This is a genomic window from Streptomyces sp. NPDC093097, assembly GCF_044754325.1.
Lineage (GTDB): Bacteria > Actinomycetota > Actinomycetes > Streptomycetales > Streptomycetaceae > Streptomyces.
In genome coordinates this window covers 1-225294 of sequence record NZ_JBIVOW010000002.1, presented here as the reverse complement: position 1 = coordinate 225294, position 225294 = coordinate 1, and the positions used below count along the sequence as shown (strand labels likewise).

General features: G+C 72.3%; 202 protein-coding genes and 5 pseudogenes (1 of these 207 only partly in view). 118 read left to right on the top strand and 89 right to left on the bottom strand.

Annotation, left to right across the window (positions count from 1 at the left end; genetic code table 11):
• The 5 genes from ACIQE0_RS03990 to ACIQE0_RS03970 form a co-directional block, all read left to right on the top strand.
• Positions 1 to 546 carry the final stretch of a GMC family oxidoreductase gene (locus tag ACIQE0_RS03990; RefSeq protein ID WP_402328891.1) on the top strand. The gene continues 996 nt to the left of window position 1, outside the view, so 546 of the gene's 1542 nt are visible here — the last part of the coding sequence; its start codon lies off the left edge, out of view; its stop codon occupies positions 544 to 546.
• Positions 546 to 1679 (top strand): glycine betaine/L-proline ABC transporter ATP-binding protein, encoded by a 1134-nt coding sequence (locus ACIQE0_RS03985; protein WP_402328889.1) that lies wholly within the window; start codon positions 546 to 548, stop codon positions 1677 to 1679. The genes ACIQE0_RS03990 and ACIQE0_RS03985 overlap by 1 nt, the downstream gene beginning before the upstream one ends.
• Positions 1679 to 1849, top strand: a complete 171-nt coding sequence (locus tag ACIQE0_RS03980) for a hypothetical protein (protein ID WP_366337219.1) — start codon at positions 1679 to 1681, stop codon at positions 1847 to 1849. The genes ACIQE0_RS03985 and ACIQE0_RS03980 overlap by 1 nt, the downstream gene beginning before the upstream one ends.
• 73 nt (positions 1850 to 1922) lie before the next feature.
• A complete protein-coding gene (locus tag ACIQE0_RS03975; protein ID WP_402328886.1) occupies positions 1923 to 3920 on the top strand; it encodes an ABC transporter permease in 1998 nt (665 codons plus the stop codon).
• Positions 3921 to 3922: 2 nt separating this feature from the next.
• Positions 3923 to 4927: an ABC transporter substrate-binding protein gene (locus ACIQE0_RS03970; protein ID WP_366337222.1), complete on the top strand. Its 1005-nt coding sequence runs from the start codon at positions 3923 to 3925 to the stop codon at positions 4925 to 4927.
• A 98-nt stretch (positions 4928 to 5025) separates the two neighbouring features.
• Here ACIQE0_RS03970 and ACIQE0_RS03965 read toward each other — a convergent pair whose 3' ends face one another.
• Complete coding sequence (locus ACIQE0_RS03965) at positions 5026 to 5805, bottom strand: GntR family transcriptional regulator (RefSeq protein ID WP_402328884.1); 780 nt, start codon at positions 5803 to 5805, stop codon at positions 5026 to 5028.
• Positions 5802 to 6344: a GntR family transcriptional regulator gene (locus ACIQE0_RS03960; RefSeq protein WP_402328882.1), complete on the bottom strand. Its 543-nt coding sequence runs from the start codon at positions 6342 to 6344 to the stop codon at positions 5802 to 5804. Before ACIQE0_RS03960 ends, ACIQE0_RS03965 begins: the two co-directional genes overlap by 4 nt.
• 132 nt (positions 6345 to 6476) lie before the next feature.
• On the opposite strand from ACIQE0_RS03960, the gene ACIQE0_RS03955 reads away from it, so the two are divergent.
• Positions 6477 to 6827, top strand: coding sequence for a hypothetical protein (locus ACIQE0_RS03955; protein ID WP_402328880.1), 351 nt, complete (start codon positions 6477 to 6479; stop codon positions 6825 to 6827).
• 171 nt (positions 6828 to 6998) lie between these two features.
• Here ACIQE0_RS03955 and ACIQE0_RS03950 read toward each other — a convergent pair whose 3' ends face one another.
• Entirely contained in the window at positions 6999 to 7748 is a 750-nt protein-coding gene (locus ACIQE0_RS03950; RefSeq protein ID WP_366337224.1) for a BPL-N domain-containing protein, read from the bottom strand.
• A gap of 5 nt (positions 7749 to 7753) precedes the next feature.
• Entirely contained in the window at positions 7754 to 11899 is a 4146-nt protein-coding gene (locus ACIQE0_RS03945; protein ID WP_402328877.1) for a Pls/PosA family non-ribosomal peptide synthetase, read from the bottom strand.
• Between the two features lie 244 nt (positions 11900 to 12143).
• On the opposite strand from ACIQE0_RS03945, the gene ACIQE0_RS03940 reads away from it, so the two are divergent.
• Positions 12144 to 12368 carry a hypothetical protein gene (locus ACIQE0_RS03940; RefSeq protein ID WP_366337228.1) on the top strand — a complete coding sequence of 75 codons (225 nt, stop codon included), beginning with the start codon at positions 12144 to 12146 and terminating at the stop codon, positions 12366 to 12368.
• A 136-nt stretch (positions 12369 to 12504) separates the two neighbouring features.
• Here ACIQE0_RS03940 and fabV read toward each other — a convergent pair whose 3' ends face one another.
• Positions 12505 to 13722, bottom strand: a complete 1218-nt coding sequence (gene fabV, locus ACIQE0_RS03935; protein WP_402328875.1) for an enoyl-[acyl-carrier-protein] reductase FabV — start codon at positions 13720 to 13722, stop codon at positions 12505 to 12507.
• A 255-nt stretch (positions 13723 to 13977) separates the two neighbouring features.
• Here fabV and ACIQE0_RS03930 point away from each other — a divergent pair, with 255 nt between their 5' ends.
• Entirely contained in the window at positions 13978 to 15198 is a 1221-nt protein-coding gene (locus ACIQE0_RS03930; RefSeq protein WP_366337232.1) for a trypsin-like peptidase domain-containing protein, read from the top strand.
• A gap of 81 nt (positions 15199 to 15279) precedes the next feature.
• Here the strand turns inward: ACIQE0_RS03930 and ACIQE0_RS03925 are convergent, their stop codons facing one another.
• Genes ACIQE0_RS03925 through ACIQE0_RS03915 form a run of 3 tightly spaced genes read right to left on the bottom strand, consistent with a single transcriptional unit; the run spans position 15280 to position 16597 of the window.
• On the bottom strand, positions 15280 to 15477 hold the full coding sequence (locus ACIQE0_RS03925; protein ID WP_402328873.1) for a DUF397 domain-containing protein: 198 nt from the start codon (positions 15475 to 15477) through the stop codon (positions 15280 to 15282).
• 47 nt (positions 15478 to 15524) lie between these two features.
• The gene (locus tag ACIQE0_RS03920) at positions 15525 to 15722 is read right to left on the bottom strand and encodes a DUF397 domain-containing protein (protein ID WP_402328871.1); all 198 of its coding nucleotides are present in this window, start codon (positions 15720 to 15722) and stop codon (positions 15525 to 15527) included.
• Positions 15719 to 16597, bottom strand: coding sequence for a helix-turn-helix domain-containing protein (locus ACIQE0_RS03915; RefSeq protein WP_402328870.1), 879 nt, complete (start codon positions 16595 to 16597; stop codon positions 15719 to 15721). The genes ACIQE0_RS03920 and ACIQE0_RS03915 overlap by 4 nt, the downstream gene beginning before the upstream one ends.
• 208 nt (positions 16598 to 16805) lie before the next feature.
• Here ACIQE0_RS03915 and ACIQE0_RS03910 point away from each other — a divergent pair, with 208 nt between their 5' ends.
• The 5 genes from ACIQE0_RS03910 to ACIQE0_RS03890 all read left to right on the top strand — a co-directional run bounded on the left by ACIQE0_RS03910 (position 16806) and on the right by ACIQE0_RS03890 (position 19370).
• Positions 16806 to 17264, top strand: a complete 459-nt coding sequence (locus ACIQE0_RS03910; protein WP_402328868.1) for an ATP-binding protein — start codon at positions 16806 to 16808, stop codon at positions 17262 to 17264.
• Complete coding sequence (locus ACIQE0_RS03905; RefSeq protein ID WP_402328866.1) at positions 17261 to 17659, top strand: hypothetical protein; 399 nt, start codon at positions 17261 to 17263, stop codon at positions 17657 to 17659. Before ACIQE0_RS03910 ends, ACIQE0_RS03905 begins: the two co-directional genes overlap by 4 nt.
• Positions 17644 to 18057 (top strand): hypothetical protein, encoded by a 414-nt coding sequence (locus ACIQE0_RS03900; RefSeq protein ID WP_402328864.1) that lies wholly within the window; start codon positions 17644 to 17646, stop codon positions 18055 to 18057. The genes ACIQE0_RS03905 and ACIQE0_RS03900 overlap by 16 nt, the downstream gene beginning before the upstream one ends.
• A gap of 159 nt (positions 18058 to 18216) precedes the next feature.
• Positions 18217 to 18477 (top strand): SCO4848 family membrane protein, encoded by a 261-nt coding sequence (locus tag ACIQE0_RS03895; protein ID WP_366337246.1) that lies wholly within the window; start codon positions 18217 to 18219, stop codon positions 18475 to 18477.
• A 185-nt stretch (positions 18478 to 18662) separates the two neighbouring features.
• Positions 18663 to 19370, top strand: coding sequence for a hypothetical protein (locus tag ACIQE0_RS03890; RefSeq protein ID WP_402328862.1), 708 nt, complete (start codon positions 18663 to 18665; stop codon positions 19368 to 19370).
• A 94-nt stretch (positions 19371 to 19464) separates the two neighbouring features.
• Here ACIQE0_RS03890 and ACIQE0_RS03885 read toward each other — a convergent pair whose 3' ends face one another.
• Genes ACIQE0_RS03885 through ACIQE0_RS03875 form a run of 3 tightly spaced genes read right to left on the bottom strand, consistent with a single transcriptional unit; the run spans position 19465 to position 21600 of the window.
• On the bottom strand, positions 19465 to 19956 hold the full coding sequence (locus tag ACIQE0_RS03885; protein ID WP_402328860.1) for a hypothetical protein: 492 nt from the start codon (positions 19954 to 19956) through the stop codon (positions 19465 to 19467).
• Between the two features lie 39 nt (positions 19957 to 19995).
• Positions 19996 to 21249 carry a putative T7SS-secreted protein gene (locus tag ACIQE0_RS03880; RefSeq protein ID WP_402328858.1) on the bottom strand — a complete coding sequence of 418 codons (1254 nt, stop codon included), beginning with the start codon at positions 21247 to 21249 and terminating at the stop codon, positions 19996 to 19998.
• A gap of 18 nt (positions 21250 to 21267) precedes the next feature.
• Positions 21268 to 21600 carry a hypothetical protein gene (locus tag ACIQE0_RS03875; protein WP_402328857.1) on the bottom strand — a complete coding sequence of 111 codons (333 nt, stop codon included), beginning with the start codon at positions 21598 to 21600 and terminating at the stop codon, positions 21268 to 21270.
• A gap of 820 nt (positions 21601 to 22420) precedes the next feature.
• On the opposite strand from ACIQE0_RS03875, the gene ACIQE0_RS03870 reads away from it, so the two are divergent.
• Entirely contained in the window at positions 22421 to 23671 is a 1251-nt protein-coding gene (locus ACIQE0_RS03870; RefSeq protein WP_402328855.1) for a D-alanyl-D-alanine carboxypeptidase family protein, read from the top strand.
• A 94-nt stretch (positions 23672 to 23765) separates the two neighbouring features.
• Here ACIQE0_RS03870 and ACIQE0_RS03865 read toward each other — a convergent pair whose 3' ends face one another.
• From ACIQE0_RS03865 to trpS, 3 genes are all read right to left on the bottom strand, one after another.
• Positions 23766 to 24767, bottom strand: a complete 1002-nt coding sequence (locus ACIQE0_RS03865; RefSeq protein ID WP_402328853.1) for a YihY/virulence factor BrkB family protein — start codon at positions 24765 to 24767, stop codon at positions 23766 to 23768.
• Between the two features lie 266 nt (positions 24768 to 25033).
• Positions 25034 to 25630 carry a 2'-5' RNA ligase family protein gene (locus tag ACIQE0_RS03860; RefSeq protein WP_366337252.1) on the bottom strand — a complete coding sequence of 199 codons (597 nt, stop codon included), beginning with the start codon at positions 25628 to 25630 and terminating at the stop codon, positions 25034 to 25036.
• A 161-nt stretch (positions 25631 to 25791) separates the two neighbouring features.
• Entirely contained in the window at positions 25792 to 26805 is a 1014-nt protein-coding gene (trpS, locus tag ACIQE0_RS03855; protein ID WP_402328851.1) for a tryptophan--tRNA ligase, read from the bottom strand.
• A 202-nt stretch (positions 26806 to 27007) separates the two neighbouring features.
• Between trpS and rocD the strand changes: the two genes are divergently transcribed.
• The 3 genes from rocD to ACIQE0_RS03840 all read left to right on the top strand — a co-directional run bounded on the left by rocD (position 27008) and on the right by ACIQE0_RS03840 (position 30053).
• The gene (gene rocD / locus ACIQE0_RS03850; RefSeq protein WP_402328849.1) at positions 27008 to 28216 is read left to right on the top strand and encodes an ornithine--oxo-acid transaminase; all 1209 of its coding nucleotides are present in this window, start codon (positions 27008 to 27010) and stop codon (positions 28214 to 28216) included.
• A 227-nt stretch (positions 28217 to 28443) separates the two neighbouring features.
• The gene (locus tag ACIQE0_RS03845; RefSeq protein ID WP_366337258.1) at positions 28444 to 29355 is read left to right on the top strand and encodes a hypothetical protein; all 912 of its coding nucleotides are present in this window, start codon (positions 28444 to 28446) and stop codon (positions 29353 to 29355) included.
• A 158-nt stretch (positions 29356 to 29513) separates the two neighbouring features.
• The gene (locus tag ACIQE0_RS03840; protein ID WP_402328847.1) at positions 29514 to 30053 is read left to right on the top strand and encodes a GNAT family N-acetyltransferase; all 540 of its coding nucleotides are present in this window, start codon (positions 29514 to 29516) and stop codon (positions 30051 to 30053) included.
• A 69-nt stretch (positions 30054 to 30122) separates the two neighbouring features.
• Here ACIQE0_RS03840 and ACIQE0_RS03835 read toward each other — a convergent pair whose 3' ends face one another.
• Positions 30123 to 31583, bottom strand: coding sequence for a PLP-dependent aminotransferase family protein (locus ACIQE0_RS03835; protein WP_366337262.1), 1461 nt, complete (start codon positions 31581 to 31583; stop codon positions 30123 to 30125).
• Positions 31584 to 31711: 128 nt separating this feature from the next.
• Between ACIQE0_RS03835 and ACIQE0_RS03830 the strand changes: the two genes are divergently transcribed.
• From ACIQE0_RS03830 to ACIQE0_RS03800, 7 genes are all read left to right on the top strand, one after another.
• Positions 31712 to 32143: a carboxymuconolactone decarboxylase family protein gene (locus tag ACIQE0_RS03830; protein WP_366337283.1), complete on the top strand. Its 432-nt coding sequence runs from the start codon at positions 31712 to 31714 to the stop codon at positions 32141 to 32143.
• A gap of 5 nt (positions 32144 to 32148) precedes the next feature.
• A complete protein-coding gene (locus tag ACIQE0_RS03825; protein ID WP_402328844.1) occupies positions 32149 to 32598 on the top strand; it encodes a carboxymuconolactone decarboxylase family protein in 450 nt (149 codons plus the stop codon).
• Positions 32595 to 33332, top strand: a complete 738-nt coding sequence (locus ACIQE0_RS03820) for an isocitrate lyase/phosphoenolpyruvate mutase family protein (protein ID WP_402328842.1) — start codon at positions 32595 to 32597, stop codon at positions 33330 to 33332. The genes ACIQE0_RS03825 and ACIQE0_RS03820 overlap by 4 nt, the downstream gene beginning before the upstream one ends.
• A gap of 47 nt (positions 33333 to 33379) precedes the next feature.
• On the top strand, positions 33380 to 34147 hold the full coding sequence (locus tag ACIQE0_RS03815; protein WP_402328840.1) for a serine hydrolase: 768 nt from the start codon (positions 33380 to 33382) through the stop codon (positions 34145 to 34147).
• A 178-nt stretch (positions 34148 to 34325) separates the two neighbouring features.
• On the top strand, positions 34326 to 34637 hold the full coding sequence (locus ACIQE0_RS03810; protein WP_402328838.1) for a hypothetical protein: 312 nt from the start codon (positions 34326 to 34328) through the stop codon (positions 34635 to 34637).
• Positions 34638 to 34698: 61 nt separating this feature from the next.
• The gene (locus ACIQE0_RS03805) at positions 34699 to 36135 is read left to right on the top strand and encodes a hypothetical protein (RefSeq protein ID WP_402328836.1); all 1437 of its coding nucleotides are present in this window, start codon (positions 34699 to 34701) and stop codon (positions 36133 to 36135) included.
• A gap of 70 nt (positions 36136 to 36205) precedes the next feature.
• Positions 36206 to 36715, top strand: a complete 510-nt coding sequence (locus tag ACIQE0_RS03800; RefSeq protein ID WP_402328834.1) for an FBP domain-containing protein — start codon at positions 36206 to 36208, stop codon at positions 36713 to 36715.
• 59 nt (positions 36716 to 36774) lie between these two features.
• Here the strand turns inward: ACIQE0_RS03800 and ACIQE0_RS03795 are convergent, their stop codons facing one another.
• The 6 genes from ACIQE0_RS03795 to ACIQE0_RS03770 form a co-directional block, all read right to left on the bottom strand.
• A complete protein-coding gene (locus tag ACIQE0_RS03795) occupies positions 36775 to 37596 on the bottom strand; it encodes an alpha/beta fold hydrolase (RefSeq protein ID WP_402328832.1) in 822 nt (273 codons plus the stop codon).
• 727 nt (positions 37597 to 38323) lie between these two features.
• The gene (locus ACIQE0_RS03790; RefSeq protein WP_366331115.1) at positions 38324 to 39097 is read right to left on the bottom strand and encodes a succinate dehydrogenase iron-sulfur subunit; all 774 of its coding nucleotides are present in this window, start codon (positions 39095 to 39097) and stop codon (positions 38324 to 38326) included.
• Complete coding sequence (sdhA, locus tag ACIQE0_RS03785) at positions 39097 to 40851, bottom strand: succinate dehydrogenase flavoprotein subunit (protein WP_366331116.1); 1755 nt, start codon at positions 40849 to 40851, stop codon at positions 39097 to 39099. The genes ACIQE0_RS03790 and sdhA overlap by 1 nt, the downstream gene beginning before the upstream one ends.
• A 31-nt stretch (positions 40852 to 40882) precedes the next feature.
• Positions 40883 to 41362: a succinate dehydrogenase hydrophobic membrane anchor subunit gene (locus ACIQE0_RS03780; protein WP_366331117.1), complete on the bottom strand. Its 480-nt coding sequence runs from the start codon at positions 41360 to 41362 to the stop codon at positions 40883 to 40885.
• Positions 41363 to 41368: 6 nt separating this feature from the next.
• The gene (sdhC, locus tag ACIQE0_RS03775) at positions 41369 to 41749 is read right to left on the bottom strand and encodes a succinate dehydrogenase, cytochrome b556 subunit (protein WP_402328829.1); all 381 of its coding nucleotides are present in this window, start codon (positions 41747 to 41749) and stop codon (positions 41369 to 41371) included.
• A gap of 182 nt (positions 41750 to 41931) precedes the next feature.
• Positions 41932 to 42399 carry a 2-oxo-4-hydroxy-4-carboxy-5-ureidoimidazoline decarboxylase gene (locus ACIQE0_RS03770; RefSeq protein ID WP_402329232.1) on the bottom strand — a complete coding sequence of 156 codons (468 nt, stop codon included), beginning with the start codon at positions 42397 to 42399 and terminating at the stop codon, positions 41932 to 41934.
• A 431-nt stretch (positions 42400 to 42830) separates the two neighbouring features.
• Between ACIQE0_RS03770 and ACIQE0_RS03765 the strand changes: the two genes are divergently transcribed.
• From ACIQE0_RS03765 to ACIQE0_RS03755, 3 genes are all read left to right on the top strand, one after another.
• Positions 42831 to 44537 (top strand): glycoside hydrolase family 20 protein, encoded by a 1707-nt coding sequence (locus ACIQE0_RS03765; RefSeq protein ID WP_402328827.1) that lies wholly within the window; start codon positions 42831 to 42833, stop codon positions 44535 to 44537.
• A 519-nt stretch (positions 44538 to 45056) separates the two neighbouring features.
• The gene (locus tag ACIQE0_RS03760; protein ID WP_402328825.1) at positions 45057 to 45794 is read left to right on the top strand and encodes an RNA polymerase sigma factor; all 738 of its coding nucleotides are present in this window, start codon (positions 45057 to 45059) and stop codon (positions 45792 to 45794) included.
• A complete protein-coding gene (locus ACIQE0_RS03755) occupies positions 45794 to 46855 on the top strand; it encodes a hypothetical protein (protein ID WP_402328823.1) in 1062 nt (353 codons plus the stop codon). Before ACIQE0_RS03760 ends, ACIQE0_RS03755 begins: the two co-directional genes overlap by 1 nt.
• Positions 46856 to 47056: 201 nt before the next feature.
• Here ACIQE0_RS03755 and ACIQE0_RS03750 read toward each other — a convergent pair whose 3' ends face one another.
• On the bottom strand, positions 47057 to 47374 hold the full coding sequence (locus ACIQE0_RS03750; RefSeq protein WP_402328821.1) for a peptidoglycan-binding protein: 318 nt from the start codon (positions 47372 to 47374) through the stop codon (positions 47057 to 47059).
• A 136-nt stretch (positions 47375 to 47510) separates the two neighbouring features.
• Between ACIQE0_RS03750 and ACIQE0_RS03745 the strand changes: the two genes are divergently transcribed.
• A complete protein-coding gene (locus tag ACIQE0_RS03745; RefSeq protein WP_402328819.1) occupies positions 47511 to 49091 on the top strand; it encodes a methylmalonyl-CoA mutase in 1581 nt (526 codons plus the stop codon).
• Between the two features lie 92 nt (positions 49092 to 49183).
• A complete protein-coding gene (locus ACIQE0_RS03740) occupies positions 49184 to 49396 on the top strand; it encodes a hypothetical protein (RefSeq protein WP_366331124.1) in 213 nt (70 codons plus the stop codon).
• Positions 49397 to 49428: 32 nt separating this feature from the next.
• On the opposite strand, the gene ACIQE0_RS03735 is transcribed toward ACIQE0_RS03740, so the two are convergent.
• A complete protein-coding gene (locus ACIQE0_RS03735; RefSeq protein WP_366331125.1) occupies positions 49429 to 50139 on the bottom strand; it encodes an FCD domain-containing protein in 711 nt (236 codons plus the stop codon).
• Positions 50140 to 50310: 171 nt separating this feature from the next.
• Between ACIQE0_RS03735 and ACIQE0_RS03730 the strand changes: the two genes are divergently transcribed.
• The 5 genes from ACIQE0_RS03730 to ACIQE0_RS03710 all read left to right on the top strand — a co-directional run bounded on the left by ACIQE0_RS03730 (position 50311) and on the right by ACIQE0_RS03710 (position 55051).
• The gene (locus tag ACIQE0_RS03730) at positions 50311 to 50826 is read left to right on the top strand and encodes a gluconokinase (protein WP_366331126.1); all 516 of its coding nucleotides are present in this window, start codon (positions 50311 to 50313) and stop codon (positions 50824 to 50826) included.
• Positions 50827 to 50961: 135 nt separating this feature from the next.
• Positions 50962 to 52359, top strand: coding sequence for a gluconate:H+ symporter (locus ACIQE0_RS03725; RefSeq protein WP_366331127.1), 1398 nt, complete (start codon positions 50962 to 50964; stop codon positions 52357 to 52359).
• 330 nt (positions 52360 to 52689) lie between these two features.
• Positions 52690 to 53901 (top strand): helix-turn-helix transcriptional regulator, encoded by a 1212-nt coding sequence (locus ACIQE0_RS03720; RefSeq protein WP_366331128.1) that lies wholly within the window; start codon positions 52690 to 52692, stop codon positions 53899 to 53901.
• A 131-nt stretch (positions 53902 to 54032) separates the two neighbouring features.
• Positions 54033 to 54428, top strand: coding sequence for a hypothetical protein (locus ACIQE0_RS03715; RefSeq protein ID WP_402328816.1), 396 nt, complete (start codon positions 54033 to 54035; stop codon positions 54426 to 54428).
• 86 nt (positions 54429 to 54514) lie between these two features.
• Positions 54515 to 55051, top strand: a complete 537-nt coding sequence (locus ACIQE0_RS03710) for a class IV adenylate cyclase (RefSeq protein ID WP_402328814.1) — start codon at positions 54515 to 54517, stop codon at positions 55049 to 55051.
• A 109-nt stretch (positions 55052 to 55160) separates the two neighbouring features.
• Here ACIQE0_RS03710 and ACIQE0_RS03705 read toward each other — a convergent pair whose 3' ends face one another.
• Positions 55161 to 56753, bottom strand: a complete 1593-nt coding sequence (locus ACIQE0_RS03705; RefSeq protein ID WP_402328812.1) for an FAD-dependent monooxygenase — start codon at positions 56751 to 56753, stop codon at positions 55161 to 55163.
• Between the two features lie 38 nt (positions 56754 to 56791).
• Between ACIQE0_RS03705 and ACIQE0_RS03700 the strand changes: the two genes are divergently transcribed.
• Positions 56792 to 57472, top strand: a complete 681-nt coding sequence (locus ACIQE0_RS03700) for a TetR/AcrR family transcriptional regulator C-terminal domain-containing protein (RefSeq protein WP_402328810.1) — start codon at positions 56792 to 56794, stop codon at positions 57470 to 57472.
• Positions 57473 to 57598: 126 nt separating this feature from the next.
• On the opposite strand, the gene ACIQE0_RS03695 is transcribed toward ACIQE0_RS03700, so the two are convergent.
• The 3 genes from ACIQE0_RS03695 to ACIQE0_RS03685 are packed head-to-tail and all read right to left on the bottom strand — an operon-like array spanning position 57599 to position 61226.
• Complete coding sequence (locus ACIQE0_RS03695; RefSeq protein ID WP_402328808.1) at positions 57599 to 58831, bottom strand: acyltransferase family protein; 1233 nt, start codon at positions 58829 to 58831, stop codon at positions 57599 to 57601.
• Positions 58831 to 60210: an alpha-2,8-polysialyltransferase family protein gene (locus ACIQE0_RS03690; RefSeq protein ID WP_402328807.1), complete on the bottom strand. Its 1380-nt coding sequence runs from the start codon at positions 60208 to 60210 to the stop codon at positions 58831 to 58833. Before ACIQE0_RS03690 ends, ACIQE0_RS03695 begins: the two co-directional genes overlap by 1 nt.
• Complete coding sequence (locus ACIQE0_RS03685) at positions 60210 to 61226, bottom strand: glycosyltransferase family 2 protein (RefSeq protein WP_402328805.1); 1017 nt, start codon at positions 61224 to 61226, stop codon at positions 60210 to 60212. The genes ACIQE0_RS03690 and ACIQE0_RS03685 overlap by 1 nt, the downstream gene beginning before the upstream one ends.
• Before the next feature lie 199 nt (positions 61227 to 61425).
• Here ACIQE0_RS03685 and ACIQE0_RS03680 point away from each other — a divergent pair, with 199 nt between their 5' ends.
• The 16 genes from ACIQE0_RS03680 to ACIQE0_RS03605 all read left to right on the top strand — a co-directional run bounded on the left by ACIQE0_RS03680 (position 61426) and on the right by ACIQE0_RS03605 (position 81326).
• Entirely contained in the window at positions 61426 to 62778 is a 1353-nt protein-coding gene (locus ACIQE0_RS03680; RefSeq protein WP_402328803.1) for a DUF6716 putative glycosyltransferase, read from the top strand.
• A gap of 29 nt (positions 62779 to 62807) precedes the next feature.
• Complete coding sequence (locus ACIQE0_RS03675; RefSeq protein ID WP_402328801.1) at positions 62808 to 64010, top strand: cytidylyltransferase domain-containing protein; 1203 nt, start codon at positions 62808 to 62810, stop codon at positions 64008 to 64010.
• 45 nt (positions 64011 to 64055) lie between these two features.
• On the top strand, positions 64056 to 64988 hold the full coding sequence (locus ACIQE0_RS03670; RefSeq protein WP_366331138.1) for an N-acetylneuraminate synthase family protein: 933 nt from the start codon (positions 64056 to 64058) through the stop codon (positions 64986 to 64988).
• Between the two features lie 150 nt (positions 64989 to 65138).
• Complete coding sequence (locus ACIQE0_RS03665) at positions 65139 to 66227, top strand: hypothetical protein (RefSeq protein WP_402329230.1); 1089 nt, start codon at positions 65139 to 65141, stop codon at positions 66225 to 66227.
• A 679-nt stretch (positions 66228 to 66906) separates the two neighbouring features.
• Entirely contained in the window at positions 66907 to 68343 is a 1437-nt protein-coding gene (gene amrS, locus ACIQE0_RS03660; RefSeq protein WP_402328798.1) for an AmmeMemoRadiSam system radical SAM enzyme, read from the top strand.
• Positions 68344 to 68372: 29 nt separating this feature from the next.
• On the top strand, positions 68373 to 69878 hold the full coding sequence (locus ACIQE0_RS03655) for a radical SAM protein (RefSeq protein ID WP_402328796.1): 1506 nt from the start codon (positions 68373 to 68375) through the stop codon (positions 69876 to 69878).
• Between the two features lie 76 nt (positions 69879 to 69954).
• Complete coding sequence (locus ACIQE0_RS03650; protein WP_402328794.1) at positions 69955 to 71253, top strand: coproporphyrinogen-III oxidase family protein; 1299 nt, start codon at positions 69955 to 69957, stop codon at positions 71251 to 71253.
• 70 nt (positions 71254 to 71323) lie between these two features.
• Positions 71324 to 71998 (top strand): LysE family transporter, encoded by a 675-nt coding sequence (locus ACIQE0_RS03645; RefSeq protein WP_366331142.1) that lies wholly within the window; start codon positions 71324 to 71326, stop codon positions 71996 to 71998.
• Between the two features lie 229 nt (positions 71999 to 72227).
• Complete coding sequence (locus ACIQE0_RS03640) at positions 72228 to 73433, top strand: amidohydrolase (protein ID WP_366331271.1); 1206 nt, start codon at positions 72228 to 72230, stop codon at positions 73431 to 73433.
• Between the two features lie 204 nt (positions 73434 to 73637).
• Positions 73638 to 74669 carry a BMP family ABC transporter substrate-binding protein gene (locus ACIQE0_RS03635; RefSeq protein ID WP_366331143.1) on the top strand — a complete coding sequence of 344 codons (1032 nt, stop codon included), beginning with the start codon at positions 73638 to 73640 and terminating at the stop codon, positions 74667 to 74669.
• Between the two features lie 194 nt (positions 74670 to 74863).
• Positions 74864 to 76378 (top strand): ABC transporter ATP-binding protein, encoded by a 1515-nt coding sequence (locus ACIQE0_RS03630; RefSeq protein WP_366331144.1) that lies wholly within the window; start codon positions 74864 to 74866, stop codon positions 76376 to 76378.
• Positions 76375 to 77565: an ABC transporter permease gene (locus ACIQE0_RS03625; protein ID WP_366331145.1), complete on the top strand. Its 1191-nt coding sequence runs from the start codon at positions 76375 to 76377 to the stop codon at positions 77563 to 77565. The genes ACIQE0_RS03630 and ACIQE0_RS03625 overlap by 4 nt, the downstream gene beginning before the upstream one ends.
• Positions 77562 to 78845, top strand: coding sequence for an ABC transporter permease (locus tag ACIQE0_RS03620; protein ID WP_402328791.1), 1284 nt, complete (start codon positions 77562 to 77564; stop codon positions 78843 to 78845). Before ACIQE0_RS03625 ends, ACIQE0_RS03620 begins: the two co-directional genes overlap by 4 nt.
• Before the next feature lie 22 nt (positions 78846 to 78867).
• The gene (locus ACIQE0_RS03615) at positions 78868 to 79269 is read left to right on the top strand and encodes a cytidine deaminase (protein ID WP_366331147.1); all 402 of its coding nucleotides are present in this window, start codon (positions 78868 to 78870) and stop codon (positions 79267 to 79269) included.
• 88 nt (positions 79270 to 79357) lie between these two features.
• Positions 79358 to 80635, top strand: a complete 1278-nt coding sequence (locus tag ACIQE0_RS03610; RefSeq protein ID WP_366331148.1) for a thymidine phosphorylase — start codon at positions 79358 to 79360, stop codon at positions 80633 to 80635.
• Between the two features lie 97 nt (positions 80636 to 80732).
• A complete protein-coding gene (locus ACIQE0_RS03605) occupies positions 80733 to 81326 on the top strand; it encodes a Uma2 family endonuclease (protein ID WP_402328788.1) in 594 nt (197 codons plus the stop codon).
• 87 nt (positions 81327 to 81413) lie between these two features.
• On the opposite strand, the gene ACIQE0_RS03600 is transcribed toward ACIQE0_RS03605, so the two are convergent.
• Positions 81414 to 82055, bottom strand: a complete 642-nt coding sequence (locus ACIQE0_RS03600; protein WP_402328786.1) for an HAD family hydrolase — start codon at positions 82053 to 82055, stop codon at positions 81414 to 81416.
• Positions 82056 to 82176: 121 nt separating this feature from the next.
• Between ACIQE0_RS03600 and ACIQE0_RS03595 the strand changes: the two genes are divergently transcribed.
• Positions 82177 to 82995: a class I SAM-dependent methyltransferase gene (locus ACIQE0_RS03595; RefSeq protein WP_402328784.1), complete on the top strand. Its 819-nt coding sequence runs from the start codon at positions 82177 to 82179 to the stop codon at positions 82993 to 82995.
• A gap of 372 nt (positions 82996 to 83367) precedes the next feature.
• Here the strand turns inward: ACIQE0_RS03595 and ACIQE0_RS03590 are convergent, their stop codons facing one another.
• A complete protein-coding gene (locus tag ACIQE0_RS03590) occupies positions 83368 to 84687 on the bottom strand; it encodes an MFS transporter (RefSeq protein ID WP_366331154.1) in 1320 nt (439 codons plus the stop codon).
• 37 nt (positions 84688 to 84724) lie between these two features.
• On the opposite strand from ACIQE0_RS03590, the gene ACIQE0_RS03585 reads away from it, so the two are divergent.
• Positions 84725 to 85768, top strand: coding sequence for a LysR family transcriptional regulator (locus ACIQE0_RS03585; protein ID WP_366331155.1), 1044 nt, complete (start codon positions 84725 to 84727; stop codon positions 85766 to 85768).
• 34 nt (positions 85769 to 85802) lie between these two features.
• On the opposite strand, the gene ACIQE0_RS03580 is transcribed toward ACIQE0_RS03585, so the two are convergent.
• Positions 85803 to 86570: an alpha/beta hydrolase gene (locus ACIQE0_RS03580; RefSeq protein WP_366331156.1), complete on the bottom strand. Its 768-nt coding sequence runs from the start codon at positions 86568 to 86570 to the stop codon at positions 85803 to 85805.
• Between the two features lie 103 nt (positions 86571 to 86673).
• On the opposite strand from ACIQE0_RS03580, the gene ACIQE0_RS03575 reads away from it, so the two are divergent.
• A complete protein-coding gene (locus ACIQE0_RS03575; protein ID WP_366331157.1) occupies positions 86674 to 87834 on the top strand; it encodes an adenosine deaminase in 1161 nt (386 codons plus the stop codon).
• Between the two features lie 141 nt (positions 87835 to 87975).
• A complete protein-coding gene (locus tag ACIQE0_RS03570) occupies positions 87976 to 88254 on the top strand; it encodes a hypothetical protein (RefSeq protein ID WP_402328780.1) in 279 nt (92 codons plus the stop codon).
• Positions 88255 to 88356: 102 nt separating this feature from the next.
• On the opposite strand, the gene ACIQE0_RS03565 is transcribed toward ACIQE0_RS03570, so the two are convergent.
• From ACIQE0_RS03565 to afsQ1, 5 genes are all read right to left on the bottom strand, one after another.
• Positions 88357 to 88566 carry a PspC domain-containing protein gene (locus ACIQE0_RS03565; protein WP_366331159.1) on the bottom strand — a complete coding sequence of 70 codons (210 nt, stop codon included), beginning with the start codon at positions 88564 to 88566 and terminating at the stop codon, positions 88357 to 88359.
• A 46-nt stretch (positions 88567 to 88612) separates the two neighbouring features.
• Positions 88613 to 89098, bottom strand: coding sequence for a VanZ family protein (locus ACIQE0_RS03560; protein ID WP_402328778.1), 486 nt, complete (start codon positions 89096 to 89098; stop codon positions 88613 to 88615).
• 192 nt (positions 89099 to 89290) lie between these two features.
• Entirely contained in the window at positions 89291 to 89920 is a 630-nt protein-coding gene (locus ACIQE0_RS03555; protein WP_366331161.1) for a hypothetical protein, read from the bottom strand.
• The gene (locus ACIQE0_RS03550; protein ID WP_402328776.1) at positions 89917 to 91644 is read right to left on the bottom strand and encodes an ATP-binding protein; all 1728 of its coding nucleotides are present in this window, start codon (positions 91642 to 91644) and stop codon (positions 89917 to 89919) included. The genes ACIQE0_RS03555 and ACIQE0_RS03550 overlap by 4 nt, the downstream gene beginning before the upstream one ends.
• Positions 91641 to 92318, bottom strand: coding sequence for a two-component system response regulator AfsQ1 (gene afsQ1, locus ACIQE0_RS03545; protein ID WP_180985761.1), 678 nt, complete (start codon positions 92316 to 92318; stop codon positions 91641 to 91643). The genes ACIQE0_RS03550 and afsQ1 overlap by 4 nt, the downstream gene beginning before the upstream one ends.
• A 246-nt stretch (positions 92319 to 92564) precedes the next feature.
• Between afsQ1 and ACIQE0_RS03540 the strand changes: the two genes are divergently transcribed.
• On the top strand, positions 92565 to 93350 hold the full coding sequence (locus tag ACIQE0_RS03540) for a SigE family RNA polymerase sigma factor (protein WP_366331162.1): 786 nt from the start codon (positions 92565 to 92567) through the stop codon (positions 93348 to 93350).
• Positions 93351 to 93719: 369 nt separating this feature from the next.
• On the opposite strand, the gene ACIQE0_RS03535 is transcribed toward ACIQE0_RS03540, so the two are convergent.
• A complete protein-coding gene (locus ACIQE0_RS03535) occupies positions 93720 to 94436 on the bottom strand; it encodes a uridine kinase (protein WP_402328773.1) in 717 nt (238 codons plus the stop codon).
• A gap of 193 nt (positions 94437 to 94629) precedes the next feature.
• Here ACIQE0_RS03535 and ACIQE0_RS03530 point away from each other — a divergent pair, with 193 nt between their 5' ends.
• Positions 94630 to 95049 carry a hypothetical protein gene (locus ACIQE0_RS03530; RefSeq protein ID WP_384096597.1) on the top strand — a complete coding sequence of 140 codons (420 nt, stop codon included), beginning with the start codon at positions 94630 to 94632 and terminating at the stop codon, positions 95047 to 95049.
• 134 nt (positions 95050 to 95183) lie between these two features.
• Here the strand turns inward: ACIQE0_RS03530 and ACIQE0_RS03525 are convergent, their stop codons facing one another.
• The 3 genes from ACIQE0_RS03525 to deoC are packed head-to-tail and all read right to left on the bottom strand — an operon-like array spanning position 95184 to position 98516.
• Entirely contained in the window at positions 95184 to 96095 is a 912-nt protein-coding gene (locus tag ACIQE0_RS03525; RefSeq protein ID WP_402328771.1) for an aldehyde dehydrogenase family protein, read from the bottom strand.
• Complete coding sequence (locus ACIQE0_RS03520; RefSeq protein WP_402328769.1) at positions 96088 to 97518, bottom strand: aldehyde dehydrogenase family protein; 1431 nt, start codon at positions 97516 to 97518, stop codon at positions 96088 to 96090. The genes ACIQE0_RS03525 and ACIQE0_RS03520 overlap by 8 nt, the downstream gene beginning before the upstream one ends.
• 2 nt (positions 97519 to 97520) lie before the next feature.
• Complete coding sequence (deoC, locus tag ACIQE0_RS03515) at positions 97521 to 98516, bottom strand: deoxyribose-phosphate aldolase (RefSeq protein WP_366331167.1); 996 nt, start codon at positions 98514 to 98516, stop codon at positions 97521 to 97523.
• Positions 98517 to 98777: 261 nt separating this feature from the next.
• Here deoC and ACIQE0_RS03510 point away from each other — a divergent pair, with 261 nt between their 5' ends.
• Positions 98778 to 99404: a PH domain-containing protein gene (locus ACIQE0_RS03510; RefSeq protein ID WP_366331168.1), complete on the top strand. Its 627-nt coding sequence runs from the start codon at positions 98778 to 98780 to the stop codon at positions 99402 to 99404.
• A 133-nt stretch (positions 99405 to 99537) separates the two neighbouring features.
• On the opposite strand, the gene ACIQE0_RS03505 is transcribed toward ACIQE0_RS03510, so the two are convergent.
• The 3 genes from ACIQE0_RS03505 to ACIQE0_RS03495 form a co-directional block, all read right to left on the bottom strand.
• Complete coding sequence (locus tag ACIQE0_RS03505; protein ID WP_402328766.1) at positions 99538 to 101223, bottom strand: phospho-sugar mutase; 1686 nt, start codon at positions 101221 to 101223, stop codon at positions 99538 to 99540.
• 339 nt (positions 101224 to 101562) lie between these two features.
• The gene (locus ACIQE0_RS03500; protein ID WP_366331174.1) at positions 101563 to 102378 is read right to left on the bottom strand and encodes a purine-nucleoside phosphorylase; all 816 of its coding nucleotides are present in this window, start codon (positions 102376 to 102378) and stop codon (positions 101563 to 101565) included.
• Positions 102379 to 102503: 125 nt separating this feature from the next.
• On the bottom strand, positions 102504 to 102941 hold the full coding sequence (locus ACIQE0_RS03495; protein WP_366331175.1) for a gamma-glutamylcyclotransferase: 438 nt from the start codon (positions 102939 to 102941) through the stop codon (positions 102504 to 102506).
• Between the two features lie 197 nt (positions 102942 to 103138).
• Between ACIQE0_RS03495 and ACIQE0_RS03490 the strand changes: the two genes are divergently transcribed.
• Both ACIQE0_RS03490 and ACIQE0_RS03485 read left to right on the top strand, forming a co-directional pair.
• On the top strand, positions 103139 to 104584 hold the full coding sequence (locus ACIQE0_RS03490) for an NAD(P)H-quinone dehydrogenase (protein WP_366331176.1): 1446 nt from the start codon (positions 103139 to 103141) through the stop codon (positions 104582 to 104584).
• A gap of 317 nt (positions 104585 to 104901) precedes the next feature.
• On the top strand, positions 104902 to 105876 hold the full coding sequence (locus ACIQE0_RS03485) for a DeoR/GlpR family DNA-binding transcription regulator (protein ID WP_366331177.1): 975 nt from the start codon (positions 104902 to 104904) through the stop codon (positions 105874 to 105876).
• A 101-nt stretch (positions 105877 to 105977) separates the two neighbouring features.
• Here ACIQE0_RS03485 and ACIQE0_RS03480 read toward each other — a convergent pair whose 3' ends face one another.
• Positions 105978 to 106622 carry a helix-turn-helix domain-containing protein gene (locus ACIQE0_RS03480; RefSeq protein ID WP_366331178.1) on the bottom strand — a complete coding sequence of 215 codons (645 nt, stop codon included), beginning with the start codon at positions 106620 to 106622 and terminating at the stop codon, positions 105978 to 105980.
• A gap of 407 nt (positions 106623 to 107029) precedes the next feature.
• Between ACIQE0_RS03480 and ACIQE0_RS03475 the strand changes: the two genes are divergently transcribed.
• Positions 107030 to 108214 carry an alpha/beta hydrolase gene (locus ACIQE0_RS03475; protein ID WP_402328762.1) on the top strand — a complete coding sequence of 395 codons (1185 nt, stop codon included), beginning with the start codon at positions 107030 to 107032 and terminating at the stop codon, positions 108212 to 108214.
• A gap of 89 nt (positions 108215 to 108303) precedes the next feature.
• Here ACIQE0_RS03475 and ACIQE0_RS03470 read toward each other — a convergent pair whose 3' ends face one another.
• On the bottom strand, positions 108304 to 110073 hold the full coding sequence (locus tag ACIQE0_RS03470; RefSeq protein WP_366331180.1) for a biotin carboxylase N-terminal domain-containing protein: 1770 nt from the start codon (positions 110071 to 110073) through the stop codon (positions 108304 to 108306).
• Between the two features lie 470 nt (positions 110074 to 110543).
• Between ACIQE0_RS03470 and ACIQE0_RS03465 the strand changes: the two genes are divergently transcribed.
• From ACIQE0_RS03465 to ACIQE0_RS03445, 5 genes and pseudogenes are all read left to right on the top strand, one after another.
• Positions 110544 to 110966, top strand: a complete 423-nt coding sequence (locus ACIQE0_RS03465) for a hypothetical protein (protein ID WP_402328760.1) — start codon at positions 110544 to 110546, stop codon at positions 110964 to 110966.
• A 204-nt stretch (positions 110967 to 111170) separates the two neighbouring features.
• A complete protein-coding gene (locus ACIQE0_RS03460) occupies positions 111171 to 112202 on the top strand; it encodes a serine/threonine protein kinase (RefSeq protein ID WP_366331182.1) in 1032 nt (343 codons plus the stop codon).
• Between the two features lie 5 nt (positions 112203 to 112207).
• Positions 112208 to 112840, top strand: a pseudogene (locus ACIQE0_RS03455) (serine/threonine-protein kinase); the annotation flags it as partial.
• Positions 112801 to 112950, top strand: a pseudogene (locus tag ACIQE0_RS03450) (hypothetical protein); the annotation flags it as partial. The pseudogenes ACIQE0_RS03455 and ACIQE0_RS03450, both read left to right, overlap by 40 nt.
• Positions 112930 to 114648, top strand: coding sequence for a PQQ-binding-like beta-propeller repeat protein (locus ACIQE0_RS03445; protein WP_402329228.1), 1719 nt, complete (start codon positions 112930 to 112932; stop codon positions 114646 to 114648). The pseudogene ACIQE0_RS03450 and the gene ACIQE0_RS03445, both read left to right, overlap by 21 nt.
• 28 nt (positions 114649 to 114676) lie before the next feature.
• Here the strand turns inward: ACIQE0_RS03445 and ACIQE0_RS03440 are convergent, their stop codons facing one another.
• The 5 genes from ACIQE0_RS03440 to ACIQE0_RS03420 all read right to left on the bottom strand — a co-directional run bounded on the left by ACIQE0_RS03440 (position 114677) and on the right by ACIQE0_RS03420 (position 119163).
• Positions 114677 to 115288, bottom strand: a complete 612-nt coding sequence (locus ACIQE0_RS03440) for a nucleoside triphosphate pyrophosphatase (protein ID WP_366331185.1) — start codon at positions 115286 to 115288, stop codon at positions 114677 to 114679.
• Positions 115289 to 115392: 104 nt separating this feature from the next.
• Positions 115393 to 116880 carry a penicillin-binding protein 2 gene (locus tag ACIQE0_RS03435; protein ID WP_366331186.1) on the bottom strand — a complete coding sequence of 496 codons (1488 nt, stop codon included), beginning with the start codon at positions 116878 to 116880 and terminating at the stop codon, positions 115393 to 115395.
• A 182-nt stretch (positions 116881 to 117062) separates the two neighbouring features.
• Complete coding sequence (gene mmpB / locus ACIQE0_RS03430; protein WP_366331187.1) at positions 117063 to 117191, bottom strand: morphogenic membrane protein MmpB; 129 nt, start codon at positions 117189 to 117191, stop codon at positions 117063 to 117065.
• Positions 117192 to 117328: 137 nt separating this feature from the next.
• Entirely contained in the window at positions 117329 to 117547 is a 219-nt protein-coding gene (locus ACIQE0_RS03425; protein ID WP_366331273.1) for an acyl-CoA carboxylase epsilon subunit, read from the bottom strand.
• A 26-nt stretch (positions 117548 to 117573) separates the two neighbouring features.
• Positions 117574 to 119163 carry an acyl-CoA carboxylase subunit beta gene (locus tag ACIQE0_RS03420; RefSeq protein ID WP_366331188.1) on the bottom strand — a complete coding sequence of 530 codons (1590 nt, stop codon included), beginning with the start codon at positions 119161 to 119163 and terminating at the stop codon, positions 117574 to 117576.
• A gap of 132 nt (positions 119164 to 119295) precedes the next feature.
• Here ACIQE0_RS03420 and ACIQE0_RS03415 point away from each other — a divergent pair, with 132 nt between their 5' ends.
• The 5 genes from ACIQE0_RS03415 (at position 119296) to hutH (ending at position 125470) form a co-directional block, all read left to right on the top strand.
• Positions 119296 to 120177 carry a biotin--[acetyl-CoA-carboxylase] ligase gene (locus ACIQE0_RS03415; RefSeq protein WP_402328756.1) on the top strand — a complete coding sequence of 294 codons (882 nt, stop codon included), beginning with the start codon at positions 119296 to 119298 and terminating at the stop codon, positions 120175 to 120177.
• A 166-nt stretch (positions 120178 to 120343) separates the two neighbouring features.
• On the top strand, positions 120344 to 121633 hold the full coding sequence (locus ACIQE0_RS03410) for an adenylate/guanylate cyclase domain-containing protein (RefSeq protein WP_402328754.1): 1290 nt from the start codon (positions 120344 to 120346) through the stop codon (positions 121631 to 121633).
• 101 nt (positions 121634 to 121734) lie between these two features.
• Positions 121735 to 122547, top strand: a complete 813-nt coding sequence (locus ACIQE0_RS03405) for an enoyl-CoA hydratase/isomerase family protein (RefSeq protein ID WP_402328752.1) — start codon at positions 121735 to 121737, stop codon at positions 122545 to 122547.
• 84 nt (positions 122548 to 122631) lie between these two features.
• Positions 122632 to 123816, top strand: a complete 1185-nt coding sequence (locus ACIQE0_RS03400) for a diguanylate cyclase domain-containing protein (protein WP_402328751.1) — start codon at positions 122632 to 122634, stop codon at positions 123814 to 123816.
• 109 nt (positions 123817 to 123925) lie between these two features.
• On the top strand, positions 123926 to 125470 hold the full coding sequence (gene hutH, locus ACIQE0_RS03395; RefSeq protein WP_366331192.1) for a histidine ammonia-lyase: 1545 nt from the start codon (positions 123926 to 123928) through the stop codon (positions 125468 to 125470).
• 222 nt (positions 125471 to 125692) lie between these two features.
• On the opposite strand, the gene ACIQE0_RS03390 is transcribed toward hutH, so the two are convergent.
• A complete protein-coding gene (locus ACIQE0_RS03390) occupies positions 125693 to 126115 on the bottom strand; it encodes a hypothetical protein (protein WP_402328748.1) in 423 nt (140 codons plus the stop codon).
• A gap of 109 nt (positions 126116 to 126224) precedes the next feature.
• On the opposite strand from ACIQE0_RS03390, the gene ACIQE0_RS03385 reads away from it, so the two are divergent.
• The 4 genes from ACIQE0_RS03385 (at position 126225) to ACIQE0_RS03370 (ending at position 131802) form a co-directional block, all read left to right on the top strand.
• The gene (locus tag ACIQE0_RS03385) at positions 126225 to 126563 is read left to right on the top strand and encodes a hypothetical protein (protein ID WP_366331194.1); all 339 of its coding nucleotides are present in this window, start codon (positions 126225 to 126227) and stop codon (positions 126561 to 126563) included.
• A 527-nt stretch (positions 126564 to 127090) separates the two neighbouring features.
• Complete coding sequence (locus ACIQE0_RS03380; protein WP_402328746.1) at positions 127091 to 128380, top strand: Ig-like domain-containing protein; 1290 nt, start codon at positions 127091 to 127093, stop codon at positions 128378 to 128380.
• 892 nt (positions 128381 to 129272) lie between these two features.
• A complete protein-coding gene (locus ACIQE0_RS03375) occupies positions 129273 to 130520 on the top strand; it encodes a DUF2786 domain-containing protein (RefSeq protein WP_402329225.1) in 1248 nt (415 codons plus the stop codon).
• An 829-nt stretch (positions 130521 to 131349) separates the two neighbouring features.
• The gene (locus ACIQE0_RS03370; RefSeq protein WP_402328745.1) at positions 131350 to 131802 is read left to right on the top strand and encodes an RICIN domain-containing protein; all 453 of its coding nucleotides are present in this window, start codon (positions 131350 to 131352) and stop codon (positions 131800 to 131802) included.
• A gap of 99 nt (positions 131803 to 131901) precedes the next feature.
• Here ACIQE0_RS03370 and ACIQE0_RS03365 read toward each other — a convergent pair whose 3' ends face one another.
• The 3 genes from ACIQE0_RS03365 to ACIQE0_RS03355 all read right to left on the bottom strand — a co-directional run bounded on the left by ACIQE0_RS03365 (position 131902) and on the right by ACIQE0_RS03355 (position 136095).
• Positions 131902 to 133389: a DUF2079 domain-containing protein gene (locus ACIQE0_RS03365; protein ID WP_402328744.1), complete on the bottom strand. Its 1488-nt coding sequence runs from the start codon at positions 133387 to 133389 to the stop codon at positions 131902 to 131904.
• A 605-nt stretch (positions 133390 to 133994) separates the two neighbouring features.
• Positions 133995 to 134663: a peptide-methionine (S)-S-oxide reductase MsrA gene (gene msrA, locus ACIQE0_RS03360; RefSeq protein ID WP_366331198.1), complete on the bottom strand. Its 669-nt coding sequence runs from the start codon at positions 134661 to 134663 to the stop codon at positions 133995 to 133997.
• 298 nt (positions 134664 to 134961) lie between these two features.
• The gene (locus ACIQE0_RS03355) at positions 134962 to 136095 is read right to left on the bottom strand and encodes a hypothetical protein (protein WP_402328741.1); all 1134 of its coding nucleotides are present in this window, start codon (positions 136093 to 136095) and stop codon (positions 134962 to 134964) included.
• Between the two features lie 236 nt (positions 136096 to 136331).
• On the opposite strand from ACIQE0_RS03355, the gene ACIQE0_RS03350 reads away from it, so the two are divergent.
• A complete protein-coding gene (locus ACIQE0_RS03350; RefSeq protein WP_366331200.1) occupies positions 136332 to 137492 on the top strand; it encodes a cystathionine gamma-synthase in 1161 nt (386 codons plus the stop codon).
• A 153-nt stretch (positions 137493 to 137645) separates the two neighbouring features.
• Here ACIQE0_RS03350 and ACIQE0_RS03345 read toward each other — a convergent pair whose 3' ends face one another.
• The 3 genes from ACIQE0_RS03345 to ACIQE0_RS03335 all read right to left on the bottom strand — a co-directional run bounded on the left by ACIQE0_RS03345 (position 137646) and on the right by ACIQE0_RS03335 (position 139309).
• Positions 137646 to 137975 (bottom strand): hypothetical protein, encoded by a 330-nt coding sequence (locus ACIQE0_RS03345; protein ID WP_402328739.1) that lies wholly within the window; start codon positions 137973 to 137975, stop codon positions 137646 to 137648.
• Complete coding sequence (locus ACIQE0_RS03340; RefSeq protein WP_402328738.1) at positions 137972 to 138436, bottom strand: sigma factor-like helix-turn-helix DNA-binding protein; 465 nt, start codon at positions 138434 to 138436, stop codon at positions 137972 to 137974. The genes ACIQE0_RS03345 and ACIQE0_RS03340 overlap by 4 nt, the downstream gene beginning before the upstream one ends.
• A 369-nt stretch (positions 138437 to 138805) precedes the next feature.
• Positions 138806 to 139309 carry a MarR family transcriptional regulator gene (locus ACIQE0_RS03335; protein ID WP_366331202.1) on the bottom strand — a complete coding sequence of 168 codons (504 nt, stop codon included), beginning with the start codon at positions 139307 to 139309 and terminating at the stop codon, positions 138806 to 138808.
• A 187-nt stretch (positions 139310 to 139496) separates the two neighbouring features.
• Here ACIQE0_RS03335 and ilvA point away from each other — a divergent pair, with 187 nt between their 5' ends.
• The 3 genes from ilvA (at position 139497) to ACIQE0_RS03320 (ending at position 142939) form a co-directional block, all read left to right on the top strand.
• Entirely contained in the window at positions 139497 to 140753 is a 1257-nt protein-coding gene (gene ilvA / locus ACIQE0_RS03330) for a threonine ammonia-lyase (RefSeq protein WP_366331276.1), read from the top strand.
• A gap of 297 nt (positions 140754 to 141050) precedes the next feature.
• On the top strand, positions 141051 to 142061 hold the full coding sequence (locus tag ACIQE0_RS03325) for an ATP-binding cassette domain-containing protein (protein ID WP_402328736.1): 1011 nt from the start codon (positions 141051 to 141053) through the stop codon (positions 142059 to 142061).
• Entirely contained in the window at positions 142061 to 142939 is an 879-nt protein-coding gene (locus ACIQE0_RS03320) for an ABC transporter permease (protein ID WP_402328734.1), read from the top strand. The genes ACIQE0_RS03325 and ACIQE0_RS03320 overlap by 1 nt, the downstream gene beginning before the upstream one ends.
• A gap of 96 nt (positions 142940 to 143035) precedes the next feature.
• Here ACIQE0_RS03320 and greA read toward each other — a convergent pair whose 3' ends face one another.
• Both greA and ACIQE0_RS03310 read right to left on the bottom strand, forming a co-directional pair.
• Positions 143036 to 143533: a transcription elongation factor GreA gene (greA, locus tag ACIQE0_RS03315; RefSeq protein ID WP_366331205.1), complete on the bottom strand. Its 498-nt coding sequence runs from the start codon at positions 143531 to 143533 to the stop codon at positions 143036 to 143038.
• A gap of 251 nt (positions 143534 to 143784) precedes the next feature.
• Positions 143785 to 144201: a DUF4307 domain-containing protein gene (locus ACIQE0_RS03310; RefSeq protein WP_366331206.1), complete on the bottom strand. Its 417-nt coding sequence runs from the start codon at positions 144199 to 144201 to the stop codon at positions 143785 to 143787.
• Between the two features lie 131 nt (positions 144202 to 144332).
• Between ACIQE0_RS03310 and mca the strand changes: the two genes are divergently transcribed.
• The gene (gene mca, locus ACIQE0_RS03305) at positions 144333 to 145205 is read left to right on the top strand and encodes a mycothiol conjugate amidase Mca (RefSeq protein WP_366331207.1); all 873 of its coding nucleotides are present in this window, start codon (positions 144333 to 144335) and stop codon (positions 145203 to 145205) included.
• A gap of 4 nt (positions 145206 to 145209) precedes the next feature.
• Positions 145210 to 145467, top strand: coding sequence for a hypothetical protein (locus ACIQE0_RS03300; protein WP_366331208.1), 258 nt, complete (start codon positions 145210 to 145212; stop codon positions 145465 to 145467).
• A gap of 170 nt (positions 145468 to 145637) precedes the next feature.
• On the opposite strand, the gene ACIQE0_RS03295 is transcribed toward ACIQE0_RS03300, so the two are convergent.
• Positions 145638 to 148913 carry a tetratricopeptide repeat protein gene (locus ACIQE0_RS03295; RefSeq protein WP_402328731.1) on the bottom strand — a complete coding sequence of 1092 codons (3276 nt, stop codon included), beginning with the start codon at positions 148911 to 148913 and terminating at the stop codon, positions 145638 to 145640.
• 215 nt (positions 148914 to 149128) lie between these two features.
• On the opposite strand from ACIQE0_RS03295, the pseudogene ACIQE0_RS03290 reads away from it, so the two are divergent.
• Positions 149129 to 149233: pseudogene (locus tag ACIQE0_RS03290) on the top strand (DUF255 domain-containing protein); the annotation flags it as partial.
• Between the two features lie 93 nt (positions 149234 to 149326).
• Here ACIQE0_RS03290 and ACIQE0_RS03285 read toward each other — a convergent pair.
• Positions 149327 to 151189, bottom strand: coding sequence for a DUF4157 domain-containing protein (locus tag ACIQE0_RS03285; protein WP_402328729.1), 1863 nt, complete (start codon positions 151187 to 151189; stop codon positions 149327 to 149329).
• Between the two features lie 416 nt (positions 151190 to 151605).
• On the opposite strand from ACIQE0_RS03285, the gene ACIQE0_RS03280 reads away from it, so the two are divergent.
• From ACIQE0_RS03280 to ACIQE0_RS03265, 4 genes are all read left to right on the top strand, one after another.
• Positions 151606 to 153672, top strand: coding sequence for a thioredoxin domain-containing protein (locus ACIQE0_RS03280; RefSeq protein ID WP_402328727.1), 2067 nt, complete (start codon positions 151606 to 151608; stop codon positions 153670 to 153672).
• A gap of 121 nt (positions 153673 to 153793) precedes the next feature.
• Positions 153794 to 154798: a zinc-binding dehydrogenase gene (locus ACIQE0_RS03275; protein WP_402328725.1), complete on the top strand. Its 1005-nt coding sequence runs from the start codon at positions 153794 to 153796 to the stop codon at positions 154796 to 154798.
• Between the two features lie 104 nt (positions 154799 to 154902).
• A complete protein-coding gene (locus tag ACIQE0_RS03270) occupies positions 154903 to 156237 on the top strand; it encodes an amidase (RefSeq protein ID WP_402328724.1) in 1335 nt (444 codons plus the stop codon).
• A gap of 45 nt (positions 156238 to 156282) precedes the next feature.
• On the top strand, positions 156283 to 156696 hold the full coding sequence (locus tag ACIQE0_RS03265) for a MerR family transcriptional regulator (protein ID WP_402328722.1): 414 nt from the start codon (positions 156283 to 156285) through the stop codon (positions 156694 to 156696).
• On the opposite strand, the gene ACIQE0_RS03260 is transcribed toward ACIQE0_RS03265, so the two are convergent.
• Positions 156686 to 157312: a TetR/AcrR family transcriptional regulator gene (locus tag ACIQE0_RS03260; protein ID WP_402328720.1), complete on the bottom strand. Its 627-nt coding sequence runs from the start codon at positions 157310 to 157312 to the stop codon at positions 156686 to 156688. The two genes, ACIQE0_RS03265 and ACIQE0_RS03260, sit on opposite strands and share 11 nt — an antisense overlap.
• Before the next feature lie 355 nt (positions 157313 to 157667).
• Entirely contained in the window at positions 157668 to 158399 is a 732-nt protein-coding gene (locus tag ACIQE0_RS03255) for a hemolysin III family protein (protein ID WP_402328719.1), read from the bottom strand.
• Positions 158400 to 158637: 238 nt separating this feature from the next.
• Here ACIQE0_RS03255 and ACIQE0_RS03250 point away from each other — a divergent pair, with 238 nt between their 5' ends.
• Positions 158638 to 160455: a phosphoenolpyruvate carboxykinase (GTP) gene (locus ACIQE0_RS03250; RefSeq protein ID WP_402328718.1), complete on the top strand. Its 1818-nt coding sequence runs from the start codon at positions 158638 to 158640 to the stop codon at positions 160453 to 160455.
• A gap of 131 nt (positions 160456 to 160586) precedes the next feature.
• Here the strand turns inward: ACIQE0_RS03250 and ACIQE0_RS03245 are convergent, their stop codons facing one another.
• The 4 genes from ACIQE0_RS03245 to ACIQE0_RS03230 form a co-directional block, all read right to left on the bottom strand.
• Positions 160587 to 161006, bottom strand: a complete 420-nt coding sequence (locus ACIQE0_RS03245) for a hypothetical protein (RefSeq protein WP_402328716.1) — start codon at positions 161004 to 161006, stop codon at positions 160587 to 160589.
• A gap of 84 nt (positions 161007 to 161090) precedes the next feature.
• Entirely contained in the window at positions 161091 to 162302 is a 1212-nt protein-coding gene (locus ACIQE0_RS03240) for a pyridoxal phosphate-dependent aminotransferase (RefSeq protein ID WP_366331219.1), read from the bottom strand.
• Between the two features lie 138 nt (positions 162303 to 162440).
• Positions 162441 to 164075, bottom strand: a complete 1635-nt coding sequence (locus tag ACIQE0_RS03235) for an amidohydrolase family protein (RefSeq protein WP_402328714.1) — start codon at positions 164073 to 164075, stop codon at positions 162441 to 162443.
• Between the two features lie 125 nt (positions 164076 to 164200).
• A complete protein-coding gene (locus ACIQE0_RS03230) occupies positions 164201 to 165490 on the bottom strand; it encodes an amino acid deaminase (protein ID WP_402328712.1) in 1290 nt (429 codons plus the stop codon).
• A 276-nt stretch (positions 165491 to 165766) separates the two neighbouring features.
• Here ACIQE0_RS03230 and ACIQE0_RS03225 point away from each other — a divergent pair, with 276 nt between their 5' ends.
• From ACIQE0_RS03225 to ACIQE0_RS03205, 5 genes are all read left to right on the top strand, one after another.
• On the top strand, positions 165767 to 166927 hold the full coding sequence (locus ACIQE0_RS03225; RefSeq protein ID WP_402328710.1) for a sugar kinase: 1161 nt from the start codon (positions 165767 to 165769) through the stop codon (positions 166925 to 166927).
• Positions 166924 to 167691, top strand: coding sequence for an IclR family transcriptional regulator (locus tag ACIQE0_RS03220; protein ID WP_402328708.1), 768 nt, complete (start codon positions 166924 to 166926; stop codon positions 167689 to 167691). Before ACIQE0_RS03225 ends, ACIQE0_RS03220 begins: the two co-directional genes overlap by 4 nt.
• A 20-nt stretch (positions 167692 to 167711) precedes the next feature.
• The gene (locus ACIQE0_RS03215; protein WP_366331224.1) at positions 167712 to 168122 is read left to right on the top strand and encodes a RidA family protein; all 411 of its coding nucleotides are present in this window, start codon (positions 167712 to 167714) and stop codon (positions 168120 to 168122) included.
• A 178-nt stretch (positions 168123 to 168300) separates the two neighbouring features.
• Entirely contained in the window at positions 168301 to 169809 is a 1509-nt protein-coding gene (locus ACIQE0_RS03210; RefSeq protein WP_402328706.1) for a GntP family permease, read from the top strand.
• Positions 169810 to 170049: 240 nt separating this feature from the next.
• Complete coding sequence (locus ACIQE0_RS03205; protein WP_402328704.1) at positions 170050 to 170931, top strand: serine protease; 882 nt, start codon at positions 170050 to 170052, stop codon at positions 170929 to 170931.
• Positions 170932 to 171047: 116 nt separating this feature from the next.
• Here ACIQE0_RS03205 and ACIQE0_RS03200 read toward each other — a convergent pair whose 3' ends face one another.
• Positions 171048 to 172079: a chitinase gene (locus tag ACIQE0_RS03200; protein ID WP_402328702.1), complete on the bottom strand. Its 1032-nt coding sequence runs from the start codon at positions 172077 to 172079 to the stop codon at positions 171048 to 171050.
• Between the two features lie 315 nt (positions 172080 to 172394).
• Here ACIQE0_RS03200 and ACIQE0_RS03195 point away from each other — a divergent pair, with 315 nt between their 5' ends.
• The 12 genes from ACIQE0_RS03195 to ACIQE0_RS03140 all read left to right on the top strand — a co-directional run bounded on the left by ACIQE0_RS03195 (position 172395) and on the right by ACIQE0_RS03140 (position 183357).
• Complete coding sequence (locus tag ACIQE0_RS03195; protein ID WP_402328700.1) at positions 172395 to 174011, top strand: hypothetical protein; 1617 nt, start codon at positions 172395 to 172397, stop codon at positions 174009 to 174011.
• A 96-nt stretch (positions 174012 to 174107) separates the two neighbouring features.
• Positions 174108 to 174824 (top strand): Flp pilus assembly protein CpaB, encoded by a 717-nt coding sequence (gene cpaB / locus ACIQE0_RS03190; protein ID WP_366331229.1) that lies wholly within the window; start codon positions 174108 to 174110, stop codon positions 174822 to 174824.
• 13 nt (positions 174825 to 174837) lie between these two features.
• Positions 174838 to 176283, top strand: a complete 1446-nt coding sequence (locus ACIQE0_RS03185) for a CpaE family protein (protein ID WP_402328697.1) — start codon at positions 174838 to 174840, stop codon at positions 176281 to 176283.
• Positions 176284 to 176493: 210 nt separating this feature from the next.
• Complete coding sequence (locus tag ACIQE0_RS03180) at positions 176494 to 176898, top strand: TadE/TadG family type IV pilus assembly protein (protein ID WP_366331231.1); 405 nt, start codon at positions 176494 to 176496, stop codon at positions 176896 to 176898.
• Positions 176895 to 177305 (top strand): TadE/TadG family type IV pilus assembly protein, encoded by a 411-nt coding sequence (locus tag ACIQE0_RS03175; protein WP_402328695.1) that lies wholly within the window; start codon positions 176895 to 176897, stop codon positions 177303 to 177305. The genes ACIQE0_RS03180 and ACIQE0_RS03175 overlap by 4 nt, the downstream gene beginning before the upstream one ends.
• Positions 177302 to 178675 carry a CpaF family protein gene (locus tag ACIQE0_RS03170; RefSeq protein WP_402328693.1) on the top strand — a complete coding sequence of 458 codons (1374 nt, stop codon included), beginning with the start codon at positions 177302 to 177304 and terminating at the stop codon, positions 178673 to 178675. The genes ACIQE0_RS03175 and ACIQE0_RS03170 overlap by 4 nt, the downstream gene beginning before the upstream one ends.
• Positions 178672 to 179622 carry a type II secretion system F family protein gene (locus ACIQE0_RS03165; RefSeq protein WP_366331234.1) on the top strand — a complete coding sequence of 317 codons (951 nt, stop codon included), beginning with the start codon at positions 178672 to 178674 and terminating at the stop codon, positions 179620 to 179622. Before ACIQE0_RS03170 ends, ACIQE0_RS03165 begins: the two co-directional genes overlap by 4 nt.
• Positions 179623 to 179685: 63 nt before the next feature.
• On the top strand, positions 179686 to 180579 hold the full coding sequence (locus tag ACIQE0_RS03160; protein WP_402328691.1) for a DUF5936 domain-containing protein: 894 nt from the start codon (positions 179686 to 179688) through the stop codon (positions 180577 to 180579).
• A 575-nt stretch (positions 180580 to 181154) separates the two neighbouring features.
• Entirely contained in the window at positions 181155 to 181319 is a 165-nt protein-coding gene (locus tag ACIQE0_RS03155) for a hypothetical protein (protein ID WP_016573405.1), read from the top strand.
• A 17-nt stretch (positions 181320 to 181336) separates the two neighbouring features.
• Positions 181337 to 182080 (top strand): pilus assembly protein TadG-related protein, encoded by a 744-nt coding sequence (locus tag ACIQE0_RS03150; protein ID WP_402328689.1) that lies wholly within the window; start codon positions 181337 to 181339, stop codon positions 182078 to 182080.
• A gap of 85 nt (positions 182081 to 182165) precedes the next feature.
• Positions 182166 to 182744 carry a hypothetical protein gene (locus ACIQE0_RS03145; RefSeq protein ID WP_366331237.1) on the top strand — a complete coding sequence of 193 codons (579 nt, stop codon included), beginning with the start codon at positions 182166 to 182168 and terminating at the stop codon, positions 182742 to 182744.
• Positions 182745 to 182754: 10 nt separating this feature from the next.
• Positions 182755 to 183357: an OmpA family protein gene (locus tag ACIQE0_RS03140; RefSeq protein ID WP_402328687.1), complete on the top strand. Its 603-nt coding sequence runs from the start codon at positions 182755 to 182757 to the stop codon at positions 183355 to 183357.
• Positions 183358 to 183414: 57 nt separating this feature from the next.
• On the opposite strand, the pseudogene ACIQE0_RS03135 reads toward ACIQE0_RS03140, so the two are convergent.
• Positions 183415 to 183759: pseudogene (locus tag ACIQE0_RS03135) on the bottom strand (DUF192 domain-containing protein); the annotation flags it as partial.
• Positions 183760 to 183854: 95 nt separating this feature from the next.
• On the opposite strand from ACIQE0_RS03135, the gene ACIQE0_RS03130 reads away from it, so the two are divergent.
• A complete protein-coding gene (locus ACIQE0_RS03130) occupies positions 183855 to 184592 on the top strand; it encodes a prepilin peptidase (protein ID WP_402328685.1) in 738 nt (245 codons plus the stop codon).
• 250 nt (positions 184593 to 184842) lie between these two features.
• On the opposite strand, the gene mgrA is transcribed toward ACIQE0_RS03130, so the two are convergent.
• Complete coding sequence (gene mgrA / locus ACIQE0_RS03125) at positions 184843 to 185877, bottom strand: L-glyceraldehyde 3-phosphate reductase (RefSeq protein ID WP_366331240.1); 1035 nt, start codon at positions 185875 to 185877, stop codon at positions 184843 to 184845.
• A 140-nt stretch (positions 185878 to 186017) separates the two neighbouring features.
• Between mgrA and ACIQE0_RS03120 the strand changes: the two genes are divergently transcribed.
• The 4 genes from ACIQE0_RS03120 (at position 186018) to ACIQE0_RS03105 (ending at position 191667) form a co-directional block, all read left to right on the top strand.
• On the top strand, positions 186018 to 186797 hold the full coding sequence (locus tag ACIQE0_RS03120; RefSeq protein ID WP_366331278.1) for an isoprenyl transferase: 780 nt from the start codon (positions 186018 to 186020) through the stop codon (positions 186795 to 186797).
• Positions 186798 to 187549: 752 nt separating this feature from the next.
• The gene (locus ACIQE0_RS03115; protein ID WP_402328683.1) at positions 187550 to 188887 is read left to right on the top strand and encodes a PhoH family protein; all 1338 of its coding nucleotides are present in this window, start codon (positions 187550 to 187552) and stop codon (positions 188885 to 188887) included.
• 408 nt (positions 188888 to 189295) lie between these two features.
• The gene (locus tag ACIQE0_RS03110; protein WP_366331242.1) at positions 189296 to 190006 is read left to right on the top strand and encodes a transglycosylase SLT domain-containing protein; all 711 of its coding nucleotides are present in this window, start codon (positions 189296 to 189298) and stop codon (positions 190004 to 190006) included.
• A gap of 137 nt (positions 190007 to 190143) precedes the next feature.
• Positions 190144 to 191667, top strand: coding sequence for an AI-2E family transporter (locus ACIQE0_RS03105; protein WP_402328681.1), 1524 nt, complete (start codon positions 190144 to 190146; stop codon positions 191665 to 191667).
• 141 nt (positions 191668 to 191808) lie between these two features.
• Here the strand turns inward: ACIQE0_RS03105 and ACIQE0_RS03100 are convergent, their stop codons facing one another.
• Both ACIQE0_RS03100 and ACIQE0_RS03095 read right to left on the bottom strand, forming a co-directional pair.
• Entirely contained in the window at positions 191809 to 192342 is a 534-nt protein-coding gene (locus ACIQE0_RS03100; protein ID WP_366331244.1) for an alkyl hydroperoxide reductase, read from the bottom strand.
• A 5-nt stretch (positions 192343 to 192347) separates the two neighbouring features.
• A complete protein-coding gene (locus tag ACIQE0_RS03095; protein ID WP_366331245.1) occupies positions 192348 to 192902 on the bottom strand; it encodes a peroxiredoxin in 555 nt (184 codons plus the stop codon).
• 140 nt (positions 192903 to 193042) lie between these two features.
• On the opposite strand from ACIQE0_RS03095, the gene ACIQE0_RS03090 reads away from it, so the two are divergent.
• Positions 193043 to 194002: a hydrogen peroxide-inducible genes activator gene (locus ACIQE0_RS03090; protein ID WP_402328679.1), complete on the top strand. Its 960-nt coding sequence runs from the start codon at positions 193043 to 193045 to the stop codon at positions 194000 to 194002.
• A gap of 8 nt (positions 194003 to 194010) precedes the next feature.
• Here ACIQE0_RS03090 and ACIQE0_RS03085 read toward each other — a convergent pair whose 3' ends face one another.
• The 7 genes from ACIQE0_RS03085 to ACIQE0_RS03055 all read right to left on the bottom strand — a co-directional run bounded on the left by ACIQE0_RS03085 (position 194011) and on the right by ACIQE0_RS03055 (position 202225).
• Entirely contained in the window at positions 194011 to 196437 is a 2427-nt protein-coding gene (locus ACIQE0_RS03085; RefSeq protein WP_402328677.1) for an ABC transporter permease, read from the bottom strand.
• Positions 196434 to 197120 carry an ABC transporter ATP-binding protein gene (locus ACIQE0_RS03080; RefSeq protein ID WP_402328675.1) on the bottom strand — a complete coding sequence of 229 codons (687 nt, stop codon included), beginning with the start codon at positions 197118 to 197120 and terminating at the stop codon, positions 196434 to 196436. The genes ACIQE0_RS03085 and ACIQE0_RS03080 overlap by 4 nt, the downstream gene beginning before the upstream one ends.
• The gene (locus ACIQE0_RS03075; RefSeq protein ID WP_366331249.1) at positions 197117 to 197641 is read right to left on the bottom strand and encodes a PadR family transcriptional regulator; all 525 of its coding nucleotides are present in this window, start codon (positions 197639 to 197641) and stop codon (positions 197117 to 197119) included. Before ACIQE0_RS03075 ends, ACIQE0_RS03080 begins: the two co-directional genes overlap by 4 nt.
• A gap of 139 nt (positions 197642 to 197780) precedes the next feature.
• Positions 197781 to 200162, bottom strand: a complete 2382-nt coding sequence (locus ACIQE0_RS03070) for an FtsX-like permease family protein (RefSeq protein ID WP_402328673.1) — start codon at positions 200160 to 200162, stop codon at positions 197781 to 197783.
• The gene (locus tag ACIQE0_RS03065; RefSeq protein WP_366331251.1) at positions 200159 to 200845 is read right to left on the bottom strand and encodes an ABC transporter ATP-binding protein; all 687 of its coding nucleotides are present in this window, start codon (positions 200843 to 200845) and stop codon (positions 200159 to 200161) included. The genes ACIQE0_RS03070 and ACIQE0_RS03065 overlap by 4 nt, the downstream gene beginning before the upstream one ends.
• A 139-nt stretch (positions 200846 to 200984) precedes the next feature.
• Complete coding sequence (locus tag ACIQE0_RS03060) at positions 200985 to 201278, bottom strand: hypothetical protein (protein WP_366331252.1); 294 nt, start codon at positions 201276 to 201278, stop codon at positions 200985 to 200987.
• Positions 201275 to 202225 carry an SPFH domain-containing protein gene (locus ACIQE0_RS03055; protein ID WP_366331253.1) on the bottom strand — a complete coding sequence of 317 codons (951 nt, stop codon included), beginning with the start codon at positions 202223 to 202225 and terminating at the stop codon, positions 201275 to 201277. Before ACIQE0_RS03055 ends, ACIQE0_RS03060 begins: the two co-directional genes overlap by 4 nt.
• A 274-nt stretch (positions 202226 to 202499) precedes the next feature.
• Between ACIQE0_RS03055 and ACIQE0_RS03050 the strand changes: the two genes are divergently transcribed.
• Positions 202500 to 204875, top strand: coding sequence for a transglycosylase domain-containing protein (locus ACIQE0_RS03050; RefSeq protein WP_402328670.1), 2376 nt, complete (start codon positions 202500 to 202502; stop codon positions 204873 to 204875).
• A gap of 73 nt (positions 204876 to 204948) precedes the next feature.
• Here the strand turns inward: ACIQE0_RS03050 and ACIQE0_RS03045 are convergent, their stop codons facing one another.
• From ACIQE0_RS03045 to ACIQE0_RS03025, 5 genes are all read right to left on the bottom strand, one after another.
• Positions 204949 to 206412 (bottom strand): catalase, encoded by a 1464-nt coding sequence (locus ACIQE0_RS03045; RefSeq protein ID WP_366331255.1) that lies wholly within the window; start codon positions 206410 to 206412, stop codon positions 204949 to 204951.
• Between the two features lie 226 nt (positions 206413 to 206638).
• Positions 206639 to 208939, bottom strand: coding sequence for a SpoIIE family protein phosphatase (locus tag ACIQE0_RS03040; protein ID WP_402328668.1), 2301 nt, complete (start codon positions 208937 to 208939; stop codon positions 206639 to 206641).
• Positions 208940 to 209026: 87 nt separating this feature from the next.
• Complete coding sequence (locus tag ACIQE0_RS03035; protein WP_402328666.1) at positions 209027 to 209710, bottom strand: class I SAM-dependent methyltransferase; 684 nt, start codon at positions 209708 to 209710, stop codon at positions 209027 to 209029.
• A gap of 243 nt (positions 209711 to 209953) precedes the next feature.
• Positions 209954 to 210691: a DUF402 domain-containing protein gene (locus ACIQE0_RS03030; protein ID WP_402328664.1), complete on the bottom strand. Its 738-nt coding sequence runs from the start codon at positions 210689 to 210691 to the stop codon at positions 209954 to 209956.
• A 56-nt stretch (positions 210692 to 210747) separates the two neighbouring features.
• Positions 210748 to 212142, bottom strand: coding sequence for a class II fumarate hydratase (locus ACIQE0_RS03025; RefSeq protein ID WP_366331258.1), 1395 nt, complete (start codon positions 212140 to 212142; stop codon positions 210748 to 210750).
• A gap of 434 nt (positions 212143 to 212576) precedes the next feature.
• Between ACIQE0_RS03025 and ACIQE0_RS03020 the strand changes: the two genes are divergently transcribed.
• Positions 212577 to 212780, top strand: a complete 204-nt coding sequence (locus tag ACIQE0_RS03020) for a hypothetical protein (RefSeq protein WP_366331259.1) — start codon at positions 212577 to 212579, stop codon at positions 212778 to 212780.
• Between the two features lie 262 nt (positions 212781 to 213042).
• Here the strand turns inward: ACIQE0_RS03020 and ACIQE0_RS03015 are convergent, their stop codons facing one another.
• A complete protein-coding gene (locus tag ACIQE0_RS03015) occupies positions 213043 to 214713 on the bottom strand; it encodes a fumarate hydratase (RefSeq protein ID WP_402328662.1) in 1671 nt (556 codons plus the stop codon).
• A gap of 298 nt (positions 214714 to 215011) precedes the next feature.
• On the opposite strand from ACIQE0_RS03015, the gene ACIQE0_RS03010 reads away from it, so the two are divergent.
• Positions 215012 to 215722: a DUF1707 domain-containing protein gene (locus ACIQE0_RS03010; protein ID WP_402329223.1), complete on the top strand. Its 711-nt coding sequence runs from the start codon at positions 215012 to 215014 to the stop codon at positions 215720 to 215722.
• Positions 215723 to 215903: 181 nt separating this feature from the next.
• Positions 215904 to 216263, top strand: a complete 360-nt coding sequence (locus ACIQE0_RS03005; protein WP_366331261.1) for a WhiB family transcriptional regulator — start codon at positions 215904 to 215906, stop codon at positions 216261 to 216263.
• A gap of 108 nt (positions 216264 to 216371) precedes the next feature.
• Here ACIQE0_RS03005 and glpX read toward each other — a convergent pair whose 3' ends face one another.
• Entirely contained in the window at positions 216372 to 217403 is a 1032-nt protein-coding gene (glpX, locus tag ACIQE0_RS03000) for a class II fructose-bisphosphatase (RefSeq protein WP_366331262.1), read from the bottom strand.
• Between the two features lie 228 nt (positions 217404 to 217631).
• On the opposite strand from glpX, the gene ACIQE0_RS02995 reads away from it, so the two are divergent.
• Positions 217632 to 218168 carry a DUF4245 domain-containing protein gene (locus tag ACIQE0_RS02995; RefSeq protein ID WP_366331281.1) on the top strand — a complete coding sequence of 179 codons (537 nt, stop codon included), beginning with the start codon at positions 217632 to 217634 and terminating at the stop codon, positions 218166 to 218168.
• A gap of 138 nt (positions 218169 to 218306) precedes the next feature.
• On the opposite strand, the gene ACIQE0_RS02990 is transcribed toward ACIQE0_RS02995, so the two are convergent.
• The 3 genes from ACIQE0_RS02990 to xseA form a co-directional block, all read right to left on the bottom strand.
• Positions 218307 to 218900, bottom strand: a complete 594-nt coding sequence (locus ACIQE0_RS02990; protein ID WP_402328659.1) for a malonic semialdehyde reductase — start codon at positions 218898 to 218900, stop codon at positions 218307 to 218309.
• 253 nt (positions 218901 to 219153) lie between these two features.
• Positions 219154 to 219423 (bottom strand): exodeoxyribonuclease VII small subunit, encoded by a 270-nt coding sequence (locus ACIQE0_RS02985; RefSeq protein WP_366331264.1) that lies wholly within the window; start codon positions 219421 to 219423, stop codon positions 219154 to 219156.
• A 10-nt stretch (positions 219424 to 219433) separates the two neighbouring features.
• Positions 219434 to 220690: an exodeoxyribonuclease VII large subunit gene (gene xseA / locus ACIQE0_RS02980; protein ID WP_402328657.1), complete on the bottom strand. Its 1257-nt coding sequence runs from the start codon at positions 220688 to 220690 to the stop codon at positions 219434 to 219436.
• 114 nt (positions 220691 to 220804) lie between these two features.
• Between xseA and ACIQE0_RS02975 the strand changes: the two genes are divergently transcribed.
• Together ACIQE0_RS02975 and ppgK are read left to right on the top strand one after the other, a co-directional pair.
• Positions 220805 to 221806: a 4-hydroxy-3-methylbut-2-enyl diphosphate reductase gene (locus ACIQE0_RS02975; protein WP_384096193.1), complete on the top strand. Its 1002-nt coding sequence runs from the start codon at positions 220805 to 220807 to the stop codon at positions 221804 to 221806.
• Positions 221807 to 221877: 71 nt separating this feature from the next.
• The gene (gene ppgK / locus ACIQE0_RS02970) at positions 221878 to 222780 is read left to right on the top strand and encodes a polyphosphate--glucose phosphotransferase (protein WP_366331267.1); all 903 of its coding nucleotides are present in this window, start codon (positions 221878 to 221880) and stop codon (positions 222778 to 222780) included.
• A 58-nt stretch (positions 222781 to 222838) separates the two neighbouring features.
• Here the strand turns inward: ppgK and ACIQE0_RS02965 are convergent.
• A pseudogene (locus ACIQE0_RS02965) lies at positions 222839 to 223234 on the bottom strand (DUF6542 domain-containing protein); the annotation flags it as partial.
• A gap of 560 nt (positions 223235 to 223794) precedes the next feature.
• On the opposite strand from ACIQE0_RS02965, the gene ychF reads away from it, so the two are divergent.
• Complete coding sequence (ychF, locus tag ACIQE0_RS02960; protein ID WP_384096187.1) at positions 223795 to 224883, top strand: redox-regulated ATPase YchF; 1089 nt, start codon at positions 223795 to 223797, stop codon at positions 224881 to 224883.
• Positions 224884 to 225294 lie beyond the last annotated feature (411 nt).

Genomic DNA, 225294 nt, shown 5'->3' with positions numbered 1-225294 from the left:
CCGTTCACCGACAACCCCGAGCGGCTGGGCTACGAGCGCCCCGAGCACGGCGTCTCGATGACCCCCAACATCCCCAAGTCCCGGGCCCGCGGCCGGCTCTACCTGACCTCCGCCGATCCCGAGGTCAAGCCCGCGCTGGACTTCAAGTACTTCGAGGACGAGGGCGACTACGACGGCCGGACCCTGGTCGACGGCATCAAGATCGCCCGTAGGGTCGCCGAGGCCGAGCCGTTCAAGAAGTGGCTCAAGCGCGAGGTCTTCCCCGGCCCCGAGGTGACCGACGACGCCGAGATCAGCGAGCTGGTCCGCAAGGCCGCGCACACCGTCTACCACCCCGCCGGCACCTGCAAGATGGGCGCCAAGGACGACCGGCTCGCGGTCGTCGACCCGGAGTTGAGGATCCGCGGCCTGTCCGGCATCCGGATCGCCGACGCCTCCGTCTTCCCGACGATGCCCGCGGTGAACCCGATGCTGGGTGTGCTGATGGTGGGGGAGAAGTGCGCCGACCTGCTCCGCGAGGCCGCGGCCCAGGGAGGTGACGCGTGATGGGCGACGCGTCCGCCAATACCACCGCCGTCCCCAACCCCCGTACCGAGCAAGGGGGTTCGGGCGCCGACGAACGGTCCTCGGTGTTCTCCGTCCGCAACCTGTGGAAGGTCTTCGGGCCCAAGGCCGAGCGGATTCCCGAGGACGACTCGCTCACCGGGCTCAGCGCCCAGGAGCTGCGCGAGCAGACCGGCTGCACCGCCGCCGTCCGCGACGTCTCCTTCGACGTCCGCAAGGGCGAGGCGTTCGTGGTCATGGGGCTCTCCGGCTCCGGCAAGTCCACCCTGGTCCGCTGCCTGACCCGGCTGATCGAGCCGACCGGCGGCGTCCTGGAGATGGACGGCGAGGACGTCCGCGCCATGGACCGCACCGCGCTGCGCGAACTGCGCCGCCGCCGGGCCGCCATGGTCTTCCAGCACTTCGGCCTGCTGCCGCACCGCACGGTGCTCGACAACGTCGCCTACGGCCTGGAGATCCAGGGCGTCGGCAGGGCTGAACGCCGCGAGCGGGCCGCCGAGATGGTCACCAAGGTCGGCCTGGCCGGCCTGGAGAAGCGCCGGCCCGGCCAGCTCTCCGGCGGTCAGCAGCAGCGCGTCGGGCTGGCCCGCGCGCTCGCCGTGGACCCCGAGATCCTGCTGTTCGACGAGCCGTTCAGTGCCCTGGACCCGCTCATCCGGCGCGATATGCAGGAGGAGGTCGTCCGCCTGCACCGCGAGGAGGGGCGGACCATGGTCTTCATCACCCACGACCTCGCCGAGGCGCTGCGGATCGGCGACCGGATCGCGCTGATGCGCGACGGCCGGATCGTCCAGCTCGGCACCCCCGAGGAGATCGTCGGCTCGCCCGCCGACGACTACGTCCGCGACTTCGTCCGGGACGTCCCGCGCGAGCAGGTGCTGACCGTGCGCCGCGCGATGCGGCCCGCCGAGGCCGGCGAGGCCGACCAGGGCCCCGCGCTCGCCCCCGACACCCTGATCTCCGACGCCATCGAGGCGGTGGCCCGCTCCGGCGGGCCCGCCCGGGTCGTCGAGGACGGCCGCTGCCTGGGCATCGTCGACAGCGCCGCCCTGCTCAACGTCGTGGCCCGGATCCAGCAGCCGGGCCAGGACGCGCCGGGGGCGGTGGCCGCCTGATGTACGCCGCCGCTCCCTACCGCGGCGCCGCCCGCGCCGTCGTCCCCCGCGCGCCCGCCGCGAGCCCCCGGGCCCGGCTGCGCGCCGCCCTGCTCCGCCAGTGGCGCCAGGCCCAGCGCACCGCCGCGATGAACGTGCCGCTCGGCACGGTGAAGCGGGGTCGGGCATGAGCGAACGAAGTGAGCGAATCATCGAAAGGTGCGTGCCGTGCGAATGCAGGGCCTCGCGTAGCGAGGTGTCGGCATGAGCACCACCGCACCCCCCACCACCGCCGGGGCGCTGGGCGCCGCCGGCAAACCCGGCGCGCTCCAGGCCCTGTTGCGCCGCCGTGGCCTCGCCAAGCTCCTGCTGCTCGTCGTCGCCGCGGCCGTGCTGATCCCCGTCGTCGCCTCGCGGTGGCCCGGCGCCGCCTGGCCCTCCGCGCTGACCGTCGACGTCTCCGGCCCCCTCGACCACGCCAGCAACTGGATCATCGACAACCGCGACAGCCACTGGCTGTTCGTCTACGTCCTCGGTCACCTCAGCAACGCCGTGGTGCTCTCCGTCCGCGCGGTGTACCTGGTGCTGCTGGGGCTGGGCTGGGCCGGTGTGACGGCCGGTGTGACGCTGCTGGCCTGGCGCGTCGCCGGTCCCCGCATCGCCGCCACCGCCCTGGTGTCCTTCCTGGTCAGCGGGGCGCTGGGGATGTGGGTCCCGACCATGCAGACGCTGGCGCTGATGATCGTGGCGGTGCTCGCCTCGGTCGCCGTCGGCGCCGTGCTCGGGCTGGCCGCCGGCCTCTCCCCGCGGCTGTTCAAGATCCTGCGTCCGGTGCTGGACACCATGCAGGTGCTGCCGGCCTTCGCGTATCTGCTGCCGGTCGTGATGATCTTCGGTATCGGTGTGCCGGCCGCGCTGCTGGCCACCGTGGTCTACGCGGCCCCGCCGATGGCCCGGCTCACCGCGCTCGGCCTGCGCGGTGCGGACGCCGGCGTGCTGGAGGCGGTCTCCTCGCTCGGCGCCACCGGGCGCCAGCGCCTGCTGACCGCCCGGCTGCCGCTGGCCCGCAAGGAACTCCTCCTCGGCGTCAACCAGACGATCATGATGGCGCTGTCCATGGCCGTGATCGCCTCGATGATCGGCGCCGCCGGTCTCGGTGACCGCGTCTACCAGGCGCTCGCCTCCGTCGACGTCGGCACCGCGCTCGCCGCCGCCGTCCCGATCGTGCTGCTGGCCATCGTCATGGACCGCACCACCGCCGCGGCCGGCGAGAAGCTCGGCGCCGCCCCGGCGGCCACCGGCCCGCGGCTGCTGCGCGGCTGGTACGCATGGGCCGGGATCGCCGTGGTCACCGCGGTGGTCGCGCTGGCCGGCCGGCTGGCCGGCTCCGGCAGCTGGCCCGCCGGCGCCACCGTCGCCATCGCCCGCCCGGTCAACGACGCCAAGGAGTGGATGGTCGACCACCTCTACTCCGGCATCCCGGTCGTCGGCGGCACCGCCGACTGGGCCGCGCACTTCACCAACTGGGTGCTCAACCCGCTGCGGGACGGCCTGACCGCCCTCCCCTGGTACGGCGTGCTGCTCATCGTCGCCGCGCTGGCCTGGCTCATCGGCACCTGGCGCACCGCGCTCACCGCCGTACTGGCCATGGCCGCCATCGGCGTGCTGGGCGTGTGGAACCCGTCCATGGACACCCTCTCCCAGGTCCTCGCCGCCCTGGTGGTGACCCTGGTCCTGGGCATCGGCGTCGGCGTCCTCGCCTCCGGCAGCGAGCGCTTCGAGAAGATCCTGCGGCCGGTGCTGGACGTCATGCAGACCATGCCGCAGTTCGTCTACCTGATCCCGGTCGTCGCGCTGTTCGCGGTGGGCCGCGCCCCGGCCGCCGCCGCGGCCGTGGTCTACGCCCTGCCGGCCGTCATCCGGATCACCACCCAGGGCCTGCGCCAGGTCGACCCCGGCGCGATGGAGTCGGCCCGTTCGCTGGGCGCCACCCGCTGGCAGACCCTCCGGCAGGTCCAACTGCCGCTGGCCCGGCCCGCGTTGCTGCTGGCCGTCAACCAGGGCGTGGTCCTCGTCCTCGCGGTCGTCATCATCGGCGGTCTGGTCGGCGGCGGCGCCCTCGGCTACGACGTGGTCACCGGCCTGGCCCGCGGCGATCTCGCCCTCGGCCTGGTCGCCGGTATCGCCATCGTCTGCCTGGGCCTGATGCTCGACCGGGTCACCCAGCCCACGGAACGGCGTACGGCCGGGAAGGGAGCCTGACCATGTCCCGTACCCCGATGCGCACGAGGACCCTCGCCAGGGCGCTCGCCGCCACCGCGGCGACCGGCGCGCTGGTCGTCACCCTCTCCTCCTGCGGCAAGGCCGACATGACCAAGCAGGCGTCGCCGTTCGCGGCCGCCAAGGGGTCGAAGTCGGTCACCCTCTCCGTCCAGACCTGGGTCGGCGCCCAGGCCAACGTCGCGGTGGCGCAGTACCTGCTCGAACACGAGCTGGGCTACCACGTCGACACCGTCCAGGTGGACGAGATCCCCGCCTGGGACGCGCTCAGCCAGGGCCGGGTCGACGCGATCCTGGAGGACTGGGGCCACCCCGACCAGGAGCAGCGCTACGTCCAGGACAAGAAGACCATCACCGACGGCGGTGACAACGGCGTCACCGGCCACATCGGCTGGTGGGTCCCCAAGTACTGGGCCGACGCCCACCCCGACGTCACCGACTGGAAGAACCTCAACAAGTACGCCAAGCAGCTCCGCACCTCGGAGAGCGGCGACAAGGGCCAGCTGATGGACGGCTCTCCGTCCTACGTCACCAACGACAAGGCACTGGTGAAGAACCTCGGCCTGGACTACCAGGTCGTCTTCGCCGGCTCCGAGGCGGCGCAGATCACCCAGATCCAGCAGTTCGCCAAGGCGAAGAAGCCCTTCCTCACCTACTGGTACGAGCCCCAGTGGCTCTTCAACCAGGTGCCGATGGTGGAGGTCAAGCTCCCGAAGTACACCGACGCCTGCGCGGCCAAGGGGGCCAAGGACCCGCAGTCCGTGGACTGCGCGTACCCCACCACCCGCCTGAAGAAGTTCTTCAACACCGACTTCGCCAAGGGCGGCAGCCCCGCGGCGCAGTTCCTGAAGAACTTCCACTGGGACAAGAAGGACCAGAACGAGGTGGCCGAACTGATCGCCTCCCGCGGCCTGTCCGCCGACGAGGCGGCCAAGCAGTGGGTCCAGGAACACCCCGACGTGTGGAAGCAGTGGCTGCCGAAGAAGTAGCCGCTGCGGCGAGGTAGGACATCGGGCGGGGCCGTTCTTTGAACGGGCCCGCCCGATGCGCGTGTTGAGGCCCTGGGGTGAGGCGGTGAGGGCCCCGGTCACTCCGGTGTGAACTCGTACTGGAGCTCGTAGAGGTGGCCGGCCTTGGTCATGACGGTGGCTTCGATGGGGCGTTCCCCGTCGCTGTAGACGACGCGCAGTGTCCGGAGGACCGGCAGGCTGCTGGGGAGCCGGAGCGCCGCGTACTGCTCTTGCGTGGGTACGCGCGCCGAGACCCGGTCCACACTGAGCCGGGGCGGGTGTCCCAGGGCGGCGAGGAGTGTCGGCGTACCGCCCTTGATCTTGCGGCGCTCCATCATCGCGGTGCCGCGGACGATCGCCAACGGGTAGTAGGACTGGACGAGTTCCACGGGTTCGTCGTCGATGAAGAGCACCTGGCGGCGGAGCAACGCCGTGCCTCCCTCGGCCAGTTCGAGTGCTTCCGCGACGTCCGCAGGCGGTGTCGCTTCCGTCACTTCCAGCAGTTCGCTGCGTGCTCGTCCGCCCTGCTTCTCCGCCTCGGTGAGCCAGCGGTACGGCTCACCGTTCTTCGCCGGAGCGGAGTAGGAGGCCGGCCGCACGGTCCGCTGCCGGTGTTCGCGGACGGTGACGGCCGCCCCGGCCCGCCCGATGACGAGGCGCTCGTCCTTGAGGAGCTGTAGCGCCTTTTGCACGGTGGCGTTCGAGGCGGCGAAACGGGCCGTGAGCTGTGTCGTGGACGGCAGTTTGGCGCCCGGGGCCAGGTCGCCGCTCATGATTTCCTCGCGCAGATCGGCGGCGATGCGCTCATGCAGTGAGCGGCGGTCGTACGTGTCGGCTTCGGTCTTGGGCACGGTCATCCGATCCTGAGCTCGTAGCGCAGTCGCTGGCGTTGTGCGGGCATGACCATCACGTCGACCTGAAGGGGTCGGTCATCGCCGTCGAGAGTGAGTCGCGTCAGCTCCAGCACGGGCTCGTGCGGGCTGGTCTGCAACGTCCCCTGTTCCTCCGCGTTCGGCATCCGTGCGATCACGTCCTCGCGTACCCGGACGCCCACGTGCCCGAGTTCGGCGAGCAGTCTGACCGCACCGCCGGGGATCTTGGCCGTCGAGGCGAGCCGGGTGCCGCGGGCGAGGCGCGCCGGGTAGTAGGTGTCCGTCAACTCGCAGGGCTCGTCGTCGAGATACATGATGCGGCGGCGTACGACCACCGTCTGTTCCGCGGGAGCCCCGAGCAGTTCGGCCACCTCGGACGGCGCCGCGATCTCCTCGGCGCGGACGATGCGCTGGCTGCCCCGTCGGCCCTTGGCCGCGGCCTCGGCACCCCAGAGGTCGGACGGGCCCTTGTCCTGGGGCGTCAGGTACGGCATCGAGGTGCTGACCCACTCGCCTGTGCTCACGGCGTCCTCCTGCCAAGTCGACGATCTTCCGTGGCTGCTCTACACGGTAAGCGCATACCCGAAAGAGTACCTTGATGCTTTTCGCGAATAGCAATATGGTTGCCGGGCTTAGTTCCGACGAAAGGCGAAGCGATGACCCTTGTCGACAAGCCCGCCGACTGCGATGTCTGCACGGCACTCACCCGCCAGCGGGACGCGGCCCGCCTGGCCGGTCGCCACATCACCGCGCAGAGCCGCAATGCCGAGATTGCCAACCACCGTCAGTTCTTCCTCTCCATCGACGAGATCGCCGTCGGGGCGGTGGTCTACGACCAGGACTCCGACGTGGTCGGGGTGGTGCGCGACATCCGGGGCCTGCTCGTGTGTCTGGCACGTCCGACGCATCTCACCTGGGAAGCGCCGTACGCGAGGCTGCGTCCCGGTACGGAGTGGGAAGTGAAGCAGTTGCACGCGCCGGCCGAACTCCAGCGGGGGCGCTCGTGAGCTGCCCCGAGTGTGGACGGCTCGCCGTGGAATTGCGGGCCGCAGAGAAGGCCGGTGACAAGTCACGGGCGATCGACTGCCGGGTGCTGCTGCGGCGTCACCCGCAGCATGACGACGTCCCGGTCCAAGTGGCCGATGCGGCACGGGACGTGACCGCTTCTGGCGGGGAGTTCAGTCCTCCAGTAGCGCGTTGACCAAGTCCACTGCCAGGTCGTGGGTCTGGTGGACCGGGAGGTTCTCGTCGAGGAACCAGTCGTCGGTGGCTTCGGGGTGGGGGCCGACGACGGCCACGCGGCCGGCGCCGAAGGGGGTGACGACGGCGGCGACGGTCCCGTTCGGGTAGGTCGCAAGGACGGTGGCGTCGGCGCCGGGGTCGAGGAGGAAGTGCGGGCCGTCCTGGAAGTAGACGGTGCGGGGGGCGCCGCGCCAGCGGGTCTCGACCACGGTGTCGCGGTCGTGGGTGACGGTGGCGCCCGGGGTGACGATGTACTGGTCGGTGTCGCCGGGCAGGAGCCCAAAGCCGGGGTCGTCGCCGGCGAGGTAGCCGCCGAGGCAGAAGCCCAGGTAGCGGCCGCCGTCTTGGACGTAGTCGCGGATCTCGTCGGCGTGTTTGCGCAGGCGGCGGTAGGCGGGGTCCAGGGAGCCGCCGCCGGGCTGGGCGTAGAGGCGGGCGTGGGCCAGGGACGCGGCGGAGAGCGGGATGTCCTCGTGCGGGCCGATGTAGCGGACGTCGAGGTCCCAGGGGCCGGCGGCCAGCAGTTCGGCGACCGCCTCGGAGCAGCCGGCGGGGCGGGCGGCCGGGCCGCGGTAGACCAGGGCGAGGGGGCGGCCGCCGGGGGCGGGCAGCGGGGGCCGGGGCGCGGTGCCGCGGGCGCCGAGGGCGCGGCGGAGGGTGGTCAGGAAGCGGGCGGGGGGAGTCATGGGTCTCACCGTGACGGACTGGTGGGGTGCGGGGCCAGGGCGGGGGAGGGGTGTTCGGCCGCGCGGAGGGCGAGGCCCTGGGCGGGGACGCCGCGCCAGGCCGTGTCGGGGGTGAGGTACTCGCCCTTCATGACGAGGGAGAGCGCGTCGAGCCAGACGCCCTCGCCGACGACGCCGTCGTAGAGCACGACCGCGCGGTTGCCCACGGTGGCGCCCGTCCGGACGGTCACCTTCGACATCTTCATGACCCGGTCCTCGAAGAGGTGGGTCTGCAGGCTCACCCCGGTGCCGATCGCCGCGTCGTCGCCGACGTCGACCAGGTCGAACTCGGTGAGGAAGGTGGTGTCGAGCCACGTCCGGCGGCCGATGCGGGCGCCGAAGAGGCGGAGGGCGGGTGGGAGGAAGGGGGTGCCGGTGAGGGTGGCGAGCCCGGCGGGCACGGCGGCCGCCTCGTAGAGGCCGGTGACGAACTCGGTGCGGCGGACGAACCAGCTCCACAGCGGCTCGACGCGCGGCCGGTAGCGGCCGACGACCAGGTGCTTGAGCAGGGCGCAGGTGGCGATGACGGCGACGCCGGCGGCCATGAGGAGCAGCGGGGCGAGGAGGAGCGGCAGGGCCGGGGAGGGGCCGTGGGCGAGGGCGGAGAGGGCCAGCAGGAAGAAGAAGGTGGCCGTGCCCAGGAGGGACGCCGGCAGCGTGGCGCGGAAGTACTCGACGGCCAGCCGGCGGCGGACCGCCGTGCGGGTGGGGCGGAAGGTCAGCTCCTCGGGGAAGTTGCCGCTGCTCTGGCGCTGCGGGAGGTGGATGGCGGGGGAGCCGAGCCAGGAGGTGCCGGGCGGCACCTCGTCCCCGGGCGGGACGGTCCCGACGCCGATCAGGGAGCCGGGCCCGGTCCGCGTACCGGCCGGCAGATACGCGGCGTTGCCGACGAACGCGCGGCGGCCGACCTCGGTGCGCCGGCAGGCCACCCGGCCGCCGGCGAACGCGGCGCCGCCGACCCCGGCCATGTCCGCGACGAAGGAACCCTCGCCGAGGACGAGCAGGTCCGGGTCGAGGTGAGAGGCGGTGGAGACCTCCGCGAGGGGGCCGATCCGGGCGCCCAGCAGCCGCAGCCAGGGGACGGTGTAGAGGGTGGCGTAGAGGGAGTTGGTGAGGGTCAGGCTGGATTCCAGCAGCTTGTCGGAGAACCACTTGCGGACGCCGAGGGCGGAGCGGACCGGGTGGGTGCCGACCGGGGTGCGGTACAGCACCAGCCGCTTGGCCAGCGCGATCGCGGCGCAGACGGCCAGGACGTAGAGGGGGGCCGCGACGAGCACGGTGACGGCGAGGGCGGGCCCGTCGCCCCAGGCCAGCCAGGCGTACCACACCAGCACCACGCCCGGTGCGATGGCGGCCAGCGGGAGGAAGTCGAGGAAGGCGGCGCAGAGCAGCGCGGCGGCGGCCTGCCGCGGCCGGCCGGCCTCCGTCGTGCCGCCGGCCCGCAGCATGTCCTCGATGGGCGGGGCCAGCGCCGCCACCGGGGACGGCGGGGAGCCGGCCCACCGGGCGCCGGGCGGCACCACTTCGCCCTGGCCGATCACCGACTGCTCGCCGAGCCCGGCCCCCGCCTCCATCCGGGCGCCCGGCTCCAGCACCGCATGGGCGCCCACATAGGCGCGTGGACCGATGTCGATCGGCGCGACGGTGACCCAGCCGTCCGCGACCCGCCAGGCGCGCAGGGTGACGCCGTAGCCGACCGAGGCGTCCGCGCCGACCCGCAGCAGCGTCGGCAGGGCGACCACCCCGGTGGCGATGGTCGTCCGCGGCCCGATCCGGGCGCCCAGCAGCCGCAGGTAACGGCCCATCAACGGGGAGCCGCTGAGCAGCGGGAGCGGGCTGAGGCGCAGCAGCAGGCCGAGCGCCCACAGGCGGAGGTAGGTGCTGCCCCACAGGGGATAGCGGCCCGGCCGTATCCCGGCCGCCAGCGGGCGGGCGAAGACCACCGGCAGCAGCCAGCGGACGCCGAAGTAGCTGATCAGCGTGGCCTCGATGGGCCGCACCGGGACCGGCGTCCGGCCGGTGAACTCCCCGCCCTGCCGGCTGAAGACGGCCGCGAGCGGGAGGGCCATGACGAAGAGCAGGAGGTAGATCATCGCGGCCTGGGCGAGGCCGGCGGCGGTGATCCGGGGGCCGGAGTGCCGCAGCGGGCGGGGGCGGGCCGCCGCCGGGCCGATGGCGCCGCTGCCGTCGCTGCGCAGGTCGGCCCCGGGCGAGAGGTCGCCGTCGTGCGCGGGCAGGTCGGCACAGGCCGCGGAGCCCAGCGCGTCCAGATGGGCCGCCAGGTCGCGCACCGTCGGGTGCGCGTAGAGGTCGCGCAGGGCGGGGCCGGTGCCGCTCCCGATGCCGCGGCCGCGCAGCAGCGAGACGACCTGGGCGGCGACCAGCGAGTGCCCGCCGAGGTCCCCGAAGAAGTCCGCCTCGGTGGACAGTGCCTCCGCGTCCATGCCGAACACCTCGGCCCACGCGTCCCGCACCCGCCGCTCCGACGCGCCGTGCGGCGGCACCACCGGTCCGCCGCCGCCCAGCCGCCGGCCGGTCGGCGCGGGCAGCCGCCTGCGGTCCACCTTGCCGCTCGGCAGGGCCGGCAGCGCGGGGAGGATGTCGAGGAACGGCGGCACCATGTACGCCGGGAGCCGGTGCCGCAGCCGCCGGTGCAACCGGGCCACCAGGGCCTCCCCGTCCGCCGTACCGGGCCGCGCGGTGTGCCCCGGGGCCAGTACCACGTACGCGGACAGCTCCCGGTCCTCGCCCGTGCCGTCCCGGTCCGGCCGGACGACCAGCGCGGCGGCCGCCTCGGCGACGCCGGGCTCCTCCAACAGGACGTTGTCGATCTCGCCGAGGTCGATCCGGTAGCCCCGGACCTTCACCTCGTCATCGGCCCGCCCCAGGAACTCGATCTCCCCGTCCGGGGCGAGCCGGCCGAGGTCGCCGGTGCGGTAGAGCCGGCCCCCGGGGGCCGTCGGGTACGCGATGAAGCGTTCCGCGGTCAGCTCCGGGCGCCCCACGTAGCCGCGGGCGACGCCGGGGCCGCCCACACAGATCTCGCCGACCGTCCCGTCCGGGACGGGACGGAGCCGGTCGTCGAGCAGCAGCACCGTGTAGGTGGGCAGCGGGCGGCCGATGGTGACCGGCCGGCCCGGTCGCAGCTCCGCGACGGTGGCGGTGACGGTGGTCTCGGTCGGCCCGTAGGTGTTGAGCATCCGGCGCCCGGGCCGGCTCCACCGCTCCACGAGCCGGGGCGGGCAGGGTTCCCCGCCCACCACCACGGTGCGGACCGCCGGCAGCTCCCGCGGGATCGTCGCCAGCAGCGTCGGCACGCAGTAGAAGAGCGTGATCCCGGACTCCTCCAGGGCGTCGGCCAGTTCGGCCCCCAGCCGTCCCGAACCGGCGCCGGCCGGCCCCGCGACGAGGGTCGCGCCGGCCGCCCAGGTGGGCCAGATCTCCTCGATGGAGAAGTCGAAGGAGATGGTCATGCCCTGGTAGATCCGGTCGTCCGGCCGTACGTCGTAGACGTCCGTCACCACGGCGAGGAAGGTGCAGACGCTGGACTGCGCGATGGCCACGCCCTTGGGGCGGCCGCTGGAGCCGGAGGTGTACATGATGTACGCGAGCGGATCGTCGGGGGCGTCCAGGCCGTCGGCCGGGGCCCCGGTACGGCCCGGTGCCGCGGAGGGGGGTGGCCGGGCGTCCGGGGCGGCGGCCAACTCGGCGGCCAGGGTGTCGAGTTCGAGCACCTGCGCCGGCAGGTCGGGCAGCCCCGCCGCCAGCTCCGAGACCGTCAGGAGGGCGTCCACCCCGGCGTCCGTCGCGATGAAGGCGACCCGGTCCGCGGGCGCCGCCGGGTCGATCGGGACGAACGCGGCGTCCGCCTTGCCGACCGCCAGCAGCGCCGCGTACATCTCCACCGACCGCGGCACCAGGACCGCGACCCGGGACCCGGCGCCGATGCCGCGGGCGCGCAGACGGTGGGCGAGGCGGTTGGCGCGGAGGTCGAGTGCGGCGTAGGTCAGGACGTCCGGCCCGCACTCCAGCGCCGTCGCCGCGGGCACGCGGTCGCAGGTGGCCTCGAAGAGGCGGTGCAGCCTCATCGCGACCCGCCCGGTCGTGCCCATGACCCCATCCCATCGCCGAACACCGGTGATCGCATGTCGGTCCCGGGCGACCCCTTTGACCTGCGGGTTCGTCGGATCGTGGGACCAGGGGGCGCGGCGTCATCCCGAGTACCGGCGATCCCCCGATCGGATGGCGCACCACCCGCCCCGCCCCCGCGCCCCGCGCGGCGCTCCAGGCTGGGAGTCACCCCAGCCGTCCCCGGGGATCCGCTGCCCCGGCCGCCCACGGAAGGTCAGGCCCGCCATGCCTCTGCCGCCGCCGCACTGCCCGACCCAGGACTGCGACGACCGCCTGTGGAAGGACACCACCAGCACCGAGGTCCACTGGGACAACTGGCGCTGGTGGTGCCATCGTTGCGGCGCGAGGTGGTACCCGACCCGTGAGCAGATCGAGGAGTACCGGCACGGCGTCGGGGCGGCGGCCCGCCGGGACCCCCGGGACCCGAGGGTGCCCAACCGCTCACGCTGAGGCCCCGGAGGGCGACGGCCCGCGCTCAAGGCACCGGGGGCGCCCGCTCACGCTCAAGGCCCCGGGGCGCCGGACGCCGCGCCCGGATCGCTGGCGTCCGACGCCAGCCCGACGCCCGCCCGACGCCCGTCCGAGATCAGGCCGGCTGCCCCGGCCAGGGCACCTCGGTGGCGACCGGCGCGCCGTAGTCGACGCCGCCCACCGCGAAGCCGTAGAGGCGCTGCACCTCGCCGTGGAACCACTCCAGATCGGCGAGTTGCCCGATGTTCTCCGTCGTCGCCGCCTGCCACCGCTCGGCGAGGGCGGCCTGCGCCTCGTCGGTCAGCTCCCAGGTGTCCAGCCGGACCCGGCCCTCCTCGTCCAGCCGCAGCGGGCTGACCCCGGTGAGCTGGTCCCACAGCTCGCTCAGCTGCGCGGTCGGCGGCACCAGCCGCTCGCCGAGCACCCCGCGCAGCAGCCCGAGGTAGAGCGCGATACCGGGGATGGCGGTGGAGGACTGGGTCACCGCGGCACCGTTGACGGAGGTCACCGCGCGCCCGCCGACCAGCTCAGACAGCCGCTTGTCGAGGGTGCGGGCGGTGGCCTCCAGATGGGCCTTGGCCGCGCCGATGGTGCCCTTGCGGTAGAGCGCCTCGGTCAGCGGCGAGCCGATGTAGGAGAGCGCGGCGGTGGCGAACCCGTCCGCGAGCAGCCCGCGGCCGGCCAGATGCTCGATCCACCGCTCCCAGTCCGCGCCGCCCATCACCGCCACGGTCTGCGCGATGCCCTCCTCGGCGGCCGGCGCGGTCCGCACCTCCCTGACCGCGGGCGCGCCCGCGTCGTCGAAGACCAGCGTCCTGGTGCAGGACGCCTCGCCGATCGGCTGGAGGACCGACGCGTAGGTGGTCCCGGTCTCCGGGTCGGTCCGCCGCGGCGCGGCCACCGAGTAGACCAGGTAGTCCAGCTTCCCCCCGAAGCGCTCCGCGATCAGCTCGGCGACCTGCTCCTTGACCTCGTCGGAGAAGGCGTCGCCGCTGAGGAAGACGAAGTCCCGGCCGGCCGCGCGGGCGAGTTCGGCGGTGGCGGCGGTGCGGTACCAGCCGGCGGTCGCGGTGCGCCGGGCGGTGGCCGGCTTCTCGAAGCAGATGCCGATGCCGCGGATGCCGGCGCGCTTGAGCCCGGCGAGGGTGGCGGCCAGGCCGTATCCGGCGGACGAGCCGATGACGAGGGCCACCGGGCCGTCGGCCGGCGGCGGCGCGGTCGGGGCGGCCACGGCCTCCCACATGTCGGCCACCACCTGCCGGCACCCGGCGGGGTGGGAGTCGAGGAAGAGGAACCCGCGGCTGCGGGGACGGTCGATGACGCGCTCGTTCACGTGGTGGTCCTTGGGTTCGGTCGATCGGTCGATAACGGGTGGTGCCGGTTCGTACGTCGATAACGGGTGGTGCCGGTTCGTACGGGGGCAGGACAGCACCGATTGTCCCGATCCCGTCACCTCCGCGGCCTGCCGCCCCGCCCGGCGCGGCGGAACGGCATAGTAGGGCGCGCCCCATCAGGGCCATGACAGCCACACCGCGGCGGACCGGCCGGTGTCCGTCCGCCATCCGTACGTACCAGGGGGACCTGCACCATGCCCAACACGCCGCCCGTACCGTCCGATTCGACCGCTCGGCCCGGGGAGCCGGTGCGGCGCACCCGTTCCCGTCGCCGCGCCGCCCTCGCCGCCGCCGCGACCGCAGCCCTCCTCGCGGTCACCGCCACCGCCTGCGGCCCCGACACCGACGCGGCTGCCGGCGCCGGGAGTTCGGCCGCCTCCGACCACAAGGGCCCGCACCTCCCCGACGGCGCCCCCACCAGCCTCGACGACCTCAAGAAGTGGCAGGACGGCGGCTGGAAGAACTGGGGCCAATGGGCCCACCGGGCAAAGGACTTCATCAACCCGATCATCAAGGACCACTGGAAGCCGGAGCGGCTGGCCCAGGCCAAGGCCGCGCCGAACATCACCGTGAAGTCCAGCACCACGGACAGCGGTTACGGCGCCACAGATCCGGCACCGACGCCGGTCACCGCCCAGGAGGTGTCCCGGCCCTACCACCGCAACATGGCCCCGATCGGCAAGATCTTCATGGACAGCCCCGAGGGCTCGATGGTCTGCTCCGGCACCGTCGTCGAGGACCCGGCGCACCCCGGGAAGTCCAACCTCGTGTGGACCGCCGGCCACTGCGTGCACTCCGGCAAGAAGGGCGGCTGGATGCGCAACATCATCTTCGTGCCGTCGTACAACGACAACGGTGTGCCCAAGAGCCAGATCGGCCACCACTCCTCCCGCGAGATCACGCCGTACGGCAAGTTCTGGGCCGACTGGGTCAACACGTCCCAGCAGTGGATCGACGAGGGCACCCTGACGGACGCCGTGGGCGGTACCGCCCACGACTTCGCGGTGCTGCACGTCCGGCCGGAGAACGGAAGCGGCAAGTCCCTCCAGGAGACCGTCGGCGCGGCCGTCCCCATCGCGTTCGACGCCCCGACCGCCGAACGCATCGGCACCATCGAGTCGTTCGGCTACCCGGCCGCCGCGCCCTATGACGGCTCGCGGATGATGTCCTGCCTCGGTCCCACGGCCCGCCTCACCGTCCAGCCGGGCACCTCCCCCCTGGACCGGATCGGTTGCACCATGACCGCCGGATCGTCGGGCGGCGGCTGGTTCGCCAACCGCGGCGGCAAGCTGACGCTGGTGACCAACACCTCGATCGGCAACGACAAGCAGCACTGGCTGGCCGGCCCGCACCTGGGCCCGGAGGCCCAGCAGGTCTTCGACTCGATGAGCCGAAAGTTCGCGGGGCAGCGATAGCCCTGGCGGGACGCCGCCGACACAACGGGCCCCGGCCATCGCTCTGTTGAGCGGCGGCCGGGGCCCGTTCGTCGTGCTCTGTCAGCTGCGGTCGCTATCTTTCAGCGCCGCCACGAACGAACCCCAGGCGCCCGCGCAGAAGGCGAGCTGGGGGCTGGCGGGGTCCTTGCTGTCGCGTACGGCGTTGCCGCCGGTGGCGGTGGGGGCGATCTCCACGCAGTTGCCGTCCTGCGTCGAGTAGGAGGACTTCCGAAACGTGCCTATCGCTTCAGGCTTCACGGCTTCACTTCCTCGTGCGGCGGCCAGGGCCCGTTCGTCATGCTCTGTCAGCTACGGTCGCCATCTTTCAGCGCCGCCACGAACGAACCCCAGGCACCCGCGCAGAAGGCGAGCCGGGGGCCGGTGGGGTTCTTGCTGTCGCGTATGGCGTTGCCGCCGGTGGCGGTAGGGGCGACCTCTACGCAGGCCCCCTCTTGGGTCGAGTGGGAGGACTTGCGAAACGCGCCTATGACCTCTGACTTCATGCTTTCACTTCCTTGTGGGGCGTTCCGTCTTCAAGGAGATTGCGGATGCGTTCGGCACTCGTGTCCGGCGGCAGTGCCGCCGAGCGGAACTTGTCGAAGACGTTGACGTAGTGTGCAAGGTCTTTGGGTGCCTCTACAACGTTGGTGTGCGCAGGGCTGTCGAGCGTCACCGCTTCTACGTTTGCCTCTACCCCGAACGAGAAGGCCCAGAAGGCGCTCGACATGCCAGCAATCAGACTCGCTGACGCTGGAAGCAGTTGAATCGTGACGTTCTGCCGCTGCCCCACTTCCAGTAGGTGCGCGAACTGGCCAGTACTCAGATGTGGTTGGGAGAGGAGCGCCGTGAGGGCTGGTTCCCAGATGATCGCTGCGAAGTAGGCCCCGCCCTCTTCGATCCGCCGTCGTCGCTCCTGGCGGAGTTTCGTCAGCTCAGCGACCTGCTCGGGCGAGATGCACCTGGGGCCCGTGGTGATGACGGCTTCGGTGTACTCGGGTGTCTGCAACAAGCCCGGAACCAGAACGGGTTCCCAGCACCTGATGTACGTGGCTTCATCTTCCAGCGCGATGTGGTGCAGATAGCCGGCCCGAAGCGTGCGGTGATAGTCGATCCACCAACCGCGCTCGTTGCTCTTCCGTGCCCATTCGAGCAACTGCTCCCGCTCGGCAGGGTCGTTCACGCCGTAGAGATCAAGCAGCGTATGGACCTCCAGCGCGGAGGCGGACGTCTGCCCGCTCTCCAGACGGCTGATTTTCGTGACGGACTTCATGATTGCTTCGGCGCTGTCTGGCTGATCCAGGCCGGCCGCCTCTCGATAGCGCCTCAGTGCGTTGCCGAGCCTGCGGCTGCGGACCGTCGGCCTCCCACCTGCGGGCATGAGCCCTCCTTTCAACGACCGCCACAGTGTGCCGCGTTGAGTCGTGACAGAGCCAGTCTGTTTGATTACACGCTGCATCCGCAAGTTGCGCACGAGAGGGTTGCCGACTCGTGGTGAGCTGGTCTAGCGTGAGCCGCGTCACGCAGCGAACGCGGCTGAACGCGTTGCGTAGTGACATTGCTCCGTCATGCGCACCAAGGGGATAGCCATGTCCGCACGCGCCCGGTTCGTAGCAACTCCGCCCATCGCCCCCGTAGTCGCCTACCGGCTTCCCGCCCATGCGCGGAGCGTCGGGTGGGCGCGGCGGGAGCTTCGGCGTCAACTCCGCGCCTGGCGCATAGGGGCCGAACTCGCCGACACCGCCGTGCTGTTGGCGTCGGAGCTGGTCACCAACGCCGTACGGGCCCACGCCGCGTCGCCCGGCCGCCCCGTACCGGCGATCGGGGTCCGGTTCGCGTTGGTGGGCGGGCGGCTGCGGCTGGAGGTGCGCGATATGAGCGACGGGGAGCCCGTGGTCAGCGAGGCGAAAGGTATCGAGGAGGAAGCGGAATGTGGTCGTGGCTTGGTGCTCGTGGGCGCCTTGGCGAGTGGTTGGGGAGTGGTGCGGGACGGCACCGGAAAGACCGTGTGGGTCGAACTGGCGCTGCCCGCCCCGGGTCTGCCGTGACGGCGTACGGCGAAGTGGCCGTCTATCAGGCGGAGTTGATCGCCCACCCGCCCTCCGGGCCGCCGATCGACCTCGGGGGTCTGGTCTCGTACTCGCCGCGCCGGGCCGTGCGGTGGATGCGGACGCGGGCGGAGCAGGCGGGGCAGCAGTTAGGGGCGCCCTACGGTGGCGGGGTGCGGGCCTGGCTCCGCGAGCGCGCCGCGTTCGAGGCGGCGGTGGGCGCGCTGGTGGCGGGAACCCCCTTATCACTAACGGTCGTTGATGCCGACGGGTGTACGTACGCACTCGTTGCCCGGCCGGGCGGCCTCGCCGTCGGTGCATACCGGGACGGGGCGGTGCGCGGCGCCGGAAGGGGCATGCCGCAGGAGCGGGAGGCCGCATGGCTGGCGGCATGATGCGGACCGGCCCGGCGGTGGTGCCGGGGATCTGGTGCGAGCGGACCGTGTACCGCTCGGTGCACGCGGACGAGGTGGCCGGGTGGACGGCCTGCGCGGTCGACGGCCCGTTGCGCGCCGTCCGGCTGATCAACGCGGACGCCCGTCGGCTGGCGGCCGGGCTGCCCAAACGGGCGGGGGAGCGGGCGCTGCGCGGAGTGGCAGGTGGGGGGCGCCTGGGCGCGGTGGCCGCGCTGCACCGGGGCGAGCCCTGCGGGCTGGCGCTCCACTGCGGCGGGACGTGGGTGGAGTGGTCGGCGACGCCGGTGCTCTTTCTTACGGTCGTCAGCCGCACGGGGCCGAGGGGGCGGTGCGGCGACGGCCATGAGCAGGGCTTCGGCGCTGCCGTGCGGCGGTGATCATTGCGCGACGGGTGCGGCTGCCGGGCACCCCGCCGGTCCACCTCCGCCCCTTCTGACCTGGTCTTCCGCCGCCTCCGACGGAGGGCCCAGATGCTTCCCGGACCGATCGCGGATACTTGGCAGGGCAAGGCTCCCCCGCAGCAGAGGACACCCCCCATGAAGCTCAGCCGCCCCGTCTCCTGGTTCCTCCTCGCCTTCGGCGCTTGGTCGTGGATGGTGTGGATCACCTTCGTCAAGAACTTGAGCAAGGACGCCAGCGGGCTGGCCTTCGACCACGGCAACCCCACCGCCTACTTCTGGATCCACCTCGCACTGGCCATCACCTCGTTCGCCCTGGGCACGGCCATCGGCGTGATCGGCTTCCGCGGCCTGCGAGCCCTGCGCGCGGAGCGAGCCACCACGACGACGGAGAGCTGACTCTGTCAACGTCCATACTCCGCAGCGCAGTTACCGAATTACGGAGGGTCCCCCCAGTAGATTCTCCTAAGTGGATACATGGCGGCCGACGCTCAAGTCCGGTGTGTAGATGCCCAGATGGCGCGACGTGCTCGTAACGCCCCTAGGGGTGCGGTGCGTTGCGTCATGCGCCATACTCGTGCAGCGTGAGCAATGGCATGTGGAACGTAATCGCTCCAATCGCAATGTTCCTGTTCATAGCCACCATCTTCGGCCTCGTCGGCTGGGGTTGGTGGACGAGCAGGAAGGAGGGGCGGAATCGCGAACAGCTGAAGGAGCTCATCCATTTCGCCACGCAGCGGGGGTGGAGCTACACAGAATTCGCGAAGAAGAAGAGAGGGCGTTATTTCACTGGGAAAGTTGCAGAACGGGTGAGGGTGTATGACATCCCCGTCTATGATTTCATAGCCGGCACGTTCCGTGGGCGTTCCTTTCGCTGCTTCGAGAAGCGGTCCCGATCGGTCAGTTCGGACGGCCCGGACTCGACGCTGTTTCAAGTGACGTTCGAGGTGGATCTGCCGATGACCGCACCTATCACGACCATTGGGCGGCGCCGTCCACTGGATACGTTGGGCTCCCTTTTCTTCTCCGCCGAGAAGGTCGTGGAGCTGGGTGATCCCGCATTCGACGAGGCGTTTCGCGTCATCAGCCATGACGAGGAGTTTGCGCGACACGTCTTGACCAGTGGTTTGGCACAGTTCCTCGTTGCCGATCCGCGGGCCCCGCATGAGCCCCTTCTGTTCAAAGGGAAAGCCCTTTCCACCACGTACAGGGCACGACTTCGGGTGGAGCAGGTCGATGCGAAGCTGAACTATCTGTGCGATGTCCTGGACCACCTGCCGACGCAGGGGTGAGAGCCGGATCGCGTGGACGCGTACTCATGGGTGAGCCCCTCGCGGATGTTGATCCGCGAGGGGCTCACCCGTGAGCGCAGAGGCGCCATGAGACTCAAGCTGCGTCAGAGGCCGCCGGACGGAGAGACCGGACGAAGTCCTTGAAGTCCTCTGCGACCAGATCGAGCTGGGTCGGCTTGGCCGTCAACGCAATCTCGATCACTGCGCATTGGGACGGGTCGTGCACGTCCTGCATCACCAGGTAGACCTGGCTCTGGACCAAATCCAGCAGTCGCCCGTGCAGCGAGGTGGAGATGCGCAGTGTCTGGGTCAGGGCCGGAGCTTCCGGGTTTCCCACCTGCTTTCGCTCGACGACCTGGATCGTCGCCGCCTCGCGCAGCCGCTGGACCGACTCCTCGGCGATTGCCGCCAGGTCGGTTTCGTCCCGCAACTTTCCGGCGATGGTGATATTCGCGGTGAACCCGTCCCGCGACTCGGGGTGGAGCGCGACAAAAGCCACTCCGGGGGCGCCCACCTCATCGGGGGGCGCCGGCTGCCAACCCTCCGGCAGTGAAAACTCGATCTTCACCGGCAGCGTGGTCGCCATCGTGGATCAACTCCCTAGTGTCAGGATTCGAGGCTAACGTCATCCGAAGGGGTTGAGTGATTTCAACCCGTGGCCAACCGCTTCGAGGCCGTCGCCGACCGCATCCGCGACATCTTCAACCGTGTCCGTGATCTTGCCCGTGTCGATTTCTATCTGCCCGCCGACCTTGCCGCCGAGTCCGAGCCCCACGCCCACTGAGCCGCCAATGACAAATTTGTCGCCCTTCATTCCGGCATCCAAATTGGCGTGGGCGCCGACGCCGGCCCACCCCTCGGCATTGACACCGGCCCCAATGCCGCCAACGTCCGCATGGGCGCCCACTGTCGCCTTGGCCCCGGCGAATGCCTCCGCCCCCAGGTGCGCGCCCTTGTTGCCGATGGAAGCCGTCGTCGACGCCTCAGCGCCGGCGAATGCCGAGCCGTCCACCTTGGCGGATGCGGCGCCGTAGTCGAAGCCGGCCTCTGCGGACGCCTTGCCGAGATAGGCGGACCCGCCTAGTTTGGCTTCAAGATTGCCGTCTTTGGCGGAGACGCCTACGGCGCCTTCCACCCCGAGGGTTTTGATTTCGACTTTTCCGGAGACCTTTGCGTCGTCTCCGAGCTGCTTCTCACCGCTGGCCTCTTTGCCCCATACCTTCTCTTCGCCCTTCCGCTCCCACAGCTTGGCTTCCCAGGATTTGCCGCCGGGCCGCTGGTCGGGCTGCCGTTCGGTGGCTTTTTGCCAGCCCCTTTTCCCCCTCTCGTTCCCTTCCCGCTTGTGCAGTTCCTCGGACTCATGCCACGTCTTCCACTCCCGAGTGGACTTCCCCGTCTCCTTCTGCTGTTCGGCGGTTTTACTCGCCCGATCCAGCCAGTCAGGTGCGTCGGAAGCTCCGCCCGCCAGGTCCGCCAGCTTCTTCCCCGCTGCCTGGCCCTCGTCGTGCAGGTACTGGCGGGCATTCTGCAACGTTGTCTGGGCCTGCTCCTTGTCGCCGTCAAGCCACAACTCGATGGCCTCTGCGGCCTGTTGCTGCGCCGCGCTGAGCGCCGTGGCGTACTTGCTGACCGTCGAGGCCGCGTCCGACATCGCATCGGAGGCGTAGAGCCATTTCTTCTTCTCGCCGGAGAAGCTCTCCCAGAACTCGTCACTGGCCTTCCCGGACCAGTCGGAGATGCGGACGCCGCCCAGCCTGTTCCCGACGTCCTCGAATTTTCCGGAGTGCTTCCGCAGCGTCCCCGCGACCGCCTCCAAGGTCCCCGCGTTCCCGGGGATGAGCTCCTTGGGGTCGGTGGTCTCGCCCAGCTCTGCCGTCATGTCTTTCCCCCGCCGTCCCTACTGACCCACGCCGAGCGGCCCCATGCCGGGCGGCATCAGGCGCCCCTCCGCGAAGGCGTCCGCCTGCTCGTAGTTCTGGGCCATCACTTCGAGCTTGTCCGCCGAGTCCTCCGAGCTGTCCTCAAGCTTCACGTGGGCCACGTCCCAGGTGTCGCAGAACTTTTCGAACTTCCCGGCGAGGAGCAGGTCGCCCTGATCGGACTCTCCGAAGCTGTCGTTCAGATCCCCGAAATCGATATCTTTCGCCGGTTCCAGACATTTCCGAATGTCCGATGCGCCGCCCCTGAGATCTTCCGGATCGGCATGAAAGCCATCACTGTTCGCACCCATGCTCGTGCCACTGCCCCCTGGAAATGCCGTAATCGGCAGGTGAGTTGCCGCTCCCGTCGGGAGACCGTATCACTGTCTGTGAATCCCCGGATACGCAATTGTTGGAAAGCGGTGCCTAGTTGGGCGCGGAAGACAGGTGAATGGGATGCTGGTTTGCCGTGTTCCGGAAAGAGTCGGCGCCAGCTGATGCGGCTGATGCTGCATTACCTCCCCTTGGGGAGGTCGTTACCCGGAAGACTTCCCGCTCCGGGCCGTTCCTGGAGGCGGTGCCACGCCCCTCCAGGCGTCGGCCGGACAGCGAGCCGACACAAGGGTTCTCACGAACGCCCGGGATGCAGGTGGCGCCACCCGTCCCCACCCCGTCCCAGCTCCGCCCCACCACGTCCGCAAAGTGATTCACATCCCGGAATGGCCGCTGAGGGATCCGTGTCGGGTCGGTGCTCGTCTTTGTGCCTGTGTGGACTGCCTGTCGATTCCGGTTGCCGCGGTGTCGCGTTCGCGGCCGGGGCGCGGGTGCTGGCCGTCCACGGACAGATCACGGTGTTGGGTGCTCTGACCTGCTGTTTCGTCGAGGCCGCGGGGCGAGGTCAGGGGTGTGCGAAAGGTGAACGAGATGGACCGACGCTCCGCGGAGGCGCGCGAGAACCAGGAGGCCGGGGGAGCAGGCGGCGAGGGCCCCCGTACCGGCCGCGGCTCCATCCAGCCGTTCGGAAAGGCACTCTTCCGTGGGGTGCGTTCCGGGACGCGGCCGGGGCCGGGTACGTTCACGGACGTGCCGACGACCTTGAGTGCCCACACGTCCCCGTCCACCGTCCGAGCCGTGCGTACCGTCGCCGCGTTGGCGTCCTCCGCGCTATTGGTGTCACCGCTGTTGGCCGGCACCGCGTACGCCGATCCCAAGGACGGCGGGCAGGCGCCCAAGGTGCCCGCGCCGCCCGTGAAGATGTCGCAGGTCGGCGGGGAGCGACTGGGGCAGCCCGGCGTCCAGGTGCAGTCCAAGGCGGGTGCGCCCAAGCTCCCGGACGAGAAGGAGATCACCGCCCGCGCGTGGATCGTCTCGGACGCCGAGACCGGCGAGGTGCTGGCCGCCAAGAACCCGCACTGGCAGCTGGCGCCGGCCAGCACGCTGAAGATGCTGTTCGCCGACACCGTGCTGCCGAAGTTCCCCAAGACCCAGAAGTACACGGTCAAGCCGGCCGACCTGGCGGGGATGGGCGCCGGCAGCAGCCTGGTGGGGATAAAGGAGAACCTCACCTACACCGTGCGCGACCTGTGGCTGGGGGTCTTCCTGCGGTCCGGGAACGACGCGGTGCACACCCTCTCGGCGATGAACGGGGGGACGGCGGCGACGGTCAAGCAGATGCAGCAGCGGGCCAAGGAGTTGAACGCCACCGACACCCACGTCGTCACGCCGGACGGCTATGACGCGCCGGGACAGGTGTCCAGCGCCTACGACCTGAGCCTGTTCGCGCGGGCCGGACTCCAGAACGCGGACTTCCGGGAGTACTGCTCCACGGCGAGCGCGCAGTTCCCGGGGGAGACCGGGAAGGACGGCAAGCGCGACACCTTCGGCATCCAGAACACCAACCGGCTGCTCAGCGGCGACTACGACATCAAGCCGTACCCGGGCATCGCCGGCGTGAAGAACGGTTCGACGACCAACGCCGGTTCGACCTTCACCGGGGTCGCCCAGCACGGTGACCGCAAGCTGCTGGTCACCGTGATGAACCCCGAGAAGAAGGAGCACAACGAGGCCTACCGGGAGGCCGCCAAGCTCTTCGACTGGGGCTTCGCCGCGGACGGCAAGGTGCAGCCGGTCGGCCACCTCGTCGGGCCGAAGGGCTCGGGTGAGGGCGAGGGCGCCGGCGGCGCGAAGAACGGTGACCAGCAGACGCAGGCCGCGCTGAACTCCGGGAGCGGCTGGGGCGGGCCGTGGACCGCGGCCGGGATCGGCGCGGGCGCGGTGGTCCTGCTGGGCGGGGTCGCGTTCCTGGTCCGTCGGCGGCGGCCGCTGCCGGAGGCGGTGCAGGGGCGCCGGGGCGGTGCCGACGGGGACCAGCGGAAGAAGTAACGGACGGAAGCGGGGGGAGGGGCCGGGCCGCTGCTGTTGCGCGGCCCGGCCCTTGGCATAGACCGCGGCGGCACCGGCCGCGGGGCCCGGCCGCTCAGGTGCGCCCGGCGGGCGCCGGCTCCGGGGCCGGGCGGTGGGTGGCCGTCCAGGACGCGCAGAAGACCAGCAGCTTGGCGGTGAAGTTGATCCACAGCAGCAGTGCGACGGGGGTGCCGAAGGCGCCGTACATGCTGCGCGCGGCGACGCCCCGTAGATAGCCGCTGAGCAGCAGCTTGAGGAGTTCGAAGCCGACCGCGCCGATCAGGCCGGCGACCACGAGGGCGCGGCGCGCCGGGCGGGCCCCGGCGAGCCTGGTCAGGACGTAGGCCAGCATCAGGAAGTCGGCGAGCACCCCGATGCAGAACCCGGCGACCGAGAGCAGGACGCTGACCGCGCCGCCCTTGGGCACCCCGATCGCCGCAACCGCCCAGTCGACCGCCGCGGCCGCGAACGTCGAGCAGCCCACCGAGACCACCGCGACCGCACCGAGGCCGAGCAGCAGCCCGCCGTCACGCACCTTGCCGAGCAGGAAGTTGGTGTCGTCGTCGGGCGCCTCCCACACCGCCCGCAGGCAGTCGCGCAGGGACTGCACCCAGCCGATGCCGATGAACAGCAGCACGCCACCGGCGATCAGACCGACCGTGCCGGCGTTCTTCACCAGCCCGGCGAGGTCGAGTTGGGCGGCGATGCCGGGGACCTGCTCGGCGAGCTTGGCCTCCAGGTGGTGCACCTGGCGGTCGCCGAGCGCGGCGGCGACGATGGCGGCCGCGACGGTCAGCAGCGGGAAGAGCGCGATGAAGCTGGTGAACGTGATGGCGGCGGCCAGCCGGGTCCAGTGCACCGTCAGCATCCGGTCGTAGGCGCGCCACAGATGGGTGGTGAGCAGCCGGTGGACGGCGGGGGCGAGCCGCGGGCCGATGACCGGGAGCCCGGTGACCCAGCCCAGGGGGCCGGCGTCGGCCGTAGCGGACGTCGATCCTTGCGGCGCGCCGTCCGCGTCGTTCGCCCTGTCCGCTGTCTTCGACGAATTCGCCGTCGTCGCCGCGTGCCGGTCCATGTCCCGGCTCCGGCCCTGGCTTTGTCCTTGGCCCCGGCCTTGATCCTGGCTCCGGCCCTCGTCCTCCGGGGGCGCACCGTCCCCGTCGTTCCCCCGCTTGTCCCGTCCGCCCGTCATCCCCGTATGCCCTCCCGTGGCCGCGCCGGCCGTTCCGATTGATCCGGAACACTAGCTTCCGGCTACCCGGGAAGACGGCGGCTACCCGCCGCGCCGCGACGCGGGTGTGCGGCGGGTGCGCTACCGGGGTGAGCGGGCGCGCGGGCGGCTCAGTGGGAGGTGGCGGACGGCTGCGACAGCTCGGCCTCGGTGGCCTGCCGGGGCACCGTCACCGCGCCGCCGCCGGCCCCGAACGGGTACTCCCGCTGGAACCGCCAGACCTCGTCGTCGCCCTTCTCGTAGAGGGCGAAGCCGTTGATGGTCCAGGCGGCCGAGAAGTCCGCCAGCTCCGTCTGGGCGCGGTCCATGGCGGCCTCGTCGATGGCGTGCGCGACCGTCACGTGCGGGTGGTACGGGAACTGGAGCTCGCGGGCGCACGGCCCGGACGCGGCGCGGATCCGCTCCTGGAGGGCGGCGCAGTCGGCCGCTCCCTCGACGACCTTGACGAAGACCACCGGCGACAGCGGCCGGAAGGTGTCGGTCCCCTCCAGCCGGAGCGGGAACGGACGGCAGGCGGCGGCGACCCGGGCAAGGTGGCGCTCGATGCCGGGCAGCGCCTCGGCCTCCGCCTCGGTCGGCGGGAGGAGGGTGACGTGGGTGGGGATGCCGTGAGCGGCCGGGTCGCCGAAGCCCTCGCGCCTCCGCTGGAGGAAGCTGCCGTGCGGCTCCGGCACCGCGAGCGAAACGCCGAGCGTGACGGTCCCCACTGCGTTCTCCCTCCTGACGTGTGTGCGCCCTGACGTGTGTCCTGGCGCGGAAGTCCTGACGTGCGCTGACGTGCCGGTGCGCGCCTGCGGGGCGCGCACCCCTCCCAGTGTGCCGGGGACGGTGCCGACGGGCACGTCCCCGGCCTTTCGAGCCTCTGCGGTCAGCGCTTGGCCGGCAGGAACCCGATCCGGTCGTAGGTGGCGGCCAGCGTCTCCGCCGCCACCGAACGGGCCTTCTCGGCGCCCTTGGCCAGGATCGTGTCCAGCGTCTCCGGGTCGTCGAGGTACTCCTGCGTACGCGTCCGGAACGGCGTGACGAAGTCGACCATCACCTCGGCCAGGTCGGACTTGAGCGCGCCGTACATCTTGCCCTCGTAGTCGCGCTCCAGCGACGGGATGTCGCGGCCGGTGAGGGTGGACAGGATGGTGAGGAGGTTGCTGACGCCGGGCTTGGCCTCGCGGTCGAAGCGGATCACCGTGTCGGTGTCCGTCACGGCGCTCTTGATCTTCTTCGCGGTGGCCTTGGGGTCGTCGAGGAGGTCGATGATGCCCTTCGGCGAGGAGGCCGACTTGCTCATCTTGATCGACGGGTCCTGAAGATCGAAGATCTTCGCCGTCTCCTTGACGATGTACGGGTTGGGGATCGTGAAGGTGTCCCCGTAGCGGGTGTTGAAGCGGTCCGCGAGGTCGCGGGTCAGCTCCAGGTGCTGGCGCTGGTCCTCGCCGACCGGGACCTGGTCGGCCTGGTACAGCAGGATGTCGGCGACCATCAGGACGGGGTAGGTGAACAGGCCCACCGTCGTGCGGTCGCTGCCCTGCTTCGCCGACTTGTCCTTGAACTGCGTCATCCGGGACGCCTCACCGAAGCCGGTGACGCAGTTCATGACCCAGGCGAGCTGGGAGTGCTCGGGGATGTGGCTCTGGACGAAGAGCGTGCAGCGCTCGGGGTCCAGACCGGCGGCCAGCAGCTGCGCGACGGCGACCCGGGTGTTGCGGCGCAGCTCCTCGGGGTCCTGCGGAATGGTGATCGCGTGCAGGTCGACGACCATGTAGAAGGCGTCGTGGGACTCCTGCATGGCCACCCACTGGCGCACCGCGCCGAGGTAGTTGCCGAGGTGGAAGGAGCCGGCAGTGGGCTGGATACCGGAGAGCACACGCGGATGCTGGAGAGCCATGGCATTCATTCTCTCAGGTCCGCGGGGCGTGGGGGCGCGGGGGCGGGGCGGTCCCCGGCGGGGCGGTCGCCTGCGGACGGCGGGCCGCCGGCGCGACAATGAGGACAGAGGACAGAGGACAGAGGACAGCAGTAGGGAGAGCAGGGGGGCACGTACTCGTACGGTCGGGTCGGACGGCCCGGCCCGTCGGACGGAGTCGCCCGTGACGTCCACGGAAGCGCTCGTCGCCGCCGCCGAGGCCCACAGCGCGCACAACTACCAGCCGCTGCCCGTCGTCGTGGCCACCGCCGACGGCGCCTGGATGACCGATGTGGCCGGCCGCCGCTACCTCGACCTGCTCGCCGGGTACTCCGCGCTCAACTTCGGCCACCGCAACCCCCGTCTGCTCGCAGCGGCCCGGGCCCAGTTGGAGCGGGTCACCCTGACCTCCCGGGCCTTCCACCACGACCGCTTCGCGGACTTCTGCACCCAGCTCGCCGAGCTGTGCGGGATGGAACTCGTGCTGCCGATGAACACCGGCGCGGAGGCGGTGGAGACCGCGATCAAGACGGCCCGCAAATGGGGCTACCGGGTCAAGGGCGTCCCCGACGGCCGGGCGCGCATCGTCGTCGCGGAGCAGAACTTCCACGGCCGGACCACCACCCTCGTCTCCTTCTCCACCGACCCCGAGGCCCGCGCCGACTTCGGCCCGTACACCCCCGGCTTCACCCTCGTCCCCTTCGGCGACCTGGCCGCCCTGGACGCGGCCGTCGACCCCGCCGACACCGTCGCCGTGCTGCTGGAGCCGATCCAGGGCGAGGCCGGCGTCCGGGTGCCGCCGCCGGGCTACCTGCTCGGCGTGCGCGAGCTGACCCGGGCCCGGAACGTGCTCTTCATCGCGGACGAGATCCAGTCCGGGCTGGGCCGCACCGGCACCACCTTCGCCTGCGAGCACGAGGGCGTGGTGCCCGATGTGTACGTCCTGGGCAAGGCGTTGGGCGGCGGGGTGGTGCCGGTGTCGGCGGTGGTGTCGTCCCGCGAGGTGCTGGGGGTCTTCCGGCCCGGCGAGCACGGTTCGACGTTCGGCGGCAACCCGCTGGCCTGCGCGGTCGGCCTGGAGGTGATCGCGCTGCTGCGCACCGGCGCGTACCAGCGGCGGGCCGCCGAGCTCGGTGCCCACCTGCACCGCGTACTGGCGCCGCTGGTGGGCGGCGGTGCGGTGGACGCGGTCCGCGGGCGCGGCCTGTGGGCCGGGGTGGACATCAACCCCTCGCGCGGCGACGGCCGGGCCGTCTCGGAACGGCTGCTGGCCCGCGGCGTCCTGGTCAAGGAGACCCACGGCCCGACGATCCGGATCGCCCCGCCACTGGTGATCAGCAAGGAGGACCTGGACTGGGGGCTCGGCCAACTGCGGGCGGTACTCGGCGCGTAGGGCACGTCGTCGCTCCCGGCTGCCGTCCGGCGACCGGCCCGTCCGGGACCCGTGCCCCGGACGGGCACCCGCCCCCGTGCAGCGGGCGGCCGGCGGAACGCACCCCGGCCGCTCGTTGCCACCCGCCGCTCCGCGGGCCCGCGGCCCCGCCGGCCCGCCCTCCCGCCGTCGCGCCCGCTCCCGGGGAAGCCGTGCCCCGCTCCCCGGCGCCCCCGTACAGTCGGGCCATGCTCCTCGGGATGATCTGTGCCCTCGCGTCCGCGGTGTGCTTCGGCACCGCCTCCGTCTTCCAGGCCGTGGCCGCACGGGACACCCTGCCCGGTACCGGTTCCGGCGTCGACGCCAGGCTGCTGCTGCGGGTGCTGACCCAGTGGCGGTACCTGCTGGGGCTGTCGCTGGACGGCCTGGGGTTCCTGCTGGAGCTGGTGGCGCTGCGGACGCTGCCGATCTACACGGTCGGCGCGGCGCTGGCGGCGACGCTCGCGGTGACCGCGGTGGTCGCCGCCCCCGTCCTCCACACCCGCCTCAAGCGCGCCGAATGGGTCGGCGTCGCGGTGGTCTGCGGCGGCCTGGCCCTGCTGGCGCTGTCGTCCGGGGCGGAGGGGCACCGCCCGGGCACCACCGCGCTGCGCCTGGGGGTCCTGGCCGTCGCGGTCGCGGTGCTGGCCGTCGGGGCGCTGGCCGGCCGGCTGCCGGGCCGTTCCCGGGCCGCCGTGCTCGGCCTCGGTTCGGGCCTCGGCTTCGGTGTCGTCGAGGTCGCGGTGCGGCTCATCGACGGGTTCCGGCCCGCCGCACTGCTGACGAACCCGGCCACCTACGCGCTGCTGATCGGCGGGGCCGCCGCCTTCCTGCTGCTGACCTCCGCCCTCCAGCGCGGCTCGGTCACCACCGCCACCGCCGGCATGGTGATCGGCGAGACCCTCGGCCCGGCCGTGGTCGGCGTCGCCTGGCTCGGCGACCGCACCCGCGACGGGCTGACCCCGCTGACCGTCGCCGGTTTCGCGCTGGCCGTCGCGGGGGCGCTCGCCCTGGCCCGCTTCGGCGAGGCACCGGCGGAGGAACGCCCGGACGCCGCCACGATCGCCGCCGGCACCGACCCCGATCCCGGCACCGTCCCGGTGGTGGCAGAACGGCCCTGAGGAGCCTGGGAAGCTCTGTCCACAGGCTCTGTCCACAGGCCCTGCTCCGCCGGCCGAGCGCCCCGTAGTCTGGCGCCAGCGAGATCCCGAACGAGATTCCCAGTGAGATCTCCCGGGAGATACCCAGCGACATCCCAGCGCGGACGGAGGAGGACGGTATGACGGAAGGTGCCTTGGAAACAGGCGAGTTGGCGGCCGGACTGGCGTTGCGGCACCCGACACCGGCGGATCACGCGCGGATCCGGGTGGCGTTGGCCGACTGGTGGGGCGGGCTGGGCGGCGAGGCGGGCGCGCGGCAACGGCAGTCGCTGGTACCGCGGTTGTTCCTCCAGCACTTCGCCGACACCAGTTTCCTCGTCGAGCGGGCCGACGGCACCCTGCACGCCTTCCTGATCGGCTTCCTCTCGCAGAGCGACCCGGAGACCGCCTACATCCACTTCGTCGGGGTGTGCCCGGACGGCACCCGCAGCGGCGTCGGCAGCGCGCTCTACCGGCGGTTCTTCGCGCTCGCTCAGGAGGCGGGGCGGCGTCGCATACGGTGCATCACCAGCCCCAACAACCGCAATTCGATCGCGTACCACACCCGGATGGGCTTCCGGCTGGAGCCGGGTGACTACGTCGACGAGGCCGGGACGCCCGTTCACCGGGACTACGACGGGTCGGGGCTCGACCGAGTCTTGTTCGTACGGGAGTTGTGAGCGAAGGGAGTTGTGAGCAACGGGCGGGCGGGCAGGCGGGGGAGGGGAGGCGGGCCCCCGCCCCGCCCCTCACTCCCCCGCCGGCAACGCCCGCAGCAGCGCCTCCAGTACGGCCGAGAAGGAGTGCTCCGGCGGCCGGCCGTAGGCGATGACCAGCGCGTCGCGGGCGAGCGCGGGCCCCGCCGGGTCGGTGAACTCCGTCAGTCCGTGCACTGCGAGGCCCTGCCACAGCGCGGCCTGCACGATGGACTGCTCGGTCCCCGGCGGGAGTTCCAGCACCGCGTGCAGTCCGGCGGCGATGCCCGAGACATGGACGTGCGGGGCGCGCTCGGCCAGCGCGGCGACCAGATGGTCGCGCCGCCGCCGGTAGCGCAGCCGCATCCCGCGCAGATGCCGGTCGTACGCCCCCGAGGACAGGAACTCGGCCAGGGTGAGCTGGTCCAGCGCCCCGGACTGCCACTCACCGGTCGACTTGATCTCCAGTACCCGGTCGATCAACCGGTCCGGCACCACCATCCACGCCAACCGCAGCGCCGGGGCCAGGCTCTTGCTCGCGGTGCCCAGGTAGACGACGTGGTCGGGGTCGAGCCCCTGGAGCGCGCCGACCGGCTGCCGGTCGTAGCGGAACTCGCCGTCGTAGTCGTCCTCCAGGATGTAACCCCCGGTGGCCCGCGCCCAGTTGACCGCCGCGGCCCGCCGGTCGGGGTGCAGCGGGACGCCGATCGGGAACTGGTGCGCGGGGGTGAGCAGGGCCGCCCGCAGCGGGTCCAGAGCGGCCAGTGCGCCGGTGTCCGCGCCGTCCGCGTCGACCGGCAGCGGGACGGTGCCCAGCCCGGCGCGGGTGAGGACGTCGCGGTGGAAGGGCAGCCCGTAGGACTCGGTGGCGACCCGGCCGGGGGCGCCGCCGCGGGCCTTCAGCGCCCGGCTCACCAGCCCCAGCCCCTGCATGAACCCCGCGCAGATCACGATCCGTTCCGGGTCGGCCCGCACCCCGCGCACCCGGGCGAGGTAGTCGGCGAGCACCGCGCGCAGCTCCGGGCGGCCCGCCGGATCGCCGTATCCGAACGCCTCGCTGGGCGCGGCGGTCAGCGCCCGGCGGGCCGCGGCCAGCCAGGCACTCCGGGGGAAGGAGGAGACGTCCGGGGTGCCGGGGGTGAGGTCGAAGCGCGGACGGGCGGCGGGCGGGGACGGCGGGGCCGGGGCGCGCCGTGGCGCCGGGCGGCCGGCGCGCGGCAGGGCCCGGCCGCGGATTCCGTCCGGGAGGTCCCCCCAGGCGACCTCGGTGCCCGAGCCCTGGCGGGCGCGGAGCCAGCCCTCGGCGACCAGTTCGGCGTAGGCGTCGGCGACGGTGTTGCGGGCGATACCGAGGTCGGCGGCGAGCGAACGGGAGGACGGCAGCCGGGTGCCGGGGGCCAGTCGCCCGGACCGCACGGCCTCGCGCAGCGCGGCCATCAAGGAGGCCCGCAGCCCGCCCGGCCCGTCGAGGTCCAGATGCAGATCCCGCCCGAAAGTGGCCCGCGATTTCTCCATGGAAGTGGACCATACTCCTGTGCCAGTCACGCCGTAGCGTCTAGGGCATGACGAACCGGACAGCATCTTCCACAGGACAGGAACCGCAGGTCACCGCGGCCGCAGCCGGCCATCGGCACGGCCCGCGGATGCGCTGGGCCGAGCTGGCCCCCGAGGTCTACAAGGCCATGATCGGGCTGGAGGTGGCGGCCCGGAAGGGCTTCGATCCGACCCTGGCCGAACTGGTCAAGATCCGCGCCTCGCAGCTCAACAAGTGCGCCTTCTGCCTCCACATGCACCTCGCCGACGCCCGCAAGGCCGGTGAGACGGAGGAGCGGCTCGCCCTCCTGAGCGCCTGGGAGGAGGCCGCCGGCTACTACACCGACCGCGAGCGGGCCGCCCTGGCGCTCACCGAGGCGGTCACCGTCCTCACCGAGGGCTTTGTGCCGGACGCCGTCTACGAGCGGGCCGCCGCGCAGTTCGAGCAGCCCGAACTCGCCCAGCTGATCGCCATGATCACCACCATCAACGCCTGGAACCGCTTCGGCGTCACCACCCGCCTGACCCCGGGACAGGAGTGAACACGATGACCCACCGCATGCCGTTCTCAAGCGCCGCCCCCGCCTTCTTCCAGGCCCAGCTCAAGCTCACCATGGCCGCCAAGAAGGGCCTGGGCGACGACGTCCTGGCCGAACTGGCCGTGCTGCGCGCCTCCCAGCTCAACAGGTGCGCGTTCTGCATCGACATGCATGTGCAGAACCTCCGCGCGGCCGGCGTCGACCAGCAGCGGATCGACCTGCTCCCGGCCTGGGAGGAGGCCGGCGACCTCTACTCCGAGCGGGAGCGGGCCGCCCTGGCGTTCACCGAGGCGGTCACGCTGCTCACCGAGAGCTCGGTCCCGGACGCGGTCTACGAGCGGGCCGCCGCCCACTTCACCGACGTCGAACTCGCCCACCTGCTGGCCGTGATCGTCGCCATCAACAACTGGAACCGCATCAACGTCACGGTCCGCGCGCAGCCCGGGGAGAAGATGTGAGCGCCGCCGCGGCCGCGCTCCGCGCCCTGCACCACGACCGTCGCCCCGACGACCCGCTGGTCCTCCCCAACGTCTGGGACGCCGGCTCCGCCCGGGTCTTCGCCGACGCCGGCTTCCCGGCCCTGGCCACCCCCAGCGCGGGCGTCGCCGCGTCCCTGGGCTACGCCGACGGCGCGACCCCGGCCGACGAGATGTTCGCCGCCGTCGCCCGGATCGTCCGGGCCGTGGACGTCCCGGTGACCGCCGACGTGGAGGCCGGATACGGGCTGTCCGCACGGGAGTTGGTCGGCCGGCTCGCCGACGCCGGAGCCGTCGGCTGCAACCTGGAAGACTCCGACCACGGCACCGGCGCCCTGCGCGACCCGCGGGAGCAGGCCGACTTCCTGGCCGCCGTACGGGCCGAGGCGGGCGACGCGCTGGTCGTCAACGCCCGCATCGACACCTTCCTGCGCGGCCAGGCCGGCCTCGACGCGGCCCTGGAGCGGGCCCGCCACTACGCCGCGGCCGGCGCCGACTGCCTCTACCCGATCCTCGCCCCGCCCGAGGTCCTCCCCGAACTCGCCGCGGTCGCCCCGCTCCCGCTCAACGCCCTGGCGAGGGCCGGCGGCCCGGGCCCGCGCGAACTGGGCGCCCTGGGCGCGACCCGGATCACCTTCGGCGGCGGTCTGCACCACGCCGCGATGGCCACCCTGGCCGAGGTGGCGGAGCGGCTCCGGGCGGGACGGGACGCCTGACCGGTATCCGGGACGGCACGAGACGGACGGCCGGTCCAGGTGCCACCATGACCGCCATGCTCTCCCTCGCCGTGGCCCCCTGGCAGCGTCCCCCGGTGCTCCTGCGCCACGCGGACGTCCCGCACTACGCGGCCAGCACCATGAAGGTCGCCGTCCTGGCCGCCGTCCACCGCAGCGGACTCGACCCCGACCGGGAGGTCCCGGTGGTCAACCGCTTCCCGTCGGCGGCCGGCGGGACGTACGCCCATGCTCGCGCGGAGGACGGCGACCCCGAGCCGTGGGCCCGGCTGGGCGGCACCGCGCCGCTCGGCTGGCTGGCCACGCGGATGGTCAGCCACTCCTCCAACCTGGCCACCAGCCTCTGCCAGTCCGCGGTGGGGCATGCGGCGGTGGCCGAGGTGTGGCGGCGGGCCGGGGCGACCGCCGCCACCGGCAGCCCGCGCGGCATCGAGGACGCCGCGGCCCGCGCCGCCGGTATCGACAACACCGTCACCCCCCGCGACCTGATCCGGCTCCTTGCGTCCCTGGAACCGGAGGTGCTGGCCCGGCTGGAGCACAACGCGCACGCCGTGGACCTCGCCGTGGGCCTGCCCCCGGGCACCCGCCTGGCCAGCAAGAACGGCTGGGTCGACGGGGTCCGGCACAGCGCCGCCGTGGTCCACCCGCCGGACGCCCCGCCCTACGCCCTCGCCGTCTGCTACACCGGCCCGCTGGCCAACGGCCAGGACACCGGCGACCCCGCGGCCCGCCTGCTGGCCCGCCTCTCCGCCCGCGTCTGGGCCTGCCGCCACCGCCTCGCCGAGATGCCTACCTGACGAGACGTCAGGTATCCGCGGCCTCCGTCGAATTGCCCGCGGCCCACCGCCCGCTCCGCGCTACACACCACCCCCGCCCGGGTATCACGCGGGTATCGGAAGAACGGGCGTACGGGGAGCCCGGCGGGCTTGATAGCTTGGTGGCGAAGGCCCGCGGGGGAACGGGGAGAAGCAGTACATGGCCGAGCAGTTCAGGGTCGACCTGGAAGAGCTGGACGTCGTCGTGCGACAACTGCGGCGTCTGCAGCGCGATATGGACGATCCCCACCAGACCGTCACGTACAACACGAGCATCCCGACCTCGGCGTTCGGGATCGGCTTCGCCGAGGCGGGCCGGCTCGCCGGGGCGCACGACGGCATGCAGACATACATGGCGGACGTGCTCGGCGCGCTCCAGGACCTCGTCCACACCTTCGGTGAGAAGACGGAGGCCAGCCGCGGCGCCTACGAGGACCAGGAGCACGCGGCCCGGCACCCGCGGCACGACTGACGGGCACCGCCCCGACCGCGGGCGGTAGGGACGACGGCGAGGACGAGGGAGGGGGACCGGTATGGCCACGGCCGGACCCGAGCGCAACGGCGCCACGGACAAGGGACACCGGGCGGACGAGCAGGAGCGGACGGAGCGGCTGAGGTCGTTCCAGAGGCAGCGGCTGACCCCGCGCTCCCCCTCCGGCTTCGCCCGGCACGGCCTGCCCGAGCTGCGGGCGATGGTCGAGCACGCCGGCCCCGAGACGATCGAGGCCTCCGGCCGGCACTGGCGGTCCGCCGCCGACCAGTTGGGCGGCGACGACGGCCACGGCGGGATCCGCAAGGCGTTCCGGGACGCCGTCGAGCACGCCGCGGCGCACTGGGAGGGCACCGCGTCCCAGGCATTCCGCCGGGAGGCCGCCAAGGTGCTGGCGAAGATCGACCGCAGCTACCAGCACGCCCGCACCGTCGAGTCCACCCTGATCGGCTCGCGCGGCGCGGGCCCGGAGACCGGCGTCGCGCACAACCTCCGCGAGGCCAAGAAGGCCATGGTCAAGCTCCAGCTCGCCGGGGCCGCCGACACCGCGACGGCGCCCCCCGACGACGACGGCCAGTTCAAGCGGGACATGGCCAACCCCAAGCTGGACACCCGGATGGCGCTGGAACTCAACCGCGCCCGCCTCTCGCCGCGCACCCAGCGCCGGATCGAGGCCGCCATCGTGATGGACGAACTGGCCGCCCACTACGAGGCGCAGGGCACCCGGCTGCGCGAGGGCACCGGCCAGGGCCTGGACGGGGACTGGCCGATCGCGCCGTCCGACCACCCGGCCCCGGCGCCGGTGAACGCTGCGGTGACCGGTGGCCCGCAGCCCCACCAGCCCACGGCGCACGCGCCCAACGGCGCCGGCGGCGGCGCGGTACCGGCCGGCTTCGACAGCCCCCGGGCCGAGCGGCCGGTGACCACCGGGCTGGAGAGCGCCCACGGCAGCACCCTGACCGCACCGCCCGCCGCCGGCCACGCCCTCGTCGCCGGGCCGCCGGCCGGCGGCCCGAGCACCCCCGCCCCCACGGGCGGCATCCCGGCACATGCGGTCATCCCGGGCGTCATCGGCATGTCCGGCGGCCCGCGGCCGGCCGGCGCCCCGGCGCGCGGCGCGGGCGGCGGCCGCCGCAGCGCCGGCGGCCAGGTGGGCAACCCCGACGCGGTCGCGGCCCGCGCCGCCATGGAGCCCGGCGTGCCCGGGGCACCCGGCGCGCCCCGCCTCCCCGGCGCCCCGGCCGCCCGGCAAGGCGGCCCGACCGGCGGCAGCCGCCAGGGCGGCGCCGCCCTGCACCGCAGCCGCGGCGGCGCCCGGGCCACCGCGGCGGACCCGGCGGCGGCCCAGGGCACGGGCCCGGCCGACCGGACCGGCACGCACGACCGGGGACGCGCCGGGGACCGGCGGCGCCGCTACCTCGACGAGGACGAGGCGGCGGGGACCCCGCGACGGGACATCCCGCCGTCCGTGATCGAGTGAGCCCGGGCGGGGGCGGGGCGCCCGAAATTCGCACGACGCGCCCCGCACCCCGCTGTTAGCGTCCGGAACCATGGATCCGCTTGGCGACAAACAGATACGCGCGTCCTTCGTGAACTGCACCAAGGGGGAGGCGAGCCGGCTCAACCTCCCCGCGGGACTGGCCGAACTCGCCTGGCAGGACCTCGACTTCCTCGGCTGGCGCGACCCGGGAGCCCCGGACCGCAGCTACCTGGTCGCCCCGCGCGGCGACGGCCTGATCGGGGTGACGCTGCGGGTGCCGCAGGGGGTGCGGCGCAGCTTCACCAAGACGACGGTGTGCTCGGTCTGCCTGACCGGGCACCCGGGCTCCGGTGTCAGCCTGCTGGCCGCCCGCCGCGCCGGGCCCGCCGGACGGCAGGGCAACACCGTCGGCACGTACCTGTGCGCCGACCTCGCCTGCTCCCTCTACGTCCGCGGCCGCAAGCAGTCCCAACTCGCCAGCCGCCACAAGGAGAACCTCCCGCTGGAGGACCGGATCGCCCGCACCGTGCGGAACCTCGACGCCTTCTTGGACAAGGTCCTGGAGGGCGAGGGGGCCTGAGACGGCGGGGCTCCTGCTGCGGAGCCCCGCCGGCCGAGCAGGCGCCGCCACCGGGCCCGTCAGAGCCCCTGGGCGGCCAGGAAGTCCCCGATCAACGCCAGCCACTCCGCGTCCCGTTCGACCATCGGCATGTGCCCGCTGACGACCTCCGCGTACTGCGCTCCCGGGATGTGCTCCGCCAGATAGCGCGAGTGGGCCGGGTCCAGCAGGCCGTCCAAGGTGGTGGCGATGACCAGTGCCGGGACCGCGATGCCCGGCAGGTCGGCGGTGGTGTCCAGCACCCCGACCAGGGCGGCCTGTTCCGCCGAACCGGCCGGCGGCAGCGTCGGGTCCGGGTCGAGCACGGCCGCCAACTCGTCCGGCGCCAGCGCACCGAGGTGCTCCGGCGACAGCCCGCTGAGCGCCCGCGCCTGCGCGAAGCCCTGGTAGTCGCCGCGGTCCAGCAGCCGCAGCCACAGGTCCAGCCAGACCAGGGCCCGGGTGTCGGCCTTGGCCAGCCCGGCGGTCAGGATCAGCCCGCGCACCCGCTCGGGGTGCCGGGCCGCGGCCCGTACGGCCACCGCGGTCCCCATCGAGAAGCCGATCGCGGTGAAGCGCTCCACACCGGCCGCGACGGCCTCGGCGACCACCGCGTCGGCCAGCGCGTCCAGCTCCAACGGGCCGTCGGCGCGCGGCGTCTGCCCCGAGCCGGGATAGTCGGGCGCCACCACCCGGTGCCCGGTGGCGGTCAGCGCCGGGATCAGCGTGCCGTAGTTGTCCTGGACGCTGCCGGTCGCGCCGTGCGCCAGCAGGACGCCGGGGCCGCCGACCGGGCCGGCGACGGTGGTGGACAGTCGGGGAAGCGAAGCGGACGGGGTCCGTGTTGCGGGTATCTGCGTCATGCCTATGAGGTTGCCCCCTCACACCGGTGTCAAGGTCAAGTTGATCCGCGGCGTGGGCCTCGCGGCCGGCGGTGCCCCACGTTGTCGGCTTCCCGCCGTGGGGGTTGCTGTTATTCGTGCCTGCGGCACGGGGGCGTTGTCCGCTGCGCGTTGCCTGTCCGCTGCGCGGGGCTTGTCGGGTGCGGTGCCTGTCCGCTGCGCGGGGCTTGTCGGGTGCGGTGCCGGGTCTGTGGGGCGGTAGGGGTGTGCCGGACTGCTTCGCTTTACGTCCGGCACACCCCTACCGCCCCACAGACCCGTCCCCTCCCGTGTGTGGTCGGTGAAACAGGCGAGTGGGGTCAACTCCCGGTGGGCAAGCGCGGGTTGTGTGTTTCGTGGTGACCGTTGGTGGCCCACTTGGCTTGGCCGGTGACTCGGGGGTTTCCACCCCACAACGGGAGGGGGCGGGCCTTCGGGGCAGGGGGTGTCCGGACGTAAAGCGCAGCAGTCCGGACACCCCCTGCCCCGAAGGCCCGTCACCGCACCCGAAAGCCCCGCGCAGCGGACAACTGGCAAGCGCCGCAGGCGCAAAAGACAGCAACCCCTACGACGGGACAGCCGACAACGTGGGAGGCCCCGCTGCGCGTCCCGTACCGGGGAACGGCGAGGGCCCCGCTCCCGTAGAAGGAAGCGGGGCCCAGCCTTGCGGCACCCGTCGGCGAAAACGGCGCCGGCTCAGGCGCAAACGTCAGAAGCGGCGCGTGATCAAGGCGCGCTTGACCTCCTGGATCGCCTTGGTGACCTCGATACCGCGCGGGCAGGCGTCCGTGCAGTTGAAGGTCGTGCGGCAGCGCCAGACGCCGTCCTTGTCGTTGAGGATCTCCAGCCGCTGCTCGCCGCCCTCGTCACGCGAGTCGAAGATGAAGCGGTGCGCGTTGACGATCGCCGCCGGGCCGAAGTACTGGCCGTCGTTCCAGAACACGGGGCACGAGGAGGTGCAGGCCGCGCACAGGATGCACTTGGTGGTGTCGTCGAAGCGCTCGCGGTCCTCGGAGGACTGGAGGCGCTCACGGGTCGGCTCGTTGCCGGTGGTGATCAGGAACGGCATCACGTCCCGGTAGGCCTGGAAGAAGGGCTCCATGTCGACGACAAGGTCCTTCAGTACCGTCAGGCCCTTTATGGCCTCGACGGTGATCGGCTTCTCGGGGTTGATGTCCTTGATCAGCGTCTTGCAGGCCAGCCGGTTGCGGCCGTTGATCCGCATGGCGTCCGAGCCGCAGATGCCGTGCGCGCAGGAGCGGCGGAAGGTCAGCGAACCGTCCAGCTCCCACTTGATCTTGTGGAGGGCGTCCAGGACGCGCTCCTTGGGGTCGATCTCCAGCCGGAAGTCCTGCCAGCTGGCCTCCTCGGCGACCTCCGGGTTGAACCGGCGGATCCGGAAGGTGACGCTGATCAGGTGCGACGCGTCGTTCTCGGCCGCGTCCAGCGCCGCGGAGTGCTTGTCGAGAGTGGGAGTGCTCATCAGTACTTACGCTCCATCGGCTGGTAGCGGGTCTGCACGACCGGCTTGTAGTCGAGCCGGATCGACTCGGAACCGTCGGCGCCCACCTCGCGGTACGCCATGGTGTGCCGCATGAAGTTGACGTCGTCGCGGTTGGGGTAGTCCTCGCGGTAGTGACCGCCGCGGGACTCCTTGCGGGCGAGGGCGGAGACCGCCATGACCTCGGCCAGGTCGAGCAGGTTGCCCAGCTCGATGGCCTCCAGCAGGTCGGTGTTGAAGCGCTTGCCCTTGTCCTGGATGGAGATGTTGAGGTAGCGCTCGCGCAGCTCGCCGATCTTCTCGACCGCGGTCTTGATGGTCTGCTCGGTGCGGAAGACCATGACGTTGGCGTCCATGGTCTCCTGGAGCTCCTTGCGGATCTCGGTGACCCGCTCGCCGCCGGTGGCGTTGCGCAGCCGCTCGACCTGCTCGGTGACCTTCGACGCCGGGTCCTCGGGCAGCTCGACGAAGTCGGCGGTGGCCGAGTACTCCGCGGCCGCGATGCCGGCCCGGCGGCCGAAGACGTTGATGTCCAGCAGCGAGTTGGTGCCCAGGCGGTTGGCGCCGTGCACGGAGACGCAGGCGACCTCGCCGGCGGCGAACAGGCCCGGCACGACGGTGGTGTTGTCGGCCAGCACCTCGCCCTCGACGTTGGTCGGGATGCCGCCCATGGCGTAGTGCGCGGTCGGCTGGATCGGGATCGGGTCCGTGTAGGGCTCGATGCCGAGGTAGGTCCGCGCGAACTCGGTGATGTCCGGGAGCTTGGCGTCCAGCTGCTCCGGCGGCAGGTGGGTCAGGTCCAGGTAGACGTGGTCGCCCTCGGGACCGCAGCCGCGGCCCTCGCGGATCTCGGTGTAGATCGAGCGGGAGACGACGTCGCGCGAGGCGAGGTCCTTCATGACCGGCGCGTACTTCTCCATGAAGCGCTCGCCGTCCTTGTTGCGGAGGATGCCGCCCTCACCACGGGCGCCCTCCGTCAGCAGGATGCCCATCCGCCAGATGCCGGTCGGGTGGAACTGGAAGAACTCCATGTCCTCCAGCGGCAGTCCGCGACGGTAGACGGCGGCCTGGCCGTCACCGGTCAGGGTGTGCGCGTTGGACGTCACCTTGAAGAACTTGCCGGTGCCGCCGGAGGCGTAGATGACGGCCTTGGCCTGGAAGATGTGGATCTCGCCGGTGGCCAGCTCGTAGGCGACCACACCGGCCGACTTCTTGACGCCGTCGACCTCGGTGATCAACTGGTCCAGGACGTAGAACTCGTTGAAGAACTCCACGCCCTCCTTGACGCAGTTCTGGTACAGCGTCTGGAGGATCATGTGGCCGGTGCGGTCCGCGGCGTAGCAGGACCGGCGGACCGGGGCCTCGCCGTGGTTGCGGGAGTGACCGCCGAAGCGGCGCTGGTCGATCCGGCCCTCGGGCGTGCGGTTGAACGGCAGGCCCATCTTCTCCAGGTCGAGGACCGAGTCGATGGCCTCCTTCGCCAGGATCTCGGCGGCGTCCTGGTCGACCAGGTAGTCACCACCCTTGACCGTGTCGAAGGTGTGCCACTCCCAGTTGTCCTCCTCGACGTTGGCGAGGGCCGCGGCCATACCGCCCTGGGCGGCGCCGGTGTGGGAGCGGGTCGGGTAGAGCTTGGTCAGCACGGCGGTGCGGCTGCGCTTCGTCGCCTCGATGGCGGCGCGCATGCCGGCGCCGCCGGCGCCGACGATGACGGTGTCGTACTTGTGGATCTGCATGGGTCGTTACCTCAGTCCCTCAGCCCGGGGCCTAGCGGATGTTCGGGTCGAAGGTGAAGATCACCAGCGTGCCCAGAAGGACGGTGAACACCGTGGCGGTGTAGAGCAGCATCTTCAGCCAGAAGCGGGTGTTGTCCCGCTGCGCGTAGTCGTTGATGACGGTGCGCAGGCCGTTGGCCCCGTGCAGCATGGCCAGCCACAGCATCAGCAGGTCCCAGACCTGCCAGAACGGCGAGGCCCAGCGGCCGGCGACGAACGCGAAGCCGATCTTGGAGACGCCGCCGTCGAGCACCAGCTGGATCAGCAGGTGGCCGAGGACCAGGACGACCAGGACGATGCCGGACAGCCGCATGAACAGCCAGCCGTACAGCTCGAAGTTGGTGCGGGTCGACTTGGGGGTCTTCCCGGTGCGCTTGCGAGGCGCCTCGATGACCGGGGCCGGGTTGTCCGCGTCGTAGAGCGCGACGTTCTCCGCGGAGGTGGCGCCCGCGGTGGAGGATTCAGCAGACATCACGCGTCAGCTCCCGAACAGCGTGCGCAGCGTGTGCTGCAGCACGGGGTAGAAGGCACCGGCCATCAGCACGACCCAGACGCCGACAACGGTCCACAGCATCTGCTTCTGGTACTTCGGGCCCTTGGCCCAGAAGTCCACCGCGATGACCCGCAGGCCGTTGAGTGCGTGGAAGAGGATGGCGGCCACCAGGCCGTACTCCATCACGTTGACGAGGGGCGTCTTGTAGGTCGCAACGACGTTGTCGTACGCGTCGGGGGAGACACGGACGAGAGCGGTGTCGAGGACGTGTACGAACAGGAAGAAGAAGATGAGGACGCCAGTGACTCGATGAGCCACCCAGGACCACATGCCTTCCCGGCCGCGGTACAGCGTTCCAGCCGGCACGGAAGAACCCTCCGGGAGCGGGGACTAGAGCCGCGCCGGCTTCTCTGTCGGTCGGGCCCAGCCGGGTACGGTCCACCGGCCGCTCGTCATCGTATCGACGAGCTGTCGGTTCCTCGCGCGGGGGTCCCCAGGTGTGATCAAACAGGCACCAACGGGCTATCACACAGGAATGAACCCGTCCATCAAGGACAAATCACCGCGAGTTGCGCCAGTCTGGTGCGGGCCAGCCGCCGCAGGGCGTCGGCGGCGACCGAGCGCTCCTCGTCCGGTTCGTGGGCGAGGCGGGTGCGGAGGGCGTGCAGGGTCTGGTTCAGCTTCTCGTCGTCGCGGCAGCCGTCCAGGCTGATGACGAAGGCGTGCCGGAAGCGGCGCTCGTACGCGGCGTGCGCGGCGCGCAGTGCGGTGTGGGCGGCGAGGGTGCCGGGGCCGGGGCGGGCCGGCGGGAGCGGGGCGGGCGGTTCCCGGGTGAGCGCCCGGGTCTGCTCGGCCGGGGTGAGGTCGTAGCCGGCCTCCTCGCCGGCGGCCAGCAGCGCGGCCGGGTCCGGATAGGGGCGGTGGGCGGCGATCCGCTCGGCCCAGCGGGGGCAGCCGCAGCAGGCCAGCAGGGCGGCCACGGCCCGGGTGTGGGGGAGGGCGTTGAAGCGGGCCAGACCGGCCGCCGGGGGCGGGGCGGGATGGCTCTGCCAAGGTATGTCGCACCGCGGAGCGGGCAGGTGGGGCCGCGCCAGCGGACGGGCGGCCGGAGTGTCACCGGACAGCGTGGGCTCCTCGGAGGGAGGGAGGCGGGCGACTGACGCAAACTCAGTGGTGGGTGGGGAGAAAAGGCTGAGAAGTCTGATACGTACGGGGGTGAACGCAAGTGTGGTGATACGTCACGTGAGGTGGCACCCGGCGGATGTCCGGCGGTCCACGCGCCCCGGAAGGGAGTGAGCGACGGCGAGGCCACGCTAACGACGCTCGCCGACCACTGTCCGACCGAGGCGCGATTTTCACCCGGATGAGAGAGCCCGCGCGTGCTCGGTGGACGTTCCGCTCCGCGCACCAGGCAATACCTTCTGCCCCGAAAAGTAAGGATTGCACGATGTCAAACCCGAAGCGGCCGCCGCGTTTCCCGCGGCCCTCGGCTTCCCCGCAGCCCCCGCTCCCGGCCCGGCCGGTCAGCGGTCCGGGGGCCCGCACGCTGCTGGCCGCCCCGGTACTGGCCGGTGCGCTGGTGCTCAGCGGCTGCTCGCAAGGGGCCGGTTCCCGGCCCCCGGGCTCCGCCCCCAGTTCCTCCAGCCCCGCCGCCCCCATCCCCAGCTGGGCCAAGGTGACCGGCCCGCCGCGCATCGTCCCGGCCGTGGCGGACTTCCGCCCGGCCGACGGAAACGGCTGGCGGCCGACCAAGGGCGCCCGGATCGTGGTACCGGCCGGGGAGAACAGCACCGTCGCCGACGAGGCGCAACTTATGGCCAAAGATCTTGGCGGGTTGACGGTGGTGTGGGGGAAGCAGGACGTCCGCCCCGGCGACATCGAGGTCAAGCTCAGCGGCGGGGGCGGGGGCAGCCGCCCCGACAACGCCCCGCCCGGCAGCACCGCCGACGAGGCCTACACCCTCACCGCCCACGACGCCCGGCTCACCCTCACCGCCCCCACCGACACCGGGGTCTTCAACGGCACCCGCACCGTCAAGCAGGCCGTCCGCTCCGCCGGCGGCCTCCCCGAGGGCACCATCGAGGACCGTCCGGACCGCCCCGAGCGCGGCATGCTGCTCGACAACGCCCGCAAGTCGTTCAGCGCGGGCTGGATCGAGGACCGCATCCGGGAGCTCGCCGACCTCAAGCTCAACCAGCTCCAGCTGCACTTCTCCGACGACCAGGGCTTCCGCATCCAGAGCGAGCGCCACCCCGAGGTCGTCTCCGCCGACCACCTGACCAAGGACCAGGTCCGCCACCTGATCAAGGTCGGGCAGAGCCTGCACGTCACCCTCATCCCGGAGATCGACTCGCCCGGCCACCTCGGCGCGGTCCTCGACCACCACCCCGAACTCCGGCTGCGCAACGCCTCCGGCACGCCGCTCCGCGGCGCCATCGACATCTCCAAGCCCGCCGCCGGCGAGCTGATCGACTCGCTGCTCAAGGAGTTCGGACAGCTCTTCCCCGGCCGGCACTGGCACCTGGGCGGCGACGAGTACCAGGCGCTGATGTCCTCCCACCCCGAGGCGTCCTACCCGCAGCTCGCCAAAGCCGCGCGGGACAAGTACGGCTCCGGCGCCACCATCAAGGACCTGGCCACCGGCTGGCTGAACGACCGGCAGAAGACCGTCGAGGCCGCCGGCAAGGACCGGATCGAAGCCTGGAACGACGGCTTCTTCGCGGGCGGCAAGGTGGCCGCCGACAAGAACCGCAGGGTCGCCTACTGGACCGGCAAGGAGATCGGCGCCCGCGACCCCGCCGAGTTCCTCCGCGAGGGCCGCACGGTGCTCAACCTCAACGACGAGTTCCTCTACTACGTACTCGGCGAGCCCAACCAGTTCACCTACCCGACCGGCGAGCGGATCTACAAGAGCTGGACCCCGCGGGTGCTGCGGCACACCTCGCCGGTGGCCGTACCGGAGAGCATGACCGGACCCGACCGGATCCCCGGCGCGCGGTTCGGGATCTGGAACGACCGCGCGCAGGCGCAGACCCCGCAGCAGATCGCGGCCGGGATCAGGATGCCGCTCGCGGCGCTGGCGCAGAAGACATGGGACCCGCGCACCCCCGCGCAGTCCTGGACGGACTTCAAGGCGCTGGTGAACCGGCTCTGAACGGCCGGGCGGGACAGCAGTGAGAGAAGAGACGGCCGGGGCCGCCACCCCCCACAGGAGAGGCCCCGGCCGTCGTTCATGAGGTGCCCGTGACGGGCTCCTAATCGATACAGCGCCAACGGGCCCGAAAGCGTCACACGGGGTGCGGGACGCAGCACGACCAGTGGTCTGGACGCGGGCCGGGAAGGGCCCGTAACGTGCCCGAACGCGCCGGTGGGCGCGCCGGTCGCCGAGCAGCCGGAGACCGGAAAAGGGGGGCGTCGCCCGGGAGTTCGGAGGGAACCGCGCGCACGCCGCGCCGGTGGGCTGCCCGCCGCAGGGGGTGGCCCGGGTGCCGGGCACCCGGTCTGACCCGTTACGGTCAGCAGGAACGGCCGGGCGGCCGGGGGCCGCGAGCGGACGCAGCGGCCGCGCGGCGGCCACGGCGGACCAGACGACCAACCGACAGCGACGAAACAGCGGCAGCGCAAAGCGGCAAGGACCGGGCGGCGGACATTCAGCGTGCGACAGGATGGACCCGTGCGAGGGGACGACATTCAGCCGGACGACGGACGGCTGACGGTTGCCGTGCAGGCGGCGCAGGACGGCGACGAGACCGCGTTCCGGCTCGTCTACCGCGCCATACACCCCCGGCTTCTCGGCTACGTCCGGACCCTGGTGGGCGAGGCGGACGCCGAGGACGTGGCGTCCGAGGCGTGGCTCCAGATCACCCGGGACCTGGCCCGCTTCACGGGCGACGCGGACCGCTTCCGCGGCTGGACCGCCCGGATCGCCCGTAACCGCGCGCTGGACCACATCCGGATGCGCGGCCGCCGGCCGGCCGTCGGCGGCGACGAGAGCGAACTCGCCGACACCCCCGCCGCGTCCGACACCGCGGGCGAGGCGCTGGAGGCGCTGCGCACCGGCCACACCTTCCGGCTGATAGGCCGGCTGCCGCAGGACCAGGCCGAGGCCGTGACGCTGCGGGTGGTGGTCGGTCTGGACGCCAAGAGCGCGGCGCAGGTGCTGGGCAAACGGCCGGGCGCGGTGCGCACCGCCGCCCACCGCGGACTGAAGAAGCTGGCCGAACTGCTCGGGGCGGACGGCTCGGGGGGCGACGGCGACGGCGCACCCCGGGGGATGTCCGCAGGTTCGGGCAAGGGGGGTGGACCGGTGGGCGAACTGCCCGCACAAGAGCGAAGACACCGTGACGGTGTGGCGGATTCGTACGTACCAGGTGTGACGGAAACGGCCGCACGAACGCAGAAGGACATGTGATGGCCGACGACCGGTACAACTGGCTCGACAAGGACGCCGCGGAGCGACTGCTGCGTGGCGAGCCGGTCGGTTCCCAGGTCGGCGACGGCGCACGCGAACTTCAGCAGCTGCTGAAGGCCGCCGCGGCGGCCGGCTCCGGCCGGCCCGACCCGGTCGCACTGCCCGGCGAGGAGGCCGCACTGGCCGCCTTCCGCGCGGCCCACCAGGGCGCGGGCGCCCGCCGGAGCGGCCTCGCCGGCGGCGCGGCGCTGCCCACCGTGCGCACCGGCCGCCGTGCCGAACGCACCCGGCTCGCCCGCCCCTTCCGACGCGGCTTCGCGGTCGCCCTCGCGGCCTGCGCGATCAGCGGTATCGCGGTCGCCGCCGGCACCGGCGTCCTGCCCACCCCCTTCCGCAGCGGCGATCCGAAGCCCGGGGCCAGCGTCTCGGCGGCCGAGACGCCCAGCACCTTCGAGACCCAGGCGCCGGCCACCACCACCGGCGAGACCGACCGGACCCCGGCCACGCCGCCCGACGGGCAGACCACCGCACCCGGCTCGACCCCCACCCCCGGCAGCAGCCACAGCGCCGGCCACACACCGGGCACCCCGACGCCCGGCACCGGCACCCCCGGCGACGAGGGCAACCTGCCGTCGGACGCGGACGGCGAGAAGAAGAAGAGGCTGCTGCTGGCCCTCTGCAAGAACTACGAGTCCGGCAAGCGGGGCGACATGGACCGCGACATGCTGCGGCGCCTCGAAGCCAAGGCCGGCGGGCCGGGGCGGGTGCACGCCTTCTGCCGGCAGTACCTCGCCCAGCCCGGCCGGCCGGGCGGCGGCTCGGGTGACAACGATGGCGCGGGCGGCGGCAACGGCAACGGCGGCAACGGCAACGGCAACGGCAACGGTGGCGGCAACGGCCACGGCGGCGGCGACCACGACGGCAACGGTGGCGGCGACGAGGAGGGCGACCCGTCGCCCGGCGCCTCGCCCTCGAAGAGCCCGCAGCCGGGCGGCACCACCCCCGCACCGCCCCCCTCCCCGGCCACCCCGACGCCTACCGGAACCATTCCCGCCGGTTAGGTGTGACGTTTTTCGACGCACCGGCGCAGTAAGAAATGAGCCGACTGGTCATCGGCGGCGCCAGCGCCGGGGTTCCCCCCGTACCCGCGGCATGGCGCACCCGGCGCGGGCGGGGCACGTTCCCCCGGCCCTGCCCGCGCTGTTTTTGCGCCTAAGCCGGCGCGCGCTTTCGCGGATGTGGCTGGGGTCTGTGGGGGTTGCTCAATTGTCGCTTCTGTTACTGAGGTTTCCCGTTGTGGAGTTGTGCGGGTTTGGCTTGTGGGTGCGGGAGTTGAGGGCTGAGCGGTCGGCTGTGGTGAAGGTGCCGGTGGGGGGTAGGCCGGCCTGTTGTTGGAACGTGCGGAGTGCGGTGGCCGTTTCGGTGGCGTAGCGGCCGGTGGGGGAGCGGGTGAACAGGCCCAGTTGGGCCAGGCGGGCCTGGAGGTCGTAGACGGCGCGGCCGTGCGCGCCGGGTGCCAGTAGGGGAGCGGCCTTCGACGGATGGCAGGCCGCCGCCGTGGTCAGTGCGGCCAGTGCCATCAGTGCCGCCGGTCCTCGTCTCCCGCTCCGTCGCATGACCCACCCTCTTCCCAGCGGTGCGCGGGGACGAACCTCCAGGCATGCTGTCCATGCGGGGCAAAACGGCACTGTTCACCCGTTTGGAGGCGTAGGGGACATGGCGCGGTACGGCGAGAGCGGACTGCCCATCGAGCCGGTGTACGGGCCGGCGGCGCTGGCGGGCTGGGACCCGGACACCGAACTGGGCGAGCCGGGTGCCTTCCCGTACACGCGGGGCGTCTACTCGACGATGTACACCGGGCGGCCGTGGACGATGCGGCAGTACGCCGGGTTCGGGACGGCGCGGGAGTCCAATGCGCGCTACCGGCAGCTCATCGAGCACGGGACGACCGGGCTGTCGGTCGCCTTCGACCTGCCGACGCAGATGGGCCACGACTCCGACACCCCGATCGCGGCGGGCGAGGTCGGCAAGGTCGGGGTGGCGATCGACTCCGTCGAGGACATGGAGGTGCTGTTCGGCGGCATCCCGCTGGGGACGGTCTCGACGTCGATGACCATCAACGCGCCGGCGGCGCTGCTGCTGCTGATGTACCAACTCGTGGGCGAGGAACAGGGGGTGAAGGGGTATCAGCTCAACGGCACGGTGCAGAACGACGTGTTGAAGGAGTACATCGCGCGGGGCACGTACATCTACCCGCCGCAGCCGTCGCTCCGGCTGACCGCGGACATCTTCCGCTACTGCCGGGCCGAGATCCCCCGCTGGAACACCATCTCCATCTCCGGCTACCACATGGCCGAGGCAGGCGCCTCGCCCGCGCAGGAGATCGCCTTCACCCTGGCCAACGGCATCGCCTACGTCCGCACCGCGCTCGCCGCCGGCATGGACGTCGACGACTTCGCGCCCCGGCTGTCGTTCTTCTTCGTCGCCCGCACCACGCTGCTGGAGGAGGTCGCCAAGTTCCGGGCCGCGCGGCGGATCTGGGCGCGGGTGATGCGGGAGGAGTTCGGGGCGCGCGACCCCAGGTCGCAGATGCTGCGGTTCCACACGCAGACGGCCGGGGTGCAGCTGACCGCCCAGCAGCCGGAGGTGAACCTCGCCCGGGTGACCGTCCAGGGACTGGCCGCGGTGCTCGGCGGCACCCAGTCGCTGCACACCAACTCCTTCGACGAGGCGATCGCCCTGCCGAGCGAGAAGGCGGCCCGGCTCGCGCTGCGCACCCAGCAGGTGCTCGCGCACGAGACCGACGTCACCGCCACCGTCGACCCGTTCGCCGGCTCCTACGCCGTCGAGTCGCTGACCGACGCCGTGGAGGAGGCGGCGCTGGCGCTGATGGCGCGGGTGGCGGAGTACGGCGGCGCGGTCGCCGCCATCGAACGCGGCTTCCAGAAGGACGAGATCGAGCGCAACGCCTACCGGATCGCCCGGGAGACCGAAGCCGGCGAGCGGGTGGTGGTCGGCGTCAACCGCTTCCGGACCGAGCAGGAGGAGCCCTACGAGCCGCTGCGGGTGGACCCCGCCATCGAGGCGCAGCAGGCCGAGCGGCTGGAGCGGCTGCGCGCCCGCCGCAACCGCAACGCGGTGACCGCCGCGCTCGGCACGCTGCGGAAGGCCGCCGAGGGCCCGGACAACGTGCTCTATCCGATGCGGGAGGCGCTTGCGGCCCGGGCGACGCTGGGCGAGGTCTGCGACGCGTTGCGGGAGGTCTGGGGGACGTACGTGCCGACGGACGCGTTCTGAGGCGGGTGCGCGCCGAGGTCGTACCGGGGCGCCTGGGGCCCGATGGCGGGTGCCGGGTGCGGGGCGTCGAACGCGTCCGCCAGACTGGTGGCATGTCCGCACCCCGACGCCGCTGCCCCGTCTGCACCCGAGAGATCGCCGTGGTCGGCGGCCGCTACGCCCGCCACGACCCGCCGGGGCGACGGACCGGGATCGAGCTGATCTCCTGCCCGGGGTCGCGGCGGATGGCGCCGATGATGGCGCCCGCAGAGAAGCTCTTCGATCCGGAGGAGCCGCCGATGCCGGGGCAGCAGCCGCTGTTCTGACGCCGGCTTCCCCGCCTCCGGGTCGGGGGCAACTACGGTGCCAGCACGTCCAGTTCGGCCATCGCGCCGGTGGTGATCTCCCGGGTGAGGGCCTCCGCGCGGGCCGCGTCCCCGGTGCGGATCGCCTCGGCGACCTGGACGTGCAGGGTGACCGCGGCCGGGTCGGGGTCGGTGAACATCACGTGGTGCTGGGTGCGGCCGGTCAGGACGGCGGCGACCACCTCGGCGAGCCGGGCGAACATCTCGTTGCCGGAGGCGGACAGCACCACGCGGTGGAAGGCCATGTCATGGACGAGGTAGGCGTCGAGCTGCTGGCCGCGTGAGGTGGAGACCATCCCCATGGCGTGCTCGGTGAGTTCGGCGCACTGGGCGGGGGTGGCGTGCGCGGCGGCGAGGCCGGCCGCCACCGGTTCCACGGCCGAGCGCAGCACCGTCAGCGAACGCAGCTGCCGGGGGCGGTCCCGGCCGGCCAGCCGCCAGCCGATCACCCGCGGGTCGTAGACGTTCCACTCCTGGGTCGGGCGGACGGTCACCCCGACCCGGCGCCGGGAGGCGACCAGGCACATCGACTCCAGGACCCGGACGGCCTCGCGGATCACCGTGCGCGAGACGTCGAACCGCTCGGCGAGTTCATCGGTGCGCAGGACCGTGCCCGGAGGGTAGTCGCCCGCGGTGATCGCGGGCCCCAGGGACTCCAGCACGCGGGCGTGCAGCCCCTTCTCCCCGTTACCGGTCGCTTCCATGGGGCAAGCCTACGTTCCCGCTCCTCGGCCAATTAAGTATGACGTTTGCGTCACAGGGGCTTGAATACGTCGTACCTAATGGGTTTCAGTGGGGGCGCACGAGGTCGAAGAGGACAGCGTCATCCCGTATGGAGTGCGATGTCCTGTGTACGAGGTATCGAGGTATTCGGGATGGAAAGCGTCGATGTCATCGTCGTGATGGGTGTCGCCGGGACCGGCAAGACGACGATCGGTCCTCTGGTGGCCGACGCCCTGGGCGTCCGGTACGCCGAGGGCGACGACTTCCACCCGCCGGCCAACATCGCCAAGATGTCGGCCGGCACCCCCCTGGACGACGCCGACCGCGGTCCCTGGCTCGACGCCATCGGCGCCTGGGCGCACGGGCGGGCCGGCCACGGCGGCGTGGTCAGCTGCTCGGCGCTCAAGCGGGCCTACCGCGACCGGCTGCGGGCCGCCGCCCCGGGCCTGGTCTTCCTCCACCTCGCCGGCGACCGCGCGCTGATCGAGGCGCGGATGGCCGAGCGCAAGGGCCACTTCATGCCCACCGCGCTGCTGGACTCCCAGTTCGCCACGCTCGAACCGCTCGGTTCGGACGAGGCGGGCGTGGTCGTCGACGTCTCCGGCACCCCGGAGCAGATCGCCGAGCGGGCGGTCGCCGCACTGCGCCGCCCCGTATCGGCCGCGTAACCCCGCACCTCCCCGATCGGGGAACCAGCGCACCTTCCTCTCCGCCGGCGGCCGGGCCCCACCCCCCTTCCGAGGCCCACGCCCTCCGTGGCCGGGCCGCCCCTTCCTCCCCTCCTTCCAACCAAGGGAATCGCCGTGCCACATCTCAGCGTCGAGATGCTCGCAGCGGACGCGACCGCGCCCATCACCTCGGCCGGTCACGCACAGCTGGGCATCGCCGTTCTGGCGGGTATCGCCGTCATCGTCCTGCTGATCACCAAGTTCAAGCTGCACGCCTTCCTGTCGCTGATCATCGGTTCGCTGGTGCTCGGCGCCGTCGCCGGGGCGCCGCTGGACAAGGCGATCGCCAGCTTCTCCACCGGGCTGGGGACGACGGTCGCCGGCACCGGCGTACTGATCGCGCTGGGCGCCGTCCTCGGCAAACTGCTCGCCGACTCCGGCGGCGCGGACCAGATCGTGGACACGATCCTGGCGAAGGCCGGACCGCGGGCGATGCCCTGGGCGATCGTGCTGATCGCCGGGATCGTCGGGCTGCCGATCTTCTTCGAGGTCGGGATCGTGCTGCTGATCCCCGTGGTGCTGCTGGTCGCCAAGCGCGGCAACTTCTCCCTCATGCGCATCGGCATCCCGGCGCTGGCCGGCCTGTCGGTCATGCACGGCCTGATTCCCCCGCACCCCGGGCCGCTGGCCGCGATCGACGCGGTCAAGGCCAACCTCGGTGTGACGCTGGCGCTGGGCGTCGTCGTCGCCATCCCCACGGCGATCGTCGCCGGCCCGCTCTTCTCCCGCTACGCCGCCCGCTGGGTGGACATCGCCCCGCCGGAGCGAATGATCCCGCAGCGCACCTCCGACGATCTGGAGAAGCGCCCCGGCTTCGGCATCACCGTCGCCACCGTCCTGCTGCCGGTCGTGATGATGCTGGCCAAGGCCCTCGTGGACGTCGTCGTCGACGACCCCGCGCACACCCTCCAGCGGGTCTTCGACGTCGTCGGCTCCCCGCTGATCGCGCTGCTCACCGCCGTCGTCGTCGGGATGTTCACGCTCGGCCGGGCGGCCGGCTTCACCCGCGGCCGGATCGCCTCCACCGTGGAGTCCTCGCTCGGCCCGATCGCCGGTGTGCTGCTGATCGTCGGCGCCGGCGGCGGCTTCAAGCAGACGCTGGTGGACTCCGGCGTCGGCCAGATGATCCTGGACGTCTCCAAGAACTGGAACATCTCCGCACTGCTGCTGGCCTGGCTGATCGCGGTCGCCATCCGCCTCGCCACCGGCTCCGCCACGGTCGCCACCATCTCCGCGGCCGGCCTGGTCGCGCCGCTCGCCGCGGAGATGAGCACCACCCACGCCGCCCTCCTCGTCCTCGCCATCGGCGCCGGCTCCCTCTTCTTCAGCCACGTCAACGACGCCGGCTTCTGGATGGTCAAGGAGTACTTCGGCATGAACGTCGGCCAGACCCTGAAGACCTGGTCCCTGATGGAGACGGTGATCTCGGTGGTGGGGATAGCCGGGGTGCTGCTGCTGTCGTTGGTGGTCTAGCGACGACGCGGGCGCCGCGACGGCGTACGTCACGCGGACGAGCCCCTGCCGGCTGCCTCAACGGGCGGTTGGCGGGGGCTCGTTGCCGTCTATCCCCACCTCAGCGGCTGCTGGATCGTGGTGAGTTGCCACCCGGGTGGTCGTGGCCGCCATCCCAGGTACGGAGCCGGCCGGCGTTCCGTGACGACGGCGGACGCGGCGACGGCCAGACTGTTCGGCTCGGGGGCGTGGGGGCGTCGTCGCGCTCGGTCCGGGGCGCTTGCTCGGCCTTCCTGTACGGGGGTGCCGCAGTTCACGCGGTGGGGACGATCTCGGCGTAGCCTCGCTGATATGGCCGAGCACCTCGGGGACCGCATGGCGCGGCTGCGCCGGATGGCAGACCTCACCCAAGAGGCGTTGGCGGAGCGCGCGGGAGTCTCCGTCGACGTGGTACGGAAGCTTGAGCAGAAGCGGAAGCACAGTGCACGCCTGCCGACTCTGCACGCGTTGTCGCGAGGGCTCGGGGTTGAGCTGACGTCGTTGCTCGGGGACCCGCCTGGGGTCCCCTCCACGGGCGATGCGGACTCTCCGCAGCTGGTCGCCGTGCGGCGTGCCATCATGCCCCCGCTGTTCGCCCCGCCCGCGGAGCCAAGTGGGGCTGAGCGATTGACCGTTCCCCTTCTCCGGCGCGAGATTTCCGACGCGTGGACGCTGTACCACGACGCTGAGTTCGGGCGCGTCATGGAGGTTCTGCCGGGCATCATCGACGATGCCCGATTCGCCGCAGCGGTTGGCAGTGCGGACGAAAGGGCGGCGGGTCAGGCGGCGTTGGGCAAGGCGCTGCAACTGGCCGGTCACCTCGCCATCCGCCTCGGGAAGACGGACCTCGGGCTGTCCGCTCTCGAACGTGCCATGGGTGCGGCGGAACAGTCCTCCGACCCGCTGCTGGTGCCCATGGTCAGCAACTCCGTCGCGTGGAACTACCAGCGCCAGAACCGGTTGGACGATGCGGAACGGCTGGCTGTCCACGCCGCCGATTCGGTCGAGAAGGGGCACGGCAAGACCGCTGAGGGCCTGCGCGTCTGGGGCGGACTGGTCATGTCCGCCGCCACTTCGGCAGCGCGTTCGGGAGATTACCAGGCGGCGAACGAGCTGATGAGCACAGCGGAGAACGCGACGCGCAGGCTGGCCACGCTTCCGCCACCGGCGGACGGAAAGATGGTCTCGGTGTTCAGCCGCTCCTCGGTCCGCATCGAACGCGTCCGTCTCGCCGTTCAACATGCCCGACCGGATGAGGCGTTGGAGCTCGCCAGGGGAATGCGGATCGGTGCGGACATCCCGCCTTCGTGGCGTACGTGGCTCTTGCTCGACGTGGCTCGTGCCCATACGGACGTGGGCGATGTCGAAGGCGCGGTGAAGACGCTGGAACGGCTGCGACGGATCGCCCCGACGTGGATGCGTCACCACACGCTCGCCGTCGCCATCGTGAACGACCTCTGGGCTGGGCCGTACCGGCCCCCGGGGCTGCGCAAGCTCGCCGAATTCCTGGGGGCCACCAACTAAGGCTCCAGGACTGGGACGTTCCGTCCCTGTCCCCCTTCTTCGGCGCACGCTTCCCTTGAGGGACGTAAGGCCCCGTGACCGCGCTGGACGCGGCCTCTCGGGCGTGGCCAGCGTTGCCAAGGAGTGCGGACTTGCCGAACGGAATCGTCCCGATGAACCCCATGGACACCGCACGGCTGCTGCCGTGGACCAGCCCGGACGGGAAGCCCTGCTATCTGCTCGACGGCACCGGGACCGGCTACGTCTCCCGGCTTGCCGACCGGGTGGAGGCGGAGCAGATGAACTCGGCCGCCGACTTCATGGCGGAAGCCTGCGGCGTCCTGGCGGGCCGGGCGTGGACACCCGGTGAAATCCACCTGTTGGCCGTGGAGTTGAACGAGCATCTTGCCAAGGTCCATCGGGTTTCGAGGAGTCGGGGCGCTCGCTTGCTCCAACTGGAGAGCGAGGCGGAGGAGGACGGCGAGGACGGCGGCCCCGAGAGGAGCGATGCGGGTGAGGGGAGCGGCGGATCCCGGCCCGCGCGGTGAGGGAGGCGCCTGCCACCGCACCGCAGGAGAGTTACTTCGCCATGTCTGAGTCCTGACATGCAACACTTTCAAGAAGTGGGAGATCCATGCACGCTGTCGAGTACGAAGCGAAGGCGCTGGGCATCGACCCGGACGCCATGGCCGAACGGATCAAGGCGGTCGGCGGGAGTTTCCAGGGTGAGCGCCTCATGCGCCGCTACGTCTACGACACCATCCCTCCCATGAAGGGGCGTTGGGTGCGGCTGAGGGACTCCGGCGGCGCGGTGACCCTGTGTGTGAAGACGATCAGCTCGGATGCGATCGACGGCACCCGGGAGACCGAGACGACGGTCGGGTCGTTCGCGGAGACGCATGCGCTGCTCGGGCTCATGGGGCTGACACCGCGCAGCTACCAGGAGAACCGTCGGTCGTCCTGGCTGCTGGACGGCGTGCGGCTGGAGATCGACGCATGGCCGCGCATCCCGCCCTACCTGGAGATCGAGGGCGACACCGAAGCACAGGTGTGGGCGACCGCCGAGCGCCTCTCCCTCGCGCGGGAGGATCTGACCAGCGAGAACACGACCAAGGTGTTCGCCCGCTACGGGATCGACCTCTACTCGATCGGTGAACTCCGCTTCATCTAGCCCTTGTTGAGGGTGCGTCGGCGGTGAGCCGGGACCCCGGTCGGCCAGGAGGTGGAAGGCTCCTGGCCGAGAGGGGCGAGTCTCCTGGGGTGCGGCTCGGGGCCTTGTGTCAGGCCGTCGACCGGGTCGCCCCGCGATACGACTCCAGGGCCTCCGCCAGGTGTTTTGTGGCGTGCTCGGGGGGTGTGGCCACCGCTATGTAGCCGTCGGGGCGGATGAGGTAGGCGGTGGGGGCGGTGCCGTAGGCGGCGCGCAGGTGGCCTTCGGGGTCGAGGAGGTCGGGGGCCGGGCCGCCGAGGTGGACGGTGCGGAGGGGGGTGGTGCCGGCGGCGGTGGCGAGGGCGGCGGGGTCCAGGTCCGGGGTGTCGAGGGCGAGGACCGTGAAGTGGGGGCCGCGGAAGACGTCGAAGAGGTGGGTGGGCGTGCCGTCGGGGGTGGTGCAGGGGGCGTCCGGGGCGCGGTCGCCGGCGGTGCGGGCGTCTGCGGGAAGGCCGGTGCGCAGTTCGTGGGTGAGGGGGCTGTCCGGGTAGCCGATGTCGAGTTGGTGGAGGTCGCGGCCGCGGCGGAGGCTGCCGGAGCGGTGCAGCTGGGTACTGGTCGCCAGGATGCGGGCGGCGAGGGGGCGGCGTTCGGTCTCGTAGGTGTCGAGGAGGGCGTCGGGGGCGCCGTGGCGGAGCACCTGGCCGAGCTTCCAGCCGAGGTTGTAGGCGTCCTGGACGCTGGTGTTGAGGCCCTGGCCGCCGGCCGGGGAGTGGATGTGCGCGGCGTCGCCGGCCAGGAACACCCGGCCGTGCCGGTAGGCGTCGGCCATGCCCGCCTTGGGGCGGTAGACGGAGGTCCACAGCACCTCGCGGACCTGCTCGCGGGTGAGAGGGGTGTACTCGGCCAGCAGGGCGCGGATCGCCTCGTGGGAGGTGTCCGGCTCGGCGGTGGCCGCGGCGGCGAGCATCTGGAAGGCGTCGGTGCCGGCCAGCGGCAGGAGGGCGAGGAAGCCGCCGTTCGGGAGGTGCCAGCGGTGCCAGTGGTCGCGGTCCAGGCCGTCGAGGCGGACGTCGGCGAGGACGGCGTGGCCGGGGGCGAGTTCCGGGCCGCTCATCGGGACGGCCAGTTGCTTGCGGACGGTGCTGGCGCCGCCGTCGCAGGCGACGAGGAAGCGGGCGCGGACGGTGCGGGTGGCTGCCTCCGGGCCGGTGAGGTGGGCGGTGACGCCGTCGGGGTCCTGGGTGAAGTGGGTGAGCGTGGTGGCGAGTTGGACGGTGCCGCCCAGCTCGCGCAGGCGGTCGTGGAGCAGCTCGGCGTTGCGCCACTGGGGGAGCATCAGGGCGTTGGAGTAGGGCGTGGACGGGGTCGGGGCGACCCGTTCGATCATCTGGTGGGTGCGGACGATCCGGCCGTTCTCCCACAGCGCCATGGGCGGGTAGGGGCCGCCGGCGGACTGGGCGGCGGCGAGCACCCCGAGGTCGTCGTAGACCTCCTGGGTGCGCGGCTGGACGCCGGTGCCGCGGGCGCCGGGGGAGAGGGTGGGCTGCCGCTCGGCGATCAGGGTGGTCACGCCCCGGCGGGCGAGGTCGATGCCGAGCGCGAGGCCGGTCGGGCCGGCGCCGGCGATCAGGACGTCGACGGGCGGGGCGCTGGTGGCGCCGGGGGCGTCCTGGGCGGCAGCGGTGGCGGCCGAGGTTTCCTTAACAGTGTTAAGTGCCATGCTGTCGAGGGTGCGCTTAACGGTGTTAAGTTGTCAACATGGCTTCGCGAATCGACCGGGACGTGGTGGTGGAGACCGCCCTGCGGCTGCTGAACGAGACCGGCCTGGACGGGCTGTCCCTCCGGCGGATCGCCAAGGAGCTCGACGTCCAGGCGCCGGCGCTCTATTGGCACTTCAAGAACAAGCAGGAGCTGCTGGACGAGATGGCGACCGCCTTCTTCCGGCGGCTGTTCGCGACCACGATGCCGGCAGGCGAGCCCGGGGCGGCGGGCCGGTGGCCGTCCTGGCAGGAGATGGTCGTCCGCAGCTGCGCCGTCTTCCGCCGCGAACTGCTCAAGTACCGCGACGGCGCCAAGGTCATAAGCGGCACGCGGATGACGGACGACAGCTTCGCCGCGCCGCTGGAACACTTCCTCGGCCGCTTCGTCGAGGCGGGTTTCACCGCCGCCGAGGGGGCCCGCGCCTGGTGGACCGCGTACAACTACACCATCGGGATGGTCATCGAGGAGCAGTCGGTGCACCCCGACCCCGGGCACCCGGAGGTCCGCGATCCGGCGTACGACCTCGACGACCGGGAGCGGCGGCTGGCCGCGACGTACCCGCTCGCCGCGGGGGCCGGGCGGACGCTCTTCGGCGACTCCCAGGAGGCGTTCGAGAGCGGGCTGCGGATCATCGTGGCCGGGATCGAGGCCATGCGCGGGGAGCGGAAGGGGAGTTGAGGGCCGTCGCGTCGGGGTGAGGCGACGGGATCTGTCGTCGGACCCCCGCCCGGCGCCCACATCCCGGCGACGCTGCGAGCGTGCGTGCCAGACGCCGCGACGCCGCGGAGATCCGTCAGAAGCGCCCTAGGTCCTGCGGCGAGGGTCGATGGCGCGGCGCAGGCGCGGGGTCAGGGGGCGTTCGACCCAGCGGTGGAGCACCCAGGCCAGCAGCAGCATCAGGGCGACGGTCAGCAGCAGCGTGGCGGAGGAGGGCAGGCCGGCGCCGCGGTGCAGGGCGCCTATCACGACCCAGCCCAGGTGCTCGTGGACGAGGTAGAAGGGGTAGGTCAGGGCGCCGGCGACGGTCAGCCAGCGCCAGTCGGCCCAGCGGAACGCGCCCAGTGCGACGGCGGCGACCAGGGCGAAGCCGACGGTGACGACGGCGACGATCACCGTCGCCGAGCGGTAGGAGAAGGCGTGCACGGACGGCGCGTGCCAGAGCCCGGCCACCGCGTAGTGCTGGCCTATCAGCCAGCTGACCAGCACGATCGTCCAGGCGACCGGGTCCCGGCGGCCGAAGCGGTGCAGCAGGTACAGGCCCACGCCGCCGATGAAGAACGGGGCGTACTCGGGCATCAGCACGGTGGTCAGGAACGGCTCGTGGGAGGACTGGGCGAGCGCGGCGGCCAGCGTCCAGCCGGCGCAGAAGAGGACCACCCGGCCGCGGGTGGCGCCCGGCAGGACGACGCACAGCGCGAACAGCGCGTAGAAGCGCATCTCGGCCCAGAGGGTCCAGCAGACGCCGAGGACCCGGTGCACGCCCAGCGGGTACTGGAGCATGGTGAGGTTGGTCAGCACCTCGCTGGGGGCGAGCGCCTTGAAGGCGACCCAGGGGAGCGCGAAGACGGCGGTGACCAGGAGGATCGCCACCCAGTACGCCGGGTAGAGGCGGCTGATGCGGGAGGCGGCGAAGGAGCGCAATCGTCTCAGTCCGGGCGTAGCCCGGCCCACCGAAGGGTGGTGGTGGGCGACGGGCGGGACCCAGCCGCTGAGGCAGATGACGAAGCCGCTGATGACGAAGAAGATCTGGACGCCGAGGCAGCCGTAGGCGAACGCCCCGGAGAGGGCGGGGAATTGGCGGGCCGGGGAGTCGCCCCAGGCCCGGGAGACATCGCCGCTCCGGCCGCCGTAGTGGTAGGCCGCGACCATCAGGGCGGCGATCAGCCGCAGCCCGTCCAGGGCACGCAGCCGGGCGGCGCCGCCCCGGCCCGGTATCGCGGTGTCCCGGGCGGCGGCCGGCGCGGCACCCGGGGCGCCGGCCGCGGTGCGGTCCGGTGCCGTGCGGGGCGCGCCGGCCGCCGGTGAGGTGGTGGTCATCAGGCGGCGGACCACTTCTTGAGACGGCGCTGCTTCAGTCGGCGCTGTACGGCCCGGGCCCGGCGCGCCATCCGGCGGAGCGCGGCATTGCGCGGGATGAACGACAGCTGGGACGGGATGGCGCCGGGCAGCGCCAGCGCGGTCAGCCGGCGCCGCTTGAAGTAGCGCCGGGTGTACGGGTCGAGACGGGTGGCCAGATACCGCTCGGCGGCCGGGCGCAGCTGCGGGTGGATCTGGTGCTGCATCGCATAGCCGACCGCGCTGACCAGCGGCCCGACGTCCGCCGGGGTGGCGTGGGTGCGCGGCCGCGGGCGCCGGTCGGCCAGGTCCGGGACGAGCGCGTCCACCAGCGTCACCGGCATCCGGTTGCTGTTCTGGTAGGGCGTCAGCCGGTCCAGCAGCAGACTCGTGCCGGTGCGGGCGACGGGCAGGTCGTAGAAGGCGGACGCGGTCAGCAGCGCGGTGGAGAAGCAGCCGACCACCAGCGCGGGGCGGGCCCGCTGGTAGAGGACCTCGGCGATCACCGGCCGGTCCAGTACGGTCAGCGCGACCCCGAGCTTCTCCGCCTCCCGCTCCAGCAGCTGCGACCAGCGGGCCGGCGCCGTCGGATGCGGTTTGAAGACGATCTCGCGGTGGCCCCGCTGGACCGCCCCGCGCACCATCTTGACGTGCAGTTCCTCTTCCTCCTGCGGGGTGAGGATGGAAAGGGCGGAGAGGTACTGGCCGAGCAGCAGCGCCGCGCCCTCCGGGACACCGGCCAGATCGCCCGACTCCGCGCTGTGGTCGGCGAGTTCGGCCAGCACCTTGGTGAACGCCTCGGCCGGTACGACCTGGGGCACCACCCCGAACTCGGTGAGCAGCAGCGGCGTCAGGCCCGGGACCAGGTCCAGGTGCAGCAGCCGGCCGATCCGGGTGCCGATCAGCGGATCGAGCTTGTCGCGGGTGGGGCCGTAGCTCATCAGCCCGTCGGCGTAGACGTCGATCGGGGCGTCGGGGAAGAGCTGGGCGAGCGCCATCGCCGGGTTGACCTGGATCGACTCCACCGCCAACTCGACCTGATCGTCGCCCAGTTCCCACAGCAGCCGCAGATGGCGCTCCCACAGCGGGACGTCGTTGGGGCGCGGGGACCAGCCGCCGGGGTGGAACGGGCGGATCGTCTCGTTCCACGACAGGACGCCGTCGAAGCGGTCCCGCAGCCGCGCGAAGCCCGGCATCGCGTCCAGCGCCGGATGGACCTCCGGGGTGGCCGCGTTGTTGGCGATCAGCAGCAGCCGGCGCTCGGCCGGGGGGAACAGGTCGGCGTCCAGCGCGGCGGCCAGCGTCGCCGCGCCGTAGAGGGTGGACGCCAGGAAGATCTGGGTGCGGGGGCGGGCGGGCATCAGGCGGCGACCTCGGGGGTGGGGGTACCGCCCTGGTCGAGCGGAGTCGAGTCCTTGGGGGACGGGCGGCGGCGCACCCGCCGCAGCCGGGACGCGCGCTGCACGTCCATGGAGTCCAGGGCTTCCTTCAGTACGTCCTGCGGCATGCGTCTCATGGCCGCGGCGCTCATCGCGCGCAATTTACGGGCGACCGGCGGCTCGAAACGTTCGATCGAGCCGAGGTGGTGGGCAATGATCGCGCAATAGGTGCGCACCGCCTTCGGCAGCAGCAGATGCGCCTGGGGATCATGTGCGGTGTCCTCGATCACCTGGTCGAATGCGCGAATGAAGTCCAATTGCCGCACGTCTCCGATCTGGGTCAGCGAGGACGCCACCCCGCGCCGGTAGAAAACGCCCAGCAATCCCGTCACCGCCATGGATTTCGCCTCGCGGTGCAGCCGCCAGATCCACGGCCGGTCCTCGGCGGTGCGCAGTCCGTCGGTGAAGTGCAGCAGCCCGTCGTCGAGCAGCCGGCGGTGGTAGATCCCGGCCCAGGCGTAGGCGTAGTCGACCGAGGTGGAGCGGTCGGCGGGCAGGATCACGCTCCGCGGATCCACCACCACCCCCCGCCGGCCGTGCGGGACCCGGTGCACGGTGCGCGCCCGCGCGGTGCACTGGACGTGGTCGGTGCGCACGAAGTCGCATCCCAACTCCTCGATGACGGCGAGGAGTTCGGGGAGGTAGTCGGGGGCCAGCCAGTCGTCGCCGTCGAGGAAGGTGACGTACTCCCCGCGGGCCGCGTCCAGACCGGTGTTCCGGGCGGTGGCCAGACCGCCGTTCCGCTCGTGCCGCAGCAGCCGGGCGCCCGGCAGGTCCGCGGCGGCGCGCTGGAGGATCTGCGGCGTCTCGTCGTGTGAACAGTCTTCGACGAGCAGGAATTCGAAATCCTCGCGAGAGTTCGCCGCCAGGCTTTTCAGAGTATCGGGCGCGTATGTCTGCACGTTGTAGAACGGCACGACGACGGAGAGCTTAACCACCCCCGTGACGTTAGGGGTGGTGCCCGGCATTCGTCTTGACGCGGTGCGTACTTGGCGGTGAACGAAGAATGGCGGGATGGTTAACCGAGCCGGATATCGGGCGGTATCCGGGTGGGTTCGGTATTCGTCGGTCGGCTGTTAACCCTTTGTTGCTCCCGCGTTGGCCCGCCAACCGTCGCACCTTCCTAGCGTCTTCGACGTGCCATCACGTACCCATTCCGCACCGCGGGTCGCGGTGCTCGCCGATTCGGACACCCGGTGGAAGTGGGGCGCCCTGACCGCCCGTCGGCTCCAACCGGACGCCCGGCTCGACGGCTATCTGCTCCGCGGCCGCGCCACCCCCACCGTCCGCCAACTCGGCGAGGTCGGCGCCCGCCCGGACTCGCTGCGCGAGATCAGGGGGGTGGACTTCCTCGACCTGATGGAGCGCGGCGTCCGCGGGGCGGACCGCACGCACTGCGACGTGCTGGTGCTGGCCTGCGTCGGCGGCGCCGTGCAGGCGATGCTGCACGGGCTCGGGCACGCCTGGCGCGCCGGGGGGCGGCGTCCCGTCGTCGTCACCGGCTACGTCGGCGTGGTCTACGAGAAGCTCGCCGACGGCCTGCTGCTGCGGCACGGCGCGGATGCGGTGCTCGCCAACTCCCGGCATGACGCGGACCGGTTCCGCGCGGTCTACCGGGGCGTCGGCGCGCCGGACGAGAGCGTCGTGGAGTGCGCGCTGCCGTTCCTCGGCGGCGACGCCTACCAGGCGCCGCACGCGCCCTACACCGTGGTGTTCGCCGCCCAGCCCTCCGTCCCGGAGACCCGCGAGGCGCGAACGTACCTGCTGCGCCGGGCGGTTGAGCACGCCCGCCGGCATCCCGACCGCGAGGTGCTGATCAAGCTCCGCAGCAGGCCCGGCGAGCACACCACCCACATCGAGGAACTGCCCTACCAGAAGCTCGCCGCCAAGATCCCCGGCGGACTGCCCGCCAACTGCCGTCTGGTGTACGGCAACATGGGCGAGGTCCTGGACCGCACCGACCTGCTGGTCACGGTCAGTTCCACCGCCGCGCTGGAGTCGCTGCACCGCGGTGTCCCCACCGCCGTCCTCACCGACCTCGGTATCCGCGAGGCGCTGGGCAACCACCACTTCCTCGGCTCCGGCTGCCTGGCCTCCTGGGACGAACTCGACGCCGGGCACCGCCCGGAGCCCGATCCGGAGTGGCTGGCCGGGCAGGGGGTGGCCAGCGTCAAGGCCGGGGGAGGCCCGTACGAGCGGGCCTTCGACGCCGCCCGGGACCGGGTCGCCGCGCTGGCCGCCGCCGACCGCCTGCCGCCGCTCGCCCCGTACTACACCCCCCGCACCGCCCCCGGCTATCTGCCCGGCATCCTCGCCCGCTACGGCCTGGACCCGCGGGGCGCGCCGCTCGCCGGGCACGCCGGGGAGCCCCAAGAGGCCGGCGGGCTGAGGAAGTTCGCCCGCGACACGGTCCGCGAGGCCGCCCGCGGGGCCTACCGGCACGGCGTCCAGCGCGTCGCCCCCGCCATCCGCCGCTGGGGGCAGCTGTGAGCAGCCCCCGCCCGACCAAGGAGAGCGCTATGCCCCCCACCGTTGTGGCCGTCATCCCCGCCCGCGGCGGCTCCAAGGGCGTCCCCGCCAAGAACCTCGCCGCCGTCGGGGGCGTGCCCCTGGTGGCCCGCGCGGTCCGCGCCTGCCGCGCGGCCCGGCTGGTCACCGACGTGGTGGTGTCCACCGACGACGCCGGGATCGCCGCCGCCGCCCGCGGCGCCGGCGCGATCGTGATACGCCGCCCCGGCGAGATCGCCGGCGACACCGCCACCAGCGAGGCCGCGGTCCGGCACGCCATGGACGCCTACGAGACCGAACAGGGCCGCAGGGTCGACGCGGTGCTGCTCGTCCAGTGCACCAGCCCGTTCCTGGGCAGCGACGACATCGACGCGGTGGCCGCGGCGGTCGTCGAGGGCGGTGCGGACAGCGCCCTGACCGTCGCCCCGTTCCACGGCTTCGTCTGGCGGGACGCCGAGGCCGCCGAGCCCGGCGAGAACGCCACCGACGGCGGCCGCGGCGTCAACCACGAGAAGTCCTTCCGGCCGCGCCGCCAGGACCGCCCCCAGGACCTGCTGGAGACCGGCGCCGCCTACGCCATGGACGCGGCCGGCTTCCGCACCAGCGGCCACCGCTTCTTCGGCCGCACCGACCTCGTCCGCACCGACCCCGCCCGGGTCCTGGAGATCGACGACCCGCACGACCTGGCCCGGGCCCGCGCGCTGGCCCCGCTGCTGGACGGCGCCCGCCCCGGCGCGCTCCCCACCGGCGACGACATCGACGCCGTGGTCCTCGACTTCGACGGCACCCAGACCGACGACCGGGTGCTGATCGACGCCGACGGCCGGGAGACCGTGGCCGTGCACCGCGGCGACGGCCTCGGGATCGCCGCGCTGCGCCGCTCCGGGCTGAAGCTGCTGATCCTCTCCACCGAGCAGAACCCGGTGGTCGCCGCCCGCGCCCGCAAGCTGAAGGTGCCCGTCCTGCACGGCATCGACCGCAAGGACGCCGCCCTGAAGCAGTGGTGCGAACAGGCCCAGGTCACCCCGGAGCGGGTGCTCTACGTCGGCAACGACGTCAACGACCTGCCCTGCTTCGACCTCGTCGGCTGGCCGGTGGCGGTCGCCTCGGCCCATGACGTGGTGCGCGGCGCGGCCCGCGCGGTCACCACCACCCCCGGCGGCAGCGGCGCCATCCGCGAGATCGCCGGCTGGCTCCTGGGCCCGTCCCTGTAGACCCCACCCCCTACGTCACCCCCGAACAGAACGAAGGAACCTCCCATGAGCAGCACCTCCCGCCTCCGCTCCCTCGGCGACCGCCCGGTCGGCCCCGGCCGCCCCGTCTACGTCACCGGCGAGATCGGCATCAACCACAACGGCGACCTGGAGAACGCCTTCGCACTGATCGACGCGGCCGCGGACGCCGGCTGCGACGCGGTCAAGTTCCAGAAGCGGACCCCGGAGGTCTGCACCCCGCGCGACCAGTGGGAGGTCGAACGCGACACCCCCTGGGGCCGGATGACCTACATCGAGTACCGGCACCGCGTGGAGTTCGACGAGGACGGCTACCGCGCCATCGACGCGTACTGCAAGAAGCGCGGTATCGCGTGGTTCGCCTCCCCCTGGGACGTCGAGTCCGTCGCCTTCCTGGAGAAGTTCGACGTGCCCTGCTACAAGGTCGCCTCGGCCTCGCTCACCGACGACGAGCTGCTGCGCGCGCTGCGCGCCACGGGCCGCACCGTCATCCTCTCCACGGGCATGTCCACCCCCAAGCAGATCCGGCACGCGGTCGAGGTCCTGGGCAGCGACAACATCGTGCTCTGCCACGCCACCAGCACCTACCCGGCCAAGGCCGAAGAGCTCAACCTCCGCATGATCCACACCCTTCAGGCCGAGTACCCCAACGTCCCGATCGGCTACAGCGGCCACGAGACGGGCCTGCAGACCACCCTCGCCGCGGTCGCCCTCGGCGCCGCCTTCGTCGAGCGGCACATCACCCTCGACCGCGCCATGTGGGGCTCGGACCAGGCCGCCTCCGTCGAGCCGCAGGGCCTGACCCGCCTGGTCCGCGACATCCGCACCATCGAGGAGTCCCTCGGCGACGGCGTCAAGAAGGTCTACGAGAGCGAGCTCGGCCCGATGAAGAAGCTGCGCCGGGTCACCGGCGTGGTCGCCGAGGCGGAGGCCGCCGACCTTGAGCCGGCCGCCGTCTGACCGGCCGGCAGGAGTTCTGACGTGAACTCACCCGAAGGGACCCGCGCCGCCGGCGCCGAGGTCCCGCCCGGGGAGGCGGCGGGGACTCCCGCCCGCCGCCTCCCCGGGGTCCCCCGGCAGCGCAACCGGACCGAACCCGGCGGTGACGAGATGAGCCCCGCCCCCGCGGACACCGACACCCTCGCCTTCGTCGAGAGCCCGGTACAACTGCTCAACGTCCTGGAATGGTCGCACACTTCGGCCCGCGCCGAGCGGCCCGCCGACCTCACCGTCGTCGTGCTCGCCCCGCGCGATCCGATGACCCGCGGCCAGCTGCGCCGGATGGCCGAACTCGCCCGCGAGGAGGGCCACACCGTGCGCTGGGAGGAGGCCCGCGGCGGCACCGCCGCCCCGCTGCGCACCATCGGCGGCCTCACCCCGCTGCTCCGCCGCGCCCGCCGGGTCGTCCTCGGCGACCCCTTCTCCCGCTATGTGCAGCTGCTCCTGGGCCTGACCCGGGCCCGCGACCTGGTGGTGGTCGACGACGGCACCGCCACCATGGAGTTCATCGGCCAACTCGCCCGCGGTGAACGGCTGGTGCGCTGGCACCGGCACGGCGCCGGACGCGGCCCGCGCGAGGTGCTCTTCGCGCCGGTCGCCGCCACCGCCCGGCGCCGCCTCACCCCCGGCCCGGAGGGGTCCCGGCGCCGCCGCACCGTCGCCCTCTTCAGCTCCATGCCGGTCGAGGCGCCCGAGGGCATGACGGTCACCGCCAACGACTTCGCCTGGACCCGCAGCCGCTTCGGCCCGCCCCGGCCGACCCGCACCGCCGACATCGTCGGCACCTCCCTGGTGGAGACCGGCGTCGTCGACACCGACCGCTATCTGGCCGCGGTCGCCCGCCTGGCCCGTACGCACGGCGCCACCCGCTACTTCGCCCACCGCCGCGAACGGGCCGGCAAACTCCACCGGTTGGCCACCGAGACCGGTCTGGAGGTGGTCCGCCCCGACCTCCCGCTGGAACTGATCGCCCGCCGCGGCCCGGTCGGCCGCCTGATCCTCAGCTTCCCCTCCACCGTCGTGCACACCCTGCCGCTGGCCCTCCAGGGCACCGGGGTCCAGGTCGCGGTCTGCGACATCGACCCCGCCTGGCTCACCGCCCACGCCTCCCCGCGCGCCCAGGGCTTCCTCGACGACGTCACCGGCACCGCCCGCGACGTGCGCCGGCTGGGGCCGGCCGGACACGAGAGCGGGGTCTGACCCCGCCGCGGCGGGACCGAGCGCGGCAACGGACACCACGGGCCCCTCCCCGCGCCGCCGGGGAGGGGCCCGCGCGCAAGCCCGCTCCGGCCGGGGCGGCGACTTTCGGCCCTCCCGCGAAGCCAGGTCAGATGAGCGCCCCGCCGCGCCGGCCCGGAACCGCCCGGACCGCGGACGGGAGACCCGCTGGCCGGGGGCCGCCGCTCCGCATCAGGCAAGCCTTACCTTCCGCCGTCCGCGCCACCACCGGACTGGCTTTTATTCCGTGTTCCCCAAACCCCCTTATCAACAGGCGACTTGACACGCATTTACGCGTGCCATGAGGCTGACCGCGTATTCGCCGACCGGATGTTCCCTCGACCGCTGGCGCAGTCCCGGAACCGTTCCCGCAGCAACGCATCTCCCCGGCGTCGTACGCGCTGACGGGCGGCTCTTCCCGGGCCAGGAAAGCGAGAACACCTTGCCGTTCGTGATCGCCGAACCCTGCGTGGATGCCGAAGACCGGGCCTGTTCGGACGCGTGCTGCTCTCCGTCGACCACGGTTGAGTCGAGGCCCTCCCCGCGCCCACCGCCGTAAACCGGCAAGGCCCGCTCCCACCGCGATATTTCCCGCTCCGACCAAGGCTTTTCCCGCTCCGACCGCGCACCTTGCGTGCGTCCCCACGGAAGGAAGACAGCTGTGTCGCAGAAGACCTGGGACCAGGAACCCCACCCCGCCCGGCTGGAAGAACGCCTGGACGACGGCGTCGTCCGATGCCATCTCAGCCCCCGCAACTGCAGAATACGTCCCGGCCAGCACGGATTCTGCATGGTGCGGGCCAATCGGGACGGGCGCCTGGTGACCTTGAACTACGGGCGTTCCGTCCACGCCACCGAAGAGACCATCGAAACCGAGGCGGTCTTCCACTACGCGCCCGGCGCCCGGATCCTCTCCATGGGAAACGTCGGCTGCATGCTGAACTGCGACTACTGCCACAACTGGAAGACATCGCAGGCGCGTTATGTGGAAGACAAGGACATCTACCACTACACGCCCGAACAAGTGGTGGACATCGCGCTGCGGCACGACATCAAGGTCATTTCCTGGACCTACAACGACCCGGTCGTCTGGCATGAGTTCGTCGTGGAGACGGCCGCTCTCGCCAAGGCCGCGGGTCTGGTCAACCTCTTCAAATCCGCCTTCTTCATCAGCGGTGAGGCGATCGAGGAACTGCTCCCGGTCATCGACATCTTCTCGGTGTCGATCAAGTCCCTGGACCCCAAGTACTACCGGAAGATCACCAAGGGGTGGCTGGAGCCGGTCCTGGAGGGCACCGAGCAGGTCTTCCGCGCCGGCAAGCACGTCGAGGTCTCCACGCTGATGGTCACCGACCTCAGCGACGACGAGAAGACCGCCCGGGAGATGGCGACGTTCGTCGGCGAGCGGCTCAGCCCCGAGGTGCCCACCCACTTCGTGCGCTTCCACCCCGACTACAAGATGACGGACACCATCCGCACGCCCGTCGACCGGCTGGAGCGGGCCCGCAAGATCGCCCTGGACATGGGGCTGCACCACGTCTACCTGGGCAACGTCTACGACACCGAGTCGACCAACACCTGGTGCCGCCAGTGCGGCCAGCTCCAGGTCACCCGCTACGGCCTCAACGCCGACATGGCCGGCCTGGACGCGGACGGCTCCTGCGTCTCGTGCGGCACCCGCGCCCCGATCGTCCAACTCCCCGGCGCCCGGCGGCGCGCCCGGGTACCGGAGCCGCCCGCCGCCGAGCGCGTGGAGGTGGCGCACTTCGACTGGCACGGCGACGTCCGCGCCCTGCACGTCCAGGTGCGCAACACCGCCGACGCCCCGGTGCGGGCGTACCACCGCCGCTACGGCGACCCGGCGGCGGACCAGGGATGGGAGGTCATCGACCTGGCGCCGCAGGAGAGCTTCCGGTACATCGCCGCCAAGAGCACGGCGGACGAGACCGGCGTGCAGGTGGCCGTCCCGCCGCAGTGCACCTCCAGCCTCCACCAGGTCTTCGACCGCGCCCACTTCCCGACCGTGGAGGCCGGCGCCGGGACGCTGAACGACGACATCTCGCCGCTGCCGCTCTTCCAGCCGAGGACCAGGCGGTGAGCGGGGCACCGCCGGGGGGAGAGGCCGTCATGCGGCACGGGACGGACTACCGCGTCCTGCCGTTCAGCGACGACACCTCGGCCGTCCTCCTGACCGGGAACCACCGGCTGCTCCTCGCCCCGCACGACACCGCCGAGCGGCTGGCCGCCGGCGCCGACCGTCTGCTGCCCGACGAACGGCGGGCCTGGGAGCGGCTGCGGACCGGCACCGCGCCCGGCAGCGAACCCAACCGGCTGCGCCTGGCGGAGAGCACGCCGAGCGACGGCGCCGACTTCGCGGTCAACGTCAACCTCACCAACGTGTGCAACCTCGCCTGCACCTACTGCTTCGCCGAAGGCGGCGACTACGGCCGCATCACCGAGGCCATGGGCGAGCACTCGGTCGCCTGGATCTTCGACTTCGTCCAGCGCTACGCCGCGCCCGGACAGCGGATCCGCTTCGAGTTCTTCGGCGGCGAACCGCTGGCGAACTTCGCGGTGATCCGTACGATCTGCGCGCGCGCCCGCGCCCTCGCGGCGCACTCGGGCACCGAGTTCGTCCACCGCATCTCCACCAACCTGACCCTGATGCCCCAGGGCGTCGAGGAACTCTTCCGGGACTACCGCTTCATCGTCTCGGTCTCGATCGACGGCGGCCGCGAGGTGCAGGACGCCAACCGCCCGTCCAAGAACGGCAAGGGCTCCTTCGACCGGATCATCCGCAACGTGGCACGGCTGCGCGAGGCGTGCGGGGACGATGTCACGCTCGTCGCGCGGATGACGATCGCCACCGCGGAGCCCACCCTCACCGAGAACGTGCGCGACCTGTGGCGGCTGGACCTCTTCGACTACTTCCAGATCTATCCGGGCGTGTACCCCGTGGAGCAGGGCACCAAGGTGCCCATCGCGCTCACCCTGGGCGACCGGAAGCTGTCCGAGCCCAGGGGCATCCAGTACATCAACCACTTCCTCCAGCCCGGCATCGTCGAGCAGTTCAAGGACTTCCTGGTCCACTATCCGCGGCTGTTCGCCCCCGGCAACCGGTTCAAAGGGGTGCTGGAGTACGAGCGCGCGGTGCAGATGATCAGCGAGGGGGCCACCGCGCTGGCGTTCTGCTCGGGCGGCCGGACGTACTACACGCACTCCCCGGACGGCAGCATCAGCCCCTGCCACCGCCTGGTCGGCGACGAGAGCTTCGACGTGGGCACCGGTGCCGAGGGCCTCACCCGCGAGCACCCCGAGTGGCGGCGCACCGTCGACGAACACCCGGTGTGCGGCGCCTGCTGGGCCCGCTATCTGTGCGGTGGGGGCTGCCGGCAGGAGAACCACGTGGCCTCCGGTGACCTGAACGACCTCAACACCGAGTCGTGCCAGTACCAACTGATGCTCGCCGAGGAGGTGATCAAGATGCTGGCCAGGTCCGGCGCGGCCTACCGGGAACGGTCGCGGACGCGCTACGACGACCTGTTCGTCTCGTGCGGGCGCCCGGTCGTGCCCAACGAGCGGCCCGACCTGGAGTCCGCGGCCGACTACCGGCCCTTCCACGTCCTGTGCTGACAGGCGCCCGCTCCGCCCGTTCCCGTTCGTCCCGCACACCGAAGCCAGGTCAGCCGCGACGAAGGAGCCACCGCAGATGGCCGAGAAGATCATCCGGCGGAACATCCACACCTACCCGTTCAAGTACCGGCACCACGACTACGACGCGTTCTTCCGCCCCGAGAGCGCGGTGCTCTACCTGCACGTCCCGTTCTGCATCACCAAATGCGGGTTCTGCGACTACACGGTCTACCTCAACAAGAGCGAGCAGCACTTCGCGCAGTACGTCGCGGCCCTGGAACAGGAGATCCGCGCCTTCGCCGCCAACCGCCTCTTCCCCGAATTCCGGGTGGACGCGGTCTATTTCGGCGGGGGAACCCCCGGAATCCTCACCGGCGACCAGAGCGCCCGTCTGCTCGATGTGTGCCGGGAGAGCTTCCCGTTCAACGAGGGTGCCGAGATAGGGCTGGAATTCGACCCCTCGACGGTCGACGAGGCAAAGATCGCACGCATGCGGGAAGCCGGATTCAACCGGCTCAGCATCGGCGTCCAGGCATTCGACGACCGGCTGCTGGAGATCTGCAACCGCTCGCACGACGCGGCGACCGCCGAGCGCGCCTACCGCACCGTCGTCGACGGCGGGATCACCCACACCAACATCGACCTCATCTTCCCGCTCCCCGACCAGTCCCTGGACGACTGGAAGCGCAGCGTGGACCGCGCCATCGCGCTCGAACCGGCCTGCATCACCGCCTACGGCCTGGAGATCTGGCCGAAGACGGCGTTCCACTCGCTCATCACCTCCGGGAAGATGGCGCTGCCCACCCCGCAGGACGAGCGCCGGATGTACGAGTACGCCATCGACGCGCTGGAGGCGGCCGGCTTCGCCCGCCGCAGCTCCACCGGCTACTACCACCCCGACCGCTGCGCCGACTACTCGCGGTTCCTGGAGTACTACTGGCGCACCTGGCCCATGATCGGCTTCGGGGTGTCGTCGAAGAGCGTGATCCACGACCGGCTCTTCGTGAACGTCAAACCGCTCAAGAGGTACTACGAGATGGTGGGCAACGGGCAGATCCCGCTGGATTTCGCCACCTACCTCACCAAGGAACAGGAGATGCGCCGCGTGATGATTCGCGGCCTCAAGATGTGCGAGGTCTACCGGCAGGACTTCCACGACCGGTTCGGCGTCGGTATGGAGGACGTCTTCGGACAGGAAATCGAGCAACTCCTGGAGAAGGGCCTTCTGGAACGGCGGGGCGCGGATGTGTACGCGCTGACCAGGCTCGGCCAACTCCTCTCGACCAATGTGTACGAGATGTTCTACACGCACGACGATCTGAGTCCCGCCGAAGGCGATGAGGTACGCTTCGGCATATCGGAACTCGTCGAATGAAATAGCCGAAGAGCAGGACGAGAACGGGAATTGAGAGGGGTCACGCGGAATTGCTGTCACGCCCGGAGCCATGCCGAATCGGAATTTCCGCAGCGGCCGGTGCGGGGCCGCGGTGACCCTCCTTCCCGCGTGGTCCGCCGGCCTCGGTCTCGGGTTCTTCGTGGCCCTGCCGCTGGGCCCCATCGGCCTGCTGTGCGTACGCAACGTCCTGCGCGACGGCTTTCCGTCCGGCTGGGCGATCGGCCTGGGCGCGGCACTGGTGGACGTCACCTATGCCGGCCTGGGCCTGGCCGGCGTCGGCCGCCTGGTGGACGTCCCCGCGCTGCGGACGGCGCTGGGCCTGGCCGGGGCGGCGGTGCTGGCGTACCTCGGCCTCCGCTCGCTGCGTGCCGCCTTCCGCGCCAGGCCCGATGCGGCGGAGGAGGGGAGCGCCGCGGCGGTGCGCCCGCTGGCGGCCTTCCGCACGGCGCTGGCGGCGACCGCGGCGAACCCGGCGACCATCGGGTACTGGGCGGCCGCGTTCGCCGCGGCCACGGCGGCGAACGTCACCGGGACGACGGCCGCTTCGGTCTCGATGCTCATCGGCGTCGGCTGCGGCACGCTGCTGTGGTTCACCCTGCTGAGCCTGGGCGTCCTGGTGTTCCGGCGGCGGTTCAGCGCCCGGGTGCTGAAGGGCGTCGACCTGGTGGCCGGCGTCGGCGTCCTCTGCTTCGGCGGCTTCCTGGCCTACCAGGCGCTCGCCTGATCCGCCCGACACCCGCCCCGCCGCGCCCAGTTGGGGTGCCCGCGGTGGCGGCGGCGCACCGCCCTGGGGCCGAGCATTACGGGGAGCGATAAAGCCCGGGTTGATACCCCTCCCGTGGACCGTTCATGCACCGGCGGCCTGAATTTCTTCCCCTGAGGGGCTGAACTTTTGTTGATCGAGGGCCAGTTGCCCTGCTCCGACCCGTAACCTTCAACAGGTGAACCAATTGATGTCCCGCGCCGCCGACGAGCCGCACGCCCCCGCCCTGCCCGGCCTGCTCCCCGAGTCCCTTCGCGCCGAACTCCTTGCGTTCCGCCGCGACTTGCACATGCACCCGGAACTCGGCAACCAGGAGTTCCGGACCACCGCAGCACTCAAGGAGCGCCTGGAGCGCGCCGGACTCCGCCCCCGGGTCCTGCCCACCGGCACCGGCCTCGTCTGCGACATCGGCGCCGACCGCGGCGCCCCGGCCGGCGGACGGCTCGCCCTGCGCGCGGACATCGACGCGCTCCCCATCCCCGACACCAAGACCGTCGACTACGCCTCCACGATCCCCGGTCGGGCGCACGCCTGCGGACACGACGTGCACACCACCGTCGTGCTCGGCGCCGGCCTGGTCCTCGCCGAACTGGCCCGGCAGGACCGGCTGCCCCGTCCGGTGCGACTGCTCTTCCAGCCCGCCGAGGAGGTGCTGCCCGGCGGCGCCGCCGAGGCGGTGGCGAACGGGGTGCTGGACGGCGTCGGGCGGATCCTGGCCGTGCACTGCGATCCGCGGGTGGACGCCGGCCGGATCGGGCTGCGCACCGGCCCGATCACCTCGGCCTGCGACCGGCTGGAGATCACCCTCGAAGGACCCGGCGGCCACACCGCCCGCCCGCATCTGACCACCGACATGGTCACCGCGGCGGCCCGGGTCGCCGTCGACGTCCCGGCGCTGATCGCCCGCCGCGTCGACGCGCGGGCCGGCCTCGCCGTCACCTGGGGCCGGCTGGAGTCCGGCCACGCCTGCAACGTCATCCCGCAGCGCGCCGGGCTCTCCGGCACCGTCCGCTGCCTGGACCTGAGCGCCTGGCGGCAGGCGCCGGACCTGGTCCACGCCGCGATCGACGAGGTCGCCACCCTGCACGGCGCCAAGTCCCAGATCGACTACATCCGCGGCGTCCCGCCCGTCGTCAACGAGCCGGACAGCGTCCAGCTCCTGCACGACGCGATGGCCGCCCGCCGCGGCGCCGCGGCCGTCGAGGACACCGAACAGTCCCTCGGCGGCGAGGACTTCTCCTGGTACCTCGAACACGTCCCCGGCGCCATGGCCCGCCTCGGGGTCCGTCCGCCCGGCGAGCTGAGCAGCCTCGACCTGCACCGCGGCGACTTCGACGTCGACGAGCACGCGATCACCGTCGGGGTGGAGCTCTTCACCGCGGCCGCGCTGCTCTGACCCCGGCGGAGCGCACATTTCGCGCCACATCCCGCCGGTACGGGCGGTCGGCACTGCGCCGGCCGCCCGCCGTGTTGCCGGGGTGCGCGCTGGGAGACAAATCGATAACGGCCACGCAGTAGAGGGTTTTGCGCCAGGTCTACGCGCGTTAATCTCCCGTCTAGCCAGCGCCAATGGGGGCGCTTACTGCGAAGGGAAGGCCCCGTGCGTCGGGTCATCAGGATTGTCGCCGCGGCCACCACCACCGGGTGTCTCGCGCTCACCGCCACCGGCTGCGGACAGAGCTTCGCCGAGGCGCACCGCGCGTCGCACGCCGGCGTCGGGCTGGCCTTCGACATCGGCGGCCGGGACGACCACTCGTTCAACGAGGCGGCGGCCCGCGGAACCGAGAACGCCCGCCAGAAGCTCGGCGTCAAGGTCAAGATGCTCACCGCGAAGAACGGCGAGACCGAGGCCGACCGCGAGCAGCGCCTCACCTCGTTCGCCGAGGCCGGCTACAACCCGGTGATCGGCGTCGGCTTCGCCTACAGCCAGTCCGTGCAGAACGTCGCCAAGGACTTCCCCGACATCACCTTCGGCGTGGTGGACGCCGTGCCGACCGGCAAGAACGTCGACGCGATGGTCTTCGCCGAGCACGAGGGCTCCTACCTCGCCGGGGTCGCCGCCGCGCTGAAGAGCAAGACCCACAAGGTGGGCTTCATCGGCGGCGTGAACAACGCGCTGATCCAGAAGTTCCAGGCCGGCTTCGAGCAGGGCGTGCGGGACACCGACCCGAAGGCCAAGATCGTCTCGCAGTACCTCTACCCCAACAACGACAAGGGGTTCAACGACCCGGCCGCGGCCAAGGCCAAGGCCCAGGGCATGCTCGACGGCGGCCTCGACGTCATCTACTCCGCGGCCGGCCAGTCCGGCGCCGGCTCCATCGAGGCGATCAGCAAGGTCAAGGGCGCCTGGGCGATCGGGGTGGACTCCGACCAGTACCAGCAGCCGGGACTGGCCCGCTACAAGAACCACATCCTGACCTCCGTGGTGAAGAACGTGGACGTGGCCGTCTTCGACCTGATCAAGAGCGTCGAGCAGCACAAGCCGCTCACCGGCATCCACACCTACGACACCCAGCACGGCGGTGTCTCGCTGGCCACCTCGGGCGGCTTCATCAAGGACATCCAGCCGCAGATCGACGCGGCCCGGAAGAAGATCATCGAGGGTCAGGTGAAGGTCAAGGAGACGCCGTAGCTCCCCGGGCCGGGCTTCCCGGCCCCTCGTCCCCCTTCTTGGGACCCAGTCGTCCCCATCTTCTTCCGCCCCGTCCGCTCCTTCGCCCCTGAGGGGAGTGCGCCATCAACGCAGCGCCCACCAGCAGCAGCCCGCCCGGTCAGGCCGCCCCTGCCGTAGAACTCCGCGGGATCACCAAGAGGTTCCCCGGCGTCGTGGCCAACCACGACATCCACCTGACCGTCCGCCGCGGCACCGTCCACGCCCTGTGCGGTGAGAACGGTGCCGGCAAGTCGACCCTGATGAAGATCCTCTACGGCATGCAGAAGCCGGACGAGGGCACCATCGCGCTCGACGGCGCACCGGTCGCCCTGCACTCCCCGGGCGACGCCATCGCCCGCGGCATCGGCATGGTGCACCAGCACTTCATGCTCGCCGACAACCTCACCGTGCTGGAGAACACCGTCCTCGGCGCGGAGAAGCTGCACGGCATCGGCGCCGGCGCCCGCGCGCGGATAGCCGAGATCTCCGACGCGTACGGCCTGAACATCCGGCCCGACGTGCTGGTCGAGGACCTCGGTGTCGCCGACCGGCAGCGCGTGGAGATCCTCAAGGTGCTCTACCGCGGCGCCCGGACGCTGATCCTCGACGAGCCCACCGCGGTCCTCGTCCCGCAGGAGGTCGACGCGCTCTTCGACAACCTCCGCGAGCTCAAGTCCGAGGGCCTGACCGTCATCTTCATCTCGCACAAGCTGGGCGAGGTGCTCTCGGTCGCCGACGACATCACCGTCATCCGGCGCGGCACCACGGTGGCGTCCGTCGAGCCGTCGAGCACCACCCCCGAGCAGCTGGCCGAGCTGATGGTCGGCAGCGAACTGCCGTCCCCCCAGACCCGCGAATCCACCGTCACCGACGAGGAGATGCTGCGGGTCGCGGACGTGCACCTGTCGGCCACCGACGCGGGCGGCGAGGTCCGCACGGTGCTGGACGGCATCTCGTTCACCATCCGCAAGGGCGAGGTGCTGGGCGTCGCCGGCGTCGAGGGCAACGGGCAGGCCGAGCTGGTCGAGGCCGTCATGGGCATCCGCATGCCCGACGGCGGGACCATCACCCTGGACGGCACGGACCTGTCCCGCTCCTCCACCCGCGCCCGCCGCGAGGGCGGCATCGGCTACATCCCCGAGGACCGCCACCGGCACGGCCTGCTGCTGGACGCCCCGCTGTGGGAGAACCGCATCCTCGGCCACGTCACCGAGCGCCCCAACAGCAAGGGCAAGCTCCTCGACCTGGCCGGCGCCCGCAAGGACACCGAGCGGATCGTCGCCGAGTACGACGTGCGTACCCCCGGCATCGAGGTCACCGCCGCCTCGCTCTCCGGCGGCAACCAGCAGAAGCTGATCGTCGGCCGCGAGATGAGCCACCACCCCAAGCTCCTGATCGCCGCCCACCCCACCCGCGGGGTCGACGTCGGCGCGCAGGCGCAGATCTGGGAGCAGATCCGCGCCGCCCGCCGCGAGGGGCTGGCGGTCCTGCTGATCTCTGCCGACCTGGACGAGCTGATCGGCCTGTCCGACACCCTGCGGGTGATGTACCGGGGCCGGCTGGTCGCGGACGCCGACCCCGCCGTGATCACCCCGGAGGAGTTGGGCTCCGCCATGACCGGTGCCGCCAGCGGCCACCTCAGCGCGTCGGACGACGCCGCCGTCGCACAGGGGGGTGGCGAGAAGTGAGCACGACCACCCCCACGCCAACGGCCGGGCGGAAGCCGGCCGTCGACGCCGTCGCGCGCAGCGCGGCGCGGGACAAGGTGCTGCTGGGCATCGCCGCGCCGGTGCTGGCGATCGTCGCCGCGGTCGTCATCAGCTCGCTGGTCTTCCTGGCGTCCGGCGAGAACCCGTTCCGGGCCTACGGGATCATGGCCGACTACGGCCACTACAGCGACAGCCAGGTCTGGATCGTCAACAAGGCGGTGCCGTACTACCTTTCGGCGCTCGCGGTGGCCATCGGCTTCCGGATGAACCTCTTCAACATCGGCGTCGACGGGCAGTACCGGCTGGCCGCGTTCGCCGCGGCGGCGGTCGGCGGCGCCGTCGCGCTGCCCGGCGCCCTCCAGATCATCCTGCTCATCGTCATCGCGATGCTGGTGGGCGCGGTCTGGTCCGGTATCGCGGGTCTTTTGAAGACCACCCGCGGGGTCAGCGAGGTGATCACCACGATCATGCTGAACTCCATCGCGGCCTCGGTGATCGGCTACTTCCTCCAGGACGGCCGGCTGGCCATCAAGGACGGCAACCTCCTGCACACCAAGTTCCTGCCGGAGTCCAGCCACTTCTTCGCCTTCCCCACCCACCCCAAGCCGGTCGAGGGCTTCGTGGTGGTCGCGCTGGTGGCCGGCGCCGTGTACTGGTTCCTGATCAACCGCACCCGCTTCGGCTTCGACCTGCGGGCGGTGGGCGCCTCCGAGTCGGCGGCCGAGGCCAGCGGCGTCAGCGTCAAGCGGATGGTCGTCATCAGCATGCTGCTGTCCGGGGCCGCGGCCGGTCTGGTCGGCATGCCGACCCTGCTGGGGGAGTCGTTCCAGTACGGCACCGACTTCCCGGCCGGCATCGGCTTCACCGGCATCGCCATCGCGCTGCTCGGCCGCAACCACCCGGTGGGCATGGCGTTCGGCGCCCTGCTGTGGGCGTTCCTCGACCGCACCGGCTCCCGGCTGGAGTTCGAGGGCTACGCCCAGGAGATCGTCGGCGTCATCCAGGGCGTGATCGTGCTCTGCGTGGTCGTCGCCTACGAGGTCGTACGCCGCTACGGGCTGCGCCTCCAGCAGCGCAAGGTCGGCGCGGAGCTGGCCGTACTGGCCAGGACCGGCGACGGCGCCGGCAACGCCGACAACAGTGACAAGCCGGAGGTGACGGCGTGAGTACGGAGCTCAAGTCCGCGGCGCGGTCCGCGGCCCCCGACACGGGCGGCGGGAAGCGGAAGCTGACCTACCCCTGGATCCTGCTGATCATCGCCGGCGCGCTGGTCGCGGTCTCCGCCCTGCGGGCCGTCAGCGGCGCCACCGACCTCACCTCCGCCGGCCAGTTCGGGGCCGCGCTGAGCGCCGCGGTGCCGATCGGCCTGGCCGGTCTGGGCGGTCTGTGGGCCGAGCGGTCCGGCGTGATCAACATCGGCCTCGAAGGCATGATGATGCTCGGCTCGTTCGCGGCCGGCTGGGTCGGCTGGCAGCACGGCCCCTGGCTGGCGGCCGCGGCCGGCATCATCGGCGGCGCGCTCGGCGGCCTGGTGCACGCCGTCGCCACCGTCACCTTCGGCGTCGACCACATCGTCTCCGGCGTCGCGATCAACATCCTGGCGCTGGGCGCCACCCAGTACCTGGCCACCCTGCTGTTCGGCCACGAGGGCAGCGCCGCGATGGCGGCCGGCGGCAACGACAAGCAGTCCCCGCCGATGGCCGACATGCCCACCTTCACCGTCCCCGGCCTCGCGGACTGGCTGAACGGCATCGAGGGCCACCACTGGTTCCTGGTCTCCGACCTCGCCGGCGTGCTCGGCGCCGCCGTCACCGGCGTCTCCTGGCTCACCCTGCTGACCGTCGGCCTCTTCGCCGGCACCTTCTTCCTGCTGTGGCGCTCGGCGTTCGGCCTGCGGCTGCGGTCCTGCGGCGAGGCGCCGCTCTCCGCCGAGAGCCTGGGCGTCAACGTCTACGCGTACAAGTACGTGGCGGTGCTGGTCTCCGGCGCGCTGGCCGGCCTCGGCGGCGCCTTCCTGTCGATCGGCGTGCACTTCTACCAGGACGGCCAGACCGGCGGCCGCGGCTACATCGGCCTGGCCACGATGATCTTCGGCAACTGGCGGCCCGGCGGTGTCGCCCTCGGCGCCGGCCTGTTCGGCTTCATGGACGCCATGCAGCTGCGCAGCGGCGGCCCGACCGTGCACGCCCTGCTGCTGGGCCTGGCCGCGCTGCTCGCCGGGCTGGCGCTGGTGCGGCTGCGCGCCGCCAAGAAGGCCCAGGCCGCCCTCGCCGCGGCGGCCGCCGCCGTTCTGGTGGTCTGGTACGCCCTCTCCGCCAGCGTCCCGCTGGAACTGGTCGAGGCCAGCCCCTACATCGCTACGCTGCTGGTCCTGGCGCTCTTCTCGCAGCGCCTGCGGTCCCCGAAGGCGATCGGCAAGCCGTACCGCCGGGGCCAGGGCCACTGACGCGCGAAGGAAGACAGCACGTATGACGCACGAGGTGCCGGTCGACTGGACCGCACTGCGGACGCGGGCCCGGGACGCGATGTCCCGGGCCTACGCCCCCTATTCCGGCTATCCGGTCGGCGCCGCCGCCCTGGTGGACGACGGCCGCACGATCACCGGCTGCAACGTCGAGAACGCCTCCTACGGCCTCGGCCTGTGTGCCGAATGCGGCCTGATCTCCGCCCTGTTCGCCGGCGGCGGGGGCCGGCTGACCGCCTTCACCTGCGTCGACGGCAAGGGCGAACTGCTCGTCCCGTGCGGCCGCTGCCGGCAGCTCCTGCACGAGCACGGCGGACCGGAGCTGCTGGTGGACACCGCCGCCGGCATCCGGCCGCTGGCCGAGCTGCTGCCGGACGCGTTCGGCCCCGGGCACCTGGCCGGATGACGGCGGGCGGCGCCGGCCGCCGCCCGTCCTGGCCACTCGCGCGTCTATGCGTGTAGAACGGGAGTTACCCGTTCGAAAGGAACCGCCCATGGACGCCATCTCCGTCATCCGTACCAAGCGCGACCGCGGTGAGCTGACGCCCGAACAGATCGACTGGGTGATCGACGCCTACACCCGCGGCGAGGTCGCCCACGAGCAGATGTCGTCCCTCGCCATGGCGATCTTCCTCAACGGCATGAACCGCCGGGAGATCGCCCGTTGGACCGCCGCCATGATCGCCTCCGGCGAGCGCATGGACTTCTCCTCGCTGCCCCGCCCCACCACCGACAAGCACTCCACCGGCGGCGTCGGCGACAAGATCACCCTCCCGCTCGCCCCGCTCGTCGCCGCCTGCGGCGCCGCTGTCCCGCAGCTCTCCGGCCGCGGCCTGGGCCACACCGGCGGCACCCTCGACAAGCTCGAATCCATCCCCGGCTGGCGCGCCCTGCTGTCGAACGACGAGATGCTGGACGTCCTGCGCACCGTCGGCTCGGTCATCTGCGCCGCCGGCGACGGCCTCGCCCCCGCCGACAAGAAGCTCTACGCCCTGCGCGACGTCACCGGCACCGTCGAGTCCATCCCGCTGATCGCCTCCTCGATCATGTCCAAGAAGATCGCCGAGGGCACCGGCGCCCTCGTCCTGGACGTCAAGGTCGGCTCCGGCGCCTTCATGAAGAACCTCGACGACGCCCGCGAACTCGCCTCCACCATGGTCGGGTTGGGCACCGACCACGGCGTGCAGACGGTCGCCCTGCTCACCGACATGGCCACCCCGCTCGGCCGCACCGCGGGCAACGCCCTCGAAGTCCGCGAATCCGTCGAGGTGTTGGCCGGCGGCGGCCCCCAGGACGTCGTCGACCTCACGCTCGCCCTGGCCCGCGAGATGCTCGACGCGGCCGGTCTGAAGGACGCCGACCCGGCCAAGGCGCTGGCCGACGGCTCCGCGATGGACCACTGGCGCCGCATGATCACCGCCCAGGGCGGCGACCCGGACGCCACCCTCCCCGTCGCCCGCGAACAGCACACCGTCACCGCCGCCGGCACCGGCACCCTCACCACCCTCGACGCCTACGCCGTCGGCCTGGCCGCCTGGCGCCTGGGCGCCGGCCGGGCCCGCAAGGAGGACCCGGTGCAGGCCGGCGCCGGCATCGAACTGCACGCCAAGCCCGGCGACCGGGTCACCGCCGGACAGCCCCTCCTCACCCTGCACACCGACACCCCGGAGAAGTTCGACTACGCGCTCGCGGCCCTGGACGGCGGGGTCGAGATCGACCCGTCCGACGCCCCGTTCGCGGCGCGGCCGGTGGTGTGGGAGCGGATCGCCTGACCTGCGATTTTCCCATTCGGGTGAACGGGATCGGTGGACCGGCGCCGGTCCCGTTCGGCATGCTGGGATCGGTGACGTACCGATAGAGGAGCACACCATGGCAGCAGTGATCGCCGAGCGCCCCCACCATGCTGATGAACGCGGCTGGAACGAGGCGCTCCGCACCTGGGAGCAGACGGACGCTCCGGAGGGCTGCAAGGTGGAGATCATCGAGGGGATCGTCACCGTGGCACCACCGCCGGAGAGCGACCACAACGACACCGCGGACGAGCTTCAGCGGCTGCTGTACACCGTCATCCCTCGCGATTGGGGCATCTACCAGACGCAAGGGTTGACCGTTCCGAGCCAACACGGGCTGTACATCCCCGACTTGGCGGTCATTCCCAAGAAGCTGCTGCCGCGCCGCGGCGAGCGCCGCATGGCCGATGCAGCCGAGTTGATCGTCGAGATCACTTCCCGGTCCAATGCCAATCATGACCGGGTCGAGAAACTGCACGGTTACGCCGACGCGGGCGTTCCGCTCTACCTGTTGCTGGATCCCTGGCATTCCGGCAGGCCCACCGCGACCCTGTACGGGCAGCCGGCGGGCGGTCTGTATCGCGTGCTGGAAACCGTGAAGTACGGCGACACACTCCACCTGCCGGCACCGTTCGACGTCACGGTCGATACCGCGCTCTTCCCCACCGGCTGAAGCCCGCTCACGACGAAGGACCCGCCCCGCCAGGACAGGTGGTGGGGCGAGTTGCCTGCAACCGGTGGGCGAGAGCGTCGAGTTGACTCACCGGAGCGCGAGCACGTCCACCAACTCGGCAAGGCTCCCGATCCGCCAGTCCGCCGCCGAGGTCGTCTCGGCGTCCGCCCACAGGTGCCCCCATGGGCCCCGGCGCAGGTGTGCCGTGCGCAGGCCGACGGCGCGCGCCGGAACCACGTCGTTCTGCGGATGATCACCGACGTGCAGCACCTCGTCCGCCTCGACGCCGGCCAGTTCCACGGTGCGGGTGAAGAAGTCCGGGTCCGGCTTTGCCACTCCCCACTCCCCGGACACGGCCACCGCGTCCACCGGCAGGTCGAGGGCGCGCAGGAGATCACCGGCCCGCCGGGTCTGGTTGCCCGCCACGACCACGCGCATCCCGGCGTCGCGGAGCGCGGCCAGGGACGACCGGACGTCGGGGTACAGGTCGGTCTCGTCCAGGAACTCGCCCCGGCCGGCCCGCTCCATCGCCTCCCGCTCCGCCTCGACGTCGATGCCCGGCCGGACGAGCCGCAGAGCCTCGGCGTTGTCCCGCCCCTGCGCAACCACCGCGCCGACCAGGGCGGACAGCGTGTGCCGGCCGACGCCGAGCCAGTCGGCCCATGCGCCCCACCCGCGGTCGTCCCTGATCAGGGTTTCGCCGACATCGAACGCCACAGCACGGATCATGCGGGCAGCCTACGGTGGCCCGATGCGGTTGGCGGGGGTGCCCAGGGTGACTACGTGAGCGCATCATGACCGCTGCATCCCCTTCGGCATTGCCCGCCGCTGACCGGCCGGAGCCGTTGACGTGACCGACCTTCCCGCCGAGCACGCCGCCGCCGTATCCGATCGCGCAATCCTGACCGGTAGTGCGTACCGCACCGGAAGAGACCTCGCCGCGCGACAGTCCCTCTATCAATGGCAACAGCCACGCTATGACCTGCCGGGAATCGTCGTCGAGCAGCTACGCCACACGCATGGCACGGTCGTCGATATCGGCTGCGGTAATGGCAAGTTCCTTGCGCGCCTGCGGCAGGACCGGCCTGGCCTGCGGCTTCTCGGTCTTGATGTGTCCCCCGGCATTCTCGCTGACGTTGCCGGGCCGGTAGCAGTGGCCGATGCCGTTCGGCTTCCCCTGCCCTCGGCGAGCGTCGACGCGGCGTTGGCTCTGCACATGCTTTATCACGTCGAAGACATGCCGGCCGGAATCGCCGAACTCTCCCGCGTCGTCAAGCCAGATGGGCGGTTGATCGTCACCACGAACAGCGAGCGGGAGAAGGCGGAGCTGGCCCGCTTGTGGGAGCGTGCGGCGGCGGACGTTCTTGGTGTGGAGAAGGGGCCGGAACGGATTTCCCTCAGTGCCAGGTTTCCTCTGGAAAAGGCGGTGGATCTGCTTGGTACGTGCTTCGGCCACGTCGAGACGATCGCGCTGCCCGGCACCATCACCGTACGCAGCCCTGAGCCGGTGGTCGCCCATATGAAGTCGTACCGGGCGTGGGCGGATCGACAGGACGCACCTTTCGAGGAAACGATCGAACGAGCTCGGGAAATCGTGACCGAACACATCGAAAAGTCGGGGTCGTTCGAGATCGGCTGTCTCGGCGGAATGCTCGTCTGCACTCGATGAGGCAGCGGCCCCGCCGTACGGCACCCCGCCGCCCACCCCCGGACCAGGTGACTCGTAGGGGCGAACGAGGGCCGTGAACCGGCGCGGGCCTCGATCCCCGTGGTGCAGTCGGCCACGTCCCGTCGAGAGGAGCCCGCCGTGAAGCAACTCACCGCCGCCCACTGCCCGTTGGCGGGGCGGGGGTGGGACGCCCTCGTCCGGATCTGGCGGGGCATGGAGCCGTCCCCGGTTGCAGGGTGGAGAGCGTGGACGGCATCAGTCGTCGACTGACGAACGGCGAAGGACCCGCCCCCGCCAGGACAGGTGGCGGGGCGGGCCCTTCGGTCTGCGGGGCCGTGGGAGCGGCCGGATCAGGGCTGGGTCGGGGCCGGCTCAGGCGGCCTTCTGGAGGGCCGGCAGTCGGCGCTGCGCCATCGCCCGGCGGGTGGCGTAGAGGGTGATGCCGGCGGCGGCCACCATCGCGGCCAGGCCGAGCGCGACGGTGCCCGACCAGCCGGCGGCGTGGAAGGCCGCGGCGCCGAGCGCGCCGCCCAGGCTGCTGCCGATGTAGTACGCGCACTGGTACAGCGCGGACGCCTGCGCCCGGGCCGTCGTGGCGGTGCGGCTGACCGAGGACGAGGCGACCGCATGGCCCGCGAAGAAGCCCGCGGTGATCAGGACCAGGCCCGCCAGCACCGCGCCGACCGACGCGATCAGGGTGAGCAGCAGGCCCGCGGTGGTGGTGCCCACGGCCAGGTAGAGCGCGCCCCGCCGGCCCACCCGGCCGACCAGCTTCCCGGCCGCGGCCGAGGAGACCGTACCGACCAGGTAGATGACGAAGATCGAGCCGACGATGCCCTGCGGCAGGTGGAACGGCTCGGCGACCAGGCGGTAGCCGATCACCGTGTAGACCGCGCCGAAGACCGTCATGAACAGCGCGCCGATCGCGTAGAGGCGGCGCAGCAATGGGTCGGCGAGATGCCCGGCGAGCGTACGGGCCAGCGTCCGCGGGCCCACCGAACGCGCCACGAAGTGCCGGGCCCTGGGCACCAGCAGCCGGAACGCCACCGCGCACACCACAGCCAGCACGCCCACCGCGCCCAGCGCGACCCGCCAGCCCCACGCCTGGGCCACCCAGCCGGTGACGATCCGCCCGGACATCCCGCCGATGCTGTTGCCGGCCACGAACAGGCCGATCGCCGCCACCAGCGCCCTGGCGCGCACCTCCTCGGCCAGGAACGCCATCGCCGACGCCGGCAGGCCGGCCAGCGCCACGCCCTGGACGGCGCGCAGCGCGATCAGCGTGCCGAGGGAGGGGGCGAAGGGCACCAGCAGCGCGAGCACCGCGGCGACGGTGAGGGAGGCCGTCATCAGGGTGCGGCGGCCGAACCGCTCGGAGAGCGCGCTCAGCGGGATCACGCCGAGCGCCAGCCCGAAGGTGGCCGCGGAGACGGTCCAACTCGCCTGGTCCGGCGACACGTTGAGATCGGCGGAGATCGCCGGCAGCAGTGCCTGCGTGGAGTACAGGAGGGCGAAGGTGGCCACTCCGGCGGCGAAGAGGGCGAAGCTCATCCGGCGGTAGCCGGGGCCGCCCGGCCGCAGCTTGTCCGACTCGGGGTCGGGCGCCGCGGCGGAGGAGGGGGAGTCGGTGGACGACGAGGGGGAGGCGGCCGCACGCTCGGTGACGGACGCCCCGGTATCGGCGGGAGGCATACCGGAAAAAATAGAAGCCTCACACCTCATGCGTCCAATGCATGAAAACGTCATAATCGATGCTGTGGCACATGATCCCAGCTCACCGTCGCCTCTGTCGCAGGATCGCAACAGAAAAGACATCCCGGAGCGCCTCCGCACCCGCCCGCCGGCCGCCCCCGCACCCGCCGAACTGGGCCCCGGCTCCTGGGCGCTGACGCTCGCCCCGCGGCTCGCCCAGTTCACCGCCGTCGCCCGGCACGAGCACGTCACCCGCGCCGCGCAGGAGCTCGGCGTGCCCCAACCCACCCTCAGCCGCGCCCTGGTGCGGCTGGAGGACGACCTCGGCGTCACCCTCTTCGCCCGGCACGGCCGCACCCTCTCCCTCACCCCGGCCGGCCGCGCCTTCCGCACCGCCGCCGAACGTGCCCTGACCGACCTGGAACGGTCCACCGAATCGGTCCGCGCCGACGCCGACCCGGCCGCCGGCAAGGTCGCCTTCGGCTTCCTGCACACCCTCGGCTCCGAGACCGTCCCCGCCCTGATCCGCAGCTTCCGCGCCGACCACCCCGGCATCCGCTTCCAGCTCGTCCAGAACTACGGCGAGGCGATGATCGAACGCCTCCGCGCCGGCGGCCTCGACCTCTGCCTGACCTCCCCGGTCCCGGACTCCCCGGACCTGGTCGCCCGCCGCCTCGACGAGCAGAAGCTCCGCCTGGTCGTCCCGGACGACCACCGGCTGGCCGGCCGCAAACGGATCCGCCTGGCGGAGGCGGCCGGCGAGCTCTTCGTCACCCTCGAACCGGGCTACGGCCTGCGCCGGATCACCGACGCGCTGTGCGCCGAGGCCGGCTTCACCCCGCGCGTCGCCTTCGAGGGCGAGGAGGCCGAGACCCTGCGCGGCCTGGTCGCCGCCGGTCTGGGCGTCGCCCTCCTCCCGCCGCCCGCGGTCCCGCGCCCCGGCGTCGCCGAACTGACCGTCACCGCCCCGCGCGCCGTCCGCGAGATCGGCGTCGCCTGGCTCGACGGCCGGGTGGACACACCCCCGGTCGCCGCCTTCAAGAAGTTCCTGCTGAGCCGCCGGGGGGCGCTGCTGCCGTGAGCGTCCGGCGCCGGGGCCGCCGCCGGGCGGCGCTTCAGTACCGCAACGACGCCCCGAACCCCGACGCCAGCGGCATCCGCAGGCCCAGGGGCGGGGGAGCGGCCAGGGCGTCCTTGACCGGCCGGGCGTAGCCGCGGGTGAAGAGGGAGCCGAGGACGAAGTCGGTGGCGAGGGCGTGGACTTCGAAGCGGTGCTGGTGGAGGGCGTGGCCGTCGGAGTGCACCTCGAAGCGGCAGGTGTCGCGGTTGATCTTCTTGGCGCGCTGGGCGTAGCGGTAGGACAGGTCGGGGTCGATCCGCTCGTCGTTGGTGCCGTGCACCAGCAGCACCCGGCGGCCGATCAACTGCTTCACCGGATCGGGTTCGGCGCCGAACCGGTGCGGGTCCGGCAGCCAGGGGGCGAGGGCCAGGACGGCGTGGACGGCCGGGTGGCCGGCGGCGTGCAGTGCGGCGCGGGCGCCCATGCCGGTGCCGACCAGGGCGACCGGCACGTCGCCGTAGCGCCGGACCACCTCGTCCAGCGCCCAGGTCGCGTCCTGCACCGGATGCGCCGCGGCGCCGTTCCAGCCGCGGCAGCGGTAGTGCACCACATGGGCGGTCAGCCCCTCGCGACGGCCGGCCCGGGCCAGCCGGGCGGCCAGCGGACGTGTCGTCAGGGCCGGCACCGGCGACGGCCGGCGCAGCCCGGTGGATCCGCACCCGGGCAGTAAGAGGGCGACGGCGTTCACCGTCCGGTCCGTGCCGTCCGCGCCCAGCGGCTTTCCCAGCCGGGCCGCGCGCGCTGGCAGTGCTTGCTGAGGCATGACGAGAACGATGTCAGAACGCGGCGCCCTGTCCACCCTGCGGACGGGTCACTGTTACGTATCGTTGGGCGGGATCTACGCGCGTAGGCGCTAGAGTGCGGCAATGACGAGCGAGTTCAGCAACCTCCCGACGCCCGAACAGATCCGCCGCGCCCCCAAGGTGCTGCTCCACGACCACCTCGACGGCGGGCTGCGCCCCGCCACCGTCGTCGACCTGGCGCGCGAGACCGGCTACGCGGGGCTCCCCGAGACCGATCCGGAGAAGCTCGGGATCTGGTTCCGCGAGGCCGCCGACTCCGGCTCGCTGGAACGCTATCTGGAGACGTTCGCGCACACCTGCGCCGTCATGCAGACCCGCGAGGCGCTGTTCCGGGTCGCCGCCGAGTGCGCCGAGGACCTGGCCGCCGACGGGGTCGTCTACGCCGAGGTGCGGTACGCGCCCGAGCAGCACCTGGAGGCCGGGCTCAGCCTCGAAGAGGTCGTCGAGGCCGTCAACGAGGGCTTCCGGGAAGGGGAGCGGCGGGCGCGGGCCGACGGCCACCGTATCCGGGTCGGCGCGCTGCTGACCGCGATGCGGCACGCCGCCCGCGCCCTGGAGATCGCCGAACTCGCCAACCGCTACCGCGACCTGGGCGTCGTCGGCTTCGACATCGCCGGCGCCGAGGCCGGCCACCCGCCCACCCGCCACCTCGACGCCTTCGAGTACCTCAAGCGGGAGAACAACCACTTCACCATCCACGCCGGCGAGGCCTTCGGCCTGCCCTCCATCTGGCAGGCGCTCCAGTGGTGCGGCGCCGACCGGCTCGGCCACGGCGTCCGCATCATCGACGACATCGAGGTCGCCGACGACGGCTCGGTCACCCTCGGCCGGCTCGCCTCCTACGTCCGCGACAAGCGCATCCCGCTGGAGCTGTGCCCCACCTCCAACCTCCAGACCGGCGCCGCCGCCTCCTACGCGGAGCACCCCATCGGCCTGCTGCGCCGGCTGCGGTTCCGCTGCACGGTCAACACCGACAACCGCCTGATGAGCGGTACGAGCATGTCCCGGGAATTCGAGCACCTGGTCCGGACGTTCCGCTACACGCTCGATGACATGCAGTGGTTCACGGTCAATGGAATGAAGTCCTCTTTCCTTCCTTTCGATGAACGTCTGGCCATGATCAATGAGGTCATCAAGCCCGGATACGCGGAATTGCGCTCCGAATGGGTCTTCCGGCAGTCGGCCGCAACACCCGCTCCCAGCAGGGACGTCGACGCCGGATAAGCGTCGCGGGAGGCGTCTAGCGCAACGGCCGGTGCATTGTCCACCGGCCGTTTTCCCGTGTGCCGGGAGCGATTGCCGGGGTGGCGGCGGGATCAGTAGGTTTCCAAGTCGGTCAAGCCCCCATCACGAGGACGTATTGCCATGAAGCAGGGAACTGCCAAGGTTCTTGGTGCCGTTGTGCTCGGTGCCGCCATCGCCGCCACCGCCGCGGGCACCGCCGTCGCCGCGCCGGCGGGCACCTCGAACGACGGGGTGCTGCACCGGCTGCCGGTGAAGGAGGCGGCCAAGACCCTCTCCGGGGCGACCAGCAAAAAGGGCGACGGCAACGGCGTCAAGACCAACCTGAACTCCAAGGGCAACAAGCTGCTCGGCGGCCTGCCCACCAGCGCGGTCGCCAAGACCCTCCACCTCGGCGGCTGACCGGCCCCTTCCGTCCCTCAGGGGACACCCCCAGTGCTGCCCCGGTCCGCGCACGGTATCCAGTGCGGGCCGGGGCGTCGTCGTGTCCGGTGACGACAGGGTCTACCAGGCGGTGGCGCCGGCCGTCCGCTCCTCCGAGGGGAGGAGGACCCACAGCGCCAGGTAGACCAGGAACTGGGGGCCGGGCAGCAGACAGGAGAGCAGGAAGATCACCCGCATCGTCGCCGGGGACGTCCCGAAGCGGCGGGCGAGGCCGGCGCAGACACCGGCGATCATGCGGTTGTTGGTGGGACGGACCAGTGCGGCGGCCATGACGGGCTTCTCCCTTTCGATGCTTTGGAGCGGTTGCCCCGATGCCTCAAAAGTAGGTCCGACCAGCGGGAAAGACGTCAGCCTGCGGGGTCAGTCCGACCCTGGGGATTCTCGGGGTCGCGGCCCTGAGCCGCTCGTCCCGGCGGCGGAGCCGGCACCGTACCCCAGGGACGACCAGCAGATGCGCCAGTGCCACCCCGAGCGTGTTCAGCAGCACCATGTCGACGTCCGGCACCTGGCCCGGCACCGTGCTCTGCACCAGCTCTATCGTCAACGAGATCATCGCGCCCCCGAAGACCGTCCGGGCCATCGAGGCCAGCGGGGAGACGTCCAGGCGTCCGCCGACCAGCGGCAGCAGTATCCCCAGCGGCGCCAGCAGCAGCACCGGCACGCCCAGGTGCCACACCGCCGACCAGCCGCCCCGCGCCAGTTCGGCGTCGATCGAGGCCAGCGGCTGGAGATTCGCGGCCGGCACCCACGGCACCGTACGGGGACGCAGCAGCAGCCACCCGAGGATCAGCAGATGCGCCACAAGGAGGAGAAAGCCGGTGGCGCGCAAACGGGGGGCGAGGGAAGAAGTGCCGGAGCCATGACGCTGCACACAGGCCAGGACGCGGGTAGCGGGGGCCGCGGTTCCGTCCCGTTGCGCCCGGCTTCGCCCGAAGCGCTCACCGCCCGCCCGGCGGATCACGGCCCGGTCCGGCCCTGATCCGCGGGGTGGCGCCTAGCTCTCCTCGGCCTGCGGATCGCCCCATCCCGCGTGCTGTGCGGTGTCCGGATTGGCCAGGACGTCCGGCGAGCAGTCGTAGCGGTGCACTGTCGCGTCGCCCGGACCGCCCAGCAGTGCGCCGCCGGCCCGGCCCAGCGCGACGCTCCGGCCGTAGGTGCACACCAGCTGCGCCAGCGCGAACGAGGGCAGGTCGGCCGGTTCGACGGACAGCCGCAGCGCCTCCGGCGCGTCCCCGGCGCGCGGCCCGTCCACCCGCAGCGACCGGGGCAGGTCGGTGCTGAAGCCCGCCCGGATCTCGTCCGCCGACGGCGGCTTCTGGAGCTCGGCCAGGAGCGTACGGGCCGCCGGCAGCTGGTCCCCGGACCCGGTGACGCCCGGCGGCCGCGGCACCGTCCGCCCCACCGAGACCAGCGTCGAACCGCACACCAGATACACCGGCACCCGCTGCGTACCGGGCGCGGCCGAGGCCGTGGCCTCCTCAGGGGCCATGCAGCTCACCCGCGACGGCGCACCGCCCGCGTCGACCGGGACGGACGTGCCGCGGACCCCGCAGCCCGCGACGGCCAGCGCCAGCGCCGCCAGGGAGGCCCGCCGCACCGCCCTGGACCGGATCCGCCGGGTCATCGCCCGTCCTCCGCGCCCTGGCCGGCGTCGGCCGGCCGCTCCCCCCGGTCGCCGCGCTCGTCCTCGTCGGCCGGCTGGGAGGTGTCCATGGGCAGCCGCAGGGTGAAGACCGCGCCGCCCTCGGGGTGGTTGGACGCGCTGATCCGGCCGCCGTGGATGTGCGCGTTCTCCTGCGCGATCGACAGGCCCAGACCGCTGCCCTCGGACCGCGGCCGGGACGCGCTCGCCTTGTAGAAGCGGTCGAAGACGTGCGGCAGCACCTCCTCCGGGATGCCCGGACCGTGGTCCCGCACCCGGATCACCAACTGGCCGCCGCCCGGCTCCCGTTCGCCCTCGACGCGGGCGGGGTCCCCGCCGGCCGCGGACTCCGCCGTGGCGCCCTCCGGCGCCTCCCCGGCCGGTGCGCCCGCGGCGGGCTCCGCCGGCTCCGTACGGACCGAGACCCGCACCGGGGAGCCGCCGTGCTTGAGGGCGTTGCCGATCAGGTTCGCCAGGATCACGTCCAGCCGCCGCGGGTCCAGCAGGGCCACGATGCCGCGGTCCGCGTCCAGCTCCACCGCGTCCAGCCAGGCCCGGGCGTCGATACAGGCGGTCACCTGGTCGGCGACGTCGACGTCGTCCAGCACCAGCCGGGCGGTCCCCGCGTCGAAGCGGGTGACCTCCATGAGGTTCTCCACGAGGTCGTTCAGCCGCCGGGTCTCGCTGACCACCAGCTGCACGGCCGGCGCGATCATCGGGTCGAGGGAGTCCGCCTCCTCCTCCAGCACCTCGGTGACGGCGGTGATCGCGGTCAGCGGCGTCCGCAGCTCGTGCGACATGTCGGCGACGAACCGGCGGGACGCCGCCTCCCGCCCGCTCAGCTCCTCGACGCGCTGCTGGAGCCGCTCCGCGGTGCGGTTGAACGTCCGTGACAGATCGGCCAGCTCGTCGGTGCCGGTCACCCGCAGCCGGGTGTCCAGCCGCCCCTCGCCCAGCTGCCGCGCCGCGTACCCCAGGCGCTGTACGGGCCGCAGCACGGTCGTCGCGGCGGCCTGCGCCAGCAGCGCCGAGCCGACCAGCGCCAGCGCGGTGGCGATCCCCAGCGACCAGCCCAGCGACGACAGGTCCTGCCGCTCGGTCGCCAGCGACTTCATCATGTAGCCGGTCGGGCCGCCGCCGGTCACCTTCGCCCCGGCGATCAGGTACGGGACGTCCCCCACCTCGTTGCGCTGCCAGTACAGGTGGTGGGCGTCGTGGTTGTTCTCGTCGACCGGGCGCACCTGGTCGACCGCGTTGCGCAGCGACTGCGGCACGGTCGACGGCGTCAGCAGGTCCTTGTTCGTGGTGGCCGCGCACTCCTTGCCGGCGCGGTCCTCGCCGATCAGCAGCACCGTGTAGTTCTGCGGACCGGACGCCATCTGCCGTGCCGCGTCCTGGAGTTCGGCGCACCGCGGGCGCAGCGGGAGCGAGCGGGTGTTGTCCTCCAGTGCCTTGCGGAAGTCCTGGAGGGCGGCGTTCTGCGTGCGGTCCAGCACCGTGTTGCGATTGAGCCAGTACGCGATCCCGGACGCCGAGACCGCCGCGGTCAGCGCCACCAGCGCAAACACCACGACTAGCCGCAACCGCAGACTCGTCAGCCGCAGCAGCCCCGCCACCCGGCGCAGCAGCCGCACCGGCCGGCCGCCGTCCCCGGTCCGCTGGTTCCCCTCTCCGGCGCCATCGCCGCCCGTCGCCGCTGCCGTCACTGGGGAGCGTCCAGTCGGTAGCCGACCCCGCGGACCGTGCGGATCAACGTCGGTGAGGACGGGACGTCCTCCACCTTCGCGCGCAGCCGCTGCACACAGGCGTCCACCAGTCGCGAGTCCCCGAGGTAGTCGTGCTCCCACACCAGCCGCAGCAGCTGCTGCCGGGACAGCGCCTGCCCGGGCCGCCGGCTCAGCTCCAGCAGCAACCGCAGCTCGGTCGGGGTCAGTTGCAGGTCCTGGCCGTTCTTGGTGACGGTCATCGCCGACCGGTCGATCATCAGCGAGCCGAACGTCGCCGAATCACTGGACTCCCGTTCCCCGCGCCGCAGCACCGCCCGGATCCGGGCGTCCAGCACCCGGCCCTGGACCGGTTTGACGACATAGTCGTCCGCACCGGACTCCAGCCCCACCACCACGTCGATGTCGTCACTGCGCGCGGTGAGCAGGATGATCGGCAACTGGTCCGTACGCCGGATCCGGCGGCACACCTCGAAACCGTCGATGCCGGGCAGCATCACGTCCAGCACGATCAGGTCCGGACGCTGCTCGCGCAGCAACTTCAGGCCGTCCTCGCCCGTCGCCGCGGTCATCACGCGGTGACCCTGGCGGGACAGCGAGAGTTCGAGGGCCGTACGGATGGCGTCATCGTCCTCGATCAGCAACAGGAAAGGCACGCTTGCCATTCTGGCGTATGGGACGCCTGGAGATCGACCGGTGCCGCCCGCCCCGATCGGTCGCTCTGTGTGGTGGCGCCACGCCGTACCGTGACAGGCCCTGTGACACGTCTGTGACAGACGGCGGACAACGCGATGAAACTGGCTTGGCAGTCTTTTGGGCAACCGGGAGAGATCAACACCGCCACGGCGGATCCCGACCGGAAAACACCGAACGAACTGGCTCGACCGACGGGGGGCAGCGCGATGAACACTCTGCACGGCACTACTTCCGGCGCAGTCGTCACGCGCCTCCATGACATCCGAGTCGGCGAGAAGTCCGGCGCTGCGGGCCTGCGGGGGTGCGTTCGCGGCGCCGGGCGTCAACGTCCGCCGTACATGGTGGCCATTGACGCGATGATGGTGCCCACCCAGGGGCCCGACGGGGGAGACGCGGGCCGGGAGAGCACCGACGGGGGAGCGCAGTACGGGGAGACGGGGGACCGGCGCACCACGACGCAGGAGGCCGAGGCCGAAGCGGCCTTCACCGCCTACGTCCAGGAGCGCCGCGCCTCCCTGTACGCCACCGCCTACCACCTGACCGGTGACCGCCACGAGGCCGAGGACCTGCTCCAGAGCGCGCTGTTCTCGACCTACCGGGCCTGGGACCGGATAAGCGACAAGGCGGCGCTCGGCGGCTACCTGCGCCGCACCATGACGAACCTGCACATCAGCGCCTGGCGCCGGCGCAGGCTCAACGAGTACCCGACCGAGGAACTGCCCGAGATCGCCACCGACGCGGACACCATGCGCGGCACCGAGCTGCGCGCCGTCCTGTGGCAGGCACTGGCCCGGCTGCCCGAGACGCAGCGCACCATGCTGGTGCTGCGTTACTACGAGGGCCGCACGGACCCGGAGATCGCGGACATCCTCAACATCAGTGTCGGCACGGTGAAGTCCAGCATCTGGCGCTCGCTGCGCCGGCTGCGCGAGGACGAGGTCCTCAGCTTCGGCCGTGACGAGCAGGAGTCCTTCGGCGCACTGGTCGCCTGAGGACGGGGGGTAAGGCCCGAGGGGAATCCGGGGGGATCGCCCGAGGGGGTAAGGGGAAAACCGGGGGAACACGGGGGAAGCGAGCGGGTTCGGACGGCCGGGGGGTCTGTCCGAACCCGCTCTTCCGTGTGCGTGTGACGTGGTGGACGGGGGCGCGCCGCGAACGGCGTCCGCCTCCTCGCGCCTCGACGCGCTGGGGCGTGTCTTCAAACTGGCGGTGTTCGGCCGGAGGCCGGGCCGTGCGGCGTCTGGTGCGTGCGATCGCAAGGCGGAGGACTGCCCCGATACTGGGCGTATCGGGGCGGTCCGACAACGCGGCGAGGGCGCGTGCCAGGCGTCGCACGGCAGACGTCAGTTTGAAGACACGCGCTAGGGCCGGGGCGCCGTCCCCACCGGCGCCTCCCCCGAGTTCTCGGCTCTTCTCCCACTCCCGGCTCCGCCCCGGGCGGATGCCCATGAACAGGGAGGTGCCCCCGCCCGCGCCGCCGCTATCCGGGCCAGCGCCTCCGGCCTGGCGCACGGGTGGGCGCCGAGCGCGGTGTGCCGGGCCACGAGCGTCCGTTCGTTGCGCAGCAACCGCAGCCCCCGGCGCACCAGATACACCGCCGGCTTGCGCCCCTCCCGCAGATCCCGGGCCAGCCGCCGGCGGAAGGTCGTGGTCGGCCGCCCGCGCAGGCACAGCGCGTCGGCCAGCAGCCCCGCCTCCCGGCACCGGTCGATGACGTCGGCGGCGAAGACGCCCTCCGCGATCAGCAGCGGCGCCCCGTCGAGCGCCAGCCCCGCGGAGCCGGTCCGGGCGCTGGCCGCGATGTCGTACACCGGCACCACCGTCCGCCCCGTGCGGCACAGTTCCTCGATGGCCGCGACCGCGGCGCCCGCGTCCCAGGAGAGCGGCGAGTCCCAGTCCGCACCGTCGCCGTTCGGCAACTGCGGCAGCGACGGGTCCGTGCCCTCCTTGTAGAAGTCGTCGAGGTTGAGGACCGGAAGGCCGGTCGCGGCGGCCAGCGACGTCTTGCCGGAACCGGATGGTCCGGTCAGCAGGACGACGCGGGCGGTGGTCGAGGGGGCGGGCACGTCGGCAGTCACGGGCACTTATTGTCGGCCATTGCGCCGCGCGGGGTACCCCAGGCGCGCGAGGTGGAACCCCCGCCACCGCTCAACTACGCTTCGCAGTCAACCGATTACGCGTCCGGTTACGCGTCCGGCCGGATGCCGCTCGCGCAGCCGGTGGCGCAACTGGCCTTCCGCTTCGCTCCCGATCCACAGGCAGGTGGCACACATGCCCTCCCACGCACGTCCCAAGCCCCGCCGCGTCCCGCGCGGTCTGCTGCGCGCCGGGCTGGTGGTCTCCGCCGCCGGCGCGGCGATCACGGGCGGTGCGGCGGCGGCGAGCGCGGCCGCCCCCGCGTCGTCCGGTTCCGCGGGCCTCCAGGCGGCCGCGCCGGACGCCGGCGCCGCGGCACACGGGCTCGTCCACGCGGTGACGGACTCCCTGGGCGGCGCCATCGCCCCGATCAAGGACCTCCAGCTCGACCCGCTGGCCAACACCGGCGTCGACCCGCTGGACAACGCCGTCGGCACCCAGATCGCCGACTTCAAGCCGGTGAGCACCGCGCTGGTGACCGACCCGGTGACGCACGGCGGCGCACTGCGGACCCTCCCGCTGGTCGGCCCGCTGACCCGCATCCTGCCGGGCTGACGGGGGAGACGGGCCGGCCGCGGGAGCCGGAGGCCGCGCACCGCCCCCAGCACCCCCTCCACGCGAACGGCGCGGGACCCCGCCCATCAGGGCGAGGCCCCGCGCCGTTCGTCCGTACCGGGCCGGCCGACGGATCAGACGCCCATCGGGTGCCACACCGTCTTGGTCTCCAGGAAGGCCAGCAGCCGGTCGGTGCCCGGGTCGGCGAACCAGTCCGCCGTATGGGAAGGGGCAGCGCGCAGCGCTTCGTCTGAAGGGTGGTGGCGGGCGACGGGTGGGCGCAGCACCCGCTTGAGGTTGTCCGCCGCCGCCGTCTCCAGCTCCCGCGCCGACTCCGCGTCCGCGCCGGCCAGATCGAGGGCGTTGACGTCCTGGTGGGCGGCGAGGGGCGCGCCCAGCTCCGCGGTCCGGCCGGAGAGGAGGTTGACCACACCGCCCGGCAGGTCCGAGGTGGCGAGCACCTCGGCCAGCGACAGCGCCGGCAGCGGCGCCCGCTCGGACGTCACGACCACCGCGGTGTTGCCGGTGACGATCACCGGGGCGAGCACCGACACCAGCCCCAGGAACGAGGACTCCTGGGGCGCCAGCACGGCGACCACACCGGTCGGCTCGGGGGCGGAGAGGTTGAAGTACGGGCCCGCCACCGGGTTCGACGACCCGGCGATCTGGGCGACCTTGTCGGACCAGCCCGCGTACCAGACCCAGCGGTCGATCGCCGCGTCCACCTGCGCCGCGGCCTCGGCCTTCGACAGCCCCTCGGCGTCGGCCACCTCCGCGGCGAACTGGTCCCGGCGGCCCTGGAGCATCTCCGCGACGCGGTAGAGGATCTGGCCGCGGTTGTACGCCGTGGCGCCCGACCAGCCGCCGAACGCCTTGCGGGCGGCGACCACCGCGTCCCGGGCGTCCTTGCGGGAGGACAGCGGGGCGTTGGCGAGCCAGTTGCCCTGTGCGTCGGTCACCTCGTACACCCGCCCGCTCTCGGACCGGGGGAACTTGCCCCCGACGTACAGCTTGTAGGTCTTGAAGACAGCCAGCCGCTCAGACATCGAGGTACGCCTCCAGACCGTGCCGGCCGCCCTCGCGGCCGAAGCCCGACTCCTTGTAGCCGCCGAACGGCGAGGTCGGGTCGAATTTGTTGAACGTGTTGGACCAGATGACGCCCGCGCGCAGCTTGTTCGCCATCCACAGCATCCGGGAGCCCTTCTCCGTCCAGATGCCCGCCGACAGGCCGTAGGGAGTGTTGTTGGCCTTGGCCACCGCCTCCTCCGGCGTGCGGAACGTCAGCACCGACAGCACCGGGCCGAAGATCTCCTCGCGGGCGATCCGGTGCGCCTGGGTGACGCCGGTGAACAGCGTCGGCGCGAACCAGTAGCCGGAGCCGGGCAGTTCGCAGGCGGGGGACCAGCGCTCGGCGCCCTCCGCCTCGCCCGCGTCGGCGAGTTCGGCGATCCGGGCCAGCTGCTCGGCGGAGTTGATCGCGCCGATGTCGGTGTTCTTGTCCAGCGGATCGCCGACCCGGAGGGTGGCCATCCGGCGCTTGAGCGCGTCCAGCAGCTCGTCCTGGATCGACTCCTGGACCAGCAGCCGGGAACCCGCGCAGCACACGTGGCCTTGGTTGAAGAAGATCCCGTTGACGATCCCCTCGACGGCCTGGTCGATCGGGGCGTCGTCGAAGACGATGTTGGCCGCCTTGCCGCCCAGTTCGAGGGTGAGCTTCTTCTCCGTCCCGGCGACGGTACGGGCGATCGCCTTGCCGACCTCGGTGGAACCGGTGAACGCGACCTTGTCGATGCCCGGGTGGGCCACCAGCGCAGCCCCGGTCGAGCCGTCACCGGTGACGATGTTGACGACGCCCTTGGGGAGCCCCGCCTGGCGGCAGATGTCCGCGAAGAACAGGGCGGAGAGCGGGGTGGTCTCGGCGGGCTTGAGGACGACGGTGTTGCCGCAGGCCAGCGCCGGGGCGACCTTCCACGCCAGCATCAGCAGCGGGAAGTTCCACGGGATGACCTGGCCGGCCACGCCCAGTGGCCTGGGGTCCGGGCCGAAGCCGGCGTGGCCGAGCTTGTCCGCCCAGCCCGCGTAGTAGAAGAAGTGCGCGGCCACCAGCGGCAGATCGGCGTCCCGCGACTCGCGGATCGGCTTGCCGTTGTCCAGCGTCTCCAGGACGGCCAGCTCGCGCGAGCGCTCCTGGATGATCCGGGCGATCCGGAAGAGGTACTTGGCGCGCTCGGCGCCGGGCAGCGCCGACCAGGTCTCGAACGCCCTGCGGGCCGCCTGCACGGCGCGGTCGACGTCCTCGCCGGTGCCCTGGGTGTACTCGGCCAGCACCTCCTCGGTGGCGGGCGAGACGGTCTTGCGCAGGCCACCGCCCGCGCCCTCGGTGAACTCGCCGTCGATGAACAGCCCGTAGGAGGACACGAGGTCCACCACGGCGCGCGACTCGGGCGCCGGTGCGTAGTCAAAGGTCATGGTCAGTCCACCGTGACGTAGTCGGGGCCGGAGTACCGGCCGGTGCTGAGCTTCTGCCGCTGCATCAGCAGGTCGTTGAGGAGGCTGGACGCGCCGAAGCGGAACCACTCGGCGGTCAGCCACTCCTCGCCCAGCGTCTCGTTGACCATCACCAGGTACTTGATCGCGTCCTTGGTCGTCCGGATGCCGCCGGCCGGCTTGACGCCGACCTGCACGCCGGTCGCCGCGGCGAAGTCCCGGACCGCCTCCAGCATCAGCAGCGTGACCGGGGGCGTGGCGTTCACCGCCACCTTGCCCGTCGAGGTCTTGATGAAGTCGGCGCCGGCCAGCATCGCGAGCCAGGAGACCCGCCGGACGTTGTCGTACGTCTGGAGCTCGCCGGTCTCGAAGATGACCTTCAGGTGGGCGGCCGAGCCGTCGGGCCGGGCGCACGCCTCCTTCACGGCCTTGATCTCCTCGAAGACCTCCAGGTAGCGGCCGGAGAGGAAGGCGCCCCGGTCGATCACCATGTCGATCTCGTCGGCGCCGGCGGCCACCGCGTCCCGGGTGTCGGCCAGCTTGACCGGCAGCGCGGCCCGGCCCGCCGGGAAGGCGGTGGCGACCGAGGCGACGTGGATACCGGAGTCGCCGAGCGCCTCCTTGGCGACGCCGACCATGTCCGGGTAGACGCAGATCGCGGCGACCTTGGGGGCGGTGCGGTCGGTGGGGTCGGGGTGGACGCCCTTGGCGCACAGCGCCCGGACCTTGCCGGGGGTGTCCGCGCCTTCGAGCGTCGTCAGGTCGATCATCGAGATGGCCAGGTCGATGGCGTACGCCTTCGCCGTGGTCTTGATCGAGCGGGTGCCGAGCGTGGCGGCGCGGGCCTGGAGCCCTACCGCGTCGACGCCGGGGAGTCCGTGCAGGAAGCGGCGCAGCGCTCCGTCCGAGGCGGTCACGTCCGCCATCGACGCCAGGCGCCCCGCGGCCTCCTTGCCGTATGCGGGAACTGTGGTGGGCATGGTCACGAGGGGAGCATATCTACGCGCGTAGCGACATGCCAGCCCCCGGATCGGGGTGGGGATGGGCCGGCCCGGCGGAGGGGCGGGGCGGGGTGGGACGGGGCGGGCCGCAGGCTTCCGGAGGCTCGCAGGCCCGCCGGCGCCGCGCCCCGGGCGCCCGCCCGCGCCACCGCCGCCGCCACCACCACCGGCCACGACACCGTCGACTTCGATGCCGTAACGCAATGTCCGGCTTCCGGACGGTCGGGCAGAATCGGCGGCATGACGAGCCAGGAACGGTCCACCACCCCCGCGCCGCAGTACGCGCAGCGCAGCTACCGCGCCCCGGCGGCCCTGGTCGGCGGCGCGCTGCTCATCCTGCTCGGCCTCTGGCTCGGCGCCGACGCCCTGCTGCGCGGCACGCCCCACACCAAGCTCGTCGCGCTCTTCGTGCTGCTCCTCGGGGTGCCGCTGGTCGCCGCCTTCTCCCTGCGGCCACTGGTGCGGGCGGACGAGGACCGGCTCCTGGTGCGCAACCCGTTCCGCACCATCACGCTGCCCTGGTCCGCCGTGGAGGAATTGCGCGCGACCTTCTCCGCCGAGGTGTTCACCACCGACGGCAAGTACCAGCTCTGGGCCGTCCCGGTCTCGTTGCGGCAGCGCAAGAAGGCCGCCCGGCAGGCCTCGCGTGGCGCCGGCGCGACCCGCCCCCGCTTCGGCCTCAACGCCGACGCCGGCCCGCCGCCCAAGGCGATGGCCGACCAGACCCTCGCCGAACTCCGCGACCTCAAGGAACGCGCGACCCACCGCGAGACCGCCCAGGGCGAGCCCCAGGTGCGCTGGTCGTACGCGATCCTCGCCCCGGCCGCGGTGGGCGCGGTGGGGCTGGCGGTGATGTTGGCGTTGTAGGGGGCGAGCGGGCTCGCGAGTGCGTTCCCGTGCCTGGCGGATGAGGCAGCAGGCCCGCCCCCGCCCCGCCCCCACGCGACGGCGGCCCCCGATCCTCGATCGCAGGGCCGCCGTCGTCATGCGTGACGAACCGTCAGATCCCGGCCGCCGTCGACAGGTCCTTCTTGAGGGCTGTCAGGGTTGCCGTTGCCTTGGTGCGGGCGGTCGGGAGGTCCCCCGCTTCGCTCACCGGGACCACGACCTCCAGGTAGCACTTGAGCTTGGGCTCGGTGCCGCTGGGGCGGACGACGACGCGGGCCGCCTCGATGCCGTGCTCCGGGGTGCCCGTCAGGTAGTAGCGCAGGCCGTCGGTCGGGGGGAGGTCGGGGCCGCCCTCGCTGAGGTCGTCGGCGCGGGAGACCGCCAGGCCCGCCAGGGTCGTCGGGGGCTGGGCGCGCAGGCGGCGCATCGCGTCGGCGATCAGGGACAGGTCCTCGACGCGCACCGAGAGCTGGTCGGTGGCGTGCAGGCCGAACTCCACGGCCAGGTCGTCGAGGAGGTCGGACAGGCCGCGGCCGGCCTGCTTCAGCTCGGCGGCCAGTTCGGCGATCAGCAGGGCGGCGGTGATGCCGTCCTTGTCGCGGACGCCCTCGGGGTCGACGCAGTAGCCCAGCGCCTCCTCGTAGGCGTAGCGCAGGCCGTCCACCCGGGCCAGCCACTTGAAGCCGGTCAGCGTCTCCTTGTAGGGGAGGGGGGCGCCGGCCGCGATACGGGACATCAGCTGGGAGGAGACGATCGTGGTCGCGAAGGTGCCGGTGGCGCCCTTGCGGACCAGGTGCGCGGCGAGCAGCGCGCCGACCTCGTCGCCGCGCAGCATCCGCCAGCCCTCGGGGGTGCCGGGGGCGGGGACGGCGACGGCGCAGCGGTCCGCGTCCGGGTCGTTGGCGATCACGATGTCGACGGTGCCGGGGGCCTGGGACCGGGCGGTGGCGAACGCGAGGTCCATCGCGCCCGGCTCCTCCGGGTTGGGGAAGGCGACCGTCGGGAAGTCCGGGTCCGGCTCGGCCTGTTCGGCGACGACCGCGGGGGCGGGGAAGCCGGCGCGGGCGAAGGCGGCGACGAGGGTGTCCCGGCCGACGCCGTGCATCGGGGTGTAGACGACGCCGACGTCCCGGGCCGAACCGGCAGTGAGCACCGCGTCGGTGCGCTCCAGGTAGGCGGTCAGGACGGTGTCGTCCAGGGTTTCCCAGCCGGACTCGGGGCGGGGGACGTCGGCCAGGGAGCGGACCGCGGCGATCCGGTCGGCGATCGCGGCGTCCGCGGGCGGGACGATCTGGGAACCGTCGCCGAGGTAGACCTTGTAGCCGTTGTCCCGCGGCGGGTTGTGGCTGGCGGTCACCTCGATCCCGGCCACCGCGCCCAGGTGCCGGATGGCGAACGCGAGGACGGGGGTCGGCAGCGGGCGCGGCAGGACCGCGGCGCGCAGGCCCGCGCCGACCATGACCGCCGCGGTGTCCCGCGCGAAGTCGGCGCTCTTGTAGCGGGCGTCGTAGCCGACGACCACCAGGCCTCCCCCATCCTGACCGCTGTCCTTCAGGTAGGCGGCGAGGCCGGCCGCGGCCCGGATGACCACCGACCGGTTCATCCGCATCGGGCCGGCGCCCAGCTCGCCGCGCAGCCCGGCGGTGCCGAACTGGAGGGTGCCGGCGAACCGGGCCGCCAGCTCGTCGTGCCGGTCCGCCTCGATGAGCGCGGCCAGCTCGGCCCGGGTCTCCGGGTCCGGGTCCTCGGCCAGCCACGCCTGTGCCCGGCCGATCAGCTCCGCGGGAACGGTAGCCACCTGATGCTCCTGCCTGTGGGTGCGATGTGGGGGATGCGGGCCGGCGTACGGGCCGTCCTGCGGCGGCCGTACGGCCCGTACGACGCCGGCGCCGCGGTCCCGCCGCCGGGAGGGGCGGCAGGTCCGCGCGGGCGGTCCCGGTGACGGCCGGACCTGGGCCCGGCCGTCGGTCTCCCGCCTGCCGCCCGGCGCCCGGCACGTGCTCCGGGCGGACGGCGGGAGGGTGACGCGGTCGACTAGTGCCGCGGCAGGCGACGTTTGCCCGTCAAGGAGCGGCGTCCGGTGCGGCGAGAGTGCGTGCCGGGCGCCGCGACGGGGCGAACGTCGCCTGTTGCGGCGCTAGATCCGGCCGAGGACCTGGCCGAGCAGTGTGCCCATCCGGGTCGCCGAGTCGCGGCCCGCCTGGAGCACCTCCTCGTGGTTGAGCGGTTCGCCCGTCATGCCGGCGGCGAGGTTGGTCACCAGGGAGAGGCCGAGCACCTCGGCGCCGGCCTCGCGGGCGGCGATCGCCTCCAGGACGGTGGACATGCCGACCAGGTCGGCGCCCATGGTGCGGAGCATCCGGATCTCGGCCGGGGTCTCGTAGTGCGGGCCGGGGAGCTGGGCGTAGACGCCCTCCTCCAGGCTCGCGTCGACCTCCTTGCACAGCGCGCGCAGCCGCGGCGAGTACAGGTCGGTCAGGTCGACGAAGTGGGCGCCGGCGATCGGGGAGGTGGCGGTGAGGTTGAGGTGGTCGCTGATGAGCACCGGCTGGCCGGGGCGCATCCCGTCGCGCAGACCGCCGCAGCCGTTGGTGAGCACCACGGTCTTGCAGCCGGCGGCGACGGCGGTGCGGACGCCGTGCGCGACCGAGGCGACCCCGCGGCCCTCGTAGAAGTGGGTGCGGCCGAGGAAGACCAGGGCGCGCTTCTCGCCGATCGTGTACGAGCGGATCGTGCCGCCGTGGCCGGCGACGGCCGGCGCCGGGAAGCCGGGCAGCTCGGTGACCGGGAACTCGTGCTCGGGGGCGCCCAGGGCCTCGGCGGCCGGGGCCCAGCCGGAGCCCATGACCAGCGCGACGTCGTGCTTCTCGGCGCCGGTGAGCTCGCGGAGACGGGCGGCCGCCGCGTCCGCGGCGCCCTTCGGGTCGATGTCCGGGGTAACAGATGCGTTCACGCGGACGAGGGTAGCCGGTAATCCCCTACGCGCGTAGATGCCGCTGCCCACGGGGTTGTGGGCGTCTGCTCGCGGTGTGTGCCGAGGCGCCGCGCGGGGCCCGCGGCGGGCCGGGAGCGGCCGCGTCAGCAGGGGCGCTTGCGGATCTCCATGACGTAGTCGTGCGGCGCGCCGGCGGATTCGGCGGCATCGGCGATCTCGCCCAGATAGCGGGCCGAGGGGAGGCCGCCCTCATAGCCGTTGAGGACGTAGATCCAGGCGGTCTCGTCGCCTTCGAGGGTGTGCACCCGGGCCCGCATCCGGCGGTAGATGTCCAGGCCGACGCCCTCCCAGCGGTCCATGGACTCCTCGTCCATGGGGGCGATGTCGTAGAGCGCCACGAAGAGCTGGGAGCCGGGGTCCTCGACCACCGTCGCCAGGGCGCCCTCCCAGCCCATCTGCTCGCCGCCGAACGTGAGCCGCCAGCCGCTGAGCCAGCCGGTGCCGCGCAGCGGGGAGTGCGGTGCGCGGCGGGACATCAGCCGGGCGTCGAGGTTGCCGGCGTACGCGGCGTAGAGCGACATGCTTCCGAGGGTACGGGAGGTTCCTTGTCGGGCCCGTGGTACCGGAGGTTCGTTCGAGGGGCCGGGGAGAGCGCGCGCCGGGCCGCCCGCCGAGGGCGCCCGGGCCCCCTCGCCGGGCGGCTGCCGCCCGGCGGACGGGGGCCCGTCGAGGGGGCCCGGCGCCCCCGGGCGAGAGGCACCGACGGGCGTGCGGGACAATGGAGTACGTGACTCGGATCGTGATCATCGGTGGTGGACCCGGCGGATACGAAGCGGCCCTGGTGGCGGCCTCGCTCGGCGCGGAGGTGACCGTCGTCGACTGCGACGGTCTGGGCGGTGCGTCGGTGCTGACCGACTGCGTCCCGTCGAAGACGCTCATCGCCACGGCCGAGGTGATGACCACCTTCGACTCCTCCTACGAGGAGCTCGGCATCATCGTCGAGGACGACACCCCCTACAAGGAGCGCCCCGCGCGGGTGGTCGGCGTCGACCTAGGCAAGGTCAACCGACGGGTCAAGCGGCTGGCGCTGGCCCAGTCCCACGACATCACCGCGTCCGTCACCCGCGCCGGCGGCCGGGTGGTGCGCGGCCGCGGCCGGCTGGAGCCCGGCCAGGCGCCGGACGGCTCGCGCAAGGTCACGGTCACCGCCGCCGACGGCACGACCGAGGGCCTGATCGCCGACGCGGTGCTGATCGCCACCGGCGCGCACCCGCGCGAGATCCCGGACGCCCAGCCGGACGGCGAGCGGATCCTGAACTGGACGCAGGTCTACGACCTCACCGAGCTGCCCGAGGAGCTCATCGTCGTCGGTTCCGGTGTCACCGGTGCCGAGTTCGCCGGTGCCTACCAGGCGCTCGGCTCCCGGGTCACCCTCGTCTCCTCCCGCGACCGGGTGCTGCCGGGCGAGGACCCGGACGCGGCCGCCGTGCTGGAGGACGTCTTCCGCCGCCGCGGGATGAACGTCATGGCGCGGTCCCGGGCGCAGTCCGCGAAGCGGGTGGGCGACCGGGTCGAGGTCACCCTTGCCGACGGCCGGACGATCTCCGGCACGCACTGCCTGATGGCGGTGGGCTCCATCCCGAACACCGAAGGGATCGGCCTGGAGGGCGCCGGCGTCCGGCTCAAGGAGTCCGGGCACATCTGGACGGACAAGGTCTCCCGCACCTCCGCCCCCGGCGTCTACGCGGCCGGCGACTGCACCGGCGTGTTCGCGCTGGCGTCGGTCGCCGCCATGCAGGGCCGGATCGCGATGTACCACTTCCTCGGCGACGCGGTCACCCCGCTCAACCTCAAGACGGTCTCCGCCAACGTCTTCACCGACCCCGAGATCGCCACCGTCGGCTACACCCAGGCCGACGTCGACCAGGGCGTGATCGACGCCCGGGTGGTCAAGCTCCCGCTGCTGCGCAACCCGCGGGCCAAGATGCAGGGCATCCGCGACGGCTTCGTGAAGCTGTTCTGCCGCCCCGGTACGGGCATCATCGTCGGCGGTGTGGTCGTCTCGCCGCGGGCGAGCGAGCTGATCCACCCGATCTCCATCGCGGTGGACAACAACCTGACGGTCGAGCAGATCGCCAGCGCCTTCACGGTCTACCCCTCGCTGTCCGGCTCGCTCGCCGAGGTGGCCCGCCAGCTGCACACCCGGAAGTCGGCCGGCGCGTGACCGGCGCCCGCCGGCGCACACCGGGCGCCGTGCGGGCCAGGTGACGTAAGCGGACCCATGGAATGTTTGTGCCCATGGTGGGCACTTGGGGTGAAACGGTCCTGCACGGGTGGGATCGGGCGCCTCGTTCCATGGGCCTGAGGTCGGTCGCCGAAGAGGACAACTGACCAGGCAGCGCGCGGATTTGAACACGCACGGTGACGAGGATCGGGGCATGTGCATGCCGCATACCACGTCATGCGATGCCGTGTGAACAACTTCCGTTAATTGGTGCAACCTGCTGAAAACAGACGGTCGTTGGCGTTACTGTCAGTTTCGTGTTCGCTGCAGAACGTCGCCAATTGATCCTAGAAATGGTGCGCGCCAACGGGGCGGTTTCGCTCCGTGAGCTCGCCCGTGTCGTCCAGACCTCCGAAGTGACCGTACGGCGCGACGTGCGGGCGCTGGAGGCAGAGGGACTGCTCGACCGCCGGCACGGCGGAGCGGTCCTGCCGGGAGGCTTCACCCGGGAGTCCGGCTTCCCGCAGAAGTCCCACCTCGCGACCGCGGAGAAGACGGCCATCGCCGATCTCGCGGCCGGTTTCGTCGAGGAGGGCGAGGCCATCGTGGTCGGCGCCGGGACCACCACCCAGGAGCTGGCCCGCCGGCTCGCCAGGGTGCCCGGCCTGACCGTCGTCACCAACTCCCTGCTGGTCGCCCAGGCGTTGGCCCATGCCAACCGCGTCGAGGTGGTGATGACCGGCGGGACCCTGCGCGGTTCCAACTACGCGCTGGTCGGCAGTGGTGCCGAGCAGTCGCTCCAGGGACTGAGGGTCTCCCGTGCCTTCCTGTCGGGCAGCGGTCTGACCGCCGAGCGCGGGCTGTCCACCTCCAACATGCTCTCCGCCAGCGTCGATCGGGCGCTGGTGCAGGCGGCGGGGGAGGTGGTGGTGCTCGCCGACCACACCAAGCTCGGCTCCGACACCATGTTCCAGACCGTGCCGACGGACGTCATCACCCGGCTGGTGACCGACGAACCGCCGGCCCACGACGACCGGGCCGCCACCGAGCTCCAGGCGCTGGCCGACCAGGGCGTCCAGATCTCGGTCGCCAGCGGCGCGCTGCCCGGCCAGGGACCGGCCCAGCCCGGTATGGACGCCACGCCGCCGGAGCGCCGGGGCCCGCGGCGGGACGTGCCGCTGCCGGGCCAGCGGCGCAGCCACCCGGGCGGTGCGGCCGGTGCGCCGCAGTTGCGCCCGGCGGGCCCGCTGGCGGACGGCCGGGTGGCCGACCTGGCGCCCCGGCGCCGCTGAGCCGACGGGAGCGCGGGCGCCGGGCGGAGCCGGTCCGGCGCCGCCCGCCCCGGGGCTCCTGCGGCTGACCGGACGGGCCCTGCCCAGGGCCTGTCCGGGCCCTAAGGGGCGTCCGCCTGGTCCGTCGCGTCCGCCTTCAGGCCGCGCAGGGTCAGGGTCAGCAGCCGGTCGGCCAGTTCCGGGTCGTCGGGGGACTCCTCGGCGGCCAGCGCGATGCCGTTGGTGAGCTGCATCAGGTCGCCGATGACGACGTCCCGGCGCACCGCCCCGGCCCGTTGGGCGCGGGACAGCAGCGCGGCCCCGGCCTCGCCCAGCGGCACGCTGCACCGCGCCATCCCCGAACTCTCGTCCGCCGACGCCGTCATCAGGGCCCGCGACAGGCCCCGGTAGGTGCTGGCGTGGGTGATCAGCGTGCGCAGCCAGTCGACCAGCGCGGCACACGGCTGCGGGGCGTCGGCCAGCTCCCGGGCGTAGGCGCGCAGCGCGTCCACCTCGCCCTGGAAGACCGCGCCCATCAGGGCGGTGCGGTTGGGGAAGTGCCGGTAGAGGGTGCCGATGCCGACGCCGGCCCGGCGCGCGATGTCCTCCAGCGAGGTGTCCGTGCCGTGCTCGGTGAACGCCGTCCGGGCCTCGGCCAGCAGCCGTTCGTAGTTCCGGCGTGCATCGGCCCGCATGGGGCGTACCGCGGGCGTCTCCTCGGGCGCGGCCCCCGCCGCCCGCCGCTGCCCTGCCGTCTCGGTCGCCATCCGCCGTCCTTCCTCGATCCGGCCGGTCCCCGGTCCGGTCGTCCTGCTCCGACCTGCCGGCCGGCCCACCCCGGCCCGTGCGGGGAACTCCCCCCGCAGGCATTCTCGCCGTACCGCGCGGGGCGCGGGGAGAGCGCACCGTACGCGGACCCCGAGCGGGCGGAGCCGCCCGGCCCGGATGCGTCCAGCATGCCATCGCACCGCCGGTGGCCGGGGCGGGGCGCGGGCGCCGGGCTCCGGTGGACGGGCGGCGGCCGGCCGATGACGCCCCGGCGTACCGCGTGCATCGGGCCGGCGAACACCTCGGAAAGGCCGCAACGCCGCCCTTTCACAGGTCATCAAACCAGGCGCACAGAGGCCTTGCGGGGACGTCCGCAGGCCGTCCAGGAAGTCTGGGGAAACTACTGATGGGACTGACCAGCCGGCCCCTGCTCTACGCCGTGATCGCCCTCGCCGTGGCCTGTGTGGGGCTCACGGTCTGGCTCTGGCCGCGGTTCGCCGGGCGGGGATCGCGGGCGGTGCTGGGGCGGCTCGGGGTGATCGCCGGGACCCAGGTGGCGATCGTGGCGGTGCTCGGCCTGGTGGTGAACACCAACTTCCAGTTCTACGCGTCCTGGCACGAGCTGCTCGGCCTGTACGACGGGGCGCCCGAAGCGGTCGGCAAGTGGGGCGACGAGGGCAGGGCGGGGCCGGCCGGCGACCCGTCGAAGGGGCTGGTGCAGGCGTCGGGCCCGGAGGGGCTGGACAAGGTGCACGGCGTGCCCAAGGGGCCGCCGGAGAAGAACGGCAAGGTCGAGACCGTGCGGATCGTCGGCAAGCGGACGAAGGTGGTGGACCCGGCCTACGTCTATCTGCCGCCGCAGTACTTCCAGAAGCAGTACGCCCGCCAGCGGTTCCCGGTCGTCGTCGCGCTCAGCGGCTACCCGGGCGGGATCTTCCTGCTCGGCCAGCACCTGCGGCTGCCGGAGACCGCCGGGAAGCTGATCCGTGACGGCTCCCTCCAGCCGACCGTCATCGTGATGCTGCGGCCCACCATCGCGCCGCCGCGGGACACCCAGTGCGTCGACGTCCCCGGCGGCCCGCAGGCCGAGACGTTCTTCGCCCAGGACGTCCCCGAGGCCCTGAGGTCGCGCTACCGGGTGGGCCGCGACCCGGGCGCCTGGGGCGTGCTCGGCTACTCCTCCGGCGGCAGCTGCGCCCTCCAGCTCACCATGCGCCACCCGGGCACCTACACCGCGGCGGCCGCCCTCTCACCCGACTACAAGGTCGCGGGCGACCCCACCACCGGCAACCTCTTCGGCGACGACAAGGACCGCGGCACCCGCCGCGAGCAGCACGACCTGATGTGGCGCCTGGCGCACCTGCCCGCCCCCGACGTCAACGTCCTGATCGGCACCAGCCGCACCGGCGAGAAGAACTACCCGGCGGCGCAGGCGTTCCTGGCCGCGGTCCGCCCGCCCATGAAGGCGGACGCGATCGTGCTCGACCACGGCAGCCACAACTTCGCCACCTGGCGGCGCGAACTGCCCGCCGCGCTCCAGTGGATGAGCCGGACGCTGGTGTTCCCGGAGGAGGACGCGGGGAAGCCGTAGCCCCCGCAGCACCGCGCGCACGGAAATGGGGCGGGCTCCCGGTACCGAGAGGTACCAGGAGCCCGCCCCCTGCGGTCCGGAGAGCCGCGTCAGTCCTTGATCTCGCAGATCACCGCGCCGGAGGTGAGGGCCGCGCCCACCTCGGCGGCCAGGCCCTTGACGGTGCCCGAGCGGTGCGCGTTGATGGGCTGCTCCATCTTCATCGCCTCCAGGACGACGACCAGTTCGCCCTCGGCGACCTGCTGGCCCTCCTCGACGGCGACCTTGACGATGGTGCCCTGCATCGGGGAGGCCAGGGTGTCACCGGAGGCCGCGCTGCCGGTCTTCTTGGCGGCCTTGCGCTTGGGCTTGGCGCCACCGGCGACCGCGGCGCGGGCCAGCGGCATGCCCAGCGAGGAGGGCAGCGAGACCTCCAGGCGCTTGCCGCCGACCTCGACGACGACCGTCTCGCGGGTGTCCGCCTCGGCCTCCTCGCCACCGGGCGCGGCGAACGGCTTGATCTCGTTGACGAACCCGGTCTCGATCCAGCGGGTGTGGATCGTGAACGGCTCGGTGGAGCCGGTGAGTTCGGGGGCGAACGCCGGGTCCGTCACCACCGTGCGGTGGAACGGGATGGCGGTGGCCATGCCCTCGACCTGGAACTCGTTCAGCGCGCGGGCGGCGCGCTGGAGCGCCTGCTCGCGGGTGGCGCCGGTGACGATCAGCTTGGCCAGCAGGGAGTCCCAGGCCGGGCCGATGACCGAGCCGGCCTCGACACCGGCGTCCAGGCGGACGCCGGGGCCCGACGGCGCGTCGAACCGGGTGACCGTGCCGGGCGCGGGGAGGAAGTTGCGGCCCGGGTCCTCGCCGTTGATGCGGAACTCGAAGGAGTGGCCGCGCACCGCCGGGTCGTCGTAGCCGAGCTCCTCGCCGTCGGCGATCCGGAACATCTCGCGGACCAGGTCCAGGCCGGTGACCTCCTCGGTGACCGGGTGCTCCACCTGGAGGCGGGTGTTGACCTCCAGGAAGGAGATGGTGCCGTCCTGGCCGACGAGGAACTCGCAGGTGCCGGCGCCCTCGTAGCCGGCCTCCTTGAGGATGGCCTTGGAGGCGCGGTACAGCTCCGCGTTCTGCGCCTCGCTCAGGAACGGCGCGGGGGCCTCCTCGACGAGCTTCTGGTGGCGGCGCTGGAGCGAGCAGTCACGGGTGGAGACGACGACCACGTTGCCGTGCTTGTCGGCCAGGCACTGGGTCTCGACGTGCCGGGGGCGGTCGAGGTAGCGCTCGACGAAGCACTCGCCGCGGCCGAAGGCGGCGACCGCCTCGCGGACCGCGGAGTCGTAGAGCTCGGGGACCTCTTCGAGGGTGCGGGCGACCTTCAGGCCGCGGCCGCCGCCGCCGAACGCCGCCTTGATGGCGATCGGCAGGCCGTGCTCCTTGGCGAAGGCGACGACCTCGTCGGCGCCGGAGACCGGGTCCGGGGTGCCGGCGACCAGCGGGGCGCCGGCGCGCTGCGCGATGTGCCGGGCGGCGACCTTGTCACCGAGGTCGCGGATGGCGTGCGGCGGCGGGCCGATCCAGGTCAGGCCGGCGTCGAGCACGGCCTGGGCGAACTCGGCGTTCTCGGAGAGGAAGCCGTAGCCGGGGTGGATGGCGTCCGCGCCGGAGTCGGCGGCCGCCTGGAGGACCTTGGCGATGTCCAGGTAGCTGGTGGCAGGGGTGTCACCGCCCAGGGCGTAGGCCTCGTCCGCGGCACGGACGTGCAGAGCGTCCCGGTCGGGGTCGGCGTAGACCGCCACGCTCCCGATCCCGGCGTCCCGGCATGCACGGGCAACGCGGACAGCGATTTCGCCACGGTTGGCGATGAGCACCTTGCGCACGATGGGTCCTTCCTGGGCGCTACGCCGCAACACACTGAACGCAGCGAGTTTAGGGACTGGCGACACCGCGTGCCGACCCGTTCTCCGGGGTGAGCTTGCCCACACGGAGCGTGCGCGCGGCGGGGGTGAGGGGCCTTGAGTCCGTTGGAATCCCAGGGTAGGCCCGGATCGGGCGGCTCTGGCTCGCGGCGCGATGTGGCCTAGGTCTCGAACCGCGGACGTCCGGCGAACCGTCAATTCTTTGTGGAGTCCCTACGAATGGGGGAGTGAAAGTTTTCGGGTGGGCGCGGCGGGCGGGGGTATGCCGAAGAGGGGGTGCGCGCGCTGCCGCAGACCCCTTGCCGCAGCCGTTGCCCGCCCCCAAGCTCTTCACGAGCGGGGGGTGCCCCCCTGTAGCGTGCGCGATGCGCCGTTTTCCGTACTCCCGGTAACGGCTCGTGACGGCGGCGCGTGACGGCGGAAGAAGTGGGGTGGGTGCGGTGGTGGCGGTGCGCAGACCGGCGGCCCTGGTGGCGGCGGTGGTCCTGATCCTGGAGGCGGCCGGCATCCTGCTGCTGAACTGGATCCTGAGCATCGTGGTCGCCCGGCAGCAGATGTCCCTGGCCGGCCTGCATCCGGGCACCATGTCCGCGGGCGCCTGGACCGGGGGTGCGCTCTTCGCCCTCTTCCTCCTCTTCTGCGCCGCGGTGCTGCTGTACGGCGCCGTGCGGGACCGGGCGCCGGCCCTCCTCCCGCGGATCGCGCTGATCTGCTGCGCCGTGGTGCACGGCGTCCTCGGGGCGCTCGCCGTCGGGATGGTCGGCTGGCCGGCGTTCGCCGCCGCGATGGTGGTGCTGGCGCTGCTCGTGGCGACCCTGGTCGGCTACGGCGAGCCCGGCCCCGCCCCGGCTTGAGGACTTCGCCGCGGGCGGCGCCCCCGCCTGACCGCCCGCCGCGCCCGAACTCCCGGTGCGGTGGCCCCTGTTGGGCGTGCGGCACCTCCCCCGCGGCCGCCCGGATCGCCCTTGTAGGCTCTTCGGGCCGTTCGTCGCGCGCCCGCCCCACGGGGCCGGGCCGCGGGACGGTGGCCAACAGGAGAAGACACGGGGGAGGGGCCCATGGGGCCGCAGGGCAGGGGTATGGGCGAACCGGAGCGGTTCGACCCGATCGGCCCCTATCTCGTGCTGAGCCGGCTCGACGATCCGGCGTCCCCCGTGCCCGTACCGGAGCGCCGCTATCTGGCGCGCAGCGCGGACGGCGACCGGACGGTGCTGCTCGGCGCGGCGCTGCCCGGTGCGGACCCCGACCGCTTCCGCGCCGAGGCGGAGACCTCCCGCTATCTGCTCGGGCCGTGGGCGTCGCCGGCCACCGAGGTCGCCGGAGCGGGCGGGACGCCCTGGCACGCCCGCCCCTACCTGCCGGTGCTGCCGCTGCCCGCCGCCCTCGCCGTGCACGGCGGCCCGCTGCCCGAGCGCACCGTCCGCGCCCTGGGCGCCGCCGTCGCGGAGACCCTGATCATCGGCCACGGGCAGGGCCTCAGCCACGGCGGGGTCTGCCCGGCCGCGGTGCTGCTGGCCGCCGACGGGCCCCGGCTCGGCTGCTTCGGCGCCGTCCGGGCCGCCGCCGCGGACGGCACCCCGCGCTCCGGGCTGCCCGGCCTGGAGTCCGGCAGCCTGCCGCCGGAGCAGGCCGCGGGCGGCCCCACGCTGCCGGCCGGCGATGTCCACGCGCTCGGCGCCACACTGGCGTACGCGGCCACCGGCCACACCGTGCCCGAACGGGAGGAACTGCCCGCCGGGCTGCGGGCGTTGGTCGCCGCCTGCCTGGCGCGGGACCCGGCCGCCCGGCCGCGGCCCGCCGAACTCCTCGACGCGCTCGTCCCCGCCGCGCAGGACGGTCCGGCGCGGCCGTCCGACGGCGCCGCCGCGCCGGCCGGCCGGGCCGCCGCCGCGCTCGGCCCCGGCTGGCTGCCCGGCCGGGTGATCGCCGCGCTGGCCCGCCAGTCGGCGGCGCTGCTGGCGGCCGACATCCCCGCCGCGCACCGCCCGTCCGCCCCGGCCCGCCCGGCCCCGCCCGCGCCCGCCGTGCCGCCCACCCCCGCGCCGGCCGGCGCCACGCTCGCCCTCGCCCCCACCCGCCGCCAGGACTGAACCCCGTGCCCCTTCCGCTCACCCACGACGATCCGCCCGGCTTCGGCCCGTACCGCCTGCTCGCCCGGCTGGGCAGCGGCGGTATGGGCACCGTCTACCTGGCCCGTTCGCCGGGGGGCCGCACCGTGGCGGTCAAGACGATGCACGCCCGGATCGCCCGGGACGCCGCCTTCCGCACCCGCTTCCGCCTGGAGGTGGACGCCGCGCGGACCCTCGGCGGACGCCACGGCGCCCGGGTCGTGGACGCCGACCCCGCCGCCGACACCCCCTGGCTGGCCACCGAGTACGTCCTCGGGCCGCCGCTCGACGAGGCGGTGGAGCGGTCCGGGCCGCTGCCCGAGGCCGCGGTGCGCGCCCTCGGCGCGGCGCTGTGCGGGGCGCTGGGGCACCTGCACGGCGCCGACGTCGTCCACCGCGACCTCAAACCGTCCAACGTCATGCTCACCGCGCACGGCCCGAAGGTCATCGACTTCGGCATCGCCCGCGCTCTCGGCGACCCGCGGCCGACCCGCACCGGCTCCGCCGCCGGCACCCCGGCCTTCATGTCGCCGGAGCAGGCGTCCGGTCAGGAGCACGCCCCCGCCGGCGACGTCTTCGCGCTCGCCGGGGTGCTGGTCTTCGCCGCCACCGGCCGTGGCTCGACCAGGCCGTCGAGGCACACGGTCCGTTCGACGAGGCGGCGGTGCGGGCCCTGGCCGCGTCCCTCGCCCGCACCCTCGCCGCCGGCCTGATCCACCGCGACCTCAAACCGCCGAACATCGTCCTGACCTCGTCCGGCCCGCGCATCATCGACTTCGGCATCGCCCGCCCCGAACACGGGCTGACCCTCACCACCACCGGCCAGATCCCGGTCACCCCCGGCTACGGCGCCCCCGAGCAGGTCCTGGGCCGCCGGGTCGCCCCGTCCGCCGACCTCTTCTCGCTGGGCGCCGTCCTGGTCTACGCGGCCAGCGGCCGGCGGGCCTTCGACGGCGAGCACATCCCCGCCGTCCAGTACCGCGTGGTCCACGACGCACCCGACGTCAGCGGGGTGCCCGCACCGCTGACCCCGCTCATCGGACCGCTGCTGGCCAAGGACCCCGCCGCCCGCCCCACCCCACCGGAGGTCGCCGCCGCCTTCGCCCCGTCCCGGAACGCCGACCGGGCCTGGCGCCGCGGCCCGGTCGCCCAGGAGATCACGGAGCGGGAGCGCGCCATCAGCGAGCTGACCACCCTCACCGCGGACCCGGGGCCCGGCACCCCGGTGTCGCGGCGCCGGATGCTGCTCGGCTTCGCGGCCGGCGGGGCGGTGCTCGCCGCCGGCGGGGGCGCGGCCGCCCTGTGGTGGCCGCGCCTGCGCCCTCCGGTGAAGAAGGCCGACCTGTTCGCCTTCCCGCCGGCCGCCGAGACCCCCATGGCACACGTGCTGAACGCGGACGACGGCGACTTCGTCGTCGGCGGATCGCCGACGGCGCTGTGGGGGCCGGGCAAGGCCGTCGCCGACGACTCACCCGGGCCGCTGCCGGTCCGGGACGTCATCGTCTTCGGCGCGGTCGGCGGCGGGATCGCCGCCCACAACGTGGTGGACGGCAAACGCCGTTGGGCGGTCCGCGACCTCAAGGCGACCGGCCGCTACCTCTCCCTCTCGGACCGCCTGATCGCGGCCGTGGACACCAAGGGGACGCTGCGCACCTTCGTCCCCTCCACCGGCGAGCCCCGGTGGACCGCCGACGCCGGGGCGGCCGCCCTGCTGGGCGCCGACGACACGTGCGTCTACGTCCTGACCCAGGACCACCGGCTGCGCGCCGTCGGCCGCTTCGACGCGAGGATCCGCTGGACCGCGCCGCTCGACGCCCCGTTCCGCACCGCGGTCAACCCGCCCGGTGTCGTCGCCCACGGCCGCCTGGTCGTCGGCACCACCGACGGCGACGTCCTCGCCGTCGACACCGCCGACGGCCGCCGGGTCTGGGACCTGCGCCACCAGTCCGACGACTTCGTCCGCCCCACCTGCTACGGCAGCACCGTCTACCTCAACGGCCTTTCGATGACCGCCCGCAGGATCACCGACGGCAAGGAACTGTGGACGGTCAAGCGGCGCAGCCTGATGAACGAGCCCGGTACGAAGTGGAGCCCGGTGACCCCCACCGCCGACGCCCTCTACGCCACCTGCCAGGCATACCTGCACAGCAGGTCCACGCTCCCCGACAGATGGAGCCCCAAGGACGGCAGCAAGGGCTTCCAGCTCCGCGGCGCCTCCAACCTCGACACCCCCGTCGTCCTCCAGGGACAGGGCCTGTGGACGATCGAGCGCGAGGGCTTCTGCGAGGTCAACGCGATGGACGCGGCGGACGGCCGGATGGTCTGGACGTACGAGCTGCCCAAGGCCGAGCGCCAGTGGCTGGTGGCCGACGGCAACCGCGTCTTCGCCCTGAACGACCGGTCGCTCCACGCGCTCCCGGTGTTCTGACCGCGGGGGGCCGCCGCCCCCGCGCCGCTCAGGCCCACAGATCGGTGATCGTGATGCCCAGGTCGGCCAGCAGGCGGCGGAAGAGCGGCAGCGACAGGCCGATGACGTTGCCCGGGTCGCCGTCGATCCCGTCGATGAACGGCGCCGAGCGGCCGTCGAGGGTGAACGCGCCCGCCACGTACAGGGGTTCACCGCTGGCCACGTAGGCGGCGATCTCGGCGTCACCGGGCTCGCCGAAGCGGACCGTGGTGGACGCGGTGGCCGAGACCTGCCGGCCGGAGGCGGTGTCGATCACGCAGTGGCCGGTGCGCAGGATGCCGGACCGGCCGCGCATGGACTTCCACCGGGCGGTGGCGTCCTCGGCGTCCGCCGGCTTGCCCAGCGCCCGCCCGTCCAGCTCCAGCACCGAGTCGCAGCCGACGACCAGGGCGCCGGCGGCCTCCGGGCGGGCGGCGACCGCGGCGGCCTTCGCCTCGGCCAGCACCCGGGCCAGCTCCTCGGGGGTGGCGGCGGTGAGCGCGTCCTCGTCCACCCCGCTCACCACGACCTCCGGCGCCAGTCCGGCCTGCCGGAGCAGACCGAGACGGGCCGGGGACTGGGAGGCGAGGACGAGACGGCGGGGGCGGGGAGCTTCGGTCATGCCCGCCATCGTACGGAGCGCGCGGCCCCCGGTGGGCCGGGGTCCGGGGGAGGGCGGCCGACCAGCCCTTCTCCCCCGGACCGCCGCGATCTTCGCGGCGCCGCTCAGCCCTTGTCGAGCACGGCCTCCATGACCGACTTCGCGATCGGCCCGCCCAGCTTCCCGCCGGCGATCTCCGAACGCGGCATGTCCATGTCCTTGGGGTCGACGAAGACCGCCACCGCCACCGGGGAGCTGCCGTCGGGCAGCTTGGCGTACGAGACGAACCACGCGTACGGCCGCTCGTCGTTCACGTTCGCGCCGTGCTGCGCCGTACCGGTCTTGCCGCCGACCGGCACTCCGTCGATCTTCGCCTTCGACGCGGTGCCGTCCGAGACGGTGTACTCCATCATCTCCTGCACCTTCAGCGCGGTGTCCTTGGAGACCGCCTGCGGGTCGTCGGGGTGGAGCGGCGTCGGCTCGAACTTCTCGATCGTCGACAGGTCGGGACCGCGCAACTCCTCGACCAGGTACGGCTTCATCACCTTGCCGTTGTTGGCGATACCGGCCGCGACCATCGCCATCTGGAGCGGGGTGCTGGTGACGCTGCCCTGGCCCATACCGGTCAGCGCGGTCTGCGGCTGGTCCAGCTTGCTCGGGTAGCCGCTCACCGCGGACCGCACCGGAACGAACTGCTCGGCGTTGAACCCGAACTTCTCCGCGGTCTGGCGCATCTTGTCCGTGCCCAGCTTGTGCGCGGCGTCCAGGAAGACGTTGTTGCAGGACCACTGCATACCGGTCTTCAGCGACGCCTTGTCGCAGGGCGCGCCCGCCACGTCGTTGCCGACCTGCGTACGCGTCTGCGGCAGGGTGTACGGCGCCGGGGCGCCGGAGGAGGCGTTGATGTCGCTGACGGTGCCGTGCTCCAGGGCCGCGGCGGCGGTGAGCACCTTGAAGGTGGAGCCGGGCGGGTAGATCTCGCGCAGCGCCCGGTTGTTCATCGGCTTGGCCTTGTCGCGGTCGAGGGCGAGGTACTTCTCCCCCTCCGGGCCGGTCAGCCCCGCGAAGGTCGAGGGGTCGTAGGACGGCGTGCTGGCCAGCGCCAGGATCTTGCCGGACCGCGGGTCGAGGGCGACCACCGCGCCGGTGGCGTGCAGATCCGTCAGCCCCTTGTACGCGGCGCGCTGCGCCTTCTCGCTGATGGTGGTCAGCACATCGCCGCCGCGCGGCTTCTCGCCCGTGAGCATCCCCCGCGCCCGGTTCAGGAAGAGCCGGTCGTCCTTGCCGTTGAGGACCTTCTTGTAGACGCCCTCCAGCATGGTCTCGCCCGCGGCCTGCCGGGCGTAGCCGGTGACCGGGGCGTACATCGCGCCGTCGGTGTAGGTCCGCTTGTACCTGAAGTCGCCGCTGGTCTGGGCGGACCCGGTGATCGGCTTGCCTTCCACGACGATGTTGCCGAGCGGGTACGAGTACGCCTCGATCTTCACCCGGCGGTTGTTGTCGTCGTTGGCGAGTTGGTCGGCCTGCACGAACTGCACCCAGGTCACCCGGACCAGCAGGGCGAGCACCAGCACCCCGCAGAAGACGGCTATGTGTCTGAGCGGCCTGTTCATGATCTCCCCTCCGCCCGGTGGGCGGCCGGCCCGTCACTGCGTGGCCGGGTGCCCGAATTGCACTGTCAAGAGAGGAAGATGCGTTTGAGGCTGCTGCGGTTGCGGAGAATGGCGAGATCCATGAGGCGGGTGGGATTCGGCCCGCAGTGAGACCGCGGGAACCGCGCGCCCCCGGAGGGGCGTCACTTGATCACGACGACCAGCGTCCCCACCATGATCGCCGTGGCCAGCACGATGCCCATCCGACGGAGCTTCGCCTGTACCTCGCGCAGCTCCTCGGGCGGTTCATCGGGCGGATCGGACCACAGCATGAACGCGATCCTCCGCCCCGAACGACGACGGCGCCTGAGTACGCGTACTCAGGCGCCGCCCCCGCGAAGGACTAGTCAGTGCACCGTGCACTGAACTGGTGTCGCAGTGTCACCAGCGGCAACACCGGGCACTGGCGTCACCGCGGCCAGTAACTCGTCCGCCAGGCCCGCGGCCCCGGATGCGGCAGCCGCGAGCGGGCCGGCACCGTCGCCGCCGGATCCGACCACTCGCTGCCCCGGGTGCCGGCCTCCGGCGCACCACCGCCGGCGGCCACCGCCGCCGCCCGGGCCTTCACCACCGCCAGCGCGGCGGCCAACTCCTCCGGGGTGGGATTGCCCCGCACGACCTTGATCATCGTCAACCGACCTCCTCAGGCGGGGACTACAGCGGGATGTTGCCGTGCTTCTTCGGCGGCAGCGCCTCCCGCTTGTTGCGCAGCGTGCGCAGCCCGCGGACGATGTGCCGCCGGGTCTCGGACGGCATGATCACCGCGTCCACGTAGCCCCGCTCGGCCGCCACGTACGGGTTCAGCAGCGCGTCCTCGTACTCCTGGATCAGCTCCTGGCGGCGCGACTCCTGCGCCGTCGGGTCCTCGATCGCGGCCAGCGTCCGGCGGTGCAGGATGTTCACCGCGCCCTGCGCGCCCATCACCGCGATCTGCGCGGTCGGCCACGCGAGGTTCAGGTCCGCACCCAGGTGCTTGGACCCCATGACGTCGTACGCGCCGCCGAACGCCTTGCGGGTGATCACGGTGATCAGCGGGACCGTGGCCTCCGCGTAGGCGTAGATCAGCTTGGCGCCGCGCCGGATGATCCCGTCGTACTCCTGGTCCGTCCCCGGCAGGAAGCCCGGCACGTCGACGAAGGTCAGCACCGGGATGTTGAACGCGTCGCAGGTCCGCACGAACCGCGCGGCCTTCTCGCTCGCGTTGATGTCCAGGCAGCCGGCGAACTGCAGCGGCTGGTTGGCCACCACGCCGACCGAGTGGCCCTCGACCCGCCCGAAGCCGGTGAGGATGTTCGGTGCGAACAGCGCCTGGGTCTCCAGGAATTCGCCGTCGTCCAGCACGTGCTCGATCGCGGTGTGCATGTCGTAGGGCTGGTTCGCCGAGTCCGGGATCAGCGTGTCCAGCTCGCGGTCGGTGTCCGAGACCGCCAGGTCCGCGTCCTCCGGGAACGCCGGGGCGTCCGAGAGGTTGTTGGACGGCAGGTACGACAGCAGGCCCTTCACATACTCGATGGCGTCCTTCTCGTCGCCCGCCATGTGGTGCGCCACACCCGAGGTGGTGTTGTGCGTGCGGGCGCCGCCCAGCTCCTCGAACCCGACGTCCTCACCGGTGACGGTCTTGATGACGTCCGGCCCGGTGATGAACATGTGCGAGGTCTGGTCGACCATCACCGTGAAATCCGTTATGGCCGGCGAATACACCGCGCCGCCCGCGCACGGACCCACGATCAGGGAAATCTGCGGCACCACACCCGACGCATGCACATTGCGCCGGAAAATCTCCGCGAACAGTCCGAGGGCGGCCACCCCCTCCTGAATTCGGGCGCCGCCGCCGTCATTGATCCCGATGACCGGGCAGCCGTTCTTCAGCGCGAAGTCCATCACCTTGACGATCTTCTCGCCGTAGACCTCGCCGAGCGAGCCGCCGAAGATCGTGAAGTCCTGCGAATACACGCACACCGGCCGCCCGTCGACGGTCCCGTACCCGGTGACGACACCGTCGCCGTACGGCCGGTTCTTCTCGATCCCGAAATTCGTCGACCGGTGCCGAGCGAATTCGTCCAGCTCGACGAACGAGCCTTCATCCAGCAGGAGATCGATGCGCTCACGCGCCGTCAACTTCCCCTTGGCATGCTGCTTTTCCACCGCGCGGGCGGAGCCGGCATGGGTGGCTTCCTCGACCCGCCGCTGCAAATCCGCCAATTTGCCCGCGGTGGTGTGGATGTTTGCTTCCGGTTCGGACATCGGGATGCGGCTCCTGCTCGTCCTGGACTGGCACTCGTACGAAAGGGAGGTACGGGTGTGGCTACCGCTTCGTAGCGTATCGGCGGGACTGCTCTGCGGCACTGCGTCGTTGACCACACCTAGGCTGGGGCCATGACGCCTCAACCACCGGAAAACCGGGACAAAGACGCCGGTCGCTGGAGCGATCTGAGCCGCCCGCCGCTGAACGCCGGCGCACTGCGCCGGGCGCTCCTGCGACCCGGCACGCTCTGGTCCGCACTGGACGTCGTCCCCGTCACCGGGTCCACCAACAGCGACCTCGTGGCCCGGGCCGCGGCCGGCGAACTGAGCGAGGGCGCGGTGCTCGTCGCCGAGGAGCAGTCCGCCGCCCGCGGCCGCCTGGACCGCCGCTGGTCCGCGCCGCCCCGCTCGGGCCTCTTCGTCTCCGTCTACCTCACCCCCACCGTCCCGCTCGCCCGCTGGGGCTGGCTCCCGCTCCTCGCCGGCGTGGCCACCGCCGCCGCCCTCTCCCGCTCCGCCGGCGTCGACACCGCCCTGAAGTGGCCCAACGACGTCCTGGTCACCGTGGACGGCGTCGAGCGCAAGGCCGGCGGCATCCTCGCCGAACGCGCCGCCGACGGCGTCGTCCTCGGCATCGGCCTCAACGTCTCCCTCACCGCCGACGAACTCCCCGTCCCCACCGCCGCCTCGCTCGCCCTGGCCGGCGCCCGCAACCTCGACCGCGACCCGCTGCTCCGCGCCGTCCTGCGCTCCCTGGAGCACTGGTACGGCGAGTGGCAGGCGGTCGACGGCGACCCGGCCGCCTGCCGCCTCCAGGAGGCGTACGCGGCGGGCTGCGCGACGCTGGGGCGGCAGGTGCGGGCGGAGCTGCCGGGCGACCGCTCCCTTGTGGGCGAGGCCGTCGCGCTCGACGCCGACGGCCGCCTCGTCCTGGCCACCCCCGACGGCGTCCAACACCCCGTCGACGCGGGCGACATCGTCCATCTGCGCCCGGCGGCCGGGGGCTACGCGTAGCTTCCGCCGCCGCCCGCCGGGGTGCGGCGGTGCGTGTGTTCCGCCAGGGTCGGGCGGGGCGCAAACGCCACCGCCACCCCGGCGCGGGAGGCGGGCCGACGCCGGTGACCACGTGAGGTGGAGCACACCTGCCGTATCGTTGAGGCGGTCCGCCAGGGAGTGGATCATGGGCGAGCAGCGAGATCGGAAGGGCAGTGCGCAGGGATCGGACAGGGAGCGGCCGGTGACCCCGGACGACGCGGGGGCCACCTCGCGCGGGGCGGACGCCGAGGGCGACGCGGTGGGTGAGGCCCCCGCGGGTGATCCCGCAAGCGGCGACGGCGCAGTGACAGAGAACGGCGACGGCGCAGTGACGGACAGCGGCGACGGCCCGGAGACGGCCGGCGACGACAACGGTGAGGGCAACGGCGAGAACACCCTCGCCGTCAAGCTCGAACAGCTCATCCTCGGTGCCGAACGCCGCTACACGCCGTTCCAGGCGGCCCGCAGCGCCGGCGTCTCCATGGACCTGGCGGCACGCTTCTGGCGGGCCATGGGGTTCGCGGACATCGGCCAGGTCAAGGCCCTGACCGAGGCCGATGTGCTGGCCCTGCGCCGGCTCGCCGGTCTGGTCGAGTCGGGGCTGCTGAGCGAGGCGATGGCCGTGCAGGTCGCGCGGTCCACGGGGCAGACCACGGCCCGGCTCGCCGACTGGCAGATCGACTCCTTCCTGGAGGGGCTGACCGAGCCCCAGGACTCCGGCCTGACCCGTACGGAGATCACCTATCCGCTGGTCGAACTGCTCCTCCCGGAGCTGGAGGAGTTCCTCGTCTACGTGTGGCGGCGGCAGCTGGCCGCGGCCACCGGGCGGGTGGTCCAGGCGCAGGACGACGCGGAGATGGTGGACCGGCGGCTGGCGGTCGGGTTCGCCGACCTGGTCGGGTTCACCCGGCTGACCCGGCGGCTGGAGGAGGAGGAACTGGGCGAGCTGGTCGAGGCGTTCGAGACCACGGCCGCCGACCTGGTCGCCGCGCACGGCGGGCGGCTCATCAAGACGCTCGGCGACGAGGTGCTGTTCGCGGCGGACGACGCCGGGGTGGCCGCCGAGATCGGACTGCGGCTCATCGAGACCATGGGCCACGACGAGACGATGCCCGAGCTGCGGGTGGGCATCGCCTTCGGCACCGTCACGACCCGGATGGGCGATGTCTTCGGGACGACCGTCAATCTGGCCAGCCGGCTGACCTCGATAGCGCCCAAGGACGCCGTGCTGGTGGACCAGGCGTTCGCGGAGGAGCTGGGGCGTACCGGCGAGGCGCCGGTCTCCGAGGCGGACGCCGCGGCCGCGGAGAAGGCGGCCCAGGAGGGCACCGGCAGCCCGCCGCCCCCGTACCGCTTCGCGTTGCAGCCGATGTGGCAGCGGCCGGTGCGCGGGCTGGGCGTCGTCGAGCCGTGGATGCTGACCCGGCGCGGGTGAGGAGCGCCCGCCCGGGCCGGCCCCTGCCGCAAACCGCCGCGAGCTGACATGATCCTCAACGGTCGAGTCAACGAGCGTTAACCGGGAATCGGGCGGGCGGTATGAGCGACAAGAGCGGTATGCAGCGGTTCGGTGCGGACGGATGGGTCGGCGTCGAGCGCCACGGCTTCGTGGCGGAGCTGGTCATGGACCGGCCGAAGGCGATGAACGCGGTGTCGACGGCGATGGCCGACGCGCTGGCGGAGGCGTGTGCCGCGCTGGCCGCGGACCGTTCCGTGCGGGCGGTGGTGCTCAGCTCCACCCATGAGCGGGCGTTCTGCGTGGGCGCCGACCTCAAGGAGCGGAACTCCTTCACCGACGCCGACCTGATGAGGCAGCGGCCGCGGACCCGGGCCGCGTACACCGGGGTGCTGGAGCTGCCGGTGCCGACCCTCGCCGCGGTCCACGGCTTCGCGCTCGGCGGCGGCTACGAACTGGCGCTGGCCTGCGATCTGATCGTCGCGGACGGGACCGCGGTGGTGGGGCTGCCGGAGGTGTCGGTGGGGGTCATCCCCGGGGGCGGCGGGACGCAGTTGCTGCCGCGCCGGGTGGGGGCGGCGAAGGCGGCCGAGCTGGTCTTCACCGCGCGCCGGGTGCCGGCGGCCGAGGCCGGTGAGCTCGGTCTGGTGGACCGGGTGGTGGCGGACGGGCAGGACCGGGCGGAGGCGCTGGAGCTGGCCACCGCGATCGCCCGCAACTCGCCGGTCGGGCTGCGCGCCGCCAAGCGCGCCATGCGGCTGGGGCAGGGACTGGACCTGCGGGCCGGGCTGGATCTGGAGGACGGTGCCTGGCGGAGCGTGGCGTTCTCGGGGGACCGGGCCGAGGGCGTCGCCGCGTTCAACGAGAAGCGGGACCCGGACTGGCCGGGGGAGTGACCCCGCGATCCGCTCCTTCCGGTGGTCGTCGGCCGGCCGGAAGGGGCGAACGGAGCCAATCATTCCTACGCTGTAGTACAGAGCGTGCTCACGGTGACGGAATGTGAGGATCCGGTGGCGGGCGAGGGTGACGTGAGGCTGCGGGCCGTGGTGGCACTGGCCCAGGCGTTGGCGGCCGCGCCCACGCTGCGCGAGGCGGCCCGGGCCGCGGCGCAGGGGGTGCGGCAGGCACTGGGGGGCTCCTTCGCGGCGCTCTCCAAGTGGGAGCGCGAGCGGGGGCAGCTGCGCGTACTGGCGAACGTCGGTGAACTCGCCCCGGAGGAGCGGGAGTTCCCCGACGACGAGACGTATCCGGTGCACGAGTTCCCGGAGATCGTCGGGTTCCTGCACGAGCGGTGGGCCGGCGGCGGGGAGCCCGACGCGTGGGTGGAGGTCGCCGAGGACGGACCGGCCGCGGGGGAGCACCGCGCCCCGTACAACCACCAGCGGGTGGCGGCCCTGCGGCGGCGCGGCCGGGGCTGCTGCGTGGTGGCCCCGATCGTGCTGCACGGCCGGGCGTGGGGCGAGGTGTATGTGGCGCGGCGGCCCGGCGAGCCGGTGTTCGGGCGGGCGGACGCCGACTTCGCGACCGTGCTGGCCGCCGTCGCGGCTGCCGGGATCGCCCAGACCGAGCGGCTCGCGGAGGCCCGCCGGCTGGCGTTCACCGACGCGTTGACCGGGCTGGCCAACCGCCGGGCGGTCGACGTGCGGCTGGACCAGGCGCTGGAGCGGCACCGCGCCGGCGGGCTGGTGGTCAGCCTGGTGGTGTGCGATCTGAACGGGCTGAAGCATGTCAACGACTCCCGGGGGCACGCGGTCGGCGACCGGCTGCTGGAGCGCTTCGGTTCGGTGCTGTCGCTGTGCGGCGCGATGCTGCCGGGGACGCTCGCGGCGCGGCTGGGCGGGGACGAGTTCTGCCTGCTGGCGGTCGGGCCGGAGGCCGACGAGGTGGTCAAGGTGGCCGGTGAACTGTGCGCGCGGGCCGCGGAGTTGGACCTCGGCGAGGGGGTCGCGGTCGGGGTCGCCTCGACCGGCGATCCGATCGGGCAGGTGCGCAGCGCCCGCCGGCTCTTCCGGCTCGCGGACGCCGCCCAGTACCGGGCCAAGGCGGCGCGGTCGGGCGAGCCGGTGGTGGCCGGGCGGCACGGCGGCGCACAGGACCCGGTCGTACGGCTGGCGGATTCGCCGGAGCCGGCGCCGGGGCCGGAGCGGCGGAGGTTCCGGAGGTGAGGCGGGCCGGTGCCGGGGTGCGCCCGGCCCGGACGGTGATCTGATCGGCGAGGATGGTCAGGAAATCGGGTGGTGACATCCAGCGATTCAGTCTCTAGGGTGCCTGAATATGGATATGCACACTGTGGTGCTGGGGACGTCCGGCACCACCGCACAGGACGTCATCGCGGTGGCCCGCGGCGCGGCCCGGATCGAGCTGTCCGAGGAGGCCAGCGCCGCCGTCGCCGCCTCCCGCGCCTTCATCGACGAGCTCGCCGCCAAGCCGGAACCGGTCTACGGCGTCTCCACCGGCTTCGGCGCGCTCGCCGTCCGCCACATCAGCCCCGAGCTGCGCGCCCAGCTCCAGCGCAACATCGTGCGCTCGCACGCGGCCGGCATGGGCCCGGCCGTCGAGCGCGAGGTGGTCCGCGCCCTGATGTTCCTGCGGCTGAAGACGCTCGCCTCCGGGCACACCGGCGTCCGCCCGGTGGTCGTCGAGACCATGGCCGCGCTCCTGAACGCCGGCATCACCCCGGTCGTCCACGAGTACGGCTCGCTCGGCTGCTCCGGCGACCTGGCCCCGCTCTCGCACTGCGCGCTGACGCTGATGGGCGAGGGCGAGGCGGAGGGCCCCGACGGCGTCGTCCGGCCGTCCGGCGAGCTGCTGGCCGCGCACGGCATCGAGCCCGTCGAACTCCGCGAGAAGGAGGGGCTGGCGCTCCTCAACGGCACCGACGGCATGCTCGGCATGCTGGTGATGGCCTGCGCCGACCTGGCCCGGCTGTTCACCTCCGCGGACATCACCGCCGCGCTCTCCCTGGAGGCGCTGCTCGGCACCGACAAGGTCCTCGCACCCGAGCTGCACGCCATCCGCCCGCACCCCGGCCAGGCCGCCTCGGCCGCCAACATGCTGGCGTTCCTTGCCGGTTCCGGCCTCACCGGCCACCACCAGGACGACGCCCCGCGCGTCCAGGACGCCTACTCCATCCGCTGCGCCCCCCAGGTCGCCGGCGCCGGCCGGGACACCCTCGCGCACGCCCGCCTGGTCGCGGACCGGGAGCTGGCCGCCGCCGTCGACAACCCCGTCGTGCTGCCCGACGGCCGGGTGGAGTCCAACGGCAACTTCCACGGCGCGCCGGTCGCCTACGCGCTGGACTTCCTCGCCATCGCCGCGGCCGACCTCGGCTCCATCGCCGAGCGCCGCACCGACCGCCTCCTGGACAAGAACCGCTCGCACGGGCTGCCCGCCTTCCTCGCCGGCGACCCCGGCGTCGACTCGGGCCTGATGATCGCCCAGTACACCCAGGCCGCGCTGGTCAGCGAGCTGAAGCGGCTGGCCGCCCCGGCGTCGGTGGACTCCATCCCGTCCTCCGCGATGCAGGAGGACCACGTCTCCATGGGCTGGTCGGCGGCGCGCAAGCTGCGCACCGCGGTGGACAACCTCACCCGGATCGTCGCCGTCGAGCTCTACGCGGCGACCCGCGCCGTCGAGCTGCGCACCGGCCTGACGCCGGCACCGGCGACCCGCGCGGTGGTGGACGCGCTGCGCGCCGCGGGCGTCCAGGGGCCGGGCGAGGACCGCTTCCTGGCGCCGGACCTGGAGGCGGCGTACGCCTTCGTCCGGGACGGGAAGCTGGTGGCGGCGGCGGAGTCGGTCACGGGCGAGCTTGCCTGACGGCCCGTCAACTCCCGTTCGGTGCCGTATGCCTGTGCGCATGCCTGTGTGCTGTCATGCGGCATCGGGCGGGAGTGAGCGGCGTCGGTCGGCTGTGGTGGCTGCGGTCGCCTGTCCGGCCTGCGTCGGCCTGCGTCGGCCTGCGGTGGCCTGCGGTGGCCTGCATCGGCCTGCGTCGGTCGATGGTGGTCGCGCCGGGTGTGCCGAGCGGTGCGGCCCGGCTCAGGCGGACTCGTCGCGGGTGCGGCGTACGGAGTAGCCGACCAGGGCGGCGCCGAGCGCCAGGCAGCTCGCGCCGCCCACCACATAGGGCGTGGTGTCCGGGCTGCCGGTGTCGGCGAGGTAGTGGTGCGGGCCGCCGTCCGCGGCGTGGTCGCCGCCCGGCCGGGTCGTGGTGGAGCTGCTGCCGGCGTCCTGCGCACCGGAGTTCGGCCGGTCGGCGGACGTGCCGCCGGAGTGCCGCTCGGAGCCGGCCGCCTCCGAGACGTTCGCCCGCCCGGGGCCGACCGGTACGGATGCCGCGTGGAGGCCGGAACGTGGCGCTCGGTCATGTCCCACGATCGCATTGGCGGACGGCACGAACCACAGGGCGAACAGCACCGATCCCGCGGCAGTGGCGGTCAGCAGCGGTCGTCGTGCGGTCACGAAAGCTATCCCCCTTGTGGGTTCGGCGAATTGGCCGTTGACCTCAGATGTTAGTGACCGCCGCGGGTCGCGCGGTAGTCGGGACCCGGCCGTGCTTACCCTCCGTCTCATGAGCAATGGTGAGACATCACGTTTTGTGCGACTTCACGTCGAACTCGTCATGGAGGTCACCGACGCCGACCGGCTGACCGGTGCCGCGACCGACCGCATCAACGGCGACTCCGCGCTCCCCGACGACGAACGCAGGCAGTCGCTGGACACCGTCGAGGACGACCCGGCGGAGGCGCTGGCCCATCTCGTCGACCCCTTCGACCTGGTCACCGGGGTGCCCGGCGCCCAGCTCGCGCAGGCGTCCTGGAGCAGCGAGGAGATGACCGACTACGACCCGGACGCCGAGTGGGACGTGGCGGAGTGGGAGTTGGCGGACGACGAGGAAGAGGAGGGCTGACCACGTCGGGACCGCTCGCGCACCGACGCCCCCGCCAGGCACCAAAGGCCCCCGCACGGCGACGCCGTGCGGGGGCCTTCGGCGTCCGCGCGGGGCGGGGCGGGGGCGCCGGTGGCGCGGGGGTGTGACGACGTCGGTGGCGCGGGGCGAGGACGTCGGCGGCGTGGGGGTGATGGCGTCCGCAGCGTGGGGGTGGGAGGTGACGTCCACGCTTCGGTGAGGTCGTGGGGGTGACGACGTCCGCGCTGCGGGGAGGTCGTGGGGGCGGCGGCGCCCGTGCCGCGGGTGCGGACAAGGCATGCAACACCCCGTAGCCCTATGCGTGATCTGGGCAATTTTCCGGTTGAAGGTCGTTTTGGCGCCATTGCGTGTCCTTCCCCACATTTCCGCCAGGAATGGGGCGGACGAAACGGAAATGGCGTTCCAATGGGAGTCGGCCGGGATACCTGTGTCCAGCTGTGCCTGCGTCCAGATGGCGGCCCGCTCGGGGATTTTTCGCAACATCGGTAGCAATGGAGAAGTGTGTGATGACGGACCGCAAGCGCCGCAAGGGCCTCATAGCCAGTGCCGCGCTGCTCGGGGGCGTTCTCACGGTCGCCGCGTGTGGTGCCAGCAGCGCCACCGGCCACGGCGGCGGTGCGAACACCGGACACCAGGGGCCCCGACACGAGAACACCCAGCAGGTGGACGAGGCGGCCGCGCAGGACGCCTCGCAGGCGAAGATCACCATCATCCCCAAGGACGGCTCGACCGACGCCGGCCTCCATGACGGCAAGGTGGCCGTCCGTGGCGGCAAGCTCACCGACGTCACCATGACCACGGTGGTCACGCACGAGACCGACAAGACCCAGCGGAAGACCGTCACCGGCACCCTCTCCGCCGACGGCACCTCCTGGACGCCCGAGCAGGCGCTGTCCCGCGCGACCACGTACAAGATCACCGCGCATGCGGTGGACGACCAGGGCCGCACGGCGGTGGAGAACTCCACCTTCACCACGGTCTCCCCGGCCAACAGCTTCCTCGGCAACTTCACTCCCGAGGACGGTTCGACGGTCGGCGTCGGTATGCCGGTGTCGATCAACTTCGACAAGCCGGTCAAGAACCGTCAGGCCGTCCAGTCGGCAATCAAGGTCGCGTCCAGCAGCAACCAGCAGGTCGTCGGCCACTGGTTCGGCGACAAGCGACTGGACTTCCGCCCCAAGGACTACTGGAAGCCGAACTCCCAGGTCACCCTGAAGCTCGCGCTGGACGGCGTGGAGGCGTCGCCGGGCGTGAAGGGCATCCAGAACAAGACCGTCCACTTCACCGTCGGTCACTCACAGGTCAGCACCGTTGACACCAAGACGCACCAGATGACCGTGGTCCGCGACGGCAAGACCGTCAAGACCATCCCGATCTCCTCGGGCAGCGCCGACCACCCGACCTACAACGGCCAGATGGTCATCTCCGAGAAGTTCAAGCAGACCCGCATGGACGGCTCCACCGTCGGCTTCACCAACAACGACGGCAAGGGCGAGTACGACATCCCCGATGTCCCGCACGCCATGCGACTGTCGAACTCCGGCACCTTCATCCACGGCAACTACTGGGGCAAGGGCATCTTCGGCACGGCCAACACCAGCCACGGCTGCATCGGCCTCCAGGACGTCAAGGGCGGCGACGACTCGTCCACCGACGGCGCGTGGTTCTTCGACCACTCGCAGATCGGCGACGTCGTCAAGGTGGTCAACTCCCCGGACAAGACCATCAAGCCGGACAACGGCCTCAACGGGTGGAACATGTCCTGGTCCCAGTGGGTCGCGGGCAGCGCGGTCTGAGACATGGCGCGGAGCGTGGTCTGAGACGTGGCGCGGAGCGTGGTCTGAGACATGACGCGCAGCGCGGTCTCAGGCGTGGCGCGCAGCGTGGTCTGAGGTGTGACGCGCAGCTCGGTCTGAGGCGGTGGCGCACTGCGCGGTCTGGGAGACGGCGCGCAGGCGGTCCGGAACAGGGCGCCATGACGCCCGGCCCGCACCGCGCATGCCTTTCCACGCGGCCTTGACCGCGCACGCCATTCCGCATGCCTTGCGCGTGACCCCATGCATGACCTCGTGCATGACTTCGGATGACCGGCGCCCGGTGCCTCGCCTTCACGGCGACGGCACCGGGCGCCGGTCGTTCGTGTGTGGCGTGTGCCTGAGGGGTGAGAGAGGCGGCGCCCCACCGTCCGCTGCCGCGGTGCGGCACGGGAACCGCCGCGGGCGCGCAGGGGGCCGCCGCGGCGCCCGCACGGCGGGGCCGCCGGACCTCCACCGGCTCTGTCCGCGGCGGGCGAGAGGCGACGCGGACAGAGCCGGTGGAGGTCCGGACGGAGCCGGTGGAGGTCCGGACGAAGGCATCGGCGGCCGTCCGTACAGTGGCCGGGTGAGCGAGCACGTGAGCGACGACGGCGGCAACCAGCGCGGGAAGGGCCGCGACCGACGCAGCCGCGGACAGGACCCCGGGCCGCGCCGCGGAAAGGGCCGTGGCGAAGACCGCGGAGCGGGCCGTGGCGAAGGCCCCGGCAAGGACCGTGGCGAAGGCCCCGGCAAGGCTCGTGGACGGGACCACGGGGACGCCCCTCGCAAGAGCCCCGGCCAGGACCGCGGCCGGTCGGCCGGAACCCGCGGCACGCCCCGCGCCGGACACGACACCGGCCGCTCACCGGACGCCGCCCGCCAGGCCGCCGACCTGCTCGGCACCGTCCTCGGCAACGTCCGCTACGCGGCGGACGGGGCGGCGGCCGAGGACGCCATCGAGGCCGGCGCCTCGATGCTGACCGCCGCGGCACCCGGCTGGGAGGCGATGAGCGCGGCCGTGGTCGCGGCCGCCGCGGATGCCGTCCAACGGTGCTGGACGGGCGGCTGGCAACCCGCCGACCTGGAACGGATCGTCCGGCGGGAGGCATCGGACACCGCACCCGCGACCCTCGTCCTCGACGCCGTCGCCGCCGCGGAGGCCCGCCGCCCGCATGCGTCCGGTCCCGCCCAAGACCCCCGCTGGCGCGCCCAGTTGGACCGCCTCGACGCCCACGTCTGGTGGGACTCCGACCCCGCCTACCTGGACGCCCTGACGGCCCGCCGCCGCACCTCCCGCTTCGAGACCGCCTACGACATCCTCACGACCCTGCGCCTCCTCGCCCGCCTCCCCCGCATCACCCCACTCCCAACCCCACCCGCCTCGCCCGGCTCATCCGCCCCCGGCCGGGGACCCGCTCCCGAACCCCGCATGCTCACCCGAATCCGCGGCCTGCTCGCCAAGGCGGAGGCGACCACCTTCACCGAGGAGGCCGAGGCGCTGTCCGCCAAGGCCCAGGAACTGATGGCACGTCACAGCATCGACGAGGCCCTCCTCGCCCACGCCCATGGCCCCGAGGGCGCCCCGTCCGCCGACGGCCCCGCCGCGATCCGCATCGGCATCGAAGGCCCCTACGAACAGGGCAAGGCGCTGCTCCTCGACGCCGTCGCGGTCGCCAACCGCTGCCAGGCGGTCTGGGCCGCCGACGTCGCCTTCTCCACCGTCGTCGGCTTCCCGCCCGACCTGGAGGCGACCGAACTCCTCTACACCTCGCTGCTCCTCCAGGCCACCACCGCGATGAACCGCGCGGCCGACGAACACCACACCCGGGGCCGCTCCCGCCGCACCCGCGACTTCCGCCAGACCTTCCTGGTGGCCTACGCGGACCGCATCCGTACCCGCCTGTCCGCTGCCACCGCCGCCGCCACGGCCGCGGCCACCGAGGAGTCCGCCGCCCAGGACCGACTCCTCCCGGTCCTCGCCGCCCGCGAACTCGCCGTCCAGGAGACCACCGGCACCCTCTTCCCCGACACCGCCCCGGTCCGCCTCCGCGGCATCCGCGACGCCGCCGGCTGGCACCACGGCACCACCGCCGCCGACCGCGCCCACCTCCCCCACACCAACCCCCCACCCCACAACTGACGCCCCCTGCCCACCTACCAGCCGGACGAGCGCCTTGCCGCCCCACACAGCAGACGCAGACCATGCAGCCCAGCCCAGCCCACTCCAACCAGCAGGAGAGCTAAGGGCGTTGTGCATGCCATAACGCAAACTTCTCGATGTCAGAGCACTGACACAGGCACACCGCGTGCCCGAGGGCGCCGGCCCTGCCGACCGAGGCGGCATCGGCGGCGACGACGGACACCTCCCGGCGCGAGCCGCCGAAGCGGCACGAACGATCGCGAGCGCCGGCGGTCTCGGCCACTGAGCGGGGCTCAGCCATCGGCCTTCACCCCCGGGCCGTCGGTGGCCCGTTGAGGGCTTGATTGCTGCTGACGTTGAGCAAGTCCCCATAGTCGCCGCACGGATTCGGACAATCACGATCCCGACCACTCGTCATGCGGACGTGCTGCCTCCGCGCGGCATGGAAACCGTGCCGGCAGACGCTGCCGATACGGTCCGGCCGGAAACCCCGCCAGGAAAGACCGGATGCGGAACGAGGCCCAGCCGGGCCCCTTGCTCGGCAACACACTCGGCAAGGAGAAAGTAAAGAGCGAAACGGAAGGTCGGTTTTTGATCCAGGCCCAGGAGCGCCTTCGCTCGATCCCGCTCCGACGGCGAGCAGTCAACGACGCTGCTCACCATTCCGGGCCACCCTAATCCGCGGCGCCGATACCCGAACCAGCCTCCTCTCGCAGTGAGGCGCGTCACTTCTTCCATGGCTGGATGTATATCGAGCATTTCGCGGTACCGGGATAGATTCCGTGGGCCGACAGCGCGGTGCTGTCGAATGGAATCCAGGGGGGATTGCATGAACCTCAGCAAGGCTCGTATCGCGACGGGGTCCGTCTTTCTGGCGACGGCATTGGCGGGCGGGGTCGCCATGGCCGGCCCTGCCGCAGCCGCTTCCTCGGGCGTCCTGAAGAACGTATCCACGGGTTACTGCCTTGACGGAAACGGAGGCTCCGCCTATGTCGGAAAGTGTAACGGTGGTTCGTATCAGAAGTGGTCTCTGGCCAAGAACTCTGATGGCACCTACAAGATCTACAACGGCACGGGGAAGTGCCTCGACAGCAACACGACCCCGAACATCTACATGGGTGGCTGCAACTCGGGGAGCTTCCAGAAGTGGAAGCTCAGCGGGGGTGCTTCCGGCTACCGCATCCAGAACCTGGCCACCGGCTTCTGCGTCGACAGCAATGCCACCCCGCGCCTCTACATGAGCAAGTGCAACGCCGGAAACTACCAGCGTTGGGCGCGGTAGGACGTTAGCGGCATGTCGCCCCTCGGCCCACTGGGTATGAGGCGCTAGTCGGCGACAATCCCGGCCCAGCGGTCGCCGGTCCGGGATTGTCGCTTCTCGCTACCCACTAAACAAATTCTTTCCCAGATCTGTGGCAGGAACGTCCTTGACGGGTTTGCTGTGAGGTCCTGGAATACGTGTTCCGGGAACTGCCGTCTGGCGGTGCACCCGGCGCAGGAGGACTGCGCTGCCCTGGGACCAGATGCGTCTGTAGCCGTTGTCCAGGAGAACCTTCTGGCGCTGCTTCAGTCGTTCCGTCGTGGTGAACGGGAAGGTCAGTTCCGAGGTTTGCATCACGACGTACTCGGCACCGCGCGGATGCTCGTCGAGGATCACCACGTGCGTCCTGGACGTCAAGCGTGGCGCCACGTTGTTGTCGGCCTCGACGGTGACGCCGTCGGGAACTCGTTGGGCCGCTGCGACCAACTGCTGGCGCACCTCGGAGCGAGTCCAGTGGTGCGGGCTGAACAGGGTGACGAGACCGAAGAAGCCGGCGATCGCCGTATTCAGGACCGTCGTCGCTGCGCTCCCGACGGCAAAGCCCCTGCGGCGTTGGGTGCCCCTCCGCTGCGTCGAGCGGTGTAGGCGAGCGGCTGTCTCCACCGAGGCGGTCAGCAGAATCGGCCACACAAAGGCGTCGTAGTGATGGATCAGCGACCAGTGGTTGGGGTTGTTGGACAGGACGCGTTCCGCAATGAGCGGGAGTGCGCAAAGACTTGTTGCCGATCCGATGGGCAGAAACAGTAGCGTTCCCAGCAGCCAGAGAATCAGCCCTGCCTTCACCGGTGTGCTGAAAGCGACGGCGATGAACGCCAGAGGATCAGTAATTGCCCGTGCTGCCAGGCTTCCGAAGGAGTTGGCGAGGTCTCCATAGCTCCAGTAGTAGCCACGCGGTCCGCCCATGGCCGGTACAAGCACGCCAATGGAAACCATGGACAGCAGCGGCCCGCACACCAGCAGAGCGGTGCCCGTCACGCGAGCTCTCATGTTCTGTCCGCGACGAGTGCGCCACAGGAGAACGGCGCCGTACACGCCAACGACAAGACCGAGGTCTTCTTTCGTCAGGCACAACAGCATCGCGCAGATGAAGACTGTGCCATAGCGCCGGGCCAACCCGCGCTCCAGGAGAATCAGCGTCAGCGGTACGGCGAAGGCCACTTCATGGAAGCCGTTCCTGGCAGCGACGAGCAAGGGCCAGCCCAGCGCGTAAATGAAGGCCGCGAACCCGGCAACTCGCTCCCTCGTTCCCTCGTCGGCGTGCGTGAAGCTCCTCAGGGCGATGCGTCGCATGAACGGCACCCCCACCGCAAACAGAGCGGATTGGGCCAGAATCAGCACCCTGGGGTCGTCCCAGATCCAGTACAGGGGAGCGAGCAGCGCCAGGATCGGCGAAAAATGATCCCCCAGGAGGGAAAAGTCGGGTGGGAACTCGTGGTGATAATTCTTGATCTCGGAATACGGAAGGCGGAGATGGGCGTAGGCACGGATGCCCTGATCGAATATCCCCAGGTCGAAGCCTCCGAGGCCGACCGTACGCCACAGTTGCATTCCTAACCCGCAGGTGACGCCGAAACAGAGAAGGGTCGGTGCGATAACCCGCCACCGACCCGGCTCGTTCCCCGATGGTGCAGCAAGGCCGCCCAATCGCCCCCGCCGGTGGCTTCCGCGGTCCGACTCAAGCAACGCATCCCTTGTCACAAGAGCACCCTAGCCGTCCCCTCGTGCGCACAGCCCAGTCATTGCGACATCCTCTGGCCGAAACGCAACAGCAGTCTGGTCCACGAGGATTGACGGTATGACTTATGCAAAGACGGCCTCAGAGCAGGTACGCAAGAGGAGCGACGCGACGAAGGAGTACCTGCTCTTTACGGCGTTGTCGTAGCAGACGCGGCAGATGCCATGCCGAACGACTCAACGCGAAGACCAGGCATGGTTCCCGGGATATCGCTCGCGTCCCGGTGCGCCGCCCACTTCGCCGCGCTTGAGGGTGCCAACGCGCCCCGGCCGGCGTTGGCTCGGGAATCTGGCCGAGCCGGGACCGGTGCCCCGGCGACCACCGGAGGCCCCAAGAACCAAGACAGCCTGAAAGTCCTTGGCCACGGCTCAGCCCTGGCCATGTGTCGCACCGCGTGCAGATGGCGCAGTTGAAGGGCTCAGCCGTCCGCCTTGGCCACGCCGACCGGGCACGAGACGCCTGTTCCGCCCAGTCCGCAGTAACCCGCGGGGTTCTTGTCGAGGTATTGCTGGTGGAAATCTTCTGCCGGGTAGAAGGGGCGGGAGGTGTCGGCGGGGAGGATTTCGGTGGTGATGTCGCCGTAGCCGGAGGAGGCGAGGACGGCGCGGTAGGCGTCGCGGGAGGCCTCGGCGGCCTGTTGCTGGGCGGGGGAGTGGGTGTAGAGGGCGGAGCGGTACTGGGTGCCGACGTCGTTGCCCTGGCGGAAGCCCTGGGTGGGGTCGTGGGACTCCCAGAAGAGCTTCAGGAGGGCGGTGTACGGGACGACCTGCGGGTCGAAGACGACCCGGACGGCCTCGGTGTGGCCGGTGTGGCCGCTGCACACCTCTTCATAGGTCGGGTTGGGGGTGTGGCCGCCCTGGTAGCCGACGACCGTGGTCCAGACGCCGTCGGTCTGCCAGAACTTCCGCTCGGCGCCCCAGAAGCAGCCCAGCGCGAAGTCGGCGACCTCAAGGCCCTGCGGGTACGGGCCGAGCAGGGGGTTGCCGAGGACGGTGTGCCGGTCGGGGACGGCGAAGTCCCGCTCGGGGCGGCCCTTCAGCGCTTCCTCGGGGGTGGGGAGGTGCGTCTTGAAGCGGGAGAACAGCATCAGGATCGTGCTCCAGGTGAGGGCGGGGAGGGGCGGGGTGTTCTGGGGCGCTGGGTGTTCGGGTGGGTGCTGTCAGTTGTTGGGGGCGGGGTGTGTCTGCTTCGTTTGTTGGAACGTCTGGGTGGGGGGTGGCATTCCGGTGCGGTGGGGGCAGTTGCCTGCTGAGCGGCGGTGAGGGGTTCCGGCCGGCGGGTCGCGGGTCCCGGGTCGCCCGGAGGCGCTGGGACCCGGCCGGCGGCCCGGGCGGCCGTGCGCCCCGGCCAGGGCGCTTCTGACGGATCTCCGCGGCGTCGCGGCGCTAGCTCTGGGTGCGGAAGCCCGTCGAGGTGCCGCCGAGCTGTTCCCAGCCGGCGATGGCCAGGGCGCGGTACGCGGCGTACTCGGCGGCGGGGCTGCGCCCGTAGGACCAGGGGACGGCGCCCACGTGGCCGTCGACGAGCCGGAGTTGCTCCATCGCCTCGGCGTAGCGTTCCGCGCGGACCAGGAACCAGACGAGCAGGTGGCGGACGTGCGGTGCCATGGGATGGTCGGCGGGGGCCTGCTGGAGGGCGAAGTGGGCGCCCTCTACGGCGCGTTCGACGACCGCGCTCTGGAAGAGGCTGCGGACCATGTTGGCCTCGGGGAGGTGCTCGTAGACCGCGAAGAGGGGGAGGGCCGGCAGCAGGCTCTTGGCCGGGGCCCCGGCGGCGGCGCGCTGGGCGAAGTCCTCGGCCTCCTTACGGGAGCCGTGCCACTTCTGCGACCAGTACGAGAGCGCCGCCAGGTGCGCGCCCATGTGGTGCGGTGCCCGCCGGCAGACCTCGGCCCACAGCTCTTCGTAGTCGGCGGGGCGCTCGTCCAGGCCGCGGGCGACGGCCAGCTCCGTGATGTACGGGATCGGGCTGCCGGGTGCCAGCAGCGCCGCCTCCCGGCAGACCGTGCGCGCCTCCTCCAGGATCATGCGGAAGTCCTGCGAACCGGGGTCGCTCAGCGCCTGGACGACCAGGAACTGGGCGTGCGTCTGCGCGCCGCCGGGGTCCTTGGGGGCCTCGGCGCGCCAGGTGCGCAGCCAGATGCCGCCGGTCCGCATGCCGCCGGAGGAGGCGGGGGCCTGGGAGGTGTCCGCCAGCTCGAACGCGGCCGCGCCGGCCAGCGTCTGCACCCGCTGCCAGCGCAGCTCCCAGTTGTCGCCGGTGGACCGGAGCAGTTCGGCGGCCGGGCGCCAGTCGTGCGTGCGGCGCACCTCGTCGAGTGCCGCGGCCAGCTCCTCGTCGGGGCCGGGCAGCCGCACGTCGAGCTGGTCCAGCGGAACGAAGCCGTAGCCGGCCATCGGGTCGGTGGCCACCGCCAGGCCCCGCTCGGCGTGCGCCGCGGCCCGCCGGCGCCGCATCCAGGGCAGGAAGACCAGACCGCCGAGCGCGATCGCGGCGAAGAGAAGCAGCAGAGCGTCCATGTGGTGTGTCCCGGTCGCAGGGGCAGAGGGAAGGGGGAGGGGAAGAGGGAGAGGGTGGGTGGCTGGGGTGGTCGGTGGGGGAGCGGCCGTAGGGGCGTCTGCCGGTCGTCGGTCGTCGGTCGTCAGTCGTGGGTCGGTCGCCGTGCGGTCTGTCGGTCCTCTTGTACGTATCCACTATCCAGCGAACCAGAAAGTTCCGGAAAGTTCGGCCGCGTGTCCGACTACCCTCGGCAGCTATGAGCGATCAGCGCGAGACGCGCCACCAGCACTTCGAAACCCGTGCCATCCACGCAGGTCAGGAGCCCGACCAGGCCACCGGCGCGGTGGTACCGCCCATCTACCAGGTCTCCACGTACAAGCAGGACGGCGTGGGCGGACTGCGTGGCGGCTACGAGTACAGCCGTAGCGCCAACCCGACCCGCACCGCTCTGGAGGAGAACCTCGCCGCCCTCGACGGCGGCCGCCGCGGCCTCGCCTTCGCCTCCGGCCTGGCTGCCGAGGACTGCCTGCTGCGCACCCTGCTCGTCCCCGGTGACCACGTCGTCATCCCCAACGACGCCTACGGCGGCACCTTCCGCCTGTTCGCCAAGGTCGTCGAGCGGTGGGGCGTGGAGTGGTCGGTGGCCGACACCTCCGACCCGCAGGCCGTCCGGGCGGCGCTGCGGCCCCGTACGAAGGTGATCTGGGTGGAGACGCCCAGCAACCCGCTGCTCGGCATCAGCGACATCGAGGCGCTCGCCGCGGTCGCCCGGGACGCCGGCGCCCGCCTGGTGGTCGACAACACCTTCGCCAGCCCCTACCTCCAGCAGCCGCTCGCGCTCGGGGCGGACGCGGTGGTCTACTCCACCACCAAGTACATGGGCGGCCACTCCGACGTGGTCGGCGGCGCGCTGGTCGTGAACGACGACACCCTCGGCGAGGAGCTGGCCTACCACCAGAACGCGATGGGTGCCATCGCCGGGCCGTTCGACGCCTGGCTGGTGATGCGCGGCATCAAGACGCTGGCCGTCCGGATGGACCGGCACAGCGCCAACGCGGCGCGCGTCGCCGAGCTGCTCGCCTCCCACAAGAAGGTCACCCGGGTCTACTACCCGGGGCTGTCCGAGCACCCCGGCCACGAGATCGCGGCCAAGCAGATGCGGTCCTTCGGCGGCATGGTGTCGTTCCAGGTGGCGGGCGGCGAGGAGGCGGCGGTGGAGGTCTGCAACCGCGCCGAGCTGTTCACCCTCGGAGAGTCGCTGGGCGGCGTGGAGTCGCTGATCGAGCACCCGGGCCGGATGACGCACGCCTCGACGGCCGGTTCGGCGCTGGAGGTCCCCTCCGACCTCGTGCGCCTCTCGGTCGGCATCGAGTCCGCCGAGGACCTGCTGGCCGACCTCACGCAGGCGCTGGGCTGAGTCCGCCTCCCCTTCCGCTCCTGTCCCCGTCCCCGTTCGCGTCCCCGTCTGCGTTCCCGTGGTCGCCGGCCGGGGGCGGGCGTCGGTAGCCCGTCCCGCTCCGCCCCGCCCCGGCCCGCGCCGGACCCGTCGCAGGGCAGCGCCCTCCCGGGGTCAGTACCCCTCTACGGGAGGGGTGGTGCGGGCCGGCGGCGGGCGCCAGGGCTGCTCAACTCCCGCCCAGACGAGGAGAGTCAGCAGCGCCAGCAGCACCAGCAGTGATCCGGTGCGGTGCAGCAGGCGGCGCCGGGCGAGGAGCCGGCGGCCCCGGGCGGCGGCGCGGGCAGCGAGGTCCGGCGGTACGGGCGGATACGGTCCGGCCCGCAGCATCCGCCGGGCCTCGGTCTCCTTGCGGTCGGGCGGCCACCGCGGCCGCCCGGTCTCCTGGGGCGGGGTGCTCCACCGCGTTCCGGCCTCGCCCCGCGGGCCGTCCGGCGGGTTCACGGGGCCGCGGGGGCCGGTTCGGGGCGGCGGCTGCGCAGCTCGGCGACGGCGTGCCGGTACAGGGTCCGCACCCGCTCGGCGGGCAGCCCGAGTTGGGCCGCGGCCTGCTCCTCGGCGATCTCTTCGTGGAGGCGGAGCACCAGCACCAGGCGCTCGCGCGGGGGCAGGCGGCCCAGCAGACCGCCCCGCGGCCGGCGATGCCGCCGGGCGGTGTACGCGAACACCGCGGCCAGCTCCCGGCGGGCCTGTTCGTAGGGGTCCTCGCCGCGCAGCCGCTCCCAGCCCGCGTACGTCCGGGCCAGGGCCTGGAGCAGCAACTCCTCGGCGGCCGGGGCGGGTTGGCCCGCCGGCTCCCCGGTCAGCAGGGCGGCGGCGTGCAGCAGCCGCCCCGCCGCGCCCGCGGTGAACGCCGCGAACTCCCGGGCCCGGCGCCGCTCCCGCGCCTGCCGCCGCTCTCCCACCGCGCCTCCCGGATACCGGGCAGCCGACGCCGCGGCGCCCGGGGGCGACGCCCCGATGCCCGTCGGACACGCCCTCTGGCCCCTAGGGCGTGTCGTCAAACTGGCGCCTGCCGTGCGGCGTCTGGCACGCGCCCTCGCCGCGTTGTCGGGCTGCCCCGATACCCCAGTATCGGGGCAGCCCTCCGCCTTGCGATCGCACGCACCAGACGCCGCACGGCCCGGTCTCCGGCCGAACACCGCCAGTTTGACGACACGCCCCAATGGCACGGCAGTTCGGGGGCGGGGTCAAGAGGCGTGACACGGGCGGTCGCCCCCACCCTCAGCGCGTCGGCGCCTCAGGGAGAAGACGCCGTTCGGGAGAAGGCCGCGTCAGGAGGACGACGCCGAGCCCCCCGGCGACAGTGCCGTGATGTCGGCGAGCGAGATGTTGAAGCGCGTCAGGAGCGCGGTGAACGACTCGCGTTCCGCGTCGGTCCACTCCTCCGTCACCATCGCCATCAGCGCCCGTCGTGAGGCGCGTACCTCGTCGAGGCGGGTGTGGCCCCGTTCGGACAGCTCCAGGACGACGGCGCGGCCGTCCTCGGGGTGGGTGGCGCGGCTGACCAGTCCGGCGTCGACCAGTGGCGCGACCTGCCGGGTGACGGTGGAGGAGTCGATGCCCATCCCGCACGCCAGGGCCTTGACGCCCATCGGGCCTTCCTGGTCCAGGCGGTTGAGGAGCAGATAGGCGGCGCGGTCCATGGAGTTGCGCGCCTGTCCGACGCCGCCGAGCCGGCTCTGTTCGGCGCGGCGGGCGAAGACGGCCACCTGGTGTTGTAGCGCGTCCAGGAGGGCGGTGTCGGTGTGGGTCGTCATCTCCGGAGAGGTGGGCATGGCCGGGGCTCACTTCATCGGGGGCGGGTACGGATGGGGATGACAGCGTACGCGGCGACGGCGCCGGCCGTACCGGCGCTACCGCGTGCAGCGCCTGCGGCCCGCAGATCTCCGCCATCCGGCACGAAAGGGCCCACCCGTGACCGAACACTGCCACACTGGCCGCATGGCCGACCACACGTCGCACATGCCGCACCAGCCCACGGGCCCCGCGCCCACCGCGCAGGCAGGATGCGCGGCGGGGCTCACGGTCGACGACGTACGCGAGGCACAGAAGTTGCTGTCCGGGGTGTCGCGGGCCACCGCGATGGAGGGCAGCCGCTATTTGACGGAGCTGCTGGGCGCCCCCGTCCACCTCAAGTGCGAGAACCTCCAGCGCACCGGCTCGTTCAAGATCCGCGGCGCGTACGTACGGATCGCCGGGCTCTCGGCGGAGGAGCGGGCGGCCGGTGTGGTGGCGGCAAGCGCCGGCAACCACGCGCAGGGCGTGGCGCTCGCGGCGTCCCTGCTGGGGGTGGCCTCGACGGTCTTCATGCCGGTCGGGGCCCCGCTGCCGAAGGTCGCGGCGACCCGCGAGTACGGCGCCGAGGTGCGGCTGCACGGCCAGTTCGTGGACGAGACGCTGGCCGCCGCCCAGGAGTACGCGCAGCAGACCGGCGCGGTCTTCATACACCCCTTCGACCACCGCGACATCATCGCCGGCCAGGGCACGGTCGGCCTGGAGATCCTCGAACAGTGCCCGGAGGTGCGCACCATCGTCGTCGGCGTGGGCGGCGGCGGGCTCGCGGCGGGCATCGCCGTCGCGGTCAAGGCGCTGCGGCCGGACGTGCGGGTGGTCGGGGTGCAGGCGGCGGCCGCGGCCTGCTATCCGCCGTCGCTGGCGGTGGGGCGGCCGGTGGCGATCGAGCCGCTGCCCACGATGGCGGACGGGATCAAGGTCGGGCGGCCCGGGAACGTGCCGTTCGGCATCGTGCGGGAGTTGGTGGACGAGGTCCGGACGGTCACCGAGGACGAGTTGTCCAGCGCCCTGCTGCTGTGCCTGGAGCGGGCGAAGTTGGTGGTGGAGCCCGCGGGGGCGAGTCCGGTGGCGGCGCTGCTGGCCTCGCCCGGCGCGTTCGAGGGGCCGGTGGTGGCGGTGCTCTCCGGCGGCAACGTCGATCCGCTCCTGATGCAGCGGATCCTGCGGCACGGCATGGCCGCCGCCGGCCGCTACCTCTCCCTCCGGCTGCGCCTCACCGACCACCCGGGCGCGCTGGCCACCCTCCTCGGCGTGCTCACGGTGGTGGATGCCAACGTCCTCGACGTCGGGCACGTCCGCACCGATCCCCGGCTCGGGCTCACCGAGGTCGAGGTCGAACTCCATCTGGAGACCAAGGGGCCCGAGCACTGCGCCGAGGTGAGCGCGGCGCTGCGCGAGGCCGGTTACGACGTGATCGGGGTCTGAGCGCGGCCGGCGCGTGAGGCGTACGGGCTCCGCGGCGCGGTGCGGACCGTGCCGCGGAGCCCGATGCCGGATCTCCGGAAAACCTGTATCGCGATGTATCGCGTTGGGGGTAGCATCGCGGGCCACGGGGGTGCCGCGTCATGGATGCGCCGCCGTGCGGGGCGGGCTGCACCGAACGCCCTGACCTCATGCACACGCACATCATGCGAAACAGGGCGGAACGGAAGTTCCCCTACGTACCATGCGGCCTATCTGCCGTATCGACCTGGAACCGACCCAATCCATGGGGGTACCCATATGCCAGGCGCCATTTATGCCGAGGGGCTGGTGAAGACCTTCGGCGAGGTGAGGGCGCTGGACGGCGTCGACCTCGACGTTCCCGAAGGAACCGTCCTCGGAATGCTCGGCCCGAACGGTGCCGGCAAGACCACCGCCGTACGGGTCCTGACGACCCTGCTCCGCCCCGACCGGGGTACCGCGCGGGTCGCCGGCATCGACGTCCTCGCGCACCCCGACGCGGTGCGCCGTTCCATCGGCCTCTCCGGCCAATTCGCCGCCGTGGACGAGTACTTGACCGGCCGGGAGAACCTGGTGATGGTCGGGCGGCTCTACCAGATGGGCGGCCGCGCGGCCAAGCGCCGGGCCGACGAACTGCTGGAGCGGTTCCACCTCGGCGACGCCGCGGACCGCACCGCCAAGACCTACTCCGGCGGGATGCGCCGCCGGCTCGACCTGGCCGCCGCCCTGGTCGTCAGCCCGCCCGTGATGTTCATGGACGAGCCCACCACCGGCCTGGACCCGCGCAACCGCCAGGCCCTGTGGGACGTCATCCAGGAACTGGTCGCCGGCGGCACGACCCTGCTGCTGACCACCCAGTACCTGGAGGAGGCCGACCGGCTCGCGCACGACATCTGCGTCGTCGACCACGGCAAGGTCATCGCCCGCGGCACCTCCGACCAGCTCAAGGCCCGCACCGGCGGCGAGCGGATCGAGGTCGTGGTGCACGCCCCGGACCACCTCGACCTCGCCGAGCAGGTGCTGCGCGGGGTCGCCGAGGGCGAGGGCACGGTCGAGCCGCACACCCGGAAGCTCACGTTCCCGGTGGCCGGCGGCGCCAGGCTGCTCGCCGAGGTCATCCGCGAACTGGACCTCCGCGGCGTGGAGATCGACGACATCGGGCTGCGCCGCCCGACCCTGGACGACGTCTTCATCGCCCTGACCGGGCATGCCGCCGAGGCGGCGAAGAGCGGGAAGGACCGCGCGGACCAGGACCGGGACGACGCGATGAGCACGAAGGAGGCGGTGTGATGAGTGCGGTCGGTCAGGCGGCGGGTGAGGCCCCCGCCCGGAACCCGCGGCCGCGCGGCGGCCTCGCGCGGTCCGTGCGCGATTCCCTGGTGATCGCCCAGCGCAATCTGATCCGGATGCTGCGCATCCCCGAGGTCGTGATCTTCGGGCTGATCCAGCCGATCATGTTCGTGGTGCTGTTCACCTACGTCTTCGGCGGGTCCATCGCCCTTCCCGGCGCCCAGGCCGGCGACGCCCAGGCCTACCGCGAGTTCCTGATGGCCGGGATCTTCGCGCAGACCGTCACCTTCGCCACCGCCGGGGCCGGCGCTGGCATCGCGGACGATATGCACAAGGGCCTGATCGACCGGTTCCGTTCGCTGCCGATGTCGCGCGGCGCGGTGCTCACCGGCCGGACCCTGGCCGACCTGGTGCAGACCACGCTGACGCTGCTGGTGCTGGCCGTGGTCGCCGTGCTCATCGGCTGGCGCAGCCACGAGAACGTGATGAGCGTGCTGGCCGGCTTCGCGCTGCTGCTCCTGCTCGGCCACGCCTTCTCCTGGATCGGCGCGTTCATCGGCCTCTCGGTCCGCACCCCGGAGGCCGCCACGTCCGGCGGTCTGATCTGGCTCTTCCCGCTGACGTTCATCTCCAACGCCTTCGTGCCGGTCGACGGCATGCCGTCGATCCTCCAGCACATCGCGGAGTGGAACCCGTTCAGCGCCGCGGTCGCCGGCGCCCGGCAGCTGTTCGGCAACTCCATCCAGGGGGCGCCCCACTCGGTGACCGGTGCCTGGCCGATGGAGCACCCGGTGCTCGCCTCGGCGATCTGGTCCGTCCTGATCATCGTGGTCTTCCGGACGCTCGCGGTCCGCAAGTACCGCTCGGCGGCCGCCTGAGGCCCGGCCCGGGGGCCGGCACAAGCGGAAGCGGCCCGGAGCCGAGTGCTCCGGGCCGCTTCCGCTGTGCTCGTCGTGCCGAGGGTGTCCCGCGGCTCAGCTGCTGTACGGCTTGGCGTCGAGGATCTTCACCGACGCCCGCTTGCCGTTGGGGAGCTCGTACTCCGCGTCGGCACCGATCTTCTTGCCGTTCACACCCGACCCCAGCGGCGACTGCGGCGAGTAGGTCTCGATGTCCCCGCTCGCGTACTCCCGCGAGGCCAGAAGGAACGAAAGAGTGTCGTCCGGGTCCCCGTCGAACGCGATGGTGACGACCATGCCGGGGGCGACCGTGCCGTTGGCCTCAGGAGCTTCGCCGACCTTCGCGGTCTCCAGCAGCTGCTTCAGCTGGCGGACGCGGAGCTCCTGCTTGCCCTGCTCTTCCTTGGCCGCGTGGTACCCGGCGTTCTCCTTCAGGTCACCTTCCTCGCGGGCCGCCTGGATCTTCTCGGTGATCTCGGCGCGTGCGGGACCAGACAGGTGCTCCAGCTCGGCTTTGAGCTGGTCATACGCCTCCTGGGTCAGCCAGGTGACGTTCTCGCTGGTCTGGGTCACAGGTGCTCCTCGTCGGTACTGGGGATAAATCAAACGCCCTACCAGGAAGGTTTGCGCCTTCACAGGTGGGCGAAACCACGAGCCTAACAATTCCGGCACAAAAGGGGGAAGAGGAATTTCACAGCGGTCGCACAGGAACGCGTCGCCGCAGCTCAGAGGCGGTCGGGCGGTGCACGGTGCGTGTCCGATCGCGTCGGGCGGTGCCGTCGCGGGGGCCGGTGCGGTCCCGTCCCGTCGTCGGCGGCTCCGGGTCAGCCGGTGTGGGCCGTCGAGCCGGTGCAGCCGACCAGGACGGCGGTGGTCGCGCGCCGCGTCGTGCGCAGCGTGACCTCGGTGTCGACCTGTCCGGTGCGCTGGTCGACGGTGATGTCCTTGCGGCCGACCTCGGTGCCGTCGGTGGCCTGCGAGCGCAGGGTGCACACCCCGGTGTCGTCGGTGCCCTTGACCACTTCGAGGTGGACCTTGACCTCGTGGTCGGAGACCGCGTCCCAGGTGATGATCCGGCCGCTGAGGTCCTGGCCCGAGATGTAGGAGACGCCCAACCAGCCGACCACGCCGAGCAGCACCGCGCCCAGCACCGCCCCGACGATCTTGAGCGTGCGGTCCGCGCGCTGGTCGGCGGAGCGTCCGTAGCGTCCGTCCGGGAGCCCTTCGCGCACCGCGGCCATGATCCATCCTCCTGGTAGGGGACCGGGAACCGTCAGACCCCCCGGGGGGTCCCGCCCCAGGGAATACAGTGCCCCCTCGCTTCGGTCACTATAGGAGGCATCTTCTCCGGCCTTTCACTGAGGATCGAGTCTTGACTGAGCAGCTGCGATTGATGGCGGTCCACGCCCACCCCGACGACGAGTCGAGCAAGGGTGCGGCCACGATGGCCAAGTACGTGTCCGAGGGAGTGGACGTGCTGGTCGCCACCTGCACGGGGGGCGAGCGAGGGTCCATCCTCAACCCCAAGCTCCAGGGGGACCCGTATATCGAGGAGCACATTCACGAGGTACGCAAGAAGGAAATGGACGAGGCCCGGGAGATCCTGGGCGTCCGGCAGGAGTGGCTGGGCTTCGTCGACTCCGGGCTCCCCGAGGGCGACCCGCTGCCGCCGCTGCCCGAGGGCTGCTTCGCCCTCCAGGACGTCGCGGTCGCGGCCGGGCGCCTGGTGAAGCTGATCCGGGAGTTCAAGCCGCAGGTCATCACGACCTACGACGAGAACGGCGGCTACCCGCACCCGGACCACATCATGACCCACAAGATCACGATGGTGGCCTTCGAGGCGGCCGGCGACCCGGAGCAGTACCCGGAGGCCGGCGAGCCCTGGCAGCCGCAGAAGCTCTACTACAACCAGGGCTTCAACAAGCCGCGCACCATCGCGCTGCACGAGGCGCTGCTGGCGCGCGGTATGGAATCGCCCTACGGGGAGTGGCTGGAGCGCTGGAAGCAGTTCGAGCGGCGCGAGCGCACCCTGACCACCTACGTCCCGTGCGCCGACTTCTTCGAGATCCGCGACAAGGCGCTGATCGCCCACGCCACCCAGATCGACCCCGACGGCGGGTGGTTCCGGGTCCCGATGGACGTCCAGCGCGAGGTCTGGCCGACGGAGGAATACGAGCTCGCGAAGTCGCTCGTGGACACTTCGCTCCCCGAGGACGACCTCTTCGCGGGCATCCGCAACAATTGAGCCCATGATGAGCGCGACCAGCACCCTCGCCCTGACGCACTTCGTCACCCTTGCCGACAGCTTCGACAAGGACAAGGTGACGCCCGGCGTCCTCGGCTTCATCGTCTTCGCGGTCATCGGCGGTGCCGTGTGGCTGCTGATGAAGTCCATGAACAAGCACATGCGCAAGGTGGACTTCGAGGAGCCCGCGGAGGACGGCCAGACGGGCAGCAGCGCCCCGGCCGCCCCGGCCGCCGTCGCCCCGAAGCCCAAGACCAGCTGACGGCCCGGCGCCGGTCCCGGCGCACGGGCCCGCGGACCGGGTGGCGGTCCACGAACCGGCCGTCTGGCAGCGGCCGGCCGACCGGCCCGGCGGCTCGCTGATCCAAGCGGTCAGCGAGCCGTATCGCGCGCCGGCGCGGCCGCCTGCCCTGCGGGCGCCCGCCGACACCGTCACTCCGCGGTGGTCGGCGTGCTCGGCACGCCCATGACCTCCCGTGCGTGGCGGTCCGGCACCATGCCGAGCCGCCAGGCCTGCCATCCCGTCTCCGGCTCCACCCCGCGCTCCAGCAGCAGCGCGAAGGTCCCCGCGCAGTCCTCCAACTTGGCGTCCCGGCCGTCGTGCCGCTCCCGGACCAACTGCGTCAGCTCCTCCTGCGCCACCGCCGTGCCGACCACCGAACCGCCCGGTGAGGCGAAGGGCAGCAGCGTGCACCGCAGGAACCGGGCCCAGTCCTCGCCCCGCCGGTCGCCGTAGCCGGCGAAGAGCTGCGCGGCCTCGTCGGCCAGTGCCAGGGCCTGGGCCGCGCGGCCGTTGCCGGCGTCGATGATCACCAGCTCCAGTACCGACCACGCCTCGCCGTGCGTCACCTTGATCCGCTGGAAGTCCTTGCGGGCGTCCTGGAGCAGCTGCCGGGCGAAACCGCTGTTGCGCAGCGAACCGGTCTGCTCGGCCCGCAGGTCCCGGGTCACCCGGCCCGCGTGGTGCCGGGCGCAGGCCAGGCCGTAGCCGTCGTGCATCCGGCTGAACATGTTCCGCGAGCGCTCCAGCTGGCGCAGCGCCTCGTCGCGCTCGCCGCGCTCCTCCAGCGCCTGGCCGAGGTAGTACATCGTCCAGGCCTCGCCGCGGGCGTCCTCGTGCTGGCGGTGCAGCGGCAGCGCCTGGCGCAGTTGGTCCACGGCGGGGCCGGGGTCGCCGGCCACCAGGCGGGCCCGGGCCAGCTGGGTCATCGCCCAGGCCGTGCCGCGGTCGTCGTGGGTCTGGCCGTACAGCTCCAGCGCGGACGACAGCGCGGTCTCGGCCTGCGGGACGTCGCCCCGCCGCAGATGGACCTGGCCGAGCTGGAAGTGCGCCCACGCCTGCCCGTGCAGGCTCTCGCTCTCCTCATGGAGCACCAGCGACTCCCGCAGCATCTCAAGGGCCTCGGCGAGCCGGGCCCGGTCCCGCTCCACGGCCGCCAGGGCGTGCAGCGTCCAGGCCCGGTCGCCGCGCATCTCCGGGCCGGCCTGGAGATCCAGCGCCTCCCGCAGCTTGGCCGCGGCCTCCGTGAGATTGCCCTGCTGCTGGAGCGTGATGCCCAGGTCGCGCAGCGCGCGGGCCGCGCCCACCGGGTGCTGTGCCTCGAAATAGAGGTCGACGACCGAGGACAGGGTCGTCCGGGCGCGGTCCAACTCGCCCAGCTGGCGGGCCGCGACGCCGGTGCGCCACTGCACCGAGCGCACCAGCATCCCCTGGCCGGCCGCCCGGGTCAGCTCGCTCAGCTCGCCGAGGCGGTAGAGGTCGCCGCGCAGCAGGCAGTAGTCGCACAGCGCGCCCAGGAGGTGCGAGACGGTGGCCTGGTCCACGTCCTGGTCGGCGTGGCGCAGCGCGGCGGTGATGAAGCTGGTCTCGTCGTCCAGCCACGCCAGGGCCGCGTCCAGGGACGCGAAACCGTGCGGGCCGAAGCGGTCGGCGCGGGTGGAGGTGTTGCCGTCGACCAGCCGGATCACCGAGTCGGCCAGCTCCGCATAGCCGCGGATCAGGCGCTCCTGGGCCGCGGAGCGCTCGGCCGGCTCCTCCTCGGCCGTCAGCCGGGCGTGCGCGAAGTGGTGCACCAGGGAGTGCAGGCGGTAGCGCTCACCGCGGACGTGCTCGATCAGGCCGGCGCCGGCCAGCGCGGTCAGCTGCCGCTTGGCCTCCGCGTGGGGGACGCCCAGCAGCGCCGCCGCGGCGGCCACGCCCAGGCTCGCCCGGCCCACCAGGGCCAGCCGGCGCAGCAGTTGCTGTGCCTGCGGCGACTGGTCGGCGTAGCGCAGTGCCAGGGCCCGATCCACCGGGGCCGAGGCGTCGACCGCCGCCAACTCCCGGGCCAGCGCGGCCGGGGAGCGGTTGCCCAGCGCGGAACCGGCCACCCGCAGCGCCAGCGGGAGCCCGCCGCACAGCTCGGAGACCCGGTCGATCGCCTGGGCGTCGTACGGACCCGAGTCGTCGGCCGGCTCCTCGGTGGCCGCCGACCGCAGCAACTCCTCGGTGCCCGCGGTGTCCAGCGCGCCGACCGGCAGCTGGTGCACCTGCGCCTCCAGGTCCGCGGGGAGCTGGAGCGGCGTACGGGAGGTGACCAGCACCAGGCTGTCGGAGCCGTCCGGCACCAGGGCCCGCACCTGCGCGGCGTCCGAGGCGTCGTCCAGCAGCACCGTCACCGGCTGGCCGGTCAGGTGCTGGTGGTAGATCTCGGTGAGCCGCCGGACGTGCTGCTCCTGGGAGGGGCGCTCGCGGAACAGCAGCTGCTCGCGCGGTGCGCCGAGGCGGTTGAGCAGGTGCATCAGCGCGTCCCGGGTCGCCAGCGGCACCTCGCCCGGGGTGTCCCCGTGCAGGTCCACCAGGCATGCGCCGCGGAACTGGTCGCGCAGCTGATGCGCCGCCCGCACCGCCAGTGCCGTCCGTCCCGAGCCCGGCTCGCCGTGCAGTACCACCACGATCGGCCGGGTCTCCGTGCTCGCCCGGCCGGCCTGCACCCACTGGGCGATCTGCGCCAGCTCCGCCCGGCGCCCGGCGAACGGGCCGTCCGGCTGCGGGAGTTGGGCGAACGACCGCTCCATGGCCGAGCGCCGGCGGGCCGCCGCACTGCGGTCCGCACCGCGCAGCTGCGGCCCGCGGGCGCCCTTGCCCGCCGGCTTGGCGGCGGACGCGGCGCCGCCCCGGGCCGCCGCGGTCAGCATCCGCTGCTGGTCCAGGAACGGCCGGATGCCCCGCACCTCCAGCGCCGTCAGCCACTGGAGCCGCAACTGCTCAGGACCGCCGGGCTGGCCCTGCGCACCGGCCTGCCGGTGCGCCGCCGGGAGATGGCCGGCGGTCAGCTTCACGACCGTGGCCGCCGCGCCCGCCACCAGGGCCGCGGCGCCCGCCCCGAGGGCCGGCCCGCCGCCCGTGCCGGACGCCAGGTCGGCGCCGTAGGCGGCCACCGCGGCCACCGCGACCGCCACCGCCGGGGTGCCCAGCTCCCTGCGCGAGAGCCGGTCCGACAGCGGCCGGCGGCCGGCCGACGTCTCGTCCAGCGCGCGGACGTACGCGCCGTACTCCTCCGCGGCGGAGGCGGCCAGCTCATCCAGCGCCGCCCGCGCCCTGCTCAGCAGCGCCGGCCCGTCGAGCCGGCCGCCCGAGCGGCGCACCTCCTCCTCGACGCTCCGCACCAGCAGTCCGTCGGCCTCCTTCCGGTGGCCTTCGCGCAGTGTGACCAGTTCGCCCGGCATCCCCGTCCCCCTCCAGCCGTCGCCAGGGTCTCTGGCGGTTCAGCAGTCCTCGGCGGTCACCCGTGCCGCCGGCGCGGCCCCGCGTCGGCGCGGGCCCGGCCGGCGTGATCGCCGCCGTACGCACAGTGTTCCGTGTCCGGGCGGCATCCGGCAGGGCTGTGGACAACTCCCGCCTCTCCCGGCGCCGTCGGCCCCATGGGGGAGGACGGTCCCTGCTGAACCGCCTGGCTCATGAGACTTCCCCATATTTGCCCCAGCACGCAAACGACCTGGTGGACTGGTGGTCGTGGTCCCCCGAAGTGTTCGAGGAGCGTCGGCGATCCCTGTGCGATCTGCCCCTGGCCGGCTCGGCTCTCCGCCGGTGCATCCGTCCGTCGGCGGGGTGGAGCGGTCGGGCCACGGCAGGGGCGCGCTCACTTCTTACCCGTCAACCTCCGCAGGAGCGACTGCTTCCTGCTCGGGCCGGGTTCGTCGTCGAGTTGGTTCTCGCTCTCGGGGGTCACCCAGCCCAGCGCCTTGCAGAATTCGAGGGCTTCCGGCTGGAAGAGGTGCTGGAGCTCGTCCGGGTTGATGGCCAGGTCGGTTGTGCTCTCGGCGCCGGGGACCCGTCCCATGACACCGTGATGCTGGCCGGCGAACTCCTTGATCATCTGCTCGACGAAGGGGGGCCCCGAGATGATGGGGGCCTTGCCCTTGGGGTCCTTTTCGATCGCCTTGGCGCCGTGCTTCTCTTTGAGGTCGGTGAGGTTCTTCGGGAGGTTCTTGAGGAGTTCGTCCATGAACGCCGAACCGGGTGCCAGGATGAATCGGTTGCCCAGGACTCCCTTGCCGTAGCGGGCGGTGGCCGCCTCGTCGAGGTCCTCCGGGGTCGGTTCCTGGTCCGTTTCCGCGCGTCCCAACGCCGTGCGCACGCTCTTCCTGTCCCGCAGACGCGGGCCGAAGAGCGGGACCTCCTCGCTGTGCATCAGCACCCGGGGTGCCGCCGTCAGCCGTACGCCGCCCGGCGCGATGTCGACGTCCATGTACACGCCGCCGTACAGCTTCATGACGGTGTACCGCAGGATGTCAGAGGCGAGGTTGTAGGCCTTCCGTTTCTCGGCGTCCTTGTAGATGCGGTAGTTCTCCTCGCCCGCGTTCTCCTTGACCAGTTTGTCGCTGTCGGCGTGGATCTTCAGGTGGTTCCCGAAGGTCTTCGTCAGGTCCTTGAGCGTCGAACCGCTCGCTGCGGTCCACAGATTCAGCGTCCAGTCGCCGTCCCCGGCGTTCTCCTTCCATGCGTTGAGGTTGTCCTCGACGGCATTGCCGGGCTTGCCGCCCAGCCAGATGAAGTGCAGTTCTCGCGGCACCTCGACGCGGCGCGTCGAGGGTGGCCTGTCGGCCCCTTCCCACACCTGCCGGACGTTGTCGGCCTGGGCCGCGAAACCCTGGGTGCGCAGGCGGTTGAGCAGGAGGCGGAAGATGTCCGAGCGGTCCGTGGCTGCCAGGTGGCGCACATAGGCGGTGAGCTGCTCGTCATCCCCCGAGAACAGTTCGGCCCCTTCGTGGTCCCGCAGCCGGAGTCCCTCGCCGCGTGCCGGCTGCCCGGTTTCCTGCGGTGCCGGGGGCTGCCGTGTCGCCGTCCCGCCCAGCGGGGCCCGCTGCACCGTCGCCGCGCGGCCGGCCCGCCCCGCCGACGTGCCGCGGCAGCCGTCCCCCGCCGCGTGCGCATGCGGCTCGCGCACCGGACTCCGCCCGGACGCGACCCGTTGCACCGAACCGCCGTGCCCCGGACCGTGCCGATGCCGGTCGCCGGCCGCCGGCCGGGCCTCGGCAGGAACGCGTGGGACGGGAATGGGCCCGGACATGGCCCGGTCGGATGCGGTCGTGGCGAATCGTTCGCCCCGGTCAGCGGGGTCCGAGATCGACAATCCGGCGCCGTTGTCCGTCCCCAGCGGACTTTCCGGGTCCAGGGTGTGCGCCAACTCGTGTGCCCAGTCGCGCTTGTTCATCGCGCCGCCGTCGACGATGTGCTGTTCGGCGGCGAACGCCTTGGCACCGATCAGGGCGGCCGCATCGCGGGCGAGGGGTCCGTCGTGGACCTGCACACCGCTGAAGTCCGCGCCGCCGTAACGTGATTCCATCTCCTGCTGCAACGACGGCTCCAGCGGATGCGCCGCCGACTGCAGGGCTCGGTCCACGGCCGTCCGCTGCACGTGCGCGAGGTCGGCGGCCTCGTCCTCCGCGCGTCCGGCGGAGACATCGGCTCCTTGGGAAGCGACCCGCTGCAGATGCCTCACCCAGTGAGAGCTCAGCCCGACCGCGTGGCCCTCACGGGACGATGCGGAGGGAGTGCGGCCGACTCGTCCCGGCTCTCTCTCGTACGAACGCACGCGGAATGCTCCTCTGTGGCAAGGGGATACTGCTTCCCTCCCTGTCTACGCCACTCCGGGGGCGCGTGAAGTCTCCATCGGGCCAGACCTGTTGCCCTTCGATCCCGTACGTTCGGGCAACGGCACCGCCCGAACGCGTCGCGGATGCCGCGCCGGCCGGCCGCCCCGCCGGAAAGGCGCGGGGGAGCGCCGGGAAGACGGCCGCCCGCTCGGCTGCGGCCCCCGTGCGCACCCCTTCCGGCAGGACAGCGAGCCTGCGGCGGGATGCGGCGCCCGGGCGCGGTGGGCTGGGCCGGGCGGGGCGGCCGTGCGACGATGCCGGTATGAACCGACTGGCTTACTCCCAGTCGCCTTACCTCCTCCAGCACGCCTCCAATCCGGTGGATTGGTGGCCATGGGGAGAGGAGGCGATCACGGAAGCGAAGCGGCGGGACGTACCCATCCTCTTGAGTGTGGGCTATGCGTCCTGTCACTTACGTCTTCCGACGAACCACTGGTGCCACGTGATGGCCCATGAGAGCTTCGAGGACCCCGCGCTCGCCGCACTGCTCAACGAGCACTTCGTGGCCGTCAAGGTCGACCGCGAGGAGCGCCCGGACGTCGACGCCGTCTACATGGAGGCGGTGCAGGCCGCCACCGGCCAGGGCGGCTGGCCGATGACCGTCTTCCTCACCCCCGACACCGAGCCCTTCTACTTCGGCACGTACTTCCCGCCCGAGCCGCGCCACGGCATGCCCTCCTTCCGGCAGGTCCTCGAAGGGGTCCGCGGCGCCTGGGCCGACCGGCGCGACGAGGTCAGCGAGGTCGCCGGCCGGATCGTCGCCGACCTCGCGGGCCGCTCGCTGGCCGAGTCGCTGTCCGAGGGGGAGCGGCGGCCCCCGGGTCCCGAGGACCTGGCCACCGCCCTGATGGGGCTGACCCGCGAATTCGACGCGGTGCACGGCGGGTTCGGCGGCGCGCCCAAGTTCCCGCCGTCCATGGCGTTGGAGTTCCTGCTGCGCCACCACGCCCGGACGGGCTCCGCCGGGGCCCTGGAGATGGTCGAGGCGACCTGCGCGGCGATGGCCCGCGGCGGGATCTACGATCAGCTCGGCGGCGGTTTCGCGCGCTACGCCGTGGATCGGGAATGGGTCGTTCCGCACTTCGAGAAGATGCTTTACGACAACGCGCTGCTGTGCCGCATCTACGCCCATCTGTGGCGCGCCACCGGCTCCGATCTGGCCCGCCGGATCGCCCTGGAGACCGCCGACTTCATGGTCCGCGAACTCCGCACCGACCAGGGCGGCTTCGCCTCCGCGCTGGACGCGGACAGCGATGACGGGACTGGCCGGCATACCGAGGGCACGTACTACGTGTGGACGCCGGAGCAGCTGCGCACCGTCCTGGGGGAGGAGGACGCCGCGTTCGCCGCCACGTATTTCGGCGTGACCGAGGAGGGCACCTTCGAGGAGGGCGCCTCCGTCCTCCAACTCCCGGACGCCGGTGGACTGGTGGACGCCCAACGGGTGGCGTCGGTGCGGGAGCGGCTGCTCGCGGCGCGCGCCGAGCGGCCCCGCCCGGGGCGGGACGACAAGGTCGTCGCCTCCTGGAACGGGCTGGCCATCGCCGCGCTCGCCGAGACCGGCGCCTACTTCGACCGCCCCGACCTCGTCCAGGCCGCCACCGACGCCGCCGACCTGCTCGTCCGCGTCCACATGGACTGGCAGGCCCGGCTGCACCGCACCTCCAAGGACGGCACGGCCGGCGGCAACGCCGGCGTCCTGGAGGACTACGCCGATGTCGCCGAGGGCTTCCTCGCGCTGGCCTCGGTCACCGGGGAGGGCGTCTGGGTGGAGTTCGCGGGCTTCTTCCTGGACACGGTGCTGGTCCAGTTCACCGCCCCGGACGGCTCGCTCTACGACACCGCCGCCGACGCCGAGCGGCTGATCCGCCGCCCCCAGGACCCGACCGACGGCGCCACGCCCTCCGGGTGGACCGCCGCGGCCGGGGCGCTGCTCTCGTACGCCGCGCTGACCGGCAGCGCGCTCCACCGGGACGCCGCGGAGCGGGCGTTGGGCATCGTCACCGCCCTGGGCGGCCGGGCGCCGCGCTTCATCGGCTGGGGGCTGGCGGTCGCCGAGGCCGCCCTGGACGGGCCGCGCGAGATCGCGGTGGTCGGCCCGGCGGACGACCCGGCGACCCGCGCGCTGCACCGTGCGGCGCTGCTGGGCACCGCCCCGGGCGCGGTGGTGGCGCTGGGCGCCCCCGGCGCGGACGCCGCCGCCGAGGTGCCGCTGCTCATGGCCCGCCCCCTGGTCGACGGCGCGCCGGCCGCCTACGTGTGCCGGCACTTCACCTGCGAACGGCCGACCACGGACCCGGAGGAGCTCGCGGAGCGGCTGCGGAACTGAGGCGGCGCGGCGGGGCCGTGGCCCGTAGGCCATACGGCCCCGCCGCACGTCCTAGTGCCGCGGCACTAGGACCAGCGACCGGATTGACCTTGACGCGCGCGTCAAGTCCTAGCCTTCGGGCATGACGAACCGCACGCACCGCGAAGTCCACCTGGCCGCCCGTCCCACGGGGCCGGTCACCGACGACCTCTTCGAGATCGTGGAGGTCCCCGTTCCGGAACCGGCGGACGGCCAGGTCCTCGTGCGCAACACCCTGATGGGGGTCGCCGCCGTGATGCGCACCCTGATGGACGAGGTCACCACCGTCCCGATGCCGTCCTTCGGGATCGGCGAGCCGCTCCACGGGTCCGCCATCGGCGAGGTGGTCGCCGCCCCGGGGACCGACCTCAGGCCCGGCGACCTGGTGGAGCACCACTTCGGCTGGCGCGAGTACGCGCTGGTGGACGCCGCCGGCGTCCACCGCCACGAGCCCGGTCAGCTGCCCGATCCGGCCGGCTACCTCTCGCAGGGGCCCACCGCCCTGATGGGCATCGACCACGGCGCCGAAGTGCGCCCAGGGGACACGGTGTTCGTGACCGGCGCGGCGGGCGGCGTCGGCTCGCTCGCCGGCCAGATCGCCAGACTGCGCGGCGCCGCCCGGGTCATCGGCAGCACCGGCTCACCGGAGAAGGCCGACCGGCTCCGCAAGGAGTTCGGCTACGACGCGGTGGTCCTCAGGGGCGCCGGGCCCATCGAGGAGCAGCTGCGCGCGGCCGCCCCGGAGGGCGTCGACGCGGTCTTCGACAACGTGGGCGGCGAGCAGCTCCAGGCGGCCATCGCCGTCGCCAACCGGGGCGCCCGGATCGCCCTGGTGGGCGCGCTGGCCACCCAGCTCTCCGACGGGACCGCGAGCGCCACCCCGATCGACACCCTGTCGCTGCTCTCCCGGAGCATCACGATGCGCGGCGTCGCCCTCTACGACCACCTGGACCTGATCCCGCGGTGGAACGAGCTGTTCGGCCAGGGGCTGCGGGACGGCACCCTCACCTTCCCGCACGCCCGACTCCAGGGCATCGCACAGGCTCCGCGGGCGCTCCAGGAGCTGATCGCGGGGAAGCATCTGGGCGCTGTCCTGGTGGAGTTGTAAGGCCGGCGTACGGGACCAGTGGGGCACACGGGGCGCGGGAGTCGGGTGGTAGCGGATGGGTTCATTCCGCTGAGGGGGTTCCGGGTCGGCGGTAGCCTGCACGGGTGACGACCTTGCTCGGGTGCCGTTCTCTGGTCCAGGAGGCCGCGGCGCTGCGGTCCGGTGCGGACGACCCCGCCGACGCGGTGCGCCGCACCTGCGACCGCATCGATGCCGTGGACCCGCTGCTCCAGGCGTTCGTACCGGAGCCGGGGCGCCGCGCCCGACTGCTGGCCGCGGCCCGGGAGTTGGCCGCGGCCGCCCCGGGGAGCCCGGCCGAGCGCCCCGCCCTGTACGGCGTACCGGTCGGGATCAAGGACATCGTGCACGTCGACGGGCTGCCCACCAGGGCCGGTTCGGCGCTGCCGCCCGAGGAGCTGGCCGGCCCGCAGGCGGCCGTGGTGGACCGTCTGCGGGCCGCGGGAGCGCTGATCGCGGGCAAGACCGTGACCGCGGAGTTCGCGGTGACCGCGCCGGGGCCGACCCGCAATCCGCACAACCCCGCGCACACGCCCGGGGGTTCGAGCAGCGGTTCGGCCGCCTCGGTCGCCGCCGGGATGGTCCCGCTGGCCATCGGTACGCAGACCGTGGGTTCGATGATCCGGCCCGCTTCCTACTGCGGAGTGGTCGGTTTCAAGCCGACTTACGGGCGCATTCCGCTCGCCGGGGTGATCCCCAACGCGATCAGCTTCGACACCCTCGGCTGCTACGCGACGGACGTGGCGGGGATCGCGCTGGCCGCCCCGGTGCTCTGCGACGGATGGCGGACCGGGGCCGCGGACGGGTCGGGGCGGCCCCCGGTGCTGGGCGTACCGGCCGGGCCGTACCTGGAGCGGGCCGGCGACGAGGCGCTGGGCGCCCTCCGCGCCCAGCGGGAGGCGCTGACGGCGGCCGGCTACGAGGTGCGCGAGGTGCCCGTGATGGCCGACTTCACGGAGATCGTCGAGCAGCTCTTCACCATGAACCGCTACGAGGTCGCACGGGCCCACACCCACTGGTTCGCCCGCCACGCCGACCGCTACCGGGAGCAGACCGCGGCCGCGATCCGGGAGGGCCGGCCGATCGGGGATGCCGCCTACGAGGCCGCCCGGGAGCGCCGCGAGGCCTTCCGGGAACGGCTCGCGGCGGACGGGGCGGGCGCCGGGATCGACCTGTGGATCGCGCCGGCGGCCACCGGGCCGGCGCCCGCCGACCTCACCACCACGGGCAGCTCGATCATGTGCCTGCCGTGGAGCAACGCCGGGCTGCCGTCGCTGAGCCTGCCCGCCGGCCGGGCGGCCGACGGGCTGCCCCTGGGCCTCCAACTCGTGGGCCGGGCGGGCGCGGACGAGGAGCTGCTGTCCTGGGCGGCCGGTATCGAGCGCGCGCTGAACGGGACGGCCGGGGACGCGGCGGCCTGAGAGCCGGGCCGGGCGGGACGTACGGGGGACGAGGGGGAAGTGCCGGTGCGGATCGGGGACGCGGCGGCGGCCGCCGGGCTGACGCCGCGGGCGCTGCGCTACTACGAGCAGCAGGGACTGGTGATGGCCCGGCGGACGCCGTCGGGCCATCGGGAGTACGACGCGGAGGACGTCCGCCGGCTGCGGGCGGTCCGTGAACTGCGTCAGGCGGGGCTGACCGTCGGCGACGTCCGGGCCTTCGCGCACCTGCTGCGCACCCTGCCGCCGGAGGGCGTACCGGATCTGATCGGGGCCGAACCGGGGGTCGAGCGCTGCGCGGCGGCCGAGGAGGTGGCCCGGCGCCGGCTGGCCGAACTGGACGGCCATATCGCGCGGTTGTCCCGGTTGCGGGGCCGGCTGGCGGCGTGGCTGGGGGAGTCCGGCGGACCGGGCGGCCAGGAGGGCGCGCTCAGAGGGTGAGCCCGCGGGCCAGGACGTCCATCGACCGGTGGATCGGCTCCTCCGGACTGCCGGCCCGGCCTTCCTCGGCCCAGTGCAGCAGCGCCTCCTGGAGGGCGGCCAGGGCCGCCGCGCCGACCACCCGGATTTCCAGGTCGCTTGCCGGCCGGCCGGTGCGTTCGGCGAGGGCGGCGCTGACGAGGTCGATGTGCCGGGCGGTGAGCTCCGCGGTGCGGCCCCGGACGGCGGGCACCTCGCGGACCAGCCGGACGCGCTGGAGGAGTTCGCCGCGGTCGGCCGCGTCGAGGCCGCGCACGATCCCGACCGCGGCGTGCCGCAGCGTCTCGGGCATCGGTTCGCCGGCCGGGCGGGCGCGGATCCCGCGCTCCAGCAGGGCGCCGTACTCGTCGGTGAGCACGATGTCCTCCTTGGCGGGGAAGTAGCGGGAGACCGTGCTGGGGGAGACCTCCGCGGCCTCGGCGATCCGGTCGACGGGGGTGGCGTCGTAGCCCCGTTCGGCGAAGAGGCGGAGGGCGGCGCGGCGGATCGCCTGCCGGGTCTGGAGCTTCTTCCGCTCACGCAGTCCGGGCCCGGGTTTCCCGGGCGGTGCGGTGGCGGGGGTGCGTGCGGAGACCATGCGGCACATTGTCCCCACCCGCCGGGGCCGGCGGGTGGCGCATTGACGGCCCCTCGACTGTCAGTGGGGTGTGTCACGCTGTGATGCGGGAATGATTACGGTCGGTGATATGCGGAAGGGGGTGCCGGTGATGCGACCTGTGGTCCATGGGTATGCCGCGCTCGCCGCCGCGCTGTGCGTGGGCGGCTATCTGCTGGGCGGGGGCCTGCTGGTGACGGCCCTGGTGCTGGCCGGGGTGGCGGTCCTGGCGTGGCAGGTGGCCGCGGCCGCGAGGCCGCGGCCGGGCGGCCGTGGGGCGGTGATCGGGAGACCGGCCGGGAGACCCGGGGTTGAGGTCACCCGGGTCCGGCCCGCGTCAGGAATGCGTATATGCGACGAGCGAGATGCCGACGTAGTGCACCACGAAGGCCGCCAGGGTGAAGGAGTGGAAGACCTCGTGGAAGCCGAACCACCGCGGTGACGGGTTGGGGCGCTTGATCCCGTAGATCACGCCGCCCGCGCTGTAGAGCAGCCCGCCGACGATGACGAGGACGAGGACGGCGATGCCGCCGGTGCGCAGGAAGTCGGGCAGGAAGAAGACGGCCGCCCAGCCCATCGCGATGTAGCAGGGGGTGTAGAGCCAGCGCGGGGCGCCGACCCAGAAGACCCGGAAGGCGATGCCCGCGAGTGCGGCCGCCCAGACCGCCCAGAGCAGTATCTGCCCCCGGGTGCCCGGCACCAGCAGCAGCGTCAGCGGCGTGTAGGTGCCGGCGATGATCAGGAAGATGTTGGCGTGGTCGAGCCGGCGCAGCACCCCGCCGATCCGCGGGCTCCAATCGCCGCGGTGGTACAGCGCGCTGACGCCGAACAGCAGGCAGGCGCTGAGTGCGTAGATCGCGCAGGCCAGGCGGCCGCGGGGACTGTCGGCGAGTGCGGTCAGCAGGACGCCGGAGAGCAGGACGGCGGGGAACATCCCGGCGTGCAGCCAGCCGCGCAGCTTCGGTTTGAGCGGTGCGGCCCCAGCGGTGGCCGCGGCGGCCGAACCGGAATCGGTCCTGGACGGCGCGGCGGGGGGCTGGCTTTCAGCGGCGTCAGGCGCGGAAGTCATGGCGCAATGCTACCTACGCAACCGTAAGTTACAGATCGTCCGGAAGTGGTGACGGTCACCACGGTGCCCCCTGGACAGATCCGAATCCGGGTCGGATGATCAAATGAGTGCGGTCGGCACCGGATGAGCGGTCACGAAGCATCCGGGTCGCAGCCCCCAAGGGGCAGACAGGTAAACAAGCGGTTTCCTCGCCCCATGGGCGGGAAAGCCGGTCAAAACCCCTCATCTAGGAGCGATCGTGGCGCGCGACAACGCGGCTCCCACCCCGACCCGGCACCAGGGCCTGCGCGAGTGGGTCGAAGAGATAGCGGCGATCACCCAGCCCGACCGGGTCGTCTGGTGCGACGGCTCGGAGGCGGAGTACGAGCGGCTGTGCGAAGAGCTCGTGGCCAAGGGCACGTTCAAGAAGCTCGACCCGGTCAAGCGCCCCAACTCGTACTACGCCGCGTCCGACCCGACGGACGTGGCGCGCGTCGAGGACCGCACCTTCATCTGCTCGGAGAAGGAGGAGGACGCCGGCCCGACCAACCACTGGAAGGCCCCCGCCGAGATGCGGGAGATCTTCACCGGTGAGCAGGGCGTCTTCCGCGGTGCCATGAAGGGCCGGACGATGTACGTCGTCCCGTTCTGCATGGGGCCGGTCGGCTCCCCGCTCTCCGCGATCGGTGTGGAGATCACCGACTCCGCGTATGTCGCGGTGTCGATGCGCACCATGACGCGGATGGGACAGGCGGTCCTCGACGAGCTCGGCGAGGACGGCTTCTTCGTCAAGGCCGTGCACACCCTCGGTGCCCCGCTGGCCGAGGGCGAGCAGGACGTTCCGTGGCCGTGCAACTCCACGAAGTACATCTCGCACTTCCCGGAGTCGCGTGAGATCTGGTCGTACGGTTCCGGCTACGGCGGCAACGCGCTGCTCGGCAAGAAGTGCTACGCGCTGCGGATCGCCTCCGTCATGGCCCGGGACGAGGGCTGGCTGGCCGAGCACATGCTCGTCCTGAAGCTGACCCCGCCGCAGGGCGAGGCCAAGTACGTCGCCGCGGCGTTCCCGAGCGCCTGCGGCAAGACCAACCTGGCCATGCTGGAGCCGACGATCCCCGGCTGGACGGTCGAGACCATCGGTGACGACATCGCCTGGATGCGGTTCGGCGAGGACGGCCGGCTCTACGCGATCAACCCCGAGGCCGGTTTCTTCGGCGTCGCACCCGGCACCGGTGAGCACACCAACGCCAACGCCATGAAGACCCTCTGGGGCAACTCCGTCTTCACCAACGTCGCCCTCACCGACGACGGCGACGTGTGGTGGGAGGGCATGACGGAGGAGACCCCGGCCCACCTCACGGACTGGAAGGGCAACGACTGGACGCCCGAGTCCGGTGTCCCGGCCGCGCACCCCAACGCCCGGTTCACCGTGCCCGCCGCCCAGTGCCCGACCATCGCGCCCGAGTGGGAGGACCCCAAGGGCGTGCCGATCTCGGCGATCCTCTTCGGCGGCCGACGGGCCAGCGCGGTGCCGCTGGTGACCGAGTCGCTGAGCTGGCAGCACGGTGTCTTCCTCGGCGCCAACGTGGCCTCCGAGAAGACCGCCGCGGCCGAGGGCAAGGTCGGTGAGCTGCGCCGCGACCCGTTCGCCATGCTGCCGTTCTGCGGCTACAACATGGGCGACTACATGGCGCACTGGATCAAGGTCGGGGCCGACAAGGACCAGGCGAAGCTGCCGAAGATCTACTACGTCAACTGGTTCCGCAAGGACGACGCGGGCCGCTTCGTGTGGCCGGGCTTCGGCGAGAACAGCCGGGTGCTCAAGTGGATCGTCGAGCGGCTGGCAGGCACGGCCGAGGGTGTCGAGACGCCGATCGGCGTGCTCCCCACCAAGGACGCGCTGGACACCGAGGGTCTCGAACTCTCCGAGAAGGACCTGGAGTTCCTCCTCACCGTCGACAAGGACATCTGGCGCGAGGAGGCGGCGCTGGTCCCCGAGCACCTGAACACCTTCGGGGACCACACGCCGAAGGAGCTGTGGGACGAGTACCGCGCGCTGGTGCAGCGGCTCGGCTAGCACCGCGGGCCGGGCGGCGCGACAGACACCGCCCGGCGCGTCCGCATCCGTCCGGGGCCCCGCACGTCATGTGCGGGGCCCCGGACGTTGTGGCGCGGCCGGGGCGCTCGGCGGTCCCGGTGGCGAGGGTGTCAGGCGGTGGCGAGGTTCCGGTCGCCGGCGCCGTGGGCGGCCAGCCGCTCCTCGGCGAGGGCGATGGCGTCGGCGTCCCGGCGCGAGGTGGCGACCGCCAGGGCGTTCCCGGCGAGGGTGCGGGCGCGCTGCCGGAGGGCCGGGATCAGGGCCCGGTCGCCGCCGGCGGTGGGCTCGGCGCGCAGCGGGTAGTGGCCGCCCAGCCGGGCGACCTCGGTGGCGATGCGGTCGGCCGCGGCGGTCAGGGCGGCGCGCTCGGCGGCGCACCCGGCCAGGGCGCGCAGCTCGTCGGTGACGGTGAGCAGGGCGGTCAGTTGCCCGGCGAGCCGGATGTCCAGCTCCTCCTCGCGGGAGCGGTGCGGGAGTTCCGGGGCGACGGCCATGCTGTGGACCGACTTGGTGCGGATCGGTTCGTACATGGGATGGCCTCCTGAAAACGTCTAGGAGGCCATCCTAGCTTAGACTCTGTCTAAAGTTGTGGTTCGTACAGGAACCGCTGCGGGTCAGTGCTGTCCGTAACCGTCGAGGAAGGTGCCGATGCGGGTGACGGCGTCCGTCAGGTCGTCCTTGTTGGGCAGGGTGACCAGGCGGAAGTGGTCGGGCTCGGGCCAGTTGAAGCCGGTGCCGTGGACGATCATGATCTTCTCGGCGCGCAGCAGGTCCAGCACCATCTGCCGGTCGTCCTTGATCTTGTAGACCTTCGGGTCCAGCCGGGGGAACGCGTAGAGCGCGCCCTTGGGCTTGACGCAGCTGACGCCCGGTATCCGCGTGAGCAGCTCGTAGGCGGTGTCGCGCTGCTCCAGCAGCCGACCGCCGGGGAGCACCAGGTCGTTGATCGACTGCCGGCCGCCCAGTGCCGTGGCGACCGCGTGCTGCGCCGGCATGTTGGCGCACAGCCGCATGTTCGCCAGGATCGTCAGGCCCTCGATGTAGGAGGCGGCGTGCGCCTTCGGGCCGCAGACCGCCATCCAGCCGCTGCGGTAGCCGGCGACGCGGTACGCCTTGGACATGCCGTTGAAGGTCAGCGTCAGCAGGTCGGGGGCGAGCGCGGCGAACGGGGTGTGGGTGACGCCGTCGTAGAGGATCTTGTCGTAGATCTCGTCGGCGCAGACGATGAGGTTGTGCCGGCGGGCGATCTCGGCGATACCGCGCAGCAGTTCGTCGTCGTAGACCGCGCCGGTGGGGTTGTTGGGGTTGATGACGACGATGGCCTTGGTGCGGTCGGTGACCTTGCGCTCGATGTCGGCGAGGTCGGGCATCCAGTCGGCCTGCTCGTCGCAGCGGTAGTGGACGGCGGTGCCGCCGGAGAGCGAGACCGAGGCCGTCCACAGCGGGTAGTCCGGGGCCGGGACCAGCACCTCGTCGCCGTCGTCCAGCAGCGCCTGCATCGACATCTGGATCAGCTCGGAGACGCCGTTGCCCAGGTAGACGTCGTCGACGGAGAGCTCGACGCCCTTGGTCTGGTAGTGCTGGACCACCGCGCGCCGCGCCGAGAGCAGGCCCTTGGCGTCGCCGTAGCCGTGCGCGGTGCTCATCGAGCGGAGGATGTCCTCCAGGATCTCCGGTGGGCACTCGAAGCCGAAGGCGGCGGGGTTGCCGGTGTTGAGCTTGAGGATGCGGTGACCCGCTGCCTCCAGCCGCATGGCCTCCTCGAGGACCGGGCCGCGGATTTCGTAGCAGACGTTGGCGAGCTTCGTTGACTGGATCACCTGCATGACCGCCACTCTACGGGCGCGTACCGACACATGCCGGGTGGCCTTCGCCACGTCGTCGGCGGACGGTGTCCAACCGGGCGCCGAGTGTGACGGATGGGGCGGTGCTGATTTCGTGGTGCGGCGCCCGTCAGAAGCGCCCTAACCGCGTCGCCCCGGAGTGCGGCGGATCGCGCGGCCCGCCAGGACGTCGGTGCGCTGGCCGTCCTCGATGACGAAGCGGCCGTCGATCAGGACGTGCGGGATGCCGGTGGGCAGGGCGCGCGGGGCCTCGAAGGTGGAGCCGGCGGCGACCGTCCCGGGGTCGAAGAGGACCAGGTCGGCGCGGTACCCCTCGCGGACCAGACCGCGGTCGGGCAGCCGCAGCCGGGCGGCGGGCCGCGCGGTCAGATGCGCCACGCACTCCTCCAGGGTGAGCACGCCCAGCTCGCGGACGTACCTGCCGAGGTAGTGGGGGAAGGTGCCGTACGCCCGCGGATGCGGCTTCGCGCCCTGGAGGATGCCGTCGCTGCCGCCGGTGTGGACCCGGTGGCGCATGATCTGCCGGACGTTGTCCTCGTGGCCGACGTGCTGGAGGATCGTCGGGCCCAGCCGGTCGGCGAGCAGCAGATGGCGGGCGGCGTCCCAGGGGGCCCGGCCGCGGTCGGCGGCGTTGCGGGTGACGGTCCGGCCGACCCAGTCCGCCAGTGCCGGATCGGTGACGCCGGAGATCTCGATGGTGTCCCAGTCGATGGGGACGCCGTGGCAGCCGTCCGAGCCCTCGACCTCCAGGGCGTGCCGGACGGCCGCCGCGGTGGTGTCGTCGGCGAGCCGCGCCAGGACCGCCTCGGGGCCGCCCTCGCCGGCCCAACTGGGCAGCATCGCCACGAGCGTGGTGCAGCCGGGGGTGTACGGATAGGTGTCCAGGGTGAGGTCGGCGCCGCCGTCCAGGGCCTCGTCCAGCAGGGCCAACAGCTCCGGTGCCCGGCCCTCGTTGACGCCGAAGTTCATGGTGGCGTGCGCGAGGTGCAGCGCGCAGCCGGCCTCGCGGGTGAGCGCGACCATCTCCGCGTACGCGGCCAGGGCGCCGGCCCCGTAGGAGCGGTGGTGCGGGCAGTAGTAGCCGTCGTAGTGCGCCACCACCCGGCACAGTGCGGTCAGTTCGGCGTCGGAGGCGTACATGCCCGGGGTGTAGGTGAGGCCGGAGGAGAGGCCCACCGCGCCCTGCTCCAGGCCCTCGGCGACCAGCTGCCGCATCCGGTCCAGTTCGGCGTCGGTGGCCGGCCGGTCGTCCCAGCCCAGGGCGAGCATCCGGACGGTGCCCTGCGGGACGAGATAGGCGGCGTTGACGGCGATGCCCGCGCCGTCGAAGCCGTGGTCGAGGCGGTCGAGGTATGCGCCGACGGTGCGCCAGGTGAAGGCGACGGAGGAGTCGTCGGGGCCCCCGCCGTTCCATCCGGCGATCTGGGCGCGGACCTCGGCGAGCGTGCGGTCGTCCACCGGGGCGTAGGACAGGCCGTCCTGGCCGAGGACTTCGAGGGTGACGCCCTGGGCGGCCTTCGCGGTGTGCGCCGGGTCGCGCAGCAGCGCCAGGTCGCTGTGGGCGTGCATGTCGATGAAGCCGGGGGCGAGGGCGAGGCCGGCGGCGTCCACGGTGCGCGCGGCGGAGGGGCGGGGGCCGCCGTCGGACTCCCGGTGGATTGTGGCGATCCGGCCCTGGGCCAGGGCGACGTCGGCGCGGTAGGAGGGTCCGCCGGACCCGTCGACGACGCGGACGTCGCGGAACACGGTGTCCATACGGGCCGCCTTTCTGGGCTGTTCCTGGGGATTCCCTCGGGGCTTTCCGGGGCGCGCCCGTGGGTCATGCGGGGCGTGCCCGTGGGTCTTGCGGGGCGCGCCCCGCTACCGGAGGCGTCGACGCGTCAGAAGAACGTGCGGATGAGGTCGACGACCGTGCCGTCCGCCTCGACCAGCGGAATCAGCTGCCACTTGTCGAAGGAGGTGCACGGGTGGGACAGCCCCAGGGCGACCCAGTCGCCGACCTCCAGATCCCCGGCGTGCTCGGTGCGCACCCAGGCGTGCTGGTCGGACAGGCCGGTGACGGTCAGGCCGGCCGCCGGGCGCAGGGTGCCGTCCCGGCCGGAGCGCACGGTCAGCGCCTGCGGCAGGTCGAGGTCGTAGGCCGCGTCCCGCTTGCCGGCGTTGAGGAACGCCTGCTCGGGGGTGGGCCGGGAGACGACCTGCGCCCAGAGCCGGAAGGCCGGCTGCAGCGCGCCCTCGTCGGGTACGCGGTTGAAGGGGGTCAGGCGGCGGTAGTGCCCGTCGTCGTGCGAGACGTACGCGCCCGAGCGCAGCAGCTTCAGGATCGGCGCGGAGAGCGTGGGGAGGTCCGCGAAGACCTCGGCCACCGCGTCGAACCACGCGCTGCCGCCGGCGCTGACCACGATCTCGTCGAGGTCGGCGAAGCGGCCGGAGGCGTCGAGGACGGCGGCGAGCGCGACCAGCCGGCGCAGCCAGGCGGTGACGCGCTCGTGGTCCGCGTCGGGCACCTCGCCCTCGTAGCCGGCGACGCCGACGAGGCGGAGGGTGTCCACGCCCGCGATGGCGTCGGCGAGTTCGCGGCACTCGGCCTCGGTCCGCGCGCCGGTCCGGGCGCCCTCGCCGGCGCCCAGCTCGATGACGACGTCCACGGGGCGGGTGGCCTCGGCGGCGCGCAGTGCGGCGTCCATCAGCTCGATGCCGCGCACCGAGTCGACGTAGCAGACGAAGCGGAAGTCGGGGTCGGCGGCGAGTTCGCCGGCCAGCCAGCGCAGCGCGGCGGCGTCGACGACCTCGTTGGCCAGGAAGATCCGCTGGATGCCGAAGTCGCGGTAGACGCGGGCCTGATGGGGGACGGCCGCGGTGATCCCCCAGGCGCCGAGGGCCAGTTGGCGGGCGAAGAGCTGCGGGGCCATCGTGGTCTTGCCGTGCGGGGCGAAGGCCAGGTCGTGCCGGACGGCGTAGGTCTCCAGCAGGGCCAGGTTGTGCTCCAACGCCTCGGCGGAGAGGGCCAGGACGGGGGTGGTGAAGCCGCCGGTGAAGAGATTGCGGCGCTCGGCGGCCAGTTCGCCGAGGGTGTGACCGGTGGCGTCCGGGGGGAGTCCCTTGAAGCGGTGATCGACCTTGTCGTCCGCGAGGTTGGTGAGTTCCCGCGCGAGCCGCTCGCCGGCCATGGAGCCTCCTCCACATCTACGTTGCACACCGTGCAACACCCGTTGCGTATATCGCTGGGAGTTGTCTAACATCCGAGCCATCGCCCGGTCAATGGTGGAAAAAACACCGGGAAAGGCAGGGCGAACGCGCCACGGAAGGGCGGGCGGACCGGTACCGCACCGGCCGGCGGCCGGCCCGGTCCCCCGGTACGGCGCACCTGCTCCCGAGCCCCCCCTACGGGCTCCGCACAGGGGACCGGGACCCATCGGCGGCACAGCGAAGGAGCGCGACCGATCGTGACCACGCCCTGGAACGTCAGCGCCGCCCCCGTCCCGGCGGCCGGCGCCGCCCCGGACGTCGATGTCGTCTGCCTCGGCGAGTCCATGGTCACCTTCCTGCCCACCGTGCCCGGCCCGCTCGCCGACGTCCCCGCCTTCGAGCGCACCATCGGCGGCGCCGAGTCCAACGTCGCCTGCGCCCTGGCCCGGGCCGGCCACCCCACCCGCTGGATCTCCCGGGTCGGCACGGACGGCTTCGGCGACCACCTCGTCCGGGAGATCGCCGGGCACGGCGTCGACACCCGCGGGGTCCGGCGCGACCCCGCCCGCCCCACCGGCATCTACTTCCGCACCGCGGGCGACCGGGCCACCGACGCCCACGAAGTGGCGTACTACCGGGCCGGTTCGGCCGCCTCCGCGATGGCCGCGACCACCATGGACCTGGCCACGATCCGCGCCGGCCGGGTGCTCCACCTCTCCGGGATCACCGCCGCGCTCTCCGCGGACTGCCTCGGCCTGCTGCGCGCCCTGATGACCCGTCCGTCGCCCGACCGCCGCCCCTCGTCGCCGAAGCGGTCCGCCGACCGCGCCCACGCGGCATCGGCCGCCGCCGGCCGCCCGCTGCTCTCCTTCGACGTCAACTACCGCCCCCACCTGTGGACCGGCGGCCGGGGCCCGGGGGTCCTCCTGGACCTGGCCCGCACCGCCGACGTGGTGTTCGTCGGCGCCGACGAGGCCCAGGCGGCCTGGGGACTGCCCGACGCCCGGGCGGTGCGCGCCGCGCTGCCCGAGCCGGAGACCCTGGTCGTCAAGCTCGGCGCGGCCGGCGCCCGGGTCTTCCACCGCGCCCCCGGCACGCCCGGCGACACCGGGCCCGCCGGCCTCCACGTCCCCGCCCCCGCGGTCGACGTGGTCGCCGCGGTCGGCGCCGGCGACGCCTTCGCCGCCGGCTTCCTCTCCGCCGCCCTCCGCGGACTGCCCCTGCGCACCCGGGTCCGGCACGGCCACCTCTGGGCCGCCGCCGCCCTCACCGTCCCCGGCGACCTCGCCGCGCCCCCCGCCCGAGCCCTGGCCGACCGGCTGGCCGCGCTCGACCCGGCCGCCTGGGGGACACTGCACCTCGGCCCCGGCTGGACGCACGCCATGGAGGCCGCGGACCAGGAGGTACACCCGTCATGAGCCAGACCGTCGACCGCGCGCTGAGCATCCTGCCCCTGCTCGCCGAGGGGCCCGCCGCCCTCGGGCAGGTCGCCGACCGGCTCGGCGTGCACAAGTCCACCGCGCTCCGGCTGCTGCGCACCCTCCACGAACACGGCCTGGTCTACCGCCAGCCCGACCAGCGCTACCGCCTCGGCGCCCGCCTCTTCGCCCTCGCCCAGGAGGCCGCGGAGCACCTCGACGTCCGCGAGACCGCCCACCCCCACCTCGTCGCGCTCCACGAGAGCTGCGGCCACACCGTCCACCTCGCGGTCCACGAGGAGAACGAGGTCCTCTACATCGACAAGGTCGAGAGCCGCTACCCGGTCCGGATGTACTCCCGGATCGGCAAGCCGGTGGCGATCACCGTCGCCGCGGTCGCCAAGCTGCTCCTCGCCGACCTCCCCGAGCCCGAGCGCCGCGCCCTCGCGACCCGGCTCGACTACCCCCGCTACACGCCCCGTTCGACGCCCGACGCCGCGGCCTTCCTGACCGAGCTGGCCACGGTGCGCGAACAGGGCTGGGCCACCGACCTCGGCGGCCACGAGGAGTCCATCAACTGCGTCGGCGCCCCGATCCGCGGCGCGGACGGGCGGGTGGCGGCCGCGATGTCGATCTCCGCGCCGAACGTCGTCGTCAGCGCCGGGGAACTCCTCGCCCTGCTCCCGCTGGTGCGCCGCACCGCCGACGCGATCAGCCGGGAGTACTCCGGCACCACCAGCCCCGGCCACCCGCCGGCCCCGTGAAGCACCACCGAAGGACGGACATGACCGAGAAGATCGCCCTCACCCCGGCCACCCACACCACCCCGCCCGCGAAGTTCTCGCACGGCGTCAAGAAGGGCAACCTCCTCCAGGTCGCCGGCCAGGTCGGCTTCCTGCCCGCCGCCGAGGGCCGGGCCCCGACGCCGGCCGGCCCGACGCTGCGCGAGCAGACCCTCCAGACCTTCGCCAACGTCAAGGCCATCCTCGAAGAGGGCGGCGCCAGTTGGGACGACGTGATGATGATGCGCGTCTACCTCACCGACGTCGACCACTTCGCCGAGATGAACGAGATCTACAACGCCTACTTCGAGGAGCAGGGCCTCACCCAGCCGCCGGCCGCCCGCACCACCGTCTACGTCGGCCTGCCCAAGGGCCTGCTCATCGAGATCGACGCGCTCGCCGTCCTGGGCTGAGCCGCCGCCTCCCCCGTACCGCCCGCCCTCTGATCCGAGGCACCAACCCCCCTTGCCCCACCCGCCGTCAGCGCACCGACGCGCTTCTCGCCCGCCGCACGGCACGGCGCCCCGTACGACCGGGGCGCCGTGCCGCGGTCCCCCCTTGCCTGGACACCCCCTGACAACGGAGTCATCCATGGTCCTCGCCGCGACGCCACCCGCCCCACCGCACACCGGTGGGCTGCTGGCCCTGATACCGGGCACGCCCGGTCTGCTGACCGTCGCCGCCCTCGGCATCGCCCTGCTGCTCTTCCTGATCATGAAGGTCAGGCTCCAGCCCTTCGTGGCCCTGCTCGGCGTCTCCCTCGTGGTCGGCCTGACCGCCGGCCTCTCCGTCACCGAACTCTTCGGCACGGTCCAGAAGTCCGACGCGGTCTCCCTGATCGAATCCGGTATGGGCGGGATCCTCGGCCATGTCGCCATCATCATCGGCCTGGGCACCATGCTCGGCGCGATCCTCGAAGTCTCCGGCGGCGCCGAGGTGTTGAGCTCCCGGCTGCTCGCCCTCTTCGGCGAGCGGCGCGCCCCCCTGGCGATGGGGCTGACCGGCCTGATCTTCGGCATCCCGGTCTTCTTCGACGTCGGCATCTTCGTCCTCGCGCCGCTCGTCTACGCCGCCGCCAGGAAGAGCGGCAAGTCGATCGTGCTCTACGCCATGCCGCTGCTGGCCGGCCTGTCCATGACGCACGCCTTCCTGCCGCCGCACCCCGGACCGGTGGCCGCGGCCGGCCTGTTCAAGGTCGACCTGGGCTGGATCATCCTGATGGGCGTGGTGTGCGGGGTGCCCGCGGTGCTCGCGGCCTGGGCGTACGCGGCCTGGATCGGCAAGCGCCTCTTCGTGCCCGTCCCGCACGACATGGCCGAGGCCGCCGAGGAGGCCAGGGCCGCGGTCGCCGCCGAGCAGGGCGACGGGGGAGGGGACACGTCCCGGGAGAAGCCGGTCGCGCTCGGCGCCGTCCTCGCCATCATCGGCACCCCGCTGGTGCTGATCCTGCTGGCGACCTTCTCCTCCATCGTGCTGGCGCCTCCCCCAAGCTCTCCGACAAGCTCCGAGCAGGGGGGACCCCCATCCGGCCGCTCGGTCATCGAGTTCTTCGGCCACCCCTTCGTCGCGCTGACCCTCGCCCTGCTGCTGGCGTACTACCTGCTGGGCGTCCGCCGCGGCTGGTCCCGGGCCTCCCTGGAGCGGGTCTCCACCGCGTCCCTCAAGCCGGTCGGCAACATCCTGCTGGTCGTCGGCGCGGGCGGCATCTTCGGCGCGGTCCTCAAGGGCAGCGGGGTGGCCACCGCGCTCTCGGAGACCTTCCAGCACGTCGGTCTGCCGGTGATCGTGCTGGCCTATCTGCTCTCGCTGGTGCTGCGGGTGGCGCAGGGCTCGGCGACGGTGGCGATCGTGACCACCGCCGGGATCGTGCTGCCGCTGGTCGAGGCGCAGGGGCTCTCCCAACCGGCGCTGGCCCTGGTCATCATGGCCATCTCGGCCGGCTCGATCTTCGCCTCGCATGTGAACGACGGCGGGTTCTGGATGGTCAGCAAGTACTTCGGGATATCCGAGCGCGACACCCTGAAGTCCTGGACGGTCCTGGAGTCGGTGCTGTCGGTCGCCGGGTTCGCGGTGGCGGCGCTGGTCAGTCTGGTCGTCTAGGGCGGTTCTGACGGATCTCCGCGGCGTCGCGGCGCGGCCCTCGTGCCGAGGTGCCCGGCGGTCCGTTACGGGGTAGGCGGTCCCGATGCGTTGCGGTGAGGGCCGTGCCAACTTCCCCCTGATTCCGGCAAATTCATTGCCGTACGGCCCGCGCCAGCGAACAATGCGCATGTCAAAAATGGCGCGGCGGAGGGGAACCGACGCCGTGGAACTCCGGACTCAGAGCTGAGAGGACCCCACATGTCTCGACCTCTCGTCGGCACCCTGGCCACCGCCGTACTCGGCGCCGCCGCCCTGGTGACCGTCGCCGCCCCGGCGGGCGCCGCCCCGGTCGGCGCCGCCGCGCACCACAAGCCCACACCGCCGCGCATCCAGGCCGTCGACTTCGCCGGCACCGTGGCGCTGGACGACTGCTCCGGCTCGATCGTCAAGATGCCCACCTCGCAGCCGGACGACCCGGCGCTGGTGATGGCCAACGGCCACTGCCTGGAGACCGGGATGCCCGATCCGGGCCAGGTCATCGTCGACCAGCCCTCCAGCCGCAGCTTCACCGTCCTGGACAAGTCCGCCGGCGACCTCGGCACGCTGACGGCCACCAAGATCGTCTACTCGACGATGACCGACACCGACGTGACGCTGTACCAGACCGGCTCGACCTATGCGCAGATCGAGCAGCAGTACGGGATCGAGCCGCTGGAGCTGTCCACCGACCACCCCGCCAAGGGCGCCGCGATCACCGTCGTCTCCGGCTACTGGAAGAAGACCTACGGCTGCGCCGTCGACGACTTCGTGCCCACCCTCAAGGAGGGCGGCTGGAGTTGGAAGGACGCGGTGCGCTACACGCCCGACTGCAAGACCATCGGCGGCACCTCCGGCTCGCCGGTGATCGACAACGCCACCGGCAAGGTCACCGCCATCAACAACACGGGCAACGAGAGCGGCGGGCGCTGCACCGTCAACAACCCGTGCGAGGTGGACGAGAACGGCAACGTCACCGTCCACAAGGGCATCAACTACGCCGAGGAGACCTACTTCATCCCCAAGTGCTTCGGCGCCGGCAACCAGCTCGACCTGAACGGCGACGGCTGCGCCCTGCCCAAGCCCTCGGGTGTACGCCGCTGACCGTAGGGGGCTGACACCAACCTGCGGGCGGACGCGCCAGGTTGGCGAGGAGACGGGCCCCGTGCACCGCCGTGCACGGGACCCGGCCTCAAGGGGGCGTCGTAGGGGAGCGCCGGCTACGGCAGCCCGTGGACGTGCCCGCCGACCTGGCTCGCGAACGCGCCGCCGGCCGCCGCGTCCCAGTTCGTCGACCAGGCCATCGCGCCCCGCAGCCCCGGATAGGTCCGGGGCGGCTTGAAGGAGTCGCAGTTCTTGCCCGCGGTCAGGCAGTCCAGCGCCGCGTTGACCACCGACGGGGAGACATAGCCGCCGCCCGCCGCGCTGGGCGAGGCCGGTACGCCGAGGCCGACCTGCGACGGGTCCAGCCCGCCCTCCAGCTGGGTGCAGGCGAGCGCGGTGAGGAAGTCCACCGAGCCCTGGGAGTAGACCTTGCCGTCGCAGCCGTTCATCGAACCGCTGTTGTAGAACTGCGTGTTGACGACGGTCAGGAAGTCCTTGATGGCCACCGCCGTCTTGAAGTACTCGTTCTGCGGCGAGAGCATGTCGATGGTCTGCGGGGCCATCGTCACCACGACGTCGGGGTGCTTGGCGTGCACGGCCTTCAACGCCTGCGTCATATAGGTGGAGTTGAGGCCGTTCTCCAGGTCGATGTCGACGCCGTTGAAGCCGTACTCGTCCATCAGCCCGTTGACGGAGTCGGCGAAGTTCTGTGCGGACGCGGCGTCGCCGACCGAGACCGCGCCCCGCTCGCCGCCGACCGAGAGGACCACCGACTTCCCGGCGGCCTGCTTGGCCTTGATGTCCGCCTTGAAGGCGTCGGCCGAGGAGTAGCCGACAGCCGGGTCGAGGTGGAAGGTGACGGCGCCCGGCTTCCCGGTCGTGTCGGCGAAGGCCACCGCGATGATGTCGTAGGCGTCGTCGACGTCCGCCAACTTCTGTACCTTCGCGCCGTTGTTGAAGTTCTGCCAGTAACCGGTGACGGCGTGCTGGGGGACGGCCGCGGCGCGGGCCGCCGGGCCGGTCGCCGCGGCGGTGCCGGCGGGACCGGCGGCGACCAGGCCGGCCGAGGCCAGTGCGGCGGCGGCCAGCCCCGCCAGCAGGCGGCGATGGACCGTTCTCGTCCCTCTTTCGATGCGTGCGCGAACCACGACTGCCTCCGTGTGGGGGGTGGTGGGGGAAGTGGTGCCGTTACGCGCTCAGGGGCCCCTGGGCTTGCCGTCCAAGGTGGTCCAGACCAATAAACGGTGTCAAGAGCCGTGCCGGAAGCGGGTGTTCCGATGGGCGCCGCTTGCGAGGTATGCGGGGTTTACCTGTGGACCGACGGGCAAGACGAGTAGCCCAGAACGTGTTCTCCGGGACGTATCTCTGTGGATAAAGTGCTCAGCGTATGGCGCCGATGGCGCAGAGCTGTGCCGATCCGCGGTCCCGGGAACGCCGGAGGCCGGAAGGAGTGGGGGAGCGACGTGCCGACCGCGATTGCAGTCACCAGTCCGGACCTCGCGCTGCCCGCTCCCGAGTCCTCGACCTGGCTCGAACGGGGAGGCGCCGCCCTCGACCGGCAGACCCCCGCCGCGGTCGTCCTCGGTTCCCCGGATCGTACGTCACTGGACGATGCGCTGGCGGAGACCAGCGCGGTCCTGGAGCACCACGGCCATCTGGTCGTCCTGTACTCCACCGCCTGCCCGCCGGAGCACGTCCGCCGGCTGCACACCCTGCGGGCCGTCCTGGAGAGCGACCGGATCGCCATCCTGCCCAGCGCCCTGCCGCCGCTCGGCGTCGCCGTACTCGCCCGCCAGCTCCGCCAGTTGTCGGTCTGCGGCTTCAGCCCCGGCGTGCTGGCCTGCGCCGCCCGGCTGCTGGCCCACTACGTCCATGCCGGCGCGCTGCTCGGCAGCGTCACCGGGCTGGACCGGGTCGAGGTGGACCTGCGCTCGCACATGAAGTCCTGGCTGCCCGGCGCGCACTTCGCGGTGCTGGCCACCCCGCAGCCGCAGCTGCTCCACCTCGACCGGCACAGCACCCACGCCGGGCTCCGCCCGCCCGGCTTCGCCACCCAACTCGCCGTCGCCCGCGGCCAGCTCACCGCGGACTGGGTGACCTCTGCGCTCGCCCCGGCCTGGCAGGTGCAGGGCGTCTACGAGGCGCGTCTGCCGACCGAGTCGGCCCGCTGGTGGGGCACCCAGAAGCTGATCGAGTTCGTCGCCGCCATCCCGGACCCGGCGCTGCTGAGCCGCCTCGTGGCGTCCGTGCGGCGCGAGGAGTGCGGCTGGTGCGGCGCCGAAGTCATCGGCGACCGCTGCGCGTTCTGCGCGGCGCCGCTGGCCCGGGACCGGTCCCGGGGCGGCTCCTCGGGGCGCGAACCGGCGGCCATAGCCGGGGCGCCCGCGCCGGCGCCCGCCCCGGCCGAAGGCGCGGGCGCGGCGCCGGATGCGTCCGCGGGCTCCGATGTGGCCGATGCGCACGTGGCGTCTGATGCGCCAGAGGTCTCTGATGCGCCCGACGTGTGCGATCGATCCGGACCGTCCGGCCCGTCCGATTCGTCCGGTGCAACCGACCGGTCCGACCCCTCTGTCCCGTCCGACCCATCCGACTCGTCCGGTTCACCGCTGCGGCAGCGCGGGCTGTCGCCGGTCGCGCCGTCTGGGGTTCCCGGCGTCCCCAGCGTCCCTGGTGGCTCCGGTGGCTCCGGTGTCCCTGGCGCCCCCGGGGTTCTCGGAATCACCGGCGTACCGGACCGGGCGGACGCCCCCCGCGTCACCGGCGCACCGCAGGCCACCGGCGCGCCGCCCGTCACGGGAGTGCCGCACGCCCTGGGTGTCCCCGGCACCCCTGGCGTCCCCGGTGCCCCGGGCGCCTCGGGCATACCCGGGATCCCGGGCCTCCGCGGCGCCCCCACCGGCCTCGGCGGACCGGGCCAACTCGACGTCCGCGGACCGGCGTTCACGCCCGGCGGGGTTCCGCGCCCGGCCGGCCCGCCGCCGACCGGACCGCGCGTCCTGCCCGGTCACCCGGACTTCCCCGGCCACCCGGACCTGTGCCCCCGCCCCGGCGCCGCGCGGACGGCGACCCCCGTGCGCTGAACCCCGCCCCGCGAAGGGCCCCGCACGGGGGACCCGCAGCCCCGACCGCCCGCCGCCCGACCGCCCCGCCCCCGTCCCGATCGAGGTCCCCCGCCCATGAACTCACGCCAGCGCCGCGGAGTGATCCTGCTGCTCCTGTCCGTCCTGTGTGCGGTCGGGGCCTTCGTCGGCGTGCTGTCGGTGATCAGCAACGTCGAGTCCAAGGTCGGGCCGGAGCGGACCGCCTACCGGCTCAAGACGGACGTCGCCGCCTATAAAACGCTGGATCCGGGGCAGTTCGAAGAGGTGAGGATCCCCCAGCGGTGGCTGTCGCCCACCGCCGTGACCGACCTGGACAAGGTCAGCGGCAAGATCGCGGTGACCCCGCTGCGGAAGGGCTCGCTGCTCCAGGACGACATGATCGTCGACCGGCCGGCGCTCAAGCCCGGCCAGCAGGAGATCGCCATCATGATCGACGCCGCCACCGGCGTGGCCGGCAAGATCAACCCCGGCTCCCGGGTGAACATCTACGCCACCTTCGACGGCCGCCGCCCCGAGGACAAGCCGGTCTCCAAGGTCATCGTGTCCGGCGCCCAGGTCATCGACGTCGGCAAGCTCACCCCCCTGGAGGCCAAGGACCCCGGGAACACCGCCACCAGCCGCCAGCCCGGCCAGGCCGTCCCGATCACCTTCGCGCTCGACACCCAGGACGCCCAACGGGTCGCCTACGCCGAGTCGTTCGCCTCCCACGTCCGGCTCGCCCTGCTGGCCCCCGGCACCCAGGCCACCGTCCCGCCCGGCGACCGCACCTACACCCTCGACGGCGACAAGTGACCCGGAGGCCCAGGTGACCATCCGCATCCTCCCGGCCGTCGGCGACGCCGACGCCGCCCGGACCCTGGCCGCCCTCCTCGGCCGGCTGCCGGACGGCGACCCGGCGCCCGCCGTCGGCGACTCCACCGCACTGCTGAACACCCTCGCCGCGATCGCCGCAGCGGGCAGCACCGCACCGCCGGCGGGCGGGCCCGCACCGGGCGGCCCGGCCGCCGCCGTCCAGGCGCTCCCCGAAGTCGTCCTGGTCCACGAGCAGATCGGCCCGCAGCCCGCCCTGGAGCTGATCCGCGAGGTGGCGCTCCGCTTCCCCGCCGTCGGCGTGGTGCTGATCACCGCCGACGCCGGGCCCGCCCTGTTCTCCGCCGCGATGGACGCCGGCGCCCGCGGCATCGTCGGACTGCCCCTGGGCTACGACGAACTGGCCGCCCGGGTGCAGGCCGCGGCCCAGTGGGCCAGCGGAGTCCGCGTCCACCTGGGGGGCGCCCCGGACGCGCTGACCGCGCCGACCGGCACCCTGCTCACCGTCACCGGCGCCAAGGGCGGCGTCGGCACCACCGTCACCGCCGTCCAACTGGCGCTCGCCGCCCGGGCCGCGGGCCGCCGGGTCGCCCTGGTCGACCTCGACCTCCAGTCCGGCGACATCGGCTCCTATCTGGACGTCCAGTTCCGCCGCTCGGTCGTGGACCTCGCCGGCATCCAGGACCTCTCCGCCCGGGTCCTCCAGGACGTGGTGCACGCCCACCACACCGGCCTGGGGCTGCTGTTGGCGCCCGAGGAGGGCGAGCGCGGCGAGGAGGTCGACGACCGGGCCGCCCGCCAGATCCTCACCGCCCTGCGCTCCCGTTACGACGTGGTCGTCGCCGACTGCGGCTCCCAGATGCAGTCCGCCAACGCCGCCGCCGTCGAACTCGCCGACGTGGCCCTGCTGGTGACCACCCCCGATGTGGTCTGCGTCCGCGCCGCCAAACGCCAGGTGCGGCTGTGGGACCGGCTCCGCATCCGTAAGGCGGAGGACACCACCACCGTCGTCAACCGCCTCACCCGCCACACCGAGATCCAGCCGTCGCTGGTGGCCAAGGCCACCGGCACCCGCGTCGCCCGCACCCCGGTCCCCGCCGCCTTCAAGGAACTCCAGCCCTGCGTCGACGCCGGCCGGATGCAGGACCTCGACGCCCGCTCGACGGTCAAGGCGGCCCTGTGGGCGCTCGCCGGCGAACTGGGCCTGGCCGGCGCACCGGCCGACCCACCGGGCCGCGGCGGCCACCGCACCCGCCCGGTGCTCACCGGGCGCAAGCGCAAGGCCCTCACCACCGGGTCGGCCCCCGGCTCCGGGGCGCTTCAGGGGGCGGCCCCGCCGGTGCTTCCGGGGCCGGGCACGAGCCCCGGCGGCCGGTTCGGCACCCGCCGCGGCACCCCGCCCGGCCCCGCCGGCCCGGCCGTCCCCTACGAGGAAGGCTAGGTCGTGTCGTCGAACCGGCGCCTGCCGTGCGACGCCTGGCACGCCCTCCCCCACGCCTCAAGGGCGCGGGGGACCCCCATGCAGCGTTGTCGGACCGCCCCGATGCGCCCGGTATCGGGACAGTCCTCCGCCTTGCGAGCGCACGCACCAGACGCCGCACGGCCCGGCCTCCGGCCGAACACCGCCAGTTCGACGACACGCCCTGAGGCGATGCGGCACCCCGCACGACCCGGCCGGGCACCGGGCGGCCACGACCGCGGCCAGGTCACCGTCGAGTTCGTCGGGCTGCTGCCGCTGATCCTCGTCGTCCTCGTCCTGCTCTGGCAGTGCGCCCTGGTCGGCTACACCTACGCGCTGGCCGCGCACGCCGCCGACCGGGGCGCCCGGGCCGCCACCGCCACCGAGGACGGCGGCCCCGGCGCCTGCCGCACCGCCGCCACCGGCCAACTCCCGCGCGCCTGGCACGCCGGCGCCAGCACCGCCTGCACCGCCGAGGCGGGCCTGTGGAAGGCCACGGTGCAGCTCAAGGTCCCGGCGCTGTTCCCCGGTGCCGGGTCCTTCCCGTGGACGGTCACCGGCACCGCCGGCGCCGCCAAGGAGGCCCGCGACCGATGACCCACCGGCCCCCCACCCCCCGCCGGCGCCGCCCCGAGGACCGCGACCGCGGCTCCGCCTCCCTGGAGTTCCTGGGCATCCTCCCGGTCCTGCTGGTCGTCGCCCTGGCCGCCGTCCAACTGGGCCTGGCCGCCTACGCCGTCCAGCAGGCCGGCACCGCCGCCCGGGCCGCCGCCCGCACCGCCTCCATGGACCCCGCCGACCAGGAGACCGACCCGCAGTCCGCCGGCCGCGCCGCGATCAGCGGCTGGGTCGCCGACCGCGCCGCGATCACCGTCGGCGGCTCCGGCGACAGCGTCAGCGCCACCGCGACCGTGCGGATCCCCTCGATCGTCCCCGGCGCGGACTTCGGCTCCGCGCGCCGCAGCGCCACCATGCCCCGCCCCGAAGGAGCGCCACCGCGATGAGTCTGAAAGCCCGGATCGTCGCACCCGAACCGGCCGGTGAGGACCACCAGGACGGCCATCTGGTCGCCGTCTACCGCGCCAAGCTGCTGGAGGAGATCGACCTCGCGGAGATGTCCGCGCTGACCGCCGCCGAGCGCCGCTCCCGGCTGGAACGCGTCCTGGGGCACCTCATCAGCCGCGAGGGCCCGGTCCTGTCCACCGCCGAACGCGCCCAGCTCATCCGCCGGGTGGTCGACGAGGCGCTCGGCCTGGGCGTCCTCGAACCGCTCCTGGAGGACGCCTCGGTCACCGAGATCATGGTCAACGGCCCCGACCAGGTCTACGTCGAGCGGCACGGCCGGGTCGAGCCGGTCCCCGTCCGCTTCGCCTCCCACGAACAACTCATGCAGACCATCGAGCGGATCGTCTCCACCGTCAACCGCCGCGTGGACGAGTCCAATCCGATGGTCGACGCCCGGCTGCCCACCGGCGAACGCGTCAACGTCATCATCCCGCCGCTGGCCCTCAACGGCGCCACCCTCACCATCCGCCGCTTCCCGCGCGCCTACACCCTCGCCGAACTCATCGGCGTCGGCACCCTCGACGAGCAGATGCTGATGCTGCTCGCGGGGCTGGTGCGGGCCAAGTTCAACGTGGTGGTCTCCGGTGCCACCGGAGCCGGCAAGACCACCCTCCTCAACGCCCTCTCCGGGCTCATCCCCGACGGCGAACGCATCATCACCGTCGAGGACGCCGCCGAACTCCAGCTCCAGCAGACCCACGTCATCCGCCTGGAGTCCCGCCCGCCCAACGTCGAGGGCAAGGGCCGGATCACCATCCGCGACCTGGTCCGCAACTCCCTGCGGATGCGCCCCGACCGGATCATCGTCGGCGAGGTCCGCGGCGGCGAGACCCTCGACATGCTCCAGGCGATGTCCACCGGCCACGACGGCTCCCTCGCCACCGTCCACGCCAACAGCGCCGAGGACGCCCTGATGCGCCTCCAGACGCTCGCCTCCATGTCCGACGTCGCCCTCCCCTTCGAGGCGCTCCGCGACCAGATCAACAGCGCCGTCGACTGCCTGGTCCAGCTCACCCGGCACGCCGACGGCACCCGCCGGATCAGCGAGATCGCCCTGCTGGACTCCCGGGGCCACGAGGGCTATCGGCTCGTCACCGCCTGCCGCTTCGAGGCCGAACCGATGGGCGCGGACCTCCCCCAGGCTCTGGGGGAGCAGGGCGGTCCCCCCACCGTGCGCGGGGCCGTCCGCTACTTCCCGTTGCCCCGCCGGGTCGCCCAACGCCTCTTCATGGCCGGCGAACCCACCCCGCCCGCCTTCGGCGTGGCCACCACCGACGATCAACTCGCCACCCGGAAGGCCGCTTCATGACCGGCGGGAACAGCACGCTCCCCCTGCTCGCCCTCGCCGCCACCGCGCTGTGCGGCGCGCTCGCCGTGGCCGGGGTCCGCGTCTACGCCGCCGGCCGCGCCCAGCGGCAGGCCATCGTCGACCGGCTCGACGACGCGGGCGGGCCCCCGCCGACCGGCCGGCGCCGCCGCTTCCCCTCCGTCGACCGCACCCTGCGCACCACCCGCTTCGGGCGCCGCCTGGAACTCCGGCTGGCCGCCACCGGACTGGACGTCACCCCCGGCGAGTTCTTCGTCGCCATGGTCGCCACGGTGCTCGTGCTGTGGGTGGCCGCCCAGGCCGTCCTCGCCCCGTTCTTCGGGCCGATCGCCGCGCTGATCGCCGTCTGGGCGGCGTTCGCCTTCCTCAACTGGCAGCGGCAGAAGCGGATCGAGAAGTTCATCAACCAGCTCCCCGAGCTCTCCCGGATCCTCGCCAACGCCACCCAGGCCGGCCTCGCCCTGCGCACCGCCCTGGCCATGGCCGCCGAGGAACTGGAGGCCCCGGCCGGTGAGGAACTGGCGAAGGTCGCCGGCAAACTCGCCGTCGGCCACTCCGTCGACGAGGCCCTCGGCGAGCTGGCCGAACGCCTGCCCTCCCGCGAACTGGTCGTCCTGGTCACCACGTTGGTCCTCGCCAACCGCGCCGGCGGCACCGTCGTCGGCTCGCTGCGCAACCTCACCAAGACCCTGGAGGAGCGCAAGGAGACCCGCCGCGAGGTCCGCACCCAGCTCTCCCAGGTGGTGGTCACCGCCTATGTCGTCCCGCTGCTCGGCATCGGCACCCTGCTGCTGATGAACCGCATCGCCCCCGGTGCCATCGACCGGATGACCTCCTCCCTCCTGGGCCAACTCGCCGTCGTGGCGGCCTTCGTCCTCTACGGGCTCGGCTTCTTCCTCATCCGCCGGCTCTCCAAGATCGACGTGTAGGCGCGCCCGGGAACCCGCCGCCGTCCGCCCCACGACATCCAGGTACAGGTGATCGGTAAATCCATGGCAATCGCAATCGTGCTGGCCCTCGCCCTCGCCCTGTCGGTCGCCGGGATCGCCTGCGGTGTCGCCCTCTACCGCCGCGAGGCCCGCCTCCCGCCCGACCTCGCGCTGTCCCTGGAGGTCGGCGCGATCCGGACCACCGCCGTCGGCTCGGCCGTCGACCGCACCGGTATGCGCTACGCGCCCCTGGTCCTGCGGCTGATGGGCGACAAGCGGGTGGCGCGGGTCCGCCGCCGGATCGACCTGGCGGGCAACCCCGGCGGCCTCACCGTCGACCGCTACGCCGCCCGCCGCGCGGTCTACGGCGCCCTGGGGTTCTTCGGCGCGCTGGTGATGTTCCTCAAGGGACAACCGCTCCTGGGCGTACTGATGGTGCTGTTCGGGCTTTTCTGGACGGAGGTGGGTATCTGGGCCGCTATCCGGCAGCGCAAGGACACCATCGAGCGCACTCTTCCGGACTTTCTCGATGTGCTGGCCGTCGTGGTGAGCGCCGGACTCGGTTTCCGGCAGGCGCTGGACCGGGTCGCCGAGAAGTACGAGGGCCCCTGGGCCGACGAACTCCGCATCACCCTGCGGCAGATGGACATGGGCGTCAGCCGCCGCGCCGCCTTCGAGGAGCTGCGCAGACGCAATGACTCCGAACAGGTCGCGCAGTTCGTCACCGCGCTCCAGCAGGGCGAGGAGCTCGGCGCGCCGATCGTCGAGACGCTCATCCAGATCGCCAACGACATGCGCCGCACCGACGCCCAGAACGCCCGCCGCCGCGCCGCCCGCGCCGTCCCCAAGGCCACCATGGTCGTCACCACGTTCATGGTCCCGGCCACGATGATCCTGCTGATCGCCGGCTTCTTCCTCGGCTCCGGCACCGACTTCGGCTCCCTGATGGGCGAGTGACCGCGAGCGCTACCCCTCCGAGCCGTCCTTGCGGATGCACAGCACCGCCCGGTCCGGTCCGGCCCGCGGGCGCGCGGCCCCGTCGCCTTCGGGCCGCCCTTCGGCGGCTGCGACGGCTCGGGGGCGGCCTGGCCCGGCCGTGCATGTCACCCGGCCGGTGGAAGCCGGTCCGCACTCCGCATTTTCGCCAACACCTTCGCAGGCGCAACGAGTTGTGCCACAGTGGAGGCGCCGTCCGGCCCCGCCGCACCACGGGGCGGTCGCCGGCCGGACGGCAGGGGCAGGCCGCCGCGGAGGGGGGTACCTCTCCCGCTCGCCCGGACGGGGAGAGCTTGGGGAAGGGCGGCATTCCAGGGGCGTCGGAGGGGGAGCGGGGGTGGCCGAGGTGGCGTTCGGTGGCCGAAACATGTCGTCCGATCCCTCGATGGTGGTTTCGGAACAGGACGTGGTTCGGAATGCCTGTTCCGGGAAGGCCGTTCCGGCGTACTTTTCTCGTGTCCTGCGCGCGGACGAGCGCACCACGGGGACCTACCGGCCGGACCAGAGCGGGACGGCGGCCCACGGAGGGGAAGACGATGGCGAAGCGGATCGTGCGAAACGACCGGGGGCAGACCTCGATCGAGTATCTCGGCATCATCGCGGTGGTCGTGGCGATCGTCCTGGTCCTGTCCACCACCGACTTCGGCAGCCAGATCGCCAACGCCATCGCCAACAAGATCTCCGACGTCGTCGGGATCTGATCCCCAGCACCCCACCCGTGCCGGCCACCACCGTCACGCGCCGCCACCGGCGCGACGCCGGGCAGACCCTGCCGATCTACGTCGTCGCCATCGGCGCCGTGCTCTTCCTCGCGCTCGCCTTCTTCGCCGTCGGCCAGGCCGCGGCCACCCGCAACGGCGCCCAGACCGCCGCCGACGCGGCCGCCCTGGCCGCCGGCCAGAAGTACCGCGACGAACTGCGCAAGGGCTTCCTCGCCGGGCTCCGCGACGGCACCGCCGCCACCGACCCGGCCGCCTGGGAGGAACTCCTGGGCGGCCGCGGCGCCCCCTCCGACACCGCCTGCGCGAACGCCGACTGGTACGCCGGCCGCAACGACGCCGCGGTCTCGTCCTGCACCCCGGACTCCTGGCCGACGTCCTTCGCCGTCACCGTCACCACCCGCCGCGCCGTGGGCGATTCGGTGATCCCGGGCACCGGCAGCACCCACGCCCAGGCGGCCGCGAAGGCGGTCGTCGCGCCCCGCTGCACCCTCGACGGGCCCGCCGGCAGCCCCCCGCCCCGCACCCTCCCCACCCAGCCCGCGGGCGACGGCAAGGACGGCGGCAAGGACCACGGCAAGGACCACGGCAAGGACGGCGGCAAGGACGGCGGCAAGGACAAGACCCCCGAGCCCGCGCCCCGCACCCTCACCTGCGACGGCAAGGGCTTCCCGCTCGACCCCGACCACCTCCAGGACCTCCCCACGGCCGCCGACCTGTTCTCCGTACGCCTGGCCCGGTGACCGCCGCCCCCTCCCAACTCACCAGCCCCCGCCGCCCGATGGCCCCCACCGACCTTCCGACCCCACTCACCGAAGGAACGCATCCATGAGCATTCGGCGCACCACGAAGGCCGCCAGGGGAGCGGCCGCCACGGCGAGTGCGGTCGGCCTGGCCCTCCTCGTGGCCGGCTGCGGGGGCGGCGGCGACGGCAGCGCGCAGGCATCGGAGGGCAGGAAACCGGCCGCCCGCACCACCACCGCCGACCCCGGCACCCCCGCGGCCGACGCCAGCAAGGTCATCGGCGAGATGAAGGGCCCCGACGGCGTCGACGTCACCCTGAGCTCCGCGGTCCGCGACGCCGGCGGCTTCGTCACGGTCGAGGGCACCGTCACCAACCACGGCACCCGCGCCTTCAACGCCATCGACTGGCGCTCCAACGAGACCGAGCTGAAGTCCCGTTCGTCCATCTCCGGCGCCACCCTGATCGACAAGGCGGGCAAGAAGCGCTATCTGGTGCTCCGCGACACCACCGGCGAATGCCTCTGTACGACGGGCCTGAGCGGACTGCTGCCGGGCCAGAGCCGGCCCATCTTCGCGCAGTTCCCGGCCCCGCCCGCGAAAGTGACCGAGGTCGACTTCCAGTTGCCCACCATGCCGCCGGCCACCGTCAAGATCACGGATTGAGCCGCCCGCGATGACCGCCTCCCGAACGGCCCTCACGGCCACCGCCGCGCTCCTGCTGACCGTCGCCCTGACGGCCCCCGCCGCCCACGCCGACCCGCCGGGCATCACCGAGGACACCACCGCCCCGGTCCACATCGACCCGGCCGACCCCAACCTGCGGATGGTCCAGGGCGCCAAGCTCGCCCCGCCCAAGGTCCTCAACATCAAGTCCATCGTGGAGACCGACGACGGCTCCGAACGCCGGCAGGACACCAACGACAACGTGACCTTCGCGCTCCAGGCCGAGGTCCTCTTCAGCAAGGACAGCGCCGAGCTCTCCACCGACGCGCTGGCCCGGATCAGCGCCATCGCCGACGAGGTCCGCAAACAGCACGCCACCCACCTGAAGGTCTTCGGCTTCACCGACAACCTCGGCTCCGCCGCCCACGGCCTGGTCCTCTCCAAGCAGCGCGCCAACGCCGTCCAACGCGAACTCGCCGTCGACCTGGGCTCGTCGGTCACCTTCCAGATCCGCGGCTACGGCGAGCAGTACCCGATCGCCGACAACAGCACCGAGGCCGGCCGCCGCAAGAACCGCCGCGTCGAGGTCAGCTTCCCCCGCAACAACGGCTGACCGGGCAAGGCCCCCGAGCCCCGCCCCGCCCCTCATCCCCCCCATGACCTCGTCCCGCGGCCGGACCCGCACCCGCACGCCCCGCCGCACCCCCCACCGTGCCATCGCCCCGGCCTCCGCCTCCAGCACATGCCGGGCCCGCAGCCGCGGACGCCCCAACCGCCCCGGCCGCAGGGTGCACACGTCCACCACCCGCAAGTCCCGGTTCAGATAGGCCACATCGATCGCGAACCGCATCCGGAACGAGTGCACCCCGCTCGCCGGCGTCAGCAGCAGCGCCCCGTCGATCCCGTCCCGGCCCAACAACCCCCGGGTACGCGCCCGATAGGACGCCGCGACCTCCAACGGAACGTCGACGCCCGCGACTTCGAGAACCGCCCGCCCATCCACCCAACTCCCCATGCCCACCGTTGTACCAACCGCCGCACCCCTAGGGCACTTCTGACGGCTCTCCGCGGCGTCGCGGAGAGCCGACAGAAGCGCCCTAGGGTCGACCCGTGTCCGCCACCCTGATATTCCTCGCCGCCTCCTACGGAGCCGCGGTCGGCCTGCTCCTCCCGCGCCCCGCCTACCGGCTCTCGGTGGAACCCGACGAGGACTGGCGCGCGCACTGCCCCGCCGGCCACGCCCTCACCGGAGCCGCCCGCGGCTGGCTGGGCCCGGGCCACTGCCGCGACTGCCGCGCCCCGCACGGACCGGCCGCCCGCCCCTTCGCGACAGCCACCGCGCTCGTCTGTGCCGCCCTCGCCGCCGCCACGGGCCCCCGCCCGGAACTCGCCGCCTGGCTCCTGCTGACACCGGTCGTGGTCCTCCTGGCCGTCGTCGACCAGCGGGTCGGACGCCTCCCCGACGCCCTGACCCTGCCCCTGGCCGCCGCCGCGGCCGCGACGCTGGGCGCCGTCGGCTGGCTCACCGGCGCGCCCGGCAGCTGGCTGCGCGCACTCCTGGCCGGCCTCGCCCTCACCGCGTACTACCTGCTCCTCCACCTCCTCAACCCCTCGGGCCTCGGCCTCGGCGACGTCAAGCTGGCCCTGGGGCTGGGCATCGTCCTCGGGTGGTACGGCTGGCCGGTCCTGGTCGCCGGCGGCGCGGCCGGCACCCTGCTGGGCGCCCTCTACGGGACCTACCTCCTCCTGGTCCGCCGCGTGGGCCGCCAAACGGCCATGGCCCTGGGCCCGTTCATGATCATCGGGGCCTTCGGCGTCCTTCTCGTGGCCGCCGTCACAGCCCCCTGACCCCGTCCGGCCCCACCCGGAGCCACGCCGTCCACCCCTCGATGCACGGAGCACCCCTCCCGCGGGGTTATGGTGGAAGCCCCCCCTCGGGCCGGTCCGTACTCCCCCCCCCACGGACCGGCCCGCTTTTTCTTTCGCCCTCCCGCACCGCGGTGGCAACGGCCTCCGCCGGCCGCACCCACGAGGCCGCCCCCACAGCGGGAAAGCCGACAGGCAGGGCCCGGCCGCACAGACCGGCCGGCCGCTCAGCTCAGCGGCGGGCCCAGATGTTCACACCCTCGGTGGTCTGGGCGAGGGTGTCGATCTCGGCCAGCTCCGCGTCGGTGAGCGGGGACGCGGTGAGGGCGGCGACGTTGGCCTCCAGCTGGGCGACGCTGCTGGCGCCGATCAGCGCGGAGGTCATGCGCGGGTCCCGCAGGACCCAGTTCAGCGCGAGCTGGGCCAGCGACTGCCCGCGGCGGGCCGCGATGTCGTTGAGGCCGCGCAGCCGCCGGACCACCTCGTCGGTCAGCAGGCCGGGGTCGAGGGACTTGCCCTGGGCGGCCCGCGAGTCCTGGGGGATGCCGCCGAGGTACTTGTCGGTGAGCATGCCCTGGGCGAGCGGGGCGAAGGAGATGCACCCCATGCCCTCGTCGGCCAGCGTGTCCAGCAGCCCGTCGTCCTCGATCCAGCGGTTGATCATCGAGTAGGACGGCTGGTGGATCAGGGGGCGGATGCCCATGTCGCGCAGGATGCGCACCGCCTCGCGGGTCTGCTCGGCGTTGTACGAGGAGACGCCGACGTAGAGCGCCTTGCCCTGCTGGACGGCGGACGCCAGCGCGCCCATCGTCTCCTCCAGCGGGGTGTCCGGATCGAAACGGTGCGAGTAGAAGATATCGACGTAATCGACACCCATCCGCTTCAGGGAGGCGTCCAGCGACGAGAGCAGGTATTTCCGGGAGCCCCATTCGCCGTAAGGGCCGGGGTGCATCAGATATCCGGCTTTTGTCGAGAGAATCATCTCGTCGCGGTAGCCGCGGAAGTCCTGCGCGAAGATCTTCCCGAAGTTCAGCTCGGCGGACCCGGGCGGCGGGCCGTAGTTGTTGGCCAGGTCGAAGTGGGTGACGCCCAGGTCGAAGGCGCGGCGCAGAATGGCCCGCTGCGAGCTGAGGGTGCGGTCGTCCCCGAAGTTGTGCCAGAGTCCAAGGGAGATGGCGGGGAGTTTGAGGCCGCTGCGGCCGGTGCGCCGGTACTCCATGGAGGCATAGCGGGAATCCGCGGCGCGGTAGTCAGTGCCAGTGGTCATGGACCTCTCCCTATCACGGACTTGTGACACACCTGATTGGGCTGCTGAGACAGCCGAGAAGTAAAGTTGGCCCCTTAGGCGACGGGGCGAATGGCCATCGGTACGGAGGGGCTGGACCACACATGCTGCGATCTTCCGGGATGCGCATCCCGTATCCGCCTGCACTGCGCGATCTCGTCTACCGGCTCTACGCACGCCGGGTCGAGGGTCGTCTGGACCACACCCAGGTGCCCAAGCACATCGGCGTCATCCTCGACGGCAACCGGCGCTGGGCGCGGGCCGACGGGCTGTCGACGGAGCAGGGCCACCTGGCGGGCGCGGCCAAGATCGACGAGTTGCTGGGCTGGTGCGCGGAGACCGATGTGGAGGTCGTCACACTCTGGCTGCTGTCGACCGACAACCTCGACCGCCCGGAGTCCGAGCTGACCCCGCTGCTGGGGATCATCGAGAACACCGTGCGCAACCTCGCCGCGGACGGCCGCTGGCGGGTGCACCACGTCGGCAACCGCGACCTGCTGCCCGACGCGACCCAGCGGGTGCTCAAGGAGGCCGAGCAGGACACCCTCGACAACAAGGGCGTCCTGGTCAACGTCGCGGTCGGCTACGGCGGCCGGCAGGAGATCGCGGACGCGGTGCGGTCGCTGCTGCTGGAGCACGCCGAGCGCGGGACGACCTTCGAGGAACTGGCCGACATCGTCGACATCGACCTGATCTCGGAGCACCTCTACACCCGCGGCCAGCCCGACCCGGACCTGGTGATCCGCACCAGCGGCGAGCAGCGGCTGTCGGGCTTCATGCTCTGGCAGAGCGCCCACTCGGAGTACTACTTCTGCGAGGTCTTCTGGCCGGCGTTCCGGAAGGTCGACTTCCTGCGGGCCCTGCGCGACTACGCGGCCCGGCACCGGCGCTTCGGGTTCTAGGGCCCGCCCGACGGGCCGGGGACGGGCGGCCCCCACGCGGGGCGGGCCGATCCTCGGTCCGCGGGCGGTGAGCCGGCCCGGCGCAGGGGGCCGGAGGCCGGAGCCGGAGACCCCGTCCGAAGTCGGAGAGCCCGTCCGAAGCCGGGGCCCGAAGGCCGGAGCCGGAGGTTCCGGACGGCCCCCGGGCCCTCCGGAACGGCGAATTCCGTACGATCCGGAGGGACGGGTGCCGGCCGGGCAGCGGGGTGTGATCCGGTCATCTTTCGCGGTGAATTCCGGCCAGGGGACGGGGTGCGGGACCAGCGGTCGCCGGGGGCGTGCCCGGCACGACGCGCCCTGCGCATGCTGACGGCGCCTCTTCTGATGCCGCATCCGAGGCCCCTCATATCCGGGTGCTTCCGGGCGCCTCACCTGCGTTCGCAGGGTGTGCCGCCGGCCTTTTCGCCGGTCAAGGGCTACCTGTAACCAAAGGTTCATCGAGCGTGCGTCATATGCCGTGGCATGGGGCCGGTAGTTGAAGGGAATATCCCTGGCAGGTCGGTGCCCGGAACAAACAAGCCATGGGCACCGGTTCTCAGCGGACGGCATGGGGTCGTCCGCCCGGGAGGCCCTTTGCGCATCACGGACGATCGTGCGTACCGCACGGACGACGCGGAGGGCCGGCGTTCGGCCCGCGCAGCGCGGCCAGAACCCGGTCCTGTCCCCGGCGACGTCGTCGCACCCCAACCTCATCCGAGGGGGTTCGTCCACCCGTGGTGAACAGCAAGAAGCGCCGTGAGAGCGACCGGCGCACCTATGTCCTCGACACCAGCGTCCTGTTGGCGGATCCGGCTGCCATGTCCCGCTTCGACGAGCACGAGGTGGTGCTCCCGGTCGTCGTGGTCACGGAGCTGGAGGCCAAGCGGCACCATCCCGAGCTCGGGTACTTCGCGCGGCAGGCGCTGCGCCGGCTGGACGCGTACCGGGTGCAGTACGGGCGGTTGGACGCCCCCCTCCCCATCGGGGAGCTCGGCGGGACGCTCCGGGTCGAACTCAACCACTCCGACCCGGGCCTGCTGCCCGCCGCCTTCCTGCACGGGCCCAGCCGGTTCGGCGACAACGACTCGCGGATCCTCGCGGTCGCCCGCAACCTCCAGGCCGAGGGTTTCGACGTCACGGTCGTCTCCAAGGACCTGCCGATGCGCATCAAGGCGTCCTCGGTGGGGCTGGCGGCCGAGGAGTACCGCGCCGAGCTGGCGATCACCGACTCCGGCTGGACCGGCATGGCCGAACTCACCGTCCCCGCCGAGCAGGTGGACGATCTGTTCGCCGCCGAGACCGTCCCGATCGCGGGCGCGGAGGAACTGCCCGTGCACACCGGGCTGGTGCTCCAGTCCGAGCGCGGCAGGGCGCTGGGCCGGGTCACGCCGGAGGGCGCGGTGCGGGTGGTGCGCGGCGACCGGGAGGCGTTCGGGATCCACGGCCGCAGCGCCGAGCAGCGGATCGCGCTGGACCTGCTGCTCGATCCGGAGGTCGGCATCGTCTCGCTGGGCGGCCGGGCCGGCACCGGCAAGTCGGCGCTGGCGCTGTGCGCGGGGCTGGAGGCGGTGCTGGAGCGCCGCCAGCACAGCAAGGTCATGGTGTTCCGGCCGCTGTACGCGGTCGGCGGGCAGGAGCTGGGATATCTGCCGGGCACCGAGGCCGAGAAGATGAGCCCCTGGGCGCAGGCGGTCTTCGACACGCTGTCCGCGGTGACCACCAAGGACGTCATCGAGGAGGTGGTGGCCCGCGGGATGCTGGAGGTGCTGCCGCTGACCCACATCCGCGGCCGGTCGCTGCACGACGCGTTCGTGATCGTGGACGAGGCCCAGTCGCTGGAGCGGAACGTGCTGTTGACCGTGCTGTCCCGGATCGGGGCCGATTCCCGGGTGGTGCTGACGCATGACGTGGCGCAGCGCGACAACCTCCGGGTCGGCCGCTACGACGGGGTGGTCGCCGTCGTCGAGAAGCTGAAGGGGCATCCGCTGTTCGCCCACGTCACGCTCAACCGCTCCGAGCGGTCGCCGATCGCCGCGCTGGTGACCGAAATGTTGGAGGACGGCAGGATCTGACCCCTGTGAAGCGGTGCGCCGCCCTGCGAAGCGGAGGAGCCTAGCGGGGCGGCGCTCGTGCGCGCTCGGTTATCCGGAAATCCCCAGGAGCAAACGAGGTGTGAGCTTTCACACCCGGCAGGGAATTGCTTCCCGGTAGCCCGTTCGGGCAAAGTCTGGGTCCTGTCAGGCCCCGCATACGGCCCAGATAAACCCTCCGGGGTATATGGACGACCCGAACTTCATAGCGAGTTGCCGTATGCCGCCCGAGCACCACGCGGACCCTTGAGGGGGACGTACCGGGCCAGTGCCTCCCGTGACCAGTCGGCTCCTACCGCTCAACAGGGGCCGGAACAAGGGGAGGCCAGCGCCAGGGGCACGATTGCGTCCGCGAGGTCACCTAAGCGGGCGGTGCTGGAAGGAAATCGTGTGAGCCGGATCTCGGTCCGGGGATTCGCAGTGGCGTCGGCCACCGCGGTCACCACCGTCGGCGCCGTTGTCGGCGTCGCATCAGGCAGCCAGGCAGCGGTCAGCAACACCGAGGCCACGGCGGCCGACGCGACGATCGCCGACATCCCCGCGGGCCAGCAGGCCCAGGTGCAGACGGCGTCGCTGACGCAGCAGGCGGACTCGGCGTCCACCCAGGCGGACACGGCGGCACTGAAGTCCGCACAGGAGTCGGCCCGCAAGGCAGCCGCGGAGACCGCGCAGAGCAAGAAGGACGCGGCCGACAAGGCGAAGGCGGAGAAGGCGGAGAAGGAGGCCAAGGAGCGCGAGAAGGCAGACGCGCTGGCCGTTTCCCGCTCGGCCGTCCGCGACGCCTCCGATTTCGTCGCCAAGGCTTCCTACACCGTCGCCGAGACCCAGGCGATAGCCCGCCAGATGATCCCCGCCAACCAGTTCCAGTGCTTCAGCAACATCGTGTCGCACGAGTCCACCTGGAACTACCGCGCCACCAACGCCTCTTCCGGCGCCTACGGTCTGGTCCAGGCGCTGCCCGGTTCCAAGATGTCCTCCGCGGGCTCGGACTGGCAGACCAACCCGGCCACCCAGATCAAGTGGGGCCTGAACTACATGAACAGCCGGTACGGCAGCCCCTGCGGTGCCTGGTCGTTCTGGCAGGCCAACAGCTGGTACTAGTGCCGCAGCAGGCCCTCCCCAGGCCGCACCGCAGCACGCGAAAACCCCCGAACGCGAGGCGTCGGGGGTTTTGTGCATCCGGCCCAGGTAACGTCGTGACGTCAGACTTGCGGTAAGGGCGGGGAAGAGGAAGCGACATGTCCAGATTGCCTCAGTGGGTCGGCGGCGTAGGTGCCGGCCTCACGCGGCTCTCGCAGCGGCTGGAGGAACAGCGCCGCCGCGCGGAGGCCGGCGACCCGGAAGAACTGGGGCGCGCCGGGCGCGCGACCTCCCTGGACGGGGGGCCGGTGGCGTACCCGCAGGACGAGGACGCGCCCGCCAGCCGCCCGGCGACGGACGACCGGGTTCCGGAGGCGGCAGTCGCCGCGCCCCCCATGACCGTCGTGGACGCGGTAGACGCCGCGCGCCGGCCGGAGGCGGAGGATCCGGTACCGGCCGCAGCCGCCGCCGAGGTCCGCCCGCCCGACGCGGTCCCCGCCCCGCCCGCCTACGCGCCCGCCGTCGCGGCCCGTCAGGACCCGGTGACGGCGGTGCCCTGGGGCGTGCGGGTCGCGGCCGAGGCCGGCTGGCGGCTGCTGGTGCTGGCCGGCACGTTGTGGGTGCTGGCGAAGGTGATCACCACCATCTCGCTGGTGGTGCTGTCCTTCGTCGCGGCGCTGCTGATCACGGCGCTGCTCCAGCCCACCGTGGCGTGGCTGCGTCAGCGCAACGTGCCGCGCGGGCTGGCCACCGCGCTGACCTTCATCGGCGGCTTCGTGGTGATGGGCCTGGTCGGCTGGTTCGTCGTGTGGCAGGTCCAGGACAACATCGACTCGGTGTCCAGCCGCATCCAGGAGGGCATCACCGAGCTCAAGGGCTGGCTGCTGAAGAGCCCGTTCCATGTGACCGAGAGCCAGATCAACCACATCGCCAAGAACCTCCAGGACGCGGTCGGCTCCAACACCGAGGCGATCACCTCCGCCGGGCTGGAGGGCGTCACGGTCGTCCTGGAGATGCTCACCGGCATCCTGCTGGCGATGTTCACCACGCTGTTCCTGCTCTACGACGGCCGGCGGATCTGGGAGTGGACGCTCAAGCTGGTCCCGGGTGCGGCCCGCCCGGGTGTGGCGGGCGCCGGCCCGCGTGCCTGGCGGACGCTGACCGCCTACATCCGCGGCACGGTCCTGGTCGCGTTGGCCGACGCGTTCTTCATCGGTATCGGGCTGTACTTCCTCGATGTGCCGCTGGCCGTCCCGCTCGCCGTCTTCGTCTTCCTCTTCGCCTTCATCCCGCTGATCGGTGCGGTGGTCTCGGGCGCGCTGGCGTGCGTGGTCGCGTTGGTGACCCAGGGCGTCTTCACGGCGCTGCTGGTGCTGGCCGTGGTGCTGGCGGTGAACCAGATCGAGAGCCATGTGCTCCAGCCGTTCATCCTGGGCCGGGCGGTCCGGGTGCATCCGCTGGCGGTGATCCTCTCGGTCGCCGCGGGCAGCCTGTTCGCCGGCATCGGCGGCGCGGTGGTGGCGGTTCCCCTGGTGGCCGTCACCAACACCGTCGTCGGCTACCTCCGGGCGTACTCCCAGGAGCAGGCGCTGCGGATGACGGTGCCGCCGCGCGGGGCGACCGCGCTGTCGGTGGCGCCGACCCCGCCGCCGCGGCACACCGAACACCCCTCGCAGGAGTAGCCGGGGCCGGTCCGGCGGGTCACCGCCCGTCGGACCGCGAGGCGCACGTCCCGACGCACGAAACCCCCGCGGACACGGAGTCCGCGGGGGTTTCGTCGCATCGGGCGAGCGGGCGTCACAGGGCGCCCGGTGCGCCATGCCTCATTCGGCGAGGGCGGCCTCGGCGTCGAGGGTGGCGCCGACGGCCTGGAGGACGGCCGCGATCTTGACGGCCTCCTGGATCGTCTCGCGCTCGACACCGGCCTTGCGCAGCACCTGCTCGTGCGAGTCCAGGCACATGCCGCAGCCGTTGATGGCGGAGACGGCCAGCGACCACAGCTCGAAGTCGACCTTGTCCACGCCGGGGTTGCCGATGACGTTCATCCGCAGACCGGCGCGCAGGGTCCCGTACTCCGGGTCGGAGAGCAGGTGGCGCGTCCGGTAGAAGACGTTGTTCATCGCCATGATGGCGGCGGCCGACTTGGCGGCGGTGTACGCCTCGGGGGAGAGGTTGGCCTTCGCCTCGGGCTCCAGCTCGCGCAGCACCTTGGTGGAGCGGGAGGCGATGGCGCAGGCCAGCACCGTGCCCCACAGCTGCTGCTGCGGCAGGTCGGAGTTGCCGATCACCGAACCGAGGTTCAGCTTCAGGTCCTTGGCGTAGTCCGGAACCGCGGACTTCAGGTCATCGAGAGACATGGGTGTCACTCACCAGCCAGCAGGGCGACCGGGTCCAGGGTGTTCTCGCCCTTGCTCCAGTTGCAGGGGCACAGCTCGTCGGTCTGCAGGGCGTCCAGGACCCGCAGGACCTCCTTGGGGTTACGGCCGACGGAGCCGGCGGTCACCATGGTGAACTGGATCTCGTTGTTCTGGTCGACGATGAAGACGGCGCGCTGCGCGAAGCCGTCCTCGCCCTCGATGCCCAGCGCGCGCATGAGCTCGCGCTTGGAGTCGGCCATCATCGGGAAGGGCAGGTCGGTCAGGTCCGGGTGGTCCTTGCGCCAGGCGTGGTGCACGAACTCGGAGTCGCCGGAGAAGCCGAGGATCTGGGCGTCACGGTCGGCGAACTCGTCGTTCAGCTTGCCGAACGCGGCGATCTCGGTCGGGCACACGAAGGTGAAGTCCTTGGGCCACGCGAAGACGATCTTCCACTTACCTTCGTAGGTCTTGTGGTTGATCTGCTCGAACTCCTTGCCCTTCTCCAGCGAGACGCAGGAGGTCAGGTCGAACTCAGGGAACTTGTCACCGACAGTGAGCACGCGCTCTCCTTGTAGAAAGAAAGTCCCTTATGGGGGTCTTTCGGGTCTTTCTTGAGGCTTGGACGGGTTCCACAGTGCCACAGGAGGCATTGATCAGGGAAATAGCTAGACTTGTGGATGTTGATCGGAGGTGGTTATCAGTGGCTTCTCCCACAAGCCCCGGCGGGCGTCCCCGCCAGCCCAGCCTGGCCCAGCTGCGGGCCTTCGCCGCGGTCGCCGAGCACCTGCACTTCCGGGAGGCGGCGGCCGAGATCGGCATGAGCCAGCCCGCGCTCTCCGGCGCCGTCGCCGCGCTGGAGGAGACCCTCGGTGTGCAACTCCTGGAGCGTACGACGCGCAAGGTGCTGCTCTCACCGGCGGGGGAGCGGGTGGCGGCCCGCGCCCGTACGGTCCTGGACGCGGTCGGCGCGCTGATGGAGGAGGCGGAGGCGGCCCGTGCGCCGTTCACCGGGGTGCTCCGGCTCGGCGTCATCCCCACCGTCGCGCCGTATCTGCTGCCCGCCGTCCTGCGGCTGGTCCACGACACCTACCCGGCCCTCGACCTCCAGGTCCACGAGGAGCAGACCACGTCCCTGCTGGACGGTCTGGCGCACGGGCGGCTGGACCTGCTGCTGCTCGCGGTGCCGCTCGGTGCGCCGCAGGTCACCGAAATACCGTTGTTCGAAGAGGACTTCGTGCTGGTCGCGCCCAAGGACCACTGGCTCGGCGACCGCGGCGACATCCCCCGCGAGGCGCTCAAGGAGCTCGACCTGCTCCTGCTGGACGAGGGGCACTGCCTGCGCGACCAGGCGCTGGACATCTGCCGCGAGGTGGGGCGGGACGAGAACGCGCCGGTGACGACGAGCGCGGCCGGGCTCTCCACGCTGGTGCAGCTGGTGGCCGGTGGGATGGGGGTGACTCTCCTGCCGCGTACGGCACTTCGGGTGGAAACCGCCCGCAACGAGCAGCTGACGACGGGCCGCTTCGCGGCTCCGGCGCCCGCCCGGCGGATCGCCCTGGCGATGCGCAGCGGTTCGGCCCGGCAGCGCGAGTTCGAGGAGTTCGCGGCGGCGCTGCGGGGGGCGCTGCGGGAGTTGCCGGTGCGGATCGTGGAGGGATGAGGAGGGGCTCACTCCGTCCGTAGCCCGTCGGGCCGCATCATCCGCCACAGCGGCGGCAGGCTCAGCGCGGTGACGAAGAGGATGACGGCGCCACCGATGCCGGTCATGCCGGCGACCACCGGCCAGTCGACGACCAGCCCGCTGTCGATGATGCCGAGCAGCAGCGCGCCCAGGGACAGGCCGCAGACGAGGGCCAGAGCCAGGCCGAGGCCGACCGGGAGGGCGGTCTGCCACAGGACGGACCAGCCGAGGGTGGCGCGGCGGACGCCGTAGGCGTCGAGGACGGAGAGCAGCCGGCGGCGCTCGTGGAGCTGCTCGACGGTGGAGATGATCAGGCCCGCGCCGATCAGCAGCAGGGTGATCACCGCGCCGACGAAGAGCGCGGTGCGGACGCCGTTGTACTGCGCGTCGTGCGGGTTGTCGAGGGAGGAGCCCTCCGACATCGTCGGGTTGATCCGGGCCGCGGTGTTGCGGATGTGCTCGACCGCGTCGGGGGTGCCGCGGTCGAAGCGGACGACGATCTCCAGGGCGGGCTCGGCGAACTGGGCAGGGGTGAGGGCCGAGGGGGTCAGGAGCACGTCGTAGCGGGTGGGGAAGGGGGCGTCGTCGCCCGGGAGGAGCCGGGCGGCGCGGGTCTGCGGCGGGATCGTCCAGGGGCGGGGCGTGCGGGCCTGGTCGTTGTAGCCCCTCGGGGGGTTGAGGTCGAGGGTGGCACCGGGGGTGACACCGGTCTGGGAGGTGCGGGCGGTGCCGGTGACGAAGACGTCGCCGTCCCGGCAGGACGGCAGCGCGGCGAGTTTGCGCAGCTCGGAGCAGCTGCCGAGGCCGAGGAGGTCGGGCATGTCGCGGCTGGTGTCGCGGCCCGGGGCGGGCATCCGGCCGGCGTTGATGTCGATGACGCCGCGGACGGAGGTGACCCCGGGGGTGGCGCGCAGTGCCGCCAGCGCCCGTTCGGCCTGCGGCCAGTCGGTCGTGTGGCCCCAGAAGGAGATCTTCGGCAGCCGCCCGGACTTGGCGTACGCGGCGGCGAACCCGCCCTGTCCGCCGGTCAGCAGCATGTGGATGGCGATGGCCCCGGCCAGGGCGACGGTGATGCCGCTGACCGCGCGGGTCGCCGGGGCGCTGCTCAACTGGAGCCGGCGGACGGCCAGTTGCCAGGGGACCGGGCCGCCGCGCAGCCGGCCGACGACCGTGTCGACCAGCCACGGCAGCAGCGCCGTGACGCCGAACAGCAGCAGCGTGGAACCGGCGGCGAGGCGGGCGGTGCTGAGCGGGTCGTCGATCGGGCCCGGCGCCAGGGCCATGGGCACCAGCAGCGCCGCGCCGACGACCGGCAGCGCGATCCGCCACCACAGCCGGCGGCGGACCGGCGGGCGGTCGCGGACGATGCCCAGCGGTTCGACGGTGATCCCGCGCTGGGCGGCGAGGGTGACCAGCACCGCGCAGGTCGGGACGAGGAGGGTGATCAGCAGGGCGGCGAGCGGGGTGGGGTGGACGTCGGCGGAGTAGACGTTGATGTCCCACAGGGTGATGGCCGGGGCCAGTTGGCGGCCGGCCAGGAACAGGGCGCCGCCGCCCACCAGTCCCAGCAGCGAGCCCAGCAGCGCCTCGCCGGAGGCGATCCGGCGGGTGGTGCGGACGTCGGCGCCGACCAGCCGGAGGGCGGCCAGCCGGCGCTCCCGGCGCTCGTTGCCGAAGCGCACGGAGGTGCCGAGGAAGACCGCCACCGGTGTCAGCAGCGCCACGCAGGTCATGATCACCAGGACCGTGGCGGGCGCCGTCAGCGGCCGCGGCTCCCAGTTCTTGCCGAAGTGGTCGATGCGGTAGGCGTCGGCCTCGCGGAGGGTGTCGCTCTGGGCGAAGAAGGTGAGTTCCCGGGGGCCCTGGAGGCCCTCGTCGCCGATCAGGCCGGCGATCCGGTAGCGGCTCAGCCGCTCGCGCAGCAGCCCGTTGCCGGGGGCGTCCAGCATCTCCTTCAGGGCCGGCGAGACCAGCATCCGGCCCGGTCCGGGGAGGTGGTGGATGCCGGGCGGCACCGGCGGGTGCGCGCCGTCCGGGCGGACCAGCCGGCCGCGGATGACGGTGCCGTGGAAGGTGGTGCCCACCCTGGCGTGGAGGAGGGTGCGGTCGCCGGCCGGCGGCGGGTTCGCCTGGCCGAGGTTCTCGCGGGCCTTCTCCCGGCCGTGCCAGGCGTTCATCAGGGTCGGTACGGAGGCGCCGCACAGCAGCACCGCGACGCCCAGGGCGACCCCGGCGGCGGTCAGGGCGGTGCGGATCCAGCCCTCGCGTCCGCCGCCGACCGCGAACCGCATGCCCATGGCGAGGTCGCGGGCCCAGGTGAGCGGGCCGGTCCGGGGGGTCGGTGGCGGCGGCGCGGCGACGGTGGTGGCCCGCTCGCCGTCGTCGGTGTGCGGCCGCGAGCGGAGCAGGGTCATATCCGGCCCGCCGGGTCCTTCACGCGACCGTCGCGGACGACGATGTCCCGGTCGGAGTAGGCGGCGACGCGGGCCTCGTGGGTGACGAGGACGACGGCGGCGTTGGTGTCGCGGGCGGCGTCGGTGAGCAGGCCCATGACGCGTTCGCCGTTGAGGGAGTCGAGGGCGCCGGTGGGTTCGTCGGCGAAGAGCACCCGGGGGCGGCCGGCGAGGGCGCGGGCGACCGCGACCCGCTGGCCCTGGCCGCCGGATATCTCACCGGGGCGCTTCCGGTCCACGCCCTCGACCTCCAGGCGCTCCAGCCAGTCGCGGGCCTGGCGTTCGGCTTCCTTGCGCTTGGTGCCGTTCAGGCGCAGCGGCAGGGCGACGTTCTCCAGGCAGGTCAACTCCGGTACCAGCTGGCCGAATTGGAAGACGAAGCCGAAGTCGGTGCGGCGCAGGGCGCTGCGCTGGGCGTCGCCCAGGTCGGTGAGGGTGTGCGGGCCGTAGCGGACCGTGCCGGAGTCCGGGCGGACGATGCCGGCGAGGCAGTGCAGCAGCGTCGACTTGCCGGACCCGGAGGGGCCCAGGACCGCTACCACCTCGCCGGGGTGGATGGAGAAGTCGACGCCGTCGAGCGCCGGCGTGGGCCCGTACGCCTTGCACAGGCCCTCCGCGGCGAGCAGGGATCCCTGGGGGGTCATGTGCGCACTGCCTCCGCCAGCTTGTCCAGGCGGGCGGCGGTCAGCTCCAGCCAGCGCAGATCGGCTTCCAGGTGGAACAGCGCGTGGTCGCAGATCAGCTGGTCGGCGAGGTCGCCGGAGCGCTTGCGCTCGGTCAGGCCGCGCATCAGCCGCAGGTGCTCGGTGCGCTGGGTGTCGAGCAGCTCGGCGGCGTCCCGGCTGGTCAGCAGGGCGAGTACGACCTTGGTGTAGAGCGTCGACTGGAGGTAGGGCTCGGGCTTCTCCGGCCGGGCCAGCCACTGGGCGACGTCGGTGACCCCGGCGTCGGTGATGGCGTACCGCTTGCGCTCCGGACCCGCCCCGGCCTCCACGCCGTCCACCTCGACCAGGCCGTTCTTCAGCAGCCGGGACATCGTGGAGTAGACCTGCCCGTAATGGAGCGGGCGGTCCTGCCCGAAGTGCTCGTCGAAGGCCCGCTTGAGGTCGTAGCCATGGCGGGGGCCGGACTCCAGGAGGCCCAGCAGCGTATGACCGATTGACATGCGAACCACCTTACTCGGGGGTGTATCGCTGGTGTATACGCACGTGGTATACCCGGCGGCGCGAGAGGGAAGGGCTGGTGGACGACGGTGCGGGGCGGCCGCCGGATCGTCTCCGGCGGCCGCCCCGCACCGGGTCCGGTCACTCCGTGCGCAGCCCGTCGGGCCGCATCATCCGCCACAGCGGCGGCAGGCTGAGCAGCGTCACCAGCACGACCAGTGCGGCGCCGATGGCGGTCGGCGCCCAGAGCACCGACCAGTCGAAGGTGGTCTTCCCGGACATCCGCAGCAGCGCCAGCCCCAGCGCGCAGCCGCCGGTCAGCGCCAGGAGCAGTCCCAGGACCACCGGGATCGCGGTCTGCCACAGCACCGACCAGGCCAGCGTGGCCCGCCGGGTGCCGAAGGCGACCAGCACGGACAGCAGCCGGCGGCGCTCGCGCAGCTGCTCCAGCGTCGTCACCAGCATGCTGGCGGCGATCAGCACCAGGGTCGCGGTGGAGCCGGCCAGCAACCAGGTCCGCATGCCGGTGAACTGGGCGTCGCGCTCAACGTTCCGGACCTCGTTGATGTTCATCACCGGGTTGATCCGGGCCGCGGTGTTGCGGACGTGCTCGGCGGCGTCCGGGACGCCCGGGGCGAGCTTGATCATGACCAGGCCCATCGGGTCGTCCAGCAGCTTCGCGTCCAGGGCGCCGGGGGTGACGAAGAGGCCGGAGGACGACTGGCCCATCGGGTCCGGGCGGGAGTCGACCGTGCGGGCCGACTTCGGGACGGTCCACAGCCGGGGCGGGACGGGCGGCAGGTCATCCGAGTGGTAGGCGAGGTCCACCGCGGCGCCGGGCCGGGCGGCGTCCACGATGCGGTTGCCGTGCGCCTCGTCCTGGTCGTCCCGGACGAGGAAGACGTCACCGTCCTTGCAGGAACCCAGGTGGGCCATCTCGCCCAGGCTGGCGCAGTCGCCGTAGGTGACGCCCGTGTACGGCGCGTCCTCCTCGCCCTTGCGGAGCGGGCCGGGACGGGACGCGCTGGTGTTGATGGTGGCGACGACGCCGCTGACGCCCTCGGTCTCCCGGAACAGGCGGTGCGCCGTGCGGATGGTGTCGATGTCGCGCGCGGGCAACGACCCCTGCAACTGCGCCCGCCCGGCGTCCTGCCCGGTGGTCTTCATGAAGTCGCCCTGCACTCCGGCGAAGAGCAACTGGAGCGCGATCGCCCCGGCGATGGCGACGGTGATCCCGCTGACCGAGCGGGCGGCCGCGCCCGAGCTGAGCTGGAGCCGCCGCATCGCGAGCTGCCAGGGCACCGTCCCGCCGCGCAGCCGCGTCACCGCCGCGTCCACCGCCCAGGGCAGCAGCAGCGTCACCCCGAGCAGGAACAGCGCGGCACCGCCGGCGACGAGGTAGGGGGTGACGAGGTAGGGGTTGACGGCGACGGCGCCGTTGAGGCTGCCGTTGGTGATCAGCAGCGCGGCCCCGACCAGCAGGAACGGCAGCCGCCACCACAGCCGGCGCCGGCGCGCCGCGGTGTTGCGGACGACGCCCAGCGGCTCGATGGCCACCCGGCGCAGCGACAGCAGCGTGACCATGACGGCGCAGAGCGGCACCGCGAGCACGATCAGCGCGGCCAGCAACGGGGCCGGGCTCACGTCGGAGGGGAAGGCGGACACGTCCCAGAGGGTGATCCGGGCGACGAGCTGCCGGGCGCCCAGGAACAGCCCGGCGCCCACCAGCAGCCCGCACAGCGCCCCGAACAGCGCCTCACCGGCCGCGGTCCGCCGGGTCATCCGGGCGTCCGCGCCGATCAGCCGCAGGGCGGCCAGCCGGCGGTCGCGGCGCTCCCCGCCGAACCGGACCGCGGTGCTGATGAAGATCGCCACCGGCATCAGCAGCACGACCAGCGCCACGATGATCAGCGTCAGCAGCAGCGGGTTCAGCGCCTCCTTGGTGCGGGGGATGCCGAACGTGGCGATCCGGTAGCCGGTCTCCTCGCTCAGGGTGCGGGTGCCGGCGTAGAAGGCGAGTTCGGCGGGGCCGGCCAGGCCGGTGTCGCCGATCAGGCCGACGTCCTTGTACGGCAGCCGTTCCCGCAGCAGCGCCCCGTCGGGCGAGTGCAGCAGCTCGCGCAGCGCGGGGGAGAGCACCATCTCGTTCGGCTTCGGCAGGGCGGCCAGCCCCGGCGGGACGGACGGCTTGGGGCCGTCCGGCTGGAGGAACTTCCCGGAGACGGACCGGCCCCGGTAGGTCGTCTGCAGGGTGCCCACGAGCAGCGTCGACGGCGTCGCCGAGATCTTCCCGATGCCGTCCGGCAGCGCCTTGGCCAGCTGGCGATCGGACCGGTGCTCCATGATCGTGGGGACCGAGGCCGCGCTGAGCAGCAGTGTCACGCCCAGCCCCACGCCGAGGGCGGTCAGCAGGGTGCGGATCCACCCCTCGCGGCCTCCGCCGACCGCGAAGCGGATGCCCATGGCGAGGTCCCGGGCCCAACCGCGCGGCCCGCCCCCGGTCTTGACGGTGTCCGTGCTCATGCCACGCCCGCCATCTCCCGGGCGACGCCGTCCCGCACCACGACCTCGCGGTCGGCGTACGCGGCGACGCGGGCCTCGTGGGTGACGAGGACGACGGCGGCGTTGGTGTCGCGGGCGGCGTCGGTGAGCAGGCCCATGACGCGTTCGCCGTTGAGGGAGTCGAGGGCGCCGGTGGGTTCGTCGGCGAAGAGCACGCGGGGGCGGCCGGCGAGGGCGCGGGCGACCGCGACCCGCTGGCCCTGGCCGCCGGAGACCTCGCCGGGCCGCTGGGCCGCGACGCCGTCCACCTCCAGGCGCTCCAGCCAGTAACGGGCCTGCCGTTCGGCCTCCTTGCGTCTGGTGCCGGTCAGGCGCAGCGGCAGGGCGACGTTCTCCAGGCAGGTCAACTCCGGTACCAGCTGCCCGAATTGGAAGACGAAGCCGAAGTCGGTGCGGCGCAGGGCGCTGCGGCGGGCGTCGCTGAGGTCGGTGAGGTTCTGTGTGCCGTAGCGGACCGTGCCGGAGTCCGGGCGGATGATGCCGGCGAGGCAGTGCAGCAGGGTCGACTTGCCGGAGCCGGAGGGGCCCATGACGGCGACCACCTCGCCGGGGTGGATGGAGAAGCCGGCGCCGTCGAGCGCGGGCGTGGGCCCGTACGCCTTGTGCAGCGCACGGGCTTCGAGCAGGGAACCGGCCGGGGTCATACGGGGGCCTCCGGAAGAGCGGGCAGGGCATGACGGGGGCAGGGCGCGATAACGACAGCGCCGTGCCAGGGACATGACTGCACTCTACATGAGGTGTATACGCGGTGTGTATAGACGGAGTTCTCGGTGCCGCCCGGTGTCATGCGTCGCCGGTCGCCTCCGTTCCCTCCTCCGGTTCCCGCCGCTTCGGCGGCCGGCCGCGCCGGGGTAGTCCGCCGGCGCCCCGCGGCAGCCGCCCGGCATCGCCCAGCGCCTTGCGGAGCAGGAACTCGATCTGGGCGTTGGCGCTGCGGAGTTCGTCGTCGGCCCAGCGGGTGAGGGCGTCGTGGATCAGCGGGTCCAGCCGCAGCAGCACCTGCTTGCGCTGCTGCGGCCGGCGGCCGGCGGGCCGTTCGCGGTCCGCGCCCGGCCCTTGGGGGCTTTCCGTGCTCACTGGTAGAGCGAGCCCGTGTTCAGGACGGGCTGGGCGGCGCGGTCGCCGCACAGCACCACCATCAGATTGCTGACCATGGCGGCCTTGCGCTCCTCGTCCAGCTCGACGATGCCCTGTTCGTTGATCCGCGCCAGGGCCGACTCGACCATGCCCACCGCACCCTCGACGATCTGCTGGCGGGCCGCGACGACCGCACCGGCCTGCTGCCGCTGGAGCATCGCGGAGGCGATCTCGGGGGCGTAGGCGAGGTGGCTGAAGCGGGTCTCGATGATCTGCACACCGGCGGCCTGGACCCGGGCGGTCAGCTCCACGGCGAGCTTCTCGGTGATCTCCTCGGCGTTGTCGCGCAGGGAGAGGGCGTCCTCGTCATGGGCGTCGTAGGGGTACTCGATGGCGATGTGCCGGACCGCCGCCTCGGTCTGGGTGGCGACGAACTCCAGGAAGTCGTCGACCTCGAAGAGCGCCTGGGCGGTGTCCTCGACCTTCCAGACGACGATCGAGGCGAGCTCGATCGGGTTGCCGTAGGCGTCGTTGACCTTGAGGACCGCGGTCTCGTGGTTGCGCACCCGGGTGGAGACCTTGCGGGCCGTGGTGAGCGGGTTGACCCAGCGCAGGCCGTCGGTGCGGATGGTGCCGACGTACCGGCCGAAGAGCTGGATCACCCGGGCCTCGCCGGGCGCGACCATCTTCACGCCGGTCATGCAGAAGATCGAGCCAATGAGCAGCAGGATTCCGACGATCACCGTCGGGGCGCCGGCCGCGCCGTGGCCCTGCTTGCTCAGGATGCCGCCGGCGATCACCGCGACGAGGCCGAGGGCGACGCCCAGGACGGTCAGCAGCAGGGCCAGCCCGCCCGGGATGCTGTGCGCGGCCCGCTCGCGGACCTGCGGCGCCGGCATCTCCGGGGCGTCCGTGGCCTGCGGAGAGGCGGATGTCGTACTGGTCATGTGGTCCCCGTTTCCTCGATGCGCGCAGCATGCCGCGGCGCGTGACGTGTGCCGCGGTGCGTGCTTGCGCCGGTCTAGCAAAGTGATAGCACTTTAACGCGCTGGCCTGCTGCGGTCCAGAGGGTTTCGGCCGGGCCCCGAGGGTTGCACGCATTTCCCGTGCTGTATGTCACGTAGGGAAAAGCCTTGATCGATGAGTATTTGTTGTCAGATGCGGTGTTAGCTTCAACAGCTGAGTTATGCCGGGGGCGGAACGACTGGAGTTGCACGAGCGATGGGCCGAGCGGACGCGGGGCAGGTGCGGCAGGGCGGCGCCCGCCGGGCCGGAAACGACGAGAAGAGGTCCGGCATACGCCGCCTCTTCACCTGGAAGAAGATCCTCGGAGCCTTCCTGGGCATGTGCCTGCTGGGCATCCTGGGATTCGTCGGACTCTACCTCTACGTGGACGTCCCGGCCGGCAACAAGGACGCCAAGCTCCAGAGCAACGTCTTCAAGTACGCGGACGGCTCGGTCATGGCCCGGGTCGGTCAGATCAACCGCGAGACGGTCCCGCTCAGCCGAATACCCAAGGCCGTCCAGCACACCTTCGTCGCCGCCGAGAACAAGACGTTCTACGACGACTCCGGCGTCGACCTGAAGGGCACCCTGCGCGGCGTCCTCAACACCCTCAGCGGCAAGGGCAAGCAGGGTGGTTCGACGATCACCCAGCAGTACGTGAAGAACTACTACCTGAGCCAGGAGCAGACGGTCACCCGCAAGCTCCAGGAGATCGTCATCTCCCTCAAGGTGGACCAGAAGTTCAGCAAGGACGAGATCCTCGCCGGCTACATCAACACCAGCTTCTACGGCCGCGGCGCCTACGGCATCCAGGCCGCCGCCCAGGCCTACTACGGCGTGGACTCCGACAAGCTCACCGTCGCGCAGGGCGCCTACCTCGCCTCGCTGCTCCAGGCGCCCAACCAGTACGACTGGGCCATCGCCTCCGACGCCGGCAAGAAGCGCGTCCAGGAGCGCTGGGCGTACGCGCTCAACAACATGGTCGAGATGAAGTGGCTCAGCGCCGAGCAGCGCGACCAGCTGAAGTTCCCGGTGCCCAAGCCGCCCAAGCCGCTGCCCGGTCTGACCGGCCAGGCCAGCTACATCATCGCCGCGGCCAAGAAGGAGCTCTTCGCCCAGGGCGTCGACGAGAACGAATTCGAGGCCGGCGGCTGGACCGTCACCCTCGGCATCGAGAAGAACCGGCAGAAGGCGCTGGAGCAGGCGGTCCAGCGGAAGCTCACCGACGACCTGAGGCCCGACCAGCGCTCGGTCGACCGCGACGCCCAGCTCGGCGCCGCCTCGGTGGACCCGGAAACCGGGCACGTGGTGGCGCTCTACGGCGGCGAGGGCTACCCCAAGCACTACACCAACAACGCCACCCGCTCCGACTACCAGGCGGCCTCCACCTTCAAGCCGCTCATCCTGGCGTCGGCGCTGGAGAACCACGCGGCCACCAAGAGCGGCGTCCCGATCACCCCCAACACGATCTACGACGGCGCCAACCGCCGCCCGGTCGTCGGCGGGACCACGCCGTTCGCCCCGCCGAACGAGGACGAGCGCACCTACGGCAGGATCACCGTCCAGACGGCGACCGACGACTCCGTCAACTCCGTCTTCGCGCAGATGGGCGCCGACGTCGGCCTGGACCAGGTCAAGAAGACCGCGGTCAGCCTGGGCCTGGACGACAGGATGGACGTGCAGCCCGCGATGACCCTGGGCACCATGGGCGCCAGTCCGCTCCAGATGGCGGGCGCCTACGCCACCCTCGACAACCACGGCAGGAAGGTCACCCCGTCCCTGGTCGTCAAGGCGATGCCGCCCCAGGACGGCGGCAAGGAGTTCTCGCTCAAGGACCCGATCGGCGACCAGGTGATCAGCCGGAAGACGGCCGACACCGTCACCTCCGTCCTGACCGGCGTGGTCAACGACGGCACCGCCGCGGATGCGGTGAAGAACACCGCCTACAAGGCGGCGGGCAAGACCGGCACCTCCGACGACAACAAGTCGGCCTGGTTCGTGGGCTACACGCCGAAGCTGGTCACCGCGGTCGGCATGTTCGGCGAGTCGCCCAACGGCGGCAAGCAGGTCAGCCTCAGGGGCACCGGTGGCGGCGGCCGGGTCAACGGCGGCGGCTACCCGGCGCGGGTCTGGGCCGATTACACCCAGGCCGCGCTCGGTGACCACACCGGCGCCGACTTCGACCTCGAGACCGACATGGGCGCCGCGGTGCCGCCGCCGGTGACCTCGACGCCGAGCCAGACCCCGACGGCCACCCCGACCGCGACGCCGACCGAGTCCGAGTCGACCGACCCGACGCCGACCCACTCCCCGTCGGACACCGCCGGCACCGGCCGGCCCACGTCGACCGACGGCGGCTCGGACTCGACCACCGGCGGCACCGGCGGCACCGGCGGCACCGGCACCGGCGGCACCCCCGGCGGCGCCACCGGCACCGGCGGCACCGGCACCGGCGGCACCGGCACCGGCGGCGGCACCGGCGGCGGCACCGGTGGTGGCCACGGCACCGGTGGTACCGGCGGCGCCGGCGGGACCACGGGCGGCACCGCCGCGGGGGGCGGCGACAGTCTGATGCCGAACTTCGGCAACTGACCGGCCCGGCCATCCGGCAGCGCCGCGGCCCGCACCCTTTCCGGGGTGCGGGCCGCGGTGCTGTGTGCGCGGATCAGCCGCCGTTGACCTTCTTGGCGATCCGGTCGCCGAGGTTCTTGTCGATGTTCCGCCAGTACTGGAGGGCCCGCTCCAGGACCGGCCGGCTCACCCCGTTCCGCAGGTGCCCGGCGACGTTGCCGACCAGCCGCTCGCGGGCCGCGTCGTCCATCACCTCGCGGACCAGCGTGCCCGGCTGCCCGAAGTCGTCGTCGTCCCGGCGCAGCGTGTACGCCTCGCGCACCATCGCACCGCTGGACTCCCAGCCCGCCGGCTCCCCGTAGCGCCCGGTGTCGGCCGCCGGGCCGCCGTAGGAGTTCGGCGCGTACGGCCGGGCCGTCCGTGCCGGGTCGAACCGCATCGGGCCGTCCTTGGCGTACGAATGGGCCGGCACGTGCGGGCGGTTGGGCGGCAGCTGGGCGTAGTTGGGGCCGATCCGGTACCGGTGGGTGTCCGGGTACGAGAACAGCCGGCCCAGCAGCATCTTGTCCGGGGACGGGCCGATGCCCGGCACCATGTTGGACGGCTCGAACGCGGCCTGCTCGATGTGGATGAAGTAGTCCTCCGGATTCCGGTTGAGCGTCATCCGGCCGACCTCGATCAGCGGGTAGTCGCCGTGCGGCCACACCTTGGTCAGGTCGAACGGGTTGAAGCGGTAGTCCGGCGCGTCGTCGAACGGCATGACCTGCACGTACAGCGTCCACGACGGGGCGTTGCCGCCCTCGATCGCGTCGTGCAGGTCCCGGCGGTGGCAGTCGGCGTCCTCGCCGGCCAGCCGGTCGGCGTCGGCCTGGGTGAGGAAGTCGATGCCCTGGTCGGTCTTGAAGTGGTACTTGATCCAGAACTTCTCGCCGCCCGCGTTGACCCACATGTAGGTGTGCGAGCCGTACCCGTTCATGTGCCGGTAGGTCTTGGGGATGCCGCGGTCGCCCATCAGCCAGGTCACCTGGTGCGCCGACTCCGGCGAGAGCGTCCAGAAGTCCCACTGCATGTCGTTGTCGCGCAGCCCGTTGTCGGGGCGGCGCTTCTGCGAGCGGATGAAGTCCTGGAACTTGATCGTGTCCCGTACGAAGAAGACCGGGGTGTTGTTGCCCACCAGGTCGTAATTGCCCAGCTCGGTATAGAACTTGAGGGCGAAGCCGCGCGGGTCGCGCCAGGTGTCGGGGGAGCCCATCTCGCCCGCGACGGTCGAGAAGCGGGCCAGCATCTCGGTTTCCTTGCCGGGCTGGAAGAGGTCCGCCTTGGTGAACTGGCTGACGTCGCCTGTGACCTTGAAGAAGCCGTAGGCGCCGCTGCCCTTGGCGTGCACCACCCGCTCGGGGACCCGTTCGCGGTTGAACTGGGCCATCTTCTCGATCGTGTAGTGGTCCTGGAGGAGGATCGGACCGTCCGGGCTCACGGTCAGGGAGTGCTCGTCGCTCTCCACCGGGATGCCGGCGTTGTTCGTCGTGTGCGGGACGTTCTGCGCGGTGCTGCTCATTGGAGGAACGCCTCCCGTTCGATGACTGGCGGTGGATGGGTCGGGGGCCGTCAGTCCCTTCCGGGGGCAGCTGGTCCCGTAAGTCCCTTTTGCTCCACCCAAGCAGTCAACGCCGTCCGCGGCACGTCGGCAAGGGGTCCCGCACGTCCGGTCGAGTCCCGGGATCGTAGGAGGGGACCCCGCCCGGGCCGGACGGGGTCCCCTCCTACGCGGGCGGCGCGCGGCCTCAGCGACGCGTCCCCGGCGGCATCGACAGCTCGAACCAGACCACCTTGCCCATGCTCAGCCGGGTCGCGCCCCAGCGCCGCGCCATCCGGTTGACCAGGTACAGTCCCCGCCCGCCCTCGTCGGACGGCCGGGCCTGCCGCAGCCGCGGCAGCTGCGGGACGTCGTCGCCGACCTCGCAGCGCAGCACGTCGGTCCGCAGCAGCCGCAGCGTCACCGGCCGCTCGGCGTACCGCACCGCATTGGTCACCACCTCGCTGACCAGCAGCTCCAGCTGGTCCGACAGCTCCTCCAGGCCCCAGCGGACGAGCGCCCGGCGGGCCAGCCGGCGGGCCTGCCCGGCCGTCTGCGCCTTCGGGTCGAGGTACCAGTACGCGACGTCGCTCGGCGCGATCCCGTCGAACCGGGCCGCCAGCAGCGCGATGTCGTCATCGCGGTCGCCCGGCCCGAGCATGTCCAGGACCTCGTCGCACATCGGCTCCAGCGGCGGCGGGTTGGGGCCGGTCAGCCGGGCCGTCTCGGCCAGCCGCTCCCGCAGCTGCTCGATGCCGGTCCACACGTCCCGGATCCGCGACTCCACCAGGCCGTCGGTGTAGAGCACCAGCGTGGCGCCCGCCGGGGCGTCCAGCTCCACCGCCTCGAAGTCCACCCCGCCGACGCCGATCGGCGCGCCCGGAGGCACCCGCAGCACCTCCGCGCGCCCACCGCGGTGCAGCATCACCGGCGGCGGATGCCCGGCGTTGGCGACGATGATCCGATGCGCCACCGGGTCGTACACCGCGTACAGGCACGTCGCCATCCGGTCCGAGCCCAGCCGCTGGGCCTGCTCGTCGAGGTGGTGCAGCACCTCCTGCGGCGGCAGGTCCAGACCGGCCAGGGTCTGCGCGGTGGTCCGCAGCTGCCCCATGATCGCGGCCGAGGTCATCGAGTGGCCCATCACGTCGCCGACCACCAGCGCCACCCGGCTGCCCGGCAGCGGGATCGCGTCGTACCAGTCGCCGCCCACCCGCGCGGTCTCCGCGGCCGGCAGATAGCGGCTGGCCAGCCGCACACCGGTCGGCTGCGGCAGCGAGTCCGGCAGCATCGTGCGCTGGAGCGCGTCCGCGATGTACGCCTCGCGGCCGTAGAGCACCGCCTTGTCCACGCCCAGCGCGGTGTGCGTCGCCAACTGGGCCGCCACCAGCAGGTCGTCCGGCTCGAACGCCGGCCGGTCCGGGCGGCGCAGGAACACCGCCGCGCCGATCACCCGCCGGCGCCCGCGCAGCGGCGCCAGGATCACCCGGTGACCGCCCGGCAGCCGGGTGTCGGGACCCAGCAGCTCCGGCAGCGCGGTCCGCGCCGCCTGGGCCTCGCCGAACAGCGGCCGCACCCCGCGCAGCACCTCCGCCAGCGGCCCGCCCGGGCGCACCTCGGACAGCTCCGCTGCGCTGCCGCCCATCGCCGGGCCCAGGTCCGGCTGCGCCGGCAGCACCGGCAGCCGCAGCCCGTTGGTGTCCGGCTCCTCCGGGATCCGGTCGGTGCGGCGCAGCCGCAGCACCACCGGGCCGGTCGGCCGCTCGTCGCCCACCGGCAGCGGATCGCGCAGATAGACCAGGATCGCGTCGGCGAAGGTCGGCACCGTCGCCCGGCACAGCCCCAGCACGATCTCGTCCAGGTCTATCCCGCGGGCGATCCGCCGGGTCGCCGCCCCGATGAACCGCAGCCGGTCCCCGCTCGCCTGACGGGCCGCGGTCACCTCCCGGCTCTCCGTGCTCTCGCCCGGATGCGCCGAGCGCGCCGGCGGCACTCCGGGCGGCTGCGGCGGTCCCGCCGGCGGCGGCAGCTCCGCGCCGGACCGCCCGCCGCCCCGTACGCCCGGCTCCCCGTCCGGCCGCCCTTCCGTGGGCATGGCCACCTCCCCGTACGGGTCGTACGAGCCCCCGTACGACCCGGCGCACGCGCCGTAGGAACTGTCGCGGGACGCGCGGGCGGCGCCGTACGCCCGCGCGCCGTCGCCGGCCGGGCCGTGGTCGGCGGCCGGTTCGGCGTCCCCCTGCCCGCCCGGTGGGCCCGCGGAGGCCGCGGCGGCGAACTCGCCCGCCGTACCGGCCTCGCCGAAGCCGTTGTCGTCACCGCCGCGCACCGCGAACCCCGTGCCCGGCGCCGGGTCGTGGTCGTCGCCGACGGGCTGCTGGAGGGCGCTGCGCGGGTCGGGTACGCCGTCGGGCGGCGCGGTCTCGGCCGTCCCCGCAGCAGGGGACGCCGAGGACGCGGCGGTCGGGGCCGACTGCCGCGTTTCGTGGGAGGTGGGATGCTCCGTCACGCGTGGGATTCCATCCGTCCGGGGCTGGCGCCGGCGCGCCGCGTTCGGTGCGCGCCGCCCGAGCGGCCGCGCCTGACGCGGTGCGTCTCAAGCGCGTCGCAGGTGCAGGAAGAGCTGGATTTCGGGTGGTACGTCCGTGCTCGCCGGGGCATACGCATACGAGTCCTCCCCGACGATGTCGAATCCCGCGTCGCGCACGACCCGGCGCAGGTCTTCCCGCAGATATCCGGATACCCGGATCGTGCTGCCGAGGAACGGAATGGGGAAGTCGTCGATATCGCCCTCGACCATGGCCAGGGCCATCAGCCCGCCGGGGCGCAGCAGAGCGTGCAGCAGGCCCAGTGCACAGGGGATTTCGGCACGGGGCAGCATCAACAGGGAGAAATAGGCGGCGATTCCGTCGAAGGAACCGGGACCGCCCAGCCGGCCGCCGCGCAGATCGGCGATGTCCAGCCGGTGGAATTCGGCGCCCGGGACGTTGTCCCGGGCCAGTTTGACCATCCCGGGGGAGAGGTCGATTCCCACGACCTGGTGACCGGCCTCGCCGAGTTGACGCGCCGTCGGCACGCCCGTGCCGCACCCCACGTCAAGGATCCGGGAACCGGGCGGCAGTTCGCCGCTCAGCCAGGTGCCGGAGGCGAGTTGGCCGTCCTTGTGCGGAAAGGCCGTCTCGTACTGGTTGCCGATGGCGTCGAACGCCTCGGCCTGTCCGGCCCGGTCCAGTGCTAACCGATTCAGGCCCTCGTACGCGTCGTAGCTTGTCGCGCTCACGACCTCGCCCCTCCTGCGACCGCGGTCAAGTTCGTTTTCTCGTTCTGGAGTTGCGCCTGTGCAGTCTTGCGGAGGACGATCCTACGTTTGAACGCCCAGGGCGCAGCAAGGGGGCCGGGTACCGCTTCTCGCCCGGCGGGAACCGCGCGGGAACCCGGTGGGAAACAGCTTTGCCCATAGGCGCACCTTTCCACCGTTCGCCCCCTTCACTCTCTTCATTCTCTTCTTTTCACGTTTGCTACCTCACGGCAGCAAACGATCCGGCAGTTGATCCCAGTTCTCCGGAAGCATCGGTACTTCCCAGGCCGGATCGGGTCGCCAGTCCTCCCAGCGGTCGGCGAACGGCCTGCCCCACGCCTCGATCTGTGCGACCGCGGCGCGTCCGGCGGATCTGACGCCGGCCGCCTGCGCGTCCGTCATCAGCCCGTCCCGCCGTGCCTGTGCGAACTCGTCCTCGTCCCGCCACTCCCAGCGCCGGTCCGGATAGACGCAGATGTCGAGGTAATGGTCGAGCGAGTCGATTCCGCCCGGCCAACGGCGGCGCGGCTCCTCCAGATTGACGTACCAATTCTTGAAGTGCCAGCCGCTCTCCCAGAACAGCCAGACCGACCAGGGGTCCCCGGGCCGGGCCAACTTCAGCACACCGGTGCCGAACCACTGGTCGTGCGCCGCCCGCCGGGGTTTGGTGTAGCGGGTGGCGAGCGGCTCGCGGTGCGGGGGTGTGCCGTCGGCGAGCACCGGCTTGACGCACGGTGTGCCCGGCGCCATCCACACCGCGAGCAGCTCCTCGGTGTCCTGGACGACGGTCACCGGACGGCAGATGTGGAACCGGCGGGGATCGGCGTTGTCGCGATAGCGCCACAGGACGTGCTCGCCGGGCGCCCAACGGCCCCCGTCCGCAGCCGATCGCCCCGCACCGGCCGCCGGCGCGGGCACACCGTCCGTCTCGCCTTCCGTCGACTCCACCATGTCCGCTGTCATGCGCAGATCTTAGGGGCGTCGCGTTACGCGTGCGGTGACATGCGCCGCACCGGTGGTTACGGATGGGTCATGCGCAACACGTCCAGCGCCTCGTCGAGCTGTGCGGTCGTCAGCAGTCCGCGCTCGACGTAACCGCTCTCGATGACCACCTCCCGGATGGTCTTCCGCTCCGCCAGCGACCGCTTGGCGACCTTCGCCGCCTCCTCGTAACCGAGGTAGGTGTTCAGCGGAGTGACCACCGACGGTGAGGATTCGGCGAATTCGCGGGCCCGCCCCACATTCGCGGTGATCCCGTCCACCGTCCGGTCGGCCAGCAGGTGCGAGACATTGGCCAGCAGCCGCACCGACTCCAGCACATTCCGCGCGATCACCGGCAGCATCACATTGAGTTCGAAATTGCCGGCCGCGCCGGCCGCCGCCACCGTCGCGTCGTTTCCGGTGACCTGCGCCGCGACCATCAACACCGCCTCCGGAATCACCGGATTGACCTTCCCCGGCATGATCGACGAACCGGGCTGGAGATCCGGCAGATTGATCTCGGCGAGCCCCGTCCGCGGCCCCGACGCCATCCACCGCAGATCGTTGGCAATCTTCGTCAGACTCACCGCGATCGTCCGCAACTGACCGCTGGTCTCGACGATTCCGTCCCGTGCCCCCTGCGCCTCGAAATGGTCGCGCGCCTCGGTCAGCGGCAGCCCGGTGGCCCGCGCGACCTCGGCGATCACCGCCGCCGAGAACCCCGGCGGGGTGTTGATCCCCGTCCCGACCGCCGTACCGCCCAAGGGGAGTTCGGCCAGCCGCGGCAACGACGCCCGCAACCGCTCGACGCCGTAGCGCACCTGCGCCGCATAACCCCCGAATTCCTGCCCGAGCGTCACCGGCGTCGCATCCATCAAATGCGTCCGCCCCGACTTCACCACCTCGCAGAATTCCTCCGCCTTCCGCTCCAGCGCCGCCGCCAGGTGTTCCAGTGCCGGAATCAGGTCATGGAGCACGGCCGACGTCGCCGCGATGTGAATCGACGAGGGGAACACGTCGTTGGACGACTGGCTCGCATTGACGTGGTCATTGGGGTGCACCGCGCGCCCCAGCCGCTCACTGGCGAGGGTCGCGATCACTTCGTTGGCATTCATGTTCGACGACGTTCCCGACCCGGTCTGGAACACGTCGACGGGGAAGTCCTCGTCCCACCGGCCCTCGGCCACCTCCGCTGCCGCCTCCGCGATGGCCTCCGCGAGCTCCTTGCCCAGCACCCCCAGATCGGCGTTGACCTTGGCGGCCGCCCCCTTGATCCGCGCCAGCGCCGCGATGTGCGCCCGCTCCAGCCGCTGCCCGGAGATCGGGAAATTCTCCACCGCCCGCTGGGTCTGGGCCCGCCACTTGGCATGCGCGGGAACCCGCACCTCACCCATCGAGTCGTGCTCGATCCTGAATGCGCTGTTTTCGCTCATGTCTATGACAGTGCCCCTGATCGCGCTTCTGTTCCCGAGCCCGGAGGCGATGTCACCTGCCTGCGGGCGCGCCTGCCGCCGTGCCGGCACGCCGGCGCCCCGCGGGCCCTTCAGGGCGCCCGCGGCCCGCAGCGGGCCGCGGGGAGCCGTCGGCGCGCGCTCCCGGCCGGTCGCCGTGCGTCAAGTGCCGTACCCGCGCTCGCGAGCCTCGGCGGTGCCGGATCAACTTCCTTGGCCACGGCCTCACTTCCCATTCTTACGCCTGTAGGAATCCGTTCTCACTCTCTTCCTGAGGTTACGTCGCACGGTGACGGTGGGAACACGGAACGTAGCAATCCGCCGAAGGTTCAGGCGATCCCACGAGGGAACCCGGGGGGCCGCCGTCGCCACTAACAGGACAGCGCCAACACCCCCCACCGAACAGGAGCGTCACCATGGCCACCACCGCCGGCCAGACACCACCGGGTACGCGATCCCGGCAGTCGCTCATGACCCTGCGCGTCTACACCACGACGCGCGAGGGCGTCGTCGTCCAGGAGCACGCCCAGATCCACGTCGTCGCCGGCGACCGCTTCGACCTCTACGGCCTCACCCAGGCCTGGCCGCCGTGCGCCTGCCCCCGCCACCGGAGCCGCTAGGGCGCGTCCGGCGGCCGGGCAGTCCGGCGGCCCGACAGTCCGGCGGGCCGAGGGCCCGCCGGGCGCGAAGTGCGTGCGGTACGTGAAGACCCCCCGCCGGTGCGGAAGTTGCCGGAAACGCCTGCGGCCGCCCTCCGCGCGAGGCGGAAGGGCGGCCGCAGGGCGGTGCGCCGAACGTCAGGTGCGGCCGGGGGCCTTGCGCCCCCCGGCGCACCGGGTTGCCGGTGTGGCGATCCTCGGCCGCCCGCGGGCGGCCGCCGGTTCAGGAGGAGCGAACGGGGATCGAGGTGAACGTGGGCGCGGGGGACGGATCGGTGAAGAAGTCGTTGCCCTTGTCGTCGACGACGATGAAGGCGGGGAAGTCCTCGACCTCGATCTTCCAGACGGCCTCCATGCCCAGCTCCTCGTATTCGAGGACCTCGACCTTCTTGATGCAGTCCTGGGCGAGGCGGGCGGCCGGGCCGCCGATGGAGCCCAGGTAGAAGCCGCCGTGCGCGGCGCAGGCGTCGGTGACCTGCTGGGAGCGGTTGCCCTTGGCGAGCATGATCTTGGAGCCGCCGGCGGCCTGGAACTGCTCGACGTAGGCGTCCATCCGGCCCGCCGTGGTGGGGCCGAAGGAGCCGGAGGCGTAGCCCTCGGGGGTCTTGGCCGGGCCGGCGTAGTAGACCGGGTGGTCCTTGAGGTACTGCGGCATCTCCTCGCCCGCGTCCAGCCGTTCCTTGATCTTGGCGTGGGCGATGTCGCGGGCGACGACCAGGGTGCCGGTCAGCGAGAGCCGGGTCTTGACCGGGTGCCGGGTCAGCTCGGCGAGCATCGCGTCCATGGGCTGGTTGAGGGCGACCTTGACGGCGTCGAGGTCCGGGCCCGCGCCCTGCGTCAGCTCCGCGTCCGTGGTGTCGGGGAGGAAGCGGGCCGGGTCGGTCTCCAGCTGCTCCAGGAAGACGCCCTCGGCGGTGATCTTGGCGACGGCCTGGCGGTCGGCGGAGCAGGACACCGCGATGGCCACCGGGCAGGAGGCGCCGTGCCGGGGGAGGCGGACCACGCGGACGTCGTGGCAGAAGTACTTGCCGCCGAACTGGGCGCCGATGCCGATCTTCTGGGTCAGCTCGAAGACCTTCTCCTCCAGCTCCTTGTCGCGGAAGCCGTGGCCGGTCGGCGAGCCCTCGCCGGGCAGCTCGTCCAGGTAGTGCGCGGAGGCGTACTTGGCGGTCTTCAGGGCGTACTCGGCCGAGGTGCCGCCGACGACGATCGCGAGGTGGTACGGCGGACAGGCGGCCGTACCGAGCGAACGGATCTTCTGCTCCAGGAACTTCATCATGGACGCCTCGTTGAGGACGGCCTTGGTCTCCTGGAAGAGGAAGGACTTGTTGGCGCTGCCGCCGCCCTTGGCCATGAAGAGGAACTTGTAGGCGCCGCCGTCGGTGGCGTACAGCTCGATCTGGGCCGGGAGGTTGGAGCCGGTGTTCTTCTCCTCCCACATGGTCAGCGGCGCCATCTGGGAGTAGCGCAGGTTGAGCTGGGTGTAGGCGTCGTAGATGCCGCGGGAGAGGGCCTCCTCGTCGCCGCCCTCGGTCAGCACGTTCTGGCCGCGCTTGCCCATGACGATCGCGGTGCCGGTGTCCTGGCACATCGGCAGCACGCCGGCGGCGGCGATGTTGGCGTTCTTGAGCAGGTCCAGGGCGACGAAGCGGTCGTTGGCGCTGGCCTCCGGGTCGTCCAGGATCTTGCGCAGCTGGGCGAGGTGGGTCGGCCGCAGGTAGTGCGCAATGTCGTGCATCGCCTCGGCGGCGAGCTTGCGCAGCGCCTCCGGCTCGACCTTGAGGAACGTCCGGCCGTCCGCTTCGAAGGTGCTGACGCCCTCCGAGGTCACCAGGCGGTACGGGGTGTTGTCCTCGCCGGTGGGCAGCAGGTCGGTATAGGCGAATTCCGGCATCAGGGATGGTTCCTTACTCGGAGGGGTGTGGCTGGCTTTTACGGCAGCGCCTCAACAGCGTAGAACCCCCGGTGGGGGGCGCCGCTATGAGGTAGGGCTCAGTCCGGGGGAAGAGCGGCCCCGGATCCCCTGGTCGCGATCTATCGCGTTTCGGTACGCTGTGGTCGTGGACGCTTCAGAAAACGGGGGACGACCGGGCCCGCAGACCCCGCCCGGGCCGCTTGCCGAGCAGGAGCAGGCGGTGAAACTGACCAAGGGCGAGGCAAAACCGCAGGCCAGGCCGGTGGCCGAGGCCGATATGCGGGCCTCGGACGCGGATCGCGACCGGGTCGCGGAGATTCTGCGGGAGGCGCTCGCCGAGGGCCGGCTGGACGCCGAGGAGCACGGCGAGCGGATCGACGCGGTCTACCGCGCCAAGACCATGGGCGAGCTGGAGCCCGTCGTCCGGGACCTCCCCGGGGCCGGCGGCCGGCCGCAGCCGGACGCGGCGCCCTACGACTACGGCCAGGCGTCCGCGACCGAGGACCAGAACCTCGTCGCGATCTTCAGCGCGGCCACCCGCAAGGGCCGCTGGCGCGTCCCGCCGCGGATCAACGCGGTCGCGTTCTTCGGCAGCGTGGAGATCGACCTGACCGAGGCGGTCTTCCCGCAGCAGCGCGTGCAGATCAACGTCACCTCCGTCTTCGGCAGCGTCGAGGTCCGGGTGCCCGAGAACGTCACCCTGCGCAGCAACGGCTCCGGCATCCTCGGCAGCTTCGAGGTGGAGACGCACGACGCGGAGGACGGCGACGCACCGGAGGTCGACGTCAACGGCTTCGCGCTGCTGGGCAGCGTGGAGGCCAAGCCCAAGCGCGGCGCCTGGATCAGTGATCTGCGCGACCGGCTCCGCGGTGAGCGGCGCGAGCGGACGGACGAGCTCAGGACCGAGCGCCGGGAGCGGATGGACCAGCTGCGGGAGGAGCGCCGCGAGCGGTGGGAGGAGCGCCGCGAACGCCGCCGACTCGGTTAGGGCGAGGGGCAGTTGGGGCTCGGGTCGGCAGTTCCTCGATCGCCACGGTGTGCATAAGCCCGCGTACAGCGGGTAGGGCTGGTGCATCGTCTCTCGTACGGCTGCGGGGTGCGAAAAAGCCGTGCGCAGCGAGACGGTCAAGGGTGATTGCTCTCGCCGAAGCCGTCGTCAGGAGTAGACCGTGCTGCTACCGCATCAGCCCCTGCAGGATGCCGCTGTCGTTCCGTCCCAGCGAGGGCACGCGCGCGACGACGCCGGTCCCTGGCACTCCGAGGCGGTGTGCCGCCGGGACGAGGCCGGGTTGTTCTTCGCGCCCTCCAAGGAGCCGACCGCCGCGCGGCTGGCCCGGGAGGAGGCCGCGAAGCGGGTCTGCGCCCGCTGTCCGGTGATGGTCGAGTGCCGGGAGCACGCCCTGCTCCAGCCCGAGCCGTACGGCGTATGGGGCGGACTGACCGCCGCCGAGCGCCGGGTGGTGCTCACCCGCCGGCGGCGCCGGGAGACCGAACTCCAGCGCGCCGCCCCGATGACCGCGGCCGGCTGACCACCGCACCGCCTCCGTACGGCCACCGCCGTACGCATCTCGCCCCCGCCGGAAAGTGCTTCCGACGGGGGCGAGTTGTGTGCGCTTCGGCGGCTTTCGCCTACCGGGTCAGCTGGGGCGCTCGAAGTCGACCGAGCTGTAGGCGCGCAGCTTGGAGAGGCGGTGCTCGGAGTCGATCTGGCGGATGGTGCCGGACTTGGAGCGCATGACCAGGGACTGGGTGTAGGCGGTCTCGGCGCGGTAGCGGACGCCGCGGAGCAGCTCGCCGTCGGTGATGCCGGTGGCGACGAAGAAGACGTTGTCGCCGCGGACCAGGTCCTCGATCTGCAGCACCCGGTCGAGGTCGTGGCCGGCGTCGAGGGCGCGCCGGCGCTCCTCGTCGTCCTTGGGCCACAGCTTGCCCTGGAAGGTGCCGCCCATGCACTTGAGCGCGCAGGCCGCGATGATGCCCTCGGGCGTCCCGCCGATGCCCAGCAGCAGGTCGACGCCGGTGCCCTCGCGGGCCGCCATGATCGCGCCGGCGACGTCGCCGTCGGCTATGAACTTGATCCGCGCGCCGGCCTCCCGGACCTCCTTGACCAGGCCGTCGTGGCGCGGCCGGTCCAGGATGACCACGGTGACGTCCTCGACCGCGGACTTCTTCGCCTTCGCGATCCGCTTGATGTTCACCGCCACGGGCGCGGTGATGTCGACGAAGTCGGCGGCCTCCGGGCCGGTGGCGAGCTTGTCCATGTAGAACACCGCGGACGGGTCGAACATCGAGCCGCGCTCGGCGACCGCCATCACGGAGACCGCGTTGGCCATGCCCTTGGCGGTCAGCGTGGTGCCGTCCACCGGGTCCACGGCCACATCGCACTCGGGACCGGTGCCGTCGCCGACCCGCTCGCCGTTGTAGAGCATCGGGGCGTTGTCCTTCTCGCCCTCCCCGATGACCACCACGCCGTTCATGGAGACGGTGTGGATCAGGGAGCGCATGGCCTTGACCGCCGCGCCGTCCGCACCGTTCTTGTCGCCGCGGCCGACCCAGCGGCCCGATGCCATGGCGCCGGCCTCTGTGACCCGGACGAGCTCCAGGGCGAGGTTGCGGTCCGGTGCCTCCGGACTGACCTCGAGTTGGGACGGCAGATGATGCTCGGACATCGAGCGCACCTTTCTGTACGGCGACGGCCGGATTGGTGAGGGTGCTTATGACTTTATCGGTACGTCATGAGAATGAGCAGGGGGGCCTTCGCATGAGCAAGCCGGTGGCCGGGTGACGCCGGTGTCGGACGGGTGCCGGGGGCGGAATCGTTTGTGCAGGTGGGTGCCGTCCCAGGGGGGCGGGTCCGGTGGCCGGCGGGCATGGGGGACCATAGGGACGTGGCTGGTATGCGAGGCAGGCAAAGGGTGACGGACATGGTCCTGTCACTGGCGGTGATCGGGATCCTGGTCGGGGCGATCTACTACTTCATTCCGCACGACGACAGTGCGAGCGCGGAGAAGGGTGCGGTCAAGTCCGTCGACACCCGGGTCGAGATCATCACCGCCCGGCGCGCGGCCCCGTACCCGGTCGCCGCGCCCGAGGGCCTGCCCTCGACCTGGCGGACCACCTCCGTCTCGTACAAGGCGACCAGCGACGGCAAGGGCGGCGCCTGGCACCTGGGGATGCTCGACCCGGAGCAGCAGTACGCGGCCGTCGAGCAGAGCGACGCGCCCGCGAAGCAGTACATCAAGGACGTCACGCTGGGCGCGGAGAAGGTCGCCGGCCAGCAGGCCGTCGGCGGCAAGAAGTGGGACCGCTACCAGGGCGACACCTACAAGGCGCTGGTCAACGAGGAGTCCGGGGTGACCACGGTCGTCACCGGCACCGCGCCGTACGGGCGGCTGGCGGAGCTGGCCGCGGCCCTGGTCGCCAAGAAGGGCTGAGCCGGCCGCCGAGCGGGGCCGGGCGGCCGGACCGCCGCCCAGCCCGGTTCGCCGGAGGAACGAACGAGGCCGCCGCACCCGGGAGGGGTGTCGGCGGCCTCGTGCTGTGCGCGGCGTCCCGCGCGGCCGGGGGCCGGCTCAGACGGTGGCCACGGCCTCGTCGAAGGCCAGGCGCGGCGAGCGCGGGAAGAAGGCGTCCGGGCCCGGCTTGCCGAGGTTGATGACCAGGAAGGACTTCTGCTTGCCGTCGCCGAAGAACTCCTTGTCCACGGCGCCGAAGTCGAAGCCGGTCATCGGGCCGGCGGCCAGGCCGGCGGCGCGGATGCCGAGGATGAAGTAGCCGGCCTGGAGGGTGGCGTTCTGGGTGCCGGCGATCTCGCGGACCGCGGCCTCGGAGAAGAAGCTGTCCTTGACGCCCGGGGCGTGCGGGAAGAGCCGCGGCAGCTTCTCGTGGAAGTCCAGGTCGACGGAGAGGATCGCGGTCAGCGGCGCGGCCAGGGTCTTGGGGCCGTTGGCGCCCATGGCGTGCGCGACCAGGCGCCGGCGGGCGTCCTCGGAGCGGACCAGGGTGATCCGCAGCGGCGACTGGTTGAAGGCGGTCGGAGCGTACTTCACCAGGTCGTAGATGGCCTGGACCTGCTCGTCCGTCACCGGCTCGTCCGTGAAGGTGTTGGCGGTCTGGGCCTCGCGGAACAGGAGGTCCTGAGCGGCGGCGTCAAGGGCGAGAGACATCGGGGCACCTCTGGCTTTGGGTGGTCAACGGAACGTGCGGACGGCGACGGTGCCGTCTGCGCTCACCACTGTAACGCGAATAGATTAAGTTTCAACTAACGGATGGAGCCTGTGAGTGGCTTCACAGATCGACAACGGCCTTCCGGGATCCGGAAGGCCGTGAGGGCGGGGCGGCCGGTCGGGCCGCCGTCCCGTTCGTTCGCAGGTCCCCGTGGGTGGGGCCTGTGCGCTGTCGCCGGTCCTGTCGCCGGCCCTAGTCCTCTTCCGCGGCGCCGTCGTCGCCCGACGGCTCCGCCAGGGCCGCGTCCAGCCGCGCCCGTGCGCCGTCCAGCCAGCGGCGGCACACCTTGGCCAGCTCCTCGCCGCGCTCCCACAGGGCGAGCGACTCCTCCAGGGTCGTACCGCCCGCCTCCAGGCGGCGGACGACGTCGATCAGCTCGTCCCGCGCCTGCTCGTAACCGAGGGTGGAGTCCACCGGTGCCACCTCGGCCGCCGCATCCACCACGTCATCCGTCTTCGCCATGTCTCCCACCCTATGAGTCCGTCCCGTGCGCACGGGTCCGTGCGGAGCCGGCGTCCGGGAGTGCGGCCACCCGCACCCGGAACTCGCCCTCGGCCACCCTGGCCCGCAACTCCTCGTCCACCGCCACCTCCGACGGTGCGCGCACCGCCGCCCCGTCCGGCCGCTGGAGCACCGCATAGCCGCGCTGGAGCGTCGCCTTGGGGGAGAGCGCGACCACCCGCGCCAGGGTGTGCGCCAGCTCCGAATCGGCGCGGTCCAGCAGATGCCCCACCGTCCGCCGGCCGCGCTCCAGCAGGGCGGTGACCTGCTCCGCGCGCTCCGTGACCATCCGCTGCGGGTGCTGTATCGACGGGCGGTGCAGCGCGGCCGCCAGGCCCCGCTCCTCGCGCTCCAGGAAGCCGCCGAGCGCGCGCCGGGCCCGCTCCCGCAGCTGCTCGACCCGGGCCAGTTCCTCGCCCACGTCCGGCACCACCTTCTTCGCCGCGTCCGTCGGCGTCGAGGCGCGCAGATCGGCCACCAGATCCAGCAGCGGGCTGTCCGGCTCGTGACCGATCGCGGAGACCACCGGCGTGCGCACCTCGGACACCGCGCGGACCAACTGCTCGTCGGAGAACGGCAGGAGATCCTCCACACTGCCGCCGCCGCGCGCCACGATGATCACGTCCACCTCGGGCAGCGCGTCCAGCTCCTGCACCGCCGCGATCACCTGGGGCACCGCGTGCACCCCCTGCACCGGTACGTTGCGCACCGCGAAGCGGACGGCGGGCCAGCGGTGCCGGGCGTTCTCCAGCACATCGCGCTCGGCGGCGCTGGCCCGGCCGCAGACCAGCCCGATCAGCTGCGGCAGGAACGGCAGCGGCCGCTTGCGCTCCGCCGCGAACAGCCCCTCCGCGGTCAGCGTCCGCTTCAACTGCTCCAGCCTGGCGAGGAGTTCACCCACCCCGACCGGCCGGATCTCGGCGGCCCGCAGGGACAGCTGGCCGCGCGGGGCGTACCACTCCGGCTTGGCGTGCACCACCACCCGGGCGCCCTCGCTCACCACCTCGGAGACCTTGTCGAAGACCTGGCGGTAGCACGTCACGCTCACCGAGATGTCGTACGAGGGATCGCGCAGGGTCAGGAAGACCACGCCCGCCCCCGGCCGCCGCGAGAGCTGGGTGATCTGCCCCTCGACCCACACCGCGCCGAGCCGGTCGATCCACCCGCCGATGAGCCGGGACACCTCGCCGACCGGGATCGGCGCTTCCGGAGACGTAGAGACAGCCATGTCAGGGAGCGTAGCGGCGGCCACTGACAGTGCCCGACCGCGTAGGCCCGGTGCGTGCGTTCAGCCGTCCGCGACCACCGCCGCGATCACCCCGGACCGGAGCGCGGCCTTACGATGGGACCCATGTCTGCTACTCCCGGTCCGCAGCCCCGCCGCAAGGTCCTCCTCGCCGCCCCGCGCGGCTACTGCGCAGGCGTGGACCGCGCCGTGATCGCCGTCGAGAAAGCCCTTGAGCAGTACGGCGCCCCGGTCTACGTGCGCCATGAGATCGTCCACAACAAGTACGTGGTGAAGACCCTGGAGAAGAAGGGTGCGATCTTCGTCGAGGAGACGGAGGAAGTGCCCGAGGGCAACATCGTGATCTTCTCCGCGCACGGCGTCGCGCCCGTCGTCCACGACGAGGCCAAGCGCGGCAAGCTCGCCACCATCGACGCGACCTGCCCGCTGGTCACCAAGGTCCACAAGGAAGCCGTCCGCTTCGCCAACGAGGACTACGACATCCTCCTGATCGGTCACGAGGGCCACGAGGAGGTCATCGGCACCAGCGGCGAGGCCCCCGAGCACATCCAGCTCGTCGACGGCCCCAAGGACGTCGCGGGCGTCGAGGTCCGCGACCCGGACAAGGTCGTCTGGCTCTCCCAGACCACCCTCTCCGTGGACGAGACGATGGAGACCGTCGACGCCCTCCAGGGCCGCTTCCCCAACCTCCTCTCGCCGCCCAGCGACGACATCTGCTACGCCACCCAGAACCGCCAGCAGGCCGTCAAGCAGATGGGCGCCCACGCCGACCTCGTCATCGTCGTCGGCTCCCGCAACTCCTCGAACTCCAAGCGCCTGGTGGAGGTCGCCCTCGGCGCCGGCGCCACGGCGTCGTACCTGGTCGACTACGCCGAGGAGATCGACGAGGCGTGGCTGGAGGGCGTGACCACCGTCGGCGTCACCTCCGGCGCCTCGGTCCCCGAGATCCTGGTCGACGGCGTCCTGGAATGGCTGGCCGCCCGCGGCTACGAGGACGTCGAGACCATCACCGCCGCCGAGGAGTCCATCGCCTTCTCGCTGCCCAAGGAGCTCCGCCGCGACCTGCGCGCCGAGGCCAAGGCCGCCGTCGAGGACTGACCCGCGTCGCCTCCGCCCGCTGTTCTCCCGTACCGGGAGCGGCGGGCGGAGTCCGGTCCTAGCCTTTTCCCATGAGGGTCTTCGGTGTGGACATCGGCGGATCGGGCATCAAGGGCGCCCCGGTCGATCTGGAACGCGGCGAACTGGCCGAGGAGCGCTACAAGGTACTGACCCCGCAACCGGCCACGCCGGAGGCGGTCGCCGACTGCGTCAAGGAGGTCGTGGACCACTTCGGGTGGACCGGCCCGGTCGGCGCCACCTTCCCCGGCGTGGTCACCGGCGGGACGACCCGGACCGCCGCCAACGTCGACAAGCGCTGGATCGGCACGGACGCCGCCGCGCTGCTCACCGGCCGGCTCGGCGGCGGGACCGCCGCCGGCTGCCCGGTCACCCTGCTCAACGACGCGGACGCCGCGGGCCTGGCGGAGATGAGGTTCGGCGCCGGCGCCGGCCGCACCGGCACGGTCATCGTCCTCACCCTCGGCACCGGCATCGGCAGCGCCGTCTTCACCGACGGCCGGCTCGTCCCCAACACCGAGCTGGGCCACCTGGAGCTGCACGGCCACGAGGCGGAGAAGCGCGCCTCCACCAAGGCCAAGGAGGACGAGGGGCTGAGCTGGGAGCACTGGGCGCGCCGGGTCCAGAAGTATCTGACCCATGTGGAGATGCTCTTCTCGCCCGCGCTCTTCGTGATCGGCGGCGGGGTGAGCCGCAAGGCGGAGAAGTTCCTGCCGCTGATCGAGGGGATCAGGGCCGAGATCGTACCGGCGCGGCTTCAGAACAATGCGGGGATCGTGGGGGCTGCGATGGCCGCGCATGCCGCTCAGGTTGGCGCGCCACCTGCCGCGGTCGATTCTCCGGACGGAGGCGACCGGGCCCCCGCTGAGCGGAGCCGTCCGCCGCAGGGGCCGCCGTCCGCGGCCCCGGGTGCGGCTGTCGACTCACCGGTCGGCTGGCCCGACGCCGCGCGCTGAGCAGCGCCCTGCGCACCAGCACCCACAGCCCGCAGAGCAGCGTGCCGCCGTAGAGCCAGCCGGCGTTCAGCGCGAGGACGGTGAAGACGCCGAGCAGCATCCCGGTGAAGCCCGCCGGACCGTGCTGCACCGGCACCGCGCCGAGCGTGAAGGCGATCGGCAGCGCGACCGGAGCCGCGACCAGGTCGCGCGGCCGCACCCACGCCCCGGCCGCCGCGCCGACCAGCAGGAAGAAGACCCCGTACGCGACCTGCGCGCCGCCCAGCAGCCAGCGATCCAGGAACCCGAAGGCCAGCAGCACGAGGGTGGCGAACAGTCCGCAGCCGAAGCCGGTGAGCTTCGCGGCCGGCAGCCGGCGGAGCAGACCGGGGGCCGGGGGGCGCCGCGGGCCCGCCCGGTAGACGGCCGCGACCTCCTGGCCGTCGAGCGGCGCGACGGCGACCGGGCGCGGCATCCGCGGATCCGTCCGGAGCGGCGAGGGCCGGGCCGGCGCCCGGAACTGCCCCGGTGCCGGGGTCGGGGTCGGCGCCGGGGCGCGGCCGCGGGGCGTGCGGCCGGGGCGCGCGGGGGCGGAGGCGTAGCCGGAGGCGCGCATCGCGGTCAGGAAGGCGTCGTCGGGATCGGGGGCCACGGCCTCCGCGGGACGCGGGAGCCGGGCATCGCGCCCCGCGTCCGGACCGCCGTTCCCCGGCCGGCCCTGCGGGGACATGCGCGCTTCGGGGTGCTCCACATGTTGGTCCACGCGCCAACGGTAGGCAGCGAAGTGGGATTAATAGGTCACAGGACACGCACTTTGACCTACCTTGTGGGGTCCGTTAGGCGGCCCGGGGCACGCGCGGGGAGTGCGCGACGCGGCGGGCGCCCTCCCCCCGGCCGCTCCCGGGCCGCCCGGCATCACGGGGCCCGCCCAGTAGACTGGTGGATCGGCCGTCCCCGGCCCGGCCCGGTCCCTTCGGCCCGGCCCCCGGAAGCGGCCCGCCCCACGCCCATCTCCAGCTCCGGGAAGTCGCCACCGTGTCGCTCACGATCGGAATCGTCGGTCTGCCCAACGTCGGCAAGTCGACCCTGTTCAACGCCCTGACCAAGAACGACGTGCTGGCGGCCAACTACCCGTTCGCCACCATCGAGCCCAACGTCGGCGTGGTCGGCGTCCCCGACCCCCGCCTCGCCAAGCTCGCAGAGATCTTCGGCTCCCAGCGGATCCTCCCCGCCACCGTCGACTTCGTCGACATCGCGGGCATCGTCCGCGGCGCCTCCGAGGGCGAGGGCCTGGGCAACAAGTTCCTCGCCAACATCCGCGAGTCCGACGCGATCTGCCAGGTCATCCGCGCCTTCAAGGACGAGAACGTCGTCCACGTCGACGGCAAGGTCTCGCCCAAGGACGACATCGAGACCATCAACACCGAGCTGATCCTCGCCGACCTCCAGACGATCGAGAAGGTGCTGCCGCGCCTGGCGAAGGAGTCGCGCATCAAGAAGGACGTCGCTCCGAAGGTCAAGGCCGTCGAGGAGGCCAAGGCGATCCTGGAGGACGGCCGCACCCTCTTCTCCGCCGGCCTCGTCCAGGGCGCGGAGAACACCGAGCTGCTGCACGACCTGCACCTCCTCACCACCAAGCCCTTCCTCTACGTCTTCAACGTCGACGAGGAAGAGCTCACCGACGAGGACTTCAAGAACGAGCAGCGCGCCCTGGTCGCCCCCGCCGAGGCGATCTTCCTCAACGCCAAGCTGGAGGCCGACCTCGCCGAGCTCGACGACGACGAGGCCCTCGAACTCCTCCAGTCCGTCGGCCAGGACGAGCCCGGCCTGGCCACCCTCGCCCACGTCGGCTTCGGCACCCTCGGCCTGCAGACCTACCTGACCGCCGGCCCCAAGGAAACCCGCGCCTGGACGATCAAGAAGGGCGCCACCGCCCCCGAGGCCGCCGGTGTCATCCACACCGACTTCCAGAAGGGCTTCATCAAGGCCGAGGTCATCTCCTTCGACGACCTGGTCGCCACCGGCTCCGTCGCCGAGGCCCGCTCCGCCGGCAAGGCCCGCATGGAGGGCAAGGAGTACGTGATGCAGGACGGGGATGTGGTGGAGTTCCGCTTCAACGTGTGACGGGCGCCATGGCATTGGCGTAGCGATCTGGCAAATGTGCAGGTCAGGCGGGGTCGGTCCTATTCGGGGCCGACCCCGTTGCCGTGTCTGGTGCTGGATCCGTGCTGGATGGGCTGACGTCTCGTCACCTGTCGTCATCCCTGGTTATCCGAACCGCCGCTGGATCGGAGCTGGATGTGGCTGATGGTCTGTCGGCTGGATCAGGCCGTGCTCGGCTGCGGATCCGTCGCGGACAGGGTGTGCTGCGCGAGATGTGGTCGGAGTGAGGTTCCCCCGGCGTGCGGGAGGTGCTGATCAGCTGGTCAGTACGGGTTGACGGGGTTGCAGGTTCGTTCGTTTGGTCGTTGCCTGGTCGGCGTAGTGCTTCTCCTCGAACTCGACGGGGCTGAGGTAGTCGAGCCGCTTCTGGAT

Excerpts from the sequence above, each read along its gene's own strand:
- ACIQE0_RS03985 (WP_402328889.1), top strand. The coding sequence starts at position 546 with ATGGGCGACGCGTCCGCCAATACCACCGCCGTCCCCAACCCCCGTACC.
- ACIQE0_RS03980 (WP_366337219.1), top strand. The coding sequence starts at position 1,679 with ATGTACGCCGCCGCTCCCTACCGCGGCGCCGCCCGCGCCGTCGTCCCC.
- ACIQE0_RS03975 (WP_402328886.1), top strand. The coding sequence starts at position 1,923 with ATGAGCACCACCGCACCCCCCACCACCGCCGGGGCGCTGGGCGCCGCC.
- ACIQE0_RS03970 (WP_366337222.1), top strand. The coding sequence starts at position 3,923 with ATGTCCCGTACCCCGATGCGCACGAGGACCCTCGCCAGGGCGCTCGCC.
- ACIQE0_RS03965 (WP_402328884.1), bottom strand. The coding sequence starts at position 5,805 with ATGACCGTGCCCAAGACCGAAGCCGACACGTACGACCGCCGCTCACTG.
- ACIQE0_RS03955 (WP_402328880.1), top strand. The coding sequence starts at position 6,477 with ATGACCCTTGTCGACAAGCCCGCCGACTGCGATGTCTGCACGGCACTC.
- ACIQE0_RS03950 (WP_366337224.1), bottom strand. The coding sequence starts at position 7,748 with ATGACTCCCCCCGCCCGCTTCCTGACCACCCTCCGCCGCGCCCTCGGC.
- ACIQE0_RS03945 (WP_402328877.1), bottom strand. The coding sequence starts at position 11,899 with ATGGGCACGACCGGGCGGGTCGCGATGAGGCTGCACCGCCTCTTCGAG.
- ACIQE0_RS03940 (WP_366337228.1), top strand. The coding sequence starts at position 12,144 with ATGCCTCTGCCGCCGCCGCACTGCCCGACCCAGGACTGCGACGACCGC.
- ACIQE0_RS03930 (WP_366337232.1), top strand. The coding sequence starts at position 13,978 with ATGCCCAACACGCCGCCCGTACCGTCCGATTCGACCGCTCGGCCCGGG.
- ACIQE0_RS03920 (WP_402328871.1), bottom strand. The coding sequence starts at position 15,722 with ATGAAGTCAGAGGTCATAGGCGCGTTTCGCAAGTCCTCCCACTCGACC.
- ACIQE0_RS03915 (WP_402328870.1), bottom strand. The coding sequence starts at position 16,597 with ATGCCCGCAGGTGGGAGGCCGACGGTCCGCAGCCGCAGGCTCGGCAAC.
- ACIQE0_RS03910 (WP_402328868.1), top strand. The coding sequence starts at position 16,806 with ATGTCCGCACGCGCCCGGTTCGTAGCAACTCCGCCCATCGCCCCCGTA.
- ACIQE0_RS03900 (WP_402328864.1), top strand. The coding sequence starts at position 17,644 with ATGGCTGGCGGCATGATGCGGACCGGCCCGGCGGTGGTGCCGGGGATC.
- ACIQE0_RS03895 (WP_366337246.1), top strand. The coding sequence starts at position 18,217 with ATGAAGCTCAGCCGCCCCGTCTCCTGGTTCCTCCTCGCCTTCGGCGCT.
- ACIQE0_RS03885 (WP_402328860.1), bottom strand. The coding sequence starts at position 19,956 with ATGGCGACCACGCTGCCGGTGAAGATCGAGTTTTCACTGCCGGAGGGT.
- ACIQE0_RS03880 (WP_402328858.1), bottom strand. The coding sequence starts at position 21,249 with ATGACGGCAGAGCTGGGCGAGACCACCGACCCCAAGGAGCTCATCCCC.
- ACIQE0_RS03875 (WP_402328857.1), bottom strand. The coding sequence starts at position 21,600 with ATGGGTGCGAACAGTGATGGCTTTCATGCCGATCCGGAAGATCTCAGG.
- ACIQE0_RS03865 (WP_402328853.1), bottom strand. The coding sequence starts at position 24,767 with ATGGACCGGCACGCGGCGACGACGGCGAATTCGTCGAAGACAGCGGAC.
- trpS (WP_402328851.1), bottom strand. The coding sequence starts at position 26,805 with ATGGCTCTCCAGCATCCGCGTGTGCTCTCCGGTATCCAGCCCACTGCC.
- ACIQE0_RS03845 (WP_366337258.1), top strand. The coding sequence starts at position 28,444 with ATGCTCCTCGGGATGATCTGTGCCCTCGCGTCCGCGGTGTGCTTCGGC.
- ACIQE0_RS03840 (WP_402328847.1), top strand. The coding sequence starts at position 29,514 with ATGACGGAAGGTGCCTTGGAAACAGGCGAGTTGGCGGCCGGACTGGCG.
- ACIQE0_RS03835 (WP_366337262.1), bottom strand. The coding sequence starts at position 31,583 with ATGGAGAAATCGCGGGCCACTTTCGGGCGGGATCTGCATCTGGACCTC.
- ACIQE0_RS03830 (WP_366337283.1), top strand. The coding sequence starts at position 31,712 with ATGCGCTGGGCCGAGCTGGCCCCCGAGGTCTACAAGGCCATGATCGGG.
- ACIQE0_RS03825 (WP_402328844.1), top strand. The coding sequence starts at position 32,149 with ATGACCCACCGCATGCCGTTCTCAAGCGCCGCCCCCGCCTTCTTCCAG.
- ACIQE0_RS03815 (WP_402328840.1), top strand. The coding sequence starts at position 33,380 with ATGACCGCCATGCTCTCCCTCGCCGTGGCCCCCTGGCAGCGTCCCCCG.
- ACIQE0_RS03810 (WP_402328838.1), top strand. The coding sequence starts at position 34,326 with ATGGCCGAGCAGTTCAGGGTCGACCTGGAAGAGCTGGACGTCGTCGTG.
- ACIQE0_RS03805 (WP_402328836.1), top strand. The coding sequence starts at position 34,699 with ATGGCCACGGCCGGACCCGAGCGCAACGGCGCCACGGACAAGGGACAC.
- ACIQE0_RS03800 (WP_402328834.1), top strand. The coding sequence starts at position 36,206 with ATGGATCCGCTTGGCGACAAACAGATACGCGCGTCCTTCGTGAACTGC.
- ACIQE0_RS03795 (WP_402328832.1), bottom strand. The coding sequence starts at position 37,596 with ATGACGCAGATACCCGCAACACGGACCCCGTCCGCTTCGCTTCCCCGA.
- ACIQE0_RS03790 (WP_366331115.1), bottom strand. The coding sequence starts at position 39,097 with ATGAGCACTCCCACTCTCGACAAGCACTCCGCGGCGCTGGACGCGGCC.
- sdhA (WP_366331116.1), bottom strand. The coding sequence starts at position 40,851 with ATGCAGATCCACAAGTACGACACCGTCATCGTCGGCGCCGGCGGCGCC.
- ACIQE0_RS03780 (WP_366331117.1), bottom strand. The coding sequence starts at position 41,362 with ATGTCTGCTGAATCCTCCACCGCGGGCGCCACCTCCGCGGAGAACGTC.
- ACIQE0_RS03765 (WP_402328827.1), top strand. The coding sequence starts at position 42,831 with ATGTCAAACCCGAAGCGGCCGCCGCGTTTCCCGCGGCCCTCGGCTTCC.
- ACIQE0_RS03755 (WP_402328823.1), top strand. The coding sequence starts at position 45,794 with ATGGCCGACGACCGGTACAACTGGCTCGACAAGGACGCCGCGGAGCGA.
- ACIQE0_RS03750 (WP_402328821.1), bottom strand. The coding sequence starts at position 47,374 with ATGGCACTGGCCGCACTGACCACGGCGGCGGCCTGCCATCCGTCGAAG.
- ACIQE0_RS03745 (WP_402328819.1), top strand. The coding sequence starts at position 47,511 with ATGGCGCGGTACGGCGAGAGCGGACTGCCCATCGAGCCGGTGTACGGG.
- ACIQE0_RS03740 (WP_366331124.1), top strand. The coding sequence starts at position 49,184 with ATGTCCGCACCCCGACGCCGCTGCCCCGTCTGCACCCGAGAGATCGCC.
- ACIQE0_RS03735 (WP_366331125.1), bottom strand. The coding sequence starts at position 50,139 with ATGGAAGCGACCGGTAACGGGGAGAAGGGGCTGCACGCCCGCGTGCTG.
- ACIQE0_RS03730 (WP_366331126.1), top strand. The coding sequence starts at position 50,311 with ATGGAAAGCGTCGATGTCATCGTCGTGATGGGTGTCGCCGGGACCGGC.
- ACIQE0_RS03720 (WP_366331128.1), top strand. The coding sequence starts at position 52,690 with ATGGCCGAGCACCTCGGGGACCGCATGGCGCGGCTGCGCCGGATGGCA.
- ACIQE0_RS03710 (WP_402328814.1), top strand. The coding sequence starts at position 54,515 with ATGCACGCTGTCGAGTACGAAGCGAAGGCGCTGGGCATCGACCCGGAC.
- ACIQE0_RS03705 (WP_402328812.1), bottom strand. The coding sequence starts at position 56,753 with ATGGCACTTAACACTGTTAAGGAAACCTCGGCCGCCACCGCTGCCGCC.
- ACIQE0_RS03700 (WP_402328810.1), top strand. The coding sequence starts at position 56,792 with ATGGCTTCGCGAATCGACCGGGACGTGGTGGTGGAGACCGCCCTGCGG.
- ACIQE0_RS03695 (WP_402328808.1), bottom strand. The coding sequence starts at position 58,831 with ATGACCACCACCTCACCGGCGGCCGGCGCGCCCCGCACGGCACCGGAC.
- ACIQE0_RS03690 (WP_402328807.1), bottom strand. The coding sequence starts at position 60,210 with ATGCCCGCCCGCCCCCGCACCCAGATCTTCCTGGCGTCCACCCTCTAC.
- ACIQE0_RS03675 (WP_402328801.1), top strand. The coding sequence starts at position 62,808 with ATGCCCCCCACCGTTGTGGCCGTCATCCCCGCCCGCGGCGGCTCCAAG.
- ACIQE0_RS03670 (WP_366331138.1), top strand. The coding sequence starts at position 64,056 with ATGAGCAGCACCTCCCGCCTCCGCTCCCTCGGCGACCGCCCGGTCGGC.
- ACIQE0_RS03665 (WP_402329230.1), top strand. The coding sequence starts at position 65,139 with ATGAGCCCCGCCCCCGCGGACACCGACACCCTCGCCTTCGTCGAGAGC.
- ACIQE0_RS03655 (WP_402328796.1), top strand. The coding sequence starts at position 68,373 with ATGCGGCACGGGACGGACTACCGCGTCCTGCCGTTCAGCGACGACACC.
- ACIQE0_RS03650 (WP_402328794.1), top strand. The coding sequence starts at position 69,955 with ATGGCCGAGAAGATCATCCGGCGGAACATCCACACCTACCCGTTCAAG.
- ACIQE0_RS03645 (WP_366331142.1), top strand. The coding sequence starts at position 71,324 with ATGCCGAATCGGAATTTCCGCAGCGGCCGGTGCGGGGCCGCGGTGACC.
- ACIQE0_RS03640 (WP_366331271.1), top strand. The coding sequence starts at position 72,228 with ATGTCCCGCGCCGCCGACGAGCCGCACGCCCCCGCCCTGCCCGGCCTG.
- ACIQE0_RS03615 (WP_366331147.1), top strand. The coding sequence starts at position 78,868 with ATGACGCACGAGGTGCCGGTCGACTGGACCGCACTGCGGACGCGGGCC.
- ACIQE0_RS03610 (WP_366331148.1), top strand. The coding sequence starts at position 79,358 with ATGGACGCCATCTCCGTCATCCGTACCAAGCGCGACCGCGGTGAGCTG.
- ACIQE0_RS03605 (WP_402328788.1), top strand. The coding sequence starts at position 80,733 with ATGGCAGCAGTGATCGCCGAGCGCCCCCACCATGCTGATGAACGCGGC.
- ACIQE0_RS03600 (WP_402328786.1), bottom strand. The coding sequence starts at position 82,055 with ATGATCCGTGCTGTGGCGTTCGATGTCGGCGAAACCCTGATCAGGGAC.
- ACIQE0_RS03590 (WP_366331154.1), bottom strand. The coding sequence starts at position 84,687 with ATGCCTCCCGCCGATACCGGGGCGTCCGTCACCGAGCGTGCGGCCGCC.
- ACIQE0_RS03585 (WP_366331155.1), top strand. The coding sequence starts at position 84,725 with ATGCATGAAAACGTCATAATCGATGCTGTGGCACATGATCCCAGCTCA.
- ACIQE0_RS03580 (WP_366331156.1), bottom strand. The coding sequence starts at position 86,570 with ATGCCTCAGCAAGCACTGCCAGCGCGCGCGGCCCGGCTGGGAAAGCCG.
- ACIQE0_RS03575 (WP_366331157.1), top strand. The coding sequence starts at position 86,674 with ATGACGAGCGAGTTCAGCAACCTCCCGACGCCCGAACAGATCCGCCGC.
- ACIQE0_RS03570 (WP_402328780.1), top strand. The coding sequence starts at position 87,976 with ATGAAGCAGGGAACTGCCAAGGTTCTTGGTGCCGTTGTGCTCGGTGCC.
- ACIQE0_RS03565 (WP_366331159.1), bottom strand. The coding sequence starts at position 88,566 with ATGGCCGCCGCACTGGTCCGTCCCACCAACAACCGCATGATCGCCGGT.
- ACIQE0_RS03555 (WP_366331161.1), bottom strand. The coding sequence starts at position 89,920 with ATGACCCGGCGGATCCGGTCCAGGGCGGTGCGGCGGGCCTCCCTGGCG.
- ACIQE0_RS03540 (WP_366331162.1), top strand. The coding sequence starts at position 92,565 with ATGAACACTCTGCACGGCACTACTTCCGGCGCAGTCGTCACGCGCCTC.
- ACIQE0_RS03530 (WP_384096597.1), top strand. The coding sequence starts at position 94,630 with ATGCCCTCCCACGCACGTCCCAAGCCCCGCCGCGTCCCGCGCGGTCTG.
- ACIQE0_RS03525 (WP_402328771.1), bottom strand. The coding sequence starts at position 96,095 with ATGTCTGAGCGGCTGGCTGTCTTCAAGACCTACAAGCTGTACGTCGGG.
- ACIQE0_RS03520 (WP_402328769.1), bottom strand. The coding sequence starts at position 97,518 with ATGACCTTTGACTACGCACCGGCGCCCGAGTCGCGCGCCGTGGTGGAC.
- deoC (WP_366331167.1), bottom strand. The coding sequence starts at position 98,516 with ATGCCCACCACAGTTCCCGCATACGGCAAGGAGGCCGCGGGGCGCCTG.
- ACIQE0_RS03510 (WP_366331168.1), top strand. The coding sequence starts at position 98,778 with ATGACGAGCCAGGAACGGTCCACCACCCCCGCGCCGCAGTACGCGCAG.
- ACIQE0_RS03495 (WP_366331175.1), bottom strand. The coding sequence starts at position 102,941 with ATGTCGCTCTACGCCGCGTACGCCGGCAACCTCGACGCCCGGCTGATG.
- ACIQE0_RS03490 (WP_366331176.1), top strand. The coding sequence starts at position 103,139 with ATGGAGTACGTGACTCGGATCGTGATCATCGGTGGTGGACCCGGCGGA.
- ACIQE0_RS03480 (WP_366331178.1), bottom strand. The coding sequence starts at position 106,622 with ATGGCGACCGAGACGGCAGGGCAGCGGCGGGCGGCGGGGGCCGCGCCC.
- ACIQE0_RS03475 (WP_402328762.1), top strand. The coding sequence starts at position 107,030 with ATGGGACTGACCAGCCGGCCCCTGCTCTACGCCGTGATCGCCCTCGCC.
- ACIQE0_RS03460 (WP_366331182.1), top strand. The coding sequence starts at position 111,171 with ATGGGGCCGCAGGGCAGGGGTATGGGCGAACCGGAGCGGTTCGACCCG.
- ACIQE0_RS03440 (WP_366331185.1), bottom strand. The coding sequence starts at position 115,288 with ATGACCGAAGCTCCCCGCCCCCGCCGTCTCGTCCTCGCCTCCCAGTCC.
- ACIQE0_RS03435 (WP_366331186.1), bottom strand. The coding sequence starts at position 116,880 with ATGAACAGGCCGCTCAGACACATAGCCGTCTTCTGCGGGGTGCTGGTG.
- mmpB (WP_366331187.1), bottom strand. The coding sequence starts at position 117,191 with ATGCTGTGGTCCGATCCGCCCGATGAACCGCCCGAGGAGCTGCGCGAG.
- ACIQE0_RS03425 (WP_366331273.1), bottom strand. The coding sequence starts at position 117,547 with ATGATCAAGGTCGTGCGGGGCAATCCCACCCCGGAGGAGTTGGCCGCC.
- ACIQE0_RS03420 (WP_366331188.1), bottom strand. The coding sequence starts at position 119,163 with ATGTCCGAACCGGAAGCAAACATCCACACCACCGCGGGCAAATTGGCG.
- ACIQE0_RS03415 (WP_402328756.1), top strand. The coding sequence starts at position 119,296 with ATGACGCCTCAACCACCGGAAAACCGGGACAAAGACGCCGGTCGCTGG.
- ACIQE0_RS03410 (WP_402328754.1), top strand. The coding sequence starts at position 120,344 with ATGGGCGAGCAGCGAGATCGGAAGGGCAGTGCGCAGGGATCGGACAGG.
- ACIQE0_RS03405 (WP_402328752.1), top strand. The coding sequence starts at position 121,735 with ATGAGCGACAAGAGCGGTATGCAGCGGTTCGGTGCGGACGGATGGGTC.
- hutH (WP_366331192.1), top strand. The coding sequence starts at position 123,926 with ATGGATATGCACACTGTGGTGCTGGGGACGTCCGGCACCACCGCACAG.
- ACIQE0_RS03385 (WP_366331194.1), top strand. The coding sequence starts at position 126,225 with ATGAGCAATGGTGAGACATCACGTTTTGTGCGACTTCACGTCGAACTC.
- ACIQE0_RS03380 (WP_402328746.1), top strand. The coding sequence starts at position 127,091 with ATGACGGACCGCAAGCGCCGCAAGGGCCTCATAGCCAGTGCCGCGCTG.
- ACIQE0_RS03370 (WP_402328745.1), top strand. The coding sequence starts at position 131,350 with ATGAACCTCAGCAAGGCTCGTATCGCGACGGGGTCCGTCTTTCTGGCG.
- ACIQE0_RS03365 (WP_402328744.1), bottom strand. The coding sequence starts at position 133,389 with ATGCAACTGTGGCGTACGGTCGGCCTCGGAGGCTTCGACCTGGGGATA.
- msrA (WP_366331198.1), bottom strand. The coding sequence starts at position 134,663 with ATGCTGTTCTCCCGCTTCAAGACGCACCTCCCCACCCCCGAGGAAGCG.
- ACIQE0_RS03355 (WP_402328741.1), bottom strand. The coding sequence starts at position 136,095 with ATGGACGCTCTGCTGCTTCTCTTCGCCGCGATCGCGCTCGGCGGTCTG.
- ACIQE0_RS03350 (WP_366331200.1), top strand. The coding sequence starts at position 136,332 with ATGAGCGATCAGCGCGAGACGCGCCACCAGCACTTCGAAACCCGTGCC.
- ACIQE0_RS03335 (WP_366331202.1), bottom strand. The coding sequence starts at position 139,309 with ATGCCCACCTCTCCGGAGATGACGACCCACACCGACACCGCCCTCCTG.
- ilvA (WP_366331276.1), top strand. The coding sequence starts at position 139,497 with ATGCCGCACCAGCCCACGGGCCCCGCGCCCACCGCGCAGGCAGGATGC.
- ACIQE0_RS03325 (WP_402328736.1), top strand. The coding sequence starts at position 141,051 with ATGCCAGGCGCCATTTATGCCGAGGGGCTGGTGAAGACCTTCGGCGAG.
- ACIQE0_RS03320 (WP_402328734.1), top strand. The coding sequence starts at position 142,061 with ATGAGTGCGGTCGGTCAGGCGGCGGGTGAGGCCCCCGCCCGGAACCCG.
- ACIQE0_RS03310 (WP_366331206.1), bottom strand. The coding sequence starts at position 144,201 with ATGGCCGCGGTGCGCGAAGGGCTCCCGGACGGACGCTACGGACGCTCC.
- ACIQE0_RS03300 (WP_366331208.1), top strand. The coding sequence starts at position 145,210 with ATGATGAGCGCGACCAGCACCCTCGCCCTGACGCACTTCGTCACCCTT.
- ACIQE0_RS03295 (WP_402328731.1), bottom strand. The coding sequence starts at position 148,913 with ATGCCGGGCGAACTGGTCACACTGCGCGAAGGCCACCGGAAGGAGGCC.
- ACIQE0_RS03280 (WP_402328727.1), top strand. The coding sequence starts at position 151,606 with ATGAACCGACTGGCTTACTCCCAGTCGCCTTACCTCCTCCAGCACGCC.
- ACIQE0_RS03275 (WP_402328725.1), top strand. The coding sequence starts at position 153,794 with ATGACGAACCGCACGCACCGCGAAGTCCACCTGGCCGCCCGTCCCACG.
- ACIQE0_RS03260 (WP_402328720.1), bottom strand. The coding sequence starts at position 157,312 with ATGGTCTCCGCACGCACCCCCGCCACCGCACCGCCCGGGAAACCCGGG.
- ACIQE0_RS03255 (WP_402328719.1), bottom strand. The coding sequence starts at position 158,399 with ATGACTTCCGCGCCTGACGCCGCTGAAAGCCAGCCCCCCGCCGCGCCG.
- ACIQE0_RS03245 (WP_402328716.1), bottom strand. The coding sequence starts at position 161,006 with ATGTACGAACCGATCCGCACCAAGTCGGTCCACAGCATGGCCGTCGCC.
- ACIQE0_RS03240 (WP_366331219.1), bottom strand. The coding sequence starts at position 162,302 with ATGCAGGTGATCCAGTCAACGAAGCTCGCCAACGTCTGCTACGAAATC.
- ACIQE0_RS03235 (WP_402328714.1), bottom strand. The coding sequence starts at position 164,075 with ATGGACACCGTGTTCCGCGACGTCCGCGTCGTCGACGGGTCCGGCGGA.
- ACIQE0_RS03230 (WP_402328712.1), bottom strand. The coding sequence starts at position 165,490 with ATGGCCGGCGAGCGGCTCGCGCGGGAACTCACCAACCTCGCGGACGAC.
- ACIQE0_RS03220 (WP_402328708.1), top strand. The coding sequence starts at position 166,924 with ATGAGCCAGACCGTCGACCGCGCGCTGAGCATCCTGCCCCTGCTCGCC.
- ACIQE0_RS03215 (WP_366331224.1), top strand. The coding sequence starts at position 167,712 with ATGACCGAGAAGATCGCCCTCACCCCGGCCACCCACACCACCCCGCCC.
- ACIQE0_RS03210 (WP_402328706.1), top strand. The coding sequence starts at position 168,301 with ATGGTCCTCGCCGCGACGCCACCCGCCCCACCGCACACCGGTGGGCTG.
- ACIQE0_RS03205 (WP_402328704.1), top strand. The coding sequence starts at position 170,050 with ATGTCTCGACCTCTCGTCGGCACCCTGGCCACCGCCGTACTCGGCGCC.
- cpaB (WP_366331229.1), top strand. The coding sequence starts at position 174,108 with ATGAACTCACGCCAGCGCCGCGGAGTGATCCTGCTGCTCCTGTCCGTC.
- ACIQE0_RS03180 (WP_366331231.1), top strand. The coding sequence starts at position 176,494 with ATGCGGCACCCCGCACGACCCGGCCGGGCACCGGGCGGCCACGACCGC.
- ACIQE0_RS03175 (WP_402328695.1), top strand. The coding sequence starts at position 176,895 with ATGACCCACCGGCCCCCCACCCCCCGCCGGCGCCGCCCCGAGGACCGC.
- ACIQE0_RS03170 (WP_402328693.1), top strand. The coding sequence starts at position 177,302 with ATGAGTCTGAAAGCCCGGATCGTCGCACCCGAACCGGCCGGTGAGGAC.
- ACIQE0_RS03165 (WP_366331234.1), top strand. The coding sequence starts at position 178,672 with ATGACCGGCGGGAACAGCACGCTCCCCCTGCTCGCCCTCGCCGCCACC.
- ACIQE0_RS03160 (WP_402328691.1), top strand. The coding sequence starts at position 179,686 with ATGGCAATCGCAATCGTGCTGGCCCTCGCCCTCGCCCTGTCGGTCGCC.
- ACIQE0_RS03155 (WP_016573405.1), top strand. The coding sequence starts at position 181,155 with ATGGCGAAGCGGATCGTGCGAAACGACCGGGGGCAGACCTCGATCGAG.
- ACIQE0_RS03145 (WP_366331237.1), top strand. The coding sequence starts at position 182,166 with ATGAGCATTCGGCGCACCACGAAGGCCGCCAGGGGAGCGGCCGCCACG.
- ACIQE0_RS03140 (WP_402328687.1), top strand. The coding sequence starts at position 182,755 with ATGACCGCCTCCCGAACGGCCCTCACGGCCACCGCCGCGCTCCTGCTG.
- mgrA (WP_366331240.1), bottom strand. The coding sequence starts at position 185,877 with ATGACCACTGGCACTGACTACCGCGCCGCGGATTCCCGCTATGCCTCC.
- ACIQE0_RS03120 (WP_366331278.1), top strand. The coding sequence starts at position 186,018 with ATGCGCATCCCGTATCCGCCTGCACTGCGCGATCTCGTCTACCGGCTC.
- ACIQE0_RS03105 (WP_402328681.1), top strand. The coding sequence starts at position 190,144 with ATGTCCAGATTGCCTCAGTGGGTCGGCGGCGTAGGTGCCGGCCTCACG.
- ACIQE0_RS03100 (WP_366331244.1), bottom strand. The coding sequence starts at position 192,342 with ATGTCTCTCGATGACCTGAAGTCCGCGGTTCCGGACTACGCCAAGGAC.
- ACIQE0_RS03085 (WP_402328677.1), bottom strand. The coding sequence starts at position 196,437 with ATGACCCTGCTCCGCTCGCGGCCGCACACCGACGACGGCGAGCGGGCC.
- ACIQE0_RS03080 (WP_402328675.1), bottom strand. The coding sequence starts at position 197,120 with ATGACCCCCCAGGGATCCCTGCTCGCCGCGGAGGGCCTGTGCAAGGCG.
- ACIQE0_RS03075 (WP_366331249.1), bottom strand. The coding sequence starts at position 197,641 with ATGTCAATCGGTCATACGCTGCTGGGCCTCCTGGAGTCCGGCCCCCGC.
- ACIQE0_RS03070 (WP_402328673.1), bottom strand. The coding sequence starts at position 200,162 with ATGAGCACGGACACCGTCAAGACCGGGGGCGGGCCGCGCGGTTGGGCC.
- ACIQE0_RS03065 (WP_366331251.1), bottom strand. The coding sequence starts at position 200,845 with ATGACCCCGGCCGGTTCCCTGCTCGAAGCCCGTGCGCTGCACAAGGCG.
- ACIQE0_RS03055 (WP_366331253.1), bottom strand. The coding sequence starts at position 202,225 with ATGACCAGTACGACATCCGCCTCTCCGCAGGCCACGGACGCCCCGGAG.
- ACIQE0_RS03050 (WP_402328670.1), top strand. The coding sequence starts at position 202,500 with ATGGGCCGAGCGGACGCGGGGCAGGTGCGGCAGGGCGGCGCCCGCCGG.
- ACIQE0_RS03045 (WP_366331255.1), bottom strand. The coding sequence starts at position 206,412 with ATGAGCAGCACCGCGCAGAACGTCCCGCACACGACGAACAACGCCGGC.
- ACIQE0_RS03030 (WP_402328664.1), bottom strand. The coding sequence starts at position 210,691 with ATGACAGCGGACATGGTGGAGTCGACGGAAGGCGAGACGGACGGTGTG.
- ACIQE0_RS03025 (WP_366331258.1), bottom strand. The coding sequence starts at position 212,142 with ATGAGCGAAAACAGCGCATTCAGGATCGAGCACGACTCGATGGGTGAG.
- ACIQE0_RS03020 (WP_366331259.1), top strand. The coding sequence starts at position 212,577 with ATGGCCACCACCGCCGGCCAGACACCACCGGGTACGCGATCCCGGCAG.
- ACIQE0_RS03015 (WP_402328662.1), bottom strand. The coding sequence starts at position 214,713 with ATGCCGGAATTCGCCTATACCGACCTGCTGCCCACCGGCGAGGACAAC.
- ACIQE0_RS03010 (WP_402329223.1), top strand. The coding sequence starts at position 215,012 with ATGCGGGCCTCGGACGCGGATCGCGACCGGGTCGCGGAGATTCTGCGG.
- glpX (WP_366331262.1), bottom strand. The coding sequence starts at position 217,403 with ATGTCCGAGCATCATCTGCCGTCCCAACTCGAGGTCAGTCCGGAGGCA.
- ACIQE0_RS02995 (WP_366331281.1), top strand. The coding sequence starts at position 217,632 with ATGCGAGGCAGGCAAAGGGTGACGGACATGGTCCTGTCACTGGCGGTG.
- ACIQE0_RS02990 (WP_402328659.1), bottom strand. The coding sequence starts at position 218,900 with ATGTCTCTCGCCCTTGACGCCGCCGCTCAGGACCTCCTGTTCCGCGAG.
- ACIQE0_RS02985 (WP_366331264.1), bottom strand. The coding sequence starts at position 219,423 with ATGGCGAAGACGGATGACGTGGTGGATGCGGCGGCCGAGGTGGCACCG.
- xseA (WP_402328657.1), bottom strand. The coding sequence starts at position 220,690 with ATGGCTGTCTCTACGTCTCCGGAAGCGCCGATCCCGGTCGGCGAGGTG.
- ACIQE0_RS02975 (WP_384096193.1), top strand. The coding sequence starts at position 220,805 with ATGGGACCCATGTCTGCTACTCCCGGTCCGCAGCCCCGCCGCAAGGTC.
- ppgK (WP_366331267.1), top strand. The coding sequence starts at position 221,878 with ATGAGGGTCTTCGGTGTGGACATCGGCGGATCGGGCATCAAGGGCGCC.